This is a genomic window from Acinetobacter sp. Z1 (assembly GCF_024296945.1).
In the GTDB taxonomy this organism is placed as follows: Bacteria; Pseudomonadota; Gammaproteobacteria; order Pseudomonadales; family Moraxellaceae; genus Acinetobacter; species Acinetobacter beijerinckii.
Genome location: NZ_CP101115.1, coordinates 2,537,072 through 2,767,757, shown reverse-complemented (window position 1 = coordinate 2,767,757; position 230,686 = coordinate 2,537,072). Strand labels below are relative to the sequence as shown.

Sequence of the window (230,686 nt, the reverse complement as noted above, 5' to 3'; positions counted from 1 at the left end):
GTATGAGAATGTACGATATCACCAATAAAGACGATAGATTCACCTTTGGTTTTTAGTTCATAACTAAAATGCCCTGGTGTATGTCCCGCCGTGTTAATGACTTTGAAGCCTTGAACTTCATCACCGAGTTTATAGGTTTTAAAGCGTTGTTTGGCTTGGTAAGGCGCAATCGCTTGTTTAATTTTCTCAACCGTACCTGAGTAATTGGCTTGTTTTTCTTTCGGTAGTTTTGCTGCTTGCTTCGGATCTAACCAGTAATTGGCTTCGTCATTGGAAACGTAAACGGTTGCATTAGGGAAATTGGCAACGCCATCTTTACTGATACCACAGACATGGTCGGGATGTAGATGTGTGAGTAGAATGGTATCAACTTGTTCAGGTTGATAGCCTGATGCTTTTAGGTTGGTTAAAACTGAACCTAGATGTGAGCCGAAACAACTCGCTGCACCGCTATCCACTAATACCATAGATTTTCCTGTATTCACGAGGAACGCATTGATAGAGGTTTGTACGCCTTTCTCTTGATCGGCATAGTACTTCTTTAAGATCTGTTGTACTTGTTGCGGTGAAATATCTTTAAACAGGCTTGGCGACATAAAGTTGGTGCCATCCAGCAGGGCGGTAATTTGCACATCACCGACTTGGTGTTGATAGTAGCCCGCAACCTGATTTTGTTGAGGAGTGAGGAGTGGTTTTGCGAAGGTAGATGAGATAGGTGCAGTTGAGAGTAATAACACGATTAGAGGGTATTTGAGCTTTTTCATAGGAATATATTGTAGGTTCTAATAATATCTTTATACTTCTAGCATAAAGATATTTATTTTACTATAAATAGTCATAAAATTTATTTTAATTTTTTGAGTGCATAATATGAAAAATTTACTAGCTGCATATGAGCCTGATTTGATGGTTATTAGAATCAAGGAGGATTTAGAAGCATTATCTAACAGAGATGGAATAATTGTACCATTCAAGGATATGGAGGAAGTAAGTGTTTTTTTTCATGAGTGGATTCATTTTATTCACAATACATCCACTCTAATAGGGTTAACATTATTTTATAGCTATATTGGGTTGTGGAAGATTTTTAGATATTCATATGCTAATGGTCTGGCGGGAGAGGTTGGTTTAAATGATGATTTGAAAAAACAGTTCAATAATATGTTGAAATTTATGGGGGGATTAGGTCAAGTAGTAATGAGAAACGATTAAATAATAAAAAAATTAAAGATATTAGTATATTGAAGCATGAGGTTTTAGTTGAGAAGTACGATGATTTCGAATCTGGTAGTATTAAATGTTTTGTTGAAATTAGCGGTAATGAAAACTCTACTAATAATTTAGAAGTAGCTTTTAGAACACATGAGATATTGGAGAATTGTGCCTTTTTACTAGAAAAAAGTTTAATTAGGGATAGCTTAGAGAATCAGTTTGAAGATGATAGTGCTGAGATAGTACCTTATAGAATCATTGAAATATTTATTGAGTATCGGGTTGAAGGCTTATCTAATAGTGAAAAAATATGTTGTATGATAGCATCTTTACAATCGCCTAATCCACCATTTGCATTAGATAAATTAATGGAATTCATTCTAGATGCTAAGAAATTAGATACGTTAAAAGATTTTAAAATAATAGATATTATTAAATATTGGAGTAGTGAGCAAATTAAAAAAAATGAAGTCTTTGTTTCCAATATAATTGATAATATAGAGGATTCTTTTCCAATAAATGAGCCTATAGGGAACTCAATTAAACATGTTTTAAAAACTTTTATAAATAATATTAATTATCGTAAGGATGATGGTTTTTTTGAACTGGAAATTATAGATAAATGTAAAGAAAATATTATAAATTTTAATGAGGCTATAGAGAAATATCGAGGTTGTACAATTATAAAAGAAAATCTAGGTGATCCTGATTCATTAAATAAAGATATAATGTATTCTCTTTTATATGGTGCACAATCAGAGGATTGGCAAATTTTTTATAGCGCCATGAAGTTTATTAAAGCTCATATAAAAAATAATGGTTTTAAGAGTACATCTAATATCACAAATAAATGTCCATTTTATACAGTATGCTCTTTAAACTTGAGATTAAACGAACCCGAAATATGTGCTTCTACCCCTTGGGAGGCTGAAAAATTAGAGGGTAGCCGTGAGTTATGCTGGTATGCTTGGGGCGTTAGACAAACTAGACCTCAAATATAAATATTTATAATAGCCCTTACAGTCGTAGGGGCTATTATATGATTTTAGACTATTAAGACACTTTATCGCCTGGTTTTGCGCCAGATTCAGGTGAAATCACCCAAACTCCTTCGCCATTACCCGCGGCAAGTACCATACCGTTAGAAATACCAAAACGCATCTTACGTGGGGCAAGGTTAGCCACCATCACCACCAATTTATCTTTTAGATCTTCTGGCTGATAGAACTCACGAATACCACTAAACACATTACGTGGTTCAGCTTCGCCAACATCTAAAGTCAATTGCAGCAATTTATCAGAACCTTCAACCGTTGCAGCTTCCAATACTTTTGCAACACGAAGATCAATTTTTATGAAATCTTCAATACCAATGATTTCAGCTTCACCTGCTTTTGGCTCAGGCTTCTTCTCGGCTTTCTTCACTTTTTTCTTTTCCACTTTTGGCGCTTCTGCCGCAGCAGCTAAAGAGTCTTTAGATGCATCAACCATGGCTGCAACTGCTTTAGGATCAACACGCTGCATAAGCGGTTGGAATTGAGCAATTTCATGAGCAACTAAGATTTTCTGACGTGAAGCAAAGTCAAAGCTTTCAAGTTGTAAGAAAGACTGAACTTGAGCTGCAAGTGTTGGAAGAACAGGAGCCAAGTAAATCGCAAGTTGACGGAATAAGTTAATACCGACTGAGCAAACATCATGAACTTGTTGTTCTTGACCTTCTTGCTTTGCAAGCGCCCACGGTTTTTTCTCATCAATATATTGGTTTGCTTTATCTGCAAGTGCCATGATCTCACGAACAGCTGCGGAGAATTCACGTGCTTCATAGGCTTGCGCAATTGAATCGCCCGCATCAATAAAGCTTTGAACTAATTCAGGCTCAGCACAGGTGTTTGAAAGTGTATTATTGAAGTTGCTGTTAATGAATTTTGCACAACGGCTGGCAATATTCACTACTTTACCGACAAGGTCAGAATTCACTTTCTGTACGAAGTCATCCAAATTCAAATCCGAATCTTCAACTTTGTCAGAAAGCTTAGAAGCAAAGTAATAGCGTAAATATTCTGGGTTCAAATGCTCTAAATAGGTTTCAGCTTTGATGAATGTGCCGCGAGACTTCGACATTTTCTGACCATTCACTGTCAAGAAACCATTTACGAATAAACCTGATGGGGTACGGTAGTTCGCACCTTCAAGCATTGCAGGCCAGAACAGCGCGTGGAAGTAAACAATGTCTTTACCAATGAAGTGATAGACTTCTTTGTCGCTGTCTTTTTTCCAGAAATCATCAAAGCTTAGATCAGGACGTTTAGTTTTGATGTAGTTTTCAAAACTCGACATATAACCAATCGGTGCATCGACCCAAACATAGAAATATTTGTTTGGCGCATCTGGAATTTCAAAACCGAAATATGGTGCATCACGTGAAATATCCCAATCCGATAAACCTGCTTCAAACCATTCATCTAACTTATTAGCAATTGAAACAGGAAGGCGACCTTGATCACGCGTCCATTTCTGTAAGTATTCTGAGAAATTTGGAAGTTTAAAGAAATAGTGATCTGATGATTTCTCAACGGGAGTTGCACCACTCAAAGTTGAGCGTGGGTTCAATAATTCAGTTGCATTGTAAGTTGTGCCACAGACTTCGCATGCATCGCCGTATTGATCTTCCGATTTACATTTTGGGCACGTGCCTTTAATGAAACGATCAGACAGGAACATACCTTTTTCAGGATCAAAAAGCTGATTTACAGGTCGAATTGCGATATTGCCTGCTTCACGGTTCTTAATATAAATCTCAGATGCACGTGCTTTGTTTGCATCGCTATGAGTTGAATCATAATGATCGAAATGCACACCAAAACCATCAAAATCACGAATGTGTTCTTTCTGAACATTGGCAATTTGCGCTTCAGGGCTGATGCCATTCGCTTCAGCACGTAACATGATCGCTGTGCCATGAGCATCATCCGCACATACGTAAGTCACGTCATGACCCATTGCACGCATCGCACGAACCCAAATATCTGCTTGGATATAACCGAGTAAGTGACCCATATGGATAGGACCATTGGCATAAGGAAGGGCATTGGTGACTAAAATTTTACGCACGGATATTGTTCTCTCATTCGTATTTGCAAGGTGGATGATTTTACATGACTTAAGAGCGACTTGCACAAGGGAATCGGTGAAATCTTTTTAGCCTGAAGGGAATCTTATTTTGAAACTTCATACAAGCTTCACTTTGGCTTCAATCAAAGTACATCTGTTTGATCGAGAATAATCACAATATCAAAGAGAGGAAAATAAAAATGAGGTCTTGGTCATTAGTTTTTTCATCAGTCTCAGCAAGTATAGTTTCTGTTTTAAGTTTTGTGATTCCATTTTGTTTGTTCTTAAATTATCGACAGAACCATCTTATTCATGTGGTGAGCGATGGCATGGAAGTCATGATATATCTGACCCCAATCCTTCTCATTTTGGCTTTTATCTTTTATTTGATTGTTCTAGCAATATTGAAATTACCAAAACAAATTTTTGATTTATTGCAGTTTTTAAAAATAAGTTTTGTGATCTTCATTGCTTGGACATTACTGGTCTTAACGATTCTGTTCGAAGATCAAGTGAACCCCATTGATTTTTCAACTTTAAAGATCGGCATTATGATGTATTTCATGATGCTGCCGATTTTGGCTTTGAGTTGTATGGGGGCGAACAGTTGTTATTTCGTCATAGATAGAAAAGTATATAAAAAGGCTCTTTAGTTAACACTTTTTAATTAAGTGAATTGTTTGCCCTTCGTTATAGAAGTAAAGCTCATAATTCTTGAGTTTGTTGTGACTACCATTAGTGATGAAAGAACCTGAACAGGGTACTTTCCATTGATTATCAGTATTCTCAGTCAGTCCAATCCAAGCATGTCCACTAAATGTGAATGTATGCTCATCTTTCATTTTAAATTGATCAAAATAGATTGCATCGCACCAAAATGTATTATTAATAAAATCTACTTTGGAAAATTTCCAGCAACTTAAAAAAGCAATTAGTGATTCTAAACCTTCACGTTGTTTATAAGTATTGAATTGAAGGATAGTTTGGGCGATACCGCGCTCTATAGCCAACACTCTACGTTGAATTCTTCTTTTGCTGGAATAAACATATTTTGACCACTTAAAATACCTTTCCTCTTCTTGTTTTTGCAGTGCAAGTTCTTCTTTATTCATCTTCGATTTTGGATAGTTTTATCTGTTAATTTTTGATCATGGAGTTTTGAAAAAAGTATGCATCCCAAAGGATTACATACTTTGCATCTGCTTAATGGTTACACTTTGCTTAGCGTTCTTTCTTAAAGAGATGATTTTCCCTTTAGACAAGAAGTGGATATGGTAGCTTTTTAAACTATTGGTTTTTGGATCAACCGTGATTTCAGCGAAGAGTGGCGTTTGCCAAAGTTCATCACTTCCTAGAGTACCTAGCCAAGCTTGAGCTTTAATTACAGCGGTAAATTCATCTTTAACTTGTAAGTCGCTAATGCTCATTTCGCTGCACCAATGAACGGTCTTTGGAAATTCAACTTTTGAAAATTTCCAACAGATCGAAAGTGCTAAGCTTGTTGCAATTCCAGCATAATCATTGCTCTCATTATGAATGACGAGAAGTAATTGTTCTGCTAAATCACCCTCAAAAGAATCAATCATGTTTTGAATTCTTTTTTTACTCGACAGGATATAGTTCAGTCGTTTTTCTTGAGCTTGAAGTTCATGTTGAATTTCTAAAAGTTCATTTTCATTCATAGATAAAGCTTTATCAATAAAGTTAGGATTACGATAGTGCAAAAGTATATCTGATCTAATTGTTTATATTGTGAATAGTTTTTAATTGAAATTTGATGGTTGTAAAAATGATCGAAACACCAAGACTGATTTTGCGCCAATGGTTAGAAACAGATTATTCACGTTTTGCAGAGATGAGCGCTGATCCAAAAGTGATGGAGCATTTTCCGAAAATGCTTAGTCGATCAGAAAGTGATGCTTATATTGATAAATTAAAAGCAATCATTCAAAAACAAGGTTGGGGTTTTTGGGCAGTGGAATTAAAAGAAACCCAACAGTTTATTGGTTTTGTGGGCTTACATGATCAACCCACACAATTTTCCTTTTCACCTTGCGTTGAAATTGGCTGGCGCTTAGATCAAGCTTTTTGGGGAAAAGGTTATGCGTCAGAAGCGGCAAATGCAGCCTTAGCTTTTGCTTTTGATCAGTTGAAACTAGAAAAAGTTGTATCTTTCACCACCCTAGATAATAAAAAATCTCAAAAGGTGATGGAGAAGATAAAAATGAGAAAGATCACAGAATTTCAACATCCTGCTTTAGATATCAATCATCCATTAAGCTGGCACGTGCTCTATGAAATATCTAAACATGAGTTTAAAGGGTAAAACTGCTGTTATTCTTTTATATGATTTTTATATCTAAAAATTCAAAAGGTTATCGAACAGAAATGATTTGAATCTTCCTGTATCCCAATTGTTTCAATTTGCAGCAATCACTTAAAAACTTATCTAAACGCGGTATAACTAAGACTGCTCCAAACAATATATATTTACCTATAAGTGAGGAAATAAGATGACAAATGAAAAAATTGACGAGTTGAAAACTCAAGCTGCTGACTTAGGTAATGATTTAAAACACAAAGCAAAAGAAGCGCAACTTCAAGGTGAAAAAGCAGTTGATGATTTAAAACATTCTGCTCAAGAGTTGAAGTTAAAAGGTGAAAAAGCGATTGATGATTTAAAAAGAGATGCTTCGGAACATAGTTCTGAAAATAAAGAAGCTTTTTCAAATAAAGTGGACGAAATTAAGTCTAAACTTGAAGATACTCAACATGCGGTTCAAGATAAATTCGACCATTTGAAAGAAGAAGCGAGTCATAAACTAGATGATGCAAAAGCAAAAGCTGCTGAATTAAAAGATGAAGCTGCTGCAAAATTTGATGATTTAAAAGCTCAGGCGAGCACTAAAATTGATGACTTAAAAAAAGCAGCATCGGATACAATCAATAAATTCAAAGGTTAAATCGGTTAATCTTTAAATGAATGACGCTCATATCGAGAGAAGAAATTAAGCTATAAAAATGAGCAATTATCTTCCCAGATATGAGCGTCAATTCTTCAATACTGCTAAACTAGCCAAACTCAGTGATATGTTGATCTGTTTTTGGAGTAAACAAAATGTCGTGGCTTTCTTCTTTAAAATCTGTTTTTTCACCCGCACAAGAGGTGAAGGAAGATGAAATTCAGACAGTTCTCCAAAGTTATATTCTGCCAAATTCTGAAAATGCACTCAAAGAGCGTATCAGCCAAGTCAATGTTCAAGGGCGTATTTTACAGCTCACTATAAATACATTTCCTGAAGAAAAAGATCATTTGCAACAAATCCATGATGAACTTGCAGATGCCTTAGAAAAGTGTGGTATTCAAGAGCTGAATCTCCATATTATTCAACAAAAAAATCCTGCTCATGGCGAGGCTGGACATAGTTGTTCATCTAAACCCAAAGCTGAAAATGCGAATTTACCTCCTGTGATGGATGCTTCACCAAAAGCTGAAGTTGATCCAAATAATCCACCAATACAAAAAGCTGCTCCGCAACAAAGAGATGTTGCTGCACATCCACGCATTCAAAATGTGATTTTGGTATCTTCCGGTAAAGGTGGTGTCGGAAAATCCACCACGACTGTGAATCTTGCTTTAGCACTACAACAGCTTGGTTTAAAAGTTGGTGTTTTGGATGCTGATATTTATGGTCCAAGTATTCCGACCATGCTAGGCAATGCTGGGCGCACACCACAAATCGAGAATGAACATTTTGTTCCTTTAGATGCTTATGGTATGGCTGTGATTTCGATTGGTCATTTAATTGGTGCGAACAATACACCTGTTGCTTGGCGTGGACCTAAAGCCACTGGTGCATTGATGCAATTATTTAATCAAACTTTATGGCCAGACTTAGATGTATTGGTGATTGACATGCCACCAGGTACAGGCGATATCCAATTAACGTTGGCACAACGTATCCCTGTTACAGGGGCAGTCATTGTCACAACACCGCAAAATGTTGCCTTGATGGATGCAGTAAAAGGGATTGAATTATTCAATAAAGTAAACATTCCTGTACTGGGTGTCATTGAAAATATGTCGACTCATATTTGTTCAAATTGCGGACATGAAGAACAAATTTTTGGTACAGGTGGCGGTGATCAGCTTTCTGAACAATATGATATTCCTTTATTAGGACGTTTACCCTTAGATGTAAAAATCCGTGAGAATGCAGATCAAGGTAAACCAAGTGTGATTGCAAAAGATGTCGCATCTGAAAGCTATTTAAATATTGCGCAAGCAGTTTTACAACAAATGCAAAAATTACCGCAGCGTCAGCGAGATGATAAACGTATCTTCTAAGTGATTGCATAACTAAAAGCCCGACGAAACGTTGGGCTTTTCTTTATCTGTAATGTTGAAAATATAACGATTAGTAAAATTTGGCACATGAATTGCTTCATCACTATTTTATTTTCGAGTGATGGTATGAAGTCAATTAAAAGAGCTGTAGGTTTTTTAGGATTGTGCAGTGCACTTTTATTGAGTGCTTGTAATGGTGATGATTCCCCCAAAGAGACTGAGCAATCACAAGTTAAATTACAACCTATTATCATTCAAGGTGCATTACCTGTCGAATCTGAACGTATGGCATCAAAATTAGACAACGTCAATGTTGAAATGATAGGAGAGTGGAAATTTTGGAAAGGCACTTATAAAGGTTATCCAATGATCATTTCTAAAACACGTATGGGAATGAGTAATTCAGCCGCTGCAACAGCATTAGCTATTCAACGCTATCAACCGATTGCGATTATCAATCAGGGAACATCAGGCGGGCATGATCCAGCTTTGAATGTATTTGATATTGTTTTAGGTAAATTCACTACCAATATAGGGGCATTTAAAACGCCAAAAAAACCGATTGGTGATGGTTCAAATGCATTGGAATGGAACGAAGCTTTTGATGTACTTCCTAATGATGAGTCTGACCCCGAGCCAATTGCGATACGAAAATTTGAAGCAGATCCAGAGTTATTAATTGCTGCTTACAAAGCTAAACCGAATTACAGCAAAGGGAAAGTGGTAGAAGGAACCATTGGTTCTGCGGATGTTTGGAATAATGAACTAGATCGAATTGATTTGTTGCGTAAAACTTATGGAACATCCGTTGAAGAAATGGAGGCTGCATCTGTCGCTCAGGTTGCACATCAATTTAATGTCCCATTCATTGGTATTCGCATTTTATCAAATAATATTACAAACAATGGAGCCTATAACCCCGCGACTGGTGAAGCGTGTCAAGATTACGTGCTGGATGTCGCAGAACAATTTATGAAAGCTAAAAATGAAATAAAGTAGTTTAAACGTAAAGAAAGAAGAATGTTAAATCACTTCTTCTTTCTGAAGTTTAGAGCGGGCTTTCCAGTTTTTAATCACAACCCAACGCCAAAATAAATGAGTCGCAAAATAAAAAATAATGGCAAATAAAATAGCTTCAATCACTAATCCTGAAACCAATATTTTTGCAAGACTAAAATCAATATGCCCATGACCAAAATTTTTTAACCAATTGATAATTTGATGAAGAACGCCTAGTAACATATCTTTATTAATCATATGAACGTGATAGATCTTACTGCCAAACCAAAACCCGAGGTAAAGAATAGGCACTACGGTAAAAGGGTTCGTCAACCATGCCATACATAAGCCAATCGGTAAATTCACCTCAAACCACAGTACGGTTAAGATAATAAAAACACTGTGAAACGGGACAGGTAAAATGCCCCAAAAAGTACCAATAAACATGGCTTTAGCAATAGAGTGTCGATTTACATACCATAGCAGCGGATTTAGGGTTCTTTCGCCAAATATCCTCATAAACTTAAGACGAGCGACTTTTTCCGATGATGGAAGCCACTTCTGAAAGAATTGCTTAGGCATAAAGTTAAAAATAGATCTTAAAGAATCAATATATGGCGATAAAATAACACTATTTACTTATTAGAAGCTTAAAAAGTACTGAAACGTGAAATTGTCTGCTGAAAGTGATTATCAATATTCAAGATAATTTGTGTTCATAATATACAATCTAAATCACATGACTCAGTAGTAGAGTGGGCTTGTAATTGATAAAAACTAAATAAAATAAAAGCTTGCGTTAATCGCCGTCATAAGTGCTTACAGTTATTTTTTTGCTATAGATTTGTAATTGGATTAATCTGAAACTATCTCTTAGTGAGGTCATTCAATGATTTCATGGTTTTTTATTGGTTTAGTTATAACCATTCTCCTAACACCAGGTCCAACCAATACTTTACTTGCATCTTCAGGGATACAAGTCGGTTTGCGTAAGTCTTTATTATTGATTCCTGCCGAAGCATTGGGCTATATCATTGCAATAAGCGCATGGGGTTTCTTAATTGGTAAAGTATCGACTACCTTACCTTTATTGCCTACTTTTCTGAAATTATTGAGTGCTTGTTATATTTTATTCCTTGCCTTGAAATTATGGCGCACAGCAGACCAAGAGGTTGTATTAAATCAACCGACCATCCGTCCAAGAGAGCTTCTCTGCGCGACTTTACTCAATCCTAAAGCACTTTTATTTGCCTCTGCCATTTTTCCAGCAGCCGTTTGGAAAAGCCAAGAACTTTACATTGCTCACATGAGCACATTTGTTGGGTTAATTTTACCAATTGCAATGTTCTGGATTTGTGTTGGTGCAATTTTAGCGACCAATAAAGTGACATGGCTATCGCAAGCTAAACTTCAAAGAACTGCATCTATCGTGTTGATCAGTTTTGCGATTCCTATCAGTTATTCTGCCCTTAGTAATTTATAAATTAAATAAACACCCTGACGTTGACATATCAATAAGGGGTGTTGTTTTCATTAAAGTCATTTTAAGTTAAAGTAACCGCCAATCATTAACTTAGATTTTGGATAAAAGTCATGGCAATAAAATCTGATCGTTGGATTCGTGAAATGAGCGAAAAACACGGCATGATTGAACCTTATGCAGAAAATCAAGTTCGTTTCGATGAAAACGGAGAAAAGCTGATTTCTTATGGGGTATCTAGCTATGGCTATGATGTCCGTTGCGCACGTGAATTTAAAGTATTTACGAATGTTCATTCCGCGATTGTTGATCCAAAAAACTTTGATGATAGAAGTTTTATTGATATTGAATCTGATGTTTGTATTATTCCGCCAAACTCATTTGCCTTAGCGCGTACAATCGAATATTTCCGTATCCCGCGTAATGTATTAACCGTTTGTTTGGGTAAGTCAACCTATGCGCGTTGCGGTATTATTGTAAACGTAACCCCTTTAGAGCCTGAATGGGAAGGTCACGTTACACTTGAGTTTTCAAATACAACAAACCTTCCTGCACGAATTTACGCAGGTGAAGGGGTGGCGCAAATGTTGTTCTTTGAAAGTGATGAAGTCTGTGAAACCTCATATAAAGACCGTGGTGGTAAATACCAAGGTCAAACGGGTGTGACATTGCCAAAAACCTAACAGTTATTTACATTCAGCAACAATCATTATTTTAAAAGATTGTTGCTTTGAGTATTCGTAAATTAATTAATAATATTTTTATAAACATAATATTACGGTTGAGTGTTATAAATTAATATATCTGTTCATTCATCGGAAAGAACTTTATTTACCTAAATTATTTTGCATTTGTGTAAATTATCAGCATAATGAAAGTTGATTTTATATAGGTTAAAAGCCTGTTGTTTGAGTGACGTTAGGATACGTACTTTTTCTCTATCAAAGGGAATCACTCGGAAGGAAGTAAGAAAAATAACGATGGTGCGGAGCATCGCGTAACAGGAAGGTCAAGATGACTACACTTAGTAAGGTATCATTTCAAAAAACTGTTTTAGCGTCTTTAATTGGTTTATTCTTAAATCAATCTGTTTTCGCGCTTGAAGAAATTTCTGATGAAAGTTTAAGTGAAACTACCGGTGAAGGTATCGCATTTTTGCCTGAAAATTTTGCAATGGTTTTTCGTGGTGAAAATGCAGGAAATGAAACTGTAGCAAATATTGTAGCAGATCGAACTAAAGATACCGGTTACATCCGTTATATCCCAGTAGGGCCTTTGTCGTCGTCAGCACCAGCAACTGCAGGTAAAGCTGATTTGTTTCTATATGGATTATCTGTTTCTAAGGGTGATGGTAATTTAAATAATCGTTTAGGTGCGGATCCTACCATTAGAAGTTGGGGTACAGCAGATAATCCATGGTTATTTAAGGTGCAAACAGATTCAAATATTCCAAACTTTGGTAATACTGTTACGCCAGCGAATAATTGTACAACGACCCCTGATAATTGTAAGGTTACTTATTTGGCGTTAGAAGCGCCACGACATGAATTTTATGCTCTCAATTATGCCGACACCACTAAAAATGTAAGTAATACTATTCCAGTGTCAAGTGCAGCAGGTGCGGATGCATATAATTTAAAATTAGCTTTCTGGGCAGATGCATTTGTTCGAGATCCTAAAAAAGCTGAAGGTGCATCTGATCAATTTGATTTAATTTCATCTGGTAGAGCAAATCGTTTACGGTTACAAGCAGTTTGGGATGGGCTAAGTATCAATGGTAGTCAAATTCAAATGTTTCAAACTTTGGGAGGGGCGGTTGCTGGGGCTGGTGGAGGTTATATAAAAGATACTTCATATAATAATACTTTAGGTTTGGCAGGTGTTTTACGTTTCAATAGTGGTGATACACGAGCAGATGGAACGAGTGGGTTTAAAGCAAATATTACGACGACTGGCGGCACAGCTGCAACTAGCTCATATGTGGATGATGCTGGAAATGTAATCACTGGCTCTGCGGATAATACTTGGATTAATCGTTATTCTCCTTCTGTAACAACAGTTCCGGGTGGGACAACAACCGCACAAGGTTCAACTAATTGTAATACACCTGGTGGTTCTGCTGCATTTGTTTGTAGTTATCAGATCAGAAGCAGGACTACTCGCGTAAGTAATGCTTATGCAAATGGTACTTGGACCACTCCTAGTCTTGTTAATAATGGAGTTTTAAGATTTAGTACTAGAGAAACAGGTGCTGTACAAGGTAAATTGGATTCTCCAGCGATTAATGGTGTTACTGCTCCAACCTTTGATGCAAATGAAGGTCTTTATGCATATGGTGCAAATATTAACTTAGTGCTAGGAACACTTTATCAGCCTTTAATGGTTAATAAAGACGCGACTAGTAATAACTTAGTGCTAGAAGTCGCTGCCATACCCAATAAACCTGATTTATATAAGAAAATATATACTGCTTATGCTGGGAATACAGGATCTTTGACAACTGCTCAAATTGCCGAATATCAAGGTTCGACTTGCAGTGTTTATGCATGCGGTACTCCAATCGTAGTTAATGGTGTTAAAACATATCAAGGCGTTAATGCCACTCATAGTAGTATTAGTATTGGTAGTACACAGTATGATCCAAACACTGGGTTAATGACAGCTTATAAGGGTGCAGATGCAGTTGGTGTTTCTTTTGGTGCGTTACCTACTGGAACGGTAAGCCCAACAGGACAAAATTATTATTATTATGAATTACAGAATAGAGAACGACGTCGAGGTGATAATAATAACTGGCGTTACTGTACAAATGCTACTTGTAGTACTTTAAGTAATAACGCTGGCGCAGGTCTGAAGTTTAATAGTCAAAATGCAGCTTGGAAAACAAGTACAGGTACATCGCTTTATAATCCTACTGTCCCTCAAAATGGATATTCATATAGCGATACGACTAATGGAACACCTTTTGCAGTACCTAGTGCTGGTTCTTTACCACAAGCAAATAGTTCATGGGATGCTGTAAATAAGCAATGGGTTAGTAGATGGGATGGTACAACATGGAGTTCTAGTAGCCCAGCGGCTCTTGGTAATTTTGCCAATGCTACCATAGGTGATGTGCAGCAGGCATTGAGTAATACTCAATTTACCAATTTAGGTTCGGCAGTAATAGATGGTATGTTAATTCAGCATATGAAAATAACAACTAAAGGGCTATAAGGAGACAATAATGAAAATATTCTTATCGGCTTCAACTTTATTGACAGCTACCCTTTCATTTGCTGGATTGCAGCCCTTAGACAATGAAGCATTACAACAGGCTCAAGGGCAGGGTGGCGCTGATTTATCTTTAGTATTAAGTTTAAATCATGGAATTAATGTCGATGGAACAAGTACGAATACTATTTCAAACTTTTGCCAAATTAATTATGAACAATGCCGTTTAGCTTTATCTTTAAATAATCGTTATAGCAATGGTGATTATATTGATCGCGTGACGGGTAAAGCTTATACCCAAAATGGTGTTGAAATTGTTAGTGGCAAGCCAACGGGCGATAAGTTATGGTTAGTTTTTAAAGGTATGCAAGGAACCATAAATTTACAAAAAGTTGGTCTTGATGGTGCGGATTTAACTTATACACAGAAGAATAGTTCTTCAGTCATAGTTAAGCCGGCTATTCAATTATCGTATGATCCTACATTACCAATATTAATACGTAATTATGGATTTGCCTCTTTAGCAATTGAACAAGATAGTGGGAATATACCAGGTTATTGGTTGGGGTCAGCGAGAACTGACTCGAGTGGTTTAGCTATACCTGCTTACAATGGTGGTTCAGGTTTAAAAAAATTCACTAACGGGAAATATGATTATAGTTCAGGTGCACCCAGTGGTTATGGAACTAGTTCATTTGATCATGGTCGAGAAATTGGCTTTACTGGTTTAAATATGAATGGAAATTTAGCTTTAGCAGGTACTGTTAAAATTTTTGGCTGTGATGGTTCTCATCCTCGATGTTAAGTCATTAAATTGGATGAATATTGTTAAATTCGAATAATAGGATGAGGACTAAAATGAAAGGAATCAATAGAAATAAGCCAAAAGTTTTTTTTGCCTTAAGTGTACTTTCGACAAGTTTAATATTACTTTCTCAATCCATTTATGCATTGCAAGCATTAGAGGATCAGGATTTACGAGCAGTGAATGGTCAGGATGGTTTGCATATAAACACGACCTATGGAAGCGGCATTTATGGCATTGATAATGTAACCACGGGTATAGATATAGATGAGTTATATTGGCAAGATCGTGCGGGTAAACCAAACTCAATTACTGGTGAGCATATACTAAATGCTTCTGCAAAAAATATTAAAATTCGTGATGATAATGATGATGGAAAACCCTTAGGTACAGACTATAAAATTAATATTGGTAGTCAATCAACGAACTCTGGTTTAGATTTAGCAATAGAAACAAATCATTCATTAATAACAGTGGATAGTTTTCAGATTTGTCAAAGTACAGGTTGTACAAACAATGATAAATCATTGGGTAAAATGGCAATTCAATCAACTTCACCAATCGGATTGCATTTTAAAGCATCTGATGGTCTTTTTAGTAAAAATGGAACTGCTGATTTCAATTTGGGTTTAAGAAATACTAATATTTATTTAGGTCAATCAGTTTTTGGTTCGGCAACAAACTTAAATCAACTAATTCTTAAAAACTTTAATTTTAACTTTGATGGTAAGGGTAAAATGTATGTTGATAATGCAAAAGGTTTGTATCTTGAGACTGGTACTAGTGGATATGTAGACTTTATTCGTGCCGCTGATGAAGGACTGTTCAGTGCTAGTGGAGTTACTGTAGGTAGTTATGCACAAGGCGGTAAACCAACAAACTCTGGTTTGAATTTAGAGTTTATGGTGAAAGCTAATGCTGATGGTACTAATAATGGAAGAGATTTATATAAACTTGATACAAACAAAAATCCAGTCAATGCCAAAGGTCTAATAAGAGTGGGTGCTAGTGGTCGGATGGTAAATGGTTATTTACAGGTTCGTGGTACGGATGCCACTGGTAAACTAAATCCTACTGATACAACTGCTGGAAATATTTTAGGATTTGCAAATTCTGCGACAAGTGCAAATGAAACGACTAATACCGTAATGGGAAGTACAGGTATCGGTTTTCGCATGCGTGGAGAGTTTACAAATAAAACTGATAATTTAGGTGGAAATGCAACTACATTAGAGATAGGCGGTGCAGGGTTAAATACATATGGTTTTGAATTTAGCAATTTATCTTCATTAAGATCAAATTCTACAGATAGAGCATATTTTGATAGTGGTAATATTTATGTAAATTTGGCTGATACAAAAACATTATTAATGCCTAAAAATTATACTTTTCAAAATAGTCGTTTTGGAGGAGTTAGTACCGATAAACTTACAAGCGATGCTGACTATATTCAAAGCATACATAAAGAAACTACGACTAACCCTTATAGTGTTGTTATGGCTATCCGTGGTGGAGAGTTTCAAGCTATATCTCGCCAAGGTCGATTCACAAATAGTGCTACAGATGGGTCGATACTTGTACCTCAGATTAATGAACACAATGATAACACATGGGGTTTAGCATTACCTTTTTATAATTTGAATAGTAATATTGCAGTATATGGTACTGAAGTTCCTGCAAATACAGCTATGTATTATACGCTTTTTAATGGTCAGCCTGTTTTAAATGTAGTTGGTGGAGCTAGTAGTAATGCACAACGCTTAGGTTTCTCTTTAGCGATGAGTACAGAAGGAATTGATAAGGATACATCAAATCCTGCTATAAATTTAGGCAATAAAACAACATCCATTCTTGTGATAGATGGAGCAAATAATCCAAGAGTTAATAAACCAACTGATTATTACATGGGGATCCGTAATATAGATATGCTATTAAAAGGTACTGGTAGCATTGGATTAGAAAATGGCAGTATGAATGTTAGTTTAAAAGATATGCTAATAGTTATGGCTGGAGAAATAGCTGCTGGCTATTTACCTGGCGCAGAGTACAAAACTTGTCCTGCGAATGCTGTGCGTTGTTCTGCTCTTTCTGATAATTTTGCTCGTAAAGATGATGCTCTTTTAGGTATAAAGTTACGGTTAGGTGGGAGTATGGATTTTTCTTTGATTCCTAATAGCCAAGTAAGATCGGATAATATGGGCAATCGCTTGAATATTGTGGGTGATTTCACCTTAGATGAAACTAAGAAAAATACGATTCAATTAAGTGATCCAGCTGATGGCTCTATTTTGGGACTAGATAATTTGTCAGGTAAGTTGCGTTTTAATAATGCGATTGTAATTGGTCCAAATAGCTCAGGCGAAGGTGTTGTGGGTTTTCATACAGGATTAAATATCAATCCAGAAGGAAATTTAGCTGGCGTTTTACGGGCTAAAGATATGAATTTTTATCCAGCGAGTGGTGCTGCTCAAAGATTGGGCGAAATGGCGATAACAGGTGGTACACTCACAAGTCGTTTCAATATAACGCCAAGATAAAGGATTGGAGAAAAATAAAATGAAATATTTAGCAATTTGTGTTTCTTCAGTACTTTGTGGATTTTTATCCCTGTCAGTAGAAGCTAATACAATATCTGTACCTCATAGCAATAATGTTATTGAGGACCAGCTAACTAAACATTCAAACTTGGTCAAGTTGAATGATGAGGAACTATCTCAAACACAAGGGCAAGCCTTGTTTAATTTAGAATATCTAGCTGCAGGTCAAGCAGGTAATCCATATTCAAGTGCAAGCAATATTGGCTTTTATACATTAAGTATGGAAGCTGAAGTTCGTTTAAATGCAAATATTAAAAATTTGCAGGTTGGTTGTGGTGGTGTTAATGGTTCTAATGGATGTGATTTAGACATACAAAATTTTTCATTAGGATGTATTACTAATACTGCTGGAGTCTGTATCACATTACCGAAAACCTATGCAATCCAACCCAATGGTGTCGCTAAAGCGAACTTTGGTAGTGGCGCGATGACAACAGCACAAGAAGCATCAGGTTCTATACCTACCTCTCCAATGAATTCAGGATTACAAAATTCAGGCGCAAGTGGTGATGTGACACAAGCTGCAATGAGAGACTTTGTAATCAATAACCCTTTCTTCCAGTTTGCTATTCGTAATCCAGATAATGCTGCTATACGAGAGGTCATTGGGCTTCGTATTGGTGGTGCTCAAGTAAGTGGTCCAATGAGTTTTGGGAGTTTAAATAGCTTCAGTGGATACTTAACTGGGCAAGCCAATTTAGATATGCAAGAAATGGGCAAAGGACGAAATCCTAACTCTGTTGCAGTCACATGTGGACCTTCTACTGCACCTTGTAAGGGGTCAGGAAACCACGCGACTGGCGTAAATGCCTTTGGATTGGATGGAGATCAAACTCTAGGTTTAGCAAATGGTAGAGAATGTGTTTTAATTTTTATTTGTGAAGAATATAGAAATTTAAGAGTTTCTTTTGATGGTGTTCAAAAAACTGGATTACCTGTAGCTGTTAATGGTAATCGTGTTACACAGGCGATGGTATCAAATCTTGAACTGAGTAATGTCGTTGATTCTATTGCAAATTCATTGAGGTTCGAAGATTCCGCTGGTATTAATGAAAATCTATTAAATTTAATTAAAGGTATTATCATTGGTAATGTAAAAGATAATATTAAAAATCAATTGGCTACAGGCTTAGGCACCACGGTAGCGAATCTTAATAGTTATGTGATGCCTTATAATTTAAGTAATGTACATCAATTAGAAGTGGATTCACCTGTGTTTGGTATAGCCTTATCAAAAGAGGCGTTACAGTATCCAGGATATGTTGCAGAAGTACCTCGTGGATGGAGTATGTATATTCCTGATGGCTTTACATTAAATATTAGTGACCCGACAACGAGATTGGTAAGTAATATTGTAGCTGGTGCGGGTTCGAGTGGTAATATTGCTCTTCTTCCAGCTCCTTACCGTAACTGTTATGGAAGTTTAACTTTCTGTTAAATAGATTTTGTCATTTATCGGATTTATTAGATATTTTGATATTGATAGAAATTTAAGTATGGTAAAGTTTGATTGAATTTTAATCATTGCTCTTAAGGACTAGAACGATGTATAAAAATAAGAAAATATGGGGTTTGTCATTATTATTGATAAGCCCATTTACAATTGCAATGCAGCCTATGGATGATACCAGCCTAGCTTCAACTGTTGGGCAAGATGGCATAAGTATTGCGATTAGTAATTCGAAAATTGAATTTAATCAAATTTCAGTTATAGACAATGACGGTTTTTCTTATGGGGGATACACTGCCCCTAATTATACTGGTCGCGCTGGTTTGGTTATTGCTGGAATAGCAGGTCAAACACCAAATAATGCGTTGAAACCAAATCCTGTTGCAATTGTTGGTTTAGATTCAAGTAATGCAGATACTTTATTGCCTACTTTAAATGCTATTATTGATAGTGATAAAGGAGTCGGTACTAAAGGAGCATTTGTTAATATAAATTTATCTTTTAGTGGAAATTATAGCGGTTTCAGGATTAAGCCTTTTTCTATTTACTCTGCAAATTCTAGTAATTTATCTAGTGTTATCGGTGGAATATATACTAAAAAAACAATATTTGATGTTGGTTCAGCAATTAAGCTTCAATCAGGTGTTAAAGAAATATTAAGGGTAAATGATAATTTAGATATCAAATTCATAGCTTCAAATAAACCAACCGTAAATCTCCAATTCGGTGCAGCGCCGCAAGGTCATATGGCTATGTTTGGAGGGGCTATCGACTCTATATGTGGTTCTACCGCTAGCGGATGTAATGTGATGTTAGTATCTGATTATACAACGGTAAATGACTCAACTACGGCGCCAATTGGTGCGAGTTTTGATTTTCAGTTAAAAGCAACGAATAGTACTACAGGATTTCGTTTGAATGGTTTCTATGGTGGTATTGAAGGTCAAGCTGGTGCAGAAGCTGGTGGGTTTGTATTTGGTAATAATGGTGTAACAGATCAATTTAATCTTAATTTAAATAATATTAAATTGGGAAATGCAGCTGATAGTGCTAATTTTAATGGATTAAATAATGGTTCTATCGGCAGTTTAGGTATGGTTGGTACCTCTATCAGTAATCTGAAAATGAAAATTAGCGGTATGTAGTCAATCCTGATGTTAGATTTTAAAATAGGGAGTGTAACTCCCTATTTTTGATTTAAGTATTCAAGAATTTTATCAAGCTGCTTTTCCCGCTTTACCAGATTCCATAATTCTTGAGCTTCAGGATAAGCTTTGGTCATCATGCCTAACCATTGTTTATAACGACCGATCATTCCAATTTCAGTTTTAAATTGTCCACTCAGAAAACGCTGTTGAAGCTCAACCAAGTCTTGCCAATATAGGACTGGAGTATTCTTATTTTCTCGGATACATAAGGTCAAATCTGGTGTAGTCACAGCCCCCCGACCAATCATAATATCTTGACAGTGTGATTGTTCTATACAAGCTTTTGCATCGGTATTACTCCAGATTTCACCATTCGCAATCACATTTATTTTGAGTGCTTCGGTAATCGGTTGAATCTTTTCCCAATAAGCGGGTGGGGTATAGCCATCTGCTTTCGTTCTAGCGTGAACGGTTAGCCAACTTGCACCTGCATCTTCAATAGCATACGCATTATCTAAGGTGTGGTTTTCATCTAAATAACCGAGACGCATTTTTGCAGAAACAGGGATATGTGTTGGAACGGCATCACGAACGGCTTTGACTAAGAGATGGACGGTTTCAGGTTCGTCTAACAATACAGACCCACCACGATGGCGATTGACTGTTTTAGCAGGGCAACCGAAATTAAGATCAATCGCAGGCGCGCCTAACTCAACAGCTTTTGCGGCATTTGCAGCCAACATCTCTGGGTTATTACCCAAAAATTGTACATGAACAGCTGTACCCGCTGCTGTTTTACCGTCATTTTTAAGTTCAGGGCAGAAGCTATAATAAATATGATCTGGAAGGATACTATCAGTTATACGAATGAATTCTGTCACGCACCAGTCGAAACTGCCAACATGTGTGAGCACATCACGCATAATTGGATCAGTTAGACCTTCCATTGGAGCGAGTACAAGTTTCACGGAGCATTACCTAGTCAAGCAAAAAAGGGTTTATACGCATTTTAAGATAAGCTGTCTAGTGTTTATTCAAATGTAAAAATTAACGTCCTAAAATCATCTCTAAAACAAACTTACTGCCAATAAATCCAATGGCGAGCAGTACAAAGCCTGTGATGGTGAAGCGAATCGCTTTGCGTCCACGCCAGCCAAATTTGTAATGACCAATCAGTAGCGCACCGTACAAGAACCAAGAAATAATACTAAAAGCTGTTTTATGTGCGAGATGTTGAGCAAAGAAATTATCAATTGTGAAAAAGCCAAATAATAGAGCGGCAGTAAGTAAACCAAAACCTGTAATGATTAAATCAAATAATACAGATTCCATGATTTGAAAAGGGGGAAGTAGATTGACCCAAATACGTTTTTTTTGTTTCTTTTTAAGTTCCCGATCCTGAAACCAAAGCAAGACAGCATGAATAGTTGCCATCAAAAGCACTGCATAAGCAGATAAAGATAAGATGATATGTAAATCTAAACCAAAACTATGTTGTTCAATAATTTGATTAGGCTGACCTAGCGCAAATCCTAAGATTAAACCAAAAGCTGCAACTGGCGTACCGATCAAGTTCAATGGCAAAATAGGGCGAATCAAACTCAGTATTAAGCTCAGTAATAACATCAACCCTGAAGTAAATGACATCAGGTTAAAGACATCGTAATTCACCCCTAAAGGAGTCAACATGTCTTGGTATAGTACTGTACCATGTAGTATCAGCCCTAGACCCACCATAAGACCATAACACCATAGATTCGGACTACGTTTTGACATCAAATGTATAAACAAATACCAAAAGGAACTGGTATACGCTATAAGAGCCAAAACGGTATAAACCAAGGGAAGACTGATCATGTCAAACCTTTTTCAGGAGTATGAATAATATTCGCCATATAAGATATAAATTCGCTTCGAACTACAGTATCCTATAGCATCTTACGCATAAATTTTCTATTTTAAGAAAGATTTTTTTGCAACTAGCCATTTTAAGCGGATTTCGCAATGTTTGATACCTTAACAGAACGACTCACACAGAGTTTAAGAAATGTTACTGGCTCAGGGCAGCTGACCGAAGACAATATTAAAGATACCCTACGTGAAGTACGTATGGCACTTCTTGAAGCCGATGTGGCGTTACCTGTAACTCGTGAGTTCATCGCGAAGGTTAAGGAAGAAGCACTTGGTCAAGAAGTAATGACTCAGCTTTCTCCTGGTCAGGCATTTGTAAAAATTGTCTATGATGAACTCACTAAGATGATGGGTGAGGCGAATGAGACTTTAGATTTAAGTGCAAAACCGCCTGTTGTTGTACTTCTTGCAGGTTTGCAAGGTGCGGGTAAAACGACAACGGCTGCAAAATTAGCGCGTTTTCTCAAAGAGCGTCAAAAGAAAAAAGTTATGACTGTTTCTGCCGACGTGTATCGTCCAGCAGCGATCAAACAGTTAGAAACTGTATCGAATGAAGTCGGTGTTGGTTTCATTCCTTCTGAAGCATCTGAAAAGCCAATTGATATTGTCAATCGCGCTATTGAGCAAGCAAAAATCCAGTTTGCAGATGTCTTGATTGTCGATACAGCAGGACGTCTACATGTCGATGAAGACATGATGGACGAGATTAAACAATTACATGCTGCGGTGAAGCCGACAGAGACTTTGTTTGTTGTTGATGCGATGACAGGTCAGGATGCTGCGAATACAGCAAAAGCATTTAATGATGCCTTAGCTTTAACAGGTGTGATTCTTACTAAGACCGATGGTGATGCGCGTGGTGGTGCAGCACTTTCTGTTCGTGCGATTACTGGCAAACCAATCAAGTTCTTGGGTATCGGTGAAAAACTAGATGCGCTTGAGCCATTCCATCCAGATCGTGTTGCGCAACGTATCTTAGGTATGGGTGACGTACTTTCTTTGGTCGAAGAAGTTGAACGTAAAATCGACAAAGAAAAAGCCGAAAAAATGGCGAAAAAATTGCAAAAGGGCGGAACCTTCAATTTTGAAGATATGCTGATGCAGTTTGAACAAATGAGCAAGATGGGCGGCATGATGGGCTTCTTAGATAAGTTGCCTGGTATGAGCAATTCTGGCATTCAAGATGCGATTGAAAAGGCCAACCCAGAAAAGCAAGTTAAACGTATGGAAGCCATCATTCAATCAATGACGATCAAAGAGCGTCGTAATCCTGATTTGATGAATCCTAGTCGTAAAAAGCGTATTGCAGCTGGCTGTGGTATGGATGTTGCTGAAGTGAATAAGTTAATTAAGCAACAAACACAAATGGCGAAAATGATGAAAAAATTTGCCAACCCATCAGGTATGAGCAAAATGCTGAAATCATTAGGCAATATGCAAAAGCAATTTGGTGGTGGCGGAAATATGGGTCCTTTATTTGGTAATAATGAACCAAAAAAATAAAGTTCATGAGTTATTAAGAAAGGCGCGTTATGCGCCTTTTTTATTTATATAATCGAGTGATGGGTTGTTTAAATTTAATACAAAAAATCTATATCTAATTTTTGATTAAAAGATAATACTTTTTATTAAGTCTATGTTTATATTAAAATTAGTGTTAATTATGTCACATAATTTGAAGAATAAAGTATTTATTTTACATAGTGAAAATGCTGATCCTGAACAGCATTGGTACATTTGGCTTGAAAAACAACTCAAGAGTGAAAATGTTGAGGTTGAACGTGTTTTTTTAGCAGATGCGTATCATCCTGAAGCTGAGATTTGGCAAACTTGCTTAGAAGCTCAACTCAAAGGAATAAATGAGCAAAGTATTGTGGTGGCGCATGGGCTTTCATGTGTAGCAGCTTGTCGATTTTTAGCAAAAAAACTCAAACAAAATACTGTGATTAAAGCTGGCTTGTTTATTGGTGCATTTAACGAACCCATCGCAAAACATGCCGAATATGATTCATTTATACATCATCACTTTGAAAGTAATATCTTGAGAAGCAATATTCTCAGACGATTGGTATTCTTTTCGAGCAATGATCCGATTGTGCCAGTGCCACTTACCTTCAAGTTTTCGAATTTATTAAATGCTCAACTCATCGAGGTCGCAGAAGCAGGGCATTTCCGTGCTGAAGATGGCTATACTGAGTTTTCGCAGTTATTAAATATACTTCAAACTTTAATCAAAGCCGAGTTGAGTTGAACATAGTGTTGTAAGCCTTTAAGCAATAAATCTGATTCGACTTGAGGTTGATGATGATTTAGAAATTTGGCAAATAATGCAGCATCACCACCAGTTAAAATCAGTTTTTTGGGCGATTGATGCATAATTTGATCAATGGTGCTGATGAGACCCAATAAAATGCCATGATGAACTGCATCAACCGTATTATGGCCGGGGTTTAAGTTGTCAAAAGCTGAATCTGGAATCTTAATTCCTTTAGTATTTTGAATTAGTGAGTCTCTTTGCAGATACAAGTTTGGCAGAATATAACCACCTAAATGTTGTAACCCTTCGGTCAAATCAATAGTCAAGGCAGTACCACAACCAATAACACAAAAGTTTTGATTCGTTTGTGCCATCGCCAAAACTTGAAGCCAACGGTCGATTCCAAGTTGACTTGGTATATCGTAACCGCATTGCAAGCCAGCGTATTTTGCATGAACTTTGGCAAAGATTATTGGAATATCCAAAATATCGAGAATCATCTGAATACGTTGGTTATTTTCTGAATCGAGAACGGAAGAAATCCCCACACGACTTAAATTCTGATGTCGAAAATGCTGTATTAATCCGAGTAATAAATCAGCAGGCGATTGAAGATGTAATTCTGCTGCATGTTCAATGACATTGTTATGTTCGGTAATCCAATATTTTAAGCGGGTATTACCAATGTCCAGCCATAAACTTTTCATAAGATGGTTATTTCCTTAAGTCGAAGCCAGACGCATACGCCCTTGATAAAATGATTGAGTTTTATCGGTTTTGATTATAACAGCACCATCATTTGAGATTCCAAGAAATATGCCTTGAATCTTAGCTTGTGTATGTTCAAATTCTACCTTTTGATTTAACCAAATCGCATGGTGATTAAAACGTTCTGCTAAATTATAACTACCATGATCGAACCATTGAGCAGCTTGTTGAATCGCTGTGTAGAGCTCGGCAATTATTGTTAAACGATCAATATGATGTAATCCTAGCATTGCTAAAGAAGTAATAGGTTGATCTGCATTCTCAATGGCTGGAGTGTTTAAATTAATTCCAACACCAATAATTGCTTGATTGGTCGAGAGTGGCTCTACCAAAATTCCGCCCCATTTGCCTTGTGGACTATATAAGTCATTTGGCCACTTGACCTGTAAATTCAAACCTTGCAGACTTGGCATTTGTAGAATATTTAATGCAGTTTCAAGAGCAAGACGCCCATCTAGCACATTTTGAGTTTGAATGAGAGCACTAAAATAAATATTCCCATCAGGTGAAGTCCATTCACGCTGATGCTGTCCCCGACCTTGTGTTTGTTGTGCGCTACATACGAGTGCAGTTGTGATACCCTTCTGAGCAATTTCACGCAAGTCATCATTTGTTGATGTTGTGATTGTTTTCAACAACACCACTTCAGGAAATTGGTTTTTTGCGTGTAATTGTTGCTGTAGCTGACGTGTAGCGAAATCATCCATCATTTTTACAAGTAGAGTGGTCATGTGTTTATGGAGTTAATCATATATTTGCTGATTGGCGCAATTGCTGGATTTACTGCGGGGCTATTTGGTGTAGGTGGTGGTCTAATTATTGTGCCAATTTTATATATTGTCTTTACTCAGATGCATTATGACCCAAATGTGATTATGCATATTGCAGTTGGAACATCGTTAGCAACCATTATTGTGACCTCGATTAGTTCAGTAATGGCACATCATAAAAGAGGTGCAGTGTTATGGCATGTTTTTCGTAATTTAGCACCTGGACTCGTGCTTGGTTCATTTTTAGGTGCAGGTGTTGCAGATATGATGTCAGGACAGCATTTACAATTAGTCATTGGGATATTTGCTGTTTGGATGGCGTATAAGATGTTTAGTGGTGCGAATGCGCTGGTTGATCCGAATCGACATTTACCATCAGCGTCTTTACAGTTTGCAGCAGGTGGTGGAATTGGTGTTGCTTCGGCAATTTTTGGTATTGGTGGTGGCAGTCTAACCGTTCCATTTCTTAATCGTCATGGAGTGATCATGCAAAAAGCTGTTGCGACATCAGCTGCATGCGGTTTACCGATTGCAGTGGCTGGTGCATTAGGCTTTATGTGGTTTGGAGCTAAAGAAAAAATTGAAGTGCCAAATACGATTGGTTATGTGCATATTTATGCTTTTCTCGGAATTAGTGTCATGAGTTTTATCACGGCAAAATTTGGAGCAAAAGTTGCACATCGATTATCAGCAGCGATGTTAAAGAAATGTTTTGCCGCTTTGCTTGTGGTGGTTGGCTGCTATTTTATTTACAAAGGTCTATTTTAAAAATTTTAAGTGATCAGCCCATAATGCACTTCAATGGTTGCAATCAATGTTTCGACTAAGAGAAGAACATCATCTTGTTTTCTAGCATCTATAAAAAATAAAGGATAATTCAATTTCCGATTAGCGAGCCATTCTCTATAGATTGAAAGCGTACGTTCAGGTTTGCGATCAATATGGGTAATGGCAATCACGATGTTATTACCAAAAGGTTGGAAAGCTTGAATATATTGGTCTAAATCGAGCAGTGGATTTTCTGCTGCATGGTCAATCATAATAATTGTTCCGATTGCACCTTTGCAGATGACTGCCCAAATAAAATCGAAACGATCTTGACCTGGTGTACCATATAATCCAACTTTGACACCATCATCCAAGGTTAGTTCACCATAATCAATACCGACTGTCGTAAGTAACTTATGGTGAGAAGCAAGGTCTGTGTTGAGCGCTTCAGTACTTACCACCTCCACTTCAGATAAGGTTTTGATCGCAGTTGATTTACCTGATCCCATCGTCCCACCAAAGACGATTTTGTATTGATGTAAAATCATATATATCCTTGGTTTAAAGTTAAAAACCTAAACGATGACGAAGACGACCAAACAGTTTCTTCATAAAGTGTTGTTCAGTTTCGGTTTGACTATTTTGAAGCTGATATTTAGCCTGCTGATCTTTAATTAAATGTCCGAAATTGGTTGCTAAGCACGCAGCAATAAAGTGGCGAACTTTTTGCTCAGAAAGATTTAATTGTTTCGCAACAATTGAAATTTTAGCACCTTGGGCAAAACAAGCTGACATGCGAAGAACATCTTGACGATCCATTTTAATTAGTGGTTGTGGCCAAACATCAAGATAAAAACTAGAAGCTGATTGAGGACAAAGTTCTTCGAAATCCATAGATGACCAAAGCAGATTCCACAGCCATTGTTTTAAATCTTGTTGACCACAATCGGTAATCCATTGTTGATCATTTTGAGTTGCATACGTGTAATTTAGGCTAGGGTCTGTCTGAAATGAGTTAAAGTCAGGATATTGCCAAAGCCATTCGCTACGAGGGTCAGCAATTGCCAATAAACCATTATTATCGAATATTTGGATTTTTCCATTTTTAGGATTCTGGATTTCCTGTAAAATCTCTTTGATTTGTTTGCGGTGAAATGTATTACTTGGGTTTTGATTAACGCTTGCTGATTCAGAAGATTGAATTGAGGGTTCATTCAGGTGATCGCTGAGCCAATGATGTAGTGAGTGAAGATGATTCAGAGGAAGATACAAAGTTCCATTTTCAATAGAACTATTTTTATCCACATCATTTGCAATTTGTAGCACATTAATACTACTGTTTTTGATTAGACTTTTAATGTTTGGTGAATCAAAAAAGATATGATTAATCATTAATATATCAAGTTGTGGTTCAGCAATATTACTCCAATTCACTTGCACATGACTCGGCACCACTGTTTGTATTTGTTCTTTTAAAGTATTCAATGTTCTGAGACTTAGCCCAAAAATTGCAATATTGACAGCTTGGTGGTGGACGCCCATGCGCTTTCTCAAAATATGATTGCTGATCTAGCAACAGATGACTGGTAAATGTGTTTATTTTAATAAAAATATTATTTTATGTGATTTATATCAACAAAAAACAGATGAATAAATAAATCTTTCAGATATTCGGTTAGCAGCATTAAAATCTTTTAAGTAGTTGATCTTAAAGTGTTGAAACACTACTTTTTAGTATAAATAATACTCAAATTATAATTTTTAAGGTGGATTGGCTTAAAAAGCAATAAAATTGTCTGACAATGATATAGAATTTATCAGGCGAGATCAGTTAAAACAAAAAAGCGCAAACAGCATTGGACAATGCGTATAACAACGATAGCGAGGGGCTCATGAATCTCGAAGAGGCTGATAGTCTTTCTGAACAGATTGCAAAATATATTAGTGAACAAATTATTAGTGGTGAGCTGGTTGAAGGCGAACGCATTCAAGAGTTGCGTATTGCGAAAGAATTGGATGTGAGTCGTGGTTCTGTCCGTGAAGCATTGTTATTACTAGAACGTACTTATTTAATTGAAATTTTTCCACGTCGTGGTGCGATTGTTTCTGAAATGTCGGCGCAACAGGTAAAGGCTTTGTTTGACACCAATGTGATGGTGCTTGGACATATTGTGCAGCGGATCAGTGAAACTTGGCGAGTAAATGAAGCCGAACAGTTGCAAGCCTTATTAGATCAATTGGTTGAATTCGTTAGGACTGGAGATATTGAAAAATTCTACGATGCAATTTTCAAATATTTAGCAGATCAACATGATATGGTGGCAAATCCATACATGATGCAATTTTATAAAGAACTATTGCCATCACTACGTCGTAGCTATTTTTTAACCTTGAATACTTCGCGCAGAGAGCTACAAGAGTCCTTTACTCTGTTTAAACTGGTGATTGATGCTATTTTGATCCGAAAATCACAACAAGCTGCTTTATTTATGGAAGATTTTTGTCGACACTTGCGCAACCTTGTGTTGGAATCTCTGACACGTATGAAACAGATTGAATTGGCTTGGGCTAGACGCTCACGCCGCTAGTTAGGGCAGTATGCGTTTAAGCAGTTTAAAACTTTCAGGCTTTAAATCTTTTGCCGATAGTACAACATTACATTTTAAAGCCAACCGCACCGCTGTCGTTGGCCCAAACGGTTGTGGGAAATCGAATGTTATTGATGCGATTCGCTGGGTTATGGGCGAATCTAGTGCGCGTCAATTGCGTGGCGGTAGCATGCAGGATGTTATCTTTACCGGGACAGCCAAGCGTAAACCCGTTGGTGTCGCTAGTGTAGAGCTTCGTTTTGACAATACCTATGGCAAGCTCGGTGGTGCTTATAATGCCTACAATGAATTTGCTGTTCGTCGTCAAGTCACGCGTGAAGGTAAATCTGAATATTTTCTCAATGGTACTCGCTGCCGCCGTCGTGATATTACCGATATTTTCTTGGGTACAGGTCTAGGACCACGTTCTTATGCGGTGATTGAACAGGGCATGATTAACCGCCTAGTCGATGCCAAGCCAGAAGAAATGCGTATTTTTATTGAAGAAGCGGCTGGCGTTTCTCGTTATCAAGCACGTCGCCGTGAGACTTTACAGCATTTAGAACATACAGAACAAAATTTAGCGCGTTTGGACGATATTGCGGCTGAATTAAAATCACAACTCAGAACATTAAAACGTCAGTCAGAAGCCGCGATTCAATACAAGACTTTAGAAGGGCAGATCCGTACATTAAAAATTGAGATTCTTTCGTTTCAAGCCAATCAAAGTCAAAAGCTACAACAAGAATATACGGTTGAAATGACGGCGCTGGGTGAAAACTTTAAGTTGGTTCGTTCTGAGTCACAGACCATTGAACACGATCTTGAAGCAACCAGTGCTTTATTCCAACGCTTAATACAGCAATCTTCACCTTTGCAGCATGAATGGCAACAGGCCGAGAAAAAGCTGTCTGAATTAAAAATGACGTTGGAACAAAAACAGAGTTTATTCCATCAAAATAGCAGTAGTTTGGTTCAACTTGAACAGCAAAAATTACAAACCAAGGAACGTTTACAATTATCAGAGTTACAGGTCGAAACTTTAACGACTCAATTTGATGAGCAAAACGAAACCTTACTTGCCTTAGAGCAGCAAACACAAACGGCTGAGCAAAATTTTAGTGACGTTCAAGCGCAACACAAACAAGCACAACAGCAATTTGAACAACTGAAAACTCAAGTCGATCAGCAACAACAAAAAAAGTTGCAGATGGCTGCACAAATTGAACAGCTCGGTAAGAATGTGCTGCGGATTGAGCAGCAAAAGCAAACACTGCAAACACAAACCACTCAGATTTGTGCTCAGGTTCAGGATGAAGAACAGGCGCAGTTAGAACAATTGCAGCAGCAACTGCAACAAGAAATTATTGCATTAGAAACTGCGATTGAACAATTACAGCTGGATGTCCAGACACAGCAAGATCAGCAACAGTCGAACAAAACTGATCTGCAAAGCCTGAAAACAGAAATTCAGGTTTTATTGGCTGAACAAAAGAACCTAGATAAGCTTGTCGCAAAGCAAAGCCCGAAGCAGGATCAACATGTAGTTCGATTGATGCAAAGCCTATGTTTAAGCGCTCAAGCTAAAGCGCATGCAAACATTATTGAGAAGTTCTTGGTCAAATGGTTACAAGCGCAGTTGCTTGAGAATGGGCAAGCCTTCCAAGAGGGTATCTCACGACAGTTAAAATCATCACAACAACAGCCTATTCAAGTTGCAGGGCTGACCTGTTTGAGTGAATGGATCGAGGCACCACAATCTTCTTTATGGGCGAATGTAGCGCTTGCAGACAATTTAGCTATAGCATTTGAATACCAAGCGGATCTCCAGCAAGGCCAATCGATTTTGACGCTTGATGGTTATCATGTCGGCGCTGATTGGATGATTGGTCTGCATTATGATGAAGATAGCCAAACTGCGCAGGGCATACTCAGCCATCAAGTTCGTTTAGAGGAAATTGAACAGCAACTTTCACAGAAACAACCGCAGTTAGTTGATCTTGAACATCAATTCTCAAAACAACAGCAAACGTTGCAACAACAGCAACAGCACTTGCAGCAACAACAACAAAATCTGAAGCAAAAGCAAAAAGAGCTGCAACAGCTAGATGTGCAAATTGCCAAACTACAAAGTATGGCACAGGCCTTTGTATTGCAGCAACAGCAATTAGCAGATCAACTAAAACAGCTTGATCTACAGCTTGAAGAAGATGCGATGCAACGGGATGATCTGGAAATTGATCTACATGCGTTGGTAATTAAATTAGAAACGGTATTACCCAATTACAAGACCTTGCAGTTTCAGGTTGAACATCTCAATGAACAGTTGGATGAGCAACAACAGCAGTTGACTCAACAACAACAGCAACGTGAAGCTTTGCGTCGCCAGACTTCGCAAGCCAATCAGCAAATTGAGTTGTTAGAGAAAGATATCTCGTTCCTAAAAACACAATATCGTCAAATTATCGAACAAATTGAGCAGGCGAAGAAGTTTGTTGATCCGATTCAGCTTGAACTACCAAATTTAGAGTCACAGTTTCAGCAGCAATTCCAGCAAACAGAAAAGCTACAGAAAACATGGAATGAATGGCAGCTAGAACTGAATCAAGTGCAAGAGAAGCAGCAGCAACTCACAGAACAACGTCATCAAGCTCAACAGAAAGACGAGCAGGTACGTGAGCAGTTGGAACAAAAGCGTTTAGCGTGGCAGGCTGTAAAATCAGATCGTGAGCATTATTTGGAACAACTCAAGGAGTTGAATGCAGAAGTTTTAGCTGATCTGTCGATTGAAATTAAAGAGCATCAACAAAAACTGGAAAAGGCTCAGCAGCAATTTGAAAAAATTGGTGCGGTGAATTTAGCGGCTTCACAAGAATATGAGGAAGTGGCACAGCGTTTTGATGAGCTGAGCCATCAAATGCAAGATCTACATAATACTGTTGACCAATTGAAAGATGCCATGAAAAGCATTGATCAAGAAACACGCAAGCTATTTATGACCACTTTTGATCAGGTGAATCAGGAATTACAGTTGTTGTTTCCTAAGGTTTTTAATGGTGGTGAAGCAACGTTAAGCTTGGAAGATGATTGGCAGTCTGGAGTGAAATTGATGGCAAGACCGCCAGGAAAGCGTAATAGTTCTTTGGCACTATTGTCTGGTGGAGAAAAAACCTTAACTGCATTGGCTTTGGTTTTTGCCATATTTCGATTAAATCCTGCACCATTCTGTGTTTTAGATGAGGTTGACGCGCCACTTGATGATGCCAACGTACAGCGGTATTGTAATTTGGTAAAAGAGCTTTCTGAACAAGTGCAATTCATTTACATTACACATAATAAACTGGCGATGACCATGGCAACGGATTTACTCGGCGTGACCATGCCAGAACCAGGTACATCAAAATTAGTGACTGTCGATTTAGAACAGGCAAAAGAATACGGGTTAGTTGCGGAGTCATAGTATGGAAATGAATACAATAATAGGCATTGTTGTCGCCGTTGTGATTATGCTCGTTGGTTTAATAATGATTTTAAGAAAACCTAAACCAGTCGAGCCGTCGTTAGAAGCGGAGTTATATATTAATCCCGAAAGTCAGCAACCCGTTATTCCACGTCATGTACGTGATCAGCTTTTACAAAATGAAGTGGTCACTACAACTGAGCGTGTGGAACCAAGTTTTAAAACTGAACCGTTAGAAACGAAACCGTCAGTAGAAATGTCGACTACAGAAAAGATCCCAGAAGAAAAGGCTACAGAATCGATAATCGCAGATGAATCAGTTGCTGAATCAAATGTAAGTGTAAATAAACAAGAAATAATCTCTGAATCCCAAACTCAAGACGAAGTTGAAACTCTTTTAGAAACTGTAGCGAAAACTGAACATACAGATGCAGAATCAGAACTTAGCTTGAATCCAAGTATAGAAACCGTTGCTATTGAAGAGTTTGATGGTGAAAGTAATATTTTGGATGTGCACTTGCACGAGCAACAACGCTATGATGATGAAAGTGCATTGGCAACAGCAGAGCAGATTATTGCGTTGAATGTCTATCCAAATCCGCGTCGTGCATTGTCAGGTGATAAAGCTCTAAAAGTACTATTAAAATACGGCTTACGTTTCGGTGAAATGTCATGCTTCCATCGTTATGAAAATACCGATGAGCCAAGCCCATTAATGTTTTCTGTGCTGCGTATGACCGACAATGGCCCAGCAGGGTTTGATTTAGAAACTTTATCAGGTGAGCAAGTGCAAGGCTTAGCATTCTTCTTGGCATTGCCTAATAGCAAAGCGGTCACAGGTTATGACATGATGACCAGTATTGCTGGCTTAATTGCACGTGAAGTTGATGGTAAAGTCTATGATGAAAACAATTTAGAGTTTACACCGCAGTTGAAAGAGCATTGGCGTCATCATGTGATTGATTATCGTCCAAATCAAGCAACAGTCTAATGAATCTTTTATAATAAATTTAGTAAAAATTATAGGGCGGTTTTTCCGCCCTTTTATATGGTGAAATTTAAATGGAACAGAACTCAGTTATTGAGCAAATGCGTCAGTTGATTCAACTGATTGCAAAACACAACCATGCTTACTATGTGATGGATCAACCTGCCATTTCTGATAGTGAATATGACCATTTATTTCATCAGCTCAAAGCTTTAGAACAACAATACCCAGAATGTATTCAGGCAGATACACCGACTAATAAAGTTGGTGGGCAAGCCTTGTCAAAATTTGAAAGTGTGACTCATGTTATTCCCATGCTGTCACTGGGAAATGTTTTTAATCAGGAAGATTTATTTGCTTTTGCTCGTCGTATTGATGAACGTTTGCCGAATCAAAAAGTGCAATATGACGTTGAATTGAAATTGGATGGTTTAGCGATTTCACTGTGGTATGAAAATGGTGTCTTGGTTCGTGGGGTGACCCGTGGTGATGGCGAGACAGGTGAAGACATTACTCAAAATGTAAAAACCATTCGTAATCTACCGAAGGTATTATCAAGTCAGCATCAAGCCATTCCAGATTTCTTAGAAGTTCGTGGAGAAGTACTGATGCCAAAGCAAGGCTTTGAAAAGCTTAATGCTGATCAGGAAGCTAAAGGCGATAAGACCTTTGCTAATCCACGTAATGCAGCGGCAGGTAGTTTAAGACAGCTTGATCCCAATATCGCAGCTTCACGACCTTTGGCATTCTATGCTTATGGTATTGCACAGTGTCAGCCCAATCATGGTCTTGAGACCATGCATGACAGTTTGCACTGGTTGACGAGATTTGGTTTTGAAATTGCAGAACGTCAATTCCTGTGTGCTTCGATTGAAGAAGTACAACAACGCTATGAACAGATTCAACAAGAACGTCCAGATCTTAAAGTTGAAATTGATGGTATGGTGATTAAGGTGGATAGTCTTAAGCAACAACAACAATTGGGCTTCTTGAGTCGTGAGCCACGTTGGGCAACGGCTTATAAATTTCCAGCACAGGCTGCGCTCACTAAAGTAGAAAATATTGATTGGCAAGTGGGACGTACTGGAACATTAACGCCTGTTGCACGTTTAGCGCCCGTATTTGTCGGCGGTGTAACGGTATCCAATGTGACCTTACACAATATTGGTGAAATTCATCGTTTAGATGTGCGTGTTGGAGATACCGTCAGTGTGTATCGCACGGGTGATGTGATTCCAAAAGTTGAGAAAGTGTGGGCGGAGTTTCGACCTGCTGATGCAGAGAGTGTTCATCTCCCTACCAATTGTCCTGTATGTGAATCGCCTGTTGTTATGCCTGAGGGTGAGGCATTGGCACGTTGTTCGGGTGGTTTATACTGTGCAGCACAACGTATTGAGGCGATTCGTCACTTTGTTTCGCGTAAAGCCTTGGATATTGAAGGCTTAGGTGATCGTTGGGTAGAGTCACTTCTGCATCTCAACTTACTCAAAGATGTTGCTGATATTTATCATTTGCATGAGCATCGTGAAACTTTACTGACCATTGAGAAAATGGGTGAGAAATCGGTTCAGAACTTGATTGATGCAATTGAAGCAAGCAAGAAAACCACTTTAGCGCGTTTTATCTATGCCTTGGGTATTCGTGGTGTTGGTGAAACTACTGCACGTATGCTTGCCAATACCTTTCAAACATTAGACGCTTTAAAAGCCGCCGATATTGAAGCACTTAAGAAAACACCAGATGTGGGGGATATTACTGCGGAGTGGATCGCTGACTTTTTCCAAGCGCCACATAATATTGAAGTTCTGGATCGTTTAATGGCAGCAGGGATTCATTGGGATGCACCAATTGCACCAACGCGTCAGCCATTAAATGGTGAGAGTTGGGTGGTGACAGGTACACTGGAAACCATGGGGCGTGATGAAGCAACCCAGCGGCTTCAAGCTTTAGGTGCGCGTGTAAGTGGTAGTGTTTCAAGTAAAACCAAATGTGTGGTTGCAGGCGAGAAAGCTGGTAGTAAGTTGGATAAAGCGCAGAAATTAGATATTCGAGTATTGAATGAGCAAGAGTTCTTAGAATTTTTAGCGCAGTACGAAAATTAATTTCTTTCTTCTCGAGTTAATTTAAAGTTCATCCTTGAGAAGAAAAAGGCGACATGTAGATGCCGCCTTTTTTAATGTGTTAAATATATTTTTTAACAATACCATCATCAAGTAATTGTTGAAAATGTTCGCAGACACTCTCGCGGATATTACGATATTGAAGACCTAACTCATTCACACTACGTTGTGAATTAAAATAAATCGGATATCCCATATTAAGTTTTACAAATTGGCGAGAATGACCAAATACAGGTGCAACTAAAGAGAATGCTGTTTTAGGTACAGTAAAGTGTGGGAATGGATATTTATAACCAAATTTTTGTGTAAGTGCTTTGCCCATCTCTAGCAAGCTTAAAGTGCCACCACAAATGATATAACGACCTTGAGCTTTAGGATTTAATGCCGCAACAACATGTGCATCAGCAACATCACGGACGTCTACTATACCATTCCACATTGGTGGTACACCAAACAAGGTCGTGCCATTACCAAATTGCTGTAATACTTCAATACTACCTGACTGGCTCGCATCGGTAAGTGATGGTCCCATCACTAACGCTGGGTTAATACAGACTAAACTCCAGCGATTTTGTTGCTCAGCCATTTCCCATGCTTTTCGTTCAGCAGCAACTTTTGAATATGGATAAGGTTGATGGGTTTCACTACTGGTGTTATTCCAATGGCTCTCATCAAATTCATTATTTGCTGTGTTTTGAATTTCAATTGCATCACCATAAGTTGACGCAATACTTGAGGTTAAAACCACACGTTTTACTGATTCTGTACGATTTACACTATCTAAGACATTCTCTGTACCTTTGACTGCAGGTTCAATAATGTCTTTAACCGCATCTTTATAGTTAGTGACAACAAAAGGTGATGCAGTATGAATAACAACTTCACAATCTTTCATTGCTTCATCAAACGAATGTGGTTCAAGCAAATCTGCTTTAAAAAATTCAATCTTCCCTGAAGATTGATCTGCTAGATCATATAAATGTTGGATTTTATTTTTCTTCGATGGGTCGCGCACTGTGGCATGAACCGTATAACCTTGATTCAACAGACGTTCGATAATCCAGCCTGCAATATAACCCGTCGCACCAGTCACCAAAATTGGTTTACTTTTATCCATTTTATTTCCACATTATGTTTTTGTGATTGCTGTTATTTACCGAATTTTGTTTAAATAAACAACAGCTGAGCAGTCATTTTTTATGATTTTTTGATCAAAAAGCTGGTGGAATAAGAAGCATTGCTAATCGTTACAAAAAATCAAACAAATGATTTTCAATAGAATTATGTCTTTTAAAAAGTAGAAATGATATGCAAAGGCTTATTTTATTTAGATAAATTAGGCGAATTAAAACTGTAAATGCGTATGTTTCTCATTTTAATTTTATAAAAATCATAAACTTACACACTTTTAATTTTGCAATTTTACATTAACTTGACCATACTATTGTTATTCGATAGGAGTAAGTATTATGCGTGGCAATCCAGAAGTCATCGACTATTTAAATATGCTCATTGGCGGTGAATTGGCTGCTCGTGATCAATATTTAATTCATTCAAGAATGTATGAAGATTGGGGCTTAAGTAAAATCTATGAGCGTATTGATCATGAAATGCAAGAAGAAGCTTCTCATGCCGACTCGATCATTCGTCGAGTTTTATTCTTAGGTGCTCAGCCAAATATGAACCGTGAAGACATCAATGTGGGTACGGATGTTGTAAGTTGTTTAAAAGCTGATTTATCACTTGAATATCATGTTCGTGAGAAACTTGCGACAGGTATTAAATTGTGCGAAGAAAAAGGCGATTATATTAGCCGTGATATGTTGCGTCAGCAGCTTTCTGATACAGAAGAAGATCATACTTATTGGTTAGAAAAACAACTACGGTTGATCGAGTTGATTGGCTTACAGAATTATATTCAATCGCAGATATAAAAAAATAGAAAGTCAACTGAGAAGTTGGCTTTCTATCTATTCTAAATAGATTAGATTTTAATTCTAACACTTAATTTAGTCGTTTGATATTTGAATCTAAATTCCATGTTTGAGTAAGAATTTCTAAAATCTGGTTCGTTTGTTTCTTGGAAAATAGTGATAACCTAAGTTGATTAAGTGTTTTTCGATCCGAATTCTCTATAAATTGAATATTAGCTCGATATTGCCAAATTTTTTGAAGATCTTGACCTAATAATTTTCGTTGCCACTCATACTTTTGGTAAGTGAAAGGTTCAATAGTTAGTTCTAGTGGTACATCTAACTGCTCAATACTAATGCATTTTGTTGTAAGAAAAACTCTTAAAATGATACGTTGGTTTGTGATGATTAAATAATCAGAAAATCGTATTACACCTAGTAACATGATAAAAGTAAGCATAGCAAAATATGTTGAAGTTAATGAAAATAATGTAAGGCACATTATGCTAAGAATGATACTGATCATAGTGGTTTGAATAGAGTTAAAAGGTTTAGCTTTATATAGGGTGTGTTGACATTTCATAGCGGTAGCCAAATAAATATACAGACTAAAGCAACTGAATTTTCGTAGTTCCGCTTTAGCTTGTCATAACGTGTTGCAATTCCCCTAAATTGCTTGAGTCTAGCAAAGGTATTCTCCACTAAGTGCCTGATTTTATATAAGTGCCAGTCCATATAATCATTGTTCGATCGTGTATTGGATTTCTTTGGAATATTTGCTTTAGTCGCTGTTTTTTCTATCTGCTCTCTCAATAATTCTGAGTCATATCCTTTATCTGCACAAAGCACATCGGTATCTTTTAAATCAATGCTATCGACTAATGCAGGTGCAACACTCACATCATGGGTGGTGCCATCATGAATGAGAAATTGGATTGGGTTCCCATTTGAATCCACAGCTAAATGGATTTTAGTACTGTTTCCACCGATGCTTCTTGAAATAGCTTGATCCTTGAGTCCTGTAGCATGTTGATGTGCTCGAATATGGCTAGCATCAATAAACACCCATTCTAGATCAGCATGTTTTGATAATAATTTAAATATTTTTAGTAGCTTATTATCTTTAGACCACCTGGTGAATCGTTTAAATATGGTGTTGGACTTACCAAAAGATTCAGGTAAATCTCGCCAAGGACAACCTGTTCTAATTCTATAGAGAATGGCTTCAATAAAATTTCGAAGATTATGTTTGAGGTAGATCCCCAAATTGTGGACAATAGATTTCAGCTTTAACCAGTGTTGATCATTCAGCATTGTACGAGTCATAGCGAGGAGTAAATTTGGTTTGGCGATTGAATTTTACCTTCTCGCTATTTTTTTGCACAGCAAATGTCAACAGACCCTAGTATTTTTTCATTTTGTATTAAGTTCATATTTTACCTATATTCGTTATTATTTCTTTTGGCTGTTTTTTAAATCTTTAAGTACCTGATCAGCATGCGTTTGCGTATTCACACTGGTGTAGTGATACATGATTGCACCTTGAGGATTAATCAAGAAACTTTCACGTTTTGCAATTTTGGTAATCCCAAGGTTTCTAACAATGCCAAATTTTCCAGCAAGTTCACCTTTTTCATCTGCCAAAATTGGGAAAGGTAAACCGAGCTTTTGCGAAAACTTTTGGTGTGATGCAACATCATCCAAGCTAACACCCAGCACGACTGCATTCGATTTTAAGAATTGAGGATAAAGTGATTTAAATTGATTCGCTTCTTGAGTGCATCCAGCAGTGTCATCTTTAGGGTAGAAATAAAGTACAATCCACTTGCCTTTATATTGGTTCAAAGTGTGCCATTTGCCACTTTGATCTTGTAGTTTGAAATCTGGCGCAGACTGTCCAACCCATTCTTTTTGAGCTGTATTTTGCTTAGAAAAAATAGAAGTTTGCGCTGTACTAAGGCTAGGGATACCAAGTAAAAAAAACGAACTGCATAAAATAATAACTTTGGACTTTATCGTATTCATCATGTTGATCTCAAAGTGTAATAAACTCTACTTTAGCAAATTTCGAAATCATATGGGTTAGAAAATTCTTTAAAGAATTTTGATCCGTTTTATGGTGTCTTTTGAGCAAGGCATAATGAAAGGGATTGATTAGGAAAATAATGACTCGTATAAATCGGAGAGTATACTGCATTCAAGTTTTTGGAATTGAGCAAGCGCGTGACTTATAGGATTCTACTCATCACGGGATGGGGCGGTGGTGCCGAATTATTAAAACCTTTACATGAGGCTTTAGAACAAAAGGGACATAGCGTTGAGCGGCTTAATATCTTTAATGCGTTGGATGGTGACATCTTGCAACAGCATGTTGAAATTGCGGTTAAATATGATGTAATTGTGGGGTGGTCGCTTGGCGGACAACTGGCAACATTACTGGTCGATCAGATACAACAACAATATGCAGAACAGAAAGTTTTAATCACTTTAGCGTCGAATCCATGTTTTGTTGCTCAAGCAGATTGGATAACCGCCATGCCTGTTGAAACCTTTATGCAGTTCAAACAATCATTTGAACAAGATGCGATTACTACGCTAAAACGGTTTGGCTTATTGATGTGCCAAGGTGCAAATTCAGCAAAAAAAGACTTCGTGGCTATGCAAAAATTGATTCGTCCACAACCGATAGCATTGCTTAGGGATGGGTTGCAATTGTTGGAGCAATTAAATTTGGTAGGTTTGTATGAAAATTATCAAGGCAGACAGTTGCATGTATTTGCTGAGCATGATGTTTTGGTTCCTTACCAAGTTAATCAAAATATCCAGAATTTAGCTGCAAAAAATCTATCTGTTATTACCATTGAAGGTGCTTCTCATGGTTTTCCTTGTTTTATGGTGGAGCATACTGTGCAAGTAATTGAAGATTTTATTCAATAGTCGGTTCAATCTTGCTTGAAATGAAAGTTCTCGCAATATATTTTAGATTTTGACAAGTTTAAGATAAAACCTATTTTATAGATCTAACGGAATCGTGCCGAGTACTCATCCATTTTCAGGATATGCCTTCGGCGACCTACTTTTCTTTCGGGAAAAGTAGGCAAAACCATTTGTCATCTGCAAAACCTGTTCACTTCTTTCATTTTTTTCTTTTGATCAAGTGTACGAAGCCTTGTATTTTATTTATACCACGCAGGTTGCAGATGACATTTCCGAGTATCGAAAAAGTGTGATCAGGCAAATGGAAAATTTTGAAATAGCAGCAAATGAGGTAGAGGATGACCGATTTATTTGATTTAGAACATATATGGCATCCCTATACCTCGATGTTAAATCCACTGCCAACTTTTAAAGTGAAACGTGCTTATGGTGCAACCATCGAACTAGAGGATGGTCGAACTCTGGTTGATGGCATGTCGTCATGGTGGTGTGCGATTCACGGTTATAACCACCCTGAACTCAATAAAGCGATTACTGATCAATTGCAAAACATGGCGCATATCATGTTTGGTGGGTTGACACATGAACCTGCAATTGAATTGGGTAAACTCTTATTAAAAATTACGCCTCCGAGTTTAGATAAAATTTTCTATGCTGACTCAGGTTCAGTTTCAGTTGAAGTGGCTTTAAAAATGGCAGTGCAATATTGGGCTGCGTTGAATCAACCTGAGAAAACCAATTTTATTACTACACGTTCTGGCTATCATGGTGATACTTGGAATGCGATGTCTGTGTGTGATCCTGTCACGGGAATGCATCAGATTTTTGGCTCAAGTTTACCGAATCGAATCTTTGTACCTGCGCCTCAAAGTTGCTTTGATGATGAGTGGAATCCACAAGATATTCAAGAGCTCAAACAGCAGATTGAACAGCATCATCACAGTATTGCTGCACTCATTATTGAGCCAATTGTACAAGGTGCAGGTGGGATGCGTTTTTATCATCCTGAGTATTTGCATCGAGCCAAAGAATTATGTGAGCAATACAATTTATTGTTGATCTTTGATGAGATTGCAACAGGCTTTGGACGCACAGGTAAAATGTTTGCTTGGGAGCATGCACAAGTTGAACCCGATATCATGTGTATCGGTAAAGGTTTGACTGGAGGCTATATGACCTTGTCTGCAACATTAACAACTAAACAAGTGGCTGAAACCATTAGTCGTGGCGAAGCGGGTGTGTTTATGCATGGTCCAACTTTTATGGCAAATCCTTTAGCTTGTGCGGTTGCTTTGAGAAGCACTCAATTATTGGTTGAACAAGACTGGCAGAGCAATATTCAACGTATTGAAAAGATTCTTGTTGAGCAATTAAGTGATTTAGCAGAACTTGATCATGTTGCAGATGTACGTGTATTAGGTGCGATTGGAGTGGTTGAATTAACCTCTAGTGTTGACATGAAGAGCTTACAGCAGCAGTTTGTTGAACGTGGTATTTGGGTGCGACCATTTGGAAAATTGGTCTACGTGATGCCGCCGTATGTGATCACCGATGATGAGCTAAATTACTTATTAGTGCAGATGAGTGAAGTGGTGAAAAATATGCAAGGAGCACATGCTAATGTCTTTGCTTGATCATTATGCTGAGCAGCTTGACCACCTTAAACAGCAAGGTAATTTCCGCCAATTTACTGCAAATCAACAGCAGGGACGATGGATTACCATTCAAGATCGAACCATGTTGAATTTGGCATCCAATGATTATTTAGGTTTAGCAGCTGATTTAAGTTTAAGAGAAGAATTTCTTGATACTTTGCAAATCGACCGTGCATTATTTAGTTCATCGTCCTCGCGCTTACTGACTGGTAATTTTGCAGAATATGAACAATTTGAAAATAGCCTAAGCAAAGCATTTGGTCGCGCTGCCTTACTCTTTAATAGTGGCTATCACATGAATATCGGTATCCTACCTGCTTTAGCGGATAGTAAAACTGTGATTCTGGCGGATAAACTGGTTCATGCCAGTATGATTGATGGTATTCGTCTATCGAATGCTCAATATGTGCGTTATCGTCATAATGATTTGCAGCATTTGGAACAGTTGTTGCAAAGGTATCAACAAGATGAGCAAGTTGAACGTATTATTGTGGTGACTGAAAGTATTTTTAGTATGGATGGTGATGAAACGGATTTAGCGGCACTGGCGCAGTTAAAGCAACGTTTTGCCAAAACCATGCTATATGTTGATGAAGCTCATGCCATAGGTGTGAGAGGTGAGCAAGGACTAGGTTGTGCTGAGCAATATGGCGTATTGCATCAGATTGATTTCCTTGTTGGAACTTTTGGCAAAGCGATTGCTTCAATTGGTGGTTATATTATTTGTGATCCGATTATTCGTGATTATCTTATTAATAAAATGCGTCCTTTGATTTTCAGCACAGCATTACCACCAATCTCGATGGCATGGTCTAACTTTATCTTTAATAAAGTTTTAAATATGCAGCAGCAGCGTCAGCACTTGGCTGAGATCAGTCATTTTTTACAGCAGGCGGTGATTGCAAAAGGCTTTTCAAGTCCATCGAGTAGCCATATTATTCCAATTATTGTCGGCGAAAGTAACGCAGCGATTGAAAAAGCACGTTATGTTCAGCAACAAGGTTTTTATGCCATGCCTGTGCGACCGCCTACAGTACCGCAAAATAGTTCACGTTTACGTATCTCATTAACGTCTATGGTTCAAAAAGCTGAATTAGAAAAATTGGTGGAATGTTTGTGAGTGTCGATAAAGCTTTAGTCGCTCAACGTTTTGCCAAAGCAGGGCAAAGTTACGTTGAGCATGCCGTAGTGCAAAAGCAGATCAGTGCACAGTTATTTGAATATCTGAAAGCGTATTTTCCAAAGACTTTTGATTCTGTACTTGAGATCGGTTGTGGGTCGGGTAATTTAACGCATTTATTTCAGACTCATTTTCAGTTTGATCAATTATTTTTAAATGATCTTTATGAGGATGTTGAACAGCATTTTTCAAAGATTAAAAATATAGCTTGGTTGATCGGAGATATTGAACAGCTTGAATTACCATCAGAATTGGATGCGGTGATTTCGAGTTCAGCTTTGCAATGGATGACTGATCTACGTGCGTTATTACAACGAATTCATGATGCTTTAAAACTGAAAGGCTATTTTGGTTTCTCTACATTTGGTGAAAATAATTTAATTGAAATCAAAAAGCTGACTGGGCAAGGTTTAAATTATTATTCCAGTGAAGTATTGAAACAGAAACTTGAAGAAAATGGCTTTGACATTGTGTTTATACAAGAAGAACAAAAACATCTATATTTTGATGATCCTAAATTAGTGCTGCATCATCTAAAAGCGACGGGTGTGACTGCAACAGCAAAGTCACATCGTTGGACTAAGCAATCTTTACAGCAGTTTTATTCTGATTATCAACAGTTTTATGATGAGCACGGTTTTCGCCTAACTTATCATCCGATTTACGTGATTGCGCGGAGAAAAGCATGAGTGCAGCAATTTATTTTGTCAGCGGCATTGATACAGAAATTGGTAAAACTTATGCCACAGGTTATCTCGCCAAGCTTTGGACCGAACAAGGGCAGCGTGTTATCACCCAGAAGTTGGTGCAAACAGGGAATATCGATGTGTCTGAAGACATCGAAAAACACCGTGAAATTATGGGGAGTGGCTGGTTTCAGGAAGATCATGAAAAATTGACCATGCCTGAGATTTTTACTTATCCAGCTTCACCACATTTAGCTACACGTTTAGATGGGCGTGAGTTAGATTTTGCCAAGATCGAAGCTGCAACTAAAGAGCTTGCTCAGCGTTTTGAGGTGGTGCTGTTAGAGGGTGCGGGCGGTTTAATGGTGCCTTTAACCACAGAGTTATTAACGATTGATTATATTGCTCAACATCAATTTCCAGTGATTTTGGTGACTTCTGGACGCTTGGGAAGCATTAACCACACATTGTTGAGTTTAGAAGCTTTAAAACATCGTGGTTTGAGTTTGCATGCTTTAGTATATAACTTAAAAGATGAATCGAAAGATCCACTTATTTCTAAAGATACAGCGGATTATTTAAAGGCTTATTTGGCAAAGCATTTTCCTGATGCTCAATGGATTGATTTGGAAAAGTTTTTAAATGGAAAAATTATTTAAAGAACTCATTAGTGAAATAAAAAAAGATTGGACAATTCCAAAACATATAGATGCCGTCTCTCGCGACCTACTTTTTAGGTGCCAATTTTTTCATGGTTTTATCGGGATAGATGAGCTTCTTATTGATTTACCAAGAGAGTTTGCTGAGTTTTACAAATTAGCAAATGGAGCTTATCTATTTGAAGATATTGTGTATGGTCAATGGGGATTGCAATTGTTGGATGCTTTTTTAATTCAACAGAAAACACGAGATTTCATAGAAGGAAATAGTGGTTATTTAAAAGGGGATTTAATTATTGGTGAGTTTTTGGGTGATAGTGATCTTTTATTATTAAGAACTGATCCATCAAAAAAAGATTATGGTTCTATGATGATTGTAATGCCATTAGATAGCAGAAATAATTGGAATAATCTTGAATTAAATTTCTATAGTTTTATTACAGAGTATGTAAGTAAATTAGGTCAAAAATTTTGGGAATAATAGAGGGGGATTATTCGTGGATAATAAATATTATTTAGTCAGTTCAGTATTTTTATTGAGTTCATTGCTTTCAGTAGTGCATGCTGCTGTACCAACAGATAAAACCATCATTAGTTGGATCACTAATTTACAAGATTCAAATGCGAATCCTCTGAAAGCTATTCAGATTGATCATACGGAAAAAGTAAAATTAATTTCAGGCGAAGAAGCTTATTTATCGAGTGTTAGTTTTGAAAATGCAGGGCGTAACTTTTGGGCAGGTTACGTGCTGACTCGTCCAAAGCTAAAACAAGCAAAAATTTTAAAAGAGTTTGGTGGTCAATCGAATACATTTAAAGTTCATCCAACGATGTACAAAGGTAAATCGATCGAACTGGTTGAAATCGAAAGTGCTGGTTCGGGACAAGGAACTGTTGAAGCTACTAAAAGTTTAGTTTATTTGAGCCAATGGAATGCTAAGTTGATTACTGAAGTTCAGGAGTCTTCTAATGCTGGTCGCTACGACGAAAAACTTGATGCAGAGGATTGTCGTACTGGATCAGATAATACGGGTTATTTAAACGTGATGCCGTATTCGCCTTATGTTGTGAAAACTGCGGTGACAGGAAATGCCTGCAATAACAAACCGAAAGGATATAAAGTAAATAGTTTGGTTCTCCCAATCGTCATAAGTGAAATTAAATAAAAAAAGCTAACAAGCGGACTTGTTAGCACAGGAGGAACTTAGAATTGTGAAGCCTAATAGTTAGTGTTTATTTTTCTAGTTATTACTCACGATTCCTATTTTAGTGACTTTGCTTTGCTGAGCTAATGCCATTACCATAGCAATATTTTTATATTCAGCTTGTGGATCAGGTTTAAATTTAATCTGATCCTGATCAGCTTTTTGCGCAACAGATTCAAACAAAACCTTCAATGCTTGGCGATCAGCAACAGCTTGATCGTTCCAGAAAATATGACCTTGAGCATCGACTCTTAGGTTAATGATCTCAGGTGGTTTCTGATCAGTTGGTGGCGGCGGTGCACCATTAGGTAAATTGATATTAATGGCGTTGTTTGGGATTGGAATCGTAATGATGAACATGATCAATAACACCAACATGACATCAATTAAAGGTGTCATGTTGACATCGAGTATCACATCATCTTCGCCACTTTTTGGTCCGACATTCATACCCATGACTAACTCCTTATCGTCTGATTAAGGTGAACTAGGCGGGGTAGTGACAAATGCGATTTTGCCAATACCTGCTTGTTGGGTGGTGCTAATTACCTGATCAATTGCAGCGTAGTGCGTCAATTGATCACCACGAATATGAACTTCAGGTTGTGGGCGCTTTTGTGCCTCAACTTGTAAACGAGCAAGTAAAGTTTCTTTATTTGCAACGTATTGTTCATTCCAAAAAATATCGCCAGTTTTGTTGACTGAAAGTTGAATATTTTGAGGAGTAGTGGTGTAAGGCGTATTCTTTTCTTCAGGTAGCTTTACAGGAACCGTATGTGTGACCACTGGAACAGTGATTAAAAAGATAATCAAAAGCACCAGCATGATGTCCACAAGCGGAGTGGTGTTGATCGTTCCGATCACATCATCATCACTTTGATCTGAATTTATCATCATGCCCATAATGGTGTTCCTTATTTAGAATCACGGTTTGAGTGATTACTGTTTAAGTCACCACTAAGTAAAACTGCATGTAAGTCAGAGCCAAATGACCGGACATTATCCATGACTGCTTTATTTCGACGGGTTAACCAGTTATAACCAAGTACCGCGGGTACAGCGACAGCTAAGCCAATTGCGGTCATGATCAATGCTTCACCCACAGGTCCAGCGACTTTATCAATTGATGCTTGTCCTGAAATGCCGATTGCAGTCAGTGCGTGATAAATTCCCCAAACTGTTCCAAATAAACCAACGAAAGGTGCAGTTGAACCTACTGTTGCGAGAAATGCCAAACCATTACCTAAATGGCTTTGTACTTTATCAATCGCACGTTGAATTGAAATCGTTACCCATGTGTTGAAATCAATACGTTCTAATAAAGTGCCATCATGATGTTTGGTAGAGTGAATACCTTTTTCAGCAATGTAACGGTAGGTACTACTCGGATTTAAGCTGTCTTTTGCAGTATTTAATGTATCTGCTTCCCAAAAGTTACGTTCAGCTTCAGTACCGTGGCGTTTGATTTTACTTTGTTGAAATAGTTTAGAAAGAATGATGTACCACGTACCAATCGACATTAAAACAAGAATAAATAAGGTTGTTTTTGCAACGAGATCACCTTCACGCCATAAAGCTTCTAAACCATAAGGGTTATGCGCTTTCTCCTGAGTTGCAGGAAGAGGTGGTGGTGTTGGTGATGATTGTGTTGTTGTATCAGTTGCAATCGTAGTTACGGCTGTGGGTTGTGATGTTTCTTCAGCCCAAACAGAACTCATTGGAAACAGGGTGCTGGTTGAGATAAGACCAATCGCAGCAAATCGAGAGATTTTTTTTACAGTTTTATTCATTTAAATTCTCCAAAAAATTGTTTAATTCACTTCTATATTCATTAAGAAATCTTGAATGTGTATTCGATTTCATACCAATCTTGTTGAGGTACACCATCTTTCATCGCTGGTGTGAAGCTACATAAGCTATAAGCTTTGGTTGCTGCTTTATCTAACTCACGAACACCACTCGATTTTTTGACTTTTGCATCGATCACTTTGCCCGAGCCATCCACAAGCAAACGCATACGCACAGTACCTTCTTCACCAGCCATTTCCTGTTCACGTGGATAACCAGGTTCTTTACAACCTGCTTCACCTTCGGAAACGCCTCGTGAAATACCTGCTGGTTTTGCTGGTGCTGGGGGAGCAGCATTTGCAACTGGTGCGGCAACAGGACTAGGACTTGGAGAAGCCGCTGTGACAGGTGCGGGCGTTGTCACTGAAGTTTTAGTCGGTTGTGTAGGTGTTGGTTTTGCTACAGGTGTTACTTTTTCAACCTGCTTAGGCGGATCAGGCATTTTTGCCACTTTCTCAACCATTTTTGGTAGTTCAGGTGGTTTTTCCTCAGGCTTGGGTGGAGGAGGTGGCGGTGGAGGCTCAATATCTTGAATAATCTGAAGTTCTACAGGCTTCTCGACTGGTTTAGTAAACTCAGTTGTCAAACTTGTTACTAAAATATAGGCGATCACAAGATGTAAAAATAAAACTAGACCGAGGCCGACGAAGCGTTTGGCAGATTGATTTTCATTTTCAGCAAAGGGTATGCCCATAATTGCTCCTGAAAATGTAATCGTTGAGTTATATAAAATATTTTGGCTCGATTAAAATCTTGGTCGAAATTATTTATCTTATATAGACATCAGGATTACGTTGAGTCACTACAAAATGCAAAGGAGATATTCTGTAGTGACAGAATGTCCTAGAATTTATAAGTGCCTCTTAGAAAATATGCACGTCCAGTTACGTCGCTATAGCGAGGGTCATAACCGTATTGGTTATTGTCTATCACGTTTGAAGCAGATGGTTCAGCATCAAATAGGTTCTTGATACCAGCAGTCAACTCTAGATTTTTAAAGCCTTTATACGTCCCTGAAATGTTGTAAAGAGTGTAGTCACTTACGTTGTGGTTATCATATTTCTCATCACCAATTTGGTTTTGATCTTTATAACCACGGTAGAACTCTTGCTCGAAGACCATTTTCCAGTTTTCGTAGCTCCAGTTAAGATTGGCAACATGTTTCCAACGTAAGATTGCTGGATCATCGTATTTACCAACATAACCCTCCCATGACTCACCTTTTTTCTCTTGTTCGTCATAGCGAATAACATATGTACCATCTATTCCGAAGCCAAAGCGGCCAGTAGAAGTCATTGGTGAAAGATAATTTAGGGCTAAATCAATACCTTCAGTTTTTACACTAGCCATATTAGCTAACGAGGTATTTATATATTCTAGTCGACCATCAGCTCCACGGATGAAACGATCAGCATATTTTTCAGGATTCTCAAAAATATCTGCTTCACCAATCAAACCAATTAGACCGTCGATTTTAATTTTGTAGTAATCCGCTGAGAATACTAAATTTTTGATTGGTTCAAAAACAAAACCTGCGGTGTATGAAGTGGATTCTTCAGGTTGTAAGCCATCAGTACCTCCTTGAGTTTTATTAAACTGTGTATTACATTCCGTTTTATATTCAGGGTTAGTAGCTGTACCGTTTGGACATAAGAGTGGGTCATTGTATTTAGCTGATGTAAAAGTTTTGCTACGGGGCGCATTTATGTCATATAAGCTTGGTGCGCGAAAACCAGTACTGTATGAGGTACGGAACATTAATTGTTTAATTGGCTCCCAACGAAATGCGATTTTAGGATTAAATGTATCACCGAAATCACTATAGTCATCATAACGAGCGGCGAGTTGTGCTTCTAAGGTTTTGGTAATTGGAACATGTAATTCTGTAAAAGCTGCGGTAATATCTCTTTTTCCCTTGCTTTTAGGTTTGTCAGGATCAATACCACTACCAGGTACTTGTCTTACAAGTTCTGAGTTCACATTGGCTTTCCAGTCTTGCTTACTAAAACTGCCTCCAAATGCAAAGCCCACGTCTCCTGCGGGCAAAGTGTAAATTGGACGACTAATAGTAAAGTCAAATGTAGTGGCTGTAAGTGTTCCTGTATTGGTATCGCCTTTTACTTCAAAGGACTTCCAAAGCTCTTGATTTTCACTAGGCCCAAAAGGATTAATGGTTCCATTGTTTAAAGCATCTTGGAGTTTACTTTTATTTAAGTATCCTCCAGCAAAACCATCTGTCGCTTCGCTACGTGCATAAGATAAACCTGTATTGATATCCCAGCCGTAAGCTTCACCTTCTAAAGCGATTAATGCCCGATGTGATTCATTAACAGGATTAGACTTACGGTTTCCAGCTTGGGAACGTAAAGATAATTCAAGCGGTTCGCCACTTAATCCTGAGACATCGGGAGTTATGCCTTTACCAGGATAATATTGACTTGTAGAGGGCAGGGTAACAGAACGAGTATAAACATCAGGTGCAATTGAAGTAGTAACTTCATTACGTGAATAAATATATTCACCAATTGCATTGAAATTATCATTGATTTTAAAGGTTCCACGACCTAAAGCGGAGATTGTCTCTGTTTTGGGAACGATACCGATTAAGGCACGAGTATTAAAATAGCAAAGCCCGCCATCGGCGATTGTATTTGGAGCATTGTTACAGTTTTGGTCACCATAAGGGTTACCTAATATCTTTGAGCCTGGGTCTCTAAAGTTTGCAGGAAATCCATTTCCAGAAGTACCATCTAAACCAAGTTCAGGAATTAAATCTCCACGTCGGCTAACTTTACGATCTTTCGCCATAATGTCATTTGAGCGACGATAGTCAATAACCCCCATAAGATTAAAGCCTTGTTCATCAAGATCGCCATAACCCCCAAAAATTGAAATGTCCTGTTTATCACCACCACTTTGTTCTGGTTGAATAAAACCAGCACTAATATTTAAACCTTCAAAAGATTTCTTGGTGATAAAGTTGATTACCCCAGCAATTGCATCAGCACCATAAATTGCCGAAGCACCATCACGTAAAATCTCAATCCGATCAACCATTGCCATTGGAATAATATTTAGGTTTGTGGTTGAGGTGCTAAAAGGGCTGTAAGCTAAACGTCGGCCATTTAATAAGATTAATGTTTTGTCGGTACCTAAAGCCCGAAGATTCGCAGAAGAACCCTCAGTATAAGATGAACCTACGTTTTGAGCTGTAGAAAATCCTGCTTGATTGGCACTAACCTTGGTTAAAGCTTCTTCGACTGTCGTAACACCTTGTTTTGCGAGATCATCTGCTCTGATCACGGTGATTGGAGAAGCACTTTGTGATGCAACACCTTTGATAGACGAACCAGTGACTGCAACTTTGACAACTTTAGTTGGTTTTTCTTCAGGTGCTGACTCTGTTTCTGCGGCGTGGGTCATGGTTAAACACAACATACTGAGGCTCAGGGTGCTGAGTTTGAGTATGGTTTTGCTCGCTTTTGGCATAGCATCAGATTGAACGAAATTGGTTTTTTTCATCAAATTTATAACCCCTTAATGATTTGTCACTCTTCAGAATGAACAAAAGCGTTTTAGCAAGACGTGTGCCAAATGCATTTTTTGAATTGAATTAATCTAAGTTAAATTGTTTAAAAGCGTTGTAGTTTTAATGGATAAGCTTTTCATATTTTTACTAATTATTAAAAAATTATGAATTTATAGAAAATATTTTTATTGGCATTTTTTTACATAATTTAAGTTTTTTTAAGATGCTTTAAAATGAATCAACAAGTTTTTGAGTTGCATGTGTTTGGTGCAAAACTACAATTAATCTTTTATTTTTATACACTTGTGCTGTTTGATTTTGTTGGGGTGAAATGAATATGAAAAAATATTATTTTGCATAATATTACTTTTGAATAAGATGAATAACGCAATGTTTTTATATCAATTATTAAAATTTATCCTATTTTATCTAAATTTTTATTTGAAAAGTGGCATGAAATTAGCACTGTGTTTTGAGTGATAAGCTGCATTTTATACTTTCTTTTATTTTTACGATTGGTAAAAAATATTCAATTTGCTGATTTTTATAAATAAGATCTTTGATTGTTGTAAAGCGTGCAAAGTGGTTATGTGGTTGAATGCTATTCAAAAGTCTAGTATTTATTGAAAAACGATAATGTGAGCATTGAATTGAAGTCTAAATTTTTTACTGTCGCTTTGTTCTCAAGCGTTATTGTAATCGCTCCTTTGGGAAACACGAAAACTCCAGCTCAAGCAGAAAAAGTGCTTCGAATTGCATTTGAAGCCCCAGATGATGGTTTTGACATGGTCAAAACTTATAATTTTTATAGTGGTAATGTGGCGGATGTAATTTTTGAAAGGTTGCTGCAATATGATTATTTAGCCAATCCAGTCAAACTTGTTCCATCAACAGCGCAAAGTATGCCGATCATTAAAGAAAATGGAAAAGTTTATATATTCAAAATACAACCAGGGATTTATTTTACAGATGATGTTGCTTTTAAAGGCAAGCGTCGTGAACTGATTGCTGAAGATTATGTCTATTCAATTAAACGAATTTTAGACCCTAAAAATCGGTCTTCATCATATTCATTTATTGATAATAAAATTGTTGGTGCGAATGCTTTAGTTGAGCAAGCCAAAAAATCTGGAAAATTTAATTATGATGCCAAGATTGAGGGTGTGAAAGCACTTGATCGTTACACTATTCAATTTACACTCACGCAAGCAGATTATAATTTTCCTTATATTTTAGCTTATAGTACGTTTGGGGCAACAGCACGAGAAGTTGTTGAATATTATAAAGATCGCTTGGGTATGCATCCTGTAGGCACAGGACCTTACATGTTGAGTAAGTATGTGCCGCGCAGTAAGATTGAGTTGGTTGCAAACCCAGATTATCGAGGTTTTGTTTGGAATTTTAAATCAACAGGGACGGCGTGGGATAATCAGTTAGTCAAAGAAATGAGTGGTAAGAAAATGCCACAAATTGGCAAAGTGAATATCAGTATTATTGAGGAAGAGCAATCTCGATGGTTGGCATTTCAATCAAAACAACTTGATTTTGATAAATTGACATCAAGTGCGATTCCTAAAGTATTAGATCAAAATAATCAGCTAAAACCAGAAATAAAAAAACAGGGTATTCGTTTGTATGCCAATAAAGAAGCCGAAATTACCTATAGCATGATTAATATGCTTGACCCAATTATAGGTGGTAATAGTTTAGATAAAGTTGCTTTACGTCGTGCAATTGCGATGTCATTTAACGTTAATGAAGCTATTCGTATTTTAAGAAAAGGACAGGCGGTTAAGGCAGAAATGTTAGTCCCCGCAGGTGTGAATGGACACAATCCAAATTATCGTAGCAGTGTGGGTTATAACCCAACTTTAGCCAATAAGCTTTTAGACCATTTTGGCTATAAAAAAGGTGCAGATGGTTATCGAAATTTCCCCGATGGAAAACCGCTAATTTTAAAAATAAATACCGAAAGCGGAACATCCTCAGTGATGTATTCTGAGCTTTGGAAGAAAAATTTAGATGCAATTGGAATAAAAGCTGATTTTAAAGTGAGTAACTTTGCCGACAATTTAAAAGCGGCTAGTCAATGTCAGTACATGATGTGGAGTGGTGCATGGCATGCGGATTATCCTGAAGGTGAAAATTTCACTCAGTTACTTTATGGACCGAATGTCGGACGTGGTAATCAGTCATGTTATAAATCGGATGCTTATGATCGATTATATGAACAGGCAATGAAATTATCGCCTGATCAACGTATGCCTTTTTATGAAAAAATGAGTCGGCAAGTTGAAGCTGACAGTCCTTTTATTTTACAAGATACCCGTATAAGAAACTGGATGGTTCAACCTCAAGTACAAGGTTTTAAAGCACATCCAATTATGAACACCAATTGGCAATTTCTAGACATTGTTTCGCCAAATCAAAATAAGTGATGATTTCCAAATGAAGCAAAATTTTAAACTTGCATTGAAACGATTTGGCTTTGTGGCTTGTGTAGGATTAACAACAAGTGCGACAAGCACATTGGTTGTTGCTCAAAGTACTGCCGATCCTAATAAAGTATTACGTTATGTTTTCCCTGTTGCAGAAACAGGTTTTGACCCTGCAGGTGTTCATGATCTGTATTCAGCGCATGTCAATGGGTCGATTTTTGAGACCTTATTTACTTATGATTATTTGGCTTCACCTGCAAAATTAGTACCTCGCACGGCGGTAGCATTACCAGAAGTAAGCTCAGATGGTTTGACTTATACCATTCGCTTGCAAAAAGGAATTTATTTTGCAACTGACCCTGTATTTAAGGGCAAAAAACGTGAACTGACTGCTGCGGATTATGTTTATACCTTTAAGCGATTACTTGATCCTAATTTACATTCACCCAATAGTTGGTTGTTAGATGGACGTATTTCAGGAATGGATGCTGCTCTCAAACAAGCTCAAAAAACGGGTAAGTTTGATTACGATCAGCCAATTGCAGGTTTACAAGCACCTGATCGATATACTTTAGTAATTCGCCTCACGCGTCCAGATCAAAACTTTCCAATGCTACTCGCACATCAACCCGCTGGGGCTGTTGCACGCGAAGTGATCGAAAAGTATCGCAACAAATCTGGTTTCGCTATGGCACATCCTATCGGAACAGGTCCTTATATGTTGTCGCGTTGGACACCCGGATCAAGGATTATTTTAAAAGCAAATCCTGATTTTCGTAATTTTGTATGGAATTTTAAAGCCAGCTCTCCAGAAGACCAAAAAATTGTGAATGCCATGCAAGGCAAGCAAATGCCACAAATTGGAGTGATCGATATTCAAGTCATGGAAGAAGGGCAATCACGCTGGTTGTCGTTTAGTAAAGACGAAATCGATTTATTTCAATTAGATGGTGAACTCACCGTTCAAGCCTTGCAAAATGGAAAGCTAAAACCTGAACTGATTAAAAAAGGCGTTCAGCTTTCCCGCATTATTGATCCATCGATTGATTATCATTATTGGAATATGCAAAACCCAGTGGTGGGTGGTTTTAGTAAAGAAAAAATCGCATTACGCCGTGCTATGGCGATGGCTTTTTCGGCTGATAATTACATTAAAATTTTGCAAAAAGGTGATGCAAAAAAATTACAAGCGCCGATCCCAGAAGGGGTCGTTGGTTATGACCCAACCTATAAAAGTAGTATTCCTTATTCAGTCAAAGCTGCGAACTTATTGCTAGATCGTTATCACTATAAAGTTGGTGCCAATGATTGGCGGACATTACCTGATGGAAAGCCGCTGGTGATTGAAATGACAGTATCTGGAAGTAATTTACGAAGTCAGCAGCAAGCAGAATTTTGGAAAAAAATATTAGATAGTCTCAAAATTCAAATGACAACGAAATCCATGCCTTTTGCTGAAGCGTTAAAGCTTGAGAAACAGTGCAAAACTATGTTTAAAGCCTCAGCATGGATTGCAGACTATCCTGATGCTGATAGTTTTATGCAGTTGTTTTATGGCAAAAATATTCATGTAACCAACAATGGTTGTATAAAAATTCCTGAGTTTGATCGTCTATATGAACAAACTCAGAAAATGCCACCAAGTCCTGAGCGTGATGCTTTATATCGAAAAATGTCACGTGTACTTGAAGTCTATACCCCAGTGCAAATCATTGGTGCGCGCTATCGAAATATCTTAGCTCAACCGCGTGTGATTGGGTTTAAGAAGCATCCTATTCTTCCATCAGAATGGATGTATATCGACATTGATACAAAAAAATAGAAATTTAGGAATTGGAGCAATAATGAAACATCAAAATTTTAAACTTACCACCCTGTGCTTACTTGCAGTAGGGGTAAATCAAATATCATTTGCCGATACAACCAATCGCCAAACCCTTCCTCTATTTCAAGCTAAAGATATTTCAACATTATGTGATGCTAAGATTGAGGATGTAAAAAAACAGTTAAAAACATTTGAAGCGAAACCAATTACTCAAAGTACAGCCGCTGGATCTGTTTTAGCCGAATGGGATGCTATTTTTGCTTCATTTGAGGATTTTTATGGCCCTGTCGGTTTATATAGTAATGTTTATCCTGATGAAGCTGTTCGTAAAGCAGCAGATGATTGTGAAATTAAAATCAGCCAGTTTCAAACTGATATTTTACAAAATCCAAAATTATATCAACAGTTTAAAAAGATCAATCCAACTGATGCAGTCGATATAAAATTTAAACAAGATATCCTGAATGATTTTGAAAAGAAAGGAATTCAACTGCCCGTCAGCAAGCAAAAAAAGGTTAAAGCTATATTAGATGAGCTGGCAAAAATTGAACAAGAATATTCCAGAAATGTCCGTGAGAATAAGACCAAACTAGAATTTACGGCAGCAGAATTAAAGGGTTTACCAGCAAATTATATTGAAAATTTGAAAAAAAATGACAAAGGAAACTATTTACTCGGTTTTGAATATCCTGAGTATGGGCCCTTTATGAAATTAGCTGAGAGTGATGAAGCGCGTAAGCGTTATCAAATTGCATTCACTCGTCGTGGTGGTGAAAAGAATTTGCTATTACTCAAACAAGCGATTGATTTGAGATATGACCTAGCACGCCTAATGGGCAAATCAAGTTATGCAGATTGGGTTTTAGAAAAGCGCATGGGAGAAAATGCAGAGAAAGTAAATCAATTCCTCGCTGAAGTCTACGCAACCGTATCACCACTCGAAAAAAAGGAAGTCGAAACTTTAGCTGAGTTCAAAGCAAAAACACTGAGTATTCCTGTAGATCAAGCAAAAATAGAGCGATGGAGTGAAGGCTATTGGAGTGAAAAATTACGTAAAGAGAGATACCAAATTGATCAAGAAAAGTTACGTGAATACTTTCCAACCCAAGCAGCTCAAGATTGGTTATTCGCCATCTCATCTCATCTATATGGCATTCAATTTAAACCAATAAAAGTCGAAACTTGGCAAAATGAAGTTGAATATTACGATGTTACCGATAGCAAAACTGGAAAATTACTTGGTGGGCTTTATATCGATAAATTTCCACGCGAAGGAAAATATGGTCATGCTGCAGTTTGGAGTGTTTATGGACGTAGTCGTCTAACTGATCGTAAACCTATTTCGGCTTTAGTAACTAACTTTGATCGTAAAGGTTTAAATAGCGATGAGTTAGAAACCTTCGTTCACGAGTTTGGGCATGCTTTACATGGTCTTTTATCAGACACCCGTTATAGCTCACAAGCAGGCACTACAGTCGAACGAGATTTTGTAGAAGCTCCATCACAAATGTATGAAGAGTGGGCAAGACGTAAAGAAACCCTTTCTAAAGTTGCTGATTATTGTAAACCTGCTTGTCCACGAGTTGACGATGCTTTGATCGAAAAGTTAAAAGCAGTAAATGGCTATGGTCGAGGATTGCATTATGCCCGCCAAACTTTATATGCGCAGTACGATATGGCATTACATAGTACAACTGCTTTAAAAGCACAACCACTTGAACTCTGGAAGAAAATGGAAGATGCAACGGCATTAGGTTATGTACCCACTACAGAATTTCCAGGGCAATTTAATCACATCATGTCTGGTTATCAAAGTAGCTATTATGGCTATATGTGGTCGGAAGTGATTGCTTTAGATATGTTGTCTGCTTTTGGAAATGATTTAAATAATACAGAAGTTGGGCAGCGTTATCGTCAAACAATCTTATCTCAAGGTAGTCAAAAACCTGCTGAAAAATTAGTCGAAGAATTTTTAGGTCGGAAACCAGACAACAAAGCATTCTTTGAAGAAATCACAGGTCAACGCGTTAAATAAGGGGCATCTTTATGCTGGCATATATCATACGTCGCATATGGCAGATGATCCCAACAATGCTTGGTGTTGTCCTGCTGATCTTTTTCCTCTTCAACTGGGTCGGGGGAGATCCTGCATATATTTTGGCAGGAAAAATGTCGAATCCTGAACAGATTGAAAATATCCGCCAACAGTTAGGTGTGGATCAGCCTTATTATGTGCAGCTGTGGATTTTTATTAAGCAAATTTTAACCTTTGATTATGGTATGAGTTGGAGTACGGGTGAGTCTGTTTCGCAGATTATCAGTACACGTTTAGGGCCATCCTTAACATTATTAATTCCTCTTACACTGCTGCAAACGGTGATTTCAATTATCTTGGCTTTAGCAGTTGCATCTGTGCGCGGTAGCCTGACTGATCGTATGGTGATGATGCTGTGCACCATCGGAATGTCGATTAGTATCTTGGTTTATATCATTGTTTTTCAATATTTCTTTGCTTATCAACTGAGTTGGTTTCCAGTACAAGGCTGGAGTGATAGCTTCAGTGAAAACCTCTTTAAATATGCACTACTGCCTATTCTGATTATGTTGGTTGTGAGTATTGCTCCAACACTTAGACTGTACCGTAGCTTTATTTTAGATGAGGTCAATCAGGACTATGTGCGTACAGCACGTGCCAAAGGTGTAACTGAAAGCCGAGTGTTTGGGGTACATGTGTTAAGAAATGCATCGATTCCAATCGTGACCGATGTCATGGCAAGTCTACCAGCACTTTTAATTGGCGCATTTTTAATTGAGCGTTTTTTTGGCATACCGGGGATTGGTCGGGAAGTGATTATTGCAGTAGAACGTAGTGACTTTCCTGTGATCAAAGCAATCACGGTTTATGTTGCTGCTGCAACCATGGTTTTTAACCTGATTGCCGATCTGATTTATAAATTAATTGATCCACGCGTACAGTTGAAGTAGGTGAATTATGCTGAGTGTATTATTTAAAAGAAAAGCACTAACTCAGTCTGACACAGCTTCTTCTGGGCTATGGCAGCTAGCAGTTCGTCGTTTAAAAGCAGATCGTATCGCCATGATGTCTCTGTTTATCGTGCTATGTTACTTTGTGATTTTAATCCTATCTCTCACAGGTTTGATTGCATCCAATTGGAATAAAGAAGTTGCTGTCAGTTATGCGCCACCTACATTTTTAGGTGCTGAATTGAGTCAAGATTTTGCAGATAAAAAAGTCGAAACAGCCCAAACCTTGCCTGAAAATCCTGTTGATCCTTTAAAAGATATTATTCAGAAATTAAATACTGAAATTGCCACTGAGCAAGTGACAGGAATACCGATTGATTATTATGATGTAACAGATCCATTGGCTGAAGATATAAAAGCCATTGATCAGCAACTTGGTGGTCATTTACTAGATCAAGAACAACAGTTGAAAACCACCTTAGCATTCGGCGCGGATAAATGGGGACAAGACATTTTACTGAAAACCATTAAAGGCGCTGAAACATCTATATTAGTCGGATTACTTTCTGCTTTGCTGGCAGTTGTTATCGGTACTTTTCTAGGCGCGATTTCAGGATACTTTGGTGGTTGGGTCGATGATGTTCTGAACTGGTTTTATAATATTTTCACCTCGATTCCTTATTTGTTATTGGTACTCGCTGTTGCTGCTGTTTTACAGCAAAAAGGGATTTTATCGATTGTATTGATCTTAGGTTTAACGGGTTGGACGGGGGTGTTTCGTCTGATCCGTGCGGAATACATGAAACATAAGTCTCGTGAATATGTACTTGCTGCCAAAGCGATTGGTGTTAGTCATTTCCGTCGTATGTTTGTGCATATTTTTCCAAATGTCAGTCACATTGCTTTAGTCCAAATCTCGATTCTTGTTGTTGCATTTATCAAATCTGAAGTGATTTTAAGCTTCCTCGGTTTTGGTGTCCCAGTCGGCGTGGTGTCATGGGGAAGTATGTTGAATGAAGCGCAAACAGAACTCATTTTAGGGAAATGGTGGCAATTGGCTGCCGCATCTATTGCGATGGCTGTATTAGTCACCGCATTTTCAATGTTTACTGATGCATTGCGTGATGCATTAGATCCTAAACTGAAGTAGCGGAGAATTGATATGCAAAATAGTCATGAAACAACGCTATTAAAAGTAGAAAATCTGAGTGTTAGCTTTAAAGATGATAATAAACATTGGCTTGAAACGGTCAAATCGATTTCATTTACTATTCCAAAGAATAAAACAGTCGCTTTAGTCGGTGAGTCGGGTAGTGGGAAATCAGTCACTTCATTGGCAGTCATGGGATTATTACCGAAAGGGCAAAGTCAAATTTCAGAACAAAGTCGAATCTTATTTGAGGATAAAGACTTACTAGAATTATCATCAAAGGAAATTCGAAATATTTGTGGCAAAGAAATTGCCATGATTTTTCAAGAACCGATGTCATCATTGAACCCTGTGTTTACTATTGGCGATCAAATTGCAGAGGTTTTACGTATTCACTTAGGGATGGGGCGAAAACAAGCCAGAGAAAGAGTTTTAGAGTTATTAAAAGAAGTGGGGATTCCATCACCAGAAACAAAAATTGACGCCTACCCAAGTCAGCTCTCTGGCGGACAACAACAACGCGTGATGATTGCTATGGCAATTGCATGTGAACCAAAGCTCCTGATTGCTGATGAACCAACTACAGCATTAGATGTGACGATCCAAAAACAAATTATCGATTTGTTAGAGTCTTTACGTCAACGTCGTGAAATGTCGATGTTGTTTATTACCCATGATTTGGCATTAGTGGGTGAAATTGCAGATGAAGTGATTGTGATGCGTCATGGAGAAATTCGAGAAAATGGTTTAGTTGAACAAGTACTGGAACAGCCTACTGATGTATATACCCGTGCGTTGCTACATTGCCGTCCACAATTATCGACTCGACCTTATCGTTTACCTGTGACCAGTGATTTTATGAAAATAGAAAATGGTCAATTGATTGAACAGACGAATTTATCAGATCTCAATCTCAAACAACGGAGTCGAGGATTGGTTGGAGATGAGCAGATTGTTTTGGAGGTCAAAGACCTAAAAAAATCGTTTTATAGTCGCAAAGGTTTATGGGGACGTGATGAATTCCAAGCGGTTAAAGGTGTTTCGTTTAAGCTGGCAAAAGGTAAAACCTTAGGGCTAGTGGGGGAGTCTGGTTCAGGTAAAACCACGATTGGTTTATTACTGATGCGTTTACATGAAGCAACAGGCGGACAAGCTTTAATTGATGGTCAAGATATTCTATCGATGTCCGAAAAAGAGTTCGCAAAATACCAACGTAAAATTCAAATTATTTTCCAAAATCCGTATGCCTCGCTTAATCCGCGATTCACGATTGGACAGATTTTACTTGAGCCAATGCGAATTCATGGGATTGGTCAAAATGATATTGAAAGAAAAAAAATTGCATTAGAATTGTTAGAGCGAGTGAGTTTACCCGCTCAAGCTTATGATCGTTATCCACATGAATTTTCAGGTGGGCAACGTCAACGAATTGCCATTGCTCGTTGCTTGACCTTAAAACCTGAAATTTTGATTTGTGATGAATCCGTCTCTGCTTTAGATGTCTCTGTGCAAGCTCAGGTGTTAAATTTACTTCAGGATTTACAAGATGAGTTTGGTTTGAGTTATATCTTTATCTCTCATGACTTATCTGTGGTGAAATATATTTCTGATCAGGTCATGGTGATGAATCATGGTGAAGTGGTTGAAATTGCAAATTCTGATGAGTTGTATTTGCATCCGCAACATGAATATACAAAAAAATTGCTGAATGCAATTCCACAATCTAGCGTGCAGCATATTTAAATTTAAGTAATAAAAAACGCTCTATATAGAGCGTTTTTTATACGTATTTTATCGGGTTTAAGGTTTCTTAAAACCCACAGTTTTACGTTGATAACCATTACCGCTTGGGCGTTGTTGTGGTTGTTCTTGCTCGTCATCACGGCGTTGTTGACGCAAATAGCCACCACGACGTGCAGCTAACGGTTTTTCAGCCATTTTTTCAGTACGACGTTTAGCCATACCAAATAAGCCTGTACCTTGACGTGGTTTCAATTCAACAGATTTCGCTAAGTTATCGATATCTGTCTTATCTAGTTCCATCCAGCGGCCAGTACGTAATTCACGCGGTAAAATTACGCTACCATAGCGTGTACGTAATAAACGACTTACTTTTAGGCTTTGTGATTCGAAGATACGACGAACCTCACGGTTACGACCTTCTTTAACTACGACTTGATACCAGCGGTTAATACCTTCGCCACCAATTTCTGAGAATGACTCAAATTTAGCTGGGCCATCTTCAAGTTCAACACCTTTGAGCATGTTGTTACGAATTTGAGGAGTGACTTCACCCATAACACGAACGGCATATTCACGTTCAACTTCGTTTGAAGGATGCATCAAACGGTTGGCAAGTTCACCATCATTTGTAAATAACAATAAACCGGTACTGTTAATATCAAGACGACCCACCATTACCCAACGATCATTGGCGATTTGTGGCAAATGATCAAATACGGTTGGACGTTTCTCAGGATCATTGCGCGAGCAAATTTCACCTTCTGGTTTATAGTAAATGAGAACGCGGCGGCGAATTTCATCTTCAACTTGAAACTGAACTTTACGACCATCGATACGTAGTTCATCAGTAGGCTCAATACGTTCACCCACTTCAGCAATTTTTCCATTGATACTGACGCGACCAGCAGCAATGACTTCCTCCATATAGCGACGTGAGCCAAGCCCCACTCTCGCTAATACCTTTTGTAATTTCTCACTCATGACAGCACAACCTTAGACATAATGATCAACAGTTCACCTTCTCAAGACTTCGGCGCATGTGCGTCGAGTGTCATGAATGCTTCCTTGGCGTTCTGTAGGGGAGGCAATTGACCTAGCGATGCTAAACCAAATGCATTTAAAAATTGAGGCGTTGTAACTAACAACGCAGGTCTTCCAGGCAAATCTCTAAAACCAGATTCTTTAATCCAGTTCCAGTCAAATAAGTTTCTTAAAATTTGACTATTGTTGGATACACCACGAATTTGTTCAATATCAGCACGCGTAACAGGCTGATGATATGCAATTACTGCGACGGTTTCGAGTAATGAGGGTGACAGTTTCGTTGGTCGTTCAGGCCAAACTTGCGCAATAATATTTCGATACTTAGCTCTGACTTGGAAACGAAAGCCTTGGGCTGTTTCAATCAACTCAATAGAACGACCATGTTGTAACACAGCAAGCTGTTGCAGAAACTGACGTAACTGTTGTTTATTATATTGGTTTTGAAAGGCTTCTTTCAGCCTTGCAAGTGAAACTGGTGAGTCACTGGCGAATAAAATGGCTTCCATTTGCAGTAACACATCATGGTGAATGTCTTCAAGAGACATACCTTCATTGCTATCCAATTGCTCTAAACTCATGCTGCATTCCCTTGAATGGTCAAAGGGGAATCAATACCTGTATGAATGATTTGAATTTTTTGCTGGCGTGTGAGTTCAAGAACCGCCATAAAAGTGACAACCATGCCCATACGACCTTGTTGCGGATTAAGTAATTGGACAAAACTCAAGACTTCACCAGACGCGAGTTGGCTTTCAATAAATGCAATTCGTTCTTCAAGTAAAACAAGTTCTTGAGCAACAACATGGGTAATCGGCTCTGGACGATTAAACACACAAAATAATGCGTCACGTAACGCATCTGCATCATACCCTTCATAGACAGGTGCAATATGTCCGATACTGATATTTGCACTGAATGTATCGCGTTCAAAAATCGGCATTTGCCCAAGTCTTTCAGCCGCTTGTTTGATGCGTAAATAGGTTTCTAAGCGATCAATGAGTTCTTGTTTTGGATCTTTTTCAAATTGATCGACAACTTTAGGTTTAGGAAGTAGCAATCTAGATTTTAAATCAGCGAGAAGTGCTGCCATAACCATATAGTCAGCGGTTAGCTCAATATTGAGCGATTTCATGCTATCCATATAGGAAAGATACTGAGTGGCAATCGGTGAAATATCTAACTGAAGAAGATCAAAACCATTTTTTTGAATAAGGTAGATCAGAAAATCTAAAGGACCTTCAAATTGTTCAAGTAAAATTTCAAACGCAGCGGGTGGGATATATAAATCTTCAGGTATGACTTCTTGCCACTCGTCAAGCACGCGAATGGAAGGAGTTAACTCCAACGAAGAAGAAAGAATTTGATTCATTACCGTTATAAGCCACGCGAATTTTCAAAAGCATGAAAGATCATTGTTGTGTTCAAGGGATTACACACGCTACCTAGAGCAACGCCATTCTAATCGAAATTGTAAATTTAATAAATTACTCACTTACAAAAACCTTAAAGTTCTCAGGGTATTTTCTTTATTTATGTACGATTAGATAGGTCATAGAAAATAATTATGATTAAATTAACAGCCAATTCCAAATTCGTTTAAATAATAAACCAATATGAAAAACTATTTAAAAACTCAACAAAATCAGCTTGGACAAAAAGTTGGTATAGAAATCGACCTCGAAAGAACGAGTCAAACTATTCAAGAAAACTTGCTCGGTCAGCATGTTAAATTAATTTATATCGATCAGGTGATTTCTGATCAAGCATCAGCTCAGATTTGGAACAATGTATCTACTGAACCGTCGGATGCCTGTTGGACTTATTTGCCTTATTCAGCGCCCAAGGATGAAAAAACATTAAAAGATGATCTTCAGCGTTCATTTAATTTCGCTGGTTCTAGTCATTTCCTGATTGAGGTGAATGGTGAAGTTCAGGGGTGGATTGCTTTACTTAATCCTAGGCTTGAGCATAAGGCGGTTGAAATTGGTAATGTTTATTTTTCACATAAAATGAAAAAATCAAAAGCTTCAACGGAAACGATTTTTTTACTCTTGAAACAATGCTTTAAACATGGATTTAGACGAGTTGAATGGAAATGTGATGATTTTAATGAACCGTCTAAAGCGGCGGCATTACGTTTTGGTTTTCAATATGAAGGTCTGTTTCGCCAGGATCGGATTACTAAAGGGCATAACCGTAATACGGCATGGTTTTCAATCATTGATGAAGAATGGCCTGATTTAGAAAAAATCTATCAACAATGGCTCAGTCCTGATAATTTTGATGTGCAAGGTTTTCAGAAGCAGCGATTGTCTGATTTTATAAAATAAGTTTTAAGTATTTTGGATCGCATACTCGATGATTTTAGAGATTAACTATAGATATAGAGATTTTGATCATCGAGTTTTCTAATATTTCTTTTACAATAAAGATTTCTAAAAAATATTTAAAATTTAATTCGTTACTTTTCTGGAGAAGTCCTTGAGTTGACTTTTAAAACCTGAGTTTCTGATTTCAAGCTTCAACAACATAAATGGTTTCATCATCTTATAAAACATTCATGTTGAGTAAAACTTGAATTAATTCCATTTTGTATAAAACTACTCAAAAGCACTGACATCACCAACACCACGACGCACGACTTCAGGATTTTCTCCAGATAAATCCACGATACTGGTGGTGGATAACGTACCGAAGCCACTATCAATAAACACATCAATGCGTTTACCTAATTGATTTTCAATATCATAAGGATCATCCAACGGATCTTTTTGATCTGGCAAGATTAAAGTACTGGTTAATAGAGGTTCACCTAGTTCTTTTAATAAGGCTTGAGCAACTGGATTACTTGGAATACGTAGACCAATGGTTTTTTTCTTTGGATGCATCAAGCGTTTTGGTACTTCGCTGGTTGCTGGCAAAATAAAAGTGGTTACAGCAGGTGTGTTATTTTTAAGCAAACGATACATCGCATTATCAACTTTGGCGTAAGTTGCAATGTCTGATAAATCACAGCACATAATCGCATATTGATGTTTAGGACCCAAACCACGAATTTGTGCAATTCGCTCCATCGCACTTTTATTTCCGATTTGGCAACCGATTGCATAGGCTGCGTCAGTTGGGTAAACCACAACATCTCCAGCGCGAATACGTTCGACTGCTTGAGTGATAAGACGAGCCTGTGGATTTTCAGGATGAATGTGTAAATGCAACATTATTATTAACTCCCTGATCTATGTGGCTGAATTTAGTATGAAACTTGTTCTAGAGTCGATGCAAGTCTTTGATGTGTTAATTTTGTCAATTAATCGAGTGATTCGCGTTTAAATTCATTTAGTTGTAATGCTGCTCCATTCCTTGTGCATAGACAAATGTAATGAATGAAACGTGCTGCATCATGCGGTAATTTAGCTTGACCTGAAAAATAACGCTGTACTTGATTAAAAACATTATTTTTGAATAACTCTCCATTTCCGCTATCACCCGTTAAATTATCCAAAGAGACACGGAATTTTCGACCAAACGCAGTCGCATATAACCACTCAATTGCTTGAGGTTTGATTTCAACTTGCTCAAATAAGGCTTGTTGTTCCGCACTTCGACCATCAGGTGCATACCAATAACCAAGATCAGCTAATAGCCTACGTTGCTCACCAGAAATACTCCAATGACTAATTTCATGTAGAGCACTATTGAAGAAACCGTGGGCAAATTGGATCTTTGCAGGTTGCTCAGATGTCGCTGGGAAATACTCAGGTTCAAAATCACCTTTCACTAAAGTGACATTATGGTGGGAAAACCAGTGATTAAAGTGTAAAATAAGCCAATCGACCTGTTCTGGTTCTGATGTTAACTTTTGCCAAGATGAACGTTGCACTTGATTTGGCGCTAACACAGGAACAGTGGTTGAATGGGTGCTTACAAGTAATGAAGATGTTACTTCAAGTTGCGGCTGCAACAGGTGCATTGCTTAATTTACCCCGAGTTCTGTCTAAAGAAGTGCAAAATTGTATCTTAATCTTTGACAGAGTACCGATGAATTTGTAGAATTGCCGCCTTAATTATGTCAGCAAATACTTTTCCAAGCCAAATCGAGCCATTTAAATGGGCTGAACAGGGCTTTACATGGTCAGGAACACTGCCATTGTCTCGCTTTGCTCGTATAGCTCGAGAAGCTGTTGGTTCAATTGATGATCAATTGATCAACATAGACTGTAAGCTATCAATGGATATCTATCATCGTATTGTATGGTTAGATGGACATATTGAAACGAAAGTTCCAATGGAATGCCAACGTTGTTTGGGACCTGTTGAAATTGAATTGGTTTCAGATTTTCATTTAGCGCTGATCGATGATGAGTCACTGATAGAGCGATTGGATGAGGATGCTGATTTCATCGTTTTAGGTGAAAGTGAATCTTCGAAAAAAGGTGATTTTGATACACCTGCTTCCATTGATTTACTCGCATTACTAGAAGATGAACTGTTACTGTTGATGCCATTGTCTCCTAAGCATGATGCTTGTGAGCATAAGCATCAACCTACCATTCAGGACGTTGTCGAAGAAAAGCGGGATAATCCGTTTGATGTTTTGGCAGGTTTGAAGGGTAAACTTAACTCATAATTTGTGTTATAATGTTGAGTTAAGACAACTGAATTTGTTCTGATCCATTTTTTCGATCTTTGTAAGGAGCCATCATGGCCGTTCAGCAAAACCGTAAAAGTCGCTCTCGCCGTGACATGCGCCGTTCACATGACGCTTTAACCGAGAATGCATTATCTGTAGACCAAACTACTGGTGAAACTCATCGTCGTCACCACGTGACTAAAGACGGTATTTACCGTGGTCGTCAATTATTCGCTAAAGCAGCTGATGCTGAATAATTGAATCATATGCATTAAGCGTTAGCTTAAAGTATAGAAAAAATGGGAGCGAAAGCTCCCTTTTTTGTTGTTTTTCGCAATTATAAAAATATTTAATCAGTGTTAAATTGCCACATCGCTAAAGAGTCTATTGTCATTGTCATGTAGAATCATGAGTGTTGATGAAATTGGCGATAGACTAATTTAAGGATTTTTATATGTCGACTAAACGACTTGAGCAGGCTGCTCAAGCAACAAAAACAGCATTTGTTTTTCCGGGTCAAGGCTCTCAAAAAGCAGGTATGCTTGCTGAACTTGCAGAACAGTTTGGTGTTGTTCAAGAGACCTTTGCTGAAGCATCAGAAGCTATTGGTTTTGATCTTTGGCACATCGCTCAAAGTGGTGAAGGATTAGATCAAACTGAAAATACTCAGCCAGTATTGTTGACAGCCAGTATTGCACTTTGGAGAGTTTGGTTAGCGTTAGGTGGTATTACACCTAAATACTTAGCTGGGCACTCTTTAGGCGAATACAGCGCACTTGTTGCAGCAGAAGCAATGACATTGGCTGATGCGGTCAAATTAGTTCATTTACGCGGTAAGTTGATGCAAAGTGCTGTTCCTCAAGGTGAGGGAGCAATGGCTGCAATACTTGGGCTATCAGATGATCAAGTGATCGAGCTTTGTAAAAAAGTATCTGCATCAGGTCAGGGTTCAGTCGATGCGGCAAATTATAATGCGCAAGGTCAAGTTGTGATTGCAGGAACGACAGCGCTTGTGCAACAAGTGATGGCTGAAGCAAAAGAACAATCAGGTAAGGCAATTGCGTTACCAGTTTCTGTGCCTTCGCATTGCACACTGATGAAACCAGCGGCTGAAAAGTTTGCTGAAGCTTTGGAACAAACTGCCATTGAGCTACCATGCCTTCCTGTAATACAAAATGTCAACGCGGAAATCGCGACGGATGTTGCTCAATTACGTCAGGCACTCACTGCACAATTGTACCAATCAGTACAATGGACACGTACCATGCAATATCTACAAGATCAGGGTATTCAGTACGTGGTTGAATGTGGGCCAGGCACTGTACTCAGTAATCTTGCGAAACGATTACCAAATATAGAAAAAGCATTTGCCATTGATAGCAAAGCACGTATGGAAGATGCCCTAAACGCAGTGTTAGTGGCAGAAGGAAAAATTGCATGACACAACAACGAAAAGTTGCGTTAGTGACAGGAGCAAGCCGTGGTATTGGCGCAGCAATTGCACAGCAACTCATTCAAGACGGTTTTTTTGTAGTCGGTACAGCGACCTCTGAATCAGGTGCGAAAAAACTGACGGAAAGCTTTGCTGAGAACGGAACAGGTGTTGTCCTTGATGTTCGTGATGGCGCGGTGATTGATGCACTTGTCTCGGACATTGAACAAAAATACGGTTCAGTGCTGATCTTAGTAAACAATGCTGGCATTACCAAAGATAACTTGTTATTGCGCATGTCTGAAGATGATTGGGATGATATTCTCAACATTCATCTTAAAGCCGTTTACCGCTTATCAAAGCGTGTATTAAAAGGCATGACTAAAGCACGTTTTGGACGGATTATTAATATTAGTTCAGTGGTTGCGCATTTTGCCAATCCTGGACAAGCGAACTACTCAGCAGCAAAAGCAGGGATTGAAGCATTCAGTCGTAGCTTAGCGAAAGAGATGGGTAGTCGTCAGATTACGGTAAACAGCGTTGCACCTGGTTTTATTGCAACTGAAATGACTGATCAGTTGAGCGAAGAGATTCGCAAAAAAATGACTGATCAAGTAGCTTTAAATCGTCTAGGTGAGCCTCAAGATATTGCGAATGCAGTGAGTTTCCTTGCTAGCGATAAAGCTAGTTACATTACTGGTACAGTTTTACACGTAAATGGTGGTCTATACATGGCCTAACTGGCGATGTATAAACTTTTAAAAATTTTTATATTCAATTAAACTAGTGGCAAATCAAAACGCCACAAGCAATGAGGAGAATTCCTGTGAGCGATATCGAACAACGCATCAAACAAGCAGTAGCTGAACAACTAGGTATGCGTGCTGAAGAGATCAAAAACGAAGCATCTTTTATGGATGATTTAGGTGCTGACTCTTTAGATTTGGTTGAACTTGTAATGTCTTTTGAAAATGATTTCGACATCACGATTCCTGATGAAGATTCAAATGAAATCACTACAGTTCAATCTGCAATTGATTATGTAACCAAAAAACTTGGTTAATCATTTTGCATGATTGAAAAGCCACCGCAAGGTGGCTTTTTTATATGTTTAATTTTAATTAAGTTGATTTATACATATTTTTACAAGAAAAAATGAACTTCGAATATGAAATGATTTTATTTAAGTGTATAAAATTTATGCTATTTAAAATAATTTATTAAAGCATAACAATAAAAGGAAATATTATGAGTATCGAAATGCGAGTTAAGCAAATTATTGTTGAACAACTCGGTGTAGACGAGGGAGAGGTGGTAGCTAATGCATCGTTTGTAGATGATTTAGGCGCTGACTCTTTGGATCTCGTTGAATTAATTATGGCTTTTGAAGAAGAGTTTGGCTTTGAAATTCCTGATGACGATGCAGAGAAAATTCTCACAGTGCGTGATGCTATTGCTTATATTGAGATGAACGTCGGAGATGATACCTAAATTGCATCATACGGTTAGCTCATTGAAAAGCCACTGTAATGTGAGTTTTTATATGCCGAATTTTTTGGCTTTGTGAGTTTATACATATTTTTACAAGAAAAATTAAACTCTGAATATGAAAATATTTTATTTAGGCGTATAAAATCTGTGCTATTTAAAATAATTTATTAAATCATAAAAACGAAAGGAAACGTGATGAATATAGCAAAACGTGTTCAGGAAATTATTGTTGAGCAACTTGGTGTAGATGAAAAAGAGGTTAAGCCTCATGCAACTTTTACAGATGATTTAGGTGCTGATTCATTGGGTGTTGTTGAGCTTATTATGGCTTTAGAAAGAGAGTTTAGCATTCAAATCCCATATGAAGAGGCAGAGAAAATTATCACTGTTCAATCTGCAATTGATTATATGGCGAATATTGTGCGAGAAGATGCGTAAAATTGCATAGTATTTGAATTAATTGAAACCGCGATGAATTAGCTTTTTGTAGTTCTTTATAAAGAATTAACTTAAAAATATACATAGATTTACAAGACATATTTAAATTGAAACCAGAGAGAGCAAATCTTTCTGTATAACTATTTAAGTAGGTCTACTACGACTAAGCATTATTAAATAACTATAGAGGAAATAACGATGGGTCTTTTTGATTTTGTTAAAGGTATTGGTAAGAAAAATACTGCTCCAGCAGAACCACAAGCTGCACCAGCAACGCCAGCTGAACCATCTGCTCAAGAGATTGCAAATAAATTACTAGGTTTGATTAAAAGTTTAGGTCTCGGTGTCGATGGATTATCTGTGACTTATAATGGTAATACTGATACCGCAACGGTGAAAGGGCAGGTCAAAAGCCAAGCAGATAAAGAAAAGATTGTACTTGCGGTAGGGAATGTTGATCATGTTGCGCAAGTGGATGATCAAATGACGGTAGAAGTACCAGAACCTGAAAGTAAATTCTACACAGTAAAGTCAGGCGATAATTTATCGAAAATTTCAAAAGAGTATTACGGTGATCCAAACCAATACAATAAAATTTTCGAAGCGAATAAACCTTTGTTAAAAAATGCAGATGACATTTTCCCAGGTCAGGTGTTGCGTATTCCACAATAATTCGTTGAGAATAACAAAAAGGCGCTAAATGCGCCTTTTTGTTATTTACTACTTTTAAAATTTATTTTTATTAAGATGTGTTTTAAAAACGTTTTGGAATTTTTTGCCCATTGGGTATAGGGGTTTCAGCCTGTTTTAATACACCAAATAACCATGTTTCAGCATGTTGAACAGCAATTTTCAAAGAGTCGCCTAGTGCAAGTCTTCCAGCGATGAAACTTGCTAAAGAACAGCCAGAACCATGATATTGCCCATCTAAACGTGGACAGCGACTTTCTGCAATCATTTCACCATCTGCATACAGAGCATTTCGGATGTATTCAGGTGTGTCTTCATGTCCACCTTTGACCAACACCGCTTTTGCCCCCATCTCAAATAGCTTTTGAGTGGCTTGATCAATATTATCAATGCCTGTTAAAGCTCTTAATTCAACTGTATTCGGTGTGATTACAGTCGCCAAAGGAATTAGTTCAACAAATGCTTTCACCAAAGTCGCTTGATCACCGAGTGAACCACCGCTATTTGCAACGAGAACAGGATCGAGTACGTATTGATAATCGAGATGTTCACGTAAAAACATTGCCAATGCTGCAATATTATCCGTTGTGCCCAACATGCCAGATTTAACGCATTTAATCGGTAAGTCACCGACCACTGCGTTGGCTTGTGCTAGCAATAATTCCTTTGAAGTGGCTTCAAAACCAAACACTTGTTGTGAGTTCTGAATGGTTAAAGCGGTACAGGCAATGGCTGCATGTGCACCACTTTGACCAATCGCTTCAATATCTGCTTGTAGACCTGCACCGCCTGATGGATCTAAACCTGAAAAACAAAGTACGGTCGGACGCACTGCAATTTCCTTTTATGTTTTCATTTACGTTAGTATAGGGAAGTTTTGAGAAACACTCGACTATGTTGTGTAAGGCTTTAAGAGATTGGATGAATGACGATCAAAAATATTCTGATAGATTTAGACGGTACTTTAACTGACCCTAAGACAGGGATTCATGGTTCAATTCGCTTTGCTTTAGAGAAGTTAAATCAACCTTTGGCAGATGATATTAACTTAGATTGGACCATCGGACCTCCGCTGAAAGCTTCATTGGCAAAACTACTAAATACGCAAGATGATGTTTTGGCTGAACAAGCATTGACAGCCTATCGTGAACGTTTTTCGGTGACGGGTTTATTTGAAAATGAAGTATATCCAACAGTAGCTGAAACCTTAAAACAATTACAAGTTCAAGGATATAGCTTATTTTTAGCGACAGCTAAACCGACTATTTATGCAAAACGTATTCTTGCTCATTTCAAATTAGATCAATATTTTACTGAAATGTATGGCAGTGAATTAACGGGTGAACGTACCAACAAGACTGACTTAATTGCCTATATTTTAGAAAAAGAGCAGTTAGATGCTCAGCAATGTATTATGGTGGGAGATCGTCAGTATGATGTGATTGGTGCACGTGCTCACAGTATTGAAACGATTGCTGTAAATTATGGTTATGGAACAACGGAAGAATTAGCTCAGGTACAACCTGTTGCATATATTTCTGAATTTAGTCAATTGATTGAAGTAGTTGATCAATTAAATGCTGAACGAAAGGTTTCATAATATATTGATAAAAAAGCCTCGAATGATCGAGGCTTTTTTATTTTTTAATTAAATATTATGTTTTAGGCGGTATTGAACTAATTCTTCAATGCTAATCACCGTCAGACCATGTGTTTGAGCATAGGCCAAAACTTGAATACCAGATGCCATTGAGCCATCTGGATTGGTTAATTCACACAGAACCCCAGATGGTTTTAATCCAGCTAACCGCGCTAAATCAATCGTTCCTTCGGTATGTCCACGACGAGTGAGCACGCCACCATTACGTGCACGCAATGGAAATACATGACCAGGGCGACTCAAGCCACTTGCAATTGCACCATCTTGAGTGGCAGCCAAAACAGTCGTTACGCGATCTTTTGCAGAGACACCTGTTGAAACACCTTGCGCGGCTTCGATCGTCACGGTAAATGCTGTTTTGAACTGGCTAGAATTATCCACGACCATAGGAGGGAGCTCTAAATGATCTGCAAGTTCCTCTGTGAGGCATAAGCACACAATACCTGATCCATCACGGATCATTTGTGCCATGACTTCAATCGTTAAGGTTTCAGCAGCAATAATCAAGTCGGCTTCATTTTCACGATCAAAATCATCCATTACCAACACAGGTTTGCCTTGGCGGATATCTTCTAAAGCTTGTTGAATACGATTTTCAGCAGGGGAAAGGGTTGAAAAGAAAAGTTCGGGTTGAATTAAACTAGACATAATGAAACGCTCTCGTAAATAGAATACGGTTGAACATTTCAGGACTGATGTAAAAATAAGCGCGCACCAAAAAACCAAACAGTAATTTCGGTAGTTTCGTCTTCTTTCATCCGGACTATACCGTCGGCTTTGGCATCTCACCAAATCTGCGAGCATATAAAATTATACACAAGCTCGTGGGCTGATTAGATCATTTCAGACAAAGTCTAACTTACCACCGGTGGGGAATTTCACCCCGCCCTGAAGCGATGTGCTTTGATTATAGCTATATTTTGTGTGAAAAATATAATTTTTATAGAATGTATCGTTCTATAAAAATCAAAAAATAATATGAACGCTACTTGATTGGACTCGGTATTTCGCTTTACTGGTAATGGATTTAAATTCAGCATAAACTGAAAAGATAGAACAAAAAAAGAGCACTTAATAAAAATGGAAAGAGCAGATCAAGCTGAGTTAGAGCAACTCGCCCAGCAGCTTCATCGACCAGTGATGAGTCTCAAGGATTTTTCCCATTTATCTCAGCAAGATTTAAATTGGCTCAATCAACAATTACAAAAAACAGTTGAAATGGAAAATCAAAAAATGAATAAAAGCCTATTTCCGATGCCATTCTTTTTGCGATTCCTTTTAAAACAAAAAAAATCTGATAGGAGCGTGCGATGACTCGACTTGCTGTCCATGCTGAAATTATAAAAATTGCTCGGATTTTGAATGTTCAGGAGCAGCAACTCACTTTTTTACTGACTTTAGCACCAGAAAGCTTAAGACAATTTCGTTTTGCAATGATTGAGTTACTGCAAAATCAACAAAAAACAAGATTTCGTAACTTGGCAGCTTGGGTCAACTGGCTGCCGAATTGGTTAACAGCAATCATGGTCAAACGTTTTTTTGACCCATTTATTGTGGCTCAAATTGCTGTGCATCTATCAACAGAACATCTTTATCGTATTGCAAAGCATTTGTCCGCAGATACTTTGGCTGCGATTTCTGTGTATTTAGATCCTCGGTTGGCAAGAGAGTTATTAGGATATTTGACGACTCATCAAATTATAGATATTGCACAGGTGCTTTTAAAACAACGAAATTTTGTCACTATGGGAAGATTTGTGGGGATGTTATCTGATGAAGTGGTACAGGACGTTGCTCAGATTATCGAGAAAGAAAGTGATTTACTTGAAATCGCATTTTATATTGAATCAAGAGAACGAATTGATCATTTAGTACATGTATTACCCAAAGATCGGATTAGAAAGGCATTATTGATTATTAGTGATCCTACTCAACGTTTAGTGTGGCCTAAATTATTGGCTTTAATGAGTCATATTGGATATGAATTAAAACATGAACTCGGTGACTTAGCGGTGCAGCAGGGCGAGTTAGTGATTAATGCGATTATTCATGCAGCGCAAGAAGACCAACTTTGGGAAGATATGTTGCCAGTTGTGGCTTGTCTTTCTGCTCAAGCGCAATGTTATGTCGCAAATTTACCTGCTTTAAGACAGGTTGAAATTATTCAGAGTATTGTGGAGGCCGCTGATCGTTGTGATTTATGGACGGATATGTTGGTGGTGGTGAATTATATGCAGGATGACGCTAGAGAAGCTGTAGCAACTGCAATTGCTCAAATTAATGAGGAGGTATTACATCATATCGCTTATGCATCGTTGTTACGTTCACAATGGGAAGTAACCTTTGATATTGTAAGGCGTATGCCATTAGAAAAAAAACAGCAATGTAAAGAAATCCTCAATATCTATATGCAGCAACTCGATCAAGAAACTTATCAATATTTAGATGATTTACTGAATCGTTATCAAATTAATACGCCTATAACTTCATGATTTTTTTAAATTAAGCGTTGGGAAGTGTATCTCTAATCGGAAGTAGAGTGGCAAGTGCATGTTCATAGCCACGATCTACTAACTCATCTAATCGGTGCCAATCAAACATCCCAATACCATTAATTGGCATTCGAATATGTAAATTTGCTCGTTCAATGGCAGCGGTTTGAATCATGGTATCGCTGGCAAGTGTCGCAGTACGCATGAGAATTTCGGCAAGGCGTGGCGCATGTAGCAGTTTGTCTTTAATCAATTTATTCCAGTTCAGTAGAGCACTTTGATCCGGTTCGTCTAAACCAATCCCAGGAACTCGTATATCATCATGTAAACTGACATTACTGGCGATAATGGTACCTCGCTCTAAGTTCTGCATCACATCTGTAGGTAAATTATTGATGACACCACCATCGCACAGTAAATTTTCATGCCAAGCTACTGGTGGTGCCACACCAGGCACACTCATACTGGTTCCAACCCAAGTGGCTAATTGTCCTTGATCATGTATTACAGCCTGTCCTGTGGAAAGATTAGTTGAAATACAATAATAAGTTCGTTTTAACTCTTCTATTCTCCGATGACCAAAAATTGCTTGTAAACGAGAATGAAAGCGTTGTCCTCTGATTAAGGACACCCTAGGCATGGTGTAATCATTTAAATAATTACGTGCTACAAAGGTTTCATAAGCAATATGTGTCATTTCGACACTATCAAAACCACATGCCACTAGAGCTGCAACAAAAGCGCCCATACTGGTTCCACCAACAATATCAATTGGAATATGCAATTGTTCCAGTGCACGAATTAAGCCTATGTGTGCGAAGCCGCGTGCACCACCGCCACCAAGAACCAAGCCAACACCTTTACTAGAAATTTGTCGGGCAATTGCACAGATATCAGCTTGTGCCCAAGGATGAATAAAGTAATGTGCTCGCGCATGATAAAGTTGTTTCAACACCAATGTATAAGGAGATGGATCACCTTCAGAACGTAATAACACTAACTCAATCTGACTTTGCCAATTATGTTTATTTAAGTGCTCAACTAATGGGCTTGGAAGAGGTGTTTGATTTGCTTCAGCAAGTATCAAAATACGATCTGCTTGATGTAAGCAACGTTTTGACCATTCATCATCATGTCGATGTGCTGCATAAAGTACATAACAGTGTTTTTCCTCAAGACTAGCCAACCATTGTCTGAGTTGTAAATCATTTGAAGAATAATCAAGAGCAGTTTGGCTAAATCCAATACCAAATAATGCATCCACATGTGCAGCTGTGACTAAGCGTACATGGGGCCAACGCAGTAAGTGTTCTGTTAGTTTTTCTGCGAGTTGTATCGAGGGAATTTGGGCTGAAACAGGAACAATCGCTAAGGTTCGACTTTGACTCATGGGATGTGTGTGCTGTAAGTCAGGTTGTGATCGAGCAATAATTAATTGAGATAATGCAAATAAGGTTTGAGGTTGTTGATAAAGAAAATTAATAAATGTGTGTTGGGGAATTTCCAATAAAGCAGTATCTCTTATTGCTATAGCTTCACCGTGATGCGGTTGTTTTGAGATAACTCCCATCTCACCCAAGATTTCATAGCGACTTAAATAGGTGATTAAATTAGAGGTGGTGGTGAGTTTAATTCTTCCGTAAATAATAACGTAAACGTAATCAGCAGGATCATTGATGCTATAAAGTTGCTGTCCAACTGGTAAATATTTGATTGCACAATTTTGAGCTAAAGACCTTAGATTGTTTTCGTCTAAGTCAGAAAAAACAGTAACTTTACTCAGCGTTTTAATAATATCCATATCTATTTAATTGTCTTTATTTTCTATTTATTAAATAAACTATAGTGCTGACGTACAAGTACGATTAAGTAAAATAAAAGCAGATTGTTCAGTTTTTTTGTATGCTATTTTCTAGAAATAAGAAGCAATAAAAAAACCAGTTCATATTGACTGGTTTTTTTTAATCTCTTTGCTTTATGCGATTTGTACAGGAATACAGTTTGCTGTGTGATTTACTGTATTGTCTGGATTTGCATAAACTAAACGTGGTTTGTGAAGATTTGCTTCAACTTCAGTAAAGTCACCAAATGTTGCAATGATTACTAAATCACCAACATCAGCTTGGTGCGCTGCGCCACCATTGACTGAAATAATGCCTGAATCATCTTCACCACGAATTGCATAAGTTGTGAAGCGTTTGCCGTTGGTTACGTTCCATACGTGGATTTCTTCGTATTCACGAATCCCTGCTAAATCCATCAAAACACCATCAATTGCACAAGAACCTTCATAATGAAGTTCTGCATGAGTGACAACTGCACGGTGAATTTTACATTTTAATAAACGAGATAGCATGGCTAGCGTCTCCTGAGTAAGACCTAAGATGAATATCTTATGGTTGACTTGTCACGTTTCCCGCGGCGATAGGCGGTTTGATGCGCATTTTGCGCTTAAAAACGCAATATGGCAAGCGTGATTGATCAACAATTCAGTTTAAATTTAAGCGGGTTTATAAGCATTAATTTGATTCATGGCCTGTGATACTTGTCCATCAACAAGCATTTTCACTTTTGATAGGGCATGATCAATTGCTGAATCCATTAAATTTTGTTCACTGCTAGGAGCTTTGCCGAGCACATGACCAGAAACACGTTCTTTGGAGCCGGGATGCCCAATTCCAATACGTAAGCGGTGAAAGTTTGGTCCGATATGTGGGACGATATCACGTAGACCATTATGTCCACCGTGTCCACCACCTGTTTTTAATCGGATGATGCCTGGGTCCATATCGAGTTCATCATGAGCAATTAAAATTGCTTCTGGTGCAACTTGATAAAATTTGGCAAAAGGTACAACACTTTGACCAGAACGGTTCATAAATGTTGTTGGTAATAGCAAGCGTACGTCATGACCTTCAATTTGACCACGACCGCTAAACCCATGAAATTTAGGTTCTGCTTTTAATGAAATACCATAACGATCTGCAAGCTGTTCAACAAACCAAAAGCCTGCATTATGGCGGGTTTGGGCATATTCCTTTCCAGGATTACCCAAACCAACAATTAGCGAAATATTTGACACTAATTCACGCCTTTAACACTTACGCGCGTTTAAAGTCAGCGTGCATAGGTGTGTTTTTAGCTGGGTGACGTTGTAACGCTTGGATTTTAACGCTTTCAACTTTATCACCGATTTTGATTTCGATTACTTCTTCAAAGAAAGCATTGTTTTCTAATGCTTTAACGATTTCACGAAGTTCTAAAGTGATTGTTACAGGCTCAGCGCTACCACCATAGATGATTGCTGGAATTTGTGAAGCGTGACGAAGGCGGCGGCTCGCACCTTTCCCTTGTAGTGCTGCTTCACGTGCTTGAGCTGTTAATACGAAGTTTGCCATGGGCATATCCTCATTGAGATTAAGAAACTAAACTTGCGACCAGTTTAGTGATAGAAAAACCCTAGCTAAGCTAGGGTTTAAGAAAAAAGCTGGGCTATTATAGATAACTATCGAACATCGCGCTAATAGATTCTTCGTTGTTAATACGACGAATTGTTTCAGCAACCATGCTAGCAACAGAAACTTGGCGAATTTTACCTAAGTTCAATGCTTCATCAGAAAGAGGAATTGTGTCAGTTACAACCAATTCATCAATAACAGAATTACGAAGATTATCAAGCGCTTTGCCAGATAAAACAGGGTGAGTTGCATAAGCAATTACACGGCGAGCACCAAATTGTTTTAGTGCATCAGCGGCTTTGCAAAGCGTACCTGCTGTATCTACCATGTCATCAACGATGACACAGTCACGATCTTTAACATCACCAATCAAATGCATCACTTGTGATTCATTTGCTTTTTGACGACGTTTATCGATGATAGCTAAATCAATATCACCCAATTGTTTTGCAACAGCACGTGCACGAACAACACCACCAACGTCAGGTGAAACCACCATAAGGTTGTCATGTTGTTGTTGACGTAGGTCAGCCAATAGCGCTGGCGTACCATAGATGTTGTCAACTGGAATATCGAAGAAACCTTGAATTTGGTCTGCGTGCAAGTCGATCATTACCACACGGTCAATACCAACAGTTGTAAGCATATCCGCTACAACTTTTGCTGTAATTGGTACACGAGCAGAACGTGGACGACGATCTTGACGTGCATAACCGAAATACGGAATGACAGCTGTGATACGACCAGCACTTGCGCGACGTAAAGCATCAGCCATAACCAAGATTTCCATCAGGTTATCATTGGTTGGCGCGCAAGTAGATTGAACGATAAAAACGTCTTTACCACGAACATTTTCAGTAATTTCAACTGAAATTTCCCCATCAGAGAATTTGCTTACAGAAGCAGCACCGAGTGGGATATGTAAATGGCTTACGACTTTTTGGGCGAACTGTGGATGAGCACTTCCACTGAAAACGACAAGATTGGGCATGAAGCACCTGAGCGAGGGTTAAGCGAAGCATTGCTTCGACCGAGCGCAAGGGAAAAATGTTAAATTTTTCCAACGGGTAATTTAGAAACAATCTATTATATGGCAGGGGCGGCTGGATTCGAACCAACGGATGCCGAGATCAAAACCCGGTGCCTTACCACTTGGCGACGCCCCTAATGCGGCAGAACTTTAATATTTTTATATGATATTGTCAATATATTTGAACAGATATCAATATAAAACCATTCTGTCTAAAGATATGGCAGGGGCGGCTGGATTCGAACCAACGGATGCCGAGATCAAAACCCGGTGCCTTACCACTTGGCGACGCCCCTAAAATTGATAATATGTAATGGCAGGGGCGGCTGGATTCGAACCAACGGATGCCGAGATCAAAACCCGGTGCCTTACCACTTGGCGACGCCCCTAAATATTACATATATCTACAGATGAAAATTGGCAGGGGCGGCTGGATTCGAACCAACGGATGCCGAGATCAAAACCCGGTGCCTTACCACTTGGCGACGCCCCTAACATGTAACTGAAAAACTTCTTAAAGGAGATTCTGCTAGACTGTTTACCAAGTAAGATTTACAAGGCGCGTTTTGCAAAATTTTCTTTATATCCATTTCACTGGTTACTTCAATAAAAACACAAGCACCTGTACCTGTAAGCTTTGCTAGACCAAACTGATCTAAATATTGCATTGCTTCCTCAACTTCAGGGTATAACTGTCGAGCCAAAGGTTCAAAGTTATTTCCAAAGCTAGAAGGTTCTAACTGATAGGCGCAAAATTTAGTGATCTTAGAGTCTCTTGTCAATGTTTTTTGTGAAAAAAGCTGTTGAGTGCTGATAAAACAGTCAGGTTTCAAAATAATGAATTGTTTTTGAGCTAAGTCTATGAATGATAAATGTTCACCTATACCTTCAGCCCATGCATTCCGACCAAAAATAAAGATCGGAACATCGGCGCCGAGTTGCACACCATATGCTGCCAATTGCTGTTCATTTAATCCGCATTGCCACAGTTGATTGAGTACAATAAGCGTGGTTGCGGCATTCGAGGAGCCCCCCCCCAGTCCCGCACCCATAGGAATATTTTTTTCAATACGAATATTCAATCCACATAATTTTTGCGCATGTGGACGTAATAATTGGGCGGCTCTGTAGATTAAATTTTGTTCGAGTTTGACTTCTGTTAATCCTTCGATGTGAATAACATGATCTGTAGTCTGTTCAAAACTCATCCAATCATATAGATCAATCAGTTGAAAAATAGTTTGTAATTCATGATAACCATTTTCACGTCGACCTGTGATATGAAGAAATAAATTCAATTTGGCAGGGGATGGCACTTTAATCATAAATAGAATCTAAACTATCGGTTTTGAATCACCATTGTAATACGATTTTCTTTATCATCAGCAAGGGCTTGCTTTAATAAAAGCTTGTTTGGCAAAGGTTGTGCATCGTTATAACTAAAATCAACGGTCCAACCATCTTCAATCAGTTGTTTTAAGCGATTATTTTCATCTTTGCTAATCTGGGCATTTTGAGTTGCAGGTTTAGCTTGTACCCAATAGGCTAAATGCATGATTGGTGCTTGCCAACCTGTGGCTTTTTCTAATAATTCTTCTGGAGTTGCTGCTGTTATAAGCCCAGTTTTAGCGCTATTTAAAGTGACTTGACCTGGTTTGCCTTCAATTTGAGTTTTACCAACGCCTAAAATTCCTGTTAGTTCAATGTCAAATTGATCTTGTTGTTGTGCCCATGTAAAAAAAGCGCTGCCAGATTGTTGGGGTGTGCGTACACCAATTTTACCTTGTAGATTAAAATTATTTTCATCTTGGATTTGTGGCGTTGCTATGTTTTTATTGGGTTGAGTGAAACTTTGACAACCTGCCATCATCAGCATACTGCTGCTGCAAATAGCTAAGCAAATTTTTGAAAACATACGCATGCGTTTAACTCTTTTTTACAGTTATGGGTAAGATTAAGCTATCAAGTTGTTGTAATTGTGGGGCATTTGCATGTTTTTGTTTCAATTGCTGTAACACATCGCTAAATTCAGTCAATGAACCTTGCATGTATAAAGCTTTTGCATAGCGAACTCCAATATTAATATTTTGACTAAGTCCATAAGCTTGTCCTAAAACATCAACAGCGGTATTAAAATCATTTTGTAAAAAAGCAATATAACCTAACGTATCTAAAATAGAGGCTTGTTCTGGAGCGTAATTTAGCGCTAACTCAGCATATTTTCTTGCTTCTTTTAAACGTCGATTTTGCAGTGCAAGCGTGTAGGCATAAGCATTTAAGTAAGTCGGGCTATTGGGTTCAATGATTAAAAGTTGCTTTAAGGTTTTATCCAACTTATCGCGATCCGTAAATGGATCCAGCAATAAAACTTCTGCATAAATGAGTTCAGGATCATCAGGTAAATTTTTGATTGCTTCATCGAGTAAAGCCAAAGCCGCCTTTTTATTATTAGTTTTCTTGAGAATATCCGCTTGGGCTTGGTATAAGAAACTGGCATGTTGCGGATAATTAACACGTTCTTGTGTTAAAAACCTTAAAGCATCATTTAATTGTTCTTGTTTCTCGAAAATAGCAATCATATTACGTCGAGATACAATATATAGGCTGCCATCAACCAAACGATAATAAGCTTTGGCTGTTTCATAATGCTGTTTGCGTTGAGCATTAATTGCAAGATAGTAATAGGCTTCATTTTGGTATTTTGCAGAAGAACGTAATTCAACCAAATATTGTTCAGCCTTTTCATATTGTTTTAGATCAATACTGGTTAGACCTGCAATGAATAAAGCTTCTTCAGCATGAGGATGATCTTTGATAATCTCCTCAAGTTTTTCAAAAGCTTCTTGCTGTTGATTAATTTGAATGTAATAACGTGCTTCGGCGAGTCTAATATCTAAATTATTTTTATTTTTTCGACTGGCTTTTGCATACCATTTTTTTGTTTCTTCCTCATTTCTTAAAGCAATCAGTAAGTTCGCTTTCATTAAGATAAAGCTGGTTGATTTAGAACGTTTACGCAAAGCACGATTAATATTGTTAAGTGCTTGTTCATACAAACCATCTTGTGCTTCTAAACCTGCGATCAAGGCTAGAATTGAGGGATTATCTTTTTCCTCACTTGTGCGTAAGGCATTCAGCAAAATCTCACGATCTTGAGCTTCTTCAGGTGCAATACCTGCCAAAATTTGTTCAAGATCAGCAGTAGAGTCGATATTTAAAATTTTATCGAGAGTTTTTGCTGCCAACTCATATTCATGTGTTTTAAGCGCAATATGTGATAAGTAAAATAGAGCAGGAACATCTGTTGGTTCTTGTTCGACCCAGTGTGTTGCGATATCAAGTGCTGCTTGTAAGTCGTTGTATTCTAATGCAACATCTAGGGCACGCTGTTTAATCGTGGTGGAATTGCTACGTATTGCCAGTACTGTATAGTTATGCAGTGCTGTCGGAATATCATCATAAGCAAGAGAAAATTCTGCGACCATACTTTGTTGAAGAGCATGCTCAAAGCTTTGATCGGCATACATGTCGTGTATTGCTTGTGCAGAGACATAAGAGCTCATGCTACCTAGCAACAAGATTGTGGTAGAATACCGTCTAATCGTCTTGCCGCTAAAATGGTTACGGCGATATAGCTGACGCAATTTTTATTGATCCAAGTAATGCTTTTTATGACACCGATGTTGCACAATAACATAAATTTAGCGAAATGATGATCTGATATGTCTTTCTTTGCATTGGGTGTCAACCATCAAACAGCTTCTGTCGAACTGCGCGAACAAATCGCTTTTAATGCAGAGCGATTAGCTGCGCTATTGCTTGAACAACAGCAAAATCCTTCTTTAAAGGATATGGTGGTTGTTTCTACATGCAATCGTACTGAGGTTTATGCCATGACTGAAGATGCTGATAGCATCCTCAATTGGTTAGCCCAAGTGAATAATATTGATGCAAAACAGTTAATTCATCATGTTTATCGTTACGAAAATGCCCAAGCAGTTACACATCTAATGCGTGTCGCTAGCGGTTTAGACTCGTTGATGTTGGGTGAACCACAAATTTTAGGGCAAGTTAAAAGTGCTTTAGCGTTATCGAAAAATGCTGATGCAGTTTCACCTGAGCTGAATAGTGTATTTGAATACGCTTTTTATGCGGCTAAGCGGGTGCGATCAGAAACTTCTGTTGGTAGTCATGCCGTTTCAATGGGTTATTCTGTTGCTCAATTGGCATTACAAGTATTCAGTCGGCCTGAAAAATTAACGGTCATGGTTGTTGCCGCTGGTGAAATGAATAGTTTAGTGGCTAAACATTTAGCTGAGATGGGTGTTGCCAAAATCATTATTTGTAATCGTAGCCTTGAACGTGCGGATTCACTTGGTCAAGAAATTGCACATCAAGTTGATGTTGAAATTATTCCTTTTGCAGAACTTGCACAAAACTTACACCGTGCAGATGTTATTTCGAGTTGTACTGGCAGTTTACATCAAGTTATTAGTTATTCTGATGTCAAAGCTGCATTAAAAAAGCGACGTTATCAACAAATGCTGATGGTAGATTTGGCTGTTCCTCGTGATATTGATCCTAAAGTTGAATCATTAGATAACGTTTATTTATATGGTGTGGATGATTTACAAAGTGTCATTGAAGAAAACTTAGCACAACGTCGTCAAGCTGCGGTTGAAGCAGAGGTTATGGTCAATCAACTTGCAACACAATTGATGACTCAACAAAAAGTAAAAGAGGCGAGTGGCACGATTCAAGCTTATCGTCAGCACAGTGAAGAAATGAGTCAAATTGAACTACAGCATGCATTAGATTCATTAGAGCATGGGCATGCACCAGAACAAGTGCTGCAAGAGTTCGCACATCGTTTGACCCAAAAGCTTTTACACCCAACTTCAATTTTACTTAGAGAAGCAGCAAAAGCGGAAAATCCAGATTACTTTGAATGGTTGCAGCAGCATTTACAAGATGTGTTTGAGCACGAACGTAAGCCGAAGCAGTGATTGTATTAAGATAATAATTTCAAACTAATTTGTTTCGTTAATTCATTGAGTTGTTGGCGTAAATTACGTGATTCAATTAATGAAATCGGTGATCTAAGCTTTAATTTTAAATATTTCTCTTGTAAATTTAATGAGAAATCTTTAGCCAATTTATCTGCAATTTCAGGTGCTTGAGTGAGTGATTGAATATTAGTGCGCTGCATAATATCGGCAATCTCATGGCTATAGTTACTACATGCACCCAGAACGTAATAGGTTGCGAGTTCCTGATCATCAGGTAAATCATCAAATACAATATTGAGTACAGCTAAAACTTTAGCCAATAACTCTGTTTGATCAATCACCGCAAGTAATTCTTCAAAATGAATATAAAGGAATGGATGGTGCATTAAAATCGCAATTGCAAAATCTTCATCCTTGGTTTGAATATTAAAAGATAAAGAAGCATCGTGGCTAATTTGTGGGGTAAAGCGTTTGCCGAGACCCAGTTTTTCACGGAAAGATTGAGATAATAAGTATCGAAATGAACCATGTTTAGGTAATAAATCGGTCAACTCGCGTAATTCGCCCATGACCAAGCTTTTACCTTCAGGTGAACTAATATCATGTTGTCCTGTTAAATGAGCAAAAACGAAGTCAGATAATAACGGCGCTTGTTGTAATAACTTTTGAAAGTTTTCTAATCCTTCACGACGAATTAAAGAATCAGGATCATGCTCATTAGGCAATACAAAGAATTTTAACTCACGACCATCATTGAGCAGCGGAAGTGCAATTTCTAAAGTACGTCGCGCCGCTTTTTGTCCAGCTGCATCACCATCGAAAGCAATAGTGATTCGAGAGTTTTGTTTAAATAGCGTGTTTAAATGCTCTTCGTTACTGGCTGTGCCAAGCGTTGCGACAGCACCATTGATGCCATATTGCTGTAAAGCGATGACATCCATATAACCTTCGACCATGAGCCAATCATTAGCTTTAAGTTTGCGACCTTCATACAAGCCATAGAGCAACTGATTTTTATGAAAGACCTCTGAGTCAGGTGAGTTAATGTATTTGGGTTTAATCTCATCATTTAAGGCACGACCGCCAAAACCAACCACGCGACCTTTATGATCACGAATCGGGAAAATGACTCGCTCTCTTAATAAATCAAAATCTCGGCCACTATCACTTGAGCGAATTAAGCCAATTTTTTTTAAACCTTCAATATCCTGTGGAAATGCTTTTTCTAAATGCTGCCAATCTTCAGGGGCATAACCTAAACGCCAAAATTGAATAGTTTGAGCTGACAAACCACGTTGTTTGAAATAATTTTGTGCTTTCAGGCTGTTCGGCAATTGTCGCTCGTAATACTGTGCAACGTTTTCTAAAAGATCGTATAGATTACCTTCTTGTACGTGTTCATCAATATTAAAAGCAGGATCAAATTGTGCAAAAGGATCATCCATATAACGATCCATATCAATGAAATGATCATCGAAAACTGGATCGTTTACTGGTGTATCTGAGTTTGGCTGTTCTTTTATTTGAGTTGGTTGTGGTGCAACGACTTGGGGACTGCGCTTATAGGCGAGTTTTTTATTATCCTGATTATCTTTAGGTAATTCGATGCCGGTCTGACTTGATAAGTCTTTCATTACATCAACAAAGTTGCGACTATCAATGTCCATCAAGAAGCGAATTGCATTGCCATTTGCCTGACAACCAAAGCAATGATAATACTGCTTATCACGATATACATGGAATGAAGGTGTTTTTTCTTGATGGAATGGGCAACAACCAGAGTATGTTCTACCAGTTTTTTTTAACTTCACACGTTGACCGATCAAATCGACAATATCAGTTCGATCTAATATTTGATCAATCGTATGTTGTGGAATTGCCATAATAAGTGCTTAACCGTATTAAACTGAGAGTAGAACATTTTCAACAAGTAAGAATGCTATGAATTATTGTTGCATAAAATGAAAAACAGGCAAGAGAGACTTGCCTGTTTTATGAATCAGAAGATTACAAATTAATTTGCTGCGTCTTCTTCAGCATTATCTTTTGTTTCTGGTTTGTCTAATAGGCCAAAGCTCAGACGATTTGTCCAACTTGGTTTGTCCGATGTTGCAGGAACTACTGGAGTGGCAGTAGGTGTAGGCTCAGCAGTTTTTTCTGTTTCAGGTTTATCAAATAAGCCGAAACTTAAACGGTTAGTTAGACTACGTTGTTCAGTTTCGCTGCTTGTTTGATCCTTCGTTTGTACTGTCTTAGATTCACGACCCAATAAACCTAAAGTTGCACGGTTGACCCAACTGCCTTCTTTACGGGCTGCACGCAAATTCACTTCACCATTCGATTTAACTAAATTTGGATAGTTTAGTTTTAGGATCTCAACATATTGTTGTGAAATCGCTTGATCACCGAGTTTTTGATAGCTATAAGCTAAAGTTGCTAAAGCTTCTGGTGTTTGCGGTGTTTGCGGATAATGTTCAATCACCCATTGTGCACGTTCAGCAGCAGCAAGCCATGCTTTACGTTGAATATTGAAGCGTGCTGCATTCATTTCACTTTCAGCAAGTTCTTGACCAATAAACTTCATGCGTTGCGCTGCATCAACTGAATACTGGCTACTTGGGAAGCGACGAATCAGCTCAACAAAATTTTGATACGCGACCTTCACATAGCTCACATCACGGTGTGATTGCTGTAAAGAGGTATAACGAATCAAGCTGTCGTAATTCATTTCCATGTTGGCTACGCCACGAACATAGTAAGCATAATCGACATTTGGATGCTGCGGATTTAAACGAATGAAACGATCTGCAAGGGCTATTGTCCCTTCATAATCTTTTTGTTTGAATTTTGCATAAAGAAGTTCAAGTTGCGCTTGTTGCGTATATTGACCCGTTGGATAATAGGTGTCTAAAGCTTCAAGTGACTTCACTGCATCGCTGTATTGATTGCGATCTAGTGATTTTTGCGCTTTATCAAAATAGACTTGCTCACTTGATTGTGGCCCTTTATCAACCACATCTTTTTTACTTGGATTGCTGCTACAGCCCACAAATGCAGACGCTACACCTAAAGAAAGTGCAAGCACCGTAATTTTATAACGTGGTAGCGACATAAAAACTCCTCTGTTATTCTGGGCAATGAGCTACAATGGTGCTATTAAACCATTTTTGTACCGATCATCAAATGACTTCAGCACAATCTTCCAATTCAAACTTCTCTGAAACAGATTTCTTACTCGAAGATTCTGTGGATGCAGATAATCATAATTCCGACTCAACTGCAACACGTTTATCGTTGCAAATTCAACTCGATGAAAACTATTTAGGTCAACGTATTGATCAAGTTGCAGCATTGGTCTGGAGCGATTTTTCTCGTGAAAAACTCAAGCAATGGATGAAAGAAGGTCATCTGTTGGTAAATGGTAACATTGTAAAACCCAAGTATCGTTGCGAAGGCAATGAGCTTTTAACGTTAAACGTTGAGTTAGAAGCACAAACGACGAGCCAAGCTGAAAATATTCCCCTCAATATTATTTATGAAGATGAAGATATTATCGTTATTAATAAAGAAGTCGGTATGGTCGTTCATCCTGGTGCGGGGAACCCTTCTGGAACATTGGTGAATGCGTTGCTTTACCATGCACCAAAATTAGCAGAGTTGTCTCGTGCTGGACTGGTTCATCGTATTGATAAAGATACCAGCGGACTGCTCGTTGTTGCGAAGAATTTAGAAGCCCAATTTTCATTAAGTAAACAACTGGCAAAGAAAACGGTTTATCGTGTTTATGATCTTGTGACTTATGGCAATATCATTGCCGGTGGAACAATTGATGAGCCAATTAAACGTCATCCAGTCGATCGCGTTAAAATGGCAATTCTACCCGGTGGGCGTGATGCTGTAACGCACTACAATGTCAAAGAGCGTTTCCGTGACTTTACTCGTATTCAGGCACAACTTGAAACAGGTCGTACTCACCAAATTCGTGTGCACTTTAGCTATCTTGGGCATGGGTTAGTGGGTGACCCTGTCTATGTGAATCGGGTACGTTTTCCCGCAGGTGCTTCAGAAGCATTGACGGATATGCTACGTGGGTTCAAACGTCAAGCACTGCATGCTGCCAAATTGGGTCTCGTTCATCCACGAACAGGCGAAGAGATGATGTTCGAAGCACCTTGGCCAGAAGACTTCACTCAATTAGTGGAAGTACTTCGCACTGAGAACAAAGCATATTAAGTAGCGATCCCTAATCATAAAAGGGGATTTGTTCAACTCATCCCTTGAAAAAAGGGCGTTGGGAAGGATTTTATGGAATTTGTGCAGGGTTTGCCAAAAGGCATCTATGTTGGACAAACGCGGATTGAACATCCTCAAAGCATTGCAACAGCAAATGAAAACTTATCAGGTTTTAATTTGGCTTTGCATGTCAATGATGAGGCGCAACGAGTTCAACAGCATCGTATGATCTTGCTGAATCAGTTGTCTGCTTTTGGGGTTAATAAGCTCACATGGATGACACAAACCCATAGCACGATTTGCCATACAGTAAACGAGCAAACTTCATTTGTTGCGCTTGAAGGCGATGGTTTAGTTACCCAACGTAAAGGTCATGCCTTAATGATGATGACAGCAGACTGTCTGCCTGTGGTATTGGGTAATCATGAGGGAGCTGAAGTCGCTAATCTACATGCAGGTTGGCGTGGCTTGGCCAATGGAATCATTGAAAATACAGTTGCTGAAATGAAATCTAAACCGACTTGGGCATGGTTAGGTGCTGCAATTAGTCAACCTTGTTTTGAAATAGGTGCAGAAGTCAAAGCCATATTCTGTGAAAAATATCCTGAGTTAGAAAATGCTTTTACTACTGGTCAAGTGATGGGTAAATATCATGCTGATCTTTATGCAATTGCTCGCTTTATTCTAAATCGTTTGGGTGTTGAAACTGTTTTAGGTGGAGATCAATGTTCTTATCGACAAGGCAAAGATTATTTCTCTTATCGCCGTGATGCTAAGACGGGACGAATGGCAACATTTGTGTTTATTCAATAAATTGCATCTTGTCTGCTGTGGATTCGCCTTGTCTTTGTTAAAAATGTTAAACTTGATTCAATTCATTGGTTTTTAAAATTTTCCATGACTGTTATTGAGCAAGTTACTTCTCCTATTAAAGTTTGTGTGGTTTATCATAGTCCTTATGGCCACACGGCTAAAGTTGCACAATATATCGCTCAAGGTGCAGAGCAGGCGGGTGCTGATGTGCATTTGATTTCTGTTGCTGCGCCACAATGGGATTTACTTGATCAAGCTGATGTATTGGTGATGGGGTGCCCAACCTATATGGGAAGCCTTACCTCTGCGCTCAAACAATTTATGGAAGATTCTTCTAAGCGTTGGCTTGCAAGGACTTGGCAAGGTAAGCTGGCGGCTGGATTCACAAATGGTGGTGGATTGAGCGGTGATAAGCTTGCGGTATTGCAGCAAATTAATTTATTTGCAATGCAGCATGGCATGTTATGGGCAGGTTTGCCCTTTATGCCGACTGGAAGAAGTCCATTGGATATTAATCGAATGTCGAGTTTTTTAGGTTTAATGACACAATCTGACAATGCGAGTGTCGAAATTACACCTCCAGAAGGCGATTTGGAAACAGCACGTAAATTCGGAAAATATTTGGCAGAGTTAAGAGTCAAACATTCGGTCGTATAAAGATTCAATAATAAAAAACCTCCATTAATTGGAGGTTTTTTTATTATTTATGCAACATACGTGATTTATCTCGTTGCCAGTCACGATCTTTTTCAGTTGCACGTTTATCGTGTAACTGTTTACCTTTAACCATGGCAATTTCTAGCTTAACCAAAGGACCTTTCCAATAACATGCTAGAGGAACACACGAATAGCCTTTCTGATTCACTGCGCCCATTAATCTATCTATCTCACGGCGAGAAAGTAGTAACTTGCGTGTACGAGTTGCCTCAGGAACCACATGACTTGATGCTGACAATAAAGGCTGAATTTGTGAACCTAGTAAAAAAGCTTCACCATTTTTAAAAATGACATAACTTTCAGTCAACGTCATACGACCAGCACGAAGTGACTTCACTTCCCAGCCTTGTAAAGACATACCAGCTTCAATTTTTTCTTCAATAAAGTAATCGTGACGCGCTCTTTTGTTTTGAGCAATCGTTCCACCATTATTTTTTTTAACTACAGTTGCTTTCGCCATAATTCAAACTTCCACAATTATGCCTATTGTGCCGTAAAACGTAATCTTTTTCCATCATTTAGGAATTTCGCGTTTAGACGTATTTTTTGTTAAAATACTCACCTTATCTCATTCATTAGAGTACAACGCATGTCTAAAACACGTGTGATTTATCCGGGGACTTTCGATCCAATTACCAATGGACATGTCGATTTGGTTGCTAGAGCATCAAAAATGTTTGATGAAGTTGTGGTAGCCATTGCGATTGGTCATCATAAAAATCCAGTGTTTAGTTTAGAAGAACGTGTGCAATTAGCTAAAGCATCATTAAGCCATTTGACTAATGTTGAGTTCGTTGGTTTTGACGGTCTTTTGGTTAATTTTTTTCGTGAACAGCGTGCAACAGCAGTACTCCGTGGTTTAAGAGCAATTTCAGATTTTGAATATGAATTTCAGTTGGCAAATATGAACCGTCAACTTGATCCACATTTTGAATCAGTCTTTTTAACACCTTCTGAGCAATATTCATTTATCTCATCAACATTGGTGAGAGAAATTGCTCGACTAAAAGGTGATGTAACTAAGTTCGTGCCTGCAATTGTCGTTGAGGCATTTGAACGTAAACATCAACAAGGTTGGTAGTGTGTCTTTATATATAACGGATGAATGCATTAACTGCGATGTCTGTGAACCTGTGTGCCCTAATGAAGCAATTTATATGGGAGAACTGATCTATGAGATTAATCCATCACTTTGTACAGAATGTATTGGACATCATGATCAGCCACAGTGTCAGTTATTTTGTCCAGTTGATTGTATTCCGCTCGATCCCCAACATGTTGAATCCCATGATCAACTGATGGATAAATTCAAAAAATTAACTGCTCAAAAAAATACGAGCAATTAACGGCGAACTTTGGTAATATTCGCGGCGAAGTGGGCTGGACGGTCGCTGCTGTGGAGGTCTCCGTGACTGAAACAGGGGAGGAAAGTCCGGGCTTCATAGGGCAGGGTGCCAGGTAACGCCTGGGCGGCGAAAGCCGACGGCAAGTGCAGCAGAGAGTAGACCGCCTCATTCGTGAGGTAAGGGTGAAAGGGTGCGGTAAGAGCGCACCGCGTGTCTGGTAACAGTTCACGGCAAGGTAAACCCCACCAGAAGCAAGACCAAATAGGAATCCTGAGGCACGGCCCGTGCTGGATTCGGGTAGGTCGCTTGAGCGTATGAGTGATTGTACGCCTAGAGGAATGATCGTCCTCGACAGAACCCGGCTTACAGGCCCACTTCTCAAATTTTTTAAAATTGTGCTTGACGTGTGTATTGAAAGTTAAGATAATGCGCCCACAGTTTTCGGCTATGTAGCTCAGTTGGTTAGAGCACCGCACTCATAATGCGGGGGTCACAAGTTCAAGTCTCGTCATAGCCACCATTTTATAGACCACGCTCCTGCGTGGTCTCTTTTTGTCTATAGTTTTTATACTATTCAGAAAAATAATATTCTGACGTGATCATTCTTGTTTTTGTAGTTCTATAAAAAATGATCAACATCAAATTTTATTGTGAGTGAATAGGTTTGCTGAAAATTGATCAATTGATGATTAATAGCATAAAAACTGTTCATATGTTCTATATTTTCAAGATCATAGACTTGACCAGTAATATGGAAAACTAGATAATGCGCACACAGTTTACGGCTATGTAGCTCAGTTGGTTAGAGCACCGCACTCATAATGCGGGGGTCACAAGTTCAAGTCTCGTCATAGCCACCATTTTAAAAACCACGCTCCTGCGTGGTTTCTTTTTATCTAAGTAATACAAAAAAGTTTTACACCCCACCAAAAATTAACTTATTTGGTGGGGTTCTTTATAGATGCTTTTCGATTGTTTCTAAAGTTCGAGCGCTTTCATAGAATGGTTTGAGGATCAGTGTAATAATGGGTTCTAGTACGCCATGTTCATCAAGTGCTACTACAACTTTAGGGTAGAATCGCACAGCTTCATTTTGCAGATCAGACTCTTCAATGCCAATAGCAGCAAACACATCTTCTAAACTTTCATCTTCATAAAAGTCATAAAAAACTTTCACGCCATATAAAATCAGATCTTGAATAAATGAAGATTGGCGCAGTTCTTTCCAATATTCATAAATCATCACAAAAAACTCTTCAACATCAAGAGGAGTTACTTGTTTGGTATATTCTGATAATGGTTTTGCTTTGTTGTCATCCCAAATGTTACGTGCAAGACTTTCTAAGTCCTCATCTGAAAGCAAGCTGAGATCAACCAGCTGTTCTTGGATGAATCGACCAATGCTTTCTTCAAGCTTTTGTTCAATACGCTGCTGTTGGCGATGCGAAAAGCTTTTTAGTTTTTGTTGCCACTCATATTTACTCTCGGAAATACGCTCTTCATCTGATTGAGCAAATAATTTTGGTAATTTATTCTGCAATGTTGTAGTTGCAATATATTGGCATAATTGCTGAATAGAAGGACTTTCTTTTAAAAAATGATTGAGATAATGACGGATATTTTCTAATTCTAGAAACTTTGATAACCACATTTCAAACTGGTGATCAGAAAATACATCTTGTAGTTGTGCAGAAGATTGAAGTGAAAACACATGAAGTCTTTGTGCAATCTCACCGATAAATTCTAATAAACCCGCACCAAGTTGCATTTCAAAAGCATAGCGCTTAACAACTGCTTGTATCTGCTCAAGTTCAATCACTTCTTTGAGTTTGATATTCGGTGCATGCTGTAAAAAGAGCTGTATGAATTGTTGGAAAAAATCAGCAGAAAGTTGAGTAGTCAGCTGATTTTTATAAAAAGAAACTTGCTCAAGCATAAGTGCTTGAGCAAGTAATTGTGACTTTTCAGAAACAATTTTTTCAGTCATTCGCGGTCCATCCATTGACGATAGGGTAGCGACGTTCGCGACTGAATGCACGTGAACTAATACGTGGTCCAATTGCTCCCTGACGGCGCTTGTATTCATTACGATCAACTAATTTGATCACTTTCTCAACCACAGCAGATTCGTAACCTTTTGCAATAATATCTGCTTGACTAAGATCTTCCTCAATATACGCATACAAAATTGCATCAAGTACATCATAAGCAGGTAAAGAATCTTGATCTTTTTGATCTGGGCGTAATTCTGCTGAGGGCGGGCGAGTGATAACACGTTCAGGAATCACAGGTGTTTCACTCAGCGTATTTCGATATTTAGCTAACTCAAATACAATCGTTTTATAAACGTCTTTAAGTACTGAGAAACCACCAACCATGTCACCATAAAGTGTGCAATAGCCTACAGAGATTTCAGATTTATTTCCTGTTGAAAGAACAAGGTTACCAAACTTATTAGATAAACCCATTAACAACGTACCGCGAGTACGGGCTTGTAAGTTTTCTTCTGTTGCATCGGCAGGTGAGTTGCCAAAGAACGGGAATAGTGTTTGCATAAAGCTATTCACGATTGGGTGAATCTCTGCAATACCAAAGGTCACACCCATACGACGTGCTTGTTCTGTGGCGTCTTCTACACTCATTTGTGAAGTGTATGTATAAGGCATCATCACGGCTTGTACTTTATCTGCGCCGATTGCATCTACAGCAATTGCGAGTGTTAAAGCTGAATCAATACCACCAGATAAACCTAAAATCACACCAGGAAAGCCTGAGCGTTGCACGTAATCACGCGTTGCCATAACCAGTGCTTGGTAGATCTCAGCAAATGTTTCCAATGCAGGTGCAGTTTCAGACTTTTTGAATTGCTTTTGTTCTGCATCGTATTCAGCAATATAAATAGATTCTTGGAAGCTTGGTGCTTGGAGTGCAACTTCTCCATTGTTATTGCTAACAAAACTTGAACCATCAAAAATTAAGTCGTCTTGACCCCCAACTTGATTCACATACACAATGTTTAAATGAAGTTGTTTTGCTAACTCATTTAGGGTTTGGATACGATGCTGTGGTTTACCAACTTCATATGGCGAAGCATTTAAAACTAATGCGGTCTCAACATTGAGCTGACTCAATTGTTTAACAGTATTCAGTGACCATACATCTTCACAAATAAGTACGCCAAATTTATGACCTAAATACTCAAAAACTAAGTGTTGATGCCCATCTTGAAAATAGCGCTTTTCATCAAAAACACCGTAGTTTGGTAAATTCTGTTTATTGTAAATACCTAAAATCTGCCCATCTTTCATAACGGCAGCAGAATTATAACGGTTACCATCTTGGGTCTGATGGACAAAACCGAATACCATCACAATATCTTTAACTTCACTTAATTGAGCAAACGCTTTTTGAGTTCGCTTTTGTAGATTTGGTCGGAGTAATAAGTCTTCTGCTGGGTAACCTAACGTCGAAAGTTCAGGGAAGATGATTAAATCAGCCTGTTGTTGTTTCGCTAGATTTGCTTGCTCAACCATCTTTTGAGTATTTGCGTCAATATTGCCAATATGCGGAGAAAACTGAGCAAGGGCAATTTTAAAATTTTTCATTCAAACCTAATCCTGAGTCTTAATAAGTTTTGATATACAAGGTTTTGATTTATATAGGTATAGTTTTAAAAACGCATGTATATCATAGTGCTAAACAATCTGTGTCTTAAAGAAAAATGACAAGCCTAATAATATATACTAAATGCACATTTTTCTGCGTAAAAATAACAAGTTTTTCTGTATAAAATACTAAGATTTAGTGAGGAATCTTAGACTTTTTCATTTTTTATGTAGTTATGCTGCATATAGACGATTAAATTTAAGATGACTATATAAATTTTTTTCAGCTTATTATTTCACTCTAAAATGACACGTCTATTACAGTCTCTATAAAAACATATTTTGCAATAAAAACGACGTTTTTTTATAAGTTTATTTTTTCCAAAATTATAAATGATTGTTTGTATTGAATAATAAATTATGCAACTTTACGCTTTTAGAGATTGAGTGTTTTTTATACCGTTCGTCGGGAATCTATTTGCTACACTTGAGTGTACGTTTGTGCACTGCTATTATCCTAATTAATGTGAACGTCTGTACACTGTAATTCAAATAAATTATTTAAGCAGTTAGTAAAGAGAGGTAACAAATATGTCAGTATTATTTTTTCTAATCATCGCATCTATTTTGGCTATTGTTGTTGGTCGTGTAGGTACAGTCCTGCTACAAAATCAAGAAGCTTAACTACTCAATTTAAGAAGATTCTAAATTTTGGATTTATGAGGTGACAATATGTCAGTTTTATTATTCCCTGTTGTAGCTTTTGGTTTGGCAGTCGTTGTCGGGCGTATTGGTACAGTTATGTTCCGAGAAAAAGACAATAATGCTGAGTCAATCAATTAAGTTTGTTTAAAGAGGTAAAGATTATGTTTCCAGCTATTTTATTTCCTGTGATTGCCTTAGGTTTGGCAGTTGGAGTAGGGCGAGTAGGTACGATTGTTATGGATGCAATGCGTGTAGATTTCACAACAGATATGGATGTTGACCATGAACTCAAAACTGAACAAAGCAAAGGAACCGCTGTTTAACAGCAATTCTGACTTTTCAACTTAAAAGCCCTGTAATTTAACCTACAGGGCTTTTATTTTTATCTATGATATTTGGAATTTTCTTTAAAAAAATATCTTTTGCGATGTCACCTTGCTGTTCAATATTGTATGTATCGTAGGGTTTATCTTTAATAAGTTCATAATGATAGGGGTTATATTTCTTTAAACTTAAATAATACGCAGTTTGAAGTATTGCACCTTTAAGTATGACGTTGATGCCTTGCTGAAATTGTAGGATATGCGCAAGCTCATGAATAAATATACTTTTTAAGGGAATCGAACCTTTCGAGTAGTCTGAACAGAAATATTTTTGATGGACAAACAAGTTACCATTTGGAGCCATAAAAATATCAACGGGTTGCCATGGTAAGTAAGCAATATTAAAGATTTTCACCTCATCATAATTAATGAGATTACCAAAGACTTGTTTTGCCATCACAATTTCATCGACAGTGAGTCTGCGATATTGAAATTCATGCATTTTTAGATGAACAATCAGCTTGGAAAACAACCAAAAATTTAAATTTTCAATGTATCTATAGAATGAATGAATCATATGATGTCTGAAGTTATTCTATTAATATCTTTCATTTATTCTAGAATAAAAAAACCTCAGTTAGAACTGAGGTTTTACAACAACTAAAATAATAATTGCAAATAATAATAAGGTGGGCATTTCATTGAAAAAACGCCAAAACTTATGCGACTTATAGTGTGCGTTGCCAATCAGTTTTTTACGGTAATAACCACAAACAAAATGATAAATGACTAATAAGCCAACTAAGCCAACTTTCAAATAAAACCATAATGCTTCATGGTAATGTCGAGTTGCATCACCCCAATCTACAAGAAAATGGGCTGTAAGGAGTGTGGCGATCATAGATGGCCACATGATTCCGCGATACAACTTGCGTTCCATCACTTCAAAGCGTTGATGACTAATCGCATCCTCGCTCATTGCGTGATAAACATATAATCGTGGTAAGTAGAACAAAGCAGCAAACCAGCAAACCACGGCAATAATATGTAATGCTTTTACCCATAAAAAAGCATCAGAAGGTGCATCCATTGATAATCCTATGCGGGATTATGCATCCCACTTCTTGAAAATGAGGCAAGCGTTTACACCGCCAAAGCCAAAACTGTTACTCATTACAGTATTCAGTTTTGCATCACGTTTTTCAAGTACAAGATCAAAACCTTTCGCGCCTTCATCTAATTCTGTCACATTAATGTTTGGTGCAATAAAATCATTTTGCATCATTAATACTGAATAAATTGCTTCCTGAACGCCTGCCGCACCCAAACTATGACCCGTCATAGACTTCGTTGAGCTAAATGCAGGAACTTGACCTTCGCCAAATGCACGCTCCATTGCTTTAAGTTCAGTGATATCGCCTGCTGGTGTAGATGTACCATGAGTGTTTACATAATCTACTGTTTCAACACCATGTTGTTTTGCTTCGTCTAAGGCCATTAGGATACAGCGCGTTGCACCTTCACCAGATGGGGCAACCATGTCGGCACCATCACTGTTTGCTGCATAAGCAACGACTTCTGCAAGAATATTTGCACCACGTGCTTGAGCGTGTTCAAGTGATTCAAGCACAACAAAGCCACCACCGCCAGCAATCACAAATCCATCACGGTCAGCAGAGTACGGGCGAGATGCAGTTTCAGGAGAGTCATTGTATTTTGAGCATAACGCGCCCATTGCATCAAATAATAAGCTTTGAGACCAGTGATCTTCTTCACCACCACCTGCAAGCATTAGGTCTTGTTTACCCAATTGAATCAGGTTATAGGCATAACCAATTGCATCGGCAGAAGTTGCACATGCACTGGTAATTGAGTGCGCAACGCCTTGTAGTTTCAATGCTACACCGACATTCGCTGTAATTGTATTGCTCATATTGCGGGGTACGAAGAATGGGCCAATTTTACGAGCACCTTTTTCTTCTAGTAATTTCACCATTTCTGTCACAGAAGCAGTTGAGTTACCACCACTTCCGCCAGCAATACCATAACGAGGGTTATTCGCTAGATCTTCTTGTTTCAGACCTGCATGCTCTACAGCTGCAATCGCTGTGTTGTATGCATACATGGCACATACGCCCATAAAGCGCTTTAATTTACGATCGATATTATCAAATTCTTGAACTGCGGCTGCGCTCACATGGCTTTTGAAATTGAGTTCAGCATAAGTTGGGTTAAAACGTGTTCCCGAGATTCCATTTTTTAAAGAATGAGTGACCTCTTCTAAAGAGTTACCGATACATGAGTTAATGCCCATACCAGTGATTACAACACGTTTCATTTACAGATCCCTTTTATGGTAATACTAAGCCTTGTGCATCATCGTTATGTTTAAAAATTAGGAGAATATAACGATTGAAATGACTTATGAGTGAATGACACCATGATAACAGAAAGGATTTTCATTTCTTATGGCATATTTTATGTCTATTTCTGATTGAGTCGATATGGGTGCTTATGAGTGATGTTGTGACGAAACGTAATGAAAGTACACAGATAAAAGTTGAGATAAATCTATATTCAACCTAGTATTTAGCTAGAAATTCGCAAATGACAGAACAGAGGTACTTGATGACAAATTCTAAAAACAAGCAATCTTCAGGTTTATTGGCACAAGCCTTTGGAGTGGCTAAAAAGCTCAGTTCGGAATTGCAAAAATTTCAAGTTGCTCCTACAACTTCAAGTGCTGAACATGCTCAATCAGCCAATGTTATTGAAGGAAATGCTCGATTTAAAAGTCCTTTTGAAGTGGAAAAATATGAAAATCCACAACATATGCTACGCCAACAATTTCCAAAACTATCTCATCAACTATTGGGTAGGCATTACAGTAAAGTAAATAATGTTGCGACGTTTGTGTCTCCAGATTTAGGTGAAAAAGTTTCTGATTATTTGTTTCAATGGTTAAATGAGTTTAGTTCAAATAGTTCTCTAACTGAAAAAATTCTTGAAGAGGCTGGTGTAAATGACATCATTGAATTAACAAAAGATACAGGTCGTTCACAACGATTGAGTCAAGCATTAATTGAGCAAAATAAATTATTGGCATTAGCACAAGGTGCTGTGACGGGCGCAACAGGAGTTTGGGGCGCAGCGATTGATATCCCTGCATCAATTGTTTTAGCTTTAAGAACTATTTATCAAACTGGTCGTTCGCACGGCTTTGATCTTACTGATGAAAATGATCAAGAGATTGTTGCTTTTATTTTTAAAGAAATTGACTTGAGTTTAGTTGCAGAAAAACAGACTTTGTTAGTCGCATTGAAAGCTTTGAAATCAATGCTTGAAACACATGATTTACAACAATTCCAAAAACTATTGGGTTCAAATAATGATATTGAACTGGTCAAAAAATGGTTGGTTGATGATGCAGGTCAATTTAAGTGGGCGTGGTTAAATCAAATTCCACAAGTGTCTATGATTGGTAAATTGACTCCAATTGCGGGTGCGGCTTTAGGTGGTTTTTATAGTTGGAGACTTCTTGAAGATGTTGGGCAAAAATCTCAATCGGTTTTTGGTGCAGCACGTTTTTATTTAAACGAATATCCAACAGAAAACATTTCGGCATTAGATGCTTATTATAAGGCGGAAGCTTTATTGAGAAAGCAACCCACACGTTTATTAGACACTGAAGAAGTTAGTTCTAGTAAAGCTTTAGAGGCTGACGAACAAAAGAATGATGTCATTACCAGTGTTTCGATTCAAACAAAAGATGAATCTATCTCTAAACCACCTGTAGAGGGACAAGTCGGAGAGGGTATTCAACAACTTGCTGAGCAACATGTGGTTGAACATGCTCATACAGAGCAACAGCCTGCATTAAAAGTAGAGCAAGATGAATTACTTGTTGATGAAGAATCTGAAATATCAAATGAAAAAAAGTCAATTGATATAGAGCCAGAATCAACAAAACATAGTTAATTTTTCACTCCAGTTTAGGGAGTGGAAAAAACTACAAAAAACCTTGAAATGGTCAACAGTTGCTTTGTCTTACGATGTTGACCATTTTTAGTTCTTGGCTTACAATTATGTGCCCTTAAAAAGAGGTGTTTTTCTTTTTAAGGTTGTTTAATAACGGGAGAATTGCCAAATGGCAACAACAAATCAGTTGATCCGTAAGGGTCGTACAACTTTGATTGAAAAATCAAAAGTTCCTGCGTTGAAGGCTTGTCCACAACGTCGTGGTGTATGTACACGTGTTTACACGACTACACCTAAAAAACCTAACTCAGCAATGCGTAAGGTTTGCCGTGTTCGCTTAACTTCAGGTTTTGAAGTATCAAGCTATATCGGTGGTGAAGGTCATAACTTACAAGAGCACAGTGTTGTTCTTATCCGTGGTGGTCGTGTTAAAGACTTACCAGGTGTACGTTACCATACCGTTCGTGGTTCTTTAGACTGTGCTGGCGTGAAAGATCGTAACCAGTCACGTTCTAAATACGGTGCTAAACGTCCTAAGAAGTAATTCTGGGAAATTTAGCCAAGCAACCTTTTAGCGTTTCGCTTGTTTGAATTCTTCATAGATTTGTAATTCAAGCGACGTATAGTAAGGCCAGCGTAGCGTACATGACACTTGTACAAACTGCTGGATTATCCTGAAGTGTCATATTTTTAGGTGTATAAAATGCCAAGACGTCGCGTAGTCGCTGCTCGTGAGATCCTTCCAGATCCAAAATTTAGCAGCCAAACAATCGCTAAATTCATGAACCACGTAATGCAAGATGGTAAAAAGTCTGTTGCTGAAGGTATCGTTTACGGTGCTTTGGAACGTGTTCAAGAAAAAAACAAAGTTGACCCAGTTGAATTTTTCGAGACTACTCTTGAAAAAGTTCGTCCTATGGTTGAAGTAAAAGCACGCCGTGTTGGTGGTGCTACTTATCAAGTACCTATGGAAGTACGCCCATCCCGTCGTACTGCCTTAGCTATGCGTTGGTTAGTAGATGCTGCTGCTAAGCGTTCTGAAAAAACGATGGCTTTACGTCTTGCTGGTGAGTTGCTTGATGCAGCTGAAGGTAAAGGTTCTGCGATCAAAAAACGTGAAGACGTGCATCGTATGGCTGAAGCCAACAAAGCCTTCTCTCACTACCGTTTCTAAGCGGATAAAACAGTCCCTAATCAGGAGAATATTCATGCGTACAGCAGCTCGATTAAACATTGCTCTTTATCAAAGTGGGAGCTTTGCGGGTATTTAAGTTGCCTGCTTGGATATTTGTGCGCATCAATTTAATTGATGCGTCCTGTTTTAAATATAACATTTAGGAATGTAGACATCATGGCTCGCCAAACCCCTATTAGTAATTACCGTAATATTGGTATTTCTGCGCACATTGACGCAGGTAAAACAACTACAACAGAACGTATTTTGTTCTACACAGGTGTATCTCACAAAATTGGTGAAGTACACGATGGTGCAGCAACAATGGACTGGATGGAACAAGAGCAAGAGCGTGGTATTACAATTACCTCTGCTGCAACAACTTGTTTCTGGTCAGGTATGAGTAGCCAATTTGCACAACACCGTATCAACGTAATTGATACACCGGGACACGTTGACTTCACAATCGAAGTTGAACGTTCTATGCGTGTTCTTGATGGTGCGTGCATGGTTTACTGTGCAGTTGGTGGTGTACAACCTCAGTCTGAAACTGTATGGCGTCAAGCAAACAAATATAAAGTGCCTCGTTTAGCATTCGTGAACAAGATGGACCGTACTGGTGCAAACTTCTTCCGTGCTGTAGAGCAAGTTAAAACTCGTTTAGGCGGTAACCCTGTACCTATCGTTGTACCAATTGGTGCAGAAGATACGTTTGCGGGTGTTGTTGATCTTATCGAAATGAAAGCGATTATCTGGGATGAAGCATCTCAAGGTATGAAGTTTGAGTACGGTGATATCCCAGCTGATCTAGTAGATACTGCTAACGAATGGCGTACTAAGATGGTTGAAGCTGCGGCTGAAGCATCTGAAGAGTTAATGGACAAGTACTTAGAAGAAGGTGATCTTTCTAAAGAAGAAATCATCGCTGGTCTTCGTACTCGTACTTTAGCATCTGAAATTCAAGTAATGCTTTGTGGTTCAGCGTTCAAGAACAAAGGTGTTCAACGTATGTTGGATGCTGTAATTCAATTCTTACCTTCTCCAACAGAAGTTAAAGCGATTGAAGGTATCCTTGACGACAAAGATGAAACTAAAGCATCTCGTGAAGCATCTGACGAAGCTCCGTTCTCTGCACTTGCGTTCAAAATCATGAACGATAAGTTCGTAGGTAACTTAACATTCGTACGTGTTTATTCTGGTGTTCTTAAACAAGGTGATCCGGTTTATAACCCAGTTAAATCTAAGCGTGAGCGTATTGGTCGTATCGTGCAAATGCATGCGAACGAACGTCAAGATCTTGATGAAATTCGTGCAGGTGATATCGCAGCGTGTGTAGGTCTTAAAGACGTTACTACGGGTGATACATTATGTGATGAGAAAAACATCATTACACTTGAGCGTATGGAATTCCCAGAGCCAGTAATTTCATTGGCTGTTGAACCAAAAACTAAAGCTGACCAAGAAAAAATGTCAATTGCTTTAGGTCGTTTGGCTAAAGAAGATCCATCGTTCCGCGTTCGTACAGATGAAGAATCTGGTCAAACGATTATTGCTGGTATGGGTGAGCTTCACCTTGACATCATCGTTGACCGTATGAAGCGTGAATTCGGTGTTGAAGCAAACATTGGTAAACCAATGGTTGCTTACCGTGAAACGATCAAAAAGTCTGTTGAGCAAGAAGGTAAGTTTGTTCGTCAAACAGGTGGTAAAGGTAAATTCGGTCATGTATATGTTCGTTTAGAGCCTATGGATGTTGAAGAAGCTGGTAAAGAATACCAATTCGCTGAAGAAGTTGTCGGCGGTACAGTACCTAAAGAATTCTTTGGTGCGGTTGACAAAGGTATTCAAGAACGTATGAAGAATGGTGTATTAGCTGGTTACCCTGTTGTGGGTATCAAAGCGACATTATTTGATGGTTCTTACCACGATGTCGATTCTGATGAATTGTCGTTCAAAATGGCTGGTTCTTATGCATTCCGTGACGGTTTCATGAAAGCAGATCCTATCCTTCTTGAACCAATCATGAAAGTTGAAGTAGAAACTCCAGAAGACTACATGGGCGATATCATGGGTGACTTAAACCGTCGTCGTGGTATGGTTCAAGGTATGGACGATCTTCCTGGTGGAACAAAAGCAATTAAAGCAGAAGTTCCATTAGCTGAGATGTTTGGTTACGCAACTCAAATGCGTTCTATGTCTCAAGGTCGTGCGACTTATTCTATGGAATTCGCTAAATACGCAGAGACGCCACGTAACGTTGCTGAAGGCATCATCGCAAAGTTCCAGACTGGCGGTAAAAAAGGTGACGACGAGTAATCTTTAGATTACTATATTAGCCAACTAAAATTTAGTTAAAAAACCAAGTGCTCATGGGTGACCCTCATGAGCAGTTTATAAAGGAAGATCATCATGGCTAAAGCCAAGTTTGAACGTAATAAACCACACGTAAACGTGGGTACAATTGGTCACGTTGACCATGGTAAAACAACTTTAACTGCTGCGATTGCAACTATTTGTGCAAAAACTTACGGCGGTGAAGCGAAAGATTACTCGCAAATCGACTCAGCTCCTGAAGAAAAAGCACGTGGTATTACAATTAATACTTCACACGTAGAATACGATTCTCCAATCCGTCACTACGCTCACGTAGACTGCCCGGGCCACGCCGATTATGTTAAAAACATGATTACTGGTGCTGCTCAGATGGATGGCGCGATCCTTGTATGTGCTGCGACTGATGGTCCAATGCCACAAACTCGTGAACACATCCTTCTTTCACGTCAGGTTGGTGTACCTTACATCATCGTATTCTTAAACAAGTGTGACCTTGTTGATGATGAAGAATTACTTGAATTAGTAGAAATGGAAGTTCGTGAACTTCTTTCTACTTATGACTTCCCAGGCGATGACACTCCAATCATCCGTGGTTCAGCGCTTCAAGCATTAAACGGTAACGATGGTCCTTATGGCGAACAAGCTGTAATCGACTTGGTTGCTGCACTTGACTCTTACATTCCAGAGCCTGAGCGTGCAATCGACAAAGCATTCTTAATGCCAATCGAAGATGTATTCTCTATTTCAGGCCGTGGTACAGTTGTAACTGGTCGTGTTGAATCTGGTATCGTTAAAGTTGGCGAATCAGTTGAAATCGTTGGTATTCGTGACACAGTAGTAACGACTGTAACTGGCGTAGAAATGTTCCGTAAACTTCTTGACGAAGGTCGTGCGGGCGAGAACTGTGGTGTTCTTCTTCGTGGTACTAAGCGTGAAGACGTACAACGTGGTCAAGTACTTGCTAAGCCAGGTACAATCAAGCCGCACACTAAATTCGATGCAGAAGTATACGTACTTTCTAAAGAAGAAGGTGGTCGTCATACTCCATTCCTTAACGGTTACCGTCCACAGTTCTACTTCCGTACAACTGACGTAACTGGCGCGATCAAATTACAAGATGGCGTTGAAATGGTTATGCCAGGTGACAACGTAGAAATGTCAGTAGAATTAATTCACCCGATCGCAATGGACCCAGGTCTACGTTTTGCGATCCGTGAAGGTGGTCGTACTGTAGGTGCTGGTGTTGTTGCTAAAGTAACTGCATAAGCCCTTAAAGTAATAAAAAAGCACTCCTTTGGGGTGCTTTTTTATATCTATTGTTTGACAATATTTTGTAAGAGTGTCCTAAACTGATACCTTGCTGTCCTAAACTGCACTTAATTGATCAGCATAAAACCGTAATATAAAACTCAAGAAAACGAACAAAAGTGCTCAGTGAAAAAATCACTGAAAAGGAGTAGGCAGCATGAATGCTAAAGTAAATATTTCAAATCGTGCAGGTGCAAGTTTCCCTGTACGTCGTATGAATTTTGATTTTGATCAAGTACCTGAATATTGGATGAATGGTTCAGCAGGTCTTACACATTTTATGACTGCTTTATCAGCGCTGTTTCCAGATGGTGAGAAATTATTTATCGATGCGGTACGTGCCGTCCGTTATCATCCGACAATTAAAGATAATGCTGAATTACAGAAAGAAATTAGTGCTTTTATTGGTCAAGAAGCAATGCATACTCAGGAGCACGTGAATTTTAATGCTTCTGCACAAAAATATGGTCATGATGTTCGATGGTTAGAACAAATCACTGGACGTTATATTCAATTTGCGCTTAATAATTTTTCAAAGATTGTAAAGCCTTTTGGTATGACAAAAGAGATGGTCGATTTAACAGCTACGACCGCTCTAGAACACTTTACTGCAACGATTGCTTCAGAACTATTACGTAATAAACATATCCAAGATTTGATGACAGATGACACAATGTCATATATGTGGTTTTGGCATGCTGTCGAAGAAAATGAACATAAAGCTGTTGCGTATGATGTTTATGAGTCAGTGTTTGGTAAGGGGCTGAAAGCATATAGCTTACGTACCTCAGCACTTGTATTTGCAATGACATTGATCTTTATTTTGCAATCCTATTTTACTTTACGTTTGCTTCAGCAAGATAAGAAATTAAATCTAAAAGAATTGGGTATGATTTATAAATATGGTTATAGCCCTTCTAAAGGTATAATTTCAGGGATGGCGGGTGAAATGCTTGCTTATTTCAAACCGAAATTTCATCCAAATGATTTAGATACAGTGCAATTATTGAAAGATTGGAAAGCAAAACTTGGTTTGTAATATTTCCAAGAAAAATTAAAAATGAAAAGGACAATTTATTGTCCTTTTTCTTTTATTGTTACCTTTATACTCTTTAAACGTATTTTTGTGAAATGTCCTAAGATGATGCTTTTGTGACCTTATCTGCACTTATTTATAGCATCAAATACAGCGTATAACTAAAGAATAATAATGAATTAATAAATATATCTGTAATATATAGGAGAGCGTTATATGAATGCTAAAGTCAATATTTCAAACCGAGCTGGCGCTAGCTTTCCTGTACGCCGAATGGACTTTGAGTTTGGTGAAGTGCCACGCTACTGGGCAAATGGTGATGCAGCTTTAACACATTTTATGACCGCACTCTCAGCCCTATTTCCAGAAGGCGAGCAATTCTTTGTCAATAGTACGCGTGCAGTAAGAAATGATCCTAAGTTAGCAGATCCTGCATTACAGAAAGAAATAAGTGCTTTTATTGGTCAAGAAGCGATGCATTCTAAAGAACATCTTGCATTTAATGCTTCAGCTCAAGCATACGGATATGATGTTCGTAAATTAGAAGCACAGACTGGTAAAGTGATTGATACGGCAGCGACTGTTATTTCAACTGTAATGAAACCATTTGGTTTTACCAAAGAAATGATCGGTTTAACAGGGACGTGTGCCTTGGAGCATTTTACCTCAACCATTGCGGAAGAATTACTGAGCAATCCTGATATTCAATCCATGTTCATGGATGAGACGATGTACCATTTATGGATGTGGCACGCCGTTGAGGAAAATGAGCATAAAGCTGTAGCTTTCGATGTTTATGAAGCCATGTATGGTCAGGGGCTTAAAGCATATTTTATGCGTTCTCTAGCTTTGGTTATTGCCATGGGGCTTATCTTTATCACGCAATCTTATTTCACAGCAACATTGCTTAAAACAGACGGCAAGCTGACATGGCGTGACACAAAATACATGTTGAAATTCATGTATGGCTATAAAGGTTTTATGACACGTCAAATACCTGCTTTATTGTCATTTTTAAGACCAAAATTTCATCCGAATGATGATGATACAACTGCATTATTAAATAAATGGCGTGCTGAGTTAGGCTTTAATCCGCATTAAAATGATGGGCAATTCAGATTGCCCACTTTTTTATTTATATTTTTACTTAAATTGTCGATAATCTGCCAAATGAGATTTTTGGAAGATATTCGAGTGATCAGATTAATGCAAGAAAATGACTTAGATCGTGTAACAGCAATTGAGCGTTTAGTGCAAACCCATCCTTGGTCGAAGCAGCAATTCCAAGAGTCTTTAGCTTCTTATCAATGTACCGTATATGAAGAGGCTGATCAGGTTGTAGGATTCTGTATTCTACAACCTGTTTTGGATGAAGCTAATTTATTGTTGATGGCGATCCACCCAAGTCAGCAGGGTAAAGGTCTTGGATACGAATTGTTAGATTATTCTATTAAACAATTAAAAAATGACCCGATTCAGATTTTTTTAGAAGTGCGTGAAAGTAATGCAGCGGCAATTCGTTTGTATGAAAAAACAGATTTTCATCAAATTGATTTGCGTAAAAATTATTATCCAAACCCCGATGGTTCAAGAGAGCATGCTGTAATTATGGTCAAAACATGCACTGATGATTTTGCAGCGTTATTTAATAATTAAATTATTCCATTCGGAAGGCAGAGTACTCATTAGTGAATTACCCAGTTGATGAATTTCATTTTCAGAAAGTGGACGGTTGAGTCTGCGCCATTGCCCATCGAGCAATAATTCAAGTGGTGTGTATTGCGATTTATAGTTCATTTTGGATGAATGTGGCACCCAATAACCTAAATAAAGATAATCGAGATTAAGCGTTTTGACATATTCAATTTGCTTGAGAATAGCGAATACACCTAAAGAGCGGCGTTGTTCATCTGGATCAAAAAATGTATAAACGGCTGACAGTCCGTCATCCATCAAATCACAAGTTGAAACAGCAATCAGTTTTTTATCTTCCCAAAGTTCGATAAAGAAGCTTTCTGTGCAGCTATGTACTAGAAATTTCTCAAATTGATCTAAACTTGCAGGATACATATCGCCATCTGAGTGGCGTTCATTAATATATCTTTCATATAAATCATAATGTTGTTGAGTCGCTTGTGAGGTTGGTAAGATACTCATTTGTAAATCTTGGTTGCGTTTCCAAGCCTTTTTTTGGCTGCTATTCATTTTAAATTCTTGAATAGGAACGCGGCAGGATAAACATTGCCGACATAAATGACATTCAGGGCGATAGACAAAATCACCGCTGCGACGAAAGCCGACACGAGAAAGTTCTGACAATGTCACCACATCAATGCGATGAATTGGATCTAAGAACACCATCCGAGCTGATTTGTTATCGAGATAACTACAGTCATGTGGCGGCGTGATGTAATACTGTAAGTCATTTAAAAGGGACTTGGGTTGGTATGATTTCATTAATCTGTCCCTCCAAGGTGTTAATCCATTAACCGTCTAATTTTGCAAAAACTGCTATTGTTTTACTTGAAAATACACGTTCTTGATAACTTTTCCAATTGATAGAGGGGGTGATAATTACATCTTGTAACGATTTTAAATATGTTTGGCGAGAAAGTGTACTCGCGCCTAGGCTTAAAAGATGTTCATTCACCAATTGGCAATCAATCCAAGGTAACTTATTTTCTTGACCAATTAACATTAATGTATAAAAAGCCATTTTTGATACGTCTGTTTTTATACTAAACATAGATTCACCAAAACAACCTGTACCTATGGTCACACCATATAATCCACCAACGAGTTTTTCTTGCTCCCATACTTCAACACTGTATGCATAACCCGCTTCAAATAGCGCACAATAACCTTGAATGATATCTTCACTAATCCATGTTTCATTGGCATAGTTCCGTGGCAAAGAGCATGCGCGAATGACATTTTCAAAAGCGTGATTTACGGTAATTTGATAGTCGTGTTTCTTCATGTTGCGTATTAAAGACTTACTTGGTTTGTAAGCTTGAGGCTCAATAATGCAGCGTGGTTCAGGACTCCACCAACAAATGGGTTCATCTTCATTAAACCAAGGGAACAAACCGTGAGTATAGGCTTCAAATAGAGTAGAAGGGGAAAGGTCTGCACCAATACAAATAAATCCATGACCTTCTGGATCGGCTTCGATCGGATTGGGAAAAATATATTGGGATGGAGGAAGTTGTTGCATAGTTGCTAAAGTGAATAAGAATTATTCTAAATTAACGCAACTAGAGTGCGTTGACAATATGTTCTAAATTGTCAACGCAATAGGATATGGAGATTAGTTCAAGTTGTCTAAATATTTCTCTGCATCTAATGCTGCCATACAGCCTGAACCCGCAGAAGTGATTGCTTGGCGATAGATACTATCTGCCACGTCACCAGCAGCAAAAACACCTTCAACTGAAGCCGCTGTTGCATTACCTGCTGTGCCACTATGCACTTGAATGTATCCATCTCTCAAGTTAAGTTGACCTTCAAACATACCTGTATTTGGCTTATGTCCAATCGCAACAAATAAACCCTGAACAGGAATGTCTTGAGTGCTTGAATCTTGAGTCGATTTAATACGAACCGATGTTACACCAGTTTTATCACCGAGCACTTCATCAACTTGATGGTTCCAAATGATACTGATTTTGCCTTCTTTTTCTTTAGCAAAAAGATGATCTTGCAAAATCTTCTCAGAACGCAAGCTATCACGACGGTGAACTAATGTTACATGCGCTGCAATGTTTGATAGGTAAAGTGCTTCTTCAACCGCAGTATTACCACCACCCACCACCATGACATTTTGGTTCTTATAGAAGAAACCATCACATGTTGCACAAGCGCTCACGCCTTGACCCATAAAGGCAGCTTCTGATTCAAGCCCTAAATATTGTGCTGTCGCACCTGTTGCAATAATAAGCGCATCACATGTGTACTCTTCCATATCGCCCTTTAAAACGAATGGACGAGTTTTAATATCGACTTCATTGATATGATCGTAGACAATTTCTGTACCGAAACGTTCAGCATGTGCTTGCATACGTTCCATGAGTACAGGACCAGTTAATCCTTCTGGGTCACCCGGCCAGTTATCAACTTCTGTGGTGGTTGTCAGTTGACCACCAAGTTGTAAACCAGCAATGAGTGTTGGTTTGAGGTTAGCTCGTGCCGCATACACTGCTGCGCTATAACCTGCAGGACCAGAACCCAAAATAATTAACCGTGAGTGACGAGCGCTCATTAAAGAACATCCTTTTTATATTGAAATTGCTGAAATTATACGTGAATCTACATCCGATTGGAGTAGATAATATTGATAAAGCTAATCGAATTGAGCTATATCATAAATAGGTTTACTGATATTTCATCAGTCTTTGCAATAGCTCTTTGATGTTAACAACAACAGTAAACAATCGTGCATCTTTTTTGTAAGAACGAGTGCATAATATAAAACTTATTGATTAAGGTCAGTTTAGCCTTAAAAAATACTAACGAATAACGAATTGGGTTACAGGACTGTATATGACTGCGGTGTCAAGTGTTTATGCACAACGCTTTTTAATGACATTATTTTTAATTTCTTTTGGCATTTATCTATTCCTTGCCACCGTCACCTATACGCCATTTGATCCTGGTTGGATGCATATTTCGAGTGATACGCAACAGGTTTCAAATGCAAGTGGCGTAGCAGGGGCGTGGATCGCTGATTTATTATTCGGCTTTCTTGGTTGGGCGAGTCTGCTGATTCCGTTATTTCTATTTCTAGAGGCGATTCAAGTTTGGTGGCCTCGAAGCTTTCTTAATCGTCCATTTCGTTATGCGGCACAATTTTTCTTAATCTTATGTATCTCTAGCTTGTTTTATTTACACTGGAATACACCTGCTGATACGTTGGAAAACGCTGCCGGTGGTATTATTGGTTTTGAGTTAGGGCAGAGCTTATCCCAAATCTTGACCATCTATGGTGCGACCTTATTTCTACTTGTATTTAGTATTCTATTATTCACTCTTGCATTTGGTATTCAATGGAACAAAACTTGGGAAACATTGAAACGTACGCCTGCTTATTTACAAGATTTATTTTATAAAAATATTCCTCAACATGAATCAGCTTATGATTTAACAGAACAGTTAACCGCAGATCAAACCCCAGCAATTAATAACAAAACACAACCAAAACAAGTGCTTGATTCTAATATTCAAGCCGAAAAAAATCTTGAAGTTGCAGGCGTGAATAGCCAAAAATTTAAACATGATGATTTGCATCATCAAGTCATGGCCGAAAAATTATTTGCTGATGTAGTGGCTAAAGAACAGAAAATAGTTCAGTCGCAAGAACAAGTTGCCTTTGAAGATTTTGAAGAAACTTTAGAAAAAGCGCATCAGATGGAGCAAGAGAGCCAACGCCTTGTTCAAACGGGTGAAGTATGGCGTGCGTTACAAAGAGATGATGCAAGCCACAAACAAGAAATTGACGCGCTATTAAGAGCAGCAGATGAGAACACTAATTCATCTAACCAGTATGCCCATAGCTCTCATACGGATTTAGGTACACAACATTCAGATCGTAGTCAATTAGATTGGAATGATGATCAAATTTTTGATGAGTTGCTTGCCGCTGTTCCAAATAGCAAAACAGCTACCGATTTACACACACCATTTACCCAAGAATCAGTTGAAGCAAAATCTCCTCCTGATCATACCGTTTTTGAAGCTGAAATAGAATCATTGGTAGCAAGTGATACGCACACTACCTATTCAGCAATGCCTGTATCAAGTCAAAATAAGTCGCAAGAAGAATTGAATAAAACACAAAGTAATCAATTTGATGATTTTAATGATCTTTTAATTGAAGATGAACCTGAAAATACGTTAGCAAAAACGACGAGTTATGCTCAATCTTCTGCATTTGTGAAAGCACCAATAGAGATTGATACAGCTAAAGAAAAATTATCGAAAGAAGCATTTATTGAAGCATGGCAGGAAACTGCGGGTAAATCAGAATTAGATATTGAAGATGATTTTGATTTAGACGCGCCATTATCAGATAAATTTGGTCGTCCAATGTCACGTTCGATGCAAGTTGCTGAAAAACGACGTGATCTACCAACCTTGCCAGGTTTGGAATTACTGGATAAAGTTGATCCGAATAAAAAGGTTAATTTTACTGCCGAGCAGTTAGCACGACTGTCAGAGTTGTTAGAAATTAAATTACAAGAATTTAATGTCAAGGCTCAAGTTGTAGAAGCTCAACCCGGACCTGTGGTTACTCGTTTTGAACTTGATCTGGCGCCAGGTGTGAAAGCATCTAAGGTGACTAATATTTCGCGTGATTTGGCGCGTTCAATGTCGATGGCTTCGGTTCGTGTGGTGGAGGTTATTCCAGGCAAACCTTATATTGGCATTGAGGTTCCAAACAGCACGCGTGAAATGGTGCGTTTGATTGAATTATTGATGATTCCTGCTTTTACCGATCCAAATAGCATTCTTTCTATGGCGATGGGTAAGGATATTTCAGGTAATCCAGTTATTGCTGATTTGGGTAAAGCACCACACATGTTGGTTGCGGGAACCACCGGTTCAGGTAAATCTGTTGCTGTAAACTCGATGATTTTATCGATGTTATTGAAATATACACCTGATCAATTACGTCTTATTTTAATCGATCCAAAACAGCTAGAATTAGCCAACTATAATGATATTCCACATTTATTAACGCCTGTCGTGACTGACATGAAAGATGCCGTAAGCGCATTAAATTGGTGTGTAAATGAAATGGAACGTCGTTATAAGTTGATGTCATTTCTGAAAATTCGTAAATTGAGCGACTATAATCGTAAAGTTGAAGAGGCGATCGCGAATGGTGAAGATCTCATTGATCCAACATGGAAAGCCAGTGATTCAGTTGTTGGTGAGCGCGCACCTCGTTTAACACCGTTGCCTTCAATTGTGATTGTTGCGGATGAGTTTGCTGACATGATTATGCAGGTCGGTAAGAAAGCTGAAGAAATGATTACGCGTCTCGCGCAAAAATCACGTGCAGCGGGTATTCATCTATTACTTGCAACTCAACGCCCTTCGGTTGATGTGATTACAGGTCTGATTAAGGCCAATATTCCAACCCGTGTAGCTTTACGTGTAAACAGCAAAATTGATTCACGAACCATTTTGGATGCAGGTGGAGCAGAGGACTTGCTCGGACATGGTGATATGTTATTCCTTGGACCAGGTAAAATTGAGCCTGAGCGTGTACATGGTGCGTTTATTAGTGATGATGAAGTAAACCGTATTTGTGATGCTTGGCGTGAGCGCGGTGAACCTGATTATGTTGATGAAATTTTAACTCCGTTTGATGAAGAACCAACATCACGTGGTTTTGAAGATGGTGATGGTGATCCGAACCGAGATGCCTTGTATGATCAATGTGTTTCATTTGTTTTAGAAACACGTAAGGCTTCGACCTCATCGCTACAACGTAAGTTTAGCTTGGGTTATAACCGCGCAGCTCGTATTATCGATCAGATGGAAGAGAATGGTATTGTAAGTGCCATGGGCGCAAATGGTAAGCGAGAGATTCTAGTTTAATCTAATCCATTAAAAATAAAGCCTCTACGAAAGAGGCTTTATTTTTGGGATACTTTTTTTATTTAACTAAGGCTAAGGCAAACATCTGCTTGGCATGCCTGTTGAGAGGATCATTTTACAGGCTTTTTATTAAGCAAATTTTGCTAAAACTTCTAAGAAACCATCTTTTTGACGAGGAAATTGAGCAATCACATCGTGAATACGTTGTCCTTCTGGATTCGTTGCGTTCAGGTTACGACCATCCGCTACAAACTTAGTCAGAAGGCGTTCATAGTCGAAAGGACGCATATGTTTGAATGCATGATAGAGTACATGAAAGTCAGCATTCACGTCTGCTGGTGGAAGTTGGTTGAGGTAGGCAAAAACACGCTCATCTGACCATTCTTCATTGAAAGTTGCTGGCTGTGATAATGCCATGACAATCTCCTCAGTCTTAAAATAATAAAGGCAAAGTACGAGACTGAATCATTAACAAAGCATCGCTTTGTTCAGTCGTAAGGTATTTTGCCTTTATTTACGAAAAATCGCTAATAGAAAAACTTCTATCGATCTTCAGGTAAATTGATATTCATTTCTAACATTTCGATGTTAGCTTCTGAACGAACCTGCATTTGGATGTGCTGTTCATCTACACCACGAACATAACGACTCACCACTTGCATGATCTCTTTTTTCATTTGATCAATTTTATCTTGGCTTAAACGACGACCAAGACCCTGTTCAGATGCAACAATAACTTTTAAGCGATCTTTGGCAGTTTGTGCACTTGATGGTTTCTCATCACTGCTAAAAAGTTTACTCCAGAATCCTGCCATAATTACGCTCCAAATAGTCTAGCTAACCAACCTTTTGGCTGTACTGCAATGTGTCGATAAGGACGATCTTCGCCAAGGAAACGAGCAACTAAGTCATCATAAGCTTGACCTGCTTTTGTTTCTTCATAAAGAATAACAGGCTTACCTTCGTTTGACGCTTGTAAAACACTTGGGCACTCAGGAATTACGCCTAATGTCGGCACACGTAAAATATCTTTTGAAATATCATCAATCGTCAACATTTCTTGCTTATCAGCACGTTCAGGATTGAAGCGTGTGATACATAAATGTTTACGGATACGACCTTCATTCTGCTCAACTTTTTTAGTCTTACTATCGAGCATACCAATAATACGGTCTGAGTCACGTACTGAAGAAATCTCTGGGTTTGTCACAATGATTGCTTCATCTGCATGATACATTGCTAAGATCGCGCCACGCTCAATACCAGCGGGTGAATCACAAATGATGTAATCGAACTCTTGTGCAAGCTCATCGATCACACGCGCAACACCTTCATCACTCAATGCATCTTTATCACGCGTTTGAGATGCAGGTAGAATGTATAGGTTTTCGATTTCTTTATCGCGGATGAGCGCTTGTTGTAGACGAGCTTCGTTGTTGATGACATTTACAAAGTCATAAACTACACGGCGTTCACAGCCCATGATCAAATCAAGATTACGTAAACCTACATCGAAATCAATCACAACAGTTTTATGACCACGCAGGGCTAAGCCTGTTGCAAAAGATGCGCTTGTTGTAGTTTTACCTACACCACCTTTGCCTGACGTTACGACAACAATTTTGGCCACCGAATCCACTCCTATTTATGGTCATACGCCCCTAAAAGGGCTTTTTTGGTGTTTAATGAGCTAAATTAAAACTGCAAGGCTTCAAATTCAAGTTCTTGCTTGTTATTTAAATAAATATGTACAGGTTTTTTGATCATATCTTTAGGAATATCATCTGCTACACAATATGTCCCTGCAATAGAGACTAGCTCTGCTTCTAATGAGTTACAAAAAATTCGTGCTGAACCATGTCCACCCGCACCAGCAATGACTCTACCACGAGCATTGCCATAGATGTGAATATTTCCTGATGCAATAACTTCAGATCCACTATTCATGCCAGCATTTAAAATAATGTCGCCTTGATCTTGCACTAAACATTGTCCAGTTCGCAAAATTTCATCATGATAAGAGGTGATATGCTTGGTAGATGTATTTTTTTGTGGTGTTTCTATTGCAGGATCAGTCGCTGCTTTTTCTACAGGATGCTCTACAACTTGCTCTTTCGATGCTTTAATTCTTTGTAATGGCTGGTCAGCAGGAAGAACTGGAAATTGAATTGCTCGTGCCTCATCACCCAATAGACCATCAATTACAGCCATAGGTTGTAAGCCAAGGTCTATTAATAATTGAATTAATGCAATCAGTTCTTGTTCAACGGTACTATCTAAAATGACCAGAGTTCCTAAATAAGAACCCTCATTGAGTGTATTAGTCAGTTGCTGTCGGATTGCATTATGGTCATTTGTGTCGAATGTGAGTCGACTAAAATTAACCATTCTGCCCGTAATCCGTATATCAGCCATAATTTATCCTTCAGGGCTTTTTAAGCGCTCTATTGTGTAAAGCATGATGTAAATAAAAGCAAATGCTAGAACAAATTACAGGAATTCTCTAGCTCGATTGTTAAATTTTCTTGTAATCATTCTGCTTTTTTATCCAATTGATCATATTCTTGCAAGGTTTGCTGCCATTGTTTTACTTTTACTTGTTTTCGGATTGCTTCAAGGCTTTCAAATACCACAGATTCAACCAGTTCTTCCAAATATTTATTATCAATATTAATCTCGCTGACTTTTTCAGCAATCAATTGATAGTTCTGATTTGGAGCATTTGGTGAACCTTCTGTAAATGGTTCAATTAAACCTGCACTAATATTTTCACCTAAGCGTTGGCCAATACTTTGAATTTGTTGTTCGATTCGTCCGCCCACAATCGGAATCAGACGCAGTAATTGGGTCAGTTCAGGGGTGTCTTCAATCGCTTGATTAACAATCACGCCTACTTTTTGCGTAATGAAAGGCTGTTGTTGTTGTAATGTTCGTGCTAAAGATTCTTGCAATAAAGATGAAAGCGTAACAGTAAATAATTGACGATGATGATCAACTAAATCATGAATAATTTTTTTATGGCTTGAACTGGTTTCTAGCTCTTGTCGAACGCCATCAATCACACTAATTACAACACGATCCGATAGCTCTTCCATGACTACACGATAATAAAACAGGGCTTTCAGTCGAATATTATCGGGTACTACTTTATAACCCAACTCATAAAGTCGATACGCAATCACACCTGCACGGAATAAACGTAAGAAACGTAAATGAGGAATAATCGCGAGTATTTCATACCAATGAATAAATGGGAAAAACCACCAGCGTGTATGGTGTTTATTCGCGATAGAGATACCCCAACGCACAAAAAGCTCAACAATCAAAAAAATAATAAACCAAGCTTCAGTAATAATGACCCACGGATGTAAATGAGTACGGTAAAATTCGAGCACCATTGGAAGTTGAATGGTGTCGAAAAACCACTGACCGATATTACTCATCAGAAAGAAGTTCATGCCTAAGCAGAACAAATTGAAAACAATAATAAACACCATGAAAATATCGTAAATGAGGAACAGCTTGAAGAACTTACTGTTCGGATCCATTCGATGATGTTTAGCGTGTTGTTCAGAGTCCTGCTGAGTCATTTTTACTCAATCCCTTATGAGATTATTGATTATATTTAGATTTCATTTGCGTAATCAATTGGTCTTTTTCAGTCCAAATCTGATCGACCCATTTTTGAAAGCGCTCACGATAAATTGGGTCGTCTTCATACTCACCACCGAGTACCCAGTCTGGAATATCAATTTTACGCAAATCGACTGCAATTTGTGAAACGTCACCTAACCAGAAGTCCCCATAGTCAGGAGCACCCTCAGGATAAACAATAGTCATATCCACTAGAGCATCAATTTTATCGCCTAGAATATTTAAAGCTAGGGCTAGACCCCCAGCTTTAGGCTTCAAAAGGTTTTTATAAGGTGATTGTTGTTGAGCATGTTTTTCTGGAGTAAACCGAGTACCTTCTAAATAATTTAATAAGGTAAAAGGTTGACTGAGTAATTGCTCACAAGATTTTCGAGCTTCGAGCATATCTCGTGACTTTAACTCTGGATTTTTAGCAATTTGTTCTTTGGTATGGCGTTTCATCATTGGAAAACCCAAAATTTTAAACGCCTGACCTACAAATGGTATAAAAATTAGTTCCCACTTGGTAAAGAAACGGGTAAGTGGCATGCGGGTTAAACCAAAATACTGATTAACAGTTGTATCCACCCAGCTTTGATGATTACACATCATCAAATAGCGACCTTGTAAATTTAGATCAAGTTGTTCATCAATGCTGATATCCCATTTTAGATTAGGAAGCACTTTTTCTATCAGTTGATTATTGATGCCAATCCAGCTATTCGCCAATTGAATATTGGTTTCATCTACTTTTTTTGATTTTTTAAAAAATTTGGTAAATCCCAGTGCAAGAACAGGTGGGCCATGGAAAAAAGTACTTCCAGTAATGACAGAGCCAACGGTGAGACCTTTACTGACTTTTTGCAATAAGGATGCTTTTTTATTTGCGGTAGACATATATCGAACCTTGGATGCAGATATTAGAAAAAAGTATCCCAACTATAAACAACAGATATTGAAATACAACTGTATAATTAAGGATGTTCACATTATTTATATATATCAGCAATTTTAGATACATTTTTTAGAATTTTGCTGATTTTTCATCCAAAGAATAGAAATTAAAAAACATAAAAATAAAGTGTGATGAAATTCAATTTATTTTTATAAAGTGCAAAAAATATCAACAATGAAGAAAATGTGATGATTCATACAAGTAAAATGCATCAAAATATTACAAAAAGATAAATAAACTGTTTATTATTAACAAAAAATCAATGGTCTAGCTTAATTTTCTCATTCATTATTTATGCAGACAACAAAATACATAGACAGGAGCTACGCAATGCGTGCATTAGTAATTTCAACACTCGTAGGGGCAGGATTAGTACTTTCAGGTTGCCAAACTACAGGTAATAATATCGGCGGCGTGGAATACGACAAATCTGCTTTAGGCGCATTAATTGGTGCTGCAGCAGGTTACGGTATCTCTAAAGGTAATGCTAACTCATCTTCACAAAATAACCGTGCAGCTGCAATTGGTGCGATTTTAGGTGCTGGTGGTGGTTTGTACCTTGACAATAAAGAGAAAAAATTACGCGCACAAATGGCTGGTACAGGTGTAGAAGTTGGTCGTAATCCAGATGGTTCGGTTCAATTAATCATGCCAGGTAGCATCACATTTGATACGAACAAATCAAATATTAAACCTAATTTCTACGGTACTTTGAATAAAGTAGCTCAGACATTAGCGGAAGATAATAAGAGTGCGATTTTAGTTACTGGTTATACTGATAACACAGGTAATGACACGATCAACCTTCCGTTATCTCAAGCGCGTGCACAATCAGTTAAAAACTACTTGGCTAGCCAAGGTGTTTCTGGCAACCGTATTGATGCACAAGGTTTAGGTTCTTCAAACCCAATCGCTTCAAATGCAACTGCGGCTGGTAAAGAACAAAACCGTCGTGTTGAAATCAGCATTTATGCTAAACAGTAATTATTACTGATTTCTAAAAAACCACCTTCGGGTGGTTTTTTTATTGCATGTAAATTGTTGCGACAAGCTATGGCGTACAATTTAAATTAAGACATCATAATTTATACATATCCTAAGATTTACTATTGGGATTATGAAACTGAGATGTCTATAATCATGCTCGGAAACGTGAGAGGTATTACGACGATGTCATCTGCCAGTCAACTTAATGACAAGCAACAAGAAGCCATGAAGTATGTTCAAGGACCATTGTTGGTGCTTGCAGGTGCAGGTTCAGGTAAAACTTCAGTGATTACACGCAAGGTTGCTTTTTTAGTTCAGCAATGTGGAATCCCAGCTCATCGTATTACTGCAATGACGTTTACCAATAAAGCAGCACGTGAGATGAAAGAACGTGTAGGTAAATTATTGTCTCGTGAAGAAGCTAAAGGTCTTTCTGTTTCGACGTTCCATACCTTTGGTCTGAATTTATTACGTTTAGAATTAAAAAATCTTCCGCTAAAAGCCAACTTTTCAATTTTAGATGCCGATGATTGCAAACGCATCCTGATGGATTTAATGCAACGTGATAATTTATCAGGTGCTGAGAGTAAAGAACTTATCGCAAAAGCGATGAAGAAAATTTCTGATTGGAAAAATGATCTCGTTTTACCTGAGCAAGCACATTCGACTTGTGAAACGGTTGATGATGTTCAATTGGCTCATTTATATCAACTCTATGAACGTAATTTACGCGCTTATAATGCCGTTGATTTCGATGATTTGATTGTAATGCCGACTCGCTTACTTCAAGAAAATGCTGAAGTCCGAGATAAATGGCAAAATCGTGTCCGTTATTTATTGGTAGATGAATATCAAGATACCAATACTGCCCAATATACGCTCGTTAAACTCCTCGTGGGAGTGATGGGGCAGTTCACCGCAGTAGGTGATGATGACCAATCGATTTATGCGTGGCGTGGTGCAAAACCTGAGAATATGGCTTTGCTTAAAGAGGACTTTCATAATTTAAAAGTGATTAAGCTTGAACAGAACTATCGTTCAACCAGTCGTATTCTAAAAGCAGCAAATGCTGTGATTGAAAACAATCCGCATATTTTTGATAAAAAATTGTGGAGTGATAAAGGGCATGGCGAAAATATCCGTGTGATCACATGTTTGAATGATGATGATGAAGCGGAACGTGTGGTTAAAGATCTGATCACGCATAAATTGATGAATGGTAAAAATTGGAAAGACTATGCGATTTTGTATCGTGGTAATTTCCAAGCACGGGTATTAGAAACACAACTGCGTCAAATGCAAATCCCATATAAATTATCAGGTGGGCAATCGTTCTTTGCGAGATCTGAGATTAAAGATGTAATGAGCTATTTACGCCTCATTATTAACCCAGAAGATGACAGTGCTTTCTTACGTATTATCAATACACCAAAACGTGCGATTGGACCTGTGACATTAGAAAAACTGGGTTTATTTGCACAAGAAAATACCTTGTCATTACTTACAGCTTCTTCAGATCAACGCTTATCGATGGTATTACCTAAGAAAGCTGCGACGCAATTACATGAGTTTGCTGACTTTATTGCAACATTTACCCGTGAATTGTTAGATGATGATGAGCCTGTACCTAAAGTCCGCCAAATGATCAATGAGGCAGGCTATATAGATTATGTTCGTGAACAAGCTGCAACACCTGCACAAGAAAAAACCAAAATCGATAATATTGAAAGTCTGTACACAAGTATTCAAAACTTGATTAATCGTACAGATGATGTCGATGAAAAAAATATTGAAAGTGTAATTCGTAAACTGGTTTTGCTAGATATGTTGGAGCAACAGCAAGAAGAAGAAGATACCGATAAAGTCAATCTATTAACGCTACATGCGGCAAAGGGCTTGGAATTTCCTTATGTGTATATGATTGGCTTAGAAGAAGAGCTATTACCACATAAGAACTCGATTGCCTCAGAAACCATCGAAGAAGAACGCCGTTTGATGTATGTAGGCATTACGCGTGCTCGCCAAGGTTTAACCTTGACGCTTGCTGAGCAACGTAAGAATGGCGGTCAAATGCGTCAAATGACACCAAGTCGCTTTTTAGATGAATTACCGCAAGATGATTTAGAGTGGCATGGTCGTAAAAAGAAACTGGCACCAAATGTTGATCCTAAAGAACAGGCTCAACAGTATCTTGCAAATTTAAAAGCATTATTGAAACGTTAAGAAATAGTAAGTAGGAAGTTGTAATGAAAGTCCAAGTAAAAGTATTAGATGCACGTTTAGGTCAGGAGTGGGATTTGCCTACTTATGCGACCACTGGCTCGGCAGGTTTAGATTTACGTGCATGTTTAGATGAGGCAATTGAAATTGCAGCGGGTGAGACTGTATTAGTCAAAACTGGTTTAGCGATCTATATCGAAGATCCAAATTTTGCAGGTTTAATTTTACCGCGTTCTGGTTTAGGTCATAAACACGGTATTGTATTAGGCAACTTGGTTGGATTAATCGATTCAGATTACCAAGGTGAGTTAATGGTGTCCGTATGGAACCGTGGACAGAATACATTCCGCTTAGAACCAGGCGAGCGTTTAGCGCAATATGTATTGGTACCTGTTGTACAAGCACAGTTTGAACAAGTGAACGAATTTGTTGCCACTGAGCGTGGAGCTGGTGGTTTTGGTCATACAGGTCAACAATAATTTGCTATATTTATCACTTTAAATGCAATGTTTTGCTGAAAAGCATTGCATTTTTCATATTGATTGTTTCATTAATTTATATTAAAAAGCAGCAGATGAATTATTTTAATTTTTCTGAACAAGGGTTACTTAATTTCTTAATAGTATTTTATTTTTTGGATTAGCATTTCAATTATAAAAAATAGGGGCTAGCTGTGAATATAAAGCATACATTTCCTCTGAATATTTTTCGTGCTTATGATATCCGTGGACAACTGAGCAATTTAACACCAGATGTGATTCATTCAATCGCGTACGCTTTAGTTGCGCAATATAAAGATGCTCACCAGAATCGTATTATTATTGGTTATGATGCTCGTTTAACTAGCCCTTATTACGCAGCAATTATTCAACATATATTTCAACAACAGGGTTTTGAAGTAACCAATATTGGCTGTTGTTCTTCGCCCATGATGTATTACATTGCGCGTGATTTTGACGGCAATGGCATTATGATAACAGCAAGCCATAATCCTAAATCTGATAATGGTATTAAGTGGATTTTAAATGGAGAGCCTCCAAGTCCCGAAGTGATACAAAAGATCGGATTATTAGCTGAAAGCTCTATCGGGCATATTCTGCCTAATTATAATTTAGAGCAATCACATAAAATAGTTCCTCAATATTGCTTGCAATATCAACAATCGTTAATCAGTGATATTCGATTATCTAGGCCATTAAAAGTTGTGTTAGATGGATTACATGGTTCGGCTGGACGTTGTGCGAAATTGGTCCTTGAGAAGCTAGGTTGTGAAGTGATCGCTATTCGCTGTGAAGCAAATGGACATTTTCCTGATCATGCTCCAGATCCGTCTCATGCTGAGCATTTAACACAATTACAAGCTTCAATCATTTCTGAACGAGCGGATCTAGGCATTGCTTTAGATGGTGATGGTGATCGAGTGGTACTTATTGATGAACATGCACATATCATTAGCCCAGATCGCTTAATTTCATTATTTGCTGAAATATGTTTAAAGCAACATCCTCATAAGCAAATCGTTTTTGATGTGAAATGCTCAAAAATGGTCGAAGATACTGTTCAGCATTTGAATGGTCAAGCCAAGATGATTCGTACGGGCAGCAGTTTTTTACGGGCTTATTTATCACAGTCGCATGGTGAAGCTGTGTTTGGTGGTGAATATGCTGGTCATTATGTATTTAATGATGGTCGTGGATTTGGATATGACGACGGTTTGTATGCCGCATTACGTGTGATGGAATATTTAACTCAATCAAACGTAAAATGTTTATCCCAATTATTAGAAATTTATCCTGAACGATATTGTACAGAAGATACTTATATTAGTACGCATACTGTCAACCCGAAACAGGTTTTGCTTGATATTGAAATCTTGAGCCAACATTTAGGTGCTCGTATTAGTAAAATAGATGGTGTAAGACTTGATTTTGATGATGGTTTTGGCATTATTCGAGCATCCAATACGGGTGAATACTTCACATTTCGTTTTGATGCGGATAACCTCAATCGTTTAGATGAAATTCGCCAAAATTTTGTTTCTATGTTGCAGGATCAATATCCTAAAATTGCATTAGAACTCGCACAAGCTTAGTAAGGAGAAGCATATGCCACATGAGCATATCGGCATTGATAAAGCAAAAATTTTGATTGAAGCTTTGCCGTATATCCAACGTTTTGCAGGTAAGACGTTGGTTGTAAAATATGGTGGTAATGCAATGACTGATCCTGAGTTAGAAAGTTCATTTGCTCGAGACATCGTTTTATTAAAAACTGTGGGATTAAATCCAATTGTAGTGCATGGCGGTGGGCCACAAGTTGATTCATTACTAAAACGCCTAGGACAAGAATCAGATCGTATTGATGGCATGCGAGTCACTGATCAAGCAACCATGGAAGTGGTTGAAATGGTTTTAGGTGGTAGTGTAAATAAATCGATTGTAAATCTAATCAATCAACATGGTGGTCGTGCGATTGGTTTAACAGGGAAGGATGGTAATTTATTGCGTGCGCGTAAATTACTCATGGAAAAACAGGAAGCTGATGGCTCAATTTCTCAAATTGATTTGGGTATGGTCGGTGAAGTCACTGGCGTTAAAACAGACGTTCTAGAAATGTTTACGCAAGGTGATTTTATTCCAGTGATTGCGCCTTTAGGTGTTGATGAAGAAGGCAATACTTATAATATCAATGCAGATCTCGTTGCTGGTAAAGTCGCTGAAGCATTGGGTGCTGAGAAGCTCATCTTATTGACGAATATTACAGGCGTATTAGACGAAAATAAAAATTTACTGACTGGATTAAGTACGCAAGAAGTTGATCGCTTGATTGAAACAGGTGTGATTTATGGTGGCATGATTCCTAAAGTGGGTTGTGCGTTGGATGCAGTCAAAGGTGGTGTGATCAGTGCGCATATCGTCGATGGTCGCGTACCACATGCAACTTTATTGGAAATTTTCACCGATCATGGTGTAGGTACTTTAATTACCAATCGCGCTAAGCATTAAAATTCTAAGATTTAAAAAAGACCTCATGTAGGTCTTTTTTTTCGTCATGATCTGTTCATGTTATAGTCATTTCAATGTCATTTAATCGATTTAAGGTAACTCTAGACATAAGGAGCTTTCATTATGCTAGAAAAATTAAATCATTATCGTCACACATTGACGTCACCTTTACGTACAAAGCCTACGCAAAATCAATTTCGTTTTGAATGGGTAGACAATTTAAAAGAATTACAAGAAGTACAAAGATTTAGAGCAAATCAATTTTCTCATCAATTTGGCATGACGTTTGAAGATGGGCTTGATCAAGATCTCTATGATTTTGGTTGTGAACATGCAGTTTTACGTGAGAAATGGACGGGTGAAATCGTTGCCTATACACGATTAAAGTTATTTCAAGGTCATGAAATTGGACAAAGTTATAGCGCTAAAGAGTTTGAAGTTGTTCCAAGCCTGTCAAATTTGCCAAGTATTTTAGAAATAGGCCGTACTTGTGTACATCCAAAATTCCGCTCTGGTAAAGCTTTATCGATGTTATGGTTAAATCTAGCGCCAAAGGTACTTTGGTCAATGCGCGCTAAATATTTGATGGGCTGTGTCAGTATTCATTTAGAAGATAACTTGGCGCGTACATATTATACACACCGTCAAATACAACAATTATCAGATCAACACACTATCGATATTCGCTCTAAACGTGCTTTTGAACCTGAACGTCCTGATTATAGTTTTCCTCAAGATGAACGCATGCCAAAGCTCTTCAAAACCTATCTAGGTATGCAGTCTAAGTTATCAAAACAAGCATTTTATGATGAAGAATTTAAATGTTTAGATTATTTTGTTTTCTTGGAAGTGAATAAAATCGCGACATCTTTTGTTTTCAATAAAATGGCACAAAGGTAGTGATTTATCATTCTTAATCCAATAGTGAGCACATATTCAGATTTACAAGCAGTCTGAACCTCATGCACAATAGGCAAAGATGTCAGCAAGTTAAAAAGATATGTGCCAACTATTAGGAATGAATTGCGCTACGCCAACAGATATTACTTTTTCGTTTCGTGGTTTTTCCCAACGAGCTGGTGTTACGTCTGATCATTGTGATGGCTTTGGCATCGCATTCTTTGAAGACAAAGCTTGTCGTTTATTTGTTGATAATCAATCCGCAGTAGAATCTCCAATTGCCGATTTAGTTCGAAATTATCCAATTAAATCTCGAAATGTAATTGCGCATATTCGTAAAGCAACTCAGGGTAAAATTACTCTCGAAAATTCACATCCATTTTTACGAGAATTATGGGGTAGACATTGGATATTTGCCCACAATGGTGATTTGCATAATTTTAATCCGAGGTTGAGTGGGCGATTTGAACCTGTGGGTAATACGGATAGTGAACGTGCTTTTTGTTATTTGCTCGATCAAATGGTTGAAGAATTTGGCTATACCGAGCCGTGTATTGAAAAGATTTTTTCACTTTTAGAGAAGATTTCTCCTGAAATTGCCGAGCATGGTACTTTTAATTTCTGTTTATCAAACGGGAAAGCACTTTTTAGCTACGCGACCACTAAATTACATTGGTTAGTACGGGAATATCCTTTTCAGAATGCACACCTAATTGATTTAGATGTAGAAGTTGATTTTAGTGAGGTTACAACGCCAGAAGATCGTGTGGCGGTGATCACAACTGAACCATTGACTCACAATGAAAATTGGGCGGCTTATCAAGCTGGTGAAATGATTTTATTCCAAGATGGGCGACCTATTAAGCATGCATTAACTCGAGTTGAACGACTTATTCGAGAAAAAGAAAATCCTGAATTAAAACGGATTACGAAAGCTGATCAATATTAATGAATCTTTAATTTAAATATTATTAAATCTGTACTTGATTGTAATGTTTAAGTTAACTATTTTTTCTATATTTCAATAAAATTAAAGAGATATTTTTTCTCACTGGTTAAAAAATACTTGAGTATTTTGATTGGTTAAATTATTAAAATAAATATAAAACAAGCGTTTATTCTATTTTTATTGAAAAAATTAAAATCTGACAAAAATGCTGTGTTTTTATTTGTTTGTTTTGTCGATATTATGTGTTTATTCAATAAATCAAGTTCGGTTTGGGGTTCGATATGAGTATGAAATGGTCTGTCGAATATAATACAGGAATAGAGGTTATCGATGATCAACATCGACGTATTCTAGATTATATTAATGAAATCGCTGATTTAAAGCATGCCAATGATCGTGTAAAAATGAAAGATGTTTTAGATAATATTATTGATTATACACAGTCACATTTTACTTTTGAGGAAAGCTTGCAAGAAGAAGCAAACTATAAATATCGAGTTCCTCATAAGCGAGTACATGACTTATTTATCAAAAAGATAGAGACATATCGGGAACGATTTGAACTAGGGCATGAAATAGATAAAGAGTTGCACGAAGCGCTTTCAAAATGGCTGATTAATCATATTCGTCATGATGATGCTGATTATGTGGGTGCTGTGAAAGAAAATATGATTGGTATTATTAAGGAAAATGAAAAGAAAAAAGGGAAAAATTGGTTTTCTAGATTTTTCTCATAATATCAAGATAATAAAAAAAGCCCTCTTATTTAATAAAAATAATAAGGTAAATATGAGTGAAAATAAGAGGGCTACTTAATAATATAACAACGAGTGCGCAGCAAATCATCTAAAGATGGTTTGCTTTTTTTCTTTCCGTATCTTTTGTTTTGATTTTCAAGCCTGAGAAGGGCAAAATAGATTGAATATTTCATTGCAAACACCATAAAGCGCAATGAGTTCAAAGATTTTTCAAGGAATGCATTATGCAGGACACAACACTATCACGCTGGCTGGCTCCAGTGATGGCGTTTTGCTTATCTTTTGTCATGATTACCACATTGGCACCGACCGTTGGAATTCAAATTGATCGTCAATTCGATTTTTGGCTACTGTGGCTAGGAACAATGCTTTTATTAGCATTACCGATTGCTTATCTTGAAATTGCGCTTGCTAAACGCTCTCAGACTACAGCATTGCAGGCACTTTCTTCATTAACTCGCGATGCTGATGCTTCATCAAAATGGCGTGCTGTAGGATGGTTAGCAGTTGTTTTTGTGCCATTCTTTGCAGGGAGCGTGTTAGCTACAGCTACTGGTGTTCTCGAAGAGCAACTTAGATTAGAGATTTCTCAGCAAGTTTTATTCGCTATATGTGCTGTTATTGCATTAGGTTTGTCTTTTATTCCTCGTACATTCTTAATTGCTTTAACAACTTTAGGTGTGGTTGCTGCGTTCATTTTCGCGAATGTAATGGGAACTCAATTACAATCTTGGCACTGGACAGGCATTGAGTTTAAAGAGTGGGGCAATGCGACTGTTCTTGCTTTAGTGGCAAGTGGTCTAGGCTTAGGTCTATATTGGCAGAGCAGTTTAGCTACGATTAAAACTCAAAATTCAGCAACTGCGACTGCTTTACCGATTTGGATTGCGCAATTACTTGCAGTCATTGCTTTTGGATTCTTTTCTATTCAAGCACAGCTTCCAGCGTTTGCTTGGATTTTTGCAGCAATCATGTCGGCTGCACTATTAATTCAGTTTGCTAAAGAACAATTGGCGCAACGACAGCTTGCAGTTGTCATTCAATGGTTAATTTTATTTGCTGCTGTTGCTGTATGGATTGTGCCGCAAGTTGAACAAATCTTTAATACCTTACTAATGGTGTGGGGACTCGTGATTTGCCTAATTTATGCATTGTTTGCTGGTTGGATTATGAAAATTAGCCACCTTCGTAAAGCGATGGGTTTTAGTAATGAGCTATTTTATAATCTATGGCGTATTGCTGTACGCTTAGTACTGCCTTTGTCTATTATAGTCGCCATTATTGCTGTGATTGGGCAAGTGTTGTAATGGAACAGGCTCAACAGGTTTGGGTGGCTTATGCATCACCTGAGCAGCAATTTCATATCGCGGTTCGCTTTAATGAAGGTATGACAGCGCAACAAGCCATTGATGCCAGTGGCTTAGCTGATCAGGTCAGTTTGCCAGAGGTTTTACATATAGGTGTATTTGGCACCAAAATTGAAGCTGATACACCGATAGAAGTAGGCGATCGTGTTGAAATTTATCGCGCACTCACGATTAATCCCAAGGATATTCGTCGTAAACGAGCTGCGAAAAATCCTGTTGGTCGATTTGTAAAAGGTAATCGGTTTAGGTCATCAAGTTCATAAATAAAACCCCTCACGATTGATTCGATGAGGGGTTTCTTTTTATTTTAAACTGACTATAGTGGTGGCGCAGTTAAAATCGCTTCTTTTGATGCTGGTAAACCTGGCTGAGAGTCTGGAATAGTTTCTAAACCTTCAACTCGCTCCACGATACCATTTGCATCAAAATAAACTTTTAAATGCTGCCCATGTGCCGCTGGAATTTTTGCTTTTTTAGCATAAGTACCAGGAATATAGTTGTAGATGTAGTCCCAACGTTGTGGATTTAGTGGATCTGTTACTGTTGGACTACCCAGCAAGAAACGGACTTGTTGAAAGCTCATGCCTACTTGTACTTGAGATGCTTGTGCTTTTGTTAATGGTGTTCCCTGTGGAATATCGACTTTATAAACACCAAAGACTGAACAACCGCTTAGTACTGAAGTGACGAATAACGCCAGCATGATTTTTTGCATTTTGCTACACTATCCTGATAAATGATGATGCATTTGGTTCAAGGATAGATCATACTGCATCTAAACTCTATTGCCTATTCCAACTTAAGATTTGTTGAGAGACCTTTTTCATGCCTATTTCCAATCAAGACTTACGCAAAGCTGGACTTAAAGTAACCCTTCCTCGTATTAAGATTTTGGAATTATTAGAAAATTCAAAACAACATCATTTAAGTGCTGAAGATATTTATAAAACTTTGCTTGAGCAAGGTGAAGATGTTGGCTTAGCGACAGTTTACCGTGTATTAACACAATTTGAAGCTGCTGGTATTATTCAACGTCATCATTTTGAGAATAATCATTCAGTTTTTGAGATCATGCAAGAAGATCATCATGATCATTTGGTATGTTTGAACTGTAATAAAGTTATTGAATTTACTAACGATACTATCGAGAAAGAACAGCATACTGTTGCTGAACAGCATGGTTTTACTTTAACGGGTCACTCTTTAAATTTATATGGTTATTGCAATAACCCAGAATGTAAAGAAACTTATCGTAAGAAATAAATGTCATTTTAGTTGATGTTTAAAGTTCACTAAAACTGAACAAATAAAAAAGGAAGGTTACAAAAAACCTTCCTTTTTTATAGGCTTAATTTAACTATTGACCATCAAAGGTAATATTTTTGCTGGCATTCAATAATTGATCAGACCCTTCTTCTGAAAGTTTGATCGTGAGACGAAGGTCATTTGGCGAGTCAGCATGCTTCAACGCATCTTTATATGTAATTTCGCCTGCTTTATATAAATCAAATAAAGCTTGGTCAAAGGTCTGCATTCCTAATTCACGAGAACGCTTCATCAGATCTTTAATTTCATGTACTTCACCTTTACGGATGTAATCAGCCAATAAAGGTGTATTAATTAGAATTTCAATCGCCGCACGGCGTGAATTGCCATCTGGGGTAGGGATAAGCTGTTGGGCGACCATTGCTCTTAAATTTAATGATAAATCCATGTAGAGCTGACTATGGCGGTCGGCTTCAAAGAAATGAATAATACGATCAAGTGCTTGGTTTGCGTTATTTGCATGCAGTGTAGCTAAAACCAAGTGACCAGTTTCTGCGAATGCAATGGCATAGTCCATGGTTTCACGTGAACGAATCTCACCAATCAGGATCACGTCAGGCGCTTGACGTAATGTATTTTTTAACGCAATTTCGAATGAGTCTGTATCAATACCGACTTCACGCTGAGTAACGATACAACCTGCATGTTGATGTACAAACTCAATTGGGTCTTCAATGGTAATGATATGACCTTTCGAGTTATGGTTACGGAAACCGATCATTGAAGCCAATGACGTTGATTTACCGGTACCTGTAGCACCTACGAAAATAATAATTCCGCGCTTAGTCATTGCAAGTTCTTTCAGAACTTCGGGTAACTTAAGATCATCCATGGTTGGAATATGCGTTTCAATTTTACGCAAGATCATGCCTGGCATATCACGTTGTTGAAAAGCGCTGACACGGAATCGAGCTGTCTTTTCACGGTTGGTAATTGCAAAGTTACATTCACGCGTGTCAGCAAACTCTTTACGCTGCTTGTCAGTCATAATTGAATTGACCAATTGACCAACAATTTCACCTGACAATTTGGTTTTAGCAACGGGCACAATCTGCCCGTTTATTTTCATTGATGGTTCTACATCGGCAGTCACAAATAAGTCCGATGCATTTTGTTGAATCATCAAATTGAGTAAATCATTAAAGTCCATGAGGTTTCTCTAATCCATTTATTTTTATAGGAATGATTCAGGTTGTTTCGCAACGTTACGCGCTGTTTGGGGACTGATCATACCTTTAGATACTAAAGTTTTGAGACTTTGATCTAACGTGGTCATACCGTAGTTAGCACCTGTTTGAATAGCAGAGTACATTTGTGCGACTTTGTTTTCACGAACAAGGTTACGAATCGCAGGGATACCGATCATGATTTCATGTGCTGCTACACGCCCACCACCATTCTTCTTTAACAGTGTTTGCGAAATAACTGCTTGTAGAGATTCAGATAACATGGCGCGTACCATATCTTTTTCTTCGGCAGGGAATACGTCGATAACACGGTCAATAGTTTTTGCAGCAGAGGTGGTGTGTAGCGTACCAAAAACCAAGTGTCCTGTTTCCGCAGCTGTTAAGGCAAGGCGAATAGTCTCTAAGTCACGCATCTCACCGACCAAAATAATATCTGGATCTTCACGCAATGCTGAACGTAATGCAGCATTAAAGCCATGCGTATCACGATGTACTTCACGTTGGTTGATCAAACACTTTTTAGATTGGTGTACAAATTCGATTGGATCTTCGACTGTTAAAATATGGTCATAACGATTTTCATTAATATAGTCGATCATTGCAGCCAAGGTGGTTGATTTACCAGAACCAGTAGGACCTGTGACCAGTACGATACCTCGTGGATAGTCACAAATTTCTTTAAAAATTGATCCTAATCCTAAATCTTCCATCGTTAATACTTTCGATGGAATGGTACGGAATACTGCACCAGCACCACGGTTTTGGTTGAATGCATTCACACGAAAACGGGCAATGTTTGGAACTTCAAATGAAAAGTCTGTTTCAAGGTCTTCTTCGAAATCACGACGTTGCTTGTCATTCATAATGTCGTACACTAAACGGTGTACATCTTTATGTTCTAATGCTGGTAAGTTAATGCGACGAACTTCACCATCGACACGAATCATCGGTGGCATACCTGCTGAAAGGTGTAAATCTGAAGCACCGTTTTTCACTGAAAAGGCGAGTAATTCTGTAATATCCATAATTTCCCCGAAACAAATTAAAATGTCTCATTATTTTGTAGAATAATATACGGCTTTCATTCAGGCTTACCAACACCTTATAGAATGTGGAAGCAAAAAAAGATTTCATAAGTGAGAACTGTGTCAATGAATCAATCGCAACACGCCCGTCAACACGTTTTGAGTCTAATAGAGCAAGCATGTCAGCATGTTCATCGTGATCCTAAATCTGTGCAATTGTTGGCTGTATCAAAGACACACCCGAGTAAAAATTTGCGAGAGATGTATCAAGTTGGACAGCGCAGTTTTGGTGAAAACTATTTGCAAGAAGCCTTAGAAAAAATTGAAGAATTACAGGATTTACAGATCGAATGGCACTTTATTGGTCATGTACAGCGTAATAAAACCAAGCATTTGGCTGAAAAATTTGATTGGGTACATGGAGTAGACCGCTTAATTATTGCTGAACGATTATCGAATCAACGTCTAGATAGTCAAAAGCCGTTAAATATATGTCTACAAGTCAATATTGACGGACAAGACTCTAAAGATGGTTGTCAGCCAGAAGAGGTCGCTGAATTAGTAGAGCAAATCAGCCGACTACCAAATTTGCGTTTACGTGGTTTGATGGTGATTCCAGCACCTGATAATATTGCTGCATTTGTTGATGCTAAAACTTTATTTGATCAAGTGAAATCATTACATGCACAGCCTCAAAATTGGGATACTTTGAGTATGGGCATGTCAGGTGACTTAGATGCTGCAATTGCAGCAGGATCAACGATGGTTAGAGTTGGGACGGCATTATTCGGAGCACGGGATTATTCAAACTAACAAAGCGAATTGATAAATATCCGTAGAGATAAAGCAAAAATTACAATTATATAAAATATCTTTGCTGCTGAAAAAAAACGGCATAAATTAGAATGAGGTGTTTATTCATTTATATTGAACCTGAATATAAATGAATAACGATTATTTTTACAAAGATAAAAAATTGAATTTAGGATCAAATTTAGAATGAAAAAATTGTATTTTTTAATGTCTTTTCTTTTATGTTTATTTTTAGCTGCTTGTAGTAAAAAAGAGAGTGATATTCTCACAGAAGCGACTGATAGTAATGCTCAAGTAGCTTTGGACGAAAAACTTGGTACAAAATGGGGGGGGAAATTAGCTCGCATGTGACTGAAGTAAATTTAACACGCTTAACAGAGCAACCAATTGCTGAGTCACAAATTCGTTACGCTAATAAACAATATCAAGGAAAGACGGTAAATAGTATTTCTCTGGGTGCAGGGAAACTCAGTTTTTCTGTTGTCGATGATACAAATAATCCATTGGCGTTATTTCGAGATAACCAAGATTATTATCTTTCAGGTAACCAAGGTCAAAGCTACCAATTAAAATATGAGAATCATACGGATAATACCTATGAGGTGGTAGCAAGCGTTGATGGAATTGATGTGTTAAATGGCAGTGTTGCTTCGCGTAGTAATGCAGGCTATGTATTACGCCCACATAGTGAGCTTAAAATAGAAGGTTTCCGTAAAAGTAACTCTGCTGTTGCATCTTTTACCTTTAGCAAGCCCGCAGATGCTTATGCAGCGAATTCGGATAACGGCTCAATTCAAAATACAGGTATTATAGGAACAGCGATTTATCAAGTTAAATCACTTGATTCAAATTCAACAGAGGATGATGACAAGTCGTCTAAATATGCACCACCACCTAAAGCCTTTCCAGCTGATAAAAATTAATTTGATATAGCATGATCACTTCAGAATTTTGGTTCTGAAGTGATTCTATTAAGTCATAAGTTGTTTAAAGTTTTAAAAACCTGCATAAAGTTTTTAAAAAGGTGTAAATTCTGATCAGCTATTTGTGAAGAAATTGAAGGGTCGGGGTTAAAGAAAATTGTTTTCATACCAACGTCTTTTGCGCCTTGTATGTCTGCCATTTCATTATCTCCGACAAAGATACAATCATGTGGGTAAACACCCAGCTGCTTGCAAGATAATAAAAAAATTGCGGGATCTGGTTTTCGAAGTCCTACAGCCTCAGAAACGATGATACTTGTGAAGAATTCAGTTAGACCTAAAGCATAGAAATTATGTTCTTGAAAGGGTGTCTTCCCGTTAGAGATTAATCCAATTAAATAACCTTTTTGTTTAAGATCAAGAATCGTTTCTTCAACATCTCTGAAACAACATGAAAATTTATTGAAGTCATTGATATAACTTTCTAAGAGTTGCTCTTTAGAAATATGTTTGATCATAAACTCTTGAGTTAAGCTCTCATAAACAACATCTTTCCAAACTTTGCCATTATCGTCTATATCAAGAAAGCGTTGGATAAACTGTTGTTTGATTTGATTGGGAACTAATCGAAAGTAATTCGTTTGCCAAGTTAAAAAATTGATCAGAGATGTGGTTCTATCGAGTAAAGTTTGATCAAGATCGAAAATAACAGCTTTATTGATATTCATTAGGTTTGTTTTGCAGGATAATTCAACCATCATAAAATTAGTTAGCTCATAATTTTACTCAGAAATTGTAACTAGCTAAATTCTAAATCATGTTGATCAATCGCTTGTTTAATTGAAGAAAACCACTCACAACGGGTAAGAGGAGATTCTTCAAGTAATAATTCTATTGTCAATTTTTTGAAATAAGTATGATCTTCATTAGAGGAGGACGGATTAAAAAAATTTGCGCATAGTACAGCATATAATTCCGTTTCTAAGTTATGTAAACAAACATATTCAGTAAGCTCTTGATCAGACATACGTTTATAGATAGATATTAATTTGAATAAGTCATCTTGTTGTATTTCTTTAATTTCCATTAAGGTTGTTATTTTCACCCCACCACTTCGATCCGACTTGATCCTGAACCAATCGGCTGTACCTGAATCTGCACAGGGATACGTTCATGCATTTCCTGAATGTGTGAGATTAAAATGACCTTACGTCCTTGGCTCTGTAATTGATCCAGCGCATTCATCACCATATGCAGAGAAAATGCATCTAGAGTCCCAAAGCCTTCATCAATAAATAAAGATTCGATTTTCATAGAACCTGATGCCATATTGGCAATCGCCAATGAAATGGCGAGGGCAGTGAGGAAAGATTCCCCACCAGACAGTGAAGCCACTGAACGGGTTTCACCATCCATATCATGATCAATAATCGCAAGACTCAGCGAATTGTCTAAACGTTTTAAGGTATAGCGTTGAGACAACATCGCCAATTGTTGATTGGCATATTCAAGTAAAATGTCGAGATTGTACTGTTGGGCTAAATCACGAAAATCTTTTCCTTTGGCGTCACCAATCAGACTAGAAATTTTATTCCAGCGGTGTTCTTGTTGTTGGATCTGTTGAATCTGATCCGTAAATTGCTTTTGTTTGGCTAAATTTTGCTGATGAACTTCCAGTTGAAGTTTAAGTTGATCACGTTGATCTGTTGTCTGTTGTAAAGTTTCTTGATTGGCTCTCATCAATTCAGACAGTTGTTCAACCTGAATATTGGGTTCTGATTGAAGATGCGTATTTAACTGTTCTTGAATAGTTTTCAGTGCAGAATTTGCTTCACTTATCGCCCGATCTGCATGTTGTATTGCATTTCGAATCTGCTGTTCTTGAGTTGATGAAATCGCAAGTAATTCGCTGAGTTGATCTTCTGCAAGATGTTGATACTGAGCTAACCAATTGATGATTTCTGTTTTACATAGTTCAAGAGCATCATGATTTTGTTGCTGCTGTGCTTTGAGTTGTTCGAGCACATTTTTCTGCTGCTCATAATTCTGACGAGCTTGTTCAAAACTTTGCTTTAACTGCTGATATTGACTCTGCAATTGCTGACGTTGTTGATCATGCTGTTGCAACCATTCATTGGCTTTAATTTCAGCTGAACCTGTCATGGTGATAATCAGTTGATTAGCAGCATCCGTATTCTGTTTACCTTTAATTTCTATGTCTTTTAATTGTTGCGCGCACTCTGTTTGTTGCGTAGTGAGCCCCGCCAAATTGGTCTTTAATACATTCAACTGCTGATCAATTTGTTCTTTCTGATTGTTGAGCGATTCTGCATGCTCTAGTTGTTGGCTACGTTGTTGCAATGCTTGTAATACGTGTTGTGAGAATGGCAAACAATGTTTAGACCAAGCCATTTTATCTTCAGCATTGAGGCAATCCACGATATGCTGAATCTGTTGTTGTAAGTGCTCTACGGTTTCTAGTTGATGACGTGTATTTTGAATGTTTTGATGAAGCACATGCTGATCTTTATTGGCTTGATTAAGTTGTAGTAATTCTTTTTCAAGCTGCTGTTGAATTTGTGATGCTTCTAAAACCAACGTTTGCATCTTAGTTGTGATGTCATACTCAGTGAGACTGAAATCGAGTTGAATATTCGTCTGTGATATATGCTGTTGTAGCACCTGATCATGTGCTTTTACTTTTTCATTCAATTGCTGCAAGTGCTGTTGCAATTGATTTTGTTCGGTATGGCTTTGAGTAAATTGTTGTTGAGCTTTTTGCCAAAGTTGGAAAAGCTGTTGTTCCTGTTGAATCGCTTGCAATTCTTGTTGTTGCTGTAAGACATATAACGTTTTAGAGATTTGGTTCTGGTCATCACGATAAGGATGTTTAGTACTGCCACAGACTAGACATGCTTCACCGTGCTTGAGTTCAGCTCTTAGGTGTTCAATATTTTCAGCATGCAATAGACGTTGTTGTTGCAAAATCTGTTGTAGTCTTTCGCGTTCAGTTTTAGCAGCATCATATTCCTGCTCAGTTTTTTTGCTACGTTGTTCTAGCTGTTGAGCTTGCTTTTGTACAGTTTCAAATTTGTTTTGCTGCGTAAGCACTTCATTTTTTAATTCAAAATAATGCTGAAGTTTTTGTTGAATTGTATCCAATTGATTGAGGCGAATTTGTTGGGTTTCTTTTAGTTTCGACTGTTGCTCAATACGCTGTTCAATGTGTTGGGTGGTGCCAAATTGAGTAACTAAACTGTTGAATGTATTTTGATCTTGCTTAAGTTGGGTCTGTGCTTGTTGAATGGAGCCTAACGTGTTTTCTACTTTCTGATATTGCTGAATAAATTGCTTAAGTTGTTGAATATGGGCATGTAAACCTTTATCCAAAGGAGCGTATTGGGCACTATGTTTTAACTGTTCTAAGCAAGCCGTATGTTGCGCACTCAAGTTTTGGATGCTTTGCTCAAGCTGTTGTTGTTGCTCGATGAGTGGTTGCTTCTGACTTTCCAGTTGAGTTAGTCGACTTTTAGTTTTCTTATATTCTTCAGCAATATAGTCACGTTCTTGCACAAACTTGCGTACTTGTGTCAGTTCAGTTTGATGCTTTTGCTCGAAATCTTGAAATTGATTGAGTGTTGTTTCTGCTTGTGTATACAGCTTTTTTTGTTGCTCAAATTGAGTGGTTAAGGTACTAAATTCATTGTGCTTTTGTTGAATTTGTGGCGCGAGTTGTTGCAATGTTTTTTGCAACTGTTGTTGTTGAAATACAATAGGACGTATCTCAGCAAATGTTTCTAATTGACCCAGTAATTGACGATCTTTAGCAATGTTTTCTTGCGCTTTAAGTTGCAGATCAAACTGTTGCTGTTTTAAACCAATTTCATGGTTAATTTTAGTGCGTTGTTCAAACCACTGTTGTTGTTGTTTGAATTGATTTTTTTCATTTTCAAGTTGTTGCACATGTTGCTGTAAGTGTTGGAATTGCTGTTGTAACTCAGCGATTTCTTCATCAGAACGAATTTCAATATGACCTAAAACACTTTCTAATTTTTCTCGTTGTAAGCGAACTTCTTTGGTTTTTTCAAAAGCCAACTGTCCAATCTTGGCAAAAATACTGGAGTTGGTCAGATATTCCAATAATTCACCACGTTCATTATCACGTGCTTTTAAAAAAGCAGTTACTTCGGATTGTGCCAAAAGTACCGCACGAGTGAATTGTTCAAAACTGAGCTGTGTAATTTGTTGAATATGCGTTTCGACGGCTTTGGTTTTATCTGCGACAACCACGCCATCGGTGAGGCATTTCAATGAGCGTTGTACACTTTGTAATTTACCATTGGCATTTTCACGAGCACGTTTAATTTCCCAACGTGCGAGATAATGCTTTTGATCCTGTGCAACAAAACATAGTTCGGCAAAACCATGCCCAGTACCACGACGTAATACAGTGAGAGGAGAGTTGGTTAACAATTCTGAACCATCAACATCTAACAGTTTGCCATCACTGTCTTTTAGTCTTGGAATTTTATTAAATAGAGCAAGACACATCGCATCTAAAATTGTGGATTTACCTGCACCCGTTTTACCAATAATAGCAATCAATCCAGCATGCGCTAAAGGTTCACTTTCAAAATCAATAAAATGCTCACCTGCAAGAGATGCCAGATTTTTTAGTCGAATGGATAAAATTTTCATGGCAAATCCTTAAACTGTTTGATCATCTTCAATTTTTTTCTGTGCTTCAGCAACTAAGCTTAAAAAGTCTTTGGTGACTTCATCATCAGCGCTATAGCCTTTTTTCTCCCAAATTTGTTGAAACAGTTTTTCGGGTGTCGGTGGTTCTAAATTAATTTTTGATTCACTTTCTGCATGGGTTTGATTGGATAAATATTGTCGTGAAATCCTCACTAAACGGTAACGATCTTTAGGCAGGGCATCTTCAAATTGTTGTCTAAGATTTGGCTGGGGAGGCGTTGCCGTGTGGTATTCAATATCGACATATTCACGATGATCTATACATTCAATGAGGCCCTGTGGCAGATTTTTGAGTCGCTGCATGACGTCATTGAGTTCACCTTTAATTTTGTGTAATTGAATCGTTCGCGGAATGGCAATTGCTTCAAACTCAACTTGATTTTCAGTTTTAATGGGATCGATCGTGACTTCAACCACTTGGTGTTTATAGTTAATTTCACTAAATGACAAAGGAATCGGAGAGCCACTATAACGGATGTGATCTTGCCCAACTTTCTGTGGTTTATGCAGATGTCCTAAAGCCACATAGTCAATCTCATCATCAAACAGCGTAGTTGAAAGCGCCTCTTCATTACCAATAATAATTGGACGTTCAGAATCTGAAGTTTCACCACCTTGCATGTGTGCATGTGACATCAAAATTAAAGCTTGATCATTAGTTTTACGGCGTTTTGCTTCAGCGATTAAATGTTGATGTAAATAAGCAATCGCATTTTGACTGTTGGTGGTATTTTCATTGAAACCTGTGATTTCGGCTGAACGTAAGAAAGGTAGGGCGATGCACCATGCAACAATCTGTTTTTGTTCATCATAAATTGGCAAAATTAAACGATCTAAATCTAAGCTTTTATCTTCATTCCAGCGAATCACTCCGACTGTTTTTGCATTATATTTTTCGAGTAAGGGTTCTACTTGTTCAATGCGATAGCCTGAGTCATGATTTCCCGCAATCATCAATGTTTGCATTTGTGGTGCAAGATCATGGGCATCAGCAAGGAATTGATAAAGCTGTTTTTGTGCCTGTGAGCTTGGATTGATCACATCAAAAATATCACCTGCAATGAGTAAAGCATGCGGTTGTTTAATTTTGATTTGCTCAAGTAACCATACAAGAAATTGTTCATGTTCGTAGTGGCGGGAATGGTTGTAAAAAAACTGCCCCAAATGCCAGTCAGACGTATGAAAAAAACGCACGGTCATAAGTGAATCTAATAATGAAATGAATGCGAATAAGGTAGCACGTATTCAAGAAAAAAGTAGAGCTTAGCCAAGCAGAAACTAGCTACAAGATATCGCTTGATCATTTTAAAACGATCAACTAGTTTGGTATCGAAAATACATCAAATAACAGGAAATAGAAAATGAGCTTAGGAAAAGTAAGCCGTGAAATGATTGATCATATTATGTTGATCGGTTTAGATCGTGTAGCAAAACGCAATGCCTTTGATAGCCATATGATTGAGGATTTATCTTTAGCATTAACAGAATATGAAAATAATCCTGAATTACGTTGTGCTGTCATTTTTGCGCATGGAGATCATTTTACCGCTGGTCTAGACCTAGTGGAATTACAACCGAAAATTCCGCATGGGATTTTTAATTTTGCCGATGCTCAAATTAATCCTTGGGGCGTTGGAGGACGACACAGAACTAAACCTGTTGTGGTTGCAGTGCAGGGTATTTGTTATACCGCTGGAGTGGAACTCATGCTCAATGCAGATGTGGTAATAGCCAGTGAAGATACTGTGTTTGGGCAACTCGAAGTACTACGGGGGATTATGCCTTTTGGCGGTGCAACGGTTCGTTTTGTACAGGCAGCTGGTTGGCAAAAAGCGATGCCTTATTTACTTACAGGTAAAACCTTTGATACTCAAAAAGCCAATGAGTTGAATCTTGTTTCTGAGGTTGTAGAAAAAGGTAAGCAACTTGAGCGTGCGATCGAAGTTGCTAAAGAGATTTGTATTGCTGCGCCACTTGCTGTGCAGGCTCTATTAGCTTCTGCAACCGATGGAGTGACTTTAGGGCATACAGTTGCCTTTGATAAAATGGATAACTACCTTAAACCACTATTTGAATCTGAGGATGCTCAAGAGGGTGTTCGAGCCATGCTTGAAAGACGCTTGCCACAGTTTCAGGGTAAATAATTCCAATTTTTTATTTTAATCATCAAACACTTATGCGATAAGTTGATTTAGCATTTTAACATAGGCTCTATACCAACGTTTTAAAATCTAAATCAACGGGTTGAATTTCATTGGTGCCGTGAAACCAAATATGGACTAGATCTGAAAGCGTATGTGGGGCGTGTTTCTGCGGAAGAAAAATTAAATAATCTCCGCATCCATTACGGGCGATCGCAATGGCATGTAATGGAAAGCCAGTCCATTGTTTCGCAATTTTTGTTTCATGCAAGATATGGTTGCATGTACGTATTTTTCTTTTTTGATTGGATTGATCGAAAAATGGGAAAATTTGCCAATTATCATTTTCAACAAAAACATCGCCACCATTTTCGATCATCATTTTATTTTTAAAAGATGATGGAAATACAAGGTTGAGTTCTTTCTCAGCGTCTAAAATATATTGTTCCTCAATTGGAAAAGCCATGAATTATCTTCTTTCAGGTTTATACTGCATTTGTAATCGTTTTAATGCATGAAATATATATTGTTGACGTTCTGGAGATAAGCCCAAACCAAAGCGAATGGGTTGCGCGGCATCTATAAAGATTTGTCCTTGTTGTTTGTTGGAAGCATTTTGAATATGATTTTCTCTGATTCGACTCACTTCATTCCAAATAAAAGGTTTTGATTTACCGAGTTTCCCAATACCTGTAAAGACTTTTCCACCTTGACGATCAATGGTTAACTCTACTTTTCCGAACATCATTAAAAGCGTAAAAAAACCAAAAATGAATGTACCGATGATAAAGGGAATACCAAATAAACTTTGTAAAAGACTAAATTCTTGATTCGCTATTTGGGTACCATAAATCCCACCCAATGAACCGCCTGACCAAATCAGCATAAATGGAATAAGTAAGAAAGCCACTGGACTTCTTAAGGTTGCACCAAGTCTGATTTCTTGAATATCGTTTTTATACCAAGCGCCTTTGGGTGGTTGATTAATATCAAAAGCGAATTGGGGAGATGGATCAAAATTTTCAGATACTCTGAATATATGATTGCAATTTTGACATTTCCCCATATCCGTTTGGATATTGATATTCTCATTCACAACTTCGCTTTGACAGTTTGGACATTTCATTTTTATTTGAATTAACTATCTTAATTTTATGAAAATTTAGTATAACACTGTCATTTTGCATTCTCATCTATTTCGCATATACCAAAGACATTATTATCTAGGTCGAGAAAATAGCCTTGCCAACAACGATGAGGAATCACAAATTTCTCCATCGCTATAAGACCGCCCAAGCTTAAAATTTTGGCTGCTGTTTCATCAAAATTGTCTACTTCAATCGTGCAAGTAAAAGCATTGGTACCGCATTCAGTCGAGGGGATTTCGACTGGACGTTGAAGTAATCCACCATGAATCCCTTCCGTTTCGATACGATAATATTCGATTGGTAAGCCATCAACATGCTCGAAATGCCAACCAAAGACATTTTGATAAAATTGAGTATCACGTTTAGGATAGGAGGATTGAATTTCAAAATAGATAATCGAGTTCATGGCTAATCCTATGTTTTTATTTTTGTATCATTAAAAAAATAAAAACCGACGATTCGAGTGATGATAAATCGTCGGTCAAAATCTTTATCAAAAGTTTTGGCTGCTAACAAAACAATTTCTAAAGATGGAGAGTCATAATGAAAGGTCACCGAAAAAATTGCGGATGCCGTGCAATCAAACTTCGGTTGCTGCGACCTTGTACCCTATATAACGGCATAAGTTGAGGAATGGTTGACATAAAAATGAAAAAAAAGTGAAAAAAATTTATAATTAATTTATGAAACCACTCAAATTGGGTTTAACTACATGATTTCACTTCGTTTATACTATTTATGGTTTTTTATTATTTGTTTGCTCTTGTCATTAGTTGCAGGCGTATTTGCTGCTATTTTACCAAATAGCATTGCTGGTGTGCTCACAGCGATACCTTATTTGATCGCAATGATTTCTGTTTTATTCAAATTTTTAAAGCAACAACGCCGTGCGCCTAGTCCGCAAGAAAAAAGACATTTCAGTTTGGGATTTAGTTTAATATTTTGGGGCTATAACGCTTTGGGTTTGCTATCTGGACTTTTTATTTTTGCGCGTAAAGATCCTGAAATTTGGCAAAATTTTTTACTCTATTTAAAGCAACCTCAGTTTTTATTCGCAGTTATCGCAATGTGGTTAATGGTAGCCATACCGCTATATCTAATTACATTTTGGTTCTATGGCGCACAAGCACAACGAATGGCGAACAAGATGTTTAATTAGTTTAATAAAGTTCACTTGTAATTCACTTTGATTTTGCTAAGACTGTTTATTAGATTCATTTTTTATAGGTAGACCCATGAAAAAAATGACGGTATTAGTGACTGGAGCAAGTGGATTTATTGGCTCTCATCTTTTACCTTATTTATTGGAAAATGACTTTCAAGTTATCGCACTTACGCGACAAAAAAATAAAGCTTCCCATCATTCAGATTTAATATGGATCAATCATTTTGATCAAATTGCATCAACTGATATCGATTACGTGATTAATTTAGCGGGTGAAAATATCGGTCAAAAACGTTGGAGTGATACCAGAAAACATCAGCTTATTCAAAGCCGTGTTGAAATGACTCAAAAGCTCTATGAGTGGTTAGAACGAAAAAGTATTTTCCCTAAATCTATTATTTCAGGTTCAGCAATTGGTTATTATGGCATTGATCCTCAAGAACATTGGGTGGATGTTTGTGATGAAAACACACCTCCGCAAGCAATTTTTATGTCTGAACTTTGCCAAGTTTGGGAGCAAACTGCATTAAAATTTAATCAACAAAATACCAAAATTATCCGTTTAGGTGTTGTGTTTGGGAATGGTGGTATTTTGCCGCAGATGTTATTACCCATCAAATTAAATGTTGTTGCCAAAATTGGATCAGGTCAGCAACCTATTGTTTGGATACATATTCAAGATGTTTTATCTGCTATTCTTTTTTTGATGCAACTTGAGGCTTCGCAAAAAGTATATAATTTAGTCGCACCTGAAAAAATAAATCAGCAGGTTTTTGTTAAAGTTGCCGCTAAGATTCTCAAACGTAAGCCTCTACTGTCGATGCCTAAATGTGTCTTTGAAATGGCTTTAGGTGAGCAATCTCAATTGATTCTCAATGGTCAATATGTAGAACCTCAGGCTTTGCTAGATCATGGCTTTCAATTTAAGTTTCCAACTCTAGATGCAGCACTCAAAGACATATTATTGGAAAACTAAATTATCTTGTTTCAAGCGTTCAGGTGAGTAGGCAGCAGCTTGGACAATCGTCTCTTGTTCTAATATTAATTGTCTGAGCAATTTTGCTGAGCCTGCACCCATACATAATCCATTGCGGAAATGTCCAAAATTCGCCCATAGATTTTTCACGTTAGGCATTTCACCGATGTAGGGAATCCCTTGTGGGGAACTTGGACGCAAACCAGCCCAACGTTTTACAACCTGAAATTTTTCTAATTCAGGCACCATGCTCAGACAAGCAGTAAAAATATCATGTTGAGTTTGCATATCGACTGAAGTACTGAATCCACACTCAGCCATGCTTGAACCACACACGATATGACCATCCTGACGTGGAATCAAATACATGACCTGATTCATGCACATGGTCGGTAGCCAGTTTTCAGGTGTTTTAAATAACAGCATTTGACCTTGTACAGGTTGCACTGGAATATTGCGTTGTAATTGCTTAGACCATTGTTTACTCCAAGCACCTGAACTTAGCACAACATGATCAGCAAAAAATTGTCGTCCATCATCTAACTGTAGACCATCTACTTTTTTATTTTTAATAAGGAGTTTTTCAATCGGGCAGTATTCAAAAAAACGAACCAAAGGATGTTGTTTCAAATAACTAATCAGAGATTGAAGTAGGCGAGGATTCCGAACATTGGATAGATGAGGAAAATAAATGGCTTCTTGGAATTTTGCTGAAACACGTGGATTAATCTGATTGAGTTGATCCTGATTAAAATATTCTGATTGTTGCATAGGTTCATTGAACTTAGCTGCATAACTCAACCCAATATCAAAATCGTCCTGATCGAAAATTAGCATGCCTGTATCGTGAATCTGAAAATCAATCCCTGTGATTGGGTAGAGTTTTTCATTCCACATTTGATAGAGCGGTTTTCCAAACTGAGCTAATTGGTTAACTTCGGGTGCATATCGCCACGGATACATAGGTGATAAAATACCACCACCAGCCCAAGATGCAGCTTGACCTGCTTGTTGTTGATCAAAAATATCGACAGAGCAGCCTTGTTCAGCAAGCTCAAGTGCTGTCATTAAGCCGCTAATCCCTGCACCAATGATGGCAATATGCATAATAAAGTTAAACCAATTTAAAGATTCCTTCCCCCCTATTAAAGAGGTGAGGAGTGTTGTAGCTTCGGAGAGTTATTTCATCTCTTTCAGTTTACGCGCTGCTTCTTCAGCAAAATAAGTCCAGATACCATCTGCACCTGCACGACGACAACACATCAAAGACTCTAAAATCACACTATCAGATAACCAACCATTTTGAATCGCACCTGCAAGCATGGCATATTCACCGCTGACTTGATAAATAAAAGTTGGCACACCGAAGGTATCTTTCACTTCGCGTACAATATCGAGATATGGCATTCCTGGTTTTACAATCACCATATCTGCGCCTTCTTGGATGTCTAAAGCAATTTCATGTAATGCTTCAGCACGGTTACCTACATCCATTTGGTAGTTATACTTATTACCACCTTTTAAATTACTTGCTGAACCAACTGCGTCGCGGAATGGACCATAGAAACTTGATGCGTATTTGGCAGAGTAAGCCATGATATTGGTATAGATAAAACCATTCTGTTCAAGTGCTTGGCGGATTGCACCAATACGACCATCCATCATGTCACTTGGGGCAACAACATCTGCACCTGCGGCTGCATGGCTTAATGCTTGTTTGATTAAGCATTCAACCGTTTCATCATTGAGCACATAGCCCGTTTCATCAATAATGCCATCTTGACCATGAGTGGTATAAGGATCAAGTGCACCATCAGTGATGAGTACCATCTCAGGTAATTCTTTTTTGAGTAGTCTACATGTTGTTTGGACTAATCCATCTTCATGCCATGCTGCTTCAGCCGTTAAACTTTTGTCTTCTTGTGGTGTCACGGGAAATAATGCAAGTTTTGAAACGCCTAGTTCGAGTAAACTTTCCGCTTTTTTGAGTAATAAATCAGCAGATAAACGTTGAACATTTGGCATGCTCGGAATGTCTTGAACTTGCTGTTGTCCTGGAAGCACAAAAACTGGATAAATCAAATGATTAGCTGTAAGTTGTGTTTCGCTGACCATCGCTCGTAATTGGTCATTTTTACGGATACGGCGCATGCGAGTCGCTGGAAATGCAGGGCGATTGAACGTATAAGTCATAACAATCTCGATGTTCAGTATTACACTATAGGAATAATTGAATCATTTAAGTGATGCTAGGGGAGAACTTAGCGGCTTAGGTCAATTAAATATCCTCGCTATTGTAGCCCCATAATTTTAGATTTGTACAAAATAATGGGATGTTTATCGTTCCTTTGGATTTAGACCGCGTATGAATGATGTAAAGAAAAACTGGACAGGTAATATTCAGTTAGGTGCTAAAGCCGATCATGGCGTGGTATTGAAACAGCTGTGTAAAGCATTTAATTCTTCACCATTTTTTAAGCATTGTGGCATGGTCATGCGAGTGGTTGACGATCAAATTGAGGGCTACATTGATATGCAATCAGAGTTGATTGGGAATGTGGCTTTCCAAATCTTACATGGCGGTGTAGCTGCAACGATGCTGGATAGCATTGGTGGTGTAGTGGCAATGGAACAACTTTACCGCCGTGCAACACCAGAAGATTTAACGGATACGATTAAAAAAGTTTCACGTTTGGCTACCGTAGATATGCGTGTCGATTATCTTGCACCTGGACGTGGTAAATACTTTATTGCACGTGCAGAAACCTTACGTTTAGGGCGAAAAGGTTGCACTATGCGTATGACGATGGTGAATGATGAAGATAAGCCAATCGCGACTGCTATTGCGTCTTATGCTTATTAAATGATGTACTGAAAATGAAAGCGCCTTGAGGCGCTTTTTTTTTATTTAAAAGTAATTGTAAAAATTATCTAAATATAAGAATTGAACGCTACAGTTATTTTTTTTATTCTCGCAATATGATTTTTTATGGATAAAATTGCCATTCCAATAATGACTCATATTTTGATTGGATTTTTTAACATTCAGTTAAGTTTCAAAAAATAGACTGGACGGCTGATTAAACCAAAAGTTAAAAATATCTTTAATTTCAGGAATAACGTATGACTGACGCTCAAGCAAACCAACAGAATGCTGCTTCAGATTTGGCATCTGATGATGCAATGAAAGCAAAACGTAAAAAGTTTTTAGGATTTTTCGCGCTTATTCTCATTATCGCTGCAATTCTGTATGGTATTTGGGCGTTGTTCTTTCATCATTCTGTCAGTACTGATAATGCCTACGTGGGTGCAGAAACAGCTCAAATCACCTCAATGGTGAGTGGGCAGGTTGCTGAAGTTTTAGTTAAAGATACCCAGCAAGTAAAAAAAGGTGATGTTTTAGTAAAAATTGATGAGCGTGATGCAAAAATTCAATTGGCTCAAGCACAAGCTGAGCTTGCTAAAGCACAACGTCAATACAAACAAAGCCAAGCAAATAGCAGTTCTTTGAACTCTCAAGTTGTCGTCCGTAACGATGAAATTAATAGTGCACAAGCTCAAGTTACTAAAGCTCAAGCCGATTATGATCGAGCTAACTTGGAATTACAGCGCCGTAATGAATTGGCAGCAACAGGTGCGATTTCAAAAGAAGAGTTGAGTAAAGCTCAGAGTACGGTTTCTACGGCTAAAGCAAGTTTAGATTTAGCTCAGGCAGGTTTAGCTCAAGCCACATCTAGTCGTAAAGCTGCTGAAAGTACGCTTGCTGCAAACGATGCACTGATCAAAGGCGCAAATGAAACCTCTACACCAGACGTTCTTGTGGCAAAAGCACATCTAGATCAAGCCATGCTCGATTTGGAGCGTACAGTGATTCGTGCGCCTGTAGATGGAATTGTTACACGTAAAAATATTCAAATTGGGCAGCGTGTAGCTCCTGGAACAGCGATGATGTTTGTTGTTCCAGTTACAGCACTTTATGTCGATGCAAACTATAAAGAAAGCCAACTTGCTAAAGTAAAAGCTGGGCAAAAAGTCACATTAACTTCTGATCTTTATGGTGATGATGTTGTTTATCACGGTATTGTTCAGGGTTTTTCGGGTGGAACAGGAGCTGCTTTTGCTCTGATTCCCGCACAAAATGCGACAGGAAATTGGATTAAAGTGGTACAGCGTTTACCAGTACGTATTACGCTTGATCCAAAAGAACTTGCAGAACATCCATTGCGTGTTGGGTTGTCGATGCAAGCGGACATTGATCTCGCATCGAAGTAATCAGCTATGAAAACGCAGAATCCTTTTGCAGAACTCAGTGGTGGGCGATTACTGCTCGCCGCATTTGTCATTGCGCTTTCCAATTTTATGGTGGTACTTGATACCACGATTGCCAATGTTTCAGTCCCGCATATTACTGGTAACTTAGCCGTTTCCAGCTCACAAGGGACTTGGGTAATTACGTCTTATGCCGTTGCCGAAGCAATCTGTGTACCACTCACAGGTTGGTTAGCAGGACGTTTTGGCACAGTCAGAGTGTTTGTGTTCGGTTTAATTGGTTTCACCATTTTTTCTTTTCTTTGTGGTTTAGCCACATCATTGGAAATGTTGGTATTTTTCCGTATTGGACAAGGTTTGTGTGGTGGTCCACTCATGCCACTAAGCCAAACGCTGTTAATGCGAATTTTTCCACCAGAAAAGCATGCACAAGCGATGGGACTTTGGGCAATGACCACAGTCATTGGACCTATTCTTGGGCCAATTTTGGGTGGTTTAATCAGTGATAATCTGTCTTGGCACTGGATTTTCTTTATCAATATTCCTGTCGGTATTTTCTGTGTATTAGCCACACTCCGTTTACTGAAAGTAGCAGAGACTAAAACTGAGAAATTACGTATCGATGCAATTGGTCTTGGTTTGTTGGTGTTGTGGATTGGTGCTTTACAATTGATGCTGGATTTAGGTCATGAGCGAGATTGGTTTAATAGCAGTAGCATTATTATTTTAGCACTGACGGCTGTAATTGGTTTTATTGTCTTTATGATTTGGGAGTTAACCGAAAAGCATCCTGTTGTAAATCTATACGTTTTCCGACATCGAGGTTTTGCCGTTTCAGTTTCCGCTTTAGCATTTGGATTTGGTGCTTTTTTTGGAAGTATCGTTTTAATTCCACAATGGCTGCAAATCAATTTAGGTTATACGGCAACTTGGGCAGGATATTTAACAGCAACGATGGGATTTGGCAGTTTAACGATGTCACCGATAGTTGCTAAACTTTCAACCAAATACGATCCAAGAGCCTTAGCTAGTTTTGGTTTGGCTTTGTTGGGTGTTGTAACATTGATGCGCGCATTTTGGGTGACTGATGCTGATTTTATGGCTCTAGCTTGGCCACAAATTTTACAAGGCTTCGCAGTTCCATTTTTCTTTATTCCACTTTCAAATATTGCAATGGGTTCGGTACTGCCTCAAGAAATGGCTTCTGCCGCAGGCTTAATGAATTTCTTGAGAACAATGGCGGGCGCGATAGGTGCTTCAATTACGGTAACAATTTGGGATGATCATACCAAGTATGCACGTAGCGAAATGGTCAATAATTTACATCCAGAAGAAGTGCAAAATACATTAATGCAAAATGGCTTTTCATCTGATGCGACCTTAGCGACGATTGCAAATTTAGTCGATAAAGAAGCAATCACGATATCAGCTAATCATGTCTTTATGATTTTGGCGCTTGTATTTATTTTCGCGAGTATTTTGATTTGGATGAGTCCTAAACCTAAAGCAATTACGGGTGGACCTGCACCGCATTAATAGTTTTGAAGTGATCTATCTCTGAGATATAAAGCAAACTTATTTAATCATTTATAGTTCAGTCTGATCACTGATAAATGATTAAAATTTACAGTAGAAGAACCTAGATGACAGCCGCTGTTATATTTTTTTTGTCCAAAACTGTGTCTACTGTTTATGGTTTAACTGGTTAAAATATAGTTTTAATGAATGCTAGGATATCGATATGAGTTTTCTAAGAAAGAAAAACAAAGCCAGTTTTGTGTTCTTTATTATTACGCTTTATTCATTCCTAGGTTTTGGAATTGGTTTTATTATTTGGGAATATTTTCTAGACAAGTAAAGCTTTGGTCTGTCGTTATGTCATTAAAAAACTAAAACAAGCGTGTCGCAGATTTTAGACACGCTTTAGTTAAGCTCATCAAAGAGTTATTGTATGCGTTGAAGCAAACGTTATGCGGACTTTATTTTCACCAAAATCATATAAGTGATTTTGCATCAGTTTGAAATAATTGTGTAGAAATAATAAAATATTCATTAAATTGATTTATTTTATGTTGAGTATACTTAGTGAAAAAAATATTAATTCTTCTTATAAGTACGGTAATTTGTGGCGCGGCGTATAGTGCTGATGATATTTTCAAAAAAAATAAATCTATTTTGATGCTAAAAAATAATGAATCGCTAAGTGCTCAAAGCAGCAGTGAGAAAGTTGATTTTTTTGAGTCATATAGACAACAAGAAAATGATCGCATAAACCAAAGTAATTATGATTTGGAGAAGCAACAGCAAATTCAATCGAATACTTCAAATATGAGTCCTCATGATAAATCTCAATATTATCTTGAACATAGACATTTTGATGCTTTGAATGCGCAACGGCAAGAGCAGCAGTTCAACTCGATTGAAAAAGCGAAAAATAGGGGCTTAATTTCAGACAAAGAATATAATCAAAAAATGGTTAAACCAATCACAATGGCAACAGATCAGAGCAGTAATCAACTTAAGTTTTCCATCCCTGTTGGGGAGTGAGATGGCTGAGTAGAATCAGAACTGTACGTTCTTGCTATCTAATAACTAAGAAGTAATGGATTGATTATTGATCTTAATTGTTAATTAAAATTAATTAATTCGAATAAAATTATATTCGAAAAATTTATGATTTTGATGCAGTACTTTAACAAAGTTGCTGCGTCTCAGAATTGAGCGAAATTCACTAAAGCCTACACTCGGTTTATCTAGGTTTTTCAAGTATGTAAAAAAGGAAAACTTGTTAATAAATAAACTACTAGGTGTTTCGCGACTTTAAGTTGCATCAATATTTGCTTGTGTTTAAACCATGCTATTAAAATTCAAACTACTCATAAAACCTACCATAATGCAGTAGTCGACTTGGTTGTTAGACTTAGACAACAAACAAGATACTCAAATCTACAGTGATGATTATTCAACTGAACGAATTAAGAAATCGCAACAATGAACTCTGGAACGGCTTATTTTAAGATATTGATGCTGATAGGAACAATTCAAGTATTTAGCATAAAGCGTATTATCATGATGTTAGAAAATCCTAATTGTATGGCTAAAATGAATGGATTTTTCAGATTCATAGATTTAAATATTCAATCTTGAAAAATGCTGGATTTCATCTATAACGCAAAAAAGCAACGTTCTTAAAATAAACAATGTAGTAAAAAGGGCTATATGATTGAAATAAACATAGCAAAAAATTTTGAAACTAAGGATCAAAGATGAGTGACTATATAAGTATCAATAAGAATGCTTGGAATTTAAAAACAAATACGCATATTAAGAGCGAGTTTTATGACAATATTTCCTTTTTAAAAGGAAGAAACACGCTAAATCCAATAGAATTGGGTATTTTAGGGAATATTTCAGGCAAATCCATCCTACACTTACAATGTCATTTTGGGCAAGATTCTATGTCTTTGGCTCAGCTTGGTGCTCATGTTACAGCGGTAGATTTTTCAGAAGAAGCCATTAAAAAAGCAAAAGAATTTAACGATGAACTGGGTCTAAATGTAGACTTTATTTGCGCCAATATTTACGAACTACCCAGTGTTTTAGACAAAAAATACGATTACGTTTTTACAAGTTATGGGGTTATAGGATGGTTGGAAAATTTAGATTTATGGGCGAGCGTGATATCCAATTTTTTAAAAATTGGCGGTAAGTTTTTAATTGTTGAGTTTCATCCAGTAATATGGATGTTTGATGATGAATTTAAAAATATAACATACAGCTACTTCAACGATGATCCTATAAATGAAACATCTACTGGCTCTTATGCTGATACATCAGCAGAAATAAACTATCAAACAATCACTTGGAATCATAGCCTGAGTGAAATATTTACAAGTTTAATTAATCATGGAATAAATATTCTCGAATTCAAAGAATATGATTACTCATCATATAACTGTTTTAGCAATATGATTAAAGAAAATGAAAAATACAGGATTGAGCATTGTGGTAAAAATTTACCATTGATGTTTTCTATATTGGGTGAAAAGAATCAAAAATAGATAAATTTTTTAAATATTAGTATATTATGCTTGAAAGCTATTTAATTATCTTGAAGATGTTTTATTCTCACGTGTAATGGTTGTTTTCATGCACTACTTGATACAACTAAAAATATCGCTAATGCTCAAACGAATACAAAAGTATTTAATGCTGGGGTTATGTCCTAACAGGTAATAAGTTCCCTGATAATGTGGAGGTTGATGAAGCTCTTTATTTTGATAGAGCTTTAACTATAACGAAGTTAGCAAACTTATATGTCATACTTTGATATGAACTTAATTTGAATATAACAGATTAATTTTTTTGTAGCTCTGCCAAAACTAGCAAGTATGTCAAAATCTTGTCAATATAAAGCCGCTTTTTGTAAGTTATTGAATATATTGATAATTAAATAACTGCTAATAACTAGGGATACAAACTACTTGTTACTAAGGGGGCTTTTTGAGATTTATTGATGTAATAAGTAAAATTAATTTATTCGCTGTAAAAGTCAAATAAAACTAATTATGGTTAGTGATTATTATTTTTAGCTAATTAAAATCCCTTTGCGTAATGTGCAAAAGCATCCCATATTTCAGACTTTAGTGTATATCACTAGACCTACTTCATTTTGAGGTAGGTTTTTTAGTTCGTAAAAATAAACTGATTAGTATATATTCTTTGTGCTTATTTATAATCTAAGAATTAATGAACTATTAGAAAGGCACATATATGAAAAAAACATTAGGTTTGTTACTGGCTATGACAGCATCAACTTCTATATTTGCACATGAGAATCCTGATCGAAAAGGGAAATGTATTGAAGTGAATGGGAAAAATATTCCAACTAAATGTGTTATTTCTTCTGGTGGAGGTGCTGGAGGTATGTATAAAGCATTAAAAATAGGTGATAAGGAATATTTAATTGAAGAAAATACAATGAACCCTGATGCTGAAGAAAGATCCATTTCGTTAGGTCGTAACGCAGATACTTTGCAAGATGCAAAAGAATATTATCGTGAAGCAAAAACAAAGCAAGTGATTAAGACTTATAAAGATGGGGCTTGGTTCTGTACTAAACAGATCAAAGGAAAGTTAGACGTTTGTTATAGTTACTGATACGTATTCAATAATTGGCCCTCTTCGGAGGGTTTTTTAATGGGTGAAATTCATGGTCTGTACACGTAGGGATACACGGTGAGCAATACTATATAAAGTTAAGATCAGTTATGTATAGGCAAGAAAAAAGGCTTAAACCATTACAGTTTAAGCCTTTTCGTCTTATATATCGCTAAATGAAGTGATATAAATTTATGTATTTGGTGGAGGTGGCGGGAGTTGAACCCGCGTCCGCCAGCACTACGCTCGAGAATACTACATGCTTAGATATCGTCTATTGTTTTAACTCTTTGTGACCCGACGAACAGGGTACAAATCGCGATCCTCTAAGTTTAGTACAAAGCCCCGAGGCTTGGCTTTATACGGACTTGTGTGCGTGCGCTTCAGTCGGACTCTCTAACCACAAGTATTCGGAGAGGCGGACAAGCTGCCCTTAGGCAGCTAGAGCGTATGATTCGTCGTTTGCGACTAAAAAATGCAAATTTGATTTACGAGAGAAAATGCGCTCTCGACATGCATCTATGAGTTTCATCACCAGCGTCGAAGCCAGAAACACCCCCAATTGATCTAGCATCATAACACAACTATTAAAAAAATAAATCTTAATTTATAACCAATTAGAAAGTGTAAGGTGATGATATTAGGAAAGAGGCCCATTGAGTTTTTATCGAGTACTCAACAAAGTTATCAATATTTACTTCAGAACGACTTAATGAAATAGCAGTTCATAAAGACAAGTTTCAATTTTTAAAATCAATAATTTTTTATTTAAGTATTTGTTTTAATGTTATTTTTTAATTATAAGTTATAAATATAAATATAAATATAAATTTATAAAAATAGTTGGATTTGTCTTTTAAGGAAGATGACAGTCATTTTAGGACAACTTTTAAGGAATGATGGTAACAAGATTGACAAGAAATCTATCTATCTCTATTTTGATTTAACAAGTACTTTTTTAGAACTTGTTAATTTGAGCTAAAACTCTTGAGGTGAACAATAATGTCGTCAGTGTTGAAAGAAAAATCAAAGCAAAAAACACCTGCATCATTTCCAGTACGTCGAATGGACTATGAATTTCAGGATATGCCTAAATATTGGTGTAATAATGAGCCAACTTTTACTCATTATTTCACTGGTTTGTCTACCTTATTTCCAGAAGGTGAGTCTTATTTCGTCCGTTCGGTTCGGGCTTTAAGAGCTCAGGTTAAAAATAATGAGCAGCTTGATCGTGATATTGGAGCTTTCATTGGTCAGGAGGCGATGCATTCTAAAGAACATCATGCATTCCATCAGTGCGCGCAGCAGTATGGTTTAGACCCAGAGTCATTAGAAAAAATGACAGGTATTGTTCTAAAAGCGATTGAACGTACTTTTCCTAAAAAGTGGAATTTGTTGGTTACAGTTGGTCTTGAACACTACACCGCAGTTTTAGTTGTGGAAATGATGAAAGACGTGAACGAATTAATGACAGATGAAACCATACGCAATTTATGGTTATGGCATAGTGTAGAAGAAACTGAACATAAAGCCGTTGCCTATGATATGTATCAATATTTATATGGTAAAGGACTAGCTGCTTATATTCCTCGTATTGCTATTTTCACCTTTAGTTTAGCCATGATTACGGTTCTGTCGACGCTATATCAGTTGGTACTTTTGAAACGTGATCGTCAATTATTCAATTTAAATTCTTGGCGTAAATTTATGCATCATGGTAGAGAAAAATATAAAGTTTTTATTCCAAAATTTTTAGATTATTACCGCTTTGATTTTCATCCGAATGATACAGATGAAACTGATATTGTGGCTCAAACTAAATTAAAACTAGGCTTAAATGAAACATCACATCATTTAGTATCCTAATTGAATGATCTACTCTAGCTGCTATCACGATCAAAATTTATTTAAATGGATGAAAGGCAGCTTAGCTCATTTATTTATGTTTAATAGCGTTCTATCTGTAAATATTGTTTTTATAAAGACCTAAAAAGAGAGTAAATCAATGAAAAGTCCAAATCAAATGACTGGTTTAGAAATCATGCAAGCATTTCAACAAGGTCTAGTACCTGCACCTGGTATTGCAAAAACTATGGGGATGGACGTTGTTGGAGAGGTTGAGTTTGGTCGTATCGTTTTTATGGCGACGGCAGATGAGCGTCATACCAATCCACTAGGGGGGGTGCATGGTGGTTTTGCTGCGACAGTACTCGATTCTGTCACAGGATGCGCATGCCATACTGTATTGGCAGCGGGTGAAGGATACGGCACGACTGATTTAGCAATCAAAATGTGTCGTCCAATGCCGTTTAATAAGAAACTCATCGCTGAAGGAAAAGTGATCAATGTTGGACGTAACTTAGTCATTTCAGAGGGCTATCTTCGAGATGAAGAAGGCAAATTGTATGCCCATGCAACAGCGACTAATATGATTATTCGTCAAAAATAATTAATCAAAAAAGAAGGTGTAAAAACCTTCTTTTTTCAATTTAGTAAGGCAATTGTTAAAAGATAAATAAAGCGTTTTTGATGAATTGAGAATAAAAATGATGTCTAAACAAATTCAATCAGATATTCCAGTTACGATAACAGGGCGAATGCTGCCGAATAGTCGTAAAACTAATCGTGGACTTAAAGATCATGCTGTTGGTTTGTTGACGAAGGCTGCGAGTCGTATCATGGGAGTTGCACGTCCGAATCAAAATATTCCTTATCCGAGCCCAGATTTTTATCAAGCCATTAATAATCCTTTTCCATTTAAAGGCACTCATTTTGGCATCATGATTGCTGATTTGCCTGCACCACATTATTTTCTAAGTTTTGCTTCAATTCTTGGCATGCTTGGATTAAAAGTGGTAGATGCTGATACTTTCGTTGATCCCAAAGATGGACCACTCAATACAGCAGTTTTGGTTCATGGTACTGCTTTAGCAAATAAAAATGCATTTTCGAGCTATTCGATTCAGAACGATATGCAATTCGATCCACAACATAATTTAATTAGATTTGGTGAGAATGCAGAAATATCAGGACAGTATCCTCATTTTCGATTGATAAGTCGTAGGGAGGATTTTGCTGTTGATTTAAAGCTTACAGCCACGGGTGCAAATTCTTGGTTTGCTCACAGTGCGATTTACCAGCACATGAGTTTGTTGATGAATTATGAGGGTGAAATTACCTATCAGGATCAGACGCAACAGGTATCAGGTTTAGCCACTTGGGAACATTGGAAAGCACCTTCATTGGCTTATCCATTGAATAAAACAATTCCAAAATGGTTGAAGATCCCAGCAGATTTTTTTACCTATCAAGTTTTGACAATTGATGAAACTACACAGCTCTTATTGGGTTACGTGACTGTTTTAGACCACTCGATTGCAGCATTTGCAATGTTAAGACAAGCAGATGGCACAGCAATTCATTTAGATGCAGATGTACATTTTGAAGTCTTGAGTTTACAAGCCGAAGTCGCGCAGGGACAAGATGGAAGTTTAATGAGTTTGCCTGAAACATTTAGATGGCAAGTCATAGATAAGCATAAAAACTTACTTTTCGATATTCATGCTACTGTCGATACGCTAATACTTTTTGGTCTAGCGACTGGTTATGTTGGTGGATATCACTGGCATGGTAGTAGATCAGGAGTGGCTACGCAGGGACGTGGTTATATTGAGTATATTGATCGGCGTGACTAATCTGATTGTGATTAAAACATCAACCCAAAGGAAAGAAAAATAATGGTTACTTTACATCAGTGGGAAATTTCACCTTTTTGTCAAAAAGTAGCAAGAATGTTGAAATTTAAAGGGATTGAATTTGAAACCATCAATTATAACGGTGTGTTGGGGGCTAAGGTTCCAATGTTGAGTAAGGTCGGAAAAGTACCTGTACTGGATATTAATGGACAGCGGATTCAAGACAGCACGCGTATTGCACGTTATTTGGATGAAACGTATCCTGACTTGCCACGTCTTTATCCGCTTGATCCGATACAAAAAGCTTATGCTGAGTTGTGGGAAGACTGGGCAGATGAATTATTGTATTTCTATGAGATCCACTTTCGAGTAAGTGATGCCGAGGCTTTAGATCATGCTGTAGCAATCAGTGCGCAAGGTCGTCCGAAGCATGAAGTGATTTTGATGAAACCCTTATTGAAGTCCGCACTCAGTTTTCAACTGAAAATGCAAGGCACAGGACGTATGGCAAAAGCCGATATTGAAGCAGAGTTTATCCGTCATTTAGAACGTATAGAACTGATGCTGAGTGCTACTGGTTGGTTAGTTGGGGAGCAAAAAACAATAGCCGATATTGCAGTTGCTTCACAGCTTTTAGAGATTGTCCGAACCAGTAAAGTGTGGGGAGCAAAAATTAACAGCTATTCTAATATCGCAGCTTGGATCAAACAGATATGATTACGCGAGTCGCTGTTGTCGTTGGAGTCGGGGCAGAACAAGGGATTGGCGCTGCTGTAGCACGACGTTTTGCTCAATCTGGTCTAAAGGTCTATGTGGTAGGACGAACGCTCAATAAATTACAAGCAGTGACTCAAACGATTGCTGAGCAAGGTGGGAGTGCTGTCGCTTATTGTCTAGATGCAGAAAATGATCAACAGATTCAATCTTTATTCGACATGATCATTGCAAATAATGAACAGCTAGAAGTTGTTGCTCATAATGTGGGTGGCAATATTCCATCCTTGTTTTTAAAAACGCAGTTGTCCTTTTTCTCAAAAATGTGGCGTTCAACTTTTTTGTCTGCTTATTTGGTTTCGCAGTCTTGTTTGAAGATTTTTGAACAACAACAAAAAGGAACTCTGATTTTCACAGGTGCGAGTGCATCAATGCGTGGTAAACCATTTTTTGCTGCATTTACCATGGGTAAATCAGCATTACGTGCTTATGCACTTAATTTAGCAAGTCTATATAAGTCGAAAAATATACATATTGCACATGTTGTGGTGGATGGCATGGTCGATGGTGATCGGGTCAATAAAGCCTTATTCGGACTTGGACGTTTAGCAAGATTAACGCGTGGTACTGGCGGCTTAAATATCGAGGCAATTGCAGATAATTATTTAATGTTATATCAGCAAAGCAATGATTTATGGACACATGAATTAGATTTACGTCCGCATCAGGAGCGCTTTTAAAATGATGAATAAGCTAGGACGATTATTAAAATCATCACAAAATGCTCAACCCTGTATGGTGGTCTTTGGTGAAAATATTGAGTTGTTGAGTAAAGCCTTTATCAATCTTGATTCAGATCATTCATTACATATTTTTCAAGTGACACATGAGCCATCTCAGCACGATTTAAAGATTATCAGTTTAGATAATCAAAAAACCGTTATTCAATTGAATTTGTTGTCGAATACTTCATTAAAAAATCTGGTCAAATATATTCAACAACAGGGCTATAAGATTGAATTATGTATTATCCAGCCAAAGTTTGGGTGTACTGGTCATATCAATACTGTATCTGCTGAAATGATTGAACAATATTGGCAAGCTACAGGTTTAAATGCAGTCAATATTTCGCAAGCTATGATTGCAAGCATGCTTAAACAGCAACGTGGAACAGTAATTTTCCTTGGTGCAAGATCAGAGGGTGCGGAAAAGAAAGCAGATTTATTGACGATGAGTATGTTTGCTAGTATTCGAGCCTTATCACAGTCATTGGCAAGAGAGTTTCATCCTAAAGGAATTCATGTGGCTTACTGCACGCTAGAAAAATGGGATGATCAGAATCCAAAGTTGATGCAATCGATTGCTCAAGTCTGTTGGCATCTACATCAACAACCGAAATCGACTTGGTCACAGGAACTGAGTTTGACCAATTAATTGGCAGGAAAAATTATAATCGACCTATGAAAAGAGCAAATGAGAAATAACATTTGCTCTTTTTAATGAGTGAGATGGATTGTTAGAAGAATCCAGCAGGTTTGGTTGAGTAGCTCACCAAAAGATTTTTGGTTTGTTGATAATGATCTAACATCATGCGGTGGTTTTCACGACCAATGCCCGATTTTTTATATCCACCGAATGCCGCATGTGCAGGATAAATATGATAGCAGTTGGTCCATACACGACCTGCTTCTACCGCTCGACCTGCACGATATGAGGTATGTGCAGAACGCGCCCACACACCTGCACCCAGACCATAGATGGTTTCATTTGCGATTTGAATGGCTTCATCAAAGTCTTTAAATGTCGTTACTGACAGCACAGGACCAAAAATTTCTTCTTGGAAAATTTGCATGCTGTTATGACCTTTAAACACCGTTGGTTCGATATAGAAGCCTTCACCAACTTCTTGTCTAGCACTACCGCCTGTCAGTAGTTCAGCACCTTCTTCACGACCTGTACTGATACAGCGTAGAATTTTCTCTTGTTGTTCAAGAGAAGCTTGAGCACCAATCATGGTTTCAGTGTCTAAAGGATGTCCCACTTTGATTCGCTTGACGCGCTCAATGGCTTTTTCTAAAAATGCATCTGCAATGCTTTCTTGAACCAAGGCACGAGATGGGCAGGTACATACTTCGCCTTGGTTTAGGGCAAACATGGCAAAGCCTTCTAGCGCTTTATCCAAGAAATCATCTTCTTTATCCATAATATCTTCAAAGAAAATATTCGGAGATTTCCCACCCAGTTCGAGCGTCACGGGAATAATGTTTTCTGTCGCATATTGCATAATCAACTGTCCAACTTGTGTTGAACCTGTAAATGCAATTTTAGCGATACGTGGGCTGGTTGCGAGTGGTCGACCGACTTCAGCACCGTAGCCATTGATGACGTTCAACACACCTGCTGGTAAAAGATCTTGAATGAGTTCGAGAACCAATAAAATTCCAACTGGCGTTTGCTCCGCAGGTTTTAAAACCACGCAATTTCCTGCCGCAAGTGCAGGAGCAAGTTTCCAAGCTGCCATCAAAATCGGGAAGTTCCATGGGATAATTTGACCGACCACGCCCAATGGCTCGTGGAAATGATAGGCAATGGTATCTTCATCAATTTCTGAAATGCCGCCTTCTTGCGCACGGATACAACCTGCAAAGTAACGGAAATGATCAATTGCCAATGGAATGTCTGCTGCTAGTGTTTCGCGAACAGGTTTACCATTGTCCCAAGTCTCTGCCACCGCAAGCATTTCAAGGTTTGCTTCCATACGGTCAGCAATTTTAAGTAAGATATTTGAGCGGAATGTTGGTGAGCTTTTATTCCATTCAGCTTTTGCTTTGTGTGCTGCATCAAGTGCAAGTTCAACATCTTCAACAGAAGAACGCGGTATCTTTGTAAACACTTTGCCATCGACAGGCGAAACGTTATCGAAGTATTCTCCTCTGACAGGAGCGACCCATTGACCACCAATAAAGTTTTCATATTGTAGTTTAAATTGGACTTTTGAATCTGCTTGATTCGGATCGATGTAACGCATATATATATTCCTTTGCTTATAATTGATCTTAAGCATCTACAGCTTTGGTATAAGGTACTTTTGTACGCTATTTCACTAGGATATAAGGGAGAAGGTTGGAGAAAGGTAGGAAACCATGATCACGCGTGAGGGATATACACATGTTTACAAAACAAGAGCTGATACAACAAAGGCAGTCTATTGATCAATTAAAGCAACAAAATAGCTTGTCTCCCCAAAGTGCTGAAAAACTAGAGCAGAGTATTGCGAGTTCTTGGCAGCGATCCGTATCGTCTTCAATTCCCAAAGAACGTCTTGCAGCTCCATTACTGAATCAAAATAAGAAAAATTCAAGTAGTTTAGATAAAGCCTTAAATACTTGTTCAAATGAACTGAGCCATATCGCTGCACAGTCATCTATGGTGATTGCTGTAGGAGATGTTGGGAGTACAATTATATGGACAGCCTCTAGTACACAAATGCAAAGTGCTGCTGAAAAGGTGCATTTCATTGCGGGTGGGCAGTGGGCTGAAGAGGTGGTTGGAACAAACGCTTTGGCACTATCGCTTAAAACTCAACAATCCAGTTGTGTCTTTTCAAATGAACATTATATGGAGTCGATTCATGATTGGGTCTGTTATGCGGCACCGATTATTGATCCATATTCAAAACAAGTATTAGGTGTGGTGGATTTATCAACCACATGGAAAAAGCATAATAGCTTAGGAGTTTTAGCAGCAGAACGTTGTGCATCAATTATTCAAACTGCACTGATCGAACAGCAACGACAACATTTATATATTCGGGCTTTTTCAACGCCACAAATTTTCTTCAATGGAAAATCACTGGTTCTTACACCACGTCAAATTGAAATTTTAGCAATTTTAGTACTGTGTCCAAATGGCTTAAATCTAGAAAAATTGCATCAAGCTTTATACGGTGAACGCAAAGTAAGTATTGGTACTTTAAAAGCTGAAATGTCGCAATTGAGAGACATTTTAGGGGGAATGCTAGGATCAAGACCATACCGTTTATTGGCAGATGTAGAAGCAGATTTTCTTTTGGCTGAACAAGCACTTGATTCTGGATATGTGGCTTCTGCATTACAGTTATATAAAGGTGTTTTTCTCGCTAAAACTGAAAGCCCATTTTTATGTGCATGGCGAGATTGTTTAGAGTCGCGTTTGAGTGATGCGATTTTTAAAACCACAGAAACGGATTTACTATTGAAACACGTGGCTCATTTTCCTGAAGCAATCGATGCAGTTGAACGTTTGATGGAGTTATTACCTGTTGATCATCCTGCACATCTATCTTTGAATAAGTTTAAAGATATGTTTTAAGGCATTTTTTATAGATATTAGAAATAATCATGTTGATTGATTTATATTTTAGAGAATTATTTAAAAATTAATAAAAATCAATATATTGTAATTTAATTTAAAAAATTTAGCACCAAAAAAAGTGGGAATATCACCAGCTTGCTATTCCCACAAAAAAAGTAAGCCTGTTGTCGGAGGCTTGGCTTACTTTTAAGAGAACATTTAAAGTGCAGTTTTGAAAATTTCAACCACTTGAGCATGCGTTGCTTTACGAGGGTTGGTCAGCATACACGCATCTTTTTGAGCATTTTCAGACATGATTGCAAGATCTTCAGTTTTTACACCAAGTTCAGTTAAACCAGATGGAATACCAATTGAAGATGATAATTCTCTAATTGCATCAATTGCGGCAAATGCGGCTTCTGTTTCGGTAAAACCGTCTGTATTGATCCCCATTAATTCTGCAATTTTTGCATAACGATCTTGGCAAGCAATCAAGTTGAATTCACAAACATGGGGTAAAAGCACTGCATTACATACGCCGTGTGGCAGATTATAGAAACCACCTAGTTGATGTGCCATTGCATGAACATAACCAAGAGAAGCATTGTTAAATGCCATACCCGCTAAATATTGTGCATAACTCATCGCGTCACGTGCTTCAATATTTTCACCATTGGCAACAGCAGGGCGTAACCATTGGCTAATCATGGTAATTGCTTTTTCTGCACAAGCATCGGTAATCGGATTTGCAGCAGTAGAAACATAAGCTTCGACGGCATGTGTTAAAGCATCCATTCCTGTTGCCGCCGTTAAACCAGCAGGTTTAGCAACCATCAGTTTAGGATCATCAATAGCGATCAGCGGTGTACAACGCCAATCAACAATTGCCATTTTGACATGGGTGTCGGTATTGGTAATGATACAGAAACGAGTCATTTCAGATGCCGTTCCCGCCGTTGTATTGATTGCAATGAGTGGTGTCATCGGCACGGTACTTTTATCAATACCTTCATAATCACGAATATGCCCGCCACCGGCGGTAACTAAGCCAATTCCTTTAGCGCAGTCATGTGAAGAACCACCACCAAGGGAAACAATAAAATCACAAGCATTATCATTATAGGCTTGTACACCATTGTGAACATTGATATCAGTTGGATTGGGTTCAGCACCAGCAAAGATATGACTCTCCACACCCGCATCTTTTAAATATTCTGAAATGGTATTTGCTACACCAAATTTAAATAAACCTTCGTCGGTGACGATCAATGCTTTTTTAGCGCCAAGGTTTTGGGCTTTGATTCCAATTTCTTTGGCACAACCAGGTCCAAAAAGAGAGACGCAAGGGATGTAAAAACCGTTGGTTTGATCTGCAATATTCTTAAAAGCCATGGAGCGATTCCTTCTTCCATAATCCATTGTTTGTTATTCAGTGATCACATCACTGTAGGCTTAGTATGCAAGGGTTGAAATTTTTTCCTACCTACCAAAAACCTACCAACAAATGAGTCATGGAGTTTTTAAAAGCGCAAATTTCGGTTCTTTATCGAAGATCAAACAGAGGTGATTTAGTAATTCATGTTTAAACTTAATTATGAGTTAAATTGTTAAACTATTGTTTTTAAATGTAATGTAAAGTTAATCTCACATTTTATTCACAGCTTTATATTTAAAGTGAACCAAATATTTTTGAAAATATGAAGGGGATAAAATGAAAGCTAAAACTGTATTCGGCATGGCTATATTGTCTGTTTCTCTGGCTGCTACTGTAATACCAGTACAAGCAAATGCTCAACAACCCTCTGCGGTGGATAAAATTGATGTCAATCAATATGCTGGAAAATGGTATGAAATTGCTCATTTACCCATGTATTTTCAACGTCAATGTCTAAGTGATACGACTGCAACTTATACTATCAATCCAGACAAAACCATTGGCGTATTAAACAGTTGTCGTACAAAATCAGGTGAGATGGATAGTTCAGAAGGTATTGCTTATGCAGCAAATGCAGGGAACAGTAAACTAAAAGTAAGTTTCTTACCGAAAGGCTTACGTTGGTTGCCATTTACCAAAGGCGATTATTGGGTATTACGAGTAGATCCTGAGTATAAGGTCGCTTTGGTGGGTGGACCATCAACTAAATATTTATGGCTTCTTTCTAAAACACCAACCATTGATGAGGCCACTTATAACTCTTATCTTGAAACGGCAAAACAACAAGGTTATGACTTGTCTAAGTTGATCAAAACAACACATCGAGCACAATAATTTATTTAAAAAACTCATCAGGCATCTGCGTGTTAGATGTCTGATTTGTAATATGCTTTGTTTGTGATTTGCATTTTTTAGAGCAATATTTAACGTCATCCCAGCATCGTTCCCATTTCTTTCGCCATGAGAAAGGACGTAAACAATAAGCACAAATTTTTTCAGGTAAATGAACTTTCTTATGCATGATTAGAGTTCTTCAATACGTTTTTGTAGATCATCCGCATGTGTCAAAATAGTGTTTTGATCATCTAGGTTAAGCTTATCCCATTGTTTATACATGATTGACATTCTGGGATTGGAACTAAATAAAACGCGATGTTTGGCTAAGAAATTCCAATATAAGCTATTGAAAGGGCAGCTATCCTGTTCAGTTTTGGTTTTGACATTGTAGTGGCAGTTCTGACAGTAGTTAGACATACGATGAATATAGTTCCCTGAAGCTGCATAAGGTTTACTTGCAACAAGACCACCATCAGCAAATAAAACCATGCCATGTGTGTTCGGTAATTGCACCCATTCAAAAGCATCTGCATATACACTCAAATACCAATCATTTACTTGTTTAGGTGAAATACCATTTAACAAAGTAAAATTTCCGATCACCATTAATCGTTGTATATGCTGTGCATAAGCATTTTCTAAAGAATTTCTTAGACATTCACGCATACATTCCATTTTAGTGTTTGCTGTCCAAAAATATGCAGGAAGTTCTCGATCTGCCTGTAGTTCATTTAACTCAGAATAACTTGGCATTTTTAACCAATATATGCCTCGAATAAATTCGCGCCATCCCAAGATTTGACGGATGAAGCCTTCAGCAGTATTTAGCGGTACACGATCTTCAAAATAGGCCTGTTGTGCTGCATCGCAAACCTCTTTGGGAGAGAGTAATCCGCAATTTAAATAGGGAGCGAGTAGGCTATGAAACATATAATCTTGATTATGAACCATTGCATCTTGATATTGACCAAAATGGATTAATTGATGCTGGATAAAATAATCGAGTGCTTGCAGCGCTTGTTGACGTGTTGTTGCCCAGTTGAAATGGTTGATTTGACCAATATGATCTTGAAATTCTGCTTTCACCAATTCAATCACATCTAAATCGATTTGATCTCGATCAAATTCTAATGCTACAGGTATTGAGTCCTGAGCATTCCAAGCTTGTCTATTCTCGATGTCATAGTTCCATTTCCCACCGACTGGTTTATTGCCATCCATTAAATAGCCAGTTTTCTGCCTGAGCTTTCGGTAGAAAAATTCCATGCGTAATATTCTAGAAGAAGAACTCCATTGCTTAAATTCATTTTTAGAACAAAAGAAACGATCATCTCTTAAAATATGTATTGGAATTTGAAGTTGACTAGACCATGTAGTTTCAATCGCCTGCTGTAAACGAAACTCTCCACTTTCAGTAATCACTAAAGCATCTGCTGAGTTTTTCTCTAATTGCGCTTGGACAAAATCAACAAAGCTTTGAGCTGATTGTGTACGATCAAAGGCTTGGTAACGAATCTTCCAGCCTTGTGCTTTTAAGGATTTTGCAAAATGACGCATTGCACTGAAAATCAGTGAAATTTTCTGAGGATGGTGTTTTACATAGGTCGCTTCTTCAACCAGCTCTGCCATCAAAATTATGTCTTGGTCTTTATCAAGTGCTTTGAGTGTGGCAATGTGCTCTGAAAGCTGATCACCTAAAATTAAACCGTAGCGCATGATCTTTATGCTTAAAAATTTGAATATAGTTCGATTGTTGTCAAATTCTTGTGAATATCATCATTATTCTAAAATGCGTTTATTTAACAGTCATTTAATGACGCAAGGCTATTTGAAGCTTTATTCTAGGTAACTCAGTTCGAATTAATATTAAATTAAGTTTAGAACTTTATTCTAAAAATACAGTATGACTGTTCAAGCACAGCTACACCTTTTGCCACATCTCCAGATGTGGTTTTTTTTACGATACGTTATTATTTGCGACAATTTGTCCTTCGGCAATCAGTTGATCTGCCATTTCTTTCGTTTTTCTTAGACCTGGCATTCGATACTCTGTATGCCCATAGTCTTTGATTGATTTCCATCGTCCGCCCCACGTTAAACCTACAGATTCGGCAACTTGCCCATATAATTCATAACCTCGCATAGCCCATGGATCACGTTCAGTAATTACAACTTTTCCATTCCTTTTAAAGGCAACATCAGCGGCTAAGCCAAATTGGTGATAACTTTGGTAGCCCTTAGCTCTAGTCGTATTTGGATTACCTGCTAACATATTTTGACGAGATGGACTTCGATAACCTTCTAATAATACAAGTTCATAACCATGCTGTTCTTTCATGATTTTGAATACCATGAGTAGGCGTTGTTTATAACGAGGATTGATTTTATCCCATTTACGATCAACTAAAGATGAGTCCAAACTGCCGTGTGAATGTGTAATTGGAATTTCAATTTGAGATGCATCAATACTCGGATCTGTAGGGTGCTGTGCTTGATATGCTTGTTCTAGACGAGTTGCTTCTATAATTGCATCTTGGATCAGGGTATTGTCAACATCGGGTGGTGGACTGAGGATTTCACCATTGAGTAAGCTATAAATCTGTGGGTCGGTCTCTTTTAAATACTCAGCTTCAATTCGTGTGGAATTGATCGGGCGTGTAAACGCAAAAATTAGAATACTTGCAAATAAAAAGAAACCTGCGATTAAAATCCACCATTGTTGTAGGTGCCAATGAGATTGTAGTTTTTCTGGCGAAGCTGCTTGATGCATGTTCTCTGCGAACTGCATGGCGTTGACGATTTTCTTTTTCCCGCTTGGAAGCAGTGATTGCAATAATTGTTTGGATTTATGACGTAACTCATAAGACATGAGCAACGTCAATCCAATCGCAACGGCAACGAAGCAGAAGAAGATAAACCAAATCATTTTTTATTTGAGTTCATTAACAGCAAAAGGTTTTTGAGTCACTTTAATTTGTACAGTTGCTTCAGGTGCTTCTACTTCAGCTTCAGGTTCTTTCATTTGAGCGGCTTTGGCTGGTTGAGGGGTTGCTGGCTTCACGGTTTTATTTGTCACCACTGGCGCGGTTTCATTTTTCTCTTGCGGTGATTTTACGGGTATTACCTTTTGTTGTGGTTTGGCATTTGGCTCATTGGCAAAAGGGGAAGTTTGCTGCGCACTCGGAGCTGCTGCTGGTGTGCGTTGGAAGAATTTGCTTAAATCATTACTGCCTGGTTGAGCAATATTATTCTCTTCAACGGGTTCTGTTGTTTCGTGCTGAATAGTCGCAATCTCATCTGTATTTTGAGTTGGTGTTTTTGAATTCGGCAGAACAGTTGGATTTTCTTCTCTTGCTTGTTCTTGCTGTGGCATTGCCGTATCGGTAGGATTTGAACTCATAGCAAAAACAAAGAAAATCAGCGAAGTAAAAATTATCCCTGAAATAAATCCAATTATTATATAAATTACAGGCGATAAAGTTTTTTTCTTATGGGGCTGTAATATGCGTAAAGAAGTTGTTCTTTCCTGAGTCATAGGTTATCAACTAAGGCAAATGGATCGTAATATGTGCTTCTTCTGCAGGTGCAGAAATCACATTTTGATAAGGCATTAAAGCAGTTTCATTTTGTGTAGAAAGCAAGTATTTCAATCCCGCAAAAGTCAATAATGCAAATAACAATAAAAAGATTAGTATCCAGAAAAAGGGAAGCTCATGATGGATAATATGTTTAATTTGATCTGGTATAGCTGCAAAAGGTGAAAAAGCAGCTTTTTTGCCTTTAAGGTAATCAATTTCATCGCCAACACGTGCAACGAGATGATTTAAACTCTCAATTGACTCTAATCGATATTTACCTTGAAATCCTAAAAGTAAGCAATAATGGAAAACTTCAAGAGACGCTAAACGTTCCTTACCTTTGCTTCTTATTTGTTCCAATATTTCAAAGAAACGATAACCAGCGAGTTGAGATCCAAATAGACTCAACTGTAATGGACTAATTAACCAACTATTTTGTAAATTGAAATATGCTGCATCCTGTTGTGTTGCGATTGTTTCATCAATTAATGCACAGAAAGCATATTTTGCATCGTGAATATCATCAGCCGGAAATTGAAGTCTTTTGGCTTGTTGTTCAAAACGATTTAATAACTCTAAGATTTTCTCACGGAATTCAGTTGGATTAGATGGAATATAACGGTTACGAATTAAGAAAACTAAATAGAATCCATCATGTAATAAATCAATCAAGTTCGTCACTTGCAATTTATTTTGTTGCTCAGATTTTGGCAAACCAGAACCAATTTTTCCATCATCAAATAAAGAAGGAATACCTGTCGGATGTTGAGTCATTTTTCTTCTCTTAAGTATTCATTACAGCAATAAGTTCAATACTAATATCTTGAAATCCAGCAGGAACATAAATACAGATCGACTCAGACTCAAGCATACGTTGATAAAGCTCATGATGCGGTTCTATTTCAAAATAACTCACACCGGAACGTACAGGAATTGCGGTTGGAACTTGCATTAAATGGTGCAGGGGAACAGCAGGGAGAGCTGCAATGACGCGTTGTTCAACATCTATTGTGCTACCTACTTTAAATCGTACAGGTACAATCTGAATGAGTTCATGTGTTTGCATCATACTGCTTGAAACAGCAACGTATAAACGAGTATCACGTGTAATTTTGTCGGATTCAAGACTACCAACCCAATAAGAAGGTCGAGTTTCCTTTAAGCTAATACTAAAATAACGACTTGAAATAATCGTATCGAGTAACTCCCTTAGAATGAGATCAAGCTGCTGAAAACTGTCTTGTAACTGATGATGTTTATACTGTGGTAAATGATCAACATCATAGGCAGTTGAAAATGTTAGGAGAGATCCTGTTAAACGCAATAACTCTGAAAATAATCGTTCTGGATGAATCAATGGATATTGTAGAAGGTGATTTAATCCAGCATAGGCAGTATTTAAAGCATTGATTAACCAGAAAGAAACGATATCACCAGAGCGAAATTCAATCAGTTTTTGCTCATTTTCACGATTGTTACTTTGGATGGTTTTAATTTTGGCTTTAATAACATTAAGCGTGCGTTTTAAGTTATTGATTAACGTTTCTGAAGCAGAAATATGTAAAATTGGGGGAATAAATTTATGATCTAATTCAAAATTACCAGAACTATGACGTTTTAATTTCCCTATAGCTAAATATATAAAACCATCGAGATCTTGGGTGGGTTGGATATGTGGTTGAAGTAATTTAAATTCAGCGCGGCGACGTAAAAAATTCAGTTCAGCTGGACTGGCATCTGTAAATAAATCATGTGTTTCATTTAAATAGTTATGATATCGACTCGAAAGCATTCCAGTATCATCTGCAATATTCTTCTTGTTGGCTTGTAAAATAGGAAGTGCAAGATAAACAATCATTTCACTGTGTAAATTCAAATCATCAAGCAATAAAGGTTCTGGTAAAAGATCCTGTGCAGGGGCATGATAAATTTCACCATCTTGCCAAATGATTTCCACTGTCTCTAAAGCCAATATATGGGTGGATAGTTGAATCTCATCAAATTTAAGCTTTTGTATTCCATATGCGTAAGGAACTAAAGCTCGTACTGTATGATTCAAACGTTGTTCATGATAAGTATCTTGAACTTGGAAGTGTTGTGGTCTTAGAAATAAGCCTTCACCCCAAAGAATTTTTTCTGCTTTAAACATATGCTTTACCAACAATTATTCGTATTCATTCTTTGGTTGAACGCCGAGAGTATCATGTAACATTTGGAGTGGATGTTCATCTTTAATGACTTGAGTTAACCATTCATGTAAAGGCATTTGGCTCCACTTGATGGTTTTTTGCAGCATATAGCTGACAGGACTATGTGGCTCATTCTTTTGAAAATAAGTCGCGATTTCTTGTAGAACTTGCATAGCCTGTTCTCTATTTTCAACATGTGATTGAACTTGAGGCTGAAAAGAGAGTTGATTCTGATGTGCAGAGGATTGTGTCATTACTTGTTGTACCATCGGTGATGATGTGTTGGTCTCTGCAATCACTGCTTGAGTTGTTTGCTCAAATAGATCGGTTTTATAAATCTTTTTTAGAGTGATATGAATGGTATCTAAACTAGAATCGATTGAAGCAAAACTTGGCGAATCTAGACCAAGTAAGTCATCTAAAACTTGCTTCAATGTCGTCCATTGTTGCAAGATTTCGGTGAAATGTTGATAGTTTTCACGCTGAAAATTTTTATCAGTATTCGATAATGCTTGTTCAAACTGTTCTAATTCAGTTGGATTAGTTGAGGCATCATAATCATCACTTTGTTTACGGCGAATATTTTCATGATAAAGAAAATTGTCATAATCAAGTAAATGGTAAAAAGGTGCATGATTATTTAAAGAAACTTTTTTGATGAGTAAAGGCAACTGATTAATTAAACCTTGTAATAAACCAATACGTTGGTCTAAATCATCGTCTTCAACTTCTGGGTGTAAGGTTAACCAATATTGTTCTAGAAGGTGGTGACTAAGTTCAATGCTTTTGCTAATTCCCTTAAAACCATATAAATTTGCCCAAGCTTCAGCAAGCCATGTAAGTAAACGGATATCTTTACTTTTAGAATGTAATAAATTAATTGACGTGGTTGCGACAAAATCCCAATCAGCTTGTTTAGGTTCAGTTACCCAATCCCCTTGATCAAGTAATACATCATCTTGGGTCCTTGCTTTTTTGATAGCGTGAAACTCATTGGAAAATGAGTAATCCTCACCACAAGGTGACTGCTCATTAATTGGCATTAATAAAGATAAAATATCCATATGTTTCACACATTCAGCTCAATCTTAAATTTTAAACTTCTGCTTTAATCTTTTTAGTCGATCGTGTTTTAGTCGCCTTTTTCACAGGATCTAATTGATAAGTGATTTCATCATCTTGGGTATCGATAACAATTAACTTTGGCAATTTATACTCAGCTAAAGCAATTAAAATTTTAGTAGCTAAAGCTGGCAGGACCGTGGAGTTAAGTATGTTATCGATATTCCTTGCACCGCTATCGACCTCAGTGCAACGGTTTAACAGTAAGTCTATTAAATCTTCTGAATATTGAACTTTGGTTGCATATTGTTTTTCAATACGATCAACAATTTTTCCAAGTTTATGTTTGATGATGCGAACTAGAAGTTCATCATGCAACGGGAAGTAAGGCACAATACGCATACGACCAATAAATGCTGGCTTAAATTGCTTATACAAACTTGGTTTTAAATGCTCAATCAAATCTTCGGCTTGAGGCCATTCTTCTACAGGTTGATTTAAACAGGCCTGCATGATGGCACTGGAACCCGTATTTGAAGTTAATAGAATGGTCGTGTTTTTAAAGTCAATCACACGACCCTCACCATCTTCAAGCATACCTTTATCGAAGACCTGATAGAACAATTCTTGTACGTCGCTATGTGCCTTTTCAATTTCATCTAACAGCACAACGCTATACGGGTTGCGGCGAACGGCTTCAGTGAGAACACCGCCTTGACCATAACCGACATAGCCAGGAGGTGCTCCTTTTAATGATGAGACCGTATGCGCTTCTTGGTATTCAGACATATTAATCGTAATAAGATGCTGCTCACCACCATAAAGTTCATTAGCTAATGCAAGGGCAGTTTCAGTTTTGCCTACACCACTCGGACCAATCAGAATGAATACGCCTTGAGGTTTATTTGGATCTTCTAACTTGGCTTTTGAGGTTTTAATGCCTTGAACCAATTGAGCAAGTGCATAATCCTGCCCCATTACGCGTTCGCCGAGTTTATCTTCAAGCGTAAGAATTTGTTTGATTTCATCGTTGACCATTTTACCAATCGGAATACCTGTCCAATCGGAAATAATTTCATTGACGATCTGCGCATTGACACGCTCGAAAACCAAAGGACTTTGTCCTTGTAATTGTGTCAATTCGGCTCTTAATGAATCAATCAGTACGGTATTATCAGTTTCAGTTTGCGTATTAAGCTGCTGGATTTGTTTGATCAACTCAAGCTCTTGTTGCCACTTAATTTCAGTTTTCTGAATTTCTGTTTCTAAGCCTGAGAGTTTTTGATTAAGATCATCTAGGCGTAGCTGATGAATAGGGAACTGTTGGTGTTCAAGCGTTATAATTTGATGTTCTAATTTTAAATTATGTTGTTGTGCTTTGAGCTGATCTAAAATAACAGGTTGTGCATTTTGAGTCAGCGCAACACGTGCAGCAGCAGTATCCAATACGCTTACGGCTTTATCTGGAAGTTGACGACCGCTAATGTAACGATGTGAAGCTTGAACGGCTGTAATAATTGCTTGATCGTCAATTTTTAAATTGAAATGATTTTGCATGACGGGAATCATGGCTCGTAACATATCAATGGCAACATCTTCTGTTGGTTCATCTACTTTTACCACTTGAAAGCGGCGACTTAAAGCTGCATCTTTTTCAAAATATTGTTTATATTCAGCCCAAGTTGTTGCTGCAATTGTTCTTAACTCACCACGTGCTAAAGCTGGTTTTAACAGGTTTGCTGCATCATTTTGACCGGCTTGTCCTCCTGCACCAATTAAGGTATGTGCTTCATCAATGAATAGAATAATTGGTTGAGTAGAGGCTTGAACTTCATGAATGACTTGTTTTAATCGATTTTCGAATTCACCTTTTACACTTGCACCAGCCTGCAATAAACCCATATCTAATACGTGTAGATGAACATTTTTAAGTGCTTCAGGAACTAGCCCTTGTGCAATTTTTAAAGCTAAACCCTCAACAACAGCTGTTTTACCAACACCAGGCTCGCCCGTTAGAATAGGATTATTTTGGCGACGTCGCATCAGAATATCGAGCATCAGTCTAATTTCAAACTCACGTCCTATTACTGGATCAATTTGTCCTTTTTTTGCTTTTTCAGTCAAATTGATGGTGTATTGATCAAGGGCGGGTGATTTAACAGGAGATGGATTTGATATATCAGTTCCATGTTGCGAAACGGATGTTGTTTGAGTCTCTAATGCTGATTGTTCATTACTATTTTTACAAATATCTAGAAATTTATGTTTGATTGTATCTATAGGAATTAATTCAAATAAACTTGAAGCTCTAAAAGCCATTTGCTGTAAATCAGGAGCTGTTAAAAGAGCAATTAATAAATGGCTACTTCGAATTACTGGATTATTATCAGCTGAAGCTAATAACCAAGATTGTTCGAGTAATCTAATAATTGATTTTGAAAAAATAGGCGTTCTATTATTACCTTTAGGTAACTGAGATATACTTTCTTTTAAATCATTAATTAATTCATCGGATAAAATGTTATTATTTTTTAATAAAATATGTAAATCATTTTTTTCTTCTTGATTTATTAACTCAACCAATATGTGTTCGATTTCGATTTCATAATTTAATTGATTAATGCAGTAGTTTGCTGATTTTTCCAATGCAATGCGAGTAGCTGGCGAAAGTTTTTTAATTAAAACCTTAAGATTACTCATTTGTAGCTCACAATAATTTTGAATATCAAGCGCGCTTTGCTAAGTTTTAACTTGATATAACTGTTATTTGTAAAATTTATTTTTTGAATAAAATCAAAAACTTAGGCGATATTGTTCGACTATACAGATTATTCTACAACAAAAATTGTCACTTTTAAACAAAAAATGCGATATTTTTTTGTATCTCATGAAAACTTTCAATATTACAAAAAATTAATAATGTTAATAAACGTAATTTGTGTTGACTTTAACTATGTTTTTTTTGTTAAATTCGCCGAAATGATATAAATGCACAAAAATTGACGAGTAATAGGGTTTTTAAACAATAATTGTCAGTTCTTTGGTTGTAAGTTAAATAATGATGAGGCATATTTTGAAAAAAGGTGTTGGAATATCAATTCTCTGTATTGCATCAAGTTTGATGAGTGTTTTTGTTTATGCTGATGATCAACAAATAAAACCAATTAAACTAAAAAATAAATGTATTAAGCAAAATCCATTGGTTTCTGGTCAAACAGATTATGAACTATTAAATATATATCAGCAGATTTGTGATAAAGATAACTCTTCTCGTGTAAATGATTTATTAGCGCAGGCAGCAATGCGGATGTATGAGTTAAAACAACCCATGAATGCCTTAAAACTCGCAACTCAATTGCAACAACAAAATATACGTGGTGCTAGTTTAACGGATGTTGTTTTTTTATCGAGTGTGGCGATAGCAGATGAAAGTTTGCAACAAATGCGTTCAAATGAAATGCGATATTTAAGTAATGAACTCACATATCCTCCAGCAAAACAATTGAGTGAAAACATTCGTCTTTCTCTGCCTGCTCCTGATACTTCCACAAGTAAAGCAATTACAGATGAAACACTTAAAAAAGAAGTCAAAAACATTTCTAATGTCAATAATCGACGTTCAGTTAATAAAAAAGTACGTACAACACAATCTACACGCAATAGCGTAAATCAAGCGGTTGCACCTGTTAAACGTCAAACAGCTGTAACTCCAACTGTAACTAAACAATCAAATACTGTTCAGAAAACAGGTTCGAATCCTTTCGATTCGTTGAAATAATAATCAAGGGTATAAGTTATGGCTAAAAGAGAAAGTGTACAGAAAAAACTGCAACGTATACGTCCTCCACGTGTTCAGCTCACATATGATGTTGAAGTTGGTGATGGAAAAGAATCCAAAGAATTGCCTTTTGTTGTCGGGGTAATGGGTGATTTTTCTGCTGCGTCTGAACTAGAAAAAACCAAATTAAAAGATAAAAAATTTATCAATGTTGATTTAGATAATATTGATGAAGTGATGGAATCCTTGGAGCCACGTGCAGCTTTTCAAGTTGATAATACATTGACTGAAGAGGGTGGGCGTATGTCTATCGATCTTACTTTTAAATCAATGGAAGATTTTAGACCAGAACAGATCGTACAACAGGTTGATCCCTTACGTAAGTTAGTAGCAGCGCGTGAGCGCTTAACAGATTTACGCAATAAGATTTCAAATAGTGAACGTCTGGAAGACTTGTTGGATGAGGTATTGAAAAATACGGATCAGGTTCGCCAATTGAGCGCGGAGGTTGAAAAATGAATAATTTACAAGCCTTAGCAACCAATACACATGAATCTGAGTCTACGAATTTACTTGATTCAATTGTAGAGCAAAGCCGTATTGCTCGAAATGATGATGAGCATGTTCGTGCTAAAAGTTTGATTGGCGAGCTTGCTAAAGAAGTCATGGCAGGAACGATTACCGTTTCTGAAAACATGACCTTATCAATTGATAAGCGTATTGCAGAAATTGATGCACTTATTTCTCAACAACTGAGTCAAATTATACATCACGAACAATTCCAAAAAATTGAGTCTACTTGGCGTGGTCTCTATTATTTTTGCCAAGAAACTCCTTCTAACCCAATGATTAAAATTCGTATGTTGAATACGACAAAAAAAGAGTTGGTGAAAGATTTCCAAGGTGCGACAGATTTCGATCAAAGTACCTTATTCAAGAAGATCTATGAAGAAGAGTATGGCTCATTTGGTGGTGCACCGTATGCTGCTTTAATTGGTGATTTTGAATTTGATCGAACACCATCAGATATGTATTTATTAGAACAAATTTCTCATGTTGCAGCTGCTGCGCATGCACCTTTTGTATCTGCTGCTAGTCCTAATATTTTAGGCTTAGAGTCATTTACAGATATTGATCGTCCGCGTGATGTGTCAAAAATCTTTGAAACTGCTGAATATGTACAATGGCGCTCTTTCCGAGATAGTGAAGATGCTCGCTATGTTGCCTTAACCATGCCGCATGTTTTAGGTCGTTTACCTTATCACCCTAAGGAAGGTACTGCGACTGAAGGCTTTAATTTCGTTGAAGATGTTTCTGGCGAAAACCACGATGACTATTTGTGGATGAATGCTGCTTATGCATTTGGAACACGTTTAACAAACGCATTTGATATGCATGGTTGGTGTGCTGCGATTCGTGGTGTTGAGGGCGGTGGTTTGGTTGAAGGTTTGCCAGTCCATACCTTTAAAACCTCAGATGGTGAAGTTGTATTTAAGTGTCCGACTGAAATTGCAATTACAGACCGTCGTGAAAAAGAACTCAGTGATCTTGGTTTTATCCCATTAGTTCACTGTAAAAATACAGATTATGCAGCTTTCTTTGGTGCGCAATCTGCTCAGAAACCTAAGAAATATGACAGTGATACGGCAAATGCCAACTCCGCACTTTCAAGCCAAATTCAATACATCATGGCGGTATCGCGTATTGCACATTATTTAAAAGCAATGATGCGTGACAAAGTGGGAAGTTTTGCATCTGCAGGCAATGTTGAAGCCTTTTTAAATGAATGGCTTTCTCAATATGTCTTGCTAGATGATGGTGCATCTCAGGAAGCAAAAGCACAATATCCGCTTCGTGAGGCATCTGTAAAGGTTGTAGAGGATCCTGCTCAACCAGGTCACTACAAATCCGTGGTTTTCTTAAGACCACATTTCCAGCTGGATGAGTTGTCCGTTTCACTACGACTCGTGACTGAACTACCGCAGTCCTCAAATTAAAAAATGAGATCAGCTAGATAATAACTTTAAATAAATAGAGGTAAGTTTTAAATGAAAGATATATATGTTGAGTTTCGTGGCAAGTATAAGGTAGATGGAGAATCACGTGATTCTGAACACAAAGGGTGGCTTGAAGTTAACTCTTGGTCTCATAATATTCGTCAACCAAAATCTGCAACATCAAGTAGTGTAGGTGGGCATACGGCTGAACGTGTTGAACACGCTGACATGATTTTTGTCAAAGATTTGGACGCAACCAGTCCAAAACTTTGGGAAGCTTGTTCTGCGGGTTATACATTTGATGAAGTACAAATCGATTATTACCGTGCAAATGGTGACAAACGTATCAAGTACTTACAAATCAAATTGAAACACGTACTTGTATCTAGCGTTACTCCAATTGTAAATGAAGAAGGTGTACCAACAGAAACATTTGGTTTGAAATACGCTGCTGTTGAGTGGACTTATAACCAACAAGACATTAATGGTACTGCGAAAGGTGCTGTTACTAAGAAATGGTCACTTTCTAATAACACAGCTTCATACGCTGCGTAATTGGTATTGTGATTTTCTAATAGAGGTTAATAGTTGCCTATTAACCTCTATTTTTTCCAAAATTTTGTTCTTATAAAAATGAATTTAGATCACCTATATCCATACGGATTCAGATCAACATTATTTGATCGTTTAGTGCCTGAGCAAGAAGATTTTTTAAGAGGGATGTCGATTCAACAATTACGAGAATCGGTCGCTCGTGATTTGGAAGACTTACTGAATAGTCGAATTGCACAGTTTGATCGAGATATGGATGAGTTTCCATTAGCAAAAAAATCGATTTTACAGTTTGGGATTATTGATTTTGTGGGCTTATCTACAGCCAATCCGCTCGATCGGGACAAGATTTGTCAATCGATTGAACAGTCTATTGCAGCACATGAACCAAGATTAAGACAGATCAAAGTAGAGATGCTCTTGGATGGTCATAATATGGGATCGTTGTGTTTAAGTATTCAGGCTTATTTAAATATTCATCCACTCTATGAACCTGTTTTTTTTGACGCTTTACTCAAACCCACAACACAACAATATGTTATTTCTGCCAGAACTTAGTGTGAGCGAACTGTGATAGAGCAACTTTTACCGTATTATGAAAAACAACTACAAGAATTCGGTCAACAATCCAGAGAGTTTGCGCAGAAATATCCGAAGATTGCGCAACGCCTCTCTTTAAATCAAGAACAAATTGATGACCCACATATTGAACGGTTAATTCAAGCTTTTTCACTGATTGCTGCACGTATCGATAAAAAATTAGCAGATAGTTATGACCAGTTCACTCATTCTCTCTTTGAGGTGATGTTTCCTCAATACTTACGTCATTTCCCAGCGTGTACTGTGGTGAGTTTTGAAGATATTAATAAGCTCAAACAACTTAGCACTGCGCATATCATTCCGCAAAAAACTGCATTGAAATCGCGTAGTTTTAAAGGTGTGCAATGTGAGTTTAATACCAGTAATGAAGTCCGATTATTGCCGATTACATTAAGTAATCTAGAGTTTCAAACTTCGCCAAGTACTCACATGCATTTGAATCAGAATGCGACCTTGAGTCTCAAATTTGAAATCTTTAATGATGCTCAACCATGGATTTTGGATGAGAAATTGCCAATTTATCTAGATGCAATTTCAAATTTCCCATTGCAAGTTTTGGACAGTATTTTCCGTAAAGAAACTGGATTTTCAATTCGTGTTGGACAACGTGTGGTTGAAATTGCCAATCCATTTGCCGTGATGGGATTTAGCGAGCAGGAAAGTTTATTACCGATCGATCAACATACTCATCATGCTTACCGTTTGTTAATGGAATACTTTTGTTTTCCGGAGAAGTTCAATTATTTGAACTTTGACTTAAGTGTTTTAAAAGGTTTGTTACAACAACAGAATGACTTTGAGGTCTTGATTCATCTCAAACTTAATTTGAATGACCAAGCCATTGTGCGTAATTATTCAGAGCTGAATATTGCCAACTTTAAATTATTTACTACACCTGCCATTAACTTATTTGAAAAGCAGGCTGAACCACAAAAGATTTCACATACGCAACTACAATATCCATTAATTACGGATGCGCATCATCCTGAGCTGTATCAAGTTTATTCAATTATTGAAATGAAAATGGTTCGGGAAAAAACTAATCAGGAACAAACTCATCTTGCTGTTTTGCCATTTTTTGCGATGAGTCATTATCACAATGATAAGGTTCAATTTTTCTATTCTTTAAATTATTCACCTACACAAACCAAAAACATGCAGATGGGTTATTCAATTGTTTCTAAACATTTGAAGCCCTATGAAATTAAGTCCGATTTTATTAGTACCAAATTACTCTGCTCAAATGGTGATTTGCCACATGAAGCGTTAAGTCAGAGCAATAACATTCTTAATTTGAATGATAGTAGTCTGGCAAGACGAGCTTTGATTCTAAAACGCCCGACTTCTCCTTATCATTTTGATAAAAACAGCAACGAGCAGTGGCGCATTATTTCTCATCTTTCACTCAATACCTTGGCACTGATGAAAGGGGATGCATTGAGCCATGTAAAGGAACTGTTGGCTTTATATAATTTACCGCACTCTAAAGAAAATATTTTATTGATTGATGCTTTGAAACAGCTGAATTTCTCAACCACCAACAAGCTGATGAATGCGAAGCCTTTCCCTATGTTTATTCGTGGTGTTAAAGCGGAATTGACGGTCAATAAGAGTGTATTTAGAGGGCATAGTTTATATATTTTTAGTCAGTTAGTAAGTCACATTTTTAATCTGAAAGTTCAAATTAATAGTTTTGTTGATGTGGTCGTCAAAGATAGTCTTAACCAACAGGAGATATACCAATGCGTGCAGAACGTTGGTGGCAAGACTCTTCTGTAGTCGATCAAGTCTTTAAAAAATCAGGATCGTTTGAGTTTGTTCAATCGATGCGATTGTTGCGCCATCATGCGGAAGTAGCGCAGCAACAGGATTGGTCTGACGATTTTAAATTTGGCACATCTTTTAGTTTAAGTTTCCCCGCGACAGAGATTGAAGAGCTGATCTTTCAAGATCAGCGGATTCATTTGACCAATTTAGTGGTCGGCTTAACAGGTACACAAGGTGCGCTTCCTTATACTTATACCAATAAATTAAAACAAAGTACGCGTCAGCAACGACTTGAGATTAAAGAGTTTCTAGGCCTATTTAACCATAAACTCACAGCCAAATATGTCGATGCCAGTTTGACTTATAATCTGGCAGTTCGATATGAAATCGAACAAGATAATCATTATCTAGATATTTTGCATGCGTTAAATGGTTATGTTCGTGCTCAGCATGAACAACATGATTTAGATGAATATTTTGCAGAATTTTCTGGTTTGATGCAGGGTCAGAACAACACAGCACATGCTTTAAAAACGGTTTTGTCTTGTGTGTTCAATGAGCAAGTACAAATACAAGAATTTGTAAAAGAAAAATTTAAACTAGGCGATGAACAAAAAACCAGTTTGGGTGGAAATAATCCAAGCTTACTTGGAGTGAATACCTTTTGCGGTGATACCGTTCAGCAAATTGATGGAAAAATCGAGATTCAAATTGGACCTTTGTGTCGTGAGCAGTATTTAGCTTTTTTACCTGATCAGCCCTTAAATAAAAAGTTAAAACATTTAATCCAAACGTGGTGCAGTCCAACGCTATTTATTGATGTACGTTTAATTTTAGATACGCGTGAAGTTACTCCAATTCGTTTGGACTCAGGATATGAAATCGGTTTGGGACAGGGTGCATTTTTAATGCCATCGGCACAACGACAACATAATAGCGAAACTCGTTATGCACTTTTAGGAGCAGCATAATGATAAAGAAAATTCTAGCGACCTTAATCAGCTGTTTTATTTTGGTTGGGTTGATTGTTATCTATTATTGGCGAGATATTCAATATCAGCCTGAATCTGCTGATCTGATTAATTATTTCCTGATCTTACCTGTTGCGATTACGTTCATTTTGCTTTCACCTTGGTTGATTTATAAAGCGTACAAACATCATCAAGAGAAAAAGCAACAAACTGAGCTGGCTGCACAAAATCTTGAAGGTGGATCGACTGAAGCTCAACCCATTGCTCAAGACAGTAAATGGTTAAAGTTAAACTTATATGCGGCGAGTGCTTATAGTGCTTTAGGTGAAAATGATTCAATTATTGAGGGCATTAAACAGTTTAGCAGTCCACAGTTAGATCGCAATCTGGTGAACTTTCATGGTGTTCCCATTCTTTCTTATCGAATTGAGGACTTAGATCCACAGCTTCAAACTGAGGATGAGGAGGCGTTGCAGTTTTTACCCGTTCGACAGCAGCGCATCATGGCATTGATTCAACATCAACTGGAACAGCATACCGAACTTTTAGTGTCGATTTCAGATCACTTAAAGCAGTCTAGTTTGTTTTATGAAAGTCAAAATCTGCATGAATACCGGATGCATCCCGCATGGATTGATCCAAGTTTTTCGGGACAGGATGAGGGTGAAGGTGAAACGATTCAGGTGGAACAAGTCTATCGATTAGACAAGCTGAATCTACATATTCTGTTATCTGAGGATGTGGTGCACACCTGGAATGATGCGAGTAGTAATGAAACGATCCAAAACATTTTTTATGATTTAGGCATCATCCCGCAAAAATTTCATATTGAATATCATTATCTCAGTGCAGCATCAACTGAACAGCATTTGGTTGAGTTATTTGAGCGGATTCAGAATCAACCGCATGAAATTTCACTCATCCTTGCCAGTGATTCAGAAATTGATCAAGACATTATTGATGAAAAGTCTTGGGGAGCCAGTGCTTATATTCCTGCTGAATTTATTAGCAGTAGTTGTTTGGCACATCCAGCAGTTCAACTGGCGCAGTTGCAGCCAGAAAAGACATTTAATCTTGTCGTCAATCAAAATAATTTAAAGCAGATATTCCAACAGTTAGAGATTAATGATCTACCACAATATCAAGCGGAAGAACCTTTTGTATTGGTCGTTGAAGATGGTTCAGATATTAAGGTGGTGAAAAAATTAGAGCAGTTCTTTAGCCAAAGCCCAGTAGAACCGCACCATTATTTATATTGCAAACCTATTTTTGGACACACCCAAAACATGGCAAAACTTTTTGGATTGATGTTGGGGGCTCATCTTCCTGAGCAGCACGTTGCCTTTGTTTATGGACAAAATTTACAAGCATTTATTCAAGCTTATCCTGAGGTCGAACCAGATCAGGACAGCGTAGCAATTGCTCATTGATTAACTTTATTAAGAATTCGAGAACTCAATGTATATCATTTTAGGTTATCTTTGGCAGTACATCACGAATCCTAAAGCAATTATTGCTTTGTCTTTATTCGTGGCACTGATTTCTTCATATTCGTCCATTCCACGCCATATTTTTTGGGCATTGGCAGCAACATATGCACTGGGCTTAATTGTCTACGGCATTTATTGGCTCATTCAAAGAAAACGCCATGCGGAACAAGGTGAGGAACTTGCCAATGCAATTGAGCAAGATAGTCAAGCTGAATATGGTCAAAACAAAGATAAAGCTGAGTTACAGTTAATCCAGCAGCAGATGAAAGAATCGATTCAACTGATTCGTAAATCTAAATTGGGGGATAAAAAAGGCAATGCAGCCTTATACGAATTGCCGTGGTATATGGTGATTGGTAATCCTGCGGCAGGCAAAAGTTCTGCAATTTATAATTCTGGTTTGAAATTCCCCTTTGAAGAAACCCATCAAAAGATGGTTTCAGCGGGATTAAGTGGCACACGTAACTGTGATTGGTTCTTTTCTACAGAAGGGATTTTACTAGATACTGCAGGTCGTTATTCGGTCTATTCAGAAGATCATTCTGAATGGTTGGGCTTTTTAAATATTCTAAAGAAAAACCGCTCGAAAGCCCCTGTCAATGGCTTGGTGCTGATTGTCAGCATTGCCGAATTGATCAGCCAGAGCCCTGAGAATTCAATAAAATTAGCCAAAAATCTGCGTGCTCGAATTCAAGACTTAACTGAAAAACTTGAGGTCGTGGTTCCGGTTTATTTGGTCTTTTCTAAAATGGACTTGATTGCAGGTTTTACTGAGTTTTTTGATTGCTATGAGTCGCAAGAATATAATCAGGCGTGGGGTGCAACCTTACCTTATGAGCAGAACTCGTCTCAGAATGCAGTGGAATTATTTGAAAAACATTACAGCATTCTTTATGACGGTTTAAAGAGTGTCAGTACCACGCATTTAAGTCGTCGCCATTCGCATAATATTTCTCCGAGTGTTATGACTTTCCCTCTGGAATTTAAAACACTCAAACCAGCCTTAAAAAGTTTTGTTGGTACTTTATTTGAAGATAATCCATACCAGTTCCAACCTATTTTCCGTGGTTTCTATTTTACCAGTGCTTTGCAAGAGGGTGTAATTGAAAGCCCGATGACAGAAAACATTGCCCAAGAATTTCAACTCCAGCAAATCCAAGGCAATGGACAAGAAGGCACTGCACAATCGATTGCACCCAATCATGGTTATTTCCTCCAAGGTCTATTCTCCAATGTAATTTTGCGAGATAAGGACCTTGTGAAACAACATATCAATCCTGCGAAAAAGCGTCAGCGTTATATCGCTTTTATTGCCGCTTTGGTGGGCGTTTCTTTGGTACTCGGTGTATGGGTTTGGTCATATCGTAACAACCAACAATTGATTGCGGATGTTCAGGCTGACTTAGATAAAGTCGTACACTTGGAAAAATCTTCAGGTCAACAATTATCAACTCAACTTGAGGCGTTGTTGATTTTACAAGAACGTTTACAGCAGCTGGATGAGTTTGATGAAAACCGTCCGTTAAAATTCAGTTTTGGTCTATACCAAGGCAATCAATTACGTGAAAGCTTAAAAGCGGAATACCTCAAAGGCATTAAACAGATTGTCTTGACCCCAACACAACAAAATATTGCGCAATATCTACAACGCGTCAAAAATAATGAAGCGACTTTAAAAGCCAATCATGTCAATGTCGAAATTAAGCAAGTTGCCAAGACTCAGCAATATTTAGAACCGTCAGATGCGAACCCGCAAGATGCTTATAACGCACTGAAAGCCTACTTGATGATGAGTAATCATGAATATATGGATACCAGTCATTTAAGTGATCAAGTTTCACGTTTCTGGCGTTCTTGGTTAGATGCCAATCGTGGACAAATGCCGCGTGGTGAAATGATTCAGGATGCAGAGAAGATTCTTTCTTATGCCATGACTTTGGCGAATCAAGAAGGCTTCCCTGTATTAGAAACTGATGCACAAGTGGTTGATCAAACCCGCCAAGTTTTACTGTCTGTCATTCGTGGTATGCCTGCGCGTGATCGTGTCTATAACGAGATTAAGATGCGTGCCGCAGTACGCTTCCCTGCGGTCACAGTTGGACAAATTGTGGGTGAACAAAACCGCAGTATTGTTCTTGGTAGTTATGCTTTACCGGGTGTGTTTACACAAAAAGCTTGGGATGAGTATGTAGAGAAAGCGATTGAAGAAGCAGCGAATAAACCAACAGACAGTAAAGATTGGGTACTGAATAGTCGTCAATCTGATGACCTTACTTTCTCAGGTAGCCCTGAACAAATCCGTAAGCAGTTGGTGGCGCTGTATAAGCAAGAATATGTAGCGGAATGGAAAAAGTTCCTGAATGGTATTTATTATGCCAAAGCGGATCAGTTTGCTCAGCAAGTAAAAAGTATTGATGTTTTGGGCGAGCCGCAAAACTCACCGATTCGTACTTTATTACAACGCATTGCGATCGAAACCAACTGGGACAATCCAATTGTACAGGCTGAACTTGCAGTACCTGAAAAAGGCTTTGTGGCGTGGTTTAAACGTAAAGTCTTAAATAACTCAGGTGACAAAGCAGCAGCTCAGGCTGTGAATAAAGCACAAGGTGCAATTTCACAAGAATATCAAATGTTCTATCAGTTGGTGCGTAAGCGTGATGATTTACAAGATAAGTCATTATTCGATGAGTACATGAACAACCTTGCACAAGTGCGTAGTAAGTTCAATGATCTCAAAACTGCGGGTGAGATTGGCCCAAGTGCAATGGCCTTGGTGAAACAAACCATTAATGATCAAACATCTGTGTTTAACCTTACACAGAAATATGTTGATGAAAAAATGATGGTGGGTCTCAAGGATACAGATCAACAAGTATTACAAAAACTGTTGATGACACCATTAACTCAATCTTTTGCAAGCTTGATTGTACCAACCCAAGATGAGTTGAATAAGTTGTGGGGAATTCAAGCGTATCAACCATTTAAAACCAATTTAAGTCAAAAATATCCATTCAATTCGAGTGTGACTTTACAGGCAACCAGTAGTGAAATTGGTCAAATCTTTGGTGAGACGGGTAGCATTGCACGTTTTGTAAAAGAAGCTTTAGATCCATTTGTGATCCGCCGTGGTTATGTCTTGACTTCGAAGACGTGGAAAGACTTAGGTATTAGTTTAAATCCACAATTTGTGATGGCATTCCAGCAATATGTAGCACCTATTAATGGGATGGCGACAGGCAGTCTAGATCAGCCTGCGGCTGCACCTGTATCTAATCAATCGAACTTCCAGTTCTACCCATTACCGAATCCACAATACTTGTCATATACCATTGATATTGATGGTCAACGTATGGTGTTTGAAAACGGCATTCAGCAATGGGTGAACTTCGTATGGCCGAACCAAGGGGCAATTCCGGGTGCGCGTATTACCGCAGTGGACTTGGAAGGTAAAACTCATACGATTTTTGAAGAGCCAGGTGAGTATGGTATCAACCGTTTGATCGATGCAGCACAACGCAAAGAACAAAATGGTAGCTTTGAAATGACTTGGACCAGTAAAACTGAGCCATCGTTAAACTTAAAAGTGAATTTCCGACTGATTAGTGGCAATAGCTCAGGCAGTATTGGCTCGAGCCGTGGTTATGCGGGCTTACAGTTGGTGGATAAAGTTGTTACAGAAAAGGCGGTACGCGTGGTTTCTGCACAAGCAACGCCAGCGGGTGCTGCACCACAAGCACAACCAGCTGCGCCTGCACAGGCAGGGGTAGCGCCGTAATGTTAGGGATAATCACGGAACAGCAAGAGAGGCTTGGATGCAGCAAGTAAAAACCACACCTTTATATTATGGCAAGACACCCGCACGTGGTGACTTTCTAAAATCCAAAGGGCAGTATGCATTGATTCAGGTACTTGATCAGTGGATTACAGAAGCGCTTGAGCATGCTATGCATGCACCAGATTTTAAGCAACCTTATGAATCTTTACCTGCATTGGATTTCTTTATTGCCAATCCAGCTGAGCCGATGTTTTTGGCAGCAAACTTGATTGCCAGTCAAGACAGCTCTGGTCGAGCATTTCCAATGGTGCTCAGTCAATTACTTGAAGTGGAGCAGCCCTATCAAAATTTGTTATTAGCGCCGTATTACTACAAGTCGGTTTTGGTTGATTTATTCCAACGTAATCGGGTACTTCGTAGTATTCGAGATACCAATATCATGTTGGAGAAGTTGAATAACCTGCCGAATGTGGTGCAACTATTCACTGCAACAGAATGTAATGGTTTCTATGAAAACCATACCATGCACTCATTTGCACAATTGATGAAAATCAATGTCTATGAACTGGCGCAGAGCATGATTGGGCTTGGATTGTTATTACAACCCATCTTAAAAAATGGCACCAGCCGTTTAAATAAAGTGTTGATCCTACCCATCAATAATCACATGTATTGCTATGAAATAGCGGCTTTCTGGGTTGGTATGATCGGGCGATTCTTAGGGATTAACAATACTGAAATTCTGATTGGTATTTTACATCGTGATGAGCCAATTCTATTCATCGGTTTTCAAGGTGCCGATATCATGGCACTCAGCGATATCTTTACTCAAAACATGCAGAGTGAGCATTGGGTATCATTGATTCAAGCGCAATGGATTGATGCTTATCTTGAGCAAAATGCAGGCCTTGCGACATTAGAACAATCACTTTGTCAGCGTCAGTTAAGCCTCAATCAAGGTTTAAAACTGTTTAGACAAACTTTTTTAGATGAATGAATATGAAAAATAATCCGAAATCTATATGGGCGAGTTTATTGTTTGGCTTAATTGTTTTAGGTCAGAGCAATATTACAAATGCTGTGCCAATTGTTGTGGAAGGTGTTGTTCCAAATGATTCGAGTAAGCAGGCAATCTTGGCTAAGATGCAGTCTGTCTATGGTGTAGATCAAGTGGTCGATAAAATTCAGGTTCGTCCAGTTTCAGCCCCGAATGGCTGGAGTGATTCTGTGACTCGTGTCATTACCCCAGATTTGAAAAAGATTTCACAAGGTCAGTTGAGAGTAAAAGGTACTCAGGTGGACTTGACGGGTAAAATGATTGATCCAAGTCAAATTCAACCTACAACTAGTAGTTTTCAATCATTAGTTCAGCAACCTTATCGCTTTAATGCTCAGCTTTCGGTTAATCAGGCTGAGCAAAAAATCATTGATGATGCACTAAAAAATCGAATCATTGAATTTGAATCAGGTAGTGCCATTCTGACTGCGGCAGGACAAAAGATTTTGGATGAAATGGCGGTGGCTTTAAATAAAGTTGGTGGCAAGAAAGTCAAAATTATTGGGCATACCGATAGTTCAGGTGATGCCAATAAAAACACTGTGTTAAGTCAGCAACGTGCTGCAGCGGTACAAAATTACTTAGTCAGTAAAAGTATTACGGCTGATCGCTTAAGTACCGAAGGTAAAGGCTCCAGTCAACCTGTTGCAGACAATGCAACTGCAGATGGACGTAAGAAAAATCGTCGAATTGAGTTTGAAGTGCTTTAATGATTTAGGCGCTTTTAGTGGAGAGTTAGGATTATGGCAACACCTTATATTGTGATTGGTTGTCCTACAACAGGTGGTGGGCAGGTGATTACTGGAAACAGTAGCTTTCTCATTGAAGGAATTCCGATTGCCTGTGTGGGAGATAAGGCAACGTGCCCTAAGCATCAAACGGTTGCTACCATTTTTGCTGGCGATCCAAATATGCAGGTGATGGGTAAAGCTGCGGCAAGAGTGAATGATGCATTGTCGTGTGGTTGCAAGCTGTTGCCAAAGCAGAATTTAGCGGTAAGGGGCTAAAACATGGATGTTATGGCACAACTTTTGCTAAAACAAAAATAGGATAGTTTTTTTCGCTATTATTTAGAAATAGACAAAGGCGTCTATTCAGCATCATTCGGTTGATGTTTGGATAGGCGTTTTTTTTTATTTCAGAAGGAAAATTGCTGTTTATCGTTATATTTTTCGGTAAATAACGATTGATTGAGAGAAAAGTTGATCTTGATTAAGCTAAGTTTTGCTCATATCACAAAGTATGCAGTGCTGCACTAAAGTGGTTTGAGATTAATTTTTTGCACCAAATGATGATCTTGATTCCTATCGTTAGATCATTGAGCTTTAAAAAACAGATCACTATGAAGAAGAACAAGGCTAGCGAATTTTTGTTTTTAGTGTATCTTTATTAAGCAATATGTTCGCAAGAATATATCGAATTCTGAGGATGAGGTCGTTCCATTAGTGATGATACAAAAATACCGATATGCATTGGCTATATGCTTTGGCTTATTTAGCTATACACAAGCATTTGCGGTAGATAAAGTTACTGTATATGCAGCTGCGAGTCTAACCAATGCCATCAATGAATTGGATGCGATCTATGATCAGAAAAATAAAGTTCAAATCAAAACATCATATGCAGGTTCATCAACTTTAGCTAAACAAATTGAAGCAGGTGCGCCAGCTGATATTTTTATATCAGCAGATGTTCAATGGATGGATTATTTGCAGAATAAACAGTTGGTATCTACAAATGATCGCGTGAATTTATTGGGTAACCGTTTGGTTGTGGTTGCTCCCAAAGCTCGCCCAATCAAATTAAAAATAGATAAAAGTTTTGATTTCACTAGGGTTGCTCAAGGTAAATGGTGTACAGGTGATACTAAGAGCGTACCTGTTGGAAAATATGCAAAGCAGGCTTTGGCCTCGATCGGTTGGTGGGATAAGGTTTCAACTCGTTTAGTGGAAACAGAAGATGTACGAGCTGCTTTAAACTTTGTGGCACGTGGTGAATGTCAGTTGGGGATTGTTTACGCTACTGATGCAGCGATCAGCAGAAATATCGTCATCGTTGGAACATTTCCAGAAAATACCTATCAACCTATTATTTATCCAATAGGTTTAGTAAACAAGAATACAGAGTCAATGAAATTCTATAAATTTTTACAAAGCAGTCAGGCAACAAAAGTATTTAAAAAATATGGTTTTAGCGTACTTAAGTAATTAAATGATGATTCTGACTCCCGAGGAACTTGAAGTATTGCTACTGTCATCTAAAGTGGCAGCAACATGTCTGATTGTGAGTTTAATTCCAGCAATTTTGATTGCTTGGATTTTAGCTAGGAAAGAGTTCTGGGGTAAATCACTATTTGAAACACTGGTTTTCTTACCTTTAGTGTTACCACCAGTTGTACCTGGTTATTTGTTACTTCAAATTTTTGGCAATCGAGGCATCCTAGGGCAATATCTAGCGCCACTAGGATTGGAGTTTGCGTTTAATTGGAAAGGGGCGGTATTGGCATCTGCGGTAATGGGCTTTCCTTTGCTTGTACAATCAATTCGATTGGCGATTGAACTAGTGGATCAGCGTTTAGAAATGGCTGCAAAAACTTTAGGGGCTTCTGCATTCGGCACGTTTATGCAGGTAACTTTGCCACTTGCTAGCAGCGGAATTTTGGTGGGAAGTATTTTATGTTTTTGCCGCAGTTTAGGGGAGTTTGGCGCAACCATTACCTTCGTTGGGAATATTGCCAGTGAAACACGGACTTTGCCTTTAGCCATGTATAGTTTGATGCAGCAACCTGATACTGAAGCAGCAGTTTGGCGTTTAATTATCTTATCGTTATCCGTAGCTTTCTTTGCACTATGGTTTGCGCAATGGTTCAATCGTTATCAGAAAAATAAACGTGGTCGTTAAGCATGATTGATTGTCATATCCAACTTACCCAAGGACAATTTTCTCTAGACCAACGCTTTCAATCTGATCAGTCTGTGATTGGTTTATTTGGAGCTTCAGGTTCAGGAAAAACCACGATTTTGCATAGTATTGCTGGGTTGATTAAACCCCAATCAGGTTGGATTAAAATACAGAATCAAACATGGTTTGATCGGGCACAGAAAATTAACCTGAGTACGCAACAACGACGGATTGGTTTGGTATTTCAGGATGCACAGTTATTTCCTCATAAAAATGTAATGCAGAATCTACTGTTTGGCTTCAAACATATTCGCCCAGCGCAACGTCAGTTTGAACTCGACTATATTGTTGAATTGCTTAAATTGGAGCATTTAACTGAAAGGATGCCGATTAAGCTCTCAGGAGGGGAAAAACAACGTGTTGCTCTTGGGCGTGCCTTGCTGTACTCACCAGAATTATTATTATTAGATGAACCACTTTCTGCGCTTGATTCCGCACACAAAAAAGAGATTATTCCTTTCTTTCAAAAAATCAAAGCAGAGCTCAAAATTCCAATGCTGTATGTGAGTCATGATAAATCTGAAATCGAACAACTCACTCACGAGATTTGGTATCTATAAATAACGTTGTAATAAAGCAAGAAACTTTTGTATTTCTTCTTCATTAATATGTTCAGCATCCTTTAGTACGTGTTCTTTTAAGTGTTGTTCAATTAATTGATTCATTAAACCATTTACAGCACCTTTAACCGCGGCGACTTGCTGTAAAACTTCGATACATGAACTTTCTGGATCGGTTAATGATTTTTCAACCGCGGTAATTTGTCCTTGAATACGCTTCACTCGATTAAGAATTTTTTTGTCATGGTGTAGATGAGACATACATTTTTCCTGAAAAAATATATACTGAGGGGGAGTATATTTTAAAGTTAAAGCAAATGCAGCATACTAACCTAGAAAGACGCCATTCTCATCAATTTGATCAGGGAAATCCGTTAGCCCAGAAAAAGATTTTGATCGCCACAATTTTGACCGCTGTGATGATGATCTTAGAAATCTTAGGGGGATGGATTTTTAATTCGATGGCATTACTGGCTGATGGTTGGCATATGAGTTCCCACATGCTAGCACTAGGTTTGGCTTACTTTGCTTATCGAATGGCTCGACAGTATGCAAGTGACTCCCGATTTAGTTTTGGAACATGGAAAATAGAAATTTTAGCAGGCTATAGCAGTGCTATTTTATTGATGGTCGTTGCGCTACTGATGGGGATTCAGTCGATTGAACGATTATTTAATCCCGTTACGATTCATTTCAATGAAGCGATTCCAATCGCGGTTGTAGGTTTAGTTATAAACCTAGTTTGTGCATGGTTATTACATGATGGTGGACATGAGCATCACCATCATCATTCACATGATCACCATCACCATCACCATCATCACCATGATTTAAATCAAAAAGCCGCATTTTTGCATGTAGTGGCAGATGCGGTGACTTCAGTGCTCGCAATTATTGCTTTATTTGCTGCAAAATATTTTAGCTGGAATTTTCTAGATGCCTTGCTTGGGATTATTGGTGCATTACTGGTTGCCAAATGGTCTTGGGGGTTAATTCAAGAAACAGGTAAAACCTTATTAGATGCTGAAATGGGACACCCCGTGGTACAAGAAATAAAGGATGTAATTGCCCAACTTCCACAGGTAGAAATCACAGATCTACATGTATGGAAAGTTGGGAAAGGCAAATTCTCTTGTATTTTAGGATTAGAAACATCGATAGCTGATTTGACTCCTGATCAAGTCAAACGTGAGCTATCCATACATGAAGAAATTGTGCATGCCTCAGTTGAAATTCATCATATTTAATATTTCTGAGACTGAAGCTAGAGTCGAATAACTCAACTCTAGCTCAATAGTTTAAACAAAGAGATATAGGATCAAACCACAAAGTGCTGAAGCAAAGATCACGTAAAGAACATTAATCTGAAATTTAAAGAGAGCGATCATTGCTACAACGGTAATGATTGCCGCTTCGTAGTTAAATGCATGATCAAAACCATTTGGCCATAGCACGTGATAGCTAAAGAATAGAGCAAGATTAAGAATGACACCTACAACAGCAGCGGTGATCGCAGTGAGTGGTGCGGTAAACTTAAGCTCGTTATGTGTAGATTCAATCAGTGGTGCGCCAGCGAAAATAAAAACGAAGGAAAAGAGAAAGGTAAACCAAGTAACAATTACTGCACCCACGGCACCTGCAAGAAACAGATGCTCAGTTCCGAGTAAAGCTTGATTAAAACCACCCAAGAAGCCCACAAATGCGACAACCATAATTAAAGGACCAGGTGTACTTTCTCCGAGAGCCAATCCATCAATCATTTGAGTTGGGTTTAACCATCCGTAATAATTCACTGCACCTTGGTAGACATAAGGCAACACAGCATATGCTCCGCCAAAGGTAAGCAAGGCTGCTTTAGTAAAGAACCATGCCATCTGAGTATAAGCGTGTTGCCAGCCTAGGCTGAAAGTCAACAGTAAGATCGGAATACACCATAAAAATGCTGCGATAAGTACAATTTTAGCGAGATTCGCCCAGCGAAAAATAGCATGGGCAGGTGGTGGTGTATTGTCATCAATCAGTGCTGCACCATAATTTTTTTGATTACTTTGATGAGATGCTTGCTGACTAAATAAATGTGGCTGCTTTTTACTGAGTAAATATCCAAGTATTGCGGCACTGAATACAATCAATGGAAATGGGATATTAAAGAAAAATATTGCGATAAATGCAGCAGCTGCAATGAGCCATAAGAATTTATTCTTCAGTGAACGACTACCTATACGATAAGTTGCATGAAAGACAATTGCCGTGACTGCTGGTTTAATTCCATAAAATAAACCTGCGATAATTGGGACATCTCCAAACTGCACATAAATCCATGACAAGGCAATCAGGATAAACAACGAAGGCAGCACAAATAGAATGCCTGCCACTAAACCACCTAAAGTACGGTGCATTAACCAGCCGATGTAGATGGCAAGTTGCTGAGCTTCAGGTCCAGGCAATAACATACAATAGTTGAGTGCATGTAAAAATCGTTTTTCAGAGATCCAGCGCTTTTGTTCAACTAGCTCCTGATGCATCACTGCAATTTGACCTGCGGGTCCACCAAAACTAATAAATCCAAGTTTTAGCCAAAATAAAAAGGCTTGCCAAAAAGGAACGTGGTCAGGTGCTGTGGTTGCATCAGATTGCTGCATAATCATTCTCAAATAGAGCGTTTATTTTTGGAATATCGCGAGTTTATGGCACATCATACGAAGGTGATGATTCTAGATGAATCCAATTCATTTCTTTATATATTTTATTGCTTTGATAATTCAAATTGATGACTTTTCATAAGTTTATTTCACGTCTAAAGATCAAAGAATCTAGCTTATATATCTTTAAATTGCATAAACAACGCATTTTTTCTTATTTTTAATCATAAAGTGTGACGCATACCATAAGCCTATATTATTGAAAGATCATCTAATTATGGGCATCAAGAACACCAAGCCATTGATTGTAACAGCGATCGTCCTTGTGGCGATTGTTGCTTTTATTATCTATCAAAATCAAAAAGATGCTGCACCATCTCAGTCTAAAAATAACAAAGCTGTTGTGATAGCTTATCAAACAGGTGTTGATCCGACCAAGGTTGCACAGGCAAATGGAGAATATGAGCGTGATACTAATCAAGCAATTCAATGGCGTAAATTTGATGCTGGTTCAGATGTAGTTAATGCATTGGCTTCGGGGGATGTTGTGATCGGCAATATCGGTTCTAGCCCTCTAGCTGCTGCTGCAAGTCGTGATTTACCGATTGAAGTCTTTCTGGTGACGGCTAAATTAGGTGGTTCAGAGGCATTGGTGGTGAGCAACAAATCAGGCATTAAAAATCCGCAAGATTTGATTGGCAAAACTATTGCCGTACCATTCGTTTCAACCACACATTACAGCTTATTGTCAGCACTCAAGCATTGGAATATTGCGGATAACCAAGTCAAGATTATTAACTTACGTCCACCAGAAATCACAGCCGCTTGGGAGCGTGGTGATATTGATGCGACATATGTTTGGGAACCTGCCTTAAGCAAAGTCAAAGCGACTGGTCATGTCTTAACAGACTCGAAACAAGTCGGCGAATGGGGCGCGCCAACCTATGATTTATGGGTGGTTCGTAAAGATTTTGCTGAGAAAAATCCTGAGTTTTTAAAAGCCTTCGTGAGAACCAGCTTAAAGCAGATTGAAAGCTATAACCAAGATCCTAAAGCATTTGAGCAAAATGCAGACAATATTCAGAAAATCGCCCAATTGACAGGTTCTGATGCCAAAGATATTCCATTGCTTCTTTCAGGAAATATCTACCTTGATCGTCAGCAGCAACAAGCCACTTTATCAGGTGAATTTGCAAAGAATATTTTCGATACAGCCACTTTCTTAAAAAACCAGGGCAAGGTGGATCAAGTAAAACCTCACTATCAAGCCAATGTCACCACTCAATTCTTATAACCATAGGAGATCGAAATGAGCGTATTAGCTGCTGAGCATCTTCATTTAACTTTTCCAAACCAGACCGTGCCTGTATTGCAAGATATTAATCTCAAAATTGAAGAGGGCACTTTGACGGTAATTTTGGGTGAGTCTGGTTGTGGAAAAACCACATTACTGAATATTTTGGCTGGTTTTCAAAAACCAAGTTCAGGACAGATCAAACTTGATGATGAAGTATTAACGACACCTGATGCTCGCCGTGCAGTGGTGTTCCAAGATCATGCACTATTACCATGGTTAAATGTCTCTGAAAATATCGGTTTTGCTTTACAACTTAAGGGTTTAAAAGAACAACATATTCATCAGCAAGTAGAATCCATCCTGAAGATAGTAGGTTTGAGCCATGTTGCACAAGCCAATATTTGGGAACTGTCAGGTGGTATGAAACAGCGCGTTGGTATTGCACGTGCCCTGATCAGTCATGCAGCCTTTATTTTATTAGATGAACCTTTTGCTGCGCTTGATGCCTTTACCCGTGAAACCATGCAGCAGTTGGTGTTGGATTTATGGATACAACAAAATAAATCTTTTTTCCTCATTACCCATGACATTGAAGAAGCGTTATTGCTCAGCAATCAACTGGTATTGATGACAGCTCGTCCAGGAAAGATTGTTGAAACTTTAAAACTAGACTTTGCAGAGCGCTATAAGCAAGGCGAATCGATTCGAACAATTAAATCCGATCCAAAATTTATTCAATTACGTGAGCAACTGTTCGAACGCCTACGTGTACAGATACAAGCAGGGCATGAGGTGGCTGTATGACGGGACAAGCAAAAAATACAGCCTATGAGCTAAGTAACACCGTAGAGTTTACAGAAATTGACCCGAAACAATCAGCTTCAAGACGAAATGCTGTAGCTGATTTTCTCGCTCGTCATCGTAGTTTGGTGCTTAGTTTATCGAGCGTTATCAGTGTGCTGGTGATCTGGTATTTGATCACTGCTTTAAAAATTGTTCCAAGTTTGTTTTTGCCAAGCCCACAAGCGGTATGGCAAAAGTTTCTTGAAATCAGTCAACAAGGCTTTATGAAAGCGACTTTGTGGCAACATTTAGCCGCTAGTATTTCTCGTGTCTTATTGGCTTTGGTCGCCGCGATTGCGATTGGTGTGCCTTTAGGTTTATGGATGGGCTTGAACAAATGGGTGCGCGCGGTACTTGATCCTTTGGTTGAGCTGTTACGTCCGATACCCCCTCTAGCCTATTTGCCATTATTGGTGATCTGGTTCGGGATTGGAGAAACCACTAAAGTACTTTTGATTTTCTTTTCAATCCTTGCACCAGTCATTATCAGTAGCACGCATGGCGTAATCAGTCATCAGCTCAATCGTGAGCGTGCTGCCTTATCTTTAGGTGCAAGCCAATCGCAAGTGTTTTGGCATGTGATTCTGCCGACAGCCTTACCGCATATCTTAACGGGTATCCGTATTGGTTTAGGTGTGGGCTGGTCGACGCTAGTGGCTTCGGAATTAGTTGCAGCCGATCGTGGTATTGGTTTTATGGTGCAGTCAGCAGCTCAATTCTTGATTACCGATACTGTGGTTCTCGGCATTATTGTTATTGCGATCGTTGCAGTGAGTTTTGAGTTGTTTTTGCGTTGGTTACAGAAGCAATTATCTCCTTGGTATGGCCAACAGTTATAAGTGCAAATTGTAGAGAATAGAGCGTTAGAAATGACTTTAAACATTGAAATCATTAAATCAACCATTGGTGCCATTATTCACGATGTTGATTTAAATATGGTTGATGAAAATACAACACAACAGATTCAACAGGCTTTGCTAGATCATCATGTGATTTTCTTTCGTAATCAACAATTGGCACCACAAGCACAAGCTGAACTTGCTAGTGGTTTTGGTTCTTTACATATTCACCCTATTTTCCCAACAGTAGAAAATGTGCCTGAAATTATCGTACTGGACAGCTGGAAACAAGACTTACGTGATAATGAGCTTTGGCACACCGATGTGACTTTCAGTCAGAAACCGCCGTTGGGCTGTGTATTACAAGCCATCAAGATTCCACCTGTCGGTGGTGACACACTTTGGTCGAGTGGCGCAGCGGCTTTTGCTGCCTTGGATCAAGGTTTACAGCAAAAGTTAAAAGGGTTAACCGCAACGCATGATATTCGTCAGTCTTTCCCGATTGAACGTTTTGCGCATAATGATGTTGAGCGTAAAAAACTGGAAGAAACGTTTAAGCGTAATCCACCTGTTGTTCATCCTGTGGTGAGAACGCATCCTGTAACTGGTCAGCCGATTTTGTTCGTGAGTGAAGGTTTTACTACGCGTATTAATGAGCTTCATGAAACTGAAAGCGCTGAATTGCTACAGTATTTATTTGCGCATGCCACCAATGAACAGTTTCATTTGCGTTGGCAGTGGCAGGCAGGTGATGTGGCGATTTGGGATAATCGTTGTACACAGCATAAGGCTTTATTTGATTATGGTAATGCGCATCGGATTATGCACCGTGCCACGATTAATGGTGATGTACCGTTTTATCAAGCGGCAAGTTAAGGCTTTATTTAGCTTAGAAAGCTTGGGTAAATCCTGAGGTTTTTGATTATTGGGGCTGAGATTATTTCCAGTATTTGATACTCGGTAATCTCATCCACAACCTGCGTGGTTTTTATAAAGTTTAGTTTCTGCGAAAGATTTAAAAAGATTACAAGAAGTGGACAGGTTTTGTGGATGAGGATGCTTTTGGTTACTTTGGGCGAAACCAAAGTAACCCCAGCTGAAGGCTTATCCTTAAATTGAATGAGAGCACGGCACGATTCCGTTAACGTCCATCTTTCAATAAATTAACTCAATATTTAAAGCAGAAATTAGTGGTTGAATTCATCCATGCCGCCGAGCGCGGTAGTGAATTTTTGCGAGAATTTAAAATTACAAGAAAAAGCATTTACGGTCCGGTTTTATCTGCATCTGCGCTTGGAAATTTCTAGACCGTTTGATTCTTAGGCATTAAGTAAAATGATCTCATGTTTATAAACCGAAGGCGTTTGCCCAGTCCAGCGTTTAAAGGCACGTCGGAATTCGCGGAGCTCGCTAAAGCCCAGTTGTAGACTGATCTCACTCATGGATAGGTTTTGTTCAAGGAGTTGCTTTGCTTTACGTTCCAGTACATTTTGTCGAATTTGTTGAAAACTCAGACCTTCCAATAATAATTGCCGTCTTAGATGGCGTTCACTAATACGCAAATGCTCAGCAGCTTGCTGCATCTCGAAACGTTCAGGTAATTGCTGTTCAATTAAATGATCGAGTAAATGCACATAGCCCACCTGATTGAGCTGATCAATTTCTTTTAGGGCCTGTTCACAGATTTGGATGGCAGTTGCATAGTTGGCTGGGCTGTAATTCTTTAAGCCACGTTGCAACATACTGGTATTAAAGCGGATGATATTTTTAGGACTGTTAAATTGAATCGGGCAGCCAAAGATAGTTTTATATTGTTCTTGGTATTGGTTGGGGAAATAGCTGAGTTCAAGACTGATCACATCATCATGATCGCCCAGCATCGCGTTTAGACAAGTGATGATGCTGCTAAATAATTCATCATAAAAGAAGGCTTTCAAATCAGCACATGGATGAGACTCAGTCACTTCCACCTCACACATATCTGTTTGGAGACTAAAGTTGATATTGAGCACGCTGCCAGAAATACGATGGTAGCGCAGCGCAATGTCCAAAGCATCTGCAACCGTTTTACAGGATTGCATGGCAAAGCCCAAAATCCCCATCGAAATCAAACCTTCACTACTGCCAAGCTTTAAACCTAGGTTAGGTTGTTGATAAGCTGTCATGGCTTGACGAATAACATCACAAAGCTGGGTAAAACGAACCACCCCTTGGGTTTGCCGTATTTGTGCAATGTCTAAACCTGAATTCTCAAACCATGCAGCATAATCCCACTGTTGCTGCTCTGCATAATGGATCAGGCTCGCCAGAATGGTGGGTGGAATAAATTGCTGTTGATCATTTTTATCGCTGCTACGTATAGGCATAAGTCCGTTTTGCCCCCCACAGAAAAGTGTCTTTAACCCTGTTGGGTATCGCATAATTTTGATTAACTTTCAACGTGCTTTAACACAGTTAGAAAAAGAATTGAAAGGAAGTCGTGATGTATCAGGTGGGTTGGGACAAGCAGCAAATCAAAATTACACCGAAAGGCTATGCCATGTTTGGTTATGGGCAATGGTCACATCGGGCCTATGAGCAGCGCACAGCTTTATTTGCACGTAGCGTGAGTATTGTCGATCAACAACATAACCGATTACTCATCTGTTGTCTGGACGTAGGCTGTATTACCCATGCGATACGTAGTCAAACCGTAGCGCGACTCACACAAATTCTAGATTCACCATTTGATGAAAATCAATTGGTCCTCATGGCAACCCATACTCACTCAGGACCTGGTGGTTGTGGCTATGAAGCTTTATACAATATGCCAACGCCTGGTTTTGTACCTGAACATTTAACTGTCATTGTTGAGGCGATTGTACTGAGTATTCAAAATGCGATTGCATCTGAACAAGACACCGAGATTTTTTTAAGTACGCAGCATTTTCCAGAACAGACACCTGTCGCATGGAATCGTTCGATCAAAGCCTACAATCGTAATCCAGAAGTTCAGCCACGTAACGAAGCTGAAACGCATTTAGCTTTGAACCGAGAAATGCAGCTGATCGGTTTCTATCGTGGACAAAAACTACAGTCCTTTATTTCCTTATTTGGGGTACATGCAACCTGTTTGGGAAATTCTTTAAACGCCTATGATGGTGATAATAAAGGCTACGCAGCCGCATTCTCTGAGCAGGCTTTAATTGAGCAAGGAGTTGATAATCCAGTTACGATTTTTGCCCAAGCAACCGCTGGGGATGTATCACCGCATTTCCATGGCAAAGATCAGCTCAAGATTCGCAATCAAATTAAAGGCGAGCAGGAGTATCAATACGCGCAACAAAATGGGCGTTATCAAAGTGAACTGGCTTTGATGGCTTTACAGTCAAATATTCCTAAAAATTTACATAAAGTCGAAGGCAAGATCGATGCTGTTTTGTCCTATGTAGACCTGAGCAATATTGAGATTCCCGATGCATTTGCAGAAGGTCAAAAGCATGCAAAAACCAGTCAGCCTTGTCATGGCACCGCATTTTTTGCAGGCACACCTGTCGATGGTTTAGGGGCACCCAAACCCTTAATCATGGGGATGCAATTTTTAGCTGATCAATTTCGCAAACAGAAAACCAAGCATTCCAATGCAGTTGATTTTGTAGCGTATCAGCAACTGTATGCATCACAAGGGTCGAAACAGATTCTACTGGAAGCAGGCGCCAAAAAGATTTTAGGTCAACCGATTGGTTTTCCGCTGAGTATTCTTGATCCGTTGATTGCAGAAATGAACCGACAAGTTAAAGCTGGGGCTATTCAGCAGAGTCCTTTAGTTCCAAGTGTAGTTCCCTTACAGATTGTGCGATTAGGTCAATTGACTTTGATTTGCTGTCCGGGAGAATTTACCACTATTGCAGGACAGCGTGTGGTTGATACGGTTAAACAGACGTTTGCCGTACAGGCTTCGATTGAAAGAGTTTGGTTAGCATCGTACTGCAATGATTATATGGGTTATGTCACCACCTACGAAGAATACCAAGCGCAAGCTTATGAAGGTGGGCATACCTTATTTGGTCAATGGACATTGGCAGCCTGTCAGAGCAAGTTCCAAGGCTTAGCAGAACAATTATTATTAGAAAAAAATAAACGTCATTACGATGAAATGACGCGACCACAGCCGATTCCAGAAAACGAACTCGCAAAACGCACTAATCATGGCAATTTAAAAACTGCCGTTAGCCAAGGAGAGGCAGTATGAGTGATTTAACACAAGGCATTTGGTCAAACTGGTCTGGCTTTCAAAAAGCTAAGCCGCAACAGATTTTACAACCTGCCAATGTGCAAGAACTACAGGCTATGGTTAAAGCGCAGCAAAAAATACGGGTGGTGGGTGCAGGGCATTCCTTTACGCCCTTGGTCTGTACCGATGCGACCTTAGTATCTTTAGATCGAATCTCAGGTGTTGCATCTTTCGATCTAGAACGCTGTCAAAGCAATATTTATGCGGGTACACGTTTATACGTTTTAGATCAGCTTTTACAACTGCAATCCATCAATCAGGCTTTGATGAATCAGGGCGATATTGATCAGCAAAGTCTTGCAGGTGCAGTTTCTACAGGGACACATGGCACAGGAGCAGATTTGCATTGTATTTCGGCTTATGTTGAAGCTTTTGAGTTGTTGACGGCTTCTGGTGAAATCCTGAAATGCAGTCGAACAGAACATCCTGAAATCTTTACCGCAGGACGGGTTTCTTTAGGTAGTTTTGGAATCTTGACCCAAATCACTATGCAGAATCGCCCTCGTTACAAGCTCAAAGAACATATTGAACTTTGTCCTGTAGAGGACATGATGCGGCATATTCAGCAATGGAAGCATCAGCATCGACATATTGAGTGCTTTGTGTTTTCTCATGAAAAGCAGTTGATGCTGAAAACCTTAGATGAAACCGATGAAGCGGTTTTGCCACGGAAGGAGAATTTTCCATCGGATGATACTTTATTGACCTTATGCTCTGAGCTGACCAAAAACTTTCCTGCGTTGAATCCTTATTTACAGAAGCTATTAGGCATTTTTGTTAAACCAACCACCTATGTTGATTGGTCGAGTAAGATATTTCCAACACCGCGTAACACCAAGTTCAATGAAATGGAGTATCAGATTCCTGTTGATCGTGGAATTGAGTGTTTGGATGAAGTATTGCATGCTTTAAGAAAGTATAAAGTTGCTACCTTTTTTCCGCTCGAATTTCGCTTTGTTAAAGGGGATGATATCTGGCTCAGTCCTTTTTATCAGCAGGACTCCATTTCGATTTCAGTGCATCAATATCATAAGCAAGACCCGAAGTTAATTTTTGATGTGGTTGAACCAATCTTGCAGAAATATGCAGGACGGCCACATTGGGGGAAAATGCATTATATGACCAGAACACAGCTTCGGGCTTTATATCCAAAGTGGGATGATTTTATGGCTTTGCGTCAGCAGTTGGACCCAGAAGCTAAGTTTTTAAATCCCTATTTGGAAAAGCTGTTTTTAGGTTAAATAGAGTTTTTTATAAGTTGAACGTACTTAACGGAATCATATCGAATTGCCATCCAATCAAGGGTGAAGCTTTCGGCTAGATTTACTTTGGTTTCGTCCTGAGAAGCATTTCAAGCTTCGCAAGATGTATTTAAACGCTTGCATTTGCCAAAGCTTCAGTCGCTTTGGCTTGCTCAGGTTGTAGATGATATTTCCTCGTATAAGATGGTTTTTTAGGATCACGATTAAATAAAAAAGGTATAGCCATGTTGGATCATTATTTTAAACAACTCAATCTCGACCTAAAAAAACAAGGGATTGCGACTCCGCAATTGATCATCGATGAGGCAGCGTTAACACAAAATATCCAGCATGTTCAGATTCGTCTTGCTCATGCCAAACACTTAAAAGCACGCTTGGTCGTGAAGTCATTAGCAAGCCTCGATTTGCTCAAGTTGTTATCTGAGCAGATCAATACTCAACGTTTTATGGTATTTCATCAACCACATATCATTTCGATCCTAGAAAATTTTGCTGAAGCGGATATTCTGTTGGGTAAGCCAATGCCTGCTCAAGCTGTACGTCATTTTTTTGATCAGCATGCAGAGTGGTCGAATGCCAAAATTCAGTGGCTGATTGATAGCAAGCAACGCTTGCAGCAATATCTGGCGATTGCCCAGACCTATTCGCTCTGTCTAAAGGTGAATATTGAGATTGATGTCGGTTTACATCGTGGTGGGGTACAATCGACACAACAATTGACTGAAATCTTAAAGCTGATTCAGCAGTATCCGCAGTATTTAAAACTTTCTGGTTTGATGGGCTATGATGCACATGTCACCAAAATTCCAGCCATCATTAAAAAGCCTGAATTGGCTTATCAAAGCTCGCAGCAAACTTATGCCGATTACCAAAAGCTAATTAAAGAGCAGTTCCCAACGCTATGGAGGGATGAGCTTTGCTTTAATGGTGGTGGTAGTCCAACCTTTAGTCATCATACAACTAAAAGTGTCTGCAATGACTTGTCTTTTGGTTCAATGCTATTAAAACCAAGTGATTTTGATAGTGAATTTTTAAGTGTATTACAACCTGCATTCTGGATCGCAGCGCCTGTATTAAAAATACTGCCATTTACTCAACTACCATCAATGTCTTTATTGGATAAATTGCCACATAAGTGTAAGGCGCTGTTTATTTACGGCGGCTATTGGATGGCTGATTATGTCTATCCTCATCAAGCGCATACTCATGCACTTTACGGGCGTAGCAGTAATCAGGAGCTGGTCAATGTACTCAAGGATTGTGATATTCAGGTCGATGATTTTGTATTTTTAAGACCGACGCAAAGCGAAGCGATTATTCCTCAGTTTTCTGAGTTAATGCTGTATCGCAAAAATACTTTTGAGACATGGCAAACGTTTAGAGAATAATGAATTAGAGCTATTGTCATTTAAAAAAAATAGCTCTAATTGTGATTGGTTTAGTGATCGTGTTTATGCGTATGAAAATCTTCATTTTTACGGAAGCGCAAATAATTTTCAAATTGTTCACAATATTCGTCAAAATTATCTTCTAACATCATTTGAAACTGCTGAAGCAGATAAGACATTACTTGCTCTTTAGCATCACGCATTTCATTACCATCTTTAAAATTATTGGCAGCAACCCATGTATTAAAACGAGCTGTTGCAAATAACATTGCAGCACTGACTTGAGCACGTAACTCTTCAGGCTTGGCTTGTTTACCTTTTGGTGGACGACAAAACTCATTGGCTTGCTTGATAAATTCGTCAGCACGCTCAAAAAATACGGCATTTAACGCTTCTTCTTCCGTCACATCGGTGGCGTTGATTTTTTGAGACATGATCATTTTCCAACAAAAATAAGACGTCTTATTATAGTCAAAGCCTTGTCGAAACTAAACCTTTGCCTTAATCTAAAATAGCCTAAGCAATTCGAATAATTATCATGCAAGATGCAATCGCGATTCAAAGCTTAAAAACAGATATCGCTTTACTTCGTCAACATATTTATCCACCTCAATATTTGGAACATGTTGAAGGTTTACCAATTTATTATGGTCTAAAAGATCAGGTTGATGAATATTATCGTCAATGGCAGCCATTAATTGAAAGGGCACAGCAGTTATGTCAACCCTTTATGGAAGATGAGCCTGTAGATGCAATTCATCTCCCGAGTCATTTGAATCTGCCGTTGTTTTTCTTTCACGTCGATCGTATTCGAATCAATAAAACCCGTGCCAAAGAATCTAAAACTTTTCGTGGAGTTGCAGCGCTGGTCGAAAAATGTGGGCAATTTGACACAGATCAGATTTTTGCGATGCAAGAATGGTTAGGGAGTGATGACACTGCTGCTTTGGTGGCTCATCGTGAGTTTATTGATTTACGCACTTACGTGTTTCAGCATGGACAAAGTGAATATACGCGTACCCGTTTTTATATGAATGCCGTAATTTTAAGTGTTGAGCCACATTTTAAATTGGTGGATGCACGTGATAAACCACGTAAGCAACGTAATGATAGTTACAGTGATCCGATTGCGGATAATGGAACGTGGAAGATTTTTGGAAAATATCGGAAAATGATTTAAGTGGAATAAATAGTTTAACACTCTAATTTTCATTAAAAAATAATAGCACAGCCATAAGTGCTATATAAAGTTTGGATGTTTTCGCGTAGGCGATTTCCTACTTTGTTTTCGGACAAAGTAGGCAAAGCCATTGTCATCAGCAAAACCTGTTTATTTCTTGGATTTATTAAAATGTATCGCAGAAACATTACTTTGCTTATATCACGCAGGTTGCTGATGACGTTTCAGAGTATCCGCTTTTTTTGTTAAGATTTAGATTATTTGTGGCGGCATCCATGCCGCCAGCACGATAACAGAGTGAGGTGATTTTCCCTTGCGGAGCAATCAATCCTTATCCCAAAAAGCGTCCTGAGCAGATAGGGTCTGAAGCTTTTTATTCGCTTTCTTAGCAACGTGTGGCTGTTGTGCCTTAACCCAACCTAAAGCAAATAAAAATTGAGGTTGTTTTTCTGACTGCTGTTCAAAAATCTGTTCAGCGACAAATAAATCATTATAAAAACCTAAATATTCCTGAATTGGCTGCAATTTATTTAAGAATTGTTGAACCTCTTTTTCAGGATAAAGATCAGAAATAAAATCGGTACAATAACGCAATTGTTTTACTCGTTTACGAGTACGATGTTGTTCTTCTATAGCAAGTGATGAAAAATGTTCTGCATCCTTGAGGATTTTTTGATAGAGCTTGGTTAAGCTTTTTGCAGCTTGTTTAGTCACTTTAGACTTTGATTCAGATTCACTATAGCTAAAGTTGAGTAATGATAAAAATAGCTCAGTGGTTTGAGTACGACTGAAAATCTGGGCAATGTTAGTTTCATCTGACGTTGGAAGCTTGAATACAAAATCACAAACTTTCTGAATTAAAGGAATGACTGAATCTTGAATTGCATCATTGTCACGCGAATCGCCCAAAGCTCTAAAAATTTCAGCTAACTGACTTTCCCAAGACTCATCAACTTGGGTTGACCAATTTGAAAAATGCTTTAATGCAGATCGCAAACGTCTTATTCCCACACGTGCTTGATGAATATGATCTGCTTCTGCAACACCATCAGCAATCGCTGCTGCATTAGGTAAAATATGATTTAACGTATTTTCGACAATTTGTTTGATTGCTTGATCAGCACTAATATCCGATTCTAATTTGAGCGTTTTTGCTTTAGTGGCTGGAGAGACACGTTTAGCTACTGCAAGCAAATTACCACGTTCAGCCTTACTGCGAACATCTAGCCATAATTGGTATTTCTTCACCCATGTATTTGCAAATGCAATTAAGTCTTGGGGTGAACCTTGTTTCAGTTCAAATTCAACTTCACATATTTTGGCTTGATCGGTAGGGGTGCGAATTTCACCATCATCTAAACAGACTTCGATTTGCGAACTCCCAAATTCAAACACATGAAATGTACGTTGCACATCTGTTTGGAATTGAAGCAGTAGTTCAGCAGATGAATCACCTAAAACATCACGTAGTACACGTTGAACGGTTTGATTATTCTTATAAAGTGATAAGTCCAATACAGGCTCTTGTTCACATTTACCTAAATAAATATCTTCTTCAATGCGTTGCAAATGATTTTTACTGGCTGCCTTAAAGGTTTGTACCCAATGATCACCTTCTTGACGCAGACGAATGGCCACATAATTTTTTGCTAATAGACGATCAGCAGTATCATAGTATTTTGCTTGTAAACGAATTTTTTGAGCTGATTGTTTATTTAAAAATTGTAGAACACTTTTTTTCTTAGATTCAGGTAGCTGAAATTTAAGCTCTATTTCCATGATGTTATAACTCCTGACCGTATGAGGTAAATATTCTAAAATGAGTATAACGTGTTGATCTCAGAAATTATTGTAAAGATCTTTTAAGTCTCGTTAAGGATGGCTCACAATGACTTTATTTTGAGCAAAAAATACTTTAAGTTGTGGATAGTTTTAAAAGATTAGGATGATCCACATGAATGTACCAGCTAAGATCGATAAGCCAGTAGAATTCACATTGCCAATTAAAGACTATAATGATTTTTACCGCTTTTATTTAACTGAACATCGTAGTATTGCGAGCCGACGTTTGCATGTCGCAGGCAGTACACTGGGTTTGTATTTTTGGAGTAAAGCAATTCGCCAGCGTAAAGCAAAGTATTTGGCTTATGGCTTATTGTCTGGTTATGCATGTGCATGGGTTGGACACTTTTTCTTTGAACACAATAAGCCGGCAAGTTTTAAACAACCTCTTTATAGTTTTATTTCAGATTGGCGTATGTTGTCTGATGTGGTTCGTGGTCGTCTCAGTTTGATTGATCGCAAGTTCGATAAGATTGAATCGTAAGTTTTATATTAAAATTAGATATTTAAAAAAGCTGCCATATGGCGGCTTTTTTGTTCTAATGTCTCGCTATTTATCATGTAAATACATTCTCTGTCTTTAATTTCTAATTAAGAAAATATACCCTGAACCTATTATATTTTTAGCGAAATTTTCATGCGCGGTTTATACCTGATTACCAATGACGATCCAATCCAATTATTATTAGAAAAATTAGAAGTTGCTTTGGCAACAGGACAGATTGCGATTCTGCAATATCGCCGTAAGAAAGTGGCTAAATCAGATCAGCCAAATGAAGTAGAGCAGATCAAAGCACTCTCTGAAAAGTATCAAACGCCATTGGTGATTAATGATGATTTGGCTTTAGCAGAACAATTTGGTTTAGGTGTCCATCTAGGGCAGTCCGATGGTGAAATTACGGAAGCCATTGCACGCTTGCCTCAAGGAGTAATTATCGGGCGTACTTGCTTAAATTCACTAGAATTGGCAGAAAAAGCAATTTCTGAAGGTGCAACTTATGTGGCCTTTGGTGCTGTCTATGCAACTTCAACTAAACCTGAAGCAGGTAATGTTGGGATCGATGTGATCAAACAGGCGAAACAAAAGTTTGTTGTGCCGATTTGTGCCATTGGTGGTTTAACCGTAGAAAATTCTCAAGTTGTGATTGAGGCTGGGGCAAGCCTTTGTGCGGTCATTAGTGATATATTAGGAAAATCAACAGCCGAAATTCCTGCTCGTGTAGAAGCATGGGCACAGTTATTTGCGTAAATTTTTATTCGTCTTGTGGAATTGTAAGCATGCTTTCAAATGTTTGTAATTCCTCATTTTAGATTCTAGGTTGAACATTTTATGAGTTTATCTCCAAAGCAAGAACAGTTATTTAAACAAGCAAATAAACATATACCAGGTGGTGTGAACTCACCTGTACGTGCATTTAACGGCGTTGGCGGTACACCAGTCTTTATTGAAAAGGCGAAAGGTGCATATTTATGGGATGTTGACGGTAAGCGATATGTGGATTACGTAGGTTCATGGGGACCTATGATTTTAGGTCATGCACATCCAGATATTATCCAAGCAGTACAAACTGCGGCGGAAGATGGTTTAAGTTTTGGTGCGCCAACGGTATATGAAACCACTTTAGCAGACACAATTTGCGAGATCATGCCTTCAATTGAAATGGTTCGTATGACCAGTTCAGGTACTGAGGCGACCATGACTGCCATTCGTTTAGCGCGTGGTTATACAGGTCGTGACAAGATCGTTAAATTTGAAGGCTGTTACCACGGTCATTCAGATTCATTATTAGTGAAAGCAGGGTCGGGTTTATTGACGCTTGGTGAAGGTGAACCAACATCAAAAGGTGTACCTGCTGATTTTGCCAAACACACTTTAACGCTACCGTATAATAATATCGAAGCGCTGAAAGAATGCTTTAGCAAGTTCGGGAATGAGATTGCAGGGGTAATCATTGAGCCTGTTGCTGGCAATATGAACTTAGTGACACCAATCGAGGGTTTCTTACAAGCGATTCGTGATATTTGTGATGAATATAAAGCAGTCTTTATTATTGATGAAGTGATGACGGGTTTCCGTGTTGCTTTAGGTGGTGCGCAATCGGTCTATAATGTTAAACCTGATTTGACTACTTTGGGTAAAATTATTGGTGCGGGTCTACCTGTCGGTGCTTTTGGCGGTAAACGTGAAATCATGGAATGCATCGCACCCTTAGGTGGTGTTTATCAAGCAGGAACATTGTCAGGGAATCCATTGGCAATGCGTGCGGGGATTGCGATGTTCAAGCATCTGCGCGAACCAGAGTTTTATGACAAGCTGGCTGCACAGCTCGCAAAATTACTTGCTGGATTACAAGCTGCGGCAGACGAAGCGGGTATTCCATTTAAAACTCAGCAAGTCGGTGGCATGTTTGGTTTGTATTTCACAGATCAAGAGGACATTACCAGCTTTGATTCAATGTTGGCTTGTGATGTTGAAGCCTTTAAGAAATTCTTCCACGGCATGTTAAAGCGTGGCGTGTATTTGGCACCTTCTGCATTTGAAGCTGGATTTATTTCGTCTATGCATTCTGATCAAGATATTGCCGTAACAATTCAAGCTGCAAAAGAAACTTTTGCAGAAATGAAATAACCTTGTGATCCATAGAGAAGCCCGATTAGTTCGGGCTTTTTTTATGTCAACGGTTTAGGTTGATCTGAATAAAAAGAGACCTGAATGATTTAAAAATAATGCTTGAGCGTAACGGAATCTTACTAAGTTCCAAGTTATTTGAATGCTAAACCTCAGCGACGAAGCGCAAAGATAAACAATCTTTACTGTACCGCAATGTGAAATAATGCTTGAATAGTAAACTATATTTACGTTGGTCTTAGGCTGTGCTTTGGGCTTGTGTAGGTTATAGATTGCAGTTGTATCATATCTAAAAGCTTTTTATAAGAAACCCATAGGAATGGAGTAAAATATGAAAACTAAACATTATTTAACATCTGCTGATGTGGAAATTCTAGTTGATGCAGCCTTGCAATATGCAACAGCGCATAGCTTTAATGTCAGCATTGCAGTTGTAGATGACGGTGGAACGTTATTAATGATGAAGCGTATGGATGGCGCATCAGTATTATCGACTGAGATTTGCCAAGAAAAAGCATATTCTGCTGCGGTCAGCCGAAGAGCAACTAAGGCATCGGAAGATATGATTCGAGATGGTAAGATCGGCTTTTTAACGATCAATGCAGCAAAAGGTATGTTGGAAGGTGGTGAGCCAATTGTCTATCAAGGGCAAGTTGTCGGCGCTGTTGGTATTTCAGGTGTGCAATCTTTTCAAGATGCAGAAATTGCTCAACATGCGATTCAACAATTTCTAGCGCAACAGACCTAAATCATCCTTTAAATTAGCTTCTGGATGAAATATCGAGAGAAACACGAAAAAAATTAGTAAAAATACGTGTCATGCATTGTAATTAAGCGCTAAGCTTTTTATGATTGCCCGCTTGTTTTCATCCAGTCGTTGGAAGGCTACCTTGAATGATTTTCTAAGTGAACATTTGATTCATCGTGATGAAGATTTTATGGTGATCCATAAACCAGCAGGCTTACTCACCGTACCTGGCAAAACACCTGATTTACAAGATTGCTTGATCAATCGTTTATTACAATTAGAACCTAAAACGCTACTCATTCATCGTTTAGATCGCGATACGTCTGGTATTTTGGTCTTTGGCTTATCCAAATTTGGACAAAGCAATATTTCACGTCAATTTCAAGATCGCCAAACATCAAAAATTTATCAAGCTTTGGTTGCAGGAGATTTAGAAGATCAGGGGATTATTGATATTCCTGTGATTTATGATCCAAGTCGCCCACCACTTCATATCGTTGATGCATCGCATCACAAACCCGCATTAACAGAATGGCAAGCGATCGAAAATCTAGAAATTCAAGGACAAGCGGTAACGCGCGTTAAATTGATTCCGATTACTGGTCGTTCTCATCAGCTTCGTGTGCATATGCAACATTTAGGTCATCCGATTCTGGGGGATACTTTATATGCAACCCCAGAACAACAGCAGCTTTATGATCGTTTGTGTTTACACGCAACTCAACTCAGCTTCACTCATCCTAAAACGGGCGTACAACTATCATTTGATTGTGCTGTCCCTTTTTAATCGTATTTTTTGATTTAAGAGATATAAAGCACGCTATTTCAGTCAGCTTTATGTCAAAATATTAGGGTTGTTTACGAGACTAATTGCTCGTGAATACCAAATTTAAAACTACATAAAGTAGCTTAAACTTTCGTCAGTTTAAAGCATACAATATGTGGGCTAACATGAGAAAAGGTGGAATAAATTGCAGCCGTTTGCTATTGGTCAACGTTGGTTATCAGATACAGAAACTGAACTCGGTCTAGGTGTTCTTATTGATGTAGATGAACGTTCTATCAGTATTTTATTCCCCAAAAGTGATGAAACTCGTGTCTATGCACGTAACAATGCACCTCTATCTCGTATCATCTTTAATGTGAAAGATGAAGTACAGGATCAAGAGGGCACGAAATGGATCGTTGAATCGATTGAAGATCGTCATGGCGTACTGCGTTACGATGTTTTTCGTACACTAGAAAATGGTGAAGAAGAGCGTAAGTCTCTCAATGAAACGCGTATTGGTGCGCAAATTCAGCTGTCAAAACCTTTAGAGCGTCTGTTGGCCAGCCAAGTTGATTATAAAGAGTGGTATGACCTACGTATTGAAGCGATGTTATTACAAGCGCAAATGCATACCAGTCCTTTACGTGGTTTCCTTGGTGCGCGTGTGGGTTTGATTCCACATCAGCTTTATATCGCACATGAAGTCGGCAAACGCTTTGCACCGCGTGTTTTATTGGCTGATGAAGTAGGTTTAGGTAAAACCATTGAAGCTGGTTTGATTATTCATCAACAACTTAAAACAGGTCGTTCAGAACGTATTCTGATTTTAGTACCAGATTCACTGCAATATCAGTGGATGATTGAAATGCGTCGCCGTTTCAATTTGCAATTTTCTCTGTTTGATTTAACCCGTACTGCTTCGATCAAAGAGCATGATCCTGATCTCAATCCATTCTTAACTGAGCAATGTATTATTGCCAGTGTCGATTTGATGGTTGACCATGAAGATTTACGTGAGCAAGCAGTCGAAGCGGGCTTTGATTTACTGGTAGTTGATGAAGCACATCACTTAATGTGGAGTGAAGAAGAGGGCGGTAATGATCGTTATGATCTTGTCGAAGAATTAGCTGAACAAACTGCGGGTGTGTTGCTTCTTACTGCAACACCTGAACAATTGGGTGTTGAAAGTCATTTTGCTCGTCTTCGTTTGCTCGATCCGCAACGTTTCAGCAGCCTTGACCGTTTCCTTGATGAAGAAGAACAATATCAGCAAACTGCAAAAATTGCAGAAGTGTTGATGTCTGATGATGCATTAACAGAAGAACATTTAGCAGCACTTGAAGGCTTATTGGGTCATCGAATTGATGATCAGCCTGAACATCGTATGCGTGCGATTCATGAATTATTAGACCGTCATGGTACAGGTCGTATTTTATTCCGTAATACGCGTGAAGCAATCCAAGGTTTCCCTGGTCGTGATTGCCAGCCAGCACCTTTACCAGCACCAGAAAGTTGGTCATTTGATGGCAAAATGCGTGAGCAGATGTGGCCAGAAGAAGGTCAACTTGATGGCGCATGGATGGAAAGTGATCCGCGTGTACCTTGGTTGATGGAGGTGCTACGCAAAGACTTAAAACACAAAAAAGTGTTATTGATTGCGCGTAGCGGTCCAGTGGTCGAAGCATTAGAAAATGTCTTACGTTTACATGCTGGCATTCGTACAGCCATGTTCCATGAAGGGATGAGTTTATTAGAGCGTGACCAAGCAGCGGCTTATTTTGCTGAAGACAGTTACGGTGCTCAAATTCTTCTTTGTTCGGAAATTGGTTCGGAAGGGCGTAACTTCCAGTTTGCTAGTGATTTGATCTTATTCGACCTACCTGCTAACCCTGACGTATTAGAACAACGTATTGGTCGTTTAGATCGTATTGGTCAAGAAAACCGTATTCAAATTCATGTACCTTACTTAATGGGTACAGCACAAGAACGCATGTTCCGTTGGTATAACGAAGCACTCAATATTTTCAGCAGTATTTCTCCTACGGCGCAAACGCTACAAGAGAATTTTATTGTTGAACTAAAAGATTGCTTGTTGGCCGATCAAGGTCAGACCTTTGAAGATTTACTTGAAGAAGTGAATGTACAACGTCAAGCTTTGGAAGCTGAACTTCAAGCAGGGCGTGACCGTTTGCTTGAGTACAACTCTTGTCGTCCTGTTGTGGCTCAGGGCATTGTACAAGCGCTTGAAGATTATGATGACAACACCACCTTGCCAATGTTTGTAAAACGTTTTATGTCATCAACAAATATTGATTTTGATGAACAAAGCAACGGCACGGTGATCATCAAACCAACTGATCAAATGCAAGTTCAAGGCATTACCTTAGATGAAGAGGGAATGACTGCAACCTTCTATCGTGATCAGGCACAAATCCGTGAAGATGCGCAATATTTGACCTTGGAACATCCATTTATTGAAAGTGTAATGGAGATGATCCGCACACAATCATTCGGTAGTACCAATGTGGCGTTGTTGAAATCAAATGCGTTGAAACAGGGTTCGGTGTTACTCGAAGTGTGGTTTAAAGTTGATGTAGTTGCACCGAAAGCATTGAACCTACCTTCAAGCTTACCAAAGCAATTGATTCGCGTATTACTCAGTGAAAACGGTCAGGACTTGTCTGCTAAGATTGATCCAAGCATTTTACGTCCATATCTGCATCACCTAGATGGTAATAGCTGCCGTCAAGTGGTGAAAGCACGTCGTGATGTGATTGAAACCCGCTATGCGCAAGCGTTGGATATTGCCAAGACTTCTTTGCCAGAATTGATGCAACAAGCCAAAGAGCATTACAGTGGCAAATGGCAGTATGAAATTGACCGTTTAAGTTATCTCAAACAATTTAACCCAAGTATTCGTCAAGATGAAATCGAACGTCTACAGAAGTTCCAAAAAGAAGGTTTAGGTCTATTGGATGGCTTGTCTGTAACACCAGAAGCCATTCAAGTATTGGTTGTGGTTAAACCTTAACTCAAACCATATTCATGAAAAGAGGACTTAATAGTCCTCTTTTTTATTGCGTATTTTTTGATTAATTTTGGTCAATATTGGCTTCTAGGAACCATAAATATTGATCTAAATCTTCTAAAGCAGCATGAATAATATCTTCAGAAATTGGATCTTTGATCTCATCAATCGTGCCACGTAAATGATTGGCAACAACACCGTAACGATCAGCTAGTTCTTTTAAATGATCCTGAACTGCATGGATTGCAACAGGGTAGGGTTTCAAATGTGAACTTTCTGCAACAGTTTGGGTTGTCCCTAATGCTGTGCCACCGATTTGAACTGCTCGTTCCGCTACATTATCCAAGTGGGTAATAATTGAGGTGCGGAATGTATCTAACATTTCATGTACCGCAATGAAGTTACTACCACGCATGTTCCAATGTGCTTGTTTGGTGAGTAGTGATAGATCAATCAGATTAGCAAGAATTTGATTCAATATTTTTACAGTGGCTTCTTTGATAGATTCATCTAAATTATTACGTGTATAAACTTTTAAAGCTGCTGAAGAATTCATAGTTACCTCATTCAATTATATAGTGTTTTAGATATGGTGAATAAAAACCACTTGTATGAATTAAAGTCTATGCCTAGATTCAGATGTTGAGTGTTTTAATTCTCTAGGCTTTTGTAAGTTTAGTTATCTTTATTTATCATGGTTTGTTTTTAAGTTGCTAAAATATATGTTTATTTATCAATATGTTGAATAAAAAGTCAATTGATCAATAGATTCTTGGAATTTAAACTTAAATTAAACCTGCATCTTTGCATTCGAGTTTGATATAAGCATAAAAGACGGGTGCAACGATTAATCCGCTTAATCCAAATATAGACTCAAAAACCAGCATTGCCAAAAGCACTTCCCACGCATTTGCATTAATTTTGGTGCCAATGATTTTGGCATTAATAAAATATTCTAATTTGTGAATTATGACCAAATAAGCCAACGCGATCGCGGCAACCGAAAGAGAAATGGTTAAACCTGACATGATAATTAAGGTATTAGAAATCAGATTGCCAATAATAGGCAGCAAACCAAAAATGAAGGTCAGAATGGTCAGTGTCTTGGCAAAAGGCAGATGAATATTGAAAATGGGTAAAACGATAAAGACAAAGATCATAAACAACAATGTATTAATCAGTGAAATCTTCACTTGAGCAAATACGACATTTTTAAAAGAAATCGAAAGTTTTTTAATGCGATGCATCAAAGCTGCTTTAAATATGGGTTGTGGTGCAGCTTGCTTAAAATTCTGAATGGAAACCAAGATACCGATAATCAAACCAATCAGCATAGTGGCAAGATTGTGTAGAATATCGGTCCCTGTATTTTTTACAATCGAGATATTATTTTTGATAAAAGAGAAAATTTGATTTTTGATATCTGCAACGCTATGAGGTAAATAGCCGGGTAAATATTTACTCATTTCAGACTGAAATTTGATCAGCGTCTGATCTATTTTAAAGTTAAAAGAATTCAGTCCCGTGCCTTTCAAATCATAGACGACAAAACTGATTAAACTGGTAATGAAGAAACCAATTAAAACAGTCGTTGCCACACCTAAAATGATACTGATGAAGATACGTGCTCGTTGACCATCAATATGTTTTTCAACAACTGTACTTAAACTATTAATAATTTCAAAAATAAGAAACCCTGCAAAAAAACTAGGTAAAAGATGCAGGGGAATGACCATCATAAGGAACAAGAACATCAGGATAAAACTGGCAATGATGCTTTGGCGGTCATTCAAAATATTCATTATTCATAAACCTAATCTGGATCATTATGATCAAATAGTTGAAACTAAATTTGATGATGAATCATATTTCAATGACTGAAATAAGGATCAATCAATTTCGATTTCATCCAAATGACGAGCGCCTTCTAAAATCATTCTAATCATTGTCATGGTTTGTTCGGCAACTTCAGTTCGATGTTCAGATGGAAGCTCAAGGACTCTTGCACCCATGTTAAATACCAATTGTGTAATTGCTTTTGCTGCAATATCAGCATGACTGATTTTGCTGTTATTCATTTGTTCTAAACGAATTAAATCTTCTTGTAACTCTTGTTGGAAAAAATTGAGTTGGCGATCGACTGCTGCTTTATAAGACGTTGAGCCAGTATAACCTTCACGTAATAAGAGACTCAAATTTCCTTCGTCTGCATCTAACTGCTGAATAAATACCTCGACAGAGCTACGAATAATGCTTTGTTGTAACGATGCTTGAAGACGTGCTTCGCGAATAATTCGACGCAAAACTAAACCTGAACGATCAATTAATGCAATTGCAAGCTCATCGATATCTTTAAAATGTCGATAGAAACTATTGGGAGCAATGCCTGCTTCACGTGCAATTTCTCTGAGACTCAACGATGCGATGCTCTTTTGCGGACCAATCAAATTAAGCGTTGCTTGAAACAACTCTTCTTTTGTTATTGTCGCTTTTCTACCTACCGAGCGTACTGGAGCTTTCATAGCAATGACATCTTGTTCATTTATTGTGTCGAGACCGTGGGGTAAAAAAGAAGATTGAACCATTGTTTTCAATATATAAGTAAGCTACTCGGGATTATAGCGATTGTCGATGAACTTGGGAAATGTAAATTTTATACGAGTGTATATACAAATATATATACATGTGTATAATAATTAAAAAATGATCAGAGTTATCGCTCATGCAAGCAGTCGAAAAGAGATTTTCTCTATTCAATTCATTAGCCCAAAGCGTAATTAGCAGCCACGACACCAATTTTTGGTTGCAAAAAATTAATCCACTATGGTCTGTAAATCAGCCCCTAGCCAAAATTGTAAAAAAACAAATTGTGGCAAAAGATACGGTTAGTCTTATTTTAGAATGCAATCGACATGTGCAGCGCGGTGTTGCTGGTCAGCATCATCCAGTTACGGTTGAAATCGCGGGTCGGCACTACGAGCGAACTTATAGTTTGATGCAATTAGATTCAGCACATCTTTGTTTAACGGTTAAAAAAGTTGAACAGGGCTTAGTAAGTTCATGGTTAGTCGATCGAGCAAATGTAGGAGATATTTTCCGATTAGGGCAACCTTATGGAGATATGCAACAACACATCCAAACGCCAAATTTATTGTTACTTGCAGCAGGAAGTGGAATTACACCAATGCTCAGTTTGATTGAGAGTTTGAGTCAAACTAAACAGTTGATTAAAACACCAGTCCAACTCATGTATTGGGTAAAGACCCATGCAGATGCCGCATATATTGATTATTTAAAAGAAGTTGCTGAGAATTTTCCAAATTTTGGTTATCAAATTTTTTATACCCAAGAACAAGATGAGCGTTTAAACCAAAGTCATGTAGAACAATTGGCTCGTTTAGATGAAACAACAGTCTATGCATGTGGTCCATCGGGCTTTGCTACAACAGCAGAGTCATTATTTAAGCATGCTGCAAATGTTCAATCTGAAGCATTTAGCTTAAGCCAATTTGACCTTGATTCAAATGAAACTGGTTTTATCAATGTGACCTTAACCCAATCCAACAAAACCATTGCGATTCCGAAAGGTCAATCCATCTTGAGCAGTTTAGAGCATCAAGGAATTAAGCCAAATCATGGTTGTCGTATGGGTATTTGTAATAAATGTGCTTGTAACAAAGCCCAAGGTTCAACAAAAAATTTATTAAATGGTTCAGCCAATCATGAACCGACTCAGTTATTAAAGATTTGCGTAAATTCAGCTCAATCTGATCTTGTGATTGATCTATAAAAGAGAAATTGATTATGAATATGCCTGTTAAACTTGAATATTTTAAAAACCCAAAGAACCGTGATTTAACTGCTGCCGAATTAGACGCTTTTGCTCATGAACTTGATCAAATTAAACAAGATGTTTTAAGTGATTTAGGTGAAAAAGATGCCAAATATATTCGTCGTGTCTATTCTTCGATTCGTTACACGAGCGTATTAGGTCGTGCCTTGTTATTTGTTGGATGGTTTCCGCCTGCATGGTTGTTAGGTACAGGATTACTTGGTTTTGCCAAAATCATGGAAAACATGGAATTAGGTCATAATGTCATGCATGGACAATATGACTGGATGAATGATCCAAAATTTAATGGTCAAACCTACGAGTGGGATACCGTCGGTACTTCTGATAACTGGCGTCAAACGCACAACTATAAGCACCATACTTATACCAATGTAAAAGGCATGGATGATGATGTCGGTTATGGCGTATTTCGTCTGTTTCCTGAACAACGTTGGTCGAAATTCACCTTAATACAACCCTTATATATCGTGCCATTTAGTTTATTGTTTCAATGGGGCGTTGCGATTCAAAATCTTGAATTAGGTAAAGTCGTTTATAAACGTAAAACGATTGAACAATTTAAGCGTGAATGGCGTCCTGCGCAAAAGAAAATCATGAAGCAAATGTTTAAGGATTATGTATTCTTTCCACTGATAGCAGGTCCTTCTGCAATTCCTGTGTTTGCAGGTAATTTAGTGGCGAATGGAATTCGTAATGTTTGGACTTTTAGTATTATTTTCTGTGGTCACTTTACTAAAGATGTTGAGGTTTTCCCGAAAGCAGTTTTACAAAATGAAAGCCGTGGACATTGGTACATGCGACAGATTCGTGGTTCATCAAATTTAACTGGCTCGGAAGCATTTCATATTTTGACGGGACATTTGAGCCATCAAATTGAACATCATTTATTTCCTGATATTCCAGCGCGCCGTTATCGTCAGATTGCACCGAAAGTTGAAGCTGTATGTAAAAAATATGGCTTAAATTACAACAACGCAAGTTTCGTAAAACAATTTGGTGAAGTAGTAGGGCGTATTTTTAAATATGCATTGCCATTTAAGAAATAAACTTTAAATCAACACAAAGCCCTGAATGAAATATTCGGGGCTTTTTTATTACTTCTTCTTAGAAATCCACATCGTAATGGTTGCATGGAATACTTTTTGGTTGTGTTTGTCGAGTACATCAACATTCACTAAATATTCACCCGCTTTTTCCCAGTCGTAATTTTTTTCAACAGGCGTAGCGATTGCAATTAAATCGCTTTCTGCTTTTTTTAAATATTCAACAGTCATTCCTTTGGGAATCCAACGATGCGTTGCAGGCACAGTGACTTCTGTCATTGTGCCACCAGCAAGCTCAGCCATGTTACACATCGCGATCGCATGAACTGTACCAATATGATTTAGTACGCTGCGTTTTTTCTTGATGCTGATTTTGCAGGAGTTAGGTTTAAGCTCTTCAAACAGTGGTGAAATACTACTGAAATAGGGTGCTTTAAGACAAAGCATACGTGTGAATGTCCATTTTCCCGCAGGTAAGGCAGACGCTTTATTCCATAAATCTAATGTTGAAGCCATTTCATGATTCTCATTAACAGAATTAAATTCTTAAGAAGAATATAATTCTGTTTACAAGTAATGGTCAAGTCGTACACAATTGTCCCGACGATTGGTAAATTTAATTGAACTATGCAGAATGCCCAGCAATTATTAGAACGCGTATACCCACAGCGCAGGTCACTCTTAAAAAGACAAATTCTGTTAGATGCCTTGTCTTGTTTTCTTGAACATGGTTTAGATGCAACGAGCATTGAAATGATTCGAGATAAATCCGAAAGTAGCGTCGGTGCGATTTATCATCATTTTAAAAATAAAGAAGGTGTTATTGCTGCGTTGGTTTTTACTGCTTTAGATGATCAAGCATTGTTAAGAGATCAATATTTAGAAAATGCTCAATCATTACAAGAGTTAGTACGTGCATTAATTTATAGCTATATCGACTGGGTGTCTGATCAGCCTCAATTTGCTAAATTTTTAGTATTTGCTCATTTTTCAGTAACGCAAGGTGAGCATCGCTCGTTATTGAATGAAAAAAATAAAATGAGAAATAAAAATATCAGTCATCATATTTCACAGCTTCAGCATGCTGAATTACTCAATGCAGTACCCGCTGAGTTGATGATGTCATTGGTGATTGGACCAACTGAAAATTATTGTCGTGCTTGGTTATCTGGAAAAGTTGTGAGTAATCCTCGTATTTATCGAGAAGCTTTGGCTCAAAGTGCTTGGGATTCATTACAGAATTTGAAAAATAAGATTGAAAATGAGGATTGATGATGACTAAACAAAAGCGTGAGTTTAATGGTTTTTGCTTATGCGGGGCTGTCGTATTTAAAATTAGAGTAGATGAAATCAATACAATTTACCGCTGCTTTTGTAGCCTATGCCGAAAACAAAGTGGAGCAGTATCAAATACAGCGACTTTAATAAAAACCAATTTATTTAACTGGGAAAAAGGTCAGCAATTGATTCAGACTTATAAAAAGGAGACTGGTTTTACGAGCTCTTTTTGTAAATTATGTGGTTCTCCAGTGCCAAATAAATTAAGCAGTGATCCAAATGTAATGTGGATTCCCTTAGGGTTATTACAAGAGAATTTTATCCCTACACACGAATTAAATTTTTGTATAAATTCCAAACAAGATTGGTCTACAATTCATAATCAACCACTTTGTTTTGATGAGTTACCTGATCGCAGCGATTTTAATAATTACTTTCAACTCAATGAATAAAAAGCAGAAAACAAATTGTTCTCTGCTTTTAGAATCATCAGTTTAATTTATTTAAATTGAATCGAACCATTTGCATTAACGATAATTTTAGATTCCCCAGCTGCCATATCTTGAGCAGGAGCAGCTTCAGCCATCGCAAATTTAGCCATACCACCACGCATAACAGGCTGTGGGAAATAGTTACTGGTATTCAAGTTCAAACTAACAAGATTATATTGAGTTTTATTCCATGCTTGAGTAATTGCTAAAGCACGTTGTTGGAAGTTTTTTGATGCTTCAATCATCAACTCATTTTCAACTTTTTTCCGTTGCTCATCTGACACAGTGAAATTGATAGATTGGGTTTGGAAGCTTTGCTGTAATTCACTAATGAGTTGGCTTGCAGCTTTAAAATCCTTACTTTCGAGTTGAATTTCTGCACGGGCACGCCACTCCTTAAGTTTCTGATTATCATTGTCGTAGACAGGATAAGTACTTTGGGTACCTGTTTCGACTTTCACTTGTGAGTATTTACGAGCAATCGCCTGAGCCTGATTCATCAATTGATTAATTTGATTAGATAGCTCAGCAGGTTGTTTATTGCTTTTCTCAATATAGAGTACGGCACGCATTTCATCATTTGCGACTTGGCGTGAAGCATCTGCTTGGATATTGACGATATTATAATTTAAGCTTTCTGTTTCTTGAGCAAAAAGGGAAGGGCTGAGTGCTGCGCCGATCATCATAGTCGCAAGTGCTAAAGTACGCATAAAATATTCCTTAAAATTTGGTATAGAAAATTTATTTTTTACAAGATTGATATTAAAAAGAACTCATGTTGAACTTCGGCATATTTTGTGGTGTCTTTGTAATAGATTAGCAGTGTTTTGCAACAGAAAAATAATTTAAAAGTTTTTAAAAAATAATGAATTAAGTCGATTGTTTTGACCATTCATCTAAAAAAAATAATGCAGTTAAAAAAAGCTTACTTTCTTTCGCTTGTCACATAGTATGATGATAATCCATCATAGTTATTGGAAAGAAACATTTTTTCAATAAGATTAGATAAATGTAAGGCATAAAAGTATTTATTTTCTTTCAAAATTAGGTATCATCTCGCTCCTAGTTGAAAGATATAAATAAGTGTCTGCACTAGTTTCTAAAAAGCACCGAGTCAAACGACCGCAAGTCACCAGACTTATTTCTTTTACCCATATCAGAGATGGTAATTCGATATGAGCGTTACTTCCGTAAACCCTGCCGCTAATGCAACCAACGAATACTATCTGACTCGCCAAAGCCAGATGGAATCGAATGTTCGTAGTTATCCACGTAAATTACCGTTAGCGATAGCGAAAGCACAGGGCTGCTGGGTTACTGATGTTGAGGGTACACAATACCTCGACTGTTTAGCTGGGGCAGGAACATTGGCTTTAGGTCATAATCATCCTGCGGTGATTCAAAGTATTCAAGATACATTGGCAAGTGGCTTGCCATTGCATACTTTAGACTTAACGACTCCTTTAAAAGATGCGTTTACTGAAGCGCTTTTGGCTCATTTGCCTGGCGGTAAAGAAGAATATTGCTTACAGTTCTGTGGTCCTTCTGGTGCAGATGCGACTGAAGCAGCCATTAAGCTAGCAAAAACTTATACTGGTCGCAGTTCAGTGATCAGCTTCTCTGGTGGATACCATGGGATGACTCACGGCTCACTTGCAATGACAGGTAACTTGTCTGCAAAAAATGCTGTGAATGGTTTAATGCCAGGCGTTCAATTTATGCCGTATCCGCATGAATACCGTTGCCCACTTGGTTTAGGTGGTGAAGCGGGTGTTGATGCGTTGACTTACTTCTTTGAAAATTTCATTGAAGATGTAGAAAGCGGTGTAACCAAACCTGCTGCTGTAATTCTTGAAGCGATTCAAGGTGAAGGTGGTGTGGTAACTGCGCCTGTGAAGTGGTTACAAAAAATTCGTGAAGTGACTGAAAAACACAACATCGTTTTAATTTTGGACGAAGTTCAAGCTGGTTTTGCACGTTCAGGTAAAATGTTTGCCTTTGAACATGCAGGTATCGAGCCTGATGTTGTGGTGATGTCAAAAGCTGTAGGTGGTGGTTTACCACTTGCTGTACTGGGTATTAAACGTAAGTTTGATGCTTGGCAACCAGCAGGTCATACGGGTACTTTCCGTGGTAACCAGTTAGCTATGGGTACAGGTTTAATGGTTTTAAAAACCATTTCTGAACAAAATTTAGCTCAAAATGCGCAAGAGCGTGGTGATTTCTTACAAGCAGAGTTCAAAAAACTTGCTCAAGAATTCCCATGTATCGGTAATGTGCGTGGTCGTGGTTTGATGCTCGGCGTTGAAATCGTTGATGAGCGTAAACCTGCAGACCATATGGGTTCACTTCCTGCTGATGCTCAATTAGCTGCGGCGATTCAAACTGCATGTTTCAACAATAAGTTATTACTTGAGAAAGGTGGTCGTAACGGTACGGTAATTCGTTTACTTTGCCCATTGATTATCAATCAAGACGAATGTGTTGAAGTTGTAGCTCGCTTCAAAAAAGCGATTGCTGAAGCATTAAAAGCAGTACGAGGCTAATCCATGGTTGATTTTGCAGAACATCGTAAGGCGTTACTCTGCAATGATGCTCAATCTATTGCTGACTATGAGTCAGCAATGGGCGAGGCGGTTCAAGCCGTTTCAGCATGGTTGCAAAACGATAAAATGTACACTGGCGGAAGCATTAAAGATTTGCGTGCAGCAATCTCTTTTGCACCTTCAAAAGAGGGTTTAGGTGTACAGCAATCATTACAACGTATGGTTGAGCTTTTCCTCAACAAAAGCTTAAAAGTACATCATCCACATTCACTTGCACACTTACACTGCCCAACCATGGTGATGAGCCAAATTGCGGAAGTGTTAATCAATGCAACCAATCAATCTATGGACTCATGGGATCAAAGCCCAGCGGGTTCATTGATGGAAGTTCAGTTGATTGATTGGCTACGCCAAAAAGTAGGCTACGGTGCTGGTCAAGCAGGTGTGTTCACTTCAGGTGGAACACAGTCTAACTTGATGGGTGTATTGCTTGCGCGTGACTGGTGCATTTCGAAAAACTGGAAAGACGAAAATGGCAAGCCATGGTCTGTTCAGCGTGATGGTATCCCAGCTGAGGCAATGAAAAACGTCAAAGTCATCTGTTCTGAAAATGCACACTTTTCTGTGCAAAAGAACATGGCAATGATGGGCATGGGCTTCCAATCAGTTGTAACTGTTCCTGTGAATGAAAATGCACAGATGGATGTTGATGCACTAGAAAAAACTATGGCGCATCTTCAATCTGAAGGCAAAATCGTAGCCTGTGTTGTTGCAACAGCGGGTACGACAGATGCTGGTGCAATTGATCCACTCAAGAAAATCCGTGAAATTACCAATAAATTTGGTTCTTGGATGCATATTGATGCCGCTTGGGGTGGTGCACTGATTCTTTCAAATGATCATCGTGCAATGCTAGATGGTATTGAATTATCAGACTCAATCACACTGGATTTCCATAAGCATTATTTCCAAAGCATTAGCTGTGGCGCTTTCTTATTGAAAGACGAAGCAAACTATCGTTTTATGCATTATGAAGCAGAATATTTAAACTCTGCTTATGACGAAGAACACGGTGTACCTAACCTCGTGTCTAAATCATTACAAACGACACGTCGTTTTGATGCATTGAAATTATGGATGACAGTCGAAGCATTAGGCGAAGAGCTTTATGGTTCAATGATTGATCATGGTGTGAAATTAACACGTGAAGTTGCTGATTATATTAAAGCAACTGCTGGTCTTGAATTGTTGATTGAACCTCAGTTTGCCTCAGTTTTATTCCGCGTGGCACCAGAAGGTTATCCAACTGAATTTATCGATAGTTTGAACCAAAACGTAGCAGACGAATTGTTTGCTCGTGGTGAAGCAAATATTGGTGTGACTAAAGTGGGTAATGTTCAATCATTGAAGATGACCACTTTAAGCCCAGTTGCAACGCTTGAAAACGTACAGAACTTGCTTGCACTTGTGCTTGCAGAGTCTGATCGTATTAAAGATGCGATTGTTGCAGGAACTTATGTTCCAGCCATTGATTAATTGCAATTTAATTTATTAAAAAAGAGGTCTTTAATAGACCTCTTTTTTATTTATAAATTTATATAAAGTAATATTAAGCTGCAAAAATTGGACTGAAACCCATTTTTCGGAGCAGTTTTCGGTACATACTAGAACTACGGTCAGCAGGAAAATGTGCCTCCATCGACAGGTCTAATGGGAGATATTCAGGCTTTTGAGTTTCGACAATTAGTCGGTCTTCTTCAAATATCGCTAAGTTGAATTTATAAGCATCTTCAACAGGTAAATCTTTGTCATAATTTCGACAGATTGGTGCGAATAAGCGTGTTTCGCGGGCTGACATTGGACTCGCTGCATTCATAATGACTTGCTTGCTAGCATTGGGGAAATGGATCGTGAGTGTTGCTGTGAAGGGGAGAGTGATCTCAAAATGTCTTAACCATTGGAAACCTTCTTGTCCGCGCTGATCCATTCCGATTGGATAACGGCCAACACTGCTCACGTAATCTGCATCAAAACCATAGCTTGTCTCAGTGGTCGTATAATCGGGTACCTCAACATTATCGGGATCGCCAAAAGTATCAGGATGTACCCATGCAAAATGAGCGACATCAATAAAGCCTTCAAGCTGTCTTCCTGCAAAACAATTGAGTTCTACCGACGGGCAGACCAATTGTTGGAAATCTGAATCCTCCCAATATGGCATTTGTGGAATGGCGGGTAACGCATCTTTGTTTGCCATAAGATTGCACCAGATCAACCCATATTTTTCGATAGCAGCATATGTCTTTAAATGAAAGCGTTCAGATATTTTATGCTGTGGGTGCGCTGGAATCCGATTACATTTCCCATTTTCACCAAAACGTAAACCATGATAGCGACAGACTAATCCAAGACCATCATTGAGTCCTAAACTCAGAGGAACGCCACGGTGTGGACATGCATCTTTGGCGACAACCAACTCATTAGCCATTTTATAAATGACCAATGGCATATCAAGTAACTTGGTTGCTGTTGGTTGTTCAGTGATGTCTCTAGCTAAAGCTATCGGATACCAGTGCTGAGCAAGTAAGTACCAATCTTGCTCTGAAAATGTCATGTGAATGGGTAAATCTGGATTAAATGTCGTGATGGCTTTGCTATTCATGATCTTATCTTTCTACTCATTTAAACTGAATATAGATCAATAAGCTGTTCTAAGAAATTTAAATAAACTGAATGAAGTGTCGATATTTTTAGAACATTATTTAATTATTAGATAATAAGCTTGAGAAAAGAAAAACTTTTATATCTAGGGTCTGTTGACATTTGCTGTGCAAAAAAATAGCGAGAAAGTAAAATTCAATCGCCAAACCAAATTTACTCCTCGCTATGACTCGTACAATGCTGAATGATCAACACTGGTTAAAGCTGAAATCTATTGTCCACAATTTGGGGATCTACCTCAAACATAATCTTCGAAATTTTATTGAAGCCATTCTCTATAGAATTAGAACAGGTTGTCCTTGGCGAGATTTACCTGAATCTTTTGGTAAGTCCAACACCATATTTAAACGATTCACCAGGTGGTCTAAAGATAATAAGCTACTAAAAATATTTAAATTATTATCAAAACATGCTGATCTAGAATGGGTGTTTATTGATGCTAGCCATATTCGAGCACATCAACATGCTACAGGACTCAAGGATCAAGCTATTTCAAGAAGCATCGGTGGAAACAGTACTAAAATCCATTTAGCTGTGGATTCAAATGGGAACCCAATCCAATTTCTCATTCATGATGGCACCACCCATGATGTGAGTGTTGCACCTGCATTAGTCGATAGCATTGATTTAAAAGATACCGATGTGCTTTGTGCAGATAAAGGATATGACTCAGAATTATTGAGAGAGCAGATAGAAAAAACAGCGACTAAAGCAAATATTCCAAAGAAATCCAATACACGATCGAACAATGATTATATGGACTGGCACTTATATAAAATCAGGCACTTAGTGGAGAATACCTTTGCTAGACTCAAGCAATTTAGGGGAATTGCAACACGTTATGACAAGCTAAAGCGGAACTACGAAAATTCAGTTGCTTTAGCCTGTATATTTATTTGGCTACCGCTATGAAATGTCAACACACCCTAATATTTTAAGTACATTTAGATAAGAATCGAGTCTTTGGTTGAGAGATAATGGTTTTCCTAAAAATGTCATACAACATAAGTAAATAATCTCTGAATATTTCATACAGCATAATTTTTAACAATCGAGCATGAGTTTTTTTCTCTCAAGTGAAATCTACTATGTAATAATTCAATCAAGCACTGTAATTAAGGCTGTAAGTGTAATATTTTGAATTGTATTTTATCTATCATTAGTTATTGATATTTAAAGGTATTTAATTAAAAATTAGACTCTAAAACAATTATCATCAAAGCGTCACAAAGTTGTAACTTATTTGTCATATTATCTGATCAAAATGCAGTTAACCAAAGTACAACACTTGAATTTAAAAGAGTTGTAAATCAAATTGTATAAATGAGAGAAAACCGAATGCGCTTAAATCCACGTTATATCGCAATTGCATTAGCTGTATCTGGGGCAACAGTAGCGGGAACTGCAAATGCAGCTCGTGATACGATTCAAATTGCTGGTTCTTCAACTGTATTACCTTATGCGAGTATTGTTGCAGAAGAGTTTGGTAATACTTTCCCACAATTCAAAGCACCAGTTGTTGGTTCAGGCGGTTCTTCAGGTGGTTTGAAACAATTCTGTCAAGGCGTTGGTGACAACACGATTGATATTGCTAACTCTTCACGTGCTATTAAAGATACTGAAATTGCTGCATGTAAAAAAGCTGGCGTAAACCAAATCCAAGAAATTAAAATTGGTTATGACGGTATTGTATTCGCGTCAAACGTAAAAAAAGCAGCATATAAATTAAAACCATATCACGTATTTACAGCGCTTTCTGCTCAATTACCTTCAAACGGTAAGCTAGTTCCAAACCCATATACAACTTGGAACCAAATTGATAAAGCATTACCAAATGAGCCGATTACACTGGTAATTCCTGCATCTAACCACGGTACTCGTGAAGTATTCCAAGAAAAAATGGTTGAAGCAGGTTGTGAAGCTTACGATTACTTCAAAAACTTAGACAAAGAAGAACAGAAAAAAGCATGTTCAACTTTCCGTAAAGATGGACGTGTAATTGAAATTGCAGGTGACTACACTGAGACACTTGCTCGCTTAAAAACTTCACCAAGTGCAGTGGGTGTATTTGGTCTTGGTTTCTATGACTTAAACCGTGACAAACTACGTGTTGCAACAGTAAACAATGTTGTACCTTCTGAGAAAACGATTTTAAGTGGTCAATATCCAGTTTCTCGTCCATTATTCTTCTATGTGAAAGGCGAGCACTTAAAATCAATTAAAGGTTTACCACAGTACGTAGAATACTTCTTAAACAAAAAAGTATCTGGTAAAGGTTCTAAATTAGAAAAATCTGGTTTGATCGCATTGAATGATAAAGAACGTGCAAAAATTCTTGCTGACTTCAAAGCTGGTAAATCAGTTAAATAAATTGACTTAATAATTGAGGCTGGTGAGACAACTTGTTCATCGGCCTTTTTGTCTAGCTAAGTTTTTTCAAATCATGAAAATTGAGAAAACAGTGGAGATTACATGAATCTGCTACTTATCGGTGTGTTACTAGCCCTTGTGGCAATTGCATACCAAATCGGGCTGAGTAAAAGCCGTAACCTAGCAGGTAAGGGAAATAACTCAGTAGCACTACATTCTCGTCCTGTTTATTACGGGGCTTTGGTTGCCTTGTGGTGTGGTATTCCTGCTTTTTTGATTTTGATCATTTGGAACTTGGTTGAGCCAAGTGTATTACAACATATTATTTTTAATAACATCCCAGCATCTGTCAGTGCCACTCTAGATGAAGCAGGACGTGATGTTTTAATTGATCGTGTTCAAGCGATTGCTTCTGGTTTTGGGGTTACAGATCAAGCAGCTGCATATGAAGTGGCAGCTGCTCAACAGCTAGCTAAATTTCAAACCATTGGCACTTTTGCCAAGCTAGCTGTCGTGATCAGTGCTGCTTTGGCTGGTTTAGTTTGGGCTAAAAAACGAATTAGCCAACAATACCGTGCGCGTAATCAAGTAGAAAAAGCAATTAATACAGCTTTGATTTTATGTTCTGGTGTTGCCATTCTCACTACCATCGGTATTGTACTTTCAATGCTGACTGAAGCTTTACACTTCTTTAAGTTTGTTAGCCCTGTTGATTTCTTCTTCGGTACTGAGTGGAATCCCGGTTTTAGCACTTCAGGAAATGCAGAAGGTAGTTACGGTATTCTCCCATTAATTTGGGGTACTTTGATGGTCAGCGGTATCGCACTATTAGTAGCGGTGCCTGTTGGTTTGATGATTGCAATTTATTTAGCAGAATATGCTTCTCCTCAACTGCGCTCTTGGGCAAAACCGACCATTGAAGTCCTCGCTGGTATTCCAACGATTGTTTATGGTGTATTTGCACTGATGGTGATTGGACCATTCTTTAAAATGGTTGGTGAAAGCGTCGGAATCAACATTAATGCAACAAGTGCATTAACCGCTGGTTTTGTTATGGGCATCATGATTATTCCGTTCGTATCTTCGTTATCTGATGACATTATTACGCAAGTTCCACGTTCTCTACGTGATGGTTCTTTAGGTTTAGGTGCAACAAAATCTGAAACGATTCGTCAAGTTGTTCTACCTGCTGCTTTACCAGGTATTACGGGTGCATTCTTACTTGCGGTATCTCGTGCGGTTGGCGAAACCATGATTGTGGTTCTTGCTGCAGGTAATAGCCCATTACTACATGCCAACCCATTAGAAGCTGTTTCTACGGTTACTGTGACTATTGTTAAGCAATTAACAGGTGATACAGATTTCGCAAGTCCACAAGCTTTGGTTGCATTTGCTCTAGGTTTGACTTTGTTTGTCATTACTTTGGGTTTAAACATTATTGCACTGTACATCGTGCGCAAATATCGTGAGCAATACGAATGAGTTCATCAAAGACATCTCCTTTGGATCAAAATGCATTTGATCCTCAAGTAGCTGCTGAACAACGTGAACAGCGCAAAAATAGAATCCAAAGTTCTCTGGCTAAACGTCATCGCAAAGAAAAAGCTTTCCGTTATGCAGGTTTTTCGGCTGTGGTGATTGGTCTTGCTTTTGTGGCATTGTTATTCGGTAGTATTTTATCAAGAGGTTTACCTGCTTTTTGGCAAAGCAGTCTCACTGTTCCAGTTTATTTTGATCCTACCATTATTAATGTTGGTCCTAAGCCGAAACAAACAGCTGGTGAGTCTCCAGCGCATTATGAAGAGCGCTTTGTCGCTTGGCAAACTGAGATGGGAATGGTCGATTGGGATGGTCTCATCGTAAATGGTATTATTGCTAAAGATCCGTCACTCGAATCTCAGCGCGATTATTTATCAAGTATGTATACTAGTTCAGAAGCTTATCGTTTGCGTGATATGGTTTTTGCAAATCCATCTTTGATTGGTACCAAAGAAAATATTAAGTTTTTGGCTGATGCCAATATCGATGTTTGGTTATCTGGAAATATTGACCGCTCATTACCTGATGATCAGCAGCAACTTGACCCAGAAGTACGTCAACTTGCAGATCAATTAGAAGCGAAAGGCATTATAGGCAGTACCTTTAATACCAATTTATTTGTTAGCCCTGATTCTCGTAGTTCACCTGCAACAAGTGGTTTGGCAGGTGCATTTATGGGTTCATTATTCATGATGTTAATCGTCATTATTATCTCAATTCCGATCGGTGTTGCGAGTGCGATTTATCTTGAAGAATTTGCTCCTAAAAATTTCATGACAGATATTATCGA

217 protein-coding genes, 6 tRNA genes, 2 other RNA genes, 1 pseudogene and 1 riboswitch (2 of these 227 cut by a window edge) are annotated in these 230,686 nt (G+C 38.1%); of the genes and pseudogenes, 137 read left to right on the top strand and 89 right to left on the bottom strand.

What is annotated here, in order from left to right:
- Positions 1 to 764, bottom strand: the 5' portion of a protein-coding gene (locus NGC85_RS13035; protein WP_254731728.1) for an MBL fold metallo-hydrolase. The gene continues 205 nt to the left of window position 1, outside the view; only the first 764 of its 969 coding nucleotides appear in the window; it begins with the start codon at positions 762 to 764; its stop codon lies off the left edge, out of view.
- Between the two features lie 106 nt (positions 765 to 870).
- Between NGC85_RS13035 and NGC85_RS13030 the strand changes: the two genes are divergently transcribed.
- Both NGC85_RS13030 and NGC85_RS13025 read left to right on the top strand, forming a co-directional pair.
- Positions 871 to 1,212, top strand: coding sequence for a hypothetical protein (locus NGC85_RS13030; RefSeq protein ID WP_254731726.1), 342 nt, complete (start codon positions 871 to 873; stop codon positions 1,210 to 1,212).
- A 29-nt stretch (positions 1,213 to 1,241) separates the two neighbouring features.
- Positions 1,242 to 2,213 (top strand): hypothetical protein, encoded by a 972-nt coding sequence (locus NGC85_RS13025; protein ID WP_254731724.1) that lies wholly within the window; start codon positions 1,242 to 1,244, stop codon positions 2,211 to 2,213.
- Between the two features lie 52 nt (positions 2,214 to 2,265).
- Here NGC85_RS13025 and metG read toward each other — a convergent pair whose 3' ends face one another.
- Positions 2,266 to 4,323: a methionine--tRNA ligase gene (gene metG, locus NGC85_RS13020; protein ID WP_254731722.1), complete on the bottom strand. Its 2,058-nt coding sequence runs from the start codon at positions 4,321 to 4,323 to the stop codon at positions 2,266 to 2,268.
- Between the two features lie 200 nt (positions 4,324 to 4,523).
- On the opposite strand from metG, the gene NGC85_RS13015 reads away from it, so the two are divergent.
- Positions 4,524 to 4,976 carry a hypothetical protein gene (locus NGC85_RS13015; RefSeq protein WP_254731720.1) on the top strand — a complete coding sequence of 151 codons (453 nt, stop codon included), beginning with the start codon at positions 4,524 to 4,526 and terminating at the stop codon, positions 4,974 to 4,976.
- Here NGC85_RS13015 and NGC85_RS13010 read toward each other — a convergent pair whose 3' ends face one another.
- Positions 4,977 to 5,435 (bottom strand): hypothetical protein, encoded by a 459-nt coding sequence (locus NGC85_RS13010; protein WP_254731718.1) that lies wholly within the window; start codon positions 5,433 to 5,435, stop codon positions 4,977 to 4,979. It lies immediately after the preceding gene.
- A gap of 72 nt (positions 5,436 to 5,507) precedes the next feature.
- Positions 5,508 to 6,005, bottom strand: coding sequence for a hypothetical protein (locus NGC85_RS13005; RefSeq protein ID WP_005057635.1), 498 nt, complete (start codon positions 6,003 to 6,005; stop codon positions 5,508 to 5,510).
- 107 nt (positions 6,006 to 6,112) lie between these two features.
- Here NGC85_RS13005 and NGC85_RS13000 point away from each other — a divergent pair, with 107 nt between their 5' ends.
- The 4 genes from NGC85_RS13000 to NGC85_RS12985 all read left to right on the top strand — a co-directional run bounded on the left by NGC85_RS13000 (position 6,113) and on the right by NGC85_RS12985 (position 9,670).
- Positions 6,113 to 6,649 (top strand): GNAT family N-acetyltransferase, encoded by a 537-nt coding sequence (locus tag NGC85_RS13000; protein WP_254731716.1) that lies wholly within the window; start codon positions 6,113 to 6,115, stop codon positions 6,647 to 6,649.
- A gap of 187 nt (positions 6,650 to 6,836) precedes the next feature.
- Positions 6,837 to 7,286: a hypothetical protein gene (locus NGC85_RS12995; protein WP_254731714.1), complete on the top strand. Its 450-nt coding sequence runs from the start codon at positions 6,837 to 6,839 to the stop codon at positions 7,284 to 7,286.
- Between the two features lie 155 nt (positions 7,287 to 7,441).
- Complete coding sequence (gene apbC / locus NGC85_RS12990; protein ID WP_254731712.1) at positions 7,442 to 8,671, top strand: iron-sulfur cluster carrier protein ApbC; 1,230 nt, start codon at positions 7,442 to 7,444, stop codon at positions 8,669 to 8,671.
- A gap of 126 nt (positions 8,672 to 8,797) precedes the next feature.
- Positions 8,798 to 9,670 (top strand): 5'-methylthioadenosine/S-adenosylhomocysteine nucleosidase, encoded by an 873-nt coding sequence (locus tag NGC85_RS12985; protein WP_254731710.1) that lies wholly within the window; start codon positions 8,798 to 8,800, stop codon positions 9,668 to 9,670.
- A 24-nt stretch (positions 9,671 to 9,694) separates the two neighbouring features.
- On the opposite strand, the gene NGC85_RS12980 is transcribed toward NGC85_RS12985, so the two are convergent.
- Complete coding sequence (locus NGC85_RS12980; protein WP_254731708.1) at positions 9,695 to 10,252, bottom strand: DUF2062 domain-containing protein; 558 nt, start codon at positions 10,250 to 10,252, stop codon at positions 9,695 to 9,697.
- A 307-nt stretch (positions 10,253 to 10,559) separates the two neighbouring features.
- On the opposite strand from NGC85_RS12980, the gene NGC85_RS12975 reads away from it, so the two are divergent.
- The 7 genes from NGC85_RS12975 to NGC85_RS12945 all read left to right on the top strand — a co-directional run bounded on the left by NGC85_RS12975 (position 10,560) and on the right by NGC85_RS12945 (position 20,360).
- Positions 10,560 to 11,153 (top strand): LysE family translocator, encoded by a 594-nt coding sequence (locus NGC85_RS12975; RefSeq protein WP_254731706.1) that lies wholly within the window; start codon positions 10,560 to 10,562, stop codon positions 11,151 to 11,153.
- Positions 11,154 to 11,263: 110 nt separating this feature from the next.
- A complete protein-coding gene (dcd, locus tag NGC85_RS12970; protein WP_004663684.1) occupies positions 11,264 to 11,833 on the top strand; it encodes a dCTP deaminase in 570 nt (189 codons plus the stop codon).
- A gap of 331 nt (positions 11,834 to 12,164) precedes the next feature.
- The gene (locus NGC85_RS12965) at positions 12,165 to 14,366 is read left to right on the top strand and encodes a hypothetical protein (RefSeq protein ID WP_254731704.1); all 2,202 of its coding nucleotides are present in this window, start codon (positions 12,165 to 12,167) and stop codon (positions 14,364 to 14,366) included.
- Between the two features lie 10 nt (positions 14,367 to 14,376).
- On the top strand, positions 14,377 to 15,168 hold the full coding sequence (locus NGC85_RS12960; protein WP_254731702.1) for a hypothetical protein: 792 nt from the start codon (positions 14,377 to 14,379) through the stop codon (positions 15,166 to 15,168).
- A 53-nt stretch (positions 15,169 to 15,221) separates the two neighbouring features.
- A complete protein-coding gene (locus NGC85_RS12955; protein ID WP_254731700.1) occupies positions 15,222 to 17,705 on the top strand; it encodes a heme utilization protein in 2,484 nt (827 codons plus the stop codon).
- Between the two features lie 19 nt (positions 17,706 to 17,724).
- The gene (locus tag NGC85_RS12950) at positions 17,725 to 19,203 is read left to right on the top strand and encodes a hypothetical protein (RefSeq protein ID WP_254731698.1); all 1,479 of its coding nucleotides are present in this window, start codon (positions 17,725 to 17,727) and stop codon (positions 19,201 to 19,203) included.
- A gap of 107 nt (positions 19,204 to 19,310) precedes the next feature.
- A complete protein-coding gene (locus tag NGC85_RS12945) occupies positions 19,311 to 20,360 on the top strand; it encodes a DUF6160 family protein (RefSeq protein WP_254731696.1) in 1,050 nt (349 codons plus the stop codon).
- A gap of 41 nt (positions 20,361 to 20,401) precedes the next feature.
- Here NGC85_RS12945 and NGC85_RS12940 read toward each other — a convergent pair whose 3' ends face one another.
- Both NGC85_RS12940 and ccsA read right to left on the bottom strand, forming a co-directional pair.
- Positions 20,402 to 21,331 (bottom strand): tRNA-dihydrouridine synthase, encoded by a 930-nt coding sequence (locus NGC85_RS12940; protein WP_254731694.1) that lies wholly within the window; start codon positions 21,329 to 21,331, stop codon positions 20,402 to 20,404.
- A gap of 79 nt (positions 21,332 to 21,410) precedes the next feature.
- Complete coding sequence (gene ccsA, locus NGC85_RS12935; RefSeq protein ID WP_005057613.1) at positions 21,411 to 22,220, bottom strand: inner membrane protein YpjD; 810 nt, start codon at positions 22,218 to 22,220, stop codon at positions 21,411 to 21,413.
- 147 nt (positions 22,221 to 22,367) lie between these two features.
- Here ccsA and ffh point away from each other — a divergent pair, with 147 nt between their 5' ends.
- Both ffh and NGC85_RS12925 read left to right on the top strand, forming a co-directional pair.
- A complete protein-coding gene (gene ffh, locus NGC85_RS12930) occupies positions 22,368 to 23,777 on the top strand; it encodes a signal recognition particle protein (protein WP_005057611.1) in 1,410 nt (469 codons plus the stop codon).
- A 160-nt stretch (positions 23,778 to 23,937) separates the two neighbouring features.
- Entirely contained in the window at positions 23,938 to 24,525 is a 588-nt protein-coding gene (locus NGC85_RS12925; RefSeq protein ID WP_254731692.1) for an alpha/beta hydrolase, read from the top strand.
- Here the strand turns inward: NGC85_RS12925 and NGC85_RS12920 are convergent.
- Positions 24,495 to 25,238, bottom strand: coding sequence for a pantothenate kinase (locus NGC85_RS12920; RefSeq protein ID WP_254731690.1), 744 nt, complete (start codon positions 25,236 to 25,238; stop codon positions 24,495 to 24,497). The genes NGC85_RS12925 and NGC85_RS12920 overlap by 31 nt on opposite strands.
- A 15-nt stretch (positions 25,239 to 25,253) precedes the next feature.
- A complete protein-coding gene (locus NGC85_RS12915) occupies positions 25,254 to 26,030 on the bottom strand; it encodes a biotin--[acetyl-CoA-carboxylase] ligase (RefSeq protein ID WP_254731688.1) in 777 nt (258 codons plus the stop codon).
- 6 nt (positions 26,031 to 26,036) lie between these two features.
- Here NGC85_RS12915 and NGC85_RS12910 point away from each other — a divergent pair, with 6 nt between their 5' ends.
- Positions 26,037 to 26,837 carry a sulfite exporter TauE/SafE family protein gene (locus NGC85_RS12910; RefSeq protein WP_254731686.1) on the top strand — a complete coding sequence of 267 codons (801 nt, stop codon included), beginning with the start codon at positions 26,037 to 26,039 and terminating at the stop codon, positions 26,835 to 26,837.
- A gap of 5 nt (positions 26,838 to 26,842) precedes the next feature.
- Here NGC85_RS12910 and NGC85_RS12905 read toward each other — a convergent pair whose 3' ends face one another.
- Together NGC85_RS12905 and NGC85_RS12900 are read right to left on the bottom strand one after the other, a co-directional pair.
- Positions 26,843 to 27,385 carry an ATP/GTP-binding protein gene (locus NGC85_RS12905; RefSeq protein ID WP_254731684.1) on the bottom strand — a complete coding sequence of 181 codons (543 nt, stop codon included), beginning with the start codon at positions 27,383 to 27,385 and terminating at the stop codon, positions 26,843 to 26,845.
- A 19-nt stretch (positions 27,386 to 27,404) separates the two neighbouring features.
- Positions 27,405 to 28,379 carry a hypothetical protein gene (locus NGC85_RS12900; protein WP_254731682.1) on the bottom strand — a complete coding sequence of 325 codons (975 nt, stop codon included), beginning with the start codon at positions 28,377 to 28,379 and terminating at the stop codon, positions 27,405 to 27,407.
- A gap of 350 nt (positions 28,380 to 28,729) precedes the next feature.
- Between NGC85_RS12900 and NGC85_RS12895 the strand changes: the two genes are divergently transcribed.
- From NGC85_RS12895 to ligA, 4 genes are all read left to right on the top strand, one after another.
- The gene (locus tag NGC85_RS12895) at positions 28,730 to 29,425 is read left to right on the top strand and encodes a GntR family transcriptional regulator (RefSeq protein ID WP_005056644.1); all 696 of its coding nucleotides are present in this window, start codon (positions 28,730 to 28,732) and stop codon (positions 29,423 to 29,425) included.
- Positions 29,426 to 29,435: 10 nt separating this feature from the next.
- Positions 29,436 to 32,885, top strand: a complete 3,450-nt coding sequence (gene smc, locus NGC85_RS12890; RefSeq protein ID WP_254731680.1) for a chromosome segregation protein SMC — start codon at positions 29,436 to 29,438, stop codon at positions 32,883 to 32,885.
- Position 32,886: 1 nt separating this feature from the next.
- Positions 32,887 to 33,876: a cell division protein ZipA C-terminal FtsZ-binding domain-containing protein gene (locus NGC85_RS12885; RefSeq protein WP_254731678.1), complete on the top strand. Its 990-nt coding sequence runs from the start codon at positions 32,887 to 32,889 to the stop codon at positions 33,874 to 33,876.
- Between the two features lie 71 nt (positions 33,877 to 33,947).
- Positions 33,948 to 35,975: an NAD-dependent DNA ligase LigA gene (gene ligA / locus NGC85_RS12880; protein ID WP_254731676.1), complete on the top strand. Its 2,028-nt coding sequence runs from the start codon at positions 33,948 to 33,950 to the stop codon at positions 35,973 to 35,975.
- A 79-nt stretch (positions 35,976 to 36,054) separates the two neighbouring features.
- Here ligA and NGC85_RS12875 read toward each other — a convergent pair whose 3' ends face one another.
- Positions 36,055 to 37,110 carry an aldehyde reductase gene (locus NGC85_RS12875; protein ID WP_254731674.1) on the bottom strand — a complete coding sequence of 352 codons (1,056 nt, stop codon included), beginning with the start codon at positions 37,108 to 37,110 and terminating at the stop codon, positions 36,055 to 36,057.
- Positions 37,111 to 37,462: 352 nt separating this feature from the next.
- On the opposite strand from NGC85_RS12875, the gene bfr reads away from it, so the two are divergent.
- Positions 37,463 to 37,927 (top strand): bacterioferritin, encoded by a 465-nt coding sequence (gene bfr / locus NGC85_RS12870; RefSeq protein ID WP_254731672.1) that lies wholly within the window; start codon positions 37,463 to 37,465, stop codon positions 37,925 to 37,927.
- 558 nt (positions 37,928 to 38,485) lie between these two features.
- Here bfr and NGC85_RS12865 read toward each other — a convergent pair.
- Positions 38,486 to 39,232 (bottom strand): IS5 family transposase, encoded by a 747-nt coding sequence (locus NGC85_RS12865; RefSeq protein WP_254731670.1) that lies wholly within the window; start codon positions 39,230 to 39,232, stop codon positions 38,486 to 38,488.
- A 126-nt stretch (positions 39,233 to 39,358) separates the two neighbouring features.
- Positions 39,359 to 39,934 carry a peroxiredoxin gene (locus NGC85_RS12860; RefSeq protein ID WP_254731667.1) on the bottom strand — a complete coding sequence of 192 codons (576 nt, stop codon included), beginning with the start codon at positions 39,932 to 39,934 and terminating at the stop codon, positions 39,359 to 39,361.
- 183 nt (positions 39,935 to 40,117) lie between these two features.
- Here NGC85_RS12860 and NGC85_RS12855 point away from each other — a divergent pair, with 183 nt between their 5' ends.
- The 7 genes from NGC85_RS12855 (at position 40,118) to NGC85_RS12825 (ending at position 46,189) form a co-directional block, all read left to right on the top strand.
- Positions 40,118 to 40,843: an alpha/beta fold hydrolase gene (locus NGC85_RS12855; RefSeq protein WP_254805603.1), complete on the top strand. Its 726-nt coding sequence runs from the start codon at positions 40,118 to 40,120 to the stop codon at positions 40,841 to 40,843.
- A gap of 338 nt (positions 40,844 to 41,181) precedes the next feature.
- A complete protein-coding gene (gene bioA / locus NGC85_RS12850; protein WP_254731665.1) occupies positions 41,182 to 42,477 on the top strand; it encodes an adenosylmethionine--8-amino-7-oxononanoate transaminase in 1,296 nt (431 codons plus the stop codon).
- Positions 42,464 to 43,618 (top strand): 8-amino-7-oxononanoate synthase, encoded by a 1,155-nt coding sequence (locus NGC85_RS12845; RefSeq protein ID WP_254731663.1) that lies wholly within the window; start codon positions 42,464 to 42,466, stop codon positions 43,616 to 43,618. Before bioA ends, NGC85_RS12845 begins: the two co-directional genes overlap by 14 nt.
- Positions 43,609 to 44,367 carry a malonyl-ACP O-methyltransferase BioC gene (bioC, locus tag NGC85_RS12840; RefSeq protein ID WP_254731661.1) on the top strand — a complete coding sequence of 253 codons (759 nt, stop codon included), beginning with the start codon at positions 43,609 to 43,611 and terminating at the stop codon, positions 44,365 to 44,367. Before NGC85_RS12845 ends, bioC begins: the two co-directional genes overlap by 10 nt.
- Positions 44,364 to 45,023 carry a dethiobiotin synthase gene (bioD, locus tag NGC85_RS12835; protein ID WP_129262006.1) on the top strand — a complete coding sequence of 220 codons (660 nt, stop codon included), beginning with the start codon at positions 44,364 to 44,366 and terminating at the stop codon, positions 45,021 to 45,023. Before bioC ends, bioD begins: the two co-directional genes overlap by 4 nt.
- Positions 45,007 to 45,504 carry an SMI1/KNR4 family protein gene (locus NGC85_RS12830; RefSeq protein ID WP_254731659.1) on the top strand — a complete coding sequence of 166 codons (498 nt, stop codon included), beginning with the start codon at positions 45,007 to 45,009 and terminating at the stop codon, positions 45,502 to 45,504. Before bioD ends, NGC85_RS12830 begins: the two co-directional genes overlap by 17 nt.
- Before the next feature lie 16 nt (positions 45,505 to 45,520).
- On the top strand, positions 45,521 to 46,189 hold the full coding sequence (locus NGC85_RS12825) for a hypothetical protein (protein WP_254731657.1): 669 nt from the start codon (positions 45,521 to 45,523) through the stop codon (positions 46,187 to 46,189).
- 75 nt (positions 46,190 to 46,264) lie between these two features.
- On the opposite strand, the gene NGC85_RS12820 is transcribed toward NGC85_RS12825, so the two are convergent.
- The 5 genes from NGC85_RS12820 to NGC85_RS12800 all read right to left on the bottom strand — a co-directional run bounded on the left by NGC85_RS12820 (position 46,265) and on the right by NGC85_RS12800 (position 51,598).
- Entirely contained in the window at positions 46,265 to 46,684 is a 420-nt protein-coding gene (locus NGC85_RS12820) for a biopolymer transporter ExbD (RefSeq protein WP_254731655.1), read from the bottom strand.
- Between the two features lie 21 nt (positions 46,685 to 46,705).
- On the bottom strand, positions 46,706 to 47,131 hold the full coding sequence (locus NGC85_RS12815) for a biopolymer transporter ExbD (protein ID WP_254731653.1): 426 nt from the start codon (positions 47,129 to 47,131) through the stop codon (positions 46,706 to 46,708).
- An 11-nt stretch (positions 47,132 to 47,142) separates the two neighbouring features.
- On the bottom strand, positions 47,143 to 48,018 hold the full coding sequence (locus NGC85_RS12810; protein WP_254731651.1) for a MotA/TolQ/ExbB proton channel family protein: 876 nt from the start codon (positions 48,016 to 48,018) through the stop codon (positions 47,143 to 47,145).
- 41 nt (positions 48,019 to 48,059) lie between these two features.
- Complete coding sequence (locus tag NGC85_RS12805; RefSeq protein ID WP_254731649.1) at positions 48,060 to 48,770, bottom strand: energy transducer TonB; 711 nt, start codon at positions 48,768 to 48,770, stop codon at positions 48,060 to 48,062.
- Positions 48,771 to 48,919: 149 nt separating this feature from the next.
- Positions 48,920 to 51,598 (bottom strand): TonB-dependent receptor, encoded by a 2,679-nt coding sequence (locus NGC85_RS12800; RefSeq protein ID WP_034710271.1) that lies wholly within the window; start codon positions 51,596 to 51,598, stop codon positions 48,920 to 48,922.
- Between the two features lie 657 nt (positions 51,599 to 52,255).
- Between NGC85_RS12800 and NGC85_RS12795 the strand changes: the two genes are divergently transcribed.
- From NGC85_RS12795 to NGC85_RS12770, 6 genes are read left to right on the top strand one after another with little or no spacing between them, the layout of a single operon-like run.
- Positions 52,256 to 54,043, top strand: coding sequence for an ABC transporter substrate-binding protein (locus NGC85_RS12795; protein ID WP_254731647.1), 1,788 nt, complete (start codon positions 52,256 to 52,258; stop codon positions 54,041 to 54,043).
- 10 nt (positions 54,044 to 54,053) lie between these two features.
- Positions 54,054 to 55,865 (top strand): ABC transporter substrate-binding protein, encoded by a 1,812-nt coding sequence (locus NGC85_RS12790; RefSeq protein ID WP_254731645.1) that lies wholly within the window; start codon positions 54,054 to 54,056, stop codon positions 55,863 to 55,865.
- A gap of 22 nt (positions 55,866 to 55,887) precedes the next feature.
- Positions 55,888 to 57,903 carry a M3 family metallopeptidase gene (locus NGC85_RS12785; protein WP_254731643.1) on the top strand — a complete coding sequence of 672 codons (2,016 nt, stop codon included), beginning with the start codon at positions 55,888 to 55,890 and terminating at the stop codon, positions 57,901 to 57,903.
- Positions 57,904 to 57,914: 11 nt separating this feature from the next.
- A complete protein-coding gene (locus tag NGC85_RS12780; protein ID WP_254731641.1) occupies positions 57,915 to 58,853 on the top strand; it encodes an ABC transporter permease in 939 nt (312 codons plus the stop codon).
- 7 nt (positions 58,854 to 58,860) lie between these two features.
- On the top strand, positions 58,861 to 60,003 hold the full coding sequence (locus NGC85_RS12775; protein WP_254731639.1) for an ABC transporter permease: 1,143 nt from the start codon (positions 58,861 to 58,863) through the stop codon (positions 60,001 to 60,003).
- Between the two features lie 12 nt (positions 60,004 to 60,015).
- Positions 60,016 to 61,746, top strand: a complete 1,731-nt coding sequence (locus NGC85_RS12770) for an ABC transporter ATP-binding protein (RefSeq protein ID WP_254731638.1) — start codon at positions 60,016 to 60,018, stop codon at positions 61,744 to 61,746.
- Positions 61,747 to 61,803: 57 nt separating this feature from the next.
- Here the strand turns inward: NGC85_RS12770 and rluB are convergent, their stop codons facing one another.
- The 3 genes from rluB to NGC85_RS12755 are packed head-to-tail and all read right to left on the bottom strand — an operon-like array spanning position 61,804 to position 64,159.
- Positions 61,804 to 62,727 carry a 23S rRNA pseudouridine(2605) synthase RluB gene (gene rluB, locus NGC85_RS12765; protein ID WP_254731636.1) on the bottom strand — a complete coding sequence of 308 codons (924 nt, stop codon included), beginning with the start codon at positions 62,725 to 62,727 and terminating at the stop codon, positions 61,804 to 61,806.
- Between the two features lie 41 nt (positions 62,728 to 62,768).
- Positions 62,769 to 63,368 carry an SMC-Scp complex subunit ScpB gene (gene scpB, locus NGC85_RS12760; protein WP_005056598.1) on the bottom strand — a complete coding sequence of 200 codons (600 nt, stop codon included), beginning with the start codon at positions 63,366 to 63,368 and terminating at the stop codon, positions 62,769 to 62,771.
- The gene (locus NGC85_RS12755) at positions 63,365 to 64,159 is read right to left on the bottom strand and encodes a ScpA family protein (protein WP_005056597.1); all 795 of its coding nucleotides are present in this window, start codon (positions 64,157 to 64,159) and stop codon (positions 63,365 to 63,367) included. Before NGC85_RS12755 ends, scpB begins: the two co-directional genes overlap by 4 nt.
- Before the next feature lie 244 nt (positions 64,160 to 64,403).
- Between NGC85_RS12755 and NGC85_RS12750 the strand changes: the two genes are divergently transcribed.
- On the top strand, positions 64,404 to 65,120 hold the full coding sequence (locus NGC85_RS12750; RefSeq protein ID WP_254731634.1) for a GNAT family N-acetyltransferase: 717 nt from the start codon (positions 64,404 to 64,406) through the stop codon (positions 65,118 to 65,120).
- 270 nt (positions 65,121 to 65,390) lie between these two features.
- Here NGC85_RS12750 and NGC85_RS12745 read toward each other — a convergent pair whose 3' ends face one another.
- Positions 65,391 to 66,008, bottom strand: coding sequence for an L-threonylcarbamoyladenylate synthase (locus tag NGC85_RS12745; RefSeq protein ID WP_005056594.1), 618 nt, complete (start codon positions 66,006 to 66,008; stop codon positions 65,391 to 65,393).
- A gap of 89 nt (positions 66,009 to 66,097) precedes the next feature.
- Positions 66,098 to 66,760, bottom strand: a complete 663-nt coding sequence (locus tag NGC85_RS12740; RefSeq protein WP_254731632.1) for an elongation factor P hydroxylase — start codon at positions 66,758 to 66,760, stop codon at positions 66,098 to 66,100.
- A 96-nt stretch (positions 66,761 to 66,856) separates the two neighbouring features.
- Between NGC85_RS12740 and NGC85_RS12735 the strand changes: the two genes are divergently transcribed.
- The 8 genes from NGC85_RS12735 to lysM all read left to right on the top strand — a co-directional run bounded on the left by NGC85_RS12735 (position 66,857) and on the right by lysM (position 71,453).
- Positions 66,857 to 67,417, top strand: a complete 561-nt coding sequence (locus NGC85_RS12735) for a DUF177 domain-containing protein (RefSeq protein ID WP_005056588.1) — start codon at positions 66,857 to 66,859, stop codon at positions 67,415 to 67,417.
- 74 nt (positions 67,418 to 67,491) lie between these two features.
- Positions 67,492 to 67,677 (top strand): 50S ribosomal protein L32, encoded by a 186-nt coding sequence (gene rpmF / locus NGC85_RS12730; RefSeq protein WP_004638135.1) that lies wholly within the window; start codon positions 67,492 to 67,494, stop codon positions 67,675 to 67,677.
- A gap of 197 nt (positions 67,678 to 67,874) precedes the next feature.
- The gene (gene fabD, locus NGC85_RS12725; protein ID WP_254731630.1) at positions 67,875 to 68,861 is read left to right on the top strand and encodes an ACP S-malonyltransferase; all 987 of its coding nucleotides are present in this window, start codon (positions 67,875 to 67,877) and stop codon (positions 68,859 to 68,861) included.
- A complete protein-coding gene (gene fabG / locus NGC85_RS12720; protein WP_254731628.1) occupies positions 68,858 to 69,592 on the top strand; it encodes a 3-oxoacyl-ACP reductase FabG in 735 nt (244 codons plus the stop codon). Before fabD ends, fabG begins: the two co-directional genes overlap by 4 nt.
- An 86-nt stretch (positions 69,593 to 69,678) precedes the next feature.
- A complete protein-coding gene (gene acpP, locus NGC85_RS12715) occupies positions 69,679 to 69,915 on the top strand; it encodes an acyl carrier protein (protein WP_004655272.1) in 237 nt (78 codons plus the stop codon).
- Positions 69,916 to 70,097: 182 nt separating this feature from the next.
- Positions 70,098 to 70,343 (top strand): acyl carrier protein, encoded by a 246-nt coding sequence (gene acpP, locus NGC85_RS12710; protein WP_302885551.1) that lies wholly within the window; start codon positions 70,098 to 70,100, stop codon positions 70,341 to 70,343.
- Between the two features lie 195 nt (positions 70,344 to 70,538).
- On the top strand, positions 70,539 to 70,781 hold the full coding sequence (acpP, locus tag NGC85_RS12705) for an acyl carrier protein (RefSeq protein ID WP_005056580.1): 243 nt from the start codon (positions 70,539 to 70,541) through the stop codon (positions 70,779 to 70,781).
- Positions 70,782 to 70,979: 198 nt separating this feature from the next.
- The gene (lysM, locus tag NGC85_RS12700) at positions 70,980 to 71,453 is read left to right on the top strand and encodes a peptidoglycan-binding protein LysM (RefSeq protein WP_005056579.1); all 474 of its coding nucleotides are present in this window, start codon (positions 70,980 to 70,982) and stop codon (positions 71,451 to 71,453) included.
- A gap of 82 nt (positions 71,454 to 71,535) precedes the next feature.
- On the opposite strand, the gene NGC85_RS12695 is transcribed toward lysM, so the two are convergent.
- Positions 71,536 to 72,303: a hydroxymethylpyrimidine/phosphomethylpyrimidine kinase gene (locus NGC85_RS12695; protein WP_254731624.1), complete on the bottom strand. Its 768-nt coding sequence runs from the start codon at positions 72,301 to 72,303 to the stop codon at positions 71,536 to 71,538.
- A gap of 93 nt (positions 72,304 to 72,396) precedes the next feature.
- On the opposite strand from NGC85_RS12695, the gene NGC85_RS12690 reads away from it, so the two are divergent.
- Complete coding sequence (locus NGC85_RS12690) at positions 72,397 to 73,071, top strand: HAD-IA family hydrolase (protein WP_005056576.1); 675 nt, start codon at positions 72,397 to 72,399, stop codon at positions 73,069 to 73,071.
- Positions 73,072 to 73,119: 48 nt separating this feature from the next.
- Here the strand turns inward: NGC85_RS12690 and ribB are convergent, their stop codons facing one another.
- A complete protein-coding gene (gene ribB / locus NGC85_RS12685; protein WP_254731622.1) occupies positions 73,120 to 73,779 on the bottom strand; it encodes a 3,4-dihydroxy-2-butanone-4-phosphate synthase in 660 nt (219 codons plus the stop codon).
- Positions 73,780 to 73,873: 94 nt separating this feature from the next.
- Positions 73,874 to 74,030: riboswitch (FMN riboswitch) on the bottom strand.
- A 181-nt stretch (positions 74,031 to 74,211) separates the two neighbouring features.
- Here ribB and NGC85_RS12680 point away from each other — a divergent pair.
- Both NGC85_RS12680 and NGC85_RS12675 read left to right on the top strand, forming a co-directional pair.
- A complete protein-coding gene (locus NGC85_RS12680) occupies positions 74,212 to 74,445 on the top strand; it encodes a hypothetical protein (RefSeq protein ID WP_254731620.1) in 234 nt (77 codons plus the stop codon).
- Positions 74,442 to 75,623, top strand: coding sequence for a hypothetical protein (locus NGC85_RS12675; protein ID WP_254731618.1), 1,182 nt, complete (start codon positions 74,442 to 74,444; stop codon positions 75,621 to 75,623). Before NGC85_RS12680 ends, NGC85_RS12675 begins: the two co-directional genes overlap by 4 nt.
- 10 nt (positions 75,624 to 75,633) lie before the next feature.
- Here NGC85_RS12675 and NGC85_RS12670 read toward each other — a convergent pair whose 3' ends face one another.
- The 12 genes from NGC85_RS12670 to NGC85_RS12615 all read right to left on the bottom strand — a co-directional run bounded on the left by NGC85_RS12670 (position 75,634) and on the right by NGC85_RS12615 (position 83,755).
- The gene (locus NGC85_RS12670; protein ID WP_254731616.1) at positions 75,634 to 77,424 is read right to left on the bottom strand and encodes a patatin-like phospholipase family protein; all 1,791 of its coding nucleotides are present in this window, start codon (positions 77,422 to 77,424) and stop codon (positions 75,634 to 75,636) included.
- Between the two features lie 174 nt (positions 77,425 to 77,598).
- Complete coding sequence (gene panD, locus NGC85_RS12665) at positions 77,599 to 77,979, bottom strand: aspartate 1-decarboxylase (RefSeq protein WP_004655255.1); 381 nt, start codon at positions 77,977 to 77,979, stop codon at positions 77,599 to 77,601.
- Between the two features lie 144 nt (positions 77,980 to 78,123).
- A complete protein-coding gene (gene pth, locus NGC85_RS12660) occupies positions 78,124 to 78,705 on the bottom strand; it encodes an aminoacyl-tRNA hydrolase (RefSeq protein ID WP_005056567.1) in 582 nt (193 codons plus the stop codon).
- 19 nt (positions 78,706 to 78,724) lie between these two features.
- Complete coding sequence (gene rplY / locus NGC85_RS12655) at positions 78,725 to 79,021, bottom strand: 50S ribosomal protein L25 (RefSeq protein WP_005056566.1); 297 nt, start codon at positions 79,019 to 79,021, stop codon at positions 78,725 to 78,727.
- Positions 79,022 to 79,118: 97 nt separating this feature from the next.
- Complete coding sequence (locus NGC85_RS12650) at positions 79,119 to 80,072, bottom strand: ribose-phosphate pyrophosphokinase (protein WP_005056564.1); 954 nt, start codon at positions 80,070 to 80,072, stop codon at positions 79,119 to 79,121.
- Positions 80,073 to 80,172: 100 nt separating this feature from the next.
- Positions 80,173 to 80,247 (bottom strand) — tRNA-Gln (locus NGC85_RS12645).
- 85 nt (positions 80,248 to 80,332) lie between these two features.
- Positions 80,333 to 80,407 (bottom strand) — tRNA-Gln (locus NGC85_RS12640).
- An 18-nt stretch (positions 80,408 to 80,425) separates the two neighbouring features.
- Positions 80,426 to 80,500, bottom strand: a tRNA-Gln gene (locus NGC85_RS12635).
- Positions 80,501 to 80,529: 29 nt separating this feature from the next.
- A tRNA-Gln gene (locus NGC85_RS12630) sits at positions 80,530 to 80,604 on the bottom strand.
- Positions 80,603 to 81,436 (bottom strand): 4-(cytidine 5'-diphospho)-2-C-methyl-D-erythritol kinase, encoded by an 834-nt coding sequence (gene ispE / locus NGC85_RS12625; protein ID WP_005057517.1) that lies wholly within the window; start codon positions 81,434 to 81,436, stop codon positions 80,603 to 80,605. Before ispE ends, NGC85_RS12630 begins: the two co-directional genes overlap by 2 nt.
- Positions 81,437 to 81,450: 14 nt before the next feature.
- A complete protein-coding gene (lolB, locus tag NGC85_RS12620) occupies positions 81,451 to 82,032 on the bottom strand; it encodes a lipoprotein insertase outer membrane protein LolB (RefSeq protein WP_254731614.1) in 582 nt (193 codons plus the stop codon).
- A gap of 4 nt (positions 82,033 to 82,036) precedes the next feature.
- Complete coding sequence (locus NGC85_RS12615; RefSeq protein ID WP_254731612.1) at positions 82,037 to 83,755, bottom strand: hypothetical protein; 1,719 nt, start codon at positions 83,753 to 83,755, stop codon at positions 82,037 to 82,039.
- Between the two features lie 78 nt (positions 83,756 to 83,833).
- Between NGC85_RS12615 and hemA the strand changes: the two genes are divergently transcribed.
- On the top strand, positions 83,834 to 85,117 hold the full coding sequence (gene hemA / locus NGC85_RS12610) for a glutamyl-tRNA reductase (protein ID WP_005057512.1): 1,284 nt from the start codon (positions 83,834 to 83,836) through the stop codon (positions 85,115 to 85,117).
- Between the two features lie 5 nt (positions 85,118 to 85,122).
- Here hemA and NGC85_RS12605 read toward each other — a convergent pair whose 3' ends face one another.
- Positions 85,123 to 87,003: a DNA primase gene (locus NGC85_RS12605; RefSeq protein ID WP_254731610.1), complete on the bottom strand. Its 1,881-nt coding sequence runs from the start codon at positions 87,001 to 87,003 to the stop codon at positions 85,123 to 85,125.
- A 131-nt stretch (positions 87,004 to 87,134) separates the two neighbouring features.
- Complete coding sequence (locus NGC85_RS12600; protein WP_254731608.1) at positions 87,135 to 88,232, bottom strand: outer membrane protein assembly factor BamD; 1,098 nt, start codon at positions 88,230 to 88,232, stop codon at positions 87,135 to 87,137.
- A 71-nt stretch (positions 88,233 to 88,303) separates the two neighbouring features.
- On the opposite strand from NGC85_RS12600, the gene rluD reads away from it, so the two are divergent.
- From rluD to NGC85_RS12585, 3 genes are all read left to right on the top strand, one after another.
- The gene (gene rluD, locus NGC85_RS12595; RefSeq protein WP_254805602.1) at positions 88,304 to 89,353 is read left to right on the top strand and encodes a 23S rRNA pseudouridine(1911/1915/1917) synthase RluD; all 1,050 of its coding nucleotides are present in this window, start codon (positions 88,304 to 88,306) and stop codon (positions 89,351 to 89,353) included.
- A 72-nt stretch (positions 89,354 to 89,425) separates the two neighbouring features.
- Positions 89,426 to 90,166 carry a peptidoglycan editing factor PgeF gene (pgeF, locus tag NGC85_RS12590; protein WP_254731606.1) on the top strand — a complete coding sequence of 247 codons (741 nt, stop codon included), beginning with the start codon at positions 89,426 to 89,428 and terminating at the stop codon, positions 90,164 to 90,166.
- A gap of 84 nt (positions 90,167 to 90,250) precedes the next feature.
- A complete protein-coding gene (locus tag NGC85_RS12585; RefSeq protein WP_005056545.1) occupies positions 90,251 to 90,823 on the top strand; it encodes a flavodoxin family protein in 573 nt (190 codons plus the stop codon).
- A 43-nt stretch (positions 90,824 to 90,866) separates the two neighbouring features.
- On the opposite strand, the gene smpB is transcribed toward NGC85_RS12585, so the two are convergent.
- Entirely contained in the window at positions 90,867 to 91,343 is a 477-nt protein-coding gene (gene smpB / locus NGC85_RS12580; protein WP_005056543.1) for an SsrA-binding protein SmpB, read from the bottom strand.
- 129 nt (positions 91,344 to 91,472) lie between these two features.
- Here smpB and coaD point away from each other — a divergent pair, with 129 nt between their 5' ends.
- The 5 genes from coaD (at position 91,473) to NGC85_RS12555 (ending at position 93,089) form a co-directional block, all read left to right on the top strand.
- A complete protein-coding gene (coaD, locus tag NGC85_RS12575) occupies positions 91,473 to 91,964 on the top strand; it encodes a pantetheine-phosphate adenylyltransferase (RefSeq protein ID WP_005056541.1) in 492 nt (163 codons plus the stop codon).
- 1 nt (position 91,965) lies between these two features.
- Positions 91,966 to 92,229, top strand: a complete 264-nt coding sequence (locus NGC85_RS12570) for a YfhL family 4Fe-4S dicluster ferredoxin (RefSeq protein WP_005056538.1) — start codon at positions 91,966 to 91,968, stop codon at positions 92,227 to 92,229.
- Between the two features lie 26 nt (positions 92,230 to 92,255).
- Positions 92,256 to 92,611, top strand: an RNA gene (gene rnpB / locus NGC85_RS12565) — RNase P RNA component class A.
- A gap of 61 nt (positions 92,612 to 92,672) precedes the next feature.
- Positions 92,673 to 92,749, top strand: a tRNA-Met gene (locus NGC85_RS12560).
- Between the two features lie 263 nt (positions 92,750 to 93,012).
- Positions 93,013 to 93,089, top strand: a tRNA-Met gene (locus NGC85_RS12555).
- A gap of 95 nt (positions 93,090 to 93,184) precedes the next feature.
- On the opposite strand, the gene NGC85_RS12550 is transcribed toward NGC85_RS12555, so the two are convergent.
- Positions 93,185 to 94,216 (bottom strand): hypothetical protein, encoded by a 1,032-nt coding sequence (locus NGC85_RS12550; protein WP_254731604.1) that lies wholly within the window; start codon positions 94,214 to 94,216, stop codon positions 93,185 to 93,187.
- Entirely contained in the window at positions 94,209 to 95,834 is a 1,626-nt protein-coding gene (locus NGC85_RS12545; protein ID WP_254731602.1) for an NAD+ synthase, read from the bottom strand. Before NGC85_RS12545 ends, NGC85_RS12550 begins: the two co-directional genes overlap by 8 nt.
- An 866-nt stretch (positions 95,835 to 96,700) precedes the next feature.
- Here NGC85_RS12545 and NGC85_RS12540 point away from each other — a divergent pair.
- Positions 96,701 to 96,862, top strand: coding sequence for a hypothetical protein (locus NGC85_RS12540; RefSeq protein ID WP_254731600.1), 162 nt, complete (start codon positions 96,701 to 96,703; stop codon positions 96,860 to 96,862).
- Positions 96,863 to 96,899: 37 nt separating this feature from the next.
- Here NGC85_RS12540 and NGC85_RS12535 read toward each other — a convergent pair whose 3' ends face one another.
- The 3 genes from NGC85_RS12535 to NGC85_RS12525 are packed head-to-tail and all read right to left on the bottom strand — an operon-like array spanning position 96,900 to position 99,200.
- Complete coding sequence (locus tag NGC85_RS12535; protein WP_254731599.1) at positions 96,900 to 97,439, bottom strand: hypothetical protein; 540 nt, start codon at positions 97,437 to 97,439, stop codon at positions 96,900 to 96,902.
- A 60-nt stretch (positions 97,440 to 97,499) separates the two neighbouring features.
- Positions 97,500 to 97,952 carry a CopD family protein gene (locus NGC85_RS12530; protein WP_254731597.1) on the bottom strand — a complete coding sequence of 151 codons (453 nt, stop codon included), beginning with the start codon at positions 97,950 to 97,952 and terminating at the stop codon, positions 97,500 to 97,502.
- Between the two features lie 18 nt (positions 97,953 to 97,970).
- Positions 97,971 to 99,200 (bottom strand): beta-ketoacyl synthase N-terminal-like domain-containing protein, encoded by a 1,230-nt coding sequence (locus NGC85_RS12525; protein ID WP_169110806.1) that lies wholly within the window; start codon positions 99,198 to 99,200, stop codon positions 97,971 to 97,973.
- A 290-nt stretch (positions 99,201 to 99,490) separates the two neighbouring features.
- On the opposite strand from NGC85_RS12525, the gene NGC85_RS12520 reads away from it, so the two are divergent.
- The 8 genes from NGC85_RS12520 (at position 99,491) to rimI (ending at position 108,348) form a co-directional block, all read left to right on the top strand.
- A complete protein-coding gene (locus NGC85_RS12520) occupies positions 99,491 to 100,840 on the top strand; it encodes an EcsC family protein (protein WP_254731595.1) in 1,350 nt (449 codons plus the stop codon).
- Positions 100,841 to 101,009: 169 nt separating this feature from the next.
- Positions 101,010 to 101,384, top strand: a complete 375-nt coding sequence (gene rpsL, locus NGC85_RS12515; RefSeq protein WP_004638184.1) for a 30S ribosomal protein S12 — start codon at positions 101,010 to 101,012, stop codon at positions 101,382 to 101,384.
- 159 nt (positions 101,385 to 101,543) lie between these two features.
- Complete coding sequence (gene rpsG / locus NGC85_RS12510) at positions 101,544 to 102,014, top strand: 30S ribosomal protein S7 (RefSeq protein ID WP_003653285.1); 471 nt, start codon at positions 101,544 to 101,546, stop codon at positions 102,012 to 102,014.
- Between the two features lie 177 nt (positions 102,015 to 102,191).
- Entirely contained in the window at positions 102,192 to 104,330 is a 2,139-nt protein-coding gene (gene fusA / locus NGC85_RS12505) for an elongation factor G (protein ID WP_254731593.1), read from the top strand.
- A gap of 93 nt (positions 104,331 to 104,423) precedes the next feature.
- Positions 104,424 to 105,614: an elongation factor Tu gene (gene tuf / locus NGC85_RS12500; RefSeq protein ID WP_005050895.1), complete on the top strand. Its 1,191-nt coding sequence runs from the start codon at positions 104,424 to 104,426 to the stop codon at positions 105,612 to 105,614.
- A 199-nt stretch (positions 105,615 to 105,813) separates the two neighbouring features.
- Complete coding sequence (locus NGC85_RS12495; protein ID WP_254731591.1) at positions 105,814 to 106,695, top strand: metal-dependent hydrolase; 882 nt, start codon at positions 105,814 to 105,816, stop codon at positions 106,693 to 106,695.
- A 213-nt stretch (positions 106,696 to 106,908) separates the two neighbouring features.
- Positions 106,909 to 107,793, top strand: coding sequence for a metal-dependent hydrolase (locus tag NGC85_RS12490; protein ID WP_254731589.1), 885 nt, complete (start codon positions 106,909 to 106,911; stop codon positions 107,791 to 107,793).
- Positions 107,794 to 107,886: 93 nt separating this feature from the next.
- Positions 107,887 to 108,348, top strand: coding sequence for a ribosomal protein S18-alanine N-acetyltransferase (gene rimI, locus NGC85_RS12485; protein ID WP_254731587.1), 462 nt, complete (start codon positions 107,887 to 107,889; stop codon positions 108,346 to 108,348).
- Here the strand turns inward: rimI and NGC85_RS12480 are convergent.
- The 3 genes from NGC85_RS12480 to trxB all read right to left on the bottom strand — a co-directional run bounded on the left by NGC85_RS12480 (position 108,334) and on the right by trxB (position 110,953).
- Complete coding sequence (locus NGC85_RS12480) at positions 108,334 to 109,149, bottom strand: arginyltransferase (RefSeq protein ID WP_005056506.1); 816 nt, start codon at positions 109,147 to 109,149, stop codon at positions 108,334 to 108,336. The two genes, rimI and NGC85_RS12480, sit on opposite strands and share 15 nt — an antisense overlap.
- A gap of 28 nt (positions 109,150 to 109,177) precedes the next feature.
- Positions 109,178 to 109,909: a leucyl/phenylalanyl-tRNA--protein transferase gene (gene aat, locus NGC85_RS12475; protein WP_254731585.1), complete on the bottom strand. Its 732-nt coding sequence runs from the start codon at positions 109,907 to 109,909 to the stop codon at positions 109,178 to 109,180.
- Between the two features lie 93 nt (positions 109,910 to 110,002).
- Complete coding sequence (gene trxB, locus NGC85_RS12470) at positions 110,003 to 110,953, bottom strand: thioredoxin-disulfide reductase (RefSeq protein WP_005056500.1); 951 nt, start codon at positions 110,951 to 110,953, stop codon at positions 110,003 to 110,005.
- Between the two features lie 281 nt (positions 110,954 to 111,234).
- On the opposite strand from trxB, the gene NGC85_RS12465 reads away from it, so the two are divergent.
- Entirely contained in the window at positions 111,235 to 114,297 is a 3,063-nt protein-coding gene (locus NGC85_RS12465; RefSeq protein WP_254731583.1) for a DNA translocase FtsK, read from the top strand.
- A gap of 129 nt (positions 114,298 to 114,426) precedes the next feature.
- On the opposite strand, the gene NGC85_RS12460 is transcribed toward NGC85_RS12465, so the two are convergent.
- The 6 genes from NGC85_RS12460 to NGC85_RS12435 form a co-directional block, all read right to left on the bottom strand.
- Positions 114,427 to 114,714, bottom strand: a complete 288-nt coding sequence (locus NGC85_RS12460) for a PA4642 family protein (RefSeq protein ID WP_005056496.1) — start codon at positions 114,712 to 114,714, stop codon at positions 114,427 to 114,429.
- A gap of 125 nt (positions 114,715 to 114,839) precedes the next feature.
- The gene (minE, locus tag NGC85_RS12455; protein ID WP_004663449.1) at positions 114,840 to 115,112 is read right to left on the bottom strand and encodes a cell division topological specificity factor MinE; all 273 of its coding nucleotides are present in this window, start codon (positions 115,110 to 115,112) and stop codon (positions 114,840 to 114,842) included.
- A 2-nt stretch (positions 115,113 to 115,114) separates the two neighbouring features.
- The gene (gene minD / locus NGC85_RS12450) at positions 115,115 to 115,927 is read right to left on the bottom strand and encodes a septum site-determining protein MinD (RefSeq protein WP_005056494.1); all 813 of its coding nucleotides are present in this window, start codon (positions 115,925 to 115,927) and stop codon (positions 115,115 to 115,117) included.
- A 65-nt stretch (positions 115,928 to 115,992) separates the two neighbouring features.
- On the bottom strand, positions 115,993 to 116,712 hold the full coding sequence (gene minC, locus NGC85_RS12445) for a septum site-determining protein MinC (protein WP_005056493.1): 720 nt from the start codon (positions 116,710 to 116,712) through the stop codon (positions 115,993 to 115,995).
- A 116-nt stretch (positions 116,713 to 116,828) separates the two neighbouring features.
- Positions 116,829 to 117,887, bottom strand: coding sequence for a preprotein translocase subunit SecA (locus NGC85_RS12440; protein WP_169109978.1), 1,059 nt, complete (start codon positions 117,885 to 117,887; stop codon positions 116,829 to 116,831).
- A 22-nt stretch (positions 117,888 to 117,909) separates the two neighbouring features.
- On the bottom strand, positions 117,910 to 118,827 hold the full coding sequence (locus NGC85_RS12435) for an acyltransferase (protein WP_005057454.1): 918 nt from the start codon (positions 118,825 to 118,827) through the stop codon (positions 117,910 to 117,912).
- Positions 118,828 to 119,215: 388 nt separating this feature from the next.
- On the opposite strand from NGC85_RS12435, the gene NGC85_RS12430 reads away from it, so the two are divergent.
- The 10 genes from NGC85_RS12430 (at position 119,216) to NGC85_RS12385 (ending at position 129,334) form a co-directional block, all read left to right on the top strand.
- A complete protein-coding gene (locus NGC85_RS12430; protein WP_005056486.1) occupies positions 119,216 to 119,869 on the top strand; it encodes an OmpA family protein in 654 nt (217 codons plus the stop codon).
- Positions 119,870 to 120,055: 186 nt separating this feature from the next.
- On the top strand, positions 120,056 to 122,095 hold the full coding sequence (gene rep / locus NGC85_RS12425) for a DNA helicase Rep (protein WP_005056484.1): 2,040 nt from the start codon (positions 120,056 to 120,058) through the stop codon (positions 122,093 to 122,095).
- A gap of 23 nt (positions 122,096 to 122,118) precedes the next feature.
- Positions 122,119 to 122,571, top strand: a complete 453-nt coding sequence (dut, locus tag NGC85_RS12420) for a dUTP diphosphatase (RefSeq protein ID WP_005057452.1) — start codon at positions 122,119 to 122,121, stop codon at positions 122,569 to 122,571.
- A gap of 194 nt (positions 122,572 to 122,765) precedes the next feature.
- Positions 122,766 to 124,184 (top strand): phosphomannomutase/phosphoglucomutase, encoded by a 1,419-nt coding sequence (locus NGC85_RS12415; RefSeq protein ID WP_254731581.1) that lies wholly within the window; start codon positions 122,766 to 122,768, stop codon positions 124,182 to 124,184.
- Between the two features lie 13 nt (positions 124,185 to 124,197).
- Positions 124,198 to 125,097, top strand: coding sequence for an acetylglutamate kinase (gene argB / locus NGC85_RS12410; protein WP_005056478.1), 900 nt, complete (start codon positions 124,198 to 124,200; stop codon positions 125,095 to 125,097).
- A gap of 123 nt (positions 125,098 to 125,220) precedes the next feature.
- Entirely contained in the window at positions 125,221 to 125,997 is a 777-nt protein-coding gene (locus tag NGC85_RS12405) for a GNAT family N-acetyltransferase (RefSeq protein WP_254731579.1), read from the top strand.
- 100 nt (positions 125,998 to 126,097) lie between these two features.
- Positions 126,098 to 126,946 carry a class II glutamine amidotransferase gene (locus NGC85_RS12400; RefSeq protein ID WP_254731577.1) on the top strand — a complete coding sequence of 283 codons (849 nt, stop codon included), beginning with the start codon at positions 126,098 to 126,100 and terminating at the stop codon, positions 126,944 to 126,946.
- 281 nt (positions 126,947 to 127,227) lie between these two features.
- The gene (locus tag NGC85_RS12395) at positions 127,228 to 127,683 is read left to right on the top strand and encodes a bacteriohemerythrin (protein ID WP_169109971.1); all 456 of its coding nucleotides are present in this window, start codon (positions 127,228 to 127,230) and stop codon (positions 127,681 to 127,683) included.
- Positions 127,684 to 127,928: 245 nt separating this feature from the next.
- Entirely contained in the window at positions 127,929 to 129,011 is a 1,083-nt protein-coding gene (locus tag NGC85_RS12390; protein ID WP_254731575.1) for a hypothetical protein, read from the top strand.
- Complete coding sequence (locus NGC85_RS12385; RefSeq protein ID WP_005057438.1) at positions 129,011 to 129,334, top strand: RnfH family protein; 324 nt, start codon at positions 129,011 to 129,013, stop codon at positions 129,332 to 129,334. The genes NGC85_RS12390 and NGC85_RS12385 overlap by 1 nt, the downstream gene beginning before the upstream one ends.
- A 53-nt stretch (positions 129,335 to 129,387) precedes the next feature.
- On the opposite strand, the gene NGC85_RS12380 is transcribed toward NGC85_RS12385, so the two are convergent.
- A complete protein-coding gene (locus tag NGC85_RS12380; protein ID WP_005056468.1) occupies positions 129,388 to 129,786 on the bottom strand; it encodes an outer membrane protein assembly factor BamE in 399 nt (132 codons plus the stop codon).
- A 110-nt stretch (positions 129,787 to 129,896) separates the two neighbouring features.
- Between NGC85_RS12380 and fur the strand changes: the two genes are divergently transcribed.
- Positions 129,897 to 130,334, top strand: a complete 438-nt coding sequence (gene fur / locus NGC85_RS12375) for a ferric iron uptake transcriptional regulator (RefSeq protein ID WP_005056466.1) — start codon at positions 129,897 to 129,899, stop codon at positions 130,332 to 130,334.
- Positions 130,335 to 130,428: 94 nt separating this feature from the next.
- On the opposite strand, the gene NGC85_RS12370 is transcribed toward fur, so the two are convergent.
- Together NGC85_RS12370 and NGC85_RS12365 are read right to left on the bottom strand one after the other, a co-directional pair.
- On the bottom strand, positions 130,429 to 131,547 hold the full coding sequence (locus NGC85_RS12370) for a PilT/PilU family type 4a pilus ATPase (protein ID WP_254731573.1): 1,119 nt from the start codon (positions 131,545 to 131,547) through the stop codon (positions 130,429 to 130,431).
- 24 nt (positions 131,548 to 131,571) lie between these two features.
- Positions 131,572 to 132,609: a type IV pilus twitching motility protein PilT gene (locus tag NGC85_RS12365; RefSeq protein WP_254731571.1), complete on the bottom strand. Its 1,038-nt coding sequence runs from the start codon at positions 132,607 to 132,609 to the stop codon at positions 131,572 to 131,574.
- Between the two features lie 126 nt (positions 132,610 to 132,735).
- On the opposite strand from NGC85_RS12365, the gene NGC85_RS12360 reads away from it, so the two are divergent.
- A complete protein-coding gene (locus NGC85_RS12360) occupies positions 132,736 to 133,422 on the top strand; it encodes a YggS family pyridoxal phosphate-dependent enzyme (protein ID WP_254731569.1) in 687 nt (228 codons plus the stop codon).
- A gap of 186 nt (positions 133,423 to 133,608) precedes the next feature.
- Positions 133,609 to 134,345 (top strand): annotated as a pseudogene (locus NGC85_RS12355) (hypothetical protein).
- Between the two features lie 53 nt (positions 134,346 to 134,398).
- Here NGC85_RS12355 and NGC85_RS12350 read toward each other — a convergent pair.
- The 4 genes from NGC85_RS12350 to NGC85_RS12335 all read right to left on the bottom strand — a co-directional run bounded on the left by NGC85_RS12350 (position 134,399) and on the right by NGC85_RS12335 (position 140,303).
- Positions 134,399 to 135,073 carry an HAD family hydrolase gene (locus tag NGC85_RS12350; RefSeq protein ID WP_254805601.1) on the bottom strand — a complete coding sequence of 225 codons (675 nt, stop codon included), beginning with the start codon at positions 135,071 to 135,073 and terminating at the stop codon, positions 134,399 to 134,401.
- 71 nt (positions 135,074 to 135,144) lie between these two features.
- The gene (locus tag NGC85_RS12345) at positions 135,145 to 135,432 is read right to left on the bottom strand and encodes a hypothetical protein (RefSeq protein ID WP_254805600.1); all 288 of its coding nucleotides are present in this window, start codon (positions 135,430 to 135,432) and stop codon (positions 135,145 to 135,147) included.
- A 14-nt stretch (positions 135,433 to 135,446) separates the two neighbouring features.
- Positions 135,447 to 139,043 carry an AAA family ATPase gene (locus NGC85_RS12340; protein ID WP_254731567.1) on the bottom strand — a complete coding sequence of 1,199 codons (3,597 nt, stop codon included), beginning with the start codon at positions 139,041 to 139,043 and terminating at the stop codon, positions 135,447 to 135,449.
- Between the two features lie 9 nt (positions 139,044 to 139,052).
- On the bottom strand, positions 139,053 to 140,303 hold the full coding sequence (locus NGC85_RS12335; protein WP_254731565.1) for an exonuclease SbcCD subunit D C-terminal domain-containing protein: 1,251 nt from the start codon (positions 140,301 to 140,303) through the stop codon (positions 139,053 to 139,055).
- Between the two features lie 161 nt (positions 140,304 to 140,464).
- Between NGC85_RS12335 and NGC85_RS12330 the strand changes: the two genes are divergently transcribed.
- On the top strand, positions 140,465 to 141,247 hold the full coding sequence (locus NGC85_RS12330; RefSeq protein WP_151707906.1) for a crotonase/enoyl-CoA hydratase family protein: 783 nt from the start codon (positions 140,465 to 140,467) through the stop codon (positions 141,245 to 141,247).
- Between the two features lie 67 nt (positions 141,248 to 141,314).
- On the opposite strand, the gene NGC85_RS12325 is transcribed toward NGC85_RS12330, so the two are convergent.
- Genes NGC85_RS12325 through NGC85_RS12315 form a run of 3 tightly spaced genes read right to left on the bottom strand, consistent with a single transcriptional unit; the run spans position 141,315 to position 142,798 of the window.
- Positions 141,315 to 141,710, bottom strand: a complete 396-nt coding sequence (locus NGC85_RS12325) for an SMI1/KNR4 family protein (RefSeq protein WP_254731563.1) — start codon at positions 141,708 to 141,710, stop codon at positions 141,315 to 141,317.
- Between the two features lie 3 nt (positions 141,711 to 141,713).
- Complete coding sequence (locus NGC85_RS12320; RefSeq protein WP_254731561.1) at positions 141,714 to 142,370, bottom strand: hypothetical protein; 657 nt, start codon at positions 142,368 to 142,370, stop codon at positions 141,714 to 141,716.
- 50 nt (positions 142,371 to 142,420) lie between these two features.
- The gene (locus tag NGC85_RS12315) at positions 142,421 to 142,798 is read right to left on the bottom strand and encodes a VOC family protein (protein ID WP_254731559.1); all 378 of its coding nucleotides are present in this window, start codon (positions 142,796 to 142,798) and stop codon (positions 142,421 to 142,423) included.
- Between the two features lie 306 nt (positions 142,799 to 143,104).
- Between NGC85_RS12315 and NGC85_RS12310 the strand changes: the two genes are divergently transcribed.
- Positions 143,105 to 143,551 carry an ABZJ_00895 family protein gene (locus tag NGC85_RS12310; protein ID WP_254731557.1) on the top strand — a complete coding sequence of 149 codons (447 nt, stop codon included), beginning with the start codon at positions 143,105 to 143,107 and terminating at the stop codon, positions 143,549 to 143,551.
- 76 nt (positions 143,552 to 143,627) lie between these two features.
- Entirely contained in the window at positions 143,628 to 144,533 is a 906-nt protein-coding gene (locus NGC85_RS12305) for a TIGR01777 family oxidoreductase (RefSeq protein ID WP_254731556.1), read from the top strand.
- Here the strand turns inward: NGC85_RS12305 and NGC85_RS12300 are convergent.
- Complete coding sequence (locus NGC85_RS12300) at positions 144,519 to 145,640, bottom strand: FAD-binding oxidoreductase (protein WP_254731554.1); 1,122 nt, start codon at positions 145,638 to 145,640, stop codon at positions 144,519 to 144,521. The two genes, NGC85_RS12305 and NGC85_RS12300, sit on opposite strands and share 15 nt — an antisense overlap.
- Positions 145,641 to 145,712: 72 nt before the next feature.
- Positions 145,713 to 146,726, bottom strand: coding sequence for a porphobilinogen synthase (gene hemB / locus NGC85_RS12295; RefSeq protein ID WP_169109958.1), 1,014 nt, complete (start codon positions 146,724 to 146,726; stop codon positions 145,713 to 145,715).
- A 172-nt stretch (positions 146,727 to 146,898) separates the two neighbouring features.
- Between hemB and NGC85_RS12290 the strand changes: the two genes are divergently transcribed.
- The 7 genes from NGC85_RS12290 to NGC85_RS12260 all read left to right on the top strand — a co-directional run bounded on the left by NGC85_RS12290 (position 146,899) and on the right by NGC85_RS12260 (position 153,962).
- Positions 146,899 to 147,396: a thioesterase family protein gene (locus tag NGC85_RS12290; protein WP_005056439.1), complete on the top strand. Its 498-nt coding sequence runs from the start codon at positions 146,899 to 146,901 to the stop codon at positions 147,394 to 147,396.
- A gap of 260 nt (positions 147,397 to 147,656) precedes the next feature.
- Positions 147,657 to 148,805 carry an HlyD family efflux transporter periplasmic adaptor subunit gene (locus tag NGC85_RS12285; RefSeq protein WP_254731552.1) on the top strand — a complete coding sequence of 383 codons (1,149 nt, stop codon included), beginning with the start codon at positions 147,657 to 147,659 and terminating at the stop codon, positions 148,803 to 148,805.
- 6 nt (positions 148,806 to 148,811) lie between these two features.
- A complete protein-coding gene (locus NGC85_RS12280; protein WP_254731550.1) occupies positions 148,812 to 150,338 on the top strand; it encodes a DHA2 family efflux MFS transporter permease subunit in 1,527 nt (508 codons plus the stop codon).
- Between the two features lie 205 nt (positions 150,339 to 150,543).
- Positions 150,544 to 150,660, top strand: a complete 117-nt coding sequence (locus tag NGC85_RS12275; protein ID WP_005056434.1) for a hypothetical protein — start codon at positions 150,544 to 150,546, stop codon at positions 150,658 to 150,660.
- A gap of 227 nt (positions 150,661 to 150,887) precedes the next feature.
- Positions 150,888 to 151,349: a hypothetical protein gene (locus NGC85_RS12270; RefSeq protein ID WP_254731548.1), complete on the top strand. Its 462-nt coding sequence runs from the start codon at positions 150,888 to 150,890 to the stop codon at positions 151,347 to 151,349.
- Between the two features lie 719 nt (positions 151,350 to 152,068).
- Positions 152,069 to 152,863, top strand: coding sequence for a bifunctional 2-polyprenyl-6-hydroxyphenol methylase/3-demethylubiquinol 3-O-methyltransferase UbiG (locus NGC85_RS12265; protein ID WP_005057386.1), 795 nt, complete (start codon positions 152,069 to 152,071; stop codon positions 152,861 to 152,863).
- Between the two features lie 712 nt (positions 152,864 to 153,575).
- Positions 153,576 to 153,962 carry a hypothetical protein gene (locus tag NGC85_RS12260; RefSeq protein ID WP_005057385.1) on the top strand — a complete coding sequence of 129 codons (387 nt, stop codon included), beginning with the start codon at positions 153,576 to 153,578 and terminating at the stop codon, positions 153,960 to 153,962.
- A 201-nt stretch (positions 153,963 to 154,163) separates the two neighbouring features.
- Here NGC85_RS12260 and ssrA read toward each other — a convergent pair.
- Positions 154,164 to 154,522, bottom strand: a transfer-messenger RNA (tmRNA) gene (ssrA, locus tag NGC85_RS12255).
- A gap of 442 nt (positions 154,523 to 154,964) precedes the next feature.
- Here ssrA and NGC85_RS12250 point away from each other — a divergent pair.
- The 6 genes from NGC85_RS12250 (at position 154,965) to NGC85_RS12225 (ending at position 159,805) form a co-directional block, all read left to right on the top strand.
- Complete coding sequence (locus tag NGC85_RS12250; RefSeq protein ID WP_254731545.1) at positions 154,965 to 155,828, top strand: metal-dependent hydrolase; 864 nt, start codon at positions 154,965 to 154,967, stop codon at positions 155,826 to 155,828.
- A gap of 139 nt (positions 155,829 to 155,967) precedes the next feature.
- Positions 155,968 to 156,411: a PaaI family thioesterase gene (locus tag NGC85_RS12245; RefSeq protein ID WP_005056426.1), complete on the top strand. Its 444-nt coding sequence runs from the start codon at positions 155,968 to 155,970 to the stop codon at positions 156,409 to 156,411.
- A 97-nt stretch (positions 156,412 to 156,508) separates the two neighbouring features.
- Positions 156,509 to 157,657, top strand: a complete 1,149-nt coding sequence (locus tag NGC85_RS12240; RefSeq protein WP_254731543.1) for a DUF6670 family protein — start codon at positions 156,509 to 156,511, stop codon at positions 157,655 to 157,657.
- A gap of 42 nt (positions 157,658 to 157,699) precedes the next feature.
- On the top strand, positions 157,700 to 158,374 hold the full coding sequence (locus NGC85_RS12235; protein ID WP_254731541.1) for a glutathione S-transferase family protein: 675 nt from the start codon (positions 157,700 to 157,702) through the stop codon (positions 158,372 to 158,374).
- The gene (locus NGC85_RS12230) at positions 158,371 to 159,111 is read left to right on the top strand and encodes an SDR family NAD(P)-dependent oxidoreductase (protein ID WP_254731539.1); all 741 of its coding nucleotides are present in this window, start codon (positions 158,371 to 158,373) and stop codon (positions 159,109 to 159,111) included. The genes NGC85_RS12235 and NGC85_RS12230 overlap by 4 nt, the downstream gene beginning before the upstream one ends.
- Position 159,112: 1 nt before the next feature.
- A complete protein-coding gene (locus NGC85_RS12225; RefSeq protein ID WP_254731537.1) occupies positions 159,113 to 159,805 on the top strand; it encodes an SDR family NAD(P)-dependent oxidoreductase in 693 nt (230 codons plus the stop codon).
- An 82-nt stretch (positions 159,806 to 159,887) separates the two neighbouring features.
- Here NGC85_RS12225 and NGC85_RS12220 read toward each other — a convergent pair whose 3' ends face one another.
- The gene (locus NGC85_RS12220; RefSeq protein ID WP_254731535.1) at positions 159,888 to 161,399 is read right to left on the bottom strand and encodes an aldehyde dehydrogenase family protein; all 1,512 of its coding nucleotides are present in this window, start codon (positions 161,397 to 161,399) and stop codon (positions 159,888 to 159,890) included.
- 140 nt (positions 161,400 to 161,539) lie between these two features.
- On the opposite strand from NGC85_RS12220, the gene NGC85_RS12215 reads away from it, so the two are divergent.
- Positions 161,540 to 162,721, top strand: a complete 1,182-nt coding sequence (locus NGC85_RS12215) for a transcriptional regulator (protein ID WP_254731533.1) — start codon at positions 161,540 to 161,542, stop codon at positions 162,719 to 162,721.
- A gap of 201 nt (positions 162,722 to 162,922) precedes the next feature.
- On the opposite strand, the gene NGC85_RS12210 is transcribed toward NGC85_RS12215, so the two are convergent.
- Complete coding sequence (locus NGC85_RS12210) at positions 162,923 to 164,095, bottom strand: iron-containing alcohol dehydrogenase (RefSeq protein WP_005057374.1); 1,173 nt, start codon at positions 164,093 to 164,095, stop codon at positions 162,923 to 162,925.
- Between the two features lie 319 nt (positions 164,096 to 164,414).
- Here NGC85_RS12210 and NGC85_RS12205 point away from each other — a divergent pair, with 319 nt between their 5' ends.
- Positions 164,415 to 164,972, top strand: a complete 558-nt coding sequence (locus tag NGC85_RS12205; protein WP_254731531.1) for a lipocalin family protein — start codon at positions 164,415 to 164,417, stop codon at positions 164,970 to 164,972.
- A gap of 1 nt (position 164,973) precedes the next feature.
- Here the strand turns inward: NGC85_RS12205 and NGC85_RS12200 are convergent, their stop codons facing one another.
- The 8 genes from NGC85_RS12200 to tssH form a co-directional block, all read right to left on the bottom strand.
- Positions 164,974 to 165,159, bottom strand: coding sequence for a DUF2256 domain-containing protein (locus NGC85_RS12200; protein ID WP_034710249.1), 186 nt, complete (start codon positions 165,157 to 165,159; stop codon positions 164,974 to 164,976).
- 2 nt (positions 165,160 to 165,161) lie between these two features.
- Positions 165,162 to 166,691 carry a cryptochrome/photolyase family protein gene (locus NGC85_RS12195; RefSeq protein WP_254731529.1) on the bottom strand — a complete coding sequence of 510 codons (1,530 nt, stop codon included), beginning with the start codon at positions 166,689 to 166,691 and terminating at the stop codon, positions 165,162 to 165,164.
- Positions 166,692 to 166,932: 241 nt separating this feature from the next.
- Positions 166,933 to 167,901, bottom strand: coding sequence for a M15 family metallopeptidase (locus NGC85_RS12190; RefSeq protein WP_254731527.1), 969 nt, complete (start codon positions 167,899 to 167,901; stop codon positions 166,933 to 166,935).
- Between the two features lie 3 nt (positions 167,902 to 167,904).
- Positions 167,905 to 168,510: a hypothetical protein gene (locus tag NGC85_RS12185; RefSeq protein ID WP_254731525.1), complete on the bottom strand. Its 606-nt coding sequence runs from the start codon at positions 168,508 to 168,510 to the stop codon at positions 167,905 to 167,907.
- A gap of 10 nt (positions 168,511 to 168,520) precedes the next feature.
- Complete coding sequence (icmH, locus tag NGC85_RS12180) at positions 168,521 to 169,327, bottom strand: type IVB secretion system protein IcmH/DotU (protein WP_254731524.1); 807 nt, start codon at positions 169,325 to 169,327, stop codon at positions 168,521 to 168,523.
- A 10-nt stretch (positions 169,328 to 169,337) separates the two neighbouring features.
- Positions 169,338 to 170,702 carry a type VI secretion system baseplate subunit TssK gene (gene tssK / locus NGC85_RS12175; RefSeq protein WP_254731522.1) on the bottom strand — a complete coding sequence of 455 codons (1,365 nt, stop codon included), beginning with the start codon at positions 170,700 to 170,702 and terminating at the stop codon, positions 169,338 to 169,340.
- 15 nt (positions 170,703 to 170,717) lie between these two features.
- A complete protein-coding gene (gene tssA / locus NGC85_RS12170; protein ID WP_254731520.1) occupies positions 170,718 to 171,806 on the bottom strand; it encodes a type VI secretion system protein TssA in 1,089 nt (362 codons plus the stop codon).
- A 31-nt stretch (positions 171,807 to 171,837) separates the two neighbouring features.
- Complete coding sequence (tssH, locus tag NGC85_RS12165; RefSeq protein ID WP_254731518.1) at positions 171,838 to 174,504, bottom strand: type VI secretion system ATPase TssH; 2,667 nt, start codon at positions 174,502 to 174,504, stop codon at positions 171,838 to 171,840.
- 373 nt (positions 174,505 to 174,877) lie between these two features.
- On the opposite strand from tssH, the gene NGC85_RS12160 reads away from it, so the two are divergent.
- The 15 genes from NGC85_RS12160 (at position 174,878) to NGC85_RS12090 (ending at position 191,315) form a co-directional block, all read left to right on the top strand.
- Positions 174,878 to 175,582 (top strand): hypothetical protein, encoded by a 705-nt coding sequence (locus tag NGC85_RS12160; RefSeq protein WP_254731516.1) that lies wholly within the window; start codon positions 174,878 to 174,880, stop codon positions 175,580 to 175,582.
- A gap of 18 nt (positions 175,583 to 175,600) precedes the next feature.
- A complete protein-coding gene (gene tssB, locus NGC85_RS12155; RefSeq protein WP_005056339.1) occupies positions 175,601 to 176,101 on the top strand; it encodes a type VI secretion system contractile sheath small subunit in 501 nt (166 codons plus the stop codon).
- Entirely contained in the window at positions 176,098 to 177,579 is a 1,482-nt protein-coding gene (gene tssC, locus NGC85_RS12150) for a type VI secretion system contractile sheath large subunit (RefSeq protein ID WP_005056336.1), read from the top strand. Before tssB ends, tssC begins: the two co-directional genes overlap by 4 nt.
- A 51-nt stretch (positions 177,580 to 177,630) precedes the next feature.
- Positions 177,631 to 178,134: a type VI secretion system tube protein Hcp gene (locus NGC85_RS12145; protein WP_005056333.1), complete on the top strand. Its 504-nt coding sequence runs from the start codon at positions 177,631 to 177,633 to the stop codon at positions 178,132 to 178,134.
- 78 nt (positions 178,135 to 178,212) lie between these two features.
- A complete protein-coding gene (tssE, locus tag NGC85_RS12140) occupies positions 178,213 to 178,689 on the top strand; it encodes a type VI secretion system baseplate subunit TssE (protein WP_254731514.1) in 477 nt (158 codons plus the stop codon).
- 12 nt (positions 178,690 to 178,701) lie between these two features.
- Positions 178,702 to 180,510: a type VI secretion system baseplate subunit TssF gene (tssF, locus tag NGC85_RS12135; protein ID WP_254731512.1), complete on the top strand. Its 1,809-nt coding sequence runs from the start codon at positions 178,702 to 178,704 to the stop codon at positions 180,508 to 180,510.
- Positions 180,474 to 181,469 carry a type VI secretion system baseplate subunit TssG gene (tssG, locus tag NGC85_RS12130; protein WP_254731510.1) on the top strand — a complete coding sequence of 332 codons (996 nt, stop codon included), beginning with the start codon at positions 180,474 to 180,476 and terminating at the stop codon, positions 181,467 to 181,469. Before tssF ends, tssG begins: the two co-directional genes overlap by 37 nt.
- Positions 181,469 to 182,899: a hypothetical protein gene (locus NGC85_RS12125; RefSeq protein ID WP_254731508.1), complete on the top strand. Its 1,431-nt coding sequence runs from the start codon at positions 181,469 to 181,471 to the stop codon at positions 182,897 to 182,899. Before tssG ends, NGC85_RS12125 begins: the two co-directional genes overlap by 1 nt.
- 28 nt (positions 182,900 to 182,927) lie before the next feature.
- Entirely contained in the window at positions 182,928 to 186,737 is a 3,810-nt protein-coding gene (gene tssM, locus NGC85_RS12120) for a type VI secretion system membrane subunit TssM (RefSeq protein ID WP_254731506.1), read from the top strand.
- Between the two features lie 37 nt (positions 186,738 to 186,774).
- Positions 186,775 to 187,734, top strand: coding sequence for a type VI secretion system-associated protein TagF (tagF, locus tag NGC85_RS12115; RefSeq protein ID WP_254731504.1), 960 nt, complete (start codon positions 186,775 to 186,777; stop codon positions 187,732 to 187,734).
- Positions 187,731 to 188,504: an OmpA family protein gene (locus NGC85_RS12110; RefSeq protein WP_188003249.1), complete on the top strand. Its 774-nt coding sequence runs from the start codon at positions 187,731 to 187,733 to the stop codon at positions 188,502 to 188,504. Before tagF ends, NGC85_RS12110 begins: the two co-directional genes overlap by 4 nt.
- Positions 188,505 to 188,537: 33 nt before the next feature.
- A complete protein-coding gene (locus tag NGC85_RS12105) occupies positions 188,538 to 188,801 on the top strand; it encodes a PAAR domain-containing protein (RefSeq protein WP_254731502.1) in 264 nt (87 codons plus the stop codon).
- Between the two features lie 441 nt (positions 188,802 to 189,242).
- Positions 189,243 to 190,001 carry a molybdate ABC transporter substrate-binding protein gene (gene modA / locus NGC85_RS12100; protein ID WP_254805599.1) on the top strand — a complete coding sequence of 253 codons (759 nt, stop codon included), beginning with the start codon at positions 189,243 to 189,245 and terminating at the stop codon, positions 189,999 to 190,001.
- A 4-nt stretch (positions 190,002 to 190,005) separates the two neighbouring features.
- Positions 190,006 to 190,695 carry a molybdate ABC transporter permease subunit gene (gene modB, locus NGC85_RS12095; RefSeq protein ID WP_125297608.1) on the top strand — a complete coding sequence of 230 codons (690 nt, stop codon included), beginning with the start codon at positions 190,006 to 190,008 and terminating at the stop codon, positions 190,693 to 190,695.
- A 2-nt stretch (positions 190,696 to 190,697) separates the two neighbouring features.
- Complete coding sequence (locus tag NGC85_RS12090; RefSeq protein ID WP_254731500.1) at positions 190,698 to 191,315, top strand: ATP-binding cassette domain-containing protein; 618 nt, start codon at positions 190,698 to 190,700, stop codon at positions 191,313 to 191,315.
- Here NGC85_RS12090 and NGC85_RS12085 read toward each other — a convergent pair.
- The gene (locus NGC85_RS12085; protein ID WP_004952847.1) at positions 191,310 to 191,576 is read right to left on the bottom strand and encodes a metal/formaldehyde-sensitive transcriptional repressor; all 267 of its coding nucleotides are present in this window, start codon (positions 191,574 to 191,576) and stop codon (positions 191,310 to 191,312) included. The genes NGC85_RS12090 and NGC85_RS12085 overlap by 6 nt on opposite strands.
- A gap of 56 nt (positions 191,577 to 191,632) precedes the next feature.
- On the opposite strand from NGC85_RS12085, the gene dmeF reads away from it, so the two are divergent.
- Positions 191,633 to 192,562, top strand: a complete 930-nt coding sequence (dmeF, locus tag NGC85_RS12080) for a CDF family Co(II)/Ni(II) efflux transporter DmeF (protein WP_254731498.1) — start codon at positions 191,633 to 191,635, stop codon at positions 192,560 to 192,562.
- A 51-nt stretch (positions 192,563 to 192,613) separates the two neighbouring features.
- Here the strand turns inward: dmeF and chrA are convergent, their stop codons facing one another.
- Positions 192,614 to 193,957, bottom strand: coding sequence for a chromate efflux transporter (chrA, locus tag NGC85_RS12075; RefSeq protein ID WP_004952853.1), 1,344 nt, complete (start codon positions 193,955 to 193,957; stop codon positions 192,614 to 192,616).
- A 259-nt stretch (positions 193,958 to 194,216) separates the two neighbouring features.
- Here chrA and tauA point away from each other — a divergent pair, with 259 nt between their 5' ends.
- From tauA to tauD, 4 genes are read left to right on the top strand one after another with little or no spacing between them, the layout of a single operon-like run.
- Positions 194,217 to 195,251 carry a taurine ABC transporter substrate-binding protein gene (gene tauA / locus NGC85_RS12070; protein ID WP_254731496.1) on the top strand — a complete coding sequence of 345 codons (1,035 nt, stop codon included), beginning with the start codon at positions 194,217 to 194,219 and terminating at the stop codon, positions 195,249 to 195,251.
- A gap of 15 nt (positions 195,252 to 195,266) precedes the next feature.
- On the top strand, positions 195,267 to 196,058 hold the full coding sequence (locus tag NGC85_RS12065; RefSeq protein WP_254731494.1) for a taurine ABC transporter ATP-binding protein: 792 nt from the start codon (positions 195,267 to 195,269) through the stop codon (positions 196,056 to 196,058).
- A complete protein-coding gene (gene tauC, locus NGC85_RS12060) occupies positions 196,055 to 196,936 on the top strand; it encodes a taurine ABC transporter permease TauC (protein WP_254731492.1) in 882 nt (293 codons plus the stop codon). Before NGC85_RS12065 ends, tauC begins: the two co-directional genes overlap by 4 nt.
- 30 nt (positions 196,937 to 196,966) lie before the next feature.
- Positions 196,967 to 197,812 (top strand): taurine dioxygenase, encoded by an 846-nt coding sequence (gene tauD / locus NGC85_RS12055; RefSeq protein ID WP_005057322.1) that lies wholly within the window; start codon positions 196,967 to 196,969, stop codon positions 197,810 to 197,812.
- A gap of 443 nt (positions 197,813 to 198,255) precedes the next feature.
- Here tauD and NGC85_RS12050 read toward each other — a convergent pair whose 3' ends face one another.
- Complete coding sequence (locus NGC85_RS12050; protein ID WP_254731490.1) at positions 198,256 to 199,356, bottom strand: AraC family transcriptional regulator; 1,101 nt, start codon at positions 199,354 to 199,356, stop codon at positions 198,256 to 198,258.
- Between the two features lie 62 nt (positions 199,357 to 199,418).
- Between NGC85_RS12050 and NGC85_RS12045 the strand changes: the two genes are divergently transcribed.
- The 3 genes from NGC85_RS12045 (at position 199,419) to NGC85_RS12035 (ending at position 203,859) form a co-directional block, all read left to right on the top strand.
- Positions 199,419 to 201,167: a neutral/alkaline non-lysosomal ceramidase N-terminal domain-containing protein gene (locus NGC85_RS12045; RefSeq protein WP_254731488.1), complete on the top strand. Its 1,749-nt coding sequence runs from the start codon at positions 199,419 to 199,421 to the stop codon at positions 201,165 to 201,167.
- Positions 201,164 to 202,450, top strand: a complete 1,287-nt coding sequence (locus NGC85_RS12040) for a D-arabinono-1,4-lactone oxidase (protein ID WP_254731486.1) — start codon at positions 201,164 to 201,166, stop codon at positions 202,448 to 202,450. The genes NGC85_RS12045 and NGC85_RS12040 overlap by 4 nt, the downstream gene beginning before the upstream one ends.
- 245 nt (positions 202,451 to 202,695) lie before the next feature.
- Entirely contained in the window at positions 202,696 to 203,859 is a 1,164-nt protein-coding gene (locus tag NGC85_RS12035) for an alanine racemase (protein ID WP_254731484.1), read from the top strand.
- Between the two features lie 50 nt (positions 203,860 to 203,909).
- On the opposite strand, the gene NGC85_RS12030 is transcribed toward NGC85_RS12035, so the two are convergent.
- Entirely contained in the window at positions 203,910 to 204,293 is a 384-nt protein-coding gene (locus tag NGC85_RS12030) for a DUF3144 domain-containing protein (protein WP_005056283.1), read from the bottom strand.
- Between the two features lie 104 nt (positions 204,294 to 204,397).
- Between NGC85_RS12030 and NGC85_RS12025 the strand changes: the two genes are divergently transcribed.
- Positions 204,398 to 205,039: a hypothetical protein gene (locus tag NGC85_RS12025; protein ID WP_254731482.1), complete on the top strand. Its 642-nt coding sequence runs from the start codon at positions 204,398 to 204,400 to the stop codon at positions 205,037 to 205,039.
- 324 nt (positions 205,040 to 205,363) lie between these two features.
- Here NGC85_RS12025 and NGC85_RS12020 read toward each other — a convergent pair whose 3' ends face one another.
- Positions 205,364 to 206,818 carry a CYTH and CHAD domain-containing protein gene (locus NGC85_RS12020; RefSeq protein WP_254731480.1) on the bottom strand — a complete coding sequence of 485 codons (1,455 nt, stop codon included), beginning with the start codon at positions 206,816 to 206,818 and terminating at the stop codon, positions 205,364 to 205,366.
- A gap of 175 nt (positions 206,819 to 206,993) precedes the next feature.
- Between NGC85_RS12020 and NGC85_RS12015 the strand changes: the two genes are divergently transcribed.
- The 6 genes from NGC85_RS12015 (at position 206,994) to rapA (ending at position 214,058) form a co-directional block, all read left to right on the top strand.
- Positions 206,994 to 207,365, top strand: a complete 372-nt coding sequence (locus NGC85_RS12015; protein ID WP_254731478.1) for a DUF962 domain-containing protein — start codon at positions 206,994 to 206,996, stop codon at positions 207,363 to 207,365.
- A gap of 153 nt (positions 207,366 to 207,518) precedes the next feature.
- Positions 207,519 to 208,130 carry a thiamine phosphate synthase gene (gene thiE, locus NGC85_RS12010; RefSeq protein ID WP_254731476.1) on the top strand — a complete coding sequence of 204 codons (612 nt, stop codon included), beginning with the start codon at positions 207,519 to 207,521 and terminating at the stop codon, positions 208,128 to 208,130.
- A gap of 81 nt (positions 208,131 to 208,211) precedes the next feature.
- On the top strand, positions 208,212 to 209,510 hold the full coding sequence (gene hemL, locus NGC85_RS12005) for a glutamate-1-semialdehyde 2,1-aminomutase (protein WP_254731474.1): 1,299 nt from the start codon (positions 208,212 to 208,214) through the stop codon (positions 209,508 to 209,510).
- A gap of 331 nt (positions 209,511 to 209,841) precedes the next feature.
- Positions 209,842 to 210,258 (top strand): heme-binding protein, encoded by a 417-nt coding sequence (locus tag NGC85_RS12000; RefSeq protein ID WP_005056274.1) that lies wholly within the window; start codon positions 209,842 to 209,844, stop codon positions 210,256 to 210,258.
- 142 nt (positions 210,259 to 210,400) lie between these two features.
- Complete coding sequence (locus NGC85_RS11995) at positions 210,401 to 211,045, top strand: RluA family pseudouridine synthase (protein ID WP_254731472.1); 645 nt, start codon at positions 210,401 to 210,403, stop codon at positions 211,043 to 211,045.
- A gap of 184 nt (positions 211,046 to 211,229) precedes the next feature.
- The gene (rapA, locus tag NGC85_RS11990) at positions 211,230 to 214,058 is read left to right on the top strand and encodes an RNA polymerase-associated protein RapA (protein ID WP_254731470.1); all 2,829 of its coding nucleotides are present in this window, start codon (positions 211,230 to 211,232) and stop codon (positions 214,056 to 214,058) included.
- Between the two features lie 61 nt (positions 214,059 to 214,119).
- On the opposite strand, the gene dps is transcribed toward rapA, so the two are convergent.
- The 3 genes from dps to fabR form a co-directional block, all read right to left on the bottom strand.
- Complete coding sequence (gene dps / locus NGC85_RS11985; protein WP_254731468.1) at positions 214,120 to 214,611, bottom strand: DNA starvation/stationary phase protection protein Dps; 492 nt, start codon at positions 214,609 to 214,611, stop codon at positions 214,120 to 214,122.
- A 229-nt stretch (positions 214,612 to 214,840) separates the two neighbouring features.
- Positions 214,841 to 215,857, bottom strand: a complete 1,017-nt coding sequence (locus tag NGC85_RS11980) for an AI-2E family transporter (RefSeq protein WP_254731466.1) — start codon at positions 215,855 to 215,857, stop codon at positions 214,841 to 214,843.
- Positions 215,858 to 215,944: 87 nt separating this feature from the next.
- Complete coding sequence (gene fabR / locus NGC85_RS11975) at positions 215,945 to 216,640, bottom strand: HTH-type transcriptional repressor FabR (protein ID WP_005056264.1); 696 nt, start codon at positions 216,638 to 216,640, stop codon at positions 215,945 to 215,947.
- A gap of 137 nt (positions 216,641 to 216,777) precedes the next feature.
- Between fabR and NGC85_RS11970 the strand changes: the two genes are divergently transcribed.
- Together NGC85_RS11970 and NGC85_RS11965 are read left to right on the top strand one after the other, a co-directional pair.
- Complete coding sequence (locus NGC85_RS11970; RefSeq protein WP_254731463.1) at positions 216,778 to 217,845, top strand: ferredoxin reductase; 1,068 nt, start codon at positions 216,778 to 216,780, stop codon at positions 217,843 to 217,845.
- A gap of 14 nt (positions 217,846 to 217,859) precedes the next feature.
- Positions 217,860 to 218,954: an acyl-CoA desaturase gene (locus NGC85_RS11965; protein ID WP_254731460.1), complete on the top strand. Its 1,095-nt coding sequence runs from the start codon at positions 217,860 to 217,862 to the stop codon at positions 218,952 to 218,954.
- Positions 218,955 to 219,002: 48 nt separating this feature from the next.
- On the opposite strand, the gene NGC85_RS11960 is transcribed toward NGC85_RS11965, so the two are convergent.
- Complete coding sequence (locus NGC85_RS11960; RefSeq protein WP_254731457.1) at positions 219,003 to 219,467, bottom strand: hotdog fold domain-containing protein; 465 nt, start codon at positions 219,465 to 219,467, stop codon at positions 219,003 to 219,005.
- A gap of 111 nt (positions 219,468 to 219,578) precedes the next feature.
- Here NGC85_RS11960 and NGC85_RS11955 point away from each other — a divergent pair, with 111 nt between their 5' ends.
- A complete protein-coding gene (locus NGC85_RS11955; protein ID WP_254731454.1) occupies positions 219,579 to 220,223 on the top strand; it encodes a TetR/AcrR family transcriptional regulator in 645 nt (214 codons plus the stop codon).
- 2 nt (positions 220,224 to 220,225) lie between these two features.
- The gene (locus NGC85_RS11950) at positions 220,226 to 220,681 is read left to right on the top strand and encodes a GFA family protein (protein ID WP_254805598.1); all 456 of its coding nucleotides are present in this window, start codon (positions 220,226 to 220,228) and stop codon (positions 220,679 to 220,681) included.
- A 47-nt stretch (positions 220,682 to 220,728) separates the two neighbouring features.
- Here the strand turns inward: NGC85_RS11950 and NGC85_RS11945 are convergent, their stop codons facing one another.
- A complete protein-coding gene (locus NGC85_RS11945) occupies positions 220,729 to 221,430 on the bottom strand; it encodes an SIMPL domain-containing protein (RefSeq protein ID WP_005056250.1) in 702 nt (233 codons plus the stop codon).
- 465 nt (positions 221,431 to 221,895) lie between these two features.
- On the opposite strand from NGC85_RS11945, the gene NGC85_RS11940 reads away from it, so the two are divergent.
- Together NGC85_RS11940 and NGC85_RS11935 are read left to right on the top strand one after the other, a co-directional pair.
- The gene (locus NGC85_RS11940) at positions 221,896 to 223,266 is read left to right on the top strand and encodes a diaminobutyrate--2-oxoglutarate transaminase (RefSeq protein ID WP_005057275.1); all 1,371 of its coding nucleotides are present in this window, start codon (positions 221,896 to 221,898) and stop codon (positions 223,264 to 223,266) included.
- A gap of 3 nt (positions 223,267 to 223,269) precedes the next feature.
- Positions 223,270 to 224,802 carry an aspartate aminotransferase family protein gene (locus tag NGC85_RS11935; protein ID WP_254731451.1) on the top strand — a complete coding sequence of 511 codons (1,533 nt, stop codon included), beginning with the start codon at positions 223,270 to 223,272 and terminating at the stop codon, positions 224,800 to 224,802.
- A gap of 73 nt (positions 224,803 to 224,875) precedes the next feature.
- Here the strand turns inward: NGC85_RS11935 and NGC85_RS11930 are convergent, their stop codons facing one another.
- The gene (locus tag NGC85_RS11930; protein ID WP_169109023.1) at positions 224,876 to 225,928 is read right to left on the bottom strand and encodes an aromatic ring-hydroxylating dioxygenase subunit alpha; all 1,053 of its coding nucleotides are present in this window, start codon (positions 225,926 to 225,928) and stop codon (positions 224,876 to 224,878) included.
- Positions 225,929 to 226,152: 224 nt separating this feature from the next.
- On the opposite strand from NGC85_RS11930, the gene NGC85_RS11925 reads away from it, so the two are divergent.
- The 4 genes from NGC85_RS11925 to pstA form a co-directional block, all read left to right on the top strand.
- Complete coding sequence (locus NGC85_RS11925; protein WP_254730381.1) at positions 226,153 to 226,899, top strand: IS5 family transposase; 747 nt, start codon at positions 226,153 to 226,155, stop codon at positions 226,897 to 226,899.
- A 426-nt stretch (positions 226,900 to 227,325) separates the two neighbouring features.
- Positions 227,326 to 228,357 (top strand): substrate-binding domain-containing protein, encoded by a 1,032-nt coding sequence (locus NGC85_RS11920; RefSeq protein WP_005056243.1) that lies wholly within the window; start codon positions 227,326 to 227,328, stop codon positions 228,355 to 228,357.
- A 102-nt stretch (positions 228,358 to 228,459) separates the two neighbouring features.
- Complete coding sequence (pstC, locus tag NGC85_RS11915; RefSeq protein ID WP_005057266.1) at positions 228,460 to 229,839, top strand: phosphate ABC transporter permease subunit PstC; 1,380 nt, start codon at positions 228,460 to 228,462, stop codon at positions 229,837 to 229,839.
- A protein-coding gene (pstA, locus tag NGC85_RS11910; RefSeq protein WP_005056239.1) for a phosphate ABC transporter permease PstA crosses the window boundary here: on the top strand, positions 229,836 to 230,686 show its 5' portion. It continues 544 nt past the right edge of the window; the window shows 851 of its 1,395 coding nt (coding positions 1-851); it begins with the start codon at positions 229,836 to 229,838; its stop codon lies beyond the right edge, outside the window. The genes pstC and pstA overlap by 4 nt, the downstream gene beginning before the upstream one ends.

Bases quoted from the DNA above. Each gene is read 5' to 3' on its own strand.
- NGC85_RS13030 (WP_254731726.1), top strand. From the start codon at position 871: ATGAAAAATTTACTAGCTGCATATGAGCCTGATTTGATGGTTATTAGA.
- NGC85_RS13015 (WP_254731720.1), top strand. From the start codon at position 4,524: ATGAGGTCTTGGTCATTAGTTTTTTCATCAGTCTCAGCAAGTATAGTT.
- NGC85_RS13010 (WP_254731718.1), bottom strand. From the start codon at position 5,435: ATGAATAAAGAAGAACTTGCACTGCAAAAACAAGAAGAGGAAAGGTAT.
- NGC85_RS13005 (WP_005057635.1), bottom strand. From the start codon at position 6,005: ATGAATGAAAATGAACTTTTAGAAATTCAACATGAACTTCAAGCTCAA.
- NGC85_RS13000 (WP_254731716.1), top strand. From the start codon at position 6,113: ATGATCGAAACACCAAGACTGATTTTGCGCCAATGGTTAGAAACAGAT.
- NGC85_RS12995 (WP_254731714.1), top strand. From the start codon at position 6,837: ATGACAAATGAAAAAATTGACGAGTTGAAAACTCAAGCTGCTGACTTA.
- apbC (WP_254731712.1), top strand. From the start codon at position 7,442: ATGTCGTGGCTTTCTTCTTTAAAATCTGTTTTTTCACCCGCACAAGAG.
- NGC85_RS12985 (WP_254731710.1), top strand. From the start codon at position 8,798: ATGAAGTCAATTAAAAGAGCTGTAGGTTTTTTAGGATTGTGCAGTGCA.
- NGC85_RS12980 (WP_254731708.1), bottom strand. From the start codon at position 10,252: ATGCCTAAGCAATTCTTTCAGAAGTGGCTTCCATCATCGGAAAAAGTC.
- NGC85_RS12975 (WP_254731706.1), top strand. From the start codon at position 10,560: ATGATTTCATGGTTTTTTATTGGTTTAGTTATAACCATTCTCCTAACA.
- dcd (WP_004663684.1), top strand. From the start codon at position 11,264: ATGGCAATAAAATCTGATCGTTGGATTCGTGAAATGAGCGAAAAACAC.
- NGC85_RS12965 (WP_254731704.1), top strand. From the start codon at position 12,165: ATGACTACACTTAGTAAGGTATCATTTCAAAAAACTGTTTTAGCGTCT.
- NGC85_RS12960 (WP_254731702.1), top strand. From the start codon at position 14,377: ATGAAAATATTCTTATCGGCTTCAACTTTATTGACAGCTACCCTTTCA.
- NGC85_RS12955 (WP_254731700.1), top strand. From the start codon at position 15,222: ATGAAAGGAATCAATAGAAATAAGCCAAAAGTTTTTTTTGCCTTAAGT.
- NGC85_RS12950 (WP_254731698.1), top strand. From the start codon at position 17,725: ATGAAATATTTAGCAATTTGTGTTTCTTCAGTACTTTGTGGATTTTTA.
- NGC85_RS12945 (WP_254731696.1), top strand. From the start codon at position 19,311: ATGTATAAAAATAAGAAAATATGGGGTTTGTCATTATTATTGATAAGC.
- ccsA (WP_005057613.1), bottom strand. From the start codon at position 22,220: ATGATCAGTCTTCCCTTGGTTTATACCGTTTTGGCTCTTATAGCGTAT.
- ffh (WP_005057611.1), top strand. From the start codon at position 22,368: ATGTTTGATACCTTAACAGAACGACTCACACAGAGTTTAAGAAATGTT.
- NGC85_RS12925 (WP_254731692.1), top strand. From the start codon at position 23,938: ATGTCACATAATTTGAAGAATAAAGTATTTATTTTACATAGTGAAAAT.
- NGC85_RS12920 (WP_254731690.1), bottom strand. From the start codon at position 25,238: ATGAAAAGTTTATGGCTGGACATTGGTAATACCCGCTTAAAATATTGG.
- NGC85_RS12915 (WP_254731688.1), bottom strand. From the start codon at position 26,030: ATGACCACTCTACTTGTAAAAATGATGGATGATTTCGCTACACGTCAG.
- NGC85_RS12910 (WP_254731686.1), top strand. From the start codon at position 26,037: ATGGAGTTAATCATATATTTGCTGATTGGCGCAATTGCTGGATTTACT.
- NGC85_RS12905 (WP_254731684.1), bottom strand. From the start codon at position 27,385: ATGATTTTACATCAATACAAAATCGTCTTTGGTGGGACGATGGGATCA.
- NGC85_RS12900 (WP_254731682.1), bottom strand. From the start codon at position 28,379: ATGGGCGTCCACCACCAAGCTGTCAATATTGCAATTTTTGGGCTAAGT.
- NGC85_RS12895 (WP_005056644.1), top strand. From the start codon at position 28,730: ATGAATCTCGAAGAGGCTGATAGTCTTTCTGAACAGATTGCAAAATAT.
- smc (WP_254731680.1), top strand. From the start codon at position 29,436: ATGCGTTTAAGCAGTTTAAAACTTTCAGGCTTTAAATCTTTTGCCGAT.
- NGC85_RS12885 (WP_254731678.1), top strand. From the start codon at position 32,887: ATGGAAATGAATACAATAATAGGCATTGTTGTCGCCGTTGTGATTATG.
- ligA (WP_254731676.1), top strand. From the start codon at position 33,948: ATGGAACAGAACTCAGTTATTGAGCAAATGCGTCAGTTGATTCAACTG.
- NGC85_RS12875 (WP_254731674.1), bottom strand. From the start codon at position 37,110: ATGGATAAAAGTAAACCAATTTTGGTGACTGGTGCGACGGGTTATATT.
- bfr (WP_254731672.1), top strand. From the start codon at position 37,463: ATGCGTGGCAATCCAGAAGTCATCGACTATTTAAATATGCTCATTGGC.
- NGC85_RS12865 (WP_254731670.1), bottom strand. From the start codon at position 39,232: ATGACTCGTACAATGCTGAATGATCAACACTGGTTAAAGCTGAAATCT.
- NGC85_RS12860 (WP_254731667.1), bottom strand. From the start codon at position 39,934: ATGATGAATACGATAAAGTCCAAAGTTATTATTTTATGCAGTTCGTTT.
- bioA (WP_254731665.1), top strand. From the start codon at position 41,182: ATGACCGATTTATTTGATTTAGAACATATATGGCATCCCTATACCTCG.
- NGC85_RS12845 (WP_254731663.1), top strand. From the start codon at position 42,464: ATGTCTTTGCTTGATCATTATGCTGAGCAGCTTGACCACCTTAAACAG.
- bioC (WP_254731661.1), top strand. From the start codon at position 43,609: ATGTTTGTGAGTGTCGATAAAGCTTTAGTCGCTCAACGTTTTGCCAAA.
- bioD (WP_129262006.1), top strand. From the start codon at position 44,364: ATGAGTGCAGCAATTTATTTTGTCAGCGGCATTGATACAGAAATTGGT.
- NGC85_RS12830 (WP_254731659.1), top strand. From the start codon at position 45,007: ATGGAAAAATTATTTAAAGAACTCATTAGTGAAATAAAAAAAGATTGG.
- NGC85_RS12820 (WP_254731655.1), bottom strand. From the start codon at position 46,684: ATGGGTATGAATGTCGGACCAAAAAGTGGCGAAGATGATGTGATACTC.
- NGC85_RS12815 (WP_254731653.1), bottom strand. From the start codon at position 47,131: ATGGGCATGATGATAAATTCAGATCAAAGTGATGATGATGTGATCGGA.
- NGC85_RS12810 (WP_254731651.1), bottom strand. From the start codon at position 48,018: ATGAATAAAACTGTAAAAAAAATCTCTCGATTTGCTGCGATTGGTCTT.
- NGC85_RS12805 (WP_254731649.1), bottom strand. From the start codon at position 48,770: ATGGGCATACCCTTTGCTGAAAATGAAAATCAATCTGCCAAACGCTTC.
- NGC85_RS12800 (WP_034710271.1), bottom strand. From the start codon at position 51,598: ATGAAAAAAACCAATTTCGTTCAATCTGATGCTATGCCAAAAGCGAGC.
- NGC85_RS12790 (WP_254731645.1), top strand. From the start codon at position 54,054: ATGAAGCAAAATTTTAAACTTGCATTGAAACGATTTGGCTTTGTGGCT.
- NGC85_RS12785 (WP_254731643.1), top strand. From the start codon at position 55,888: ATGAAACATCAAAATTTTAAACTTACCACCCTGTGCTTACTTGCAGTA.
- NGC85_RS12780 (WP_254731641.1), top strand. From the start codon at position 57,915: ATGCTGGCATATATCATACGTCGCATATGGCAGATGATCCCAACAATG.
- NGC85_RS12775 (WP_254731639.1), top strand. From the start codon at position 58,861: ATGCTGAGTGTATTATTTAAAAGAAAAGCACTAACTCAGTCTGACACA.
- NGC85_RS12770 (WP_254731638.1), top strand. From the start codon at position 60,016: ATGCAAAATAGTCATGAAACAACGCTATTAAAAGTAGAAAATCTGAGT.
- rluB (WP_254731636.1), bottom strand. From the start codon at position 62,727: ATGAGTGAGAAATTACAAAAGGTATTAGCGAGAGTGGGGCTTGGCTCA.
- scpB (WP_005056598.1), bottom strand. From the start codon at position 63,368: ATGAGTTTAGAGCAATTGGATAGCAATGAAGGTATGTCTCTTGAAGAC.
- NGC85_RS12755 (WP_005056597.1), bottom strand. From the start codon at position 64,159: ATGAATCAAATTCTTTCTTCTTCGTTGGAGTTAACTCCTTCCATTCGC.
- NGC85_RS12750 (WP_254731634.1), top strand. From the start codon at position 64,404: ATGAAAAACTATTTAAAAACTCAACAAAATCAGCTTGGACAAAAAGTT.
- NGC85_RS12745 (WP_005056594.1), bottom strand. From the start codon at position 66,008: ATGTTGCATTTACACATTCATCCTGAAAATCCACAGGCTCGTCTTATC.
- NGC85_RS12740 (WP_254731632.1), bottom strand. From the start codon at position 66,760: ATGCACCTGTTGCAGCCGCAACTTGAAGTAACATCTTCATTACTTGTA.
- NGC85_RS12735 (WP_005056588.1), top strand. From the start codon at position 66,857: ATGTCAGCAAATACTTTTCCAAGCCAAATCGAGCCATTTAAATGGGCT.
- rpmF (WP_004638135.1), top strand. From the start codon at position 67,492: ATGGCCGTTCAGCAAAACCGTAAAAGTCGCTCTCGCCGTGACATGCGC.
- fabD (WP_254731630.1), top strand. From the start codon at position 67,875: ATGTCGACTAAACGACTTGAGCAGGCTGCTCAAGCAACAAAAACAGCA.
- fabG (WP_254731628.1), top strand. From the start codon at position 68,858: ATGACACAACAACGAAAAGTTGCGTTAGTGACAGGAGCAAGCCGTGGT.
- acpP (WP_005056580.1), top strand. From the start codon at position 70,539: ATGAATATAGCAAAACGTGTTCAGGAAATTATTGTTGAGCAACTTGGT.
- lysM (WP_005056579.1), top strand. From the start codon at position 70,980: ATGGGTCTTTTTGATTTTGTTAAAGGTATTGGTAAGAAAAATACTGCT.
- NGC85_RS12690 (WP_005056576.1), top strand. From the start codon at position 72,397: ATGACGATCAAAAATATTCTGATAGATTTAGACGGTACTTTAACTGAC.
- ribB (WP_254731622.1), bottom strand. From the start codon at position 73,779: ATGTCTAGTTTAATTCAACCCGAACTTTTCTTTTCAACCCTTTCCCCT.
- NGC85_RS12680 (WP_254731620.1), top strand. From the start codon at position 74,212: ATGGAAAGAGCAGATCAAGCTGAGTTAGAGCAACTCGCCCAGCAGCTT.
- NGC85_RS12675 (WP_254731618.1), top strand. From the start codon at position 74,442: ATGACTCGACTTGCTGTCCATGCTGAAATTATAAAAATTGCTCGGATT.
- NGC85_RS12670 (WP_254731616.1), bottom strand. From the start codon at position 77,424: ATGGATATTATTAAAACGCTGAGTAAAGTTACTGTTTTTTCTGACTTA.
- panD (WP_004655255.1), bottom strand. From the start codon at position 77,979: ATGCTATCTCGTTTATTAAAATGTAAAATTCACCGTGCAGTTGTCACT.
- rplY (WP_005056566.1), bottom strand. From the start codon at position 79,021: ATGGCAAACTTCGTATTAACAGCTCAAGCACGTGAAGCAGCACTACAA.
- NGC85_RS12650 (WP_005056564.1), bottom strand. From the start codon at position 80,072: ATGCCCAATCTTGTCGTTTTCAGTGGAAGTGCTCATCCACAGTTCGCC.
- ispE (WP_005057517.1), bottom strand. From the start codon at position 81,436: ATGATTAAAGTGCCATCCCCTGCCAAATTGAATTTATTTCTTCATATC.
- lolB (WP_254731614.1), bottom strand. From the start codon at position 82,032: ATGCGTATGTTTTCAAAAATTTGCTTAGCTATTTGCAGCAGCAGTATG.
- hemA (WP_005057512.1), top strand. From the start codon at position 83,834: ATGTCTTTCTTTGCATTGGGTGTCAACCATCAAACAGCTTCTGTCGAA.
- NGC85_RS12605 (WP_254731610.1), bottom strand. From the start codon at position 87,003: ATGGCAATTCCACAACATACGATTGATCAAATATTAGATCGAACTGAT.
- NGC85_RS12600 (WP_254731608.1), bottom strand. From the start codon at position 88,232: ATGTCGCTACCACGTTATAAAATTACGGTGCTTGCACTTTCTTTAGGT.
- rluD (WP_254805602.1), top strand. From the start codon at position 88,304: ATGACTTCAGCACAATCTTCCAATTCAAACTTCTCTGAAACAGATTTC.
- pgeF (WP_254731606.1), top strand. From the start codon at position 89,426: ATGGAATTTGTGCAGGGTTTGCCAAAAGGCATCTATGTTGGACAAACG.
- NGC85_RS12585 (WP_005056545.1), top strand. From the start codon at position 90,251: ATGACTGTTATTGAGCAAGTTACTTCTCCTATTAAAGTTTGTGTGGTT.
- smpB (WP_005056543.1), bottom strand. From the start codon at position 91,343: ATGGCGAAAGCAACTGTAGTTAAAAAAAATAATGGTGGAACGATTGCT.
- coaD (WP_005056541.1), top strand. From the start codon at position 91,473: ATGTCTAAAACACGTGTGATTTATCCGGGGACTTTCGATCCAATTACC.
- NGC85_RS12550 (WP_254731604.1), bottom strand. From the start codon at position 94,216: ATGACTGAAAAAATTGTTTCTGAAAAGTCACAATTACTTGCTCAAGCA.
- NGC85_RS12545 (WP_254731602.1), bottom strand. From the start codon at position 95,834: ATGAAAAATTTTAAAATTGCCCTTGCTCAGTTTTCTCCGCATATTGGC.
- NGC85_RS12540 (WP_254731600.1), top strand. From the start codon at position 96,701: ATGTTTCCAGCTATTTTATTTCCTGTGATTGCCTTAGGTTTGGCAGTT.
- NGC85_RS12535 (WP_254731599.1), bottom strand. From the start codon at position 97,439: ATGATTCATTCATTCTATAGATACATTGAAAATTTAAATTTTTGGTTG.
- NGC85_RS12530 (WP_254731597.1), bottom strand. From the start codon at position 97,952: ATGGATGCACCTTCTGATGCTTTTTTATGGGTAAAAGCATTACATATT.
- NGC85_RS12525 (WP_169110806.1), bottom strand. From the start codon at position 99,200: ATGAAACGTGTTGTAATCACTGGTATGGGCATTAACTCATGTATCGGT.
- NGC85_RS12520 (WP_254731595.1), top strand. From the start codon at position 99,491: ATGACAAATTCTAAAAACAAGCAATCTTCAGGTTTATTGGCACAAGCC.
- rpsL (WP_004638184.1), top strand. From the start codon at position 101,010: ATGGCAACAACAAATCAGTTGATCCGTAAGGGTCGTACAACTTTGATT.
- rpsG (WP_003653285.1), top strand. From the start codon at position 101,544: ATGCCAAGACGTCGCGTAGTCGCTGCTCGTGAGATCCTTCCAGATCCA.
- fusA (WP_254731593.1), top strand. From the start codon at position 102,192: ATGGCTCGCCAAACCCCTATTAGTAATTACCGTAATATTGGTATTTCT.
- tuf (WP_005050895.1), top strand. From the start codon at position 104,424: ATGGCTAAAGCCAAGTTTGAACGTAATAAACCACACGTAAACGTGGGT.
- NGC85_RS12495 (WP_254731591.1), top strand. From the start codon at position 105,814: ATGAATGCTAAAGTAAATATTTCAAATCGTGCAGGTGCAAGTTTCCCT.
- NGC85_RS12490 (WP_254731589.1), top strand. From the start codon at position 106,909: ATGAATGCTAAAGTCAATATTTCAAACCGAGCTGGCGCTAGCTTTCCT.
- NGC85_RS12480 (WP_005056506.1), bottom strand. From the start codon at position 109,149: ATGAAATCATACCAACCCAAGTCCCTTTTAAATGACTTACAGTATTAC.
- aat (WP_254731585.1), bottom strand. From the start codon at position 109,909: ATGCAACAACTTCCTCCATCCCAATATATTTTTCCCAATCCGATCGAA.
- trxB (WP_005056500.1), bottom strand. From the start codon at position 110,953: ATGAGCGCTCGTCACTCACGGTTAATTATTTTGGGTTCTGGTCCTGCA.
- NGC85_RS12465 (WP_254731583.1), top strand. From the start codon at position 111,235: ATGACTGCGGTGTCAAGTGTTTATGCACAACGCTTTTTAATGACATTA.
- NGC85_RS12460 (WP_005056496.1), bottom strand. From the start codon at position 114,714: ATGGCATTATCACAGCCAGCAACTTTCAATGAAGAATGGTCAGATGAG.
- minE (WP_004663449.1), bottom strand. From the start codon at position 115,112: ATGGCAGGATTCTGGAGTAAACTTTTTAGCAGTGATGAGAAACCATCA.
- minC (WP_005056493.1), bottom strand. From the start codon at position 116,712: ATGGCTGATATACGGATTACGGGCAGAATGGTTAATTTTAGTCGACTC.
- NGC85_RS12440 (WP_169109978.1), bottom strand. From the start codon at position 117,887: ATGACTCAGCAGGACTCTGAACAACACGCTAAACATCATCGAATGGAT.
- NGC85_RS12435 (WP_005057454.1), bottom strand. From the start codon at position 118,827: ATGTCTACCGCAAATAAAAAAGCATCCTTATTGCAAAAAGTCAGTAAA.
- NGC85_RS12430 (WP_005056486.1), top strand. From the start codon at position 119,216: ATGCGTGCATTAGTAATTTCAACACTCGTAGGGGCAGGATTAGTACTT.
- rep (WP_005056484.1), top strand. From the start codon at position 120,056: ATGTCATCTGCCAGTCAACTTAATGACAAGCAACAAGAAGCCATGAAG.
- dut (WP_005057452.1), top strand. From the start codon at position 122,119: ATGAAAGTCCAAGTAAAAGTATTAGATGCACGTTTAGGTCAGGAGTGG.
- argB (WP_005056478.1), top strand. From the start codon at position 124,198: ATGCCACATGAGCATATCGGCATTGATAAAGCAAAAATTTTGATTGAA.
- NGC85_RS12405 (WP_254731579.1), top strand. From the start codon at position 125,221: ATGCTAGAAAAATTAAATCATTATCGTCACACATTGACGTCACCTTTA.
- NGC85_RS12400 (WP_254731577.1), top strand. From the start codon at position 126,098: ATGTGCCAACTATTAGGAATGAATTGCGCTACGCCAACAGATATTACT.
- NGC85_RS12395 (WP_169109971.1), top strand. From the start codon at position 127,228: ATGAGTATGAAATGGTCTGTCGAATATAATACAGGAATAGAGGTTATC.
- NGC85_RS12390 (WP_254731575.1), top strand. From the start codon at position 127,929: ATGCAGGACACAACACTATCACGCTGGCTGGCTCCAGTGATGGCGTTT.
- NGC85_RS12385 (WP_005057438.1), top strand. From the start codon at position 129,011: ATGGAACAGGCTCAACAGGTTTGGGTGGCTTATGCATCACCTGAGCAG.
- NGC85_RS12380 (WP_005056468.1), bottom strand. From the start codon at position 129,786: ATGCAAAAAATCATGCTGGCGTTATTCGTCACTTCAGTACTAAGCGGT.
- fur (WP_005056466.1), top strand. From the start codon at position 129,897: ATGCCTATTTCCAATCAAGACTTACGCAAAGCTGGACTTAAAGTAACC.
- NGC85_RS12370 (WP_254731573.1), bottom strand. From the start codon at position 131,547: ATGGACTTTAATGATTTACTCAATTTGATGATTCAACAAAATGCATCG.
- NGC85_RS12365 (WP_254731571.1), bottom strand. From the start codon at position 132,609: ATGGATATTACAGAATTACTCGCCTTTTCAGTGAAAAACGGTGCTTCA.
- NGC85_RS12360 (WP_254731569.1), top strand. From the start codon at position 132,736: ATGAATCAATCGCAACACGCCCGTCAACACGTTTTGAGTCTAATAGAG.
- NGC85_RS12350 (WP_254805601.1), bottom strand. From the start codon at position 135,073: ATGAATATCAATAAAGCTGTTATTTTCGATCTTGATCAAACTTTACTC.
- NGC85_RS12345 (WP_254805600.1), bottom strand. From the start codon at position 135,432: ATGGAAATTAAAGAAATACAACAAGATGACTTATTCAAATTAATATCT.
- NGC85_RS12340 (WP_254731567.1), bottom strand. From the start codon at position 139,043: ATGAAAATTTTATCCATTCGACTAAAAAATCTGGCATCTCTTGCAGGT.
- NGC85_RS12335 (WP_254731565.1), bottom strand. From the start codon at position 140,303: ATGACCGTGCGTTTTTTTCATACGTCTGACTGGCATTTGGGGCAGTTT.
- NGC85_RS12330 (WP_151707906.1), top strand. From the start codon at position 140,465: ATGAGCTTAGGAAAAGTAAGCCGTGAAATGATTGATCATATTATGTTG.
- NGC85_RS12325 (WP_254731563.1), bottom strand. From the start codon at position 141,710: ATGGCTTTTCCAATTGAGGAACAATATATTTTAGACGCTGAGAAAGAA.
- NGC85_RS12320 (WP_254731561.1), bottom strand. From the start codon at position 142,370: ATGAAATGTCCAAACTGTCAAAGCGAAGTTGTGAATGAGAATATCAAT.
- NGC85_RS12315 (WP_254731559.1), bottom strand. From the start codon at position 142,798: ATGAACTCGATTATCTATTTTGAAATTCAATCCTCCTATCCTAAACGT.
- NGC85_RS12310 (WP_254731557.1), top strand. From the start codon at position 143,105: ATGATTTCACTTCGTTTATACTATTTATGGTTTTTTATTATTTGTTTG.
- NGC85_RS12305 (WP_254731556.1), top strand. From the start codon at position 143,628: ATGAAAAAAATGACGGTATTAGTGACTGGAGCAAGTGGATTTATTGGC.
- NGC85_RS12300 (WP_254731554.1), bottom strand. From the start codon at position 145,640: ATGCATATTGCCATCATTGGTGCAGGGATTAGCGGCTTAATGACAGCA.
- hemB (WP_169109958.1), bottom strand. From the start codon at position 146,726: ATGACTTATACGTTCAATCGCCCTGCATTTCCAGCGACTCGCATGCGC.
- NGC85_RS12290 (WP_005056439.1), top strand. From the start codon at position 146,899: ATGAATGATGTAAAGAAAAACTGGACAGGTAATATTCAGTTAGGTGCT.
- NGC85_RS12285 (WP_254731552.1), top strand. From the start codon at position 147,657: ATGACTGACGCTCAAGCAAACCAACAGAATGCTGCTTCAGATTTGGCA.
- NGC85_RS12280 (WP_254731550.1), top strand. From the start codon at position 148,812: ATGAAAACGCAGAATCCTTTTGCAGAACTCAGTGGTGGGCGATTACTG.
- NGC85_RS12275 (WP_005056434.1), top strand. From the start codon at position 150,544: ATGAGTTTTCTAAGAAAGAAAAACAAAGCCAGTTTTGTGTTCTTTATT.
- NGC85_RS12265 (WP_005057386.1), top strand. From the start codon at position 152,069: ATGAGTGACTATATAAGTATCAATAAGAATGCTTGGAATTTAAAAACA.
- NGC85_RS12260 (WP_005057385.1), top strand. From the start codon at position 153,576: ATGAAAAAAACATTAGGTTTGTTACTGGCTATGACAGCATCAACTTCT.
- NGC85_RS12250 (WP_254731545.1), top strand. From the start codon at position 154,965: ATGTCGTCAGTGTTGAAAGAAAAATCAAAGCAAAAAACACCTGCATCA.
- NGC85_RS12245 (WP_005056426.1), top strand. From the start codon at position 155,968: ATGAAAAGTCCAAATCAAATGACTGGTTTAGAAATCATGCAAGCATTT.
- NGC85_RS12240 (WP_254731543.1), top strand. From the start codon at position 156,509: ATGATGTCTAAACAAATTCAATCAGATATTCCAGTTACGATAACAGGG.
- NGC85_RS12235 (WP_254731541.1), top strand. From the start codon at position 157,700: ATGGTTACTTTACATCAGTGGGAAATTTCACCTTTTTGTCAAAAAGTA.
- NGC85_RS12230 (WP_254731539.1), top strand. From the start codon at position 158,371: ATGATTACGCGAGTCGCTGTTGTCGTTGGAGTCGGGGCAGAACAAGGG.
- NGC85_RS12225 (WP_254731537.1), top strand. From the start codon at position 159,113: ATGATGAATAAGCTAGGACGATTATTAAAATCATCACAAAATGCTCAA.
- NGC85_RS12220 (WP_254731535.1), bottom strand. From the start codon at position 161,399: ATGCGTTACATCGATCCGAATCAAGCAGATTCAAAAGTCCAATTTAAA.
- NGC85_RS12215 (WP_254731533.1), top strand. From the start codon at position 161,540: ATGTTTACAAAACAAGAGCTGATACAACAAAGGCAGTCTATTGATCAA.
- NGC85_RS12210 (WP_005057374.1), bottom strand. From the start codon at position 164,095: ATGGCTTTTAAGAATATTGCAGATCAAACCAACGGTTTTTACATCCCT.
- NGC85_RS12205 (WP_254731531.1), top strand. From the start codon at position 164,415: ATGAAAGCTAAAACTGTATTCGGCATGGCTATATTGTCTGTTTCTCTG.
- NGC85_RS12200 (WP_034710249.1), bottom strand. From the start codon at position 165,159: ATGCATAAGAAAGTTCATTTACCTGAAAAAATTTGTGCTTATTGTTTA.
- NGC85_RS12195 (WP_254731529.1), bottom strand. From the start codon at position 166,691: ATGCGCTACGGTTTAATTTTAGGTGATCAGCTTTCAGAGCACATTGCC.
- NGC85_RS12190 (WP_254731527.1), bottom strand. From the start codon at position 167,901: ATGATTTGGTTTATCTTCTTCTGCTTCGTTGCCGTTGCGATTGGATTG.
- NGC85_RS12185 (WP_254731525.1), bottom strand. From the start codon at position 168,510: ATGACTCAGGAAAGAACAACTTCTTTACGCATATTACAGCCCCATAAG.
- icmH (WP_254731524.1), bottom strand. From the start codon at position 169,327: ATGACTCAACATCCGACAGGTATTCCTTCTTTATTTGATGATGGAAAA.
- tssK (WP_254731522.1), bottom strand. From the start codon at position 170,702: ATGTTTAAAGCAGAAAAAATTCTTTGGGGTGAAGGCTTATTTCTAAGA.
- tssA (WP_254731520.1), bottom strand. From the start codon at position 171,806: ATGGATATTTTATCTTTATTAATGCCAATTAATGAGCAGTCACCTTGT.
- tssH (WP_254731518.1), bottom strand. From the start codon at position 174,504: ATGAGTAATCTTAAGGTTTTAATTAAAAAACTTTCGCCAGCTACTCGC.
- tssB (WP_005056339.1), top strand. From the start codon at position 175,601: ATGGCTAAAAGAGAAAGTGTACAGAAAAAACTGCAACGTATACGTCCT.
- tssC (WP_005056336.1), top strand. From the start codon at position 176,098: ATGAATAATTTACAAGCCTTAGCAACCAATACACATGAATCTGAGTCT.
- NGC85_RS12145 (WP_005056333.1), top strand. From the start codon at position 177,631: ATGAAAGATATATATGTTGAGTTTCGTGGCAAGTATAAGGTAGATGGA.
- tssE (WP_254731514.1), top strand. From the start codon at position 178,213: ATGAATTTAGATCACCTATATCCATACGGATTCAGATCAACATTATTT.
- tssG (WP_254731510.1), top strand. From the start codon at position 180,474: ATGCGTGCAGAACGTTGGTGGCAAGACTCTTCTGTAGTCGATCAAGTC.
- NGC85_RS12125 (WP_254731508.1), top strand. From the start codon at position 181,469: ATGATAAAGAAAATTCTAGCGACCTTAATCAGCTGTTTTATTTTGGTT.
- tssM (WP_254731506.1), top strand. From the start codon at position 182,928: ATGTATATCATTTTAGGTTATCTTTGGCAGTACATCACGAATCCTAAA.
- tagF (WP_254731504.1), top strand. From the start codon at position 186,775: ATGCAGCAAGTAAAAACCACACCTTTATATTATGGCAAGACACCCGCA.
- NGC85_RS12110 (WP_188003249.1), top strand. From the start codon at position 187,731: ATGAATATGAAAAATAATCCGAAATCTATATGGGCGAGTTTATTGTTT.
- NGC85_RS12105 (WP_254731502.1), top strand. From the start codon at position 188,538: ATGGCAACACCTTATATTGTGATTGGTTGTCCTACAACAGGTGGTGGG.
- modA (WP_254805599.1), top strand. From the start codon at position 189,243: ATGATACAAAAATACCGATATGCATTGGCTATATGCTTTGGCTTATTT.
- modB (WP_125297608.1), top strand. From the start codon at position 190,006: ATGATGATTCTGACTCCCGAGGAACTTGAAGTATTGCTACTGTCATCT.
- NGC85_RS12090 (WP_254731500.1), top strand. From the start codon at position 190,698: ATGATTGATTGTCATATCCAACTTACCCAAGGACAATTTTCTCTAGAC.
- NGC85_RS12085 (WP_004952847.1), bottom strand. From the start codon at position 191,576: ATGTCTCATCTACACCATGACAAAAAAATTCTTAATCGAGTGAAGCGT.
- dmeF (WP_254731498.1), top strand. From the start codon at position 191,633: ATGCAGCATACTAACCTAGAAAGACGCCATTCTCATCAATTTGATCAG.
- chrA (WP_004952853.1), bottom strand. From the start codon at position 193,957: ATGCAGCAATCTGATGCAACCACAGCACCTGACCACGTTCCTTTTTGG.
- NGC85_RS12065 (WP_254731494.1), top strand. From the start codon at position 195,267: ATGAGCGTATTAGCTGCTGAGCATCTTCATTTAACTTTTCCAAACCAG.
- tauC (WP_254731492.1), top strand. From the start codon at position 196,055: ATGACGGGACAAGCAAAAAATACAGCCTATGAGCTAAGTAACACCGTA.
- tauD (WP_005057322.1), top strand. From the start codon at position 196,967: ATGACTTTAAACATTGAAATCATTAAATCAACCATTGGTGCCATTATT.
- NGC85_RS12050 (WP_254731490.1), bottom strand. From the start codon at position 199,356: ATGCGATACCCAACAGGGTTAAAGACACTTTTCTGTGGGGGGCAAAAC.
- NGC85_RS12045 (WP_254731488.1), top strand. From the start codon at position 199,419: ATGTATCAGGTGGGTTGGGACAAGCAGCAAATCAAAATTACACCGAAA.
- NGC85_RS12040 (WP_254731486.1), top strand. From the start codon at position 201,164: ATGAGTGATTTAACACAAGGCATTTGGTCAAACTGGTCTGGCTTTCAA.
- NGC85_RS12035 (WP_254731484.1), top strand. From the start codon at position 202,696: ATGTTGGATCATTATTTTAAACAACTCAATCTCGACCTAAAAAAACAA.
- NGC85_RS12030 (WP_005056283.1), bottom strand. From the start codon at position 204,293: ATGTCTCAAAAAATCAACGCCACCGATGTGACGGAAGAAGAAGCGTTA.
- NGC85_RS12025 (WP_254731482.1), top strand. From the start codon at position 204,398: ATGCAAGATGCAATCGCGATTCAAAGCTTAAAAACAGATATCGCTTTA.
- NGC85_RS12020 (WP_254731480.1), bottom strand. From the start codon at position 206,818: ATGGAAATAGAGCTTAAATTTCAGCTACCTGAATCTAAGAAAAAAAGT.
- NGC85_RS12015 (WP_254731478.1), top strand. From the start codon at position 206,994: ATGAATGTACCAGCTAAGATCGATAAGCCAGTAGAATTCACATTGCCA.
- thiE (WP_254731476.1), top strand. From the start codon at position 207,519: ATGCGCGGTTTATACCTGATTACCAATGACGATCCAATCCAATTATTA.
- hemL (WP_254731474.1), top strand. From the start codon at position 208,212: ATGAGTTTATCTCCAAAGCAAGAACAGTTATTTAAACAAGCAAATAAA.
- NGC85_RS12000 (WP_005056274.1), top strand. From the start codon at position 209,842: ATGAAAACTAAACATTATTTAACATCTGCTGATGTGGAAATTCTAGTT.
- dps (WP_254731468.1), bottom strand. From the start codon at position 214,611: ATGAATTCTTCAGCAGCTTTAAAAGTTTATACACGTAATAATTTAGAT.
- NGC85_RS11980 (WP_254731466.1), bottom strand. From the start codon at position 215,857: ATGAATATTTTGAATGACCGCCAAAGCATCATTGCCAGTTTTATCCTG.
- fabR (WP_005056264.1), bottom strand. From the start codon at position 216,640: ATGGTTCAATCTTCTTTTTTACCCCACGGTCTCGACACAATAAATGAA.
- NGC85_RS11970 (WP_254731463.1), top strand. From the start codon at position 216,778: ATGCAAGCAGTCGAAAAGAGATTTTCTCTATTCAATTCATTAGCCCAA.
- NGC85_RS11965 (WP_254731460.1), top strand. From the start codon at position 217,860: ATGAATATGCCTGTTAAACTTGAATATTTTAAAAACCCAAAGAACCGT.
- NGC85_RS11960 (WP_254731457.1), bottom strand. From the start codon at position 219,467: ATGGCTTCAACATTAGATTTATGGAATAAAGCGTCTGCCTTACCTGCG.
- NGC85_RS11955 (WP_254731454.1), top strand. From the start codon at position 219,579: ATGCAGAATGCCCAGCAATTATTAGAACGCGTATACCCACAGCGCAGG.
- NGC85_RS11950 (WP_254805598.1), top strand. From the start codon at position 220,226: ATGACTAAACAAAAGCGTGAGTTTAATGGTTTTTGCTTATGCGGGGCT.
- NGC85_RS11945 (WP_005056250.1), bottom strand. From the start codon at position 221,430: ATGCGTACTTTAGCACTTGCGACTATGATGATCGGCGCAGCACTCAGC.
- NGC85_RS11940 (WP_005057275.1), top strand. From the start codon at position 221,896: ATGAGCGTTACTTCCGTAAACCCTGCCGCTAATGCAACCAACGAATAC.
- NGC85_RS11935 (WP_254731451.1), top strand. From the start codon at position 223,270: ATGGTTGATTTTGCAGAACATCGTAAGGCGTTACTCTGCAATGATGCT.
- NGC85_RS11930 (WP_169109023.1), bottom strand. From the start codon at position 225,928: ATGAATAGCAAAGCCATCACGACATTTAATCCAGATTTACCCATTCAC.
- NGC85_RS11925 (WP_254730381.1), top strand. From the start codon at position 226,153: ATGACTCGTACAATGCTGAATGATCAACACTGGTTAAAGCTGAAATCT.
- NGC85_RS11920 (WP_005056243.1), top strand. From the start codon at position 227,326: ATGCGCTTAAATCCACGTTATATCGCAATTGCATTAGCTGTATCTGGG.
- pstC (WP_005057266.1), top strand. From the start codon at position 228,460: ATGAATCTGCTACTTATCGGTGTGTTACTAGCCCTTGTGGCAATTGCA.